A 211,453-nucleotide genomic window follows, 5' to 3' on the forward strand; every position below is an offset into this window, starting at 1 on the left:
GGTCGAGATCCAGTTTGCCGATTATTTCTATCCGGCCACCGACCAGATCGTGTCGGAAGCGGCGCGCCTGCGCTACCGCTCGGCCGGCGAATTCACGGCCTCGATGGTGATCCGCATGCCTTGCGGCGGCGGTATCTATGGCGGCCAGACCCACAGCCAGAGCCCGGAAGCCTTCTTCACCCACGTGTGCGGCCTGCGCACCGTGATGCCGTCGAACCCGTACGACGCCAAGGGCCTGCTCATCGCGTCGATCGAGAACGACGATCCGGTGATCTTCCTGGAACCCAAGCGCCTGTACAACGGCCCGTTCGACGGCCACCATGACCGGCCCGTCGTGCCGTGGTCGGGCCACCCGAAAGGCGACGTCCCGACCGGCTACTACACGGTGGAACTGGACAAGGCGGCCATCGTCCGCCCTGGCAATGACGTCACCGTCATAGCCTACGGCACGATGGTCTGGGTGGCTGAAGCAGCCGCCCGTGAATCGGGCGTCGATGCCGAAGTGATCGACCTGCGCAGCATCTGGCCGCTCGACCTGGACACGCTCGTCAAGTCGGTGCAAAAGACGGGCCGCTGCGTCATCGTGCACGAGGCCACGCAGACCAGCGGCTTCGGCGCCGAACTGGCCGCGCTCATTCAAGAACACTGTTTCTACCAGCTGGAAGCGCCGATCGCGCGCGTGGCAGGCTGGGACACCCCGTATCCGCATGCGCAGGAGTGGGCTTATTTTCCGGGGCCCGACCGTGTCGGCGCGGCCCTGAAACGCGTGATGGAGGGTTGATCATGGGGATTCATGTCATCAAGATGCCGGACCTGGGCGAAGGCATCGCTGAAGTGGAAGTCGTGGCCTGGCACGTGCAGCCGGGCGACACGGTACGCGAAGACCAGGTGCTGGCCGACGTCATGACCGACAAGGCGACGGTGGAAATTCCATCGCCCGTCGCCGGCACGATCACGAGCCTGGGCGGCGCGATCGGGCAATCGCTGGCCGTCGGCGCGGAACTGATCCGCCTCGAAGTCGCCGGCGCCGGCAACGTCAGCGCCGACAAGGCGCGCCGCGAACCCGTGCAATCGGGCGCTGCGACTGCCCCGGCCGAAGAAGTGGCCGAACCGCAGCTCGAGGCCGTGGCGGCGCATGCGTCGGCAACCGCAGCGCCAGCGCAGGCCCCTGCTGCTGCGCCGGCAGCAGTACCAACGAAGCCGGCACAGGCGAAAGCCGCGCCGGCTCGGGCCGCGTCCGGCGCGCTACTCCGCGCCGACGGCGAAAAACCGCTGGCCCCGCCGGCCGTGCGCCAGCGCGCCTGGGATCTGGGCGTCGAGCTGCAATTCGTGCCCGGCAGCGGGCCCGCGGGCCGCATCACGCACGCCGATCTGGATGCCCACGTGGCCGGGCGCCGCGGCGGCGCGGCGGGTGGCGCGATGGACGAACGCTATTCTGAGCAGCATGGCGAACAAGCCACGCAGATCATTGGCCTGCGCCGCAAGATCGCCGAGAAGATGCAGGAAGCCAAGCGCAACATTCCGCACTTCACCTACGTCGAAGAAGTCGACGTGACCGAACTCGAAGCACTGCGCCTGCAACTCAATGCGCGCTATGGGCAGGAACGCGGCAAGCTCACGCTGCTGCCGCTGTTGATGCGCGCCGTGGTGCTGGCGCTGCGCAGCTACCCGATGATGAGCGCGCGCTACGACGACGAGGCCAATACGCTGACGACCTACGACGCGGCCCACATCGGCATCGCGGCGCAGACCGAATCGGGCCTGATGGTGCCGGTCGTGCGGCACGCCGAATCGCGTGACCCGTGGTCGAGCGCCGCCGAAATCGCGCGCCTGGCCGAAGCCGCCCGCAGCGGCAAGGCCACGCGCGACGAGCTCACCGGCTCGACGATCACGATCACGAGCCTGGGCGCGTTGGGCGGCATCGTCACCACGCCGGTCATCAACCGGCCCGAGGTCGCCATCGTGGGCGTGAACCGCATTGTCGACCGCCCCGTCATCCGTGACGGCGCGATGGTGGCGCGCAAGATGATGAACCTGTCATCCTCGTTCGACCACCGCGTCATCGACGGCATGGTGGCCGCCCAGTTCGTGCAGTCGATCCGGGGTTACCTCGAATTTCCTGCCACCCTGTTCGTGGAGTAAGCGATGGAGACAATCAATACGACACTCTTGATCATCGGTGGCGGTCCGGCCGGCTACGTGGCGGGCATCCGTGCCGGTCAGCTCGGCATCCCCACCGTCCTCGTCGAAGGCGCGCAGCCGGGCGGTACCTGCCTGAACATCGGCTGCATTCCATCGAAGGCGCTGATACACGCGGCCGACGAGTACGCCAAGACCGTGCACTATGCGGCGCAAACCTCGCCGCTCGGAATCAGGGTCGACGCGCCCAGCATCGACCTTGAAAAGACGGTGGCCTGGAAGGACGGCATCGTCAAGCGCCTGACCGGGGGCGTCGGCGCGCTGCTGAAGAAACAGGGCGTGCGGGTCGTGCGCGGCTGGGCGCGTGTTCTCGACGGCAAGACGGTCGAGGTGCAGCCGCACGAAGGCAGCGGCCAAGAGCCGGTGCGCATCCGCTGCGAGCACCTGCTGCTGGCCAGCGGTTCGCACGCGGTCGAACTGCCGTTCATGCCGTTTGGCGGACCGGTCATTTCGTCGACCGAAGCGCTGTCATTGAGCGACGTCCCGCGCCGCATGGTGGTGGTCGGCGCCGGCTACATCGGCCTTGAGCTGGGCACCGCATTTCGCAAGCTGGGCAGCCAGGTCACCGTCGTCGAGGCGGCCGAGCGTATCTTGCCAGCTTACGATGCGGACCTGGTCAAGCCGGTTGCCAGTTCACTTGAACGCCTCGGTGTCGAGGTGCGCCTGGCGACGTCGGTGCTGGGCATGGAGGGCGAGCGCGTCAAGGTGCGCGACGCGTCCGGCGTGGAAGCCTACCTGGAAGCCGATCGCGTGCTGGTGGCCGTGGGCCGCAAGCCGGCAACCACCGGCTGGGGCCTCGAGCACCTGATGCTTGACATGAACGGGCGCGCGGTCAAGGTCGACGAGCAATGCCGCACGTCGATGCGCAATGTCTGGGCCATTGGCGACCTGACGGGCGAACCGATGCTGGCGCACCGCGCCATGGCGCAGGGCGAGATGGTGGCCGAGATCATTGCCGGCAAGCGGCGCTGGTTCCATCCGGCCGCCATTCCGGCCGTGTGCTACACCGATCCCGAAATCGTGGTGGCCGGCATGTCCCCTGGCGAGGCCGCGGCGGCTGGTATCGACGCCATCAGCGCGAGCTTCCCGTTCAGCGCCAACGGCCGGGCAATGACGATCGAGAGTACCGACGGTTTTGTCCGCGTGGTCGCGCGCAAGGACAATCACCTGATCCTGGGCTGGCAGGCGGTGGGCGTCGGCGTGGCCGAGCTGGCGGCGGGCTTCACGCAGTCGATCGAGCTGGGCGCGCAGCTGGAAGACGTGGCGCGCACGATCCACGCACACCCTACCCTCGGTGAAGCGGTGCAGGAAGCAGCGCTGCGCGCGCTGGGCCACGCACTGCATATCTGACGCCGGCGCCGTCCCGTGCAGGGACGGCCGTGGGTTGATCTTGCGCGCTGTCGAGGGCGCCGCGCTGGGTGCCAACCGTCGGGACCGTTCGTGCGCCCGTCGTACGACGCTGGTTCAATCCGCGCTGCGCGGCGCAACACGGCGCGGATTGGCCAGCACGGTGCCAAGGCGCAGCGCGGTGGACACGGCCCGGTCGATGGGTGGCTCGTAGCCGCAAGCGATCCAGCGCATGGCTATATGAATCACACCACCGATTACCCCTGCCTGTAGTAACTCATCGTCCAGCGCTTCCGGCGCCAGAAGGCGTGCCACTGACTTGCCGATTTGACGTAGAGAATCGTCGAACGTACGATCGACGGCGACGCTGACGCCACGTATCTCCAACAGGAAGACGCGGGCCGAACGCGGCTCGCTCTGCAGTATAGAGAAATAAGCGTAGAGCATGGCTCGTGAGCGCGCGGCCTTGCCCCCGCGCGCAGTTTCGCCGGCGAGCAGGATTTTTTTCAACACCGAATCCGTGACGAAATTGTAGCAATCGATCAGAAGAATTTCGCTGTTCGCGAACGATTCGTAGAAGTAGCGCTCGGTGAGACCTGCAGTGTCGCAAACAGCCTTGACGGTCGCACTGTGATACCCCCGCTCGCCATACACGCTGATTGCACCGGCAATGAGTCGGCTGCGCCGCTCGGCGCGGCGCTGTTCCGGTGTCTGTCCGCGATATGAGCGGGTGTTTGAAAACTCTTGAGTCATTGCAATATTCTGACACATTATCACTAATAATGATGACAATCAGTCATGTCAGGACGGGGCGGAATCACGTTCGTGTCGTGCCGGCTGCTGACCAGCGTGTAAGACACGGTCTGCGTCAACGTTTTAACCGCTGTAACACTTGTTCTGAGCAGTCTTTAGAGTAGGTCGGGCCGAGCGCTGCTGCAACAATCGAATTCACATCAACACTGGATTAGCTGGCAGCTTGCCATGCGTCGCGCGCTGAGAACCTTATCGGGAAGGCAATCAATGCATTACCATTTTCGTCCACCCCGGCCGCGTCAGCGAGTAGGCGCAGAAGCATTTGATGAGGTCAAGGGCCGGTGTGGAAACCGGTACACGCAATGCGCCAGATGGCGCACCGCGCCGCATACGTGCTTATTTGTTACCGTTGCCGGTCCCCGCTGCCGACTGGCTGCCTTGCGTGCCATTGGCGTCGGTCTTGCCCTGGAAACCTTCATCACCCTGCTCTTCGCTCGAGCCACCTGCAAGCAGATCGTCGGTGCGCCCAGCCTGGGAGCCTGTTTCGGGCACAGTACCAACCGGAGGCGCCGCCTGTTTGCTGCCGCTACCGGCGACATCGCCGGTTGAGCCGGCACCCATCGTCGCAACACTGGTGGTACCGGTGGTGAGTTGATCCCACTTGCGGCCCTGAATATCCTGATCCTTGTTGTCGTTGCTGATTGGCATAGTGAGCTCCTCGTATTGTGTGTCGGATCATCTTAGGCCGATTTCATGCCGCCGCAATAGGCGCGCGTCCTCGCGCTGTGTAGGACTGGGAACACACGGTAGTCAGCATCGGTCAATACTCACAATCGGTAGCACTACTGAGTTGTAATTTTGCCGACATGCAACATTTAGGCAGGATGCGTGGTTATACTTACAGGGAACCGCGCCATCAGGCGCAGCCCATGTCTGGATGAGTCTCCGGGCGAAGTTAGCGTTCTGCCATTCGCAGCCTGGCCATCAAGCGCTGCACTGTATGACTCCTAGGACATTCTCAATGAAAAATCTCAAGTTAGGCGCCCGCCTCGGGCTGGGTTTCGCGATCGTACTCGCGCTGCTCATCGCCATCAGCGCAACCTCGTACACGCGCATGGAAAAGGCCAGTAGCCTGACCGATCGCCTGGTCCACACCAGCATGAAAAACCAGCGCAACATCGCCGAATGGCGTCGCAATATCGAAGTCAACTCGGCCATCAACGAGACCGTGTACCACGCTCCGGATGCGTCGATCCTCGACGTGGTGGCCGCGCGGCGCGCCGCCATCACGGCGCGCTCGACCGAGCTGCAGAAAGAAATCGATGCGTCGCTCGCCAATCCAGCCGTGCGCGCGCAACTCGAATTCGTCAAGCAGGAACGGGTAGCCTATATCGCGGCGCGCGACGCGTTGTTCGCCGCCAAGCGCGCGGGCGACCAGGCGCAGCTCGATGATATCTACCGCAGCCAGATGGTGCCGCGCACGACGTCTTACCTGGCCGTGGTCCAGAAGTTCGCCGACATGCAGAGCACCGCGACGAGCGGTGTCGCGACCACGATTATCGACGCGTATGCCACTACCAAGGTCATCCTGCTCGCGCTGGCTGGCGTTGCACTGCTGCTGGGCATCGCCTGCGCCTGGTTCATCACCCGCTCGATCACGCTACCGCTGCGCACCGCAGTCGAGGTGGCCGAACGCGTCGCTGGCGGCGACCTGACCAGCCGCTTCGAGACCGGCCGACGCGACGAAGTCGGCCAGTTGATGGATGCGCTGGGCCGCATGAACACGAACCTGGCGGGCATCGTCGGGCAAGTGCGCGACGGCACGGCGACGATCGCGCAGGTGTCGGGCGAGATTGCCAGCGGCAACCAGGACTTGTCGGCCCGTACCGAGCAGCAAGCGAGCTCGCTCGAAGAAACCGCTGCCTCGATGGAAGAACTGACCTCGACCGTTCGGCAGAACACCGAGCACGCCCACCGCGCCAACAGTCTGGCGGCCACCGCCGCCAGCGTGGCCGGCGAAGGCGGCCGCATGGTCGCCGACGTGGTCGGCACGATGGGCCGCATCGACGCCTCGTCGCAACGCATCGTCGACATCATCGGCGTGATCGACGGCATCGCCTTCCAGACCAATATCCTGGCGCTCAATGCCGCGGTTGAGGCGGCCCGTGCCGGCGAGCAGGGTCGTGGCTTTGCCGTCGTTGCCGGCGAGGTGCGCACGCTGGCGCACCGCTCGGCAGCAGCAGCCAAGGAAATCAAGGGCCTGATCGATCATTCCGTTGCCCAGGTACGCGAAGGTACACGCCAGGTCGATCTGGCTGGTACGAACATGGAGCAGATCGTCCACAGCATCGGCCAGGTCACGGTGATCATGAACGAGATCACCGCCGCCAGCGAAGAGCAGACGGCCGGCATCGAGCAGGTCAACACTGCCATCGTCGAGATGGACCGCGTCACGCAGCAGAACGCTGCACTGGTCGAAGAAGCGGCAGCGGCGGCCGACGCGATGCGCGAACAGGCCGGCCAGCTCGAATCCGTGGTTGCCACATTCCGCCTCGATGCGAGCGCCACACGTGGCACGCGCCTGGCGCAGCCGGCATCCCGCATCGCCTTGGCAGGCTGAGCCGCTGCTAGAATGCCCGGCTGACAAGGTTACAAGACAAGATCAAATGGGTATCGGTGTGCTGTGCGGCCTGCTGGCTGGTGCCATGTGGGGCATCGTGTTCATTGCGCCGGCCTATCTGGCCGCGTTCACGCCGTTGCAACTGGCAGTCGGCCGCTACCTGGCCTATGGCGTCATTGCCCTCGTTCTCGTGGGCCCGCGCCTGCGCGCCCTGACCACGCGCCTGCGCCGGGCCGACCTGTACGCACTGACGCGCCATGCGCTGGCCGGCAACCTGGTGTATTACGTGCTGCTGGCGTATGGCGTGCAATACGCGGGCGTCGCGCCGACCTCACTGATCGTCGGCATGGTGCCACTGGTCGTCACACTCCTCGGTCGCCATGATCGGGGCGCCGTGCCGCTGCGGCGCATGCTGGCCCCGCTGCTGCTGGTTGCGGCCGGCATTGCCTGCATCAACCTCGACACGTTGACGCATGCACCGGTCGATGTCTCCGGCATCGCCATCGCCGGTGGCATGTTGTGCGCTGCCGGCGCCTTGCTGTGCTGGAGCTGGTATGCGCTCGACAATGCCCGCTACCTGAAGAACAACCCCCATCTGGGCAGCGGTGAATGGTCGGCGCTGTACGGCCTGGCCACGGGCGTGCTGTCTCTCGTGCTCGCGCCGCTCGCGTTCGGCAATGCCAGCGCTCCTGAGACCGGCGCCCGCGACTGGACCCTGTTCTGGGCCTGCAATGCCTTGCTGGCGCTGGGCGCGTCGGTCATCGGCAACCATTTCTGGAACGTGGCGAGCCGCCGCGTGCCGGTCACGCTGACGGGCCAGCTGATCCTGTTCGAGACGCTGTTCGCGCTGCTGTACGGGTGCCTCTACCGCGGCGCCGCGCCGCGCCCGCTCGAACTGGCAGCAGTCGCGCTGATGATCGTCGGTGTGGCCTGGTCCATCAGGCTGCACGGCGACTTCAAGGATGACGAGCTGACCAGCCCCCGCCAGGACCTTGATTGACAACTTGATCAGGCACGTAGACGCACCGTTGCGTGCCAGTGTCATTTTTGTTCAATTAACTTCCCGGGTCTTTTTCACGTCGTCATGTGCTGCTAGACTCCCGAGCGAGGAATTGCCTAGCGCAACTAAATTTACTAAAAACAACAACACTGGACATGCATTGCCCATCACGGCGACGCATCGGTCCCACGGGGAGTCGCACAAATGACAGCAACACCAGTCCGACCGGCGCGCACGCTGCTGGCCGCGGCCGTATCAGGTATGGTCTGCAGTATCGCCACCGCGCACACCGTGCCCGCACAGGAAAACGGCCTGGCCGTGCCGGAAGTCATCGTCACCGCCGAGCGCAGCGAGTCCCTGGCATCGCGCAGCCCGCTCGCGATCAGCGTCCTGTCTGGCGAACAACTGCGCGACCTTGGCGCCGACAGTCCCGGCACCATCGGCCCGCGCCTGCCGAATGTCTACATCGACCAGGCCTTTTCGGGCCTGCGCCTGACGATCCGGGGCATCAGCAACAGCGACAGCACCGACAAGGGCGACCCATCGGCCGCCTTCATGCTCGACGGCGTATATATCGCCCGGCCCGCCGGCCAGAGCGGCAACTTTCTCGACGTCGAGCGCATCGAAGTGCTGCGTGGCCCGCAGGGCACGCTGTACGGCCGCAACACGACCGCCGGCCTGGTCAACGTGATCTCGAACCTGCCGAGCGAGCGCTTCGAGGGCGCGGTCGGATTCGAAGCGGGCACCTACAGCCGGCGCAAGGTCGATGGCGTCATCAATGTGCCGGTCAACGCCCTGCTGTCGCTGCGCGCCGCCCTGAGCAAGTTGACGCATGACCCGTACCTGAACAACGGCCAGGGGACGCAGCTGCGGCCCGGCATGGACGGGGACGACCGTGACGCGCGCCTGAGCGCGAAGCTGGCCATCGGCCGCGACGCCACGCTGGTGCTGCGCTACGATTATGGCCAGGCCGAAGGCAATAACGATCGCTTCGTGCCGGACACAAACTTTTACACCGGCGTGGCCAGTGGCAAGCCGGTGTATCGCGACAGCACGACCGACGAACGCCTGACCAACAGCTTCCGCCCGCCGAACATGACGCCGGTGCAGGGCTGGCAAGACCGCGTGGCCCAGGGTTGGTCCGCCGACCTGCGCTGGAACCTTGGTCCTGCCACGCTGTATTACCTGGGCGCGCGTCGCAAGCTGGACCAGGAAATCCGCCAGAACTACTACTACCGCGTGGCCCCGCGGCTCGCCCTTGGCGTGATCAACGACTACGATGGCCACAACACGCAGGATTCGCACGAGCTGCGCCTGGCCACCAATGGCGCCGGCAGGCTCAGCGCCCAGGGCGGCTTGTACTACTTCAGCGAAACGTCCGACACGTCGTATGCGTTCCAGGGCCTGCAACCGGTCGGCCTGCCGCGGTATTACGCGTTTCCGCTGGTGACCGAAGCGCGCAGCCGCGCCGTGTTCGGCCAGCTGACCTGGCGCGTGGCCGACGGCCTGCGCCTGACTGCCGGCGCTCGCCGCACCGAGGACGACAAGGACCGGGTCGGCTCGACCGATTTCCAGCAAGGCCCCGTGTTCAACGCTGCCACCGACCGGCGCCTGCTCAATGCGGCGCAATTGCACACCGCGCGCACGACCTGGCGCCTGGGCGCCGACGTTGACCTCCTGCCCACGACGCTGCTGTATGGCAGCCTGTCCACCGGCTACAAGGCGGGCGGTTTCAACGACGGCTGCATCGCCGGTAGCACCGCACTGGGCATCGCGTGCCCGGCGGCGGCGGCGGTCCCGGCCAGCGCGCTGTACTACCAGCCGGAAGAGTTGCGCGCCTACGAAGCTGGCCTCAAGTCGCGTCTGTGGGGCGGACGTGTCACCGTCAACGCCGCCGCCTTCGTGTATGACTACACGAATCTGCAACTGAGCGGCACCGCCATCGTCTCGGGCGCACCGCGCATCCTGACCGGCAACGCCGGCGTCGCCCGCTCGCGCGGCCTGGAACTCGACGGCGAGATCCGCATCGGCAGCAACGGGCGCCTCAGCTACGGCGCGAGCGCGCTCGACGCGCACTACGTGTCGTACAACCCGACCCCGGCCGTCTCGTGGGCCGGCCGCAAGCTCGATCGCGCGCCGAGCCATGTCTACACGCTCGGCTACGAACATCGCTTCGGCCTGTTCGGCGGCCAGCTGCATGCGGGCGTGTTCTCGCGCCGCAGCGCCGACTACGTGATCACGATCCCGAGCCAGCTGCTCGAGTACCGGATCCCGGCGCACACGAGCACCGACGCCACGCTGCGCTATGCCCCGACCGGCAGCGCCTGGAGCCTGCTGGCGCGCGTGCGCAACCTCGAAAATTCGGTGCGTCCGGCCCTCATCGACAGCTTTGGCATGACCACGCCGACAGCGCCGCGCACGGCCGATCTGCGCCTCGATCTGCGCTTTTGATTCGCGAGCGCTGCGCATTGACGTAACGTGGACGTGCACCACACTGCCACCGCCTGGCGTACGAACTGGAAGGCATCTTGGTGGATGCCTTGTCTGAAAGCGCGCCTGACCGGGCGCACAGCGTCGGCCTGGTCAGCCGTGCGCCCTCGAATCGGGGTCACCGTCGGGACACCGGTCGTGCAACAGTTGCACACCCGCGAATCGCAATACTGTTGCTTGCAGGGACTACCTGTTAGACTGTCAATACTGCAAGAACCGATTGTCAAGTTACGGGTGCAGACGCCGTTTCAACCCAAAAGAGTGCGCCTCACACCAATGAATCCGAAGATGATGCCCACGCCAACTGTCCTGTCTCCCCGGGCTGCAGGTTTCGCCGCTACCCTGCTCGCGCTTTGGCTGCGCGGCTGGAACGCCGAGGCAGGGTTGCGGGTCGTCGGTTTGGTGTTGACGTTCCTCGCATGCATGGCCGGCGCGGCGCCGGCCATGGCCCAGACTTTGCAGCTCACGCGCGACGCCAACGTCGTCGATGCCTGGCCAGCCGTGACGACGCTGGCAGACCCGGCCAACGAGATCGACGCCGCGGCTGCACTGGCCGCCGGGGCGCGCTTTACGCGGCCAACGACCGCCGCCGCCAGCCTGGGCATGCAGCCGGGGACGACCTGGGTCCGGATCCCGATTGCGGTGGCGCGCAACGCCACCAATGGCTGGGTGATGCAGATCGATTTCGCGCTGCTCGACGAAGTGGACGTCTGGGTGCAGTTCCCGGACGGCTTGCGCAAGATTGCCAGCGTCGGGCGCATGCAGCAGCAGTCGGGCGATGCACTCAATGGCCGCGTGCCCGGCGCGGTGCTACGCCTGGCGCCCGGCACCGACTACACCGTGCTGCTGCGCGTGAAAACGCTCGGCCCCAAGATCCTGCCGATCAGCTTCAGGCAACCTGACGCCGTCCTGTCGGGCGAGCTGGGAGAGCAGCTGATGCAGGGCATCCTGCTGGGCCTTCGCCTGACGCTGATCCTGTACGCGCTGGGCCAGTGGTATTCGCTGCGCGAGCCGCTGTTCGGCAAGTACGCGCTGCAAGCCACCGGCGTCACGCTGTATTCGGCCGCCTGGTTCGGCATCGCCGGCCAGTATCTGTACCCTGGCAACGCCTGGATGCTCGAACACGGCGCCGGTCTGGCGTCGATCATGGCATCGTGCGGCGCCTACCTGTTCGTCGAACAATCGCTCGCGCGGCCGGGCCGGGACCGTATCTTCAGCCGGATGATGAAGACGCTGGCCGCGCTGTGCCTGGTCACGGCGATCGGCTTCGCCACCGGCATCATCAACCACAAATATCTGGTCCTGATCGTCGGCACGCTGGGCATCATGCCGATGCTGCTCGGCTTGCCCGGCGCCTACCGGCGCGCGCGGGGCGGCGACGCGGTCGGCATCTACTTCCTGATCGGCTGGGCGGTGGCATTTTCGGCCGCGTTCACGACCGCACAGCTCATCAACGGCAAGCTCCCGGCAAACTTCTGGACCATGCACGCGCTGGTGTTCGGCAGCACCTTCGACATGCTGATATTCATGCGCATCCTGGGCCTGCGCACCGTGGCGATGCAACAGGCGATGCTGCGCGCCGAAGCCAGCACGCGCATGAAGTCGGAATTCCTGGCCAATATGAGCCACGAAATCCGCACGCCGATGAACGCCATCATCGGCATGAGCCGCCTGGCCCTGATGAGCGAGCCAGCGCCGCTGCTACGCAATTACCTGAGCAAGATCCTCGGCGCGAGCGAGCACCTGATGGGGATCATCAACGACATCCTCGACTTTTCCCGCATCGAAGCGGGCAAGCTGCAACTGGAAGCGGTGCCGTTCGACCTTGATGACATGCTCGGTCACCTGTCGAGCCTGACCGGGGTGAAGACCGACGCCAAGGGCATCGAGCTGATTTTCCGGGTCGGCCCCGGCGTGCCGCAACGCCTCATTGGCGACCCGCTACGCCTTGGTCAGATCCTGATCAACCTCACCAGCAACGCCGTCAAGTTCACCGAGCGCGGTGAGATCGTGGTGGCGGTCGAAGCGCAGCGCACCGACGACAGCAAGATCGTGCTGGCCTTCACGGTCAGCGACACCGGCATCGGCATGACGCCCGAGCAGCTGGCGCGCCTGTTCGTCTCGTTCAGCCAGGCCGACAGCTCGACCACCCGCAAGTACGGCGGCACTGGCCTGGGCCTGTCGATTTCGCGCCAGCTGGTCGACATGATGGGCGGCGATATCTCGGCGCGCAGCACGCCAGACGTCGGCAGCAGCTTTACCTTCACGGTGCAGCTGGGGATCGCCGAAGGGTATGCCGCCGACAGCGCGCAGCGCAAGGCGCTCTTGCTGGACGTGCGCGCGCTGGTGGTCGACGACAGTGCCACCGCGCGCGGGGCGCTGGCCGAAATGCTCGCTGGCCTGGGCGTGCAGGCAGATACGGCCGCTTCGGGCGACGAATGCCTGGCGCTGCTGGCGCGCTCTGCACGCGACGGGACGCCGTACCAGATCGTGCTGATGGATTACCTGATGCCGGGCCTGGACGGCATGCAGACCATCCACCGCATCCGCCTGGATGCACAGGCACAGGGCGACACGACGCCCCCGCCGGCGATCCTGATGATCTCGGCCTGCACGCGCGAGACAGTGATGCACGAGCAAGGCCAGGGCGAGCTGCCGATCGACGCCTTCCTGCACAAGCCGGTCGGCCCGGCGCTCCTGTACCACAGCCTGCTGCAGGTACTCCACCCGCAATTGGGTACGATCGACACGGTCGACAACGACCTGCCGGCGCTGGCGGACCTGCCGCGCCTGAACGGTGCCCGCATCCTGCTGGCGGAAGACAACGACAACAACCGCGAAGTCGCCCTCGACTTCATGGCTGCCGCGCGCATGCAGGTCGATGTCGCCTTCAATGGGGCCGAAGCGGTGCGCATGGCGCTGGCCGGGGACTATGACCTGGTCCTGATGGACATCCAGATGCCCGAAATGGACGGTTTGACGGCGACGCGCGCCATCCGGCTCGACCCACGCCTGCGCGAATTGCCGATCGTGGCCATGACGGCGCACGCGCTGGCCAGCGACCGCGCCCTGAGCCACCTGGCCGGCATGAACGACCATGTGACCAAACCGATCGACCCGGATCTGCTGTTTTGCACGCTGCTCAAATGGATCGACCCGGCGCGCCTGGAGGGCCGCACGGCGCTGCCCGGCACCGGGCCCGCCCCGTCTGCAGTGCAGCGCTCACCCGGCCGGCCGCTGCCTGCAGTGCCGGGCATCGACTGGCGCACGGCGCTGGAGAATGTCGACGGCCAGCGCAGCCGCCTGGAAAAGCGCGCCAGCAGTTTCATCCGTGAGTACGCCAGCGCCCCGCGCATCCTGCGCGAAGCGCTGCAGACAGGCGACCATACGCGCCTGCAATCGCTGGCGCACAACCTGAAGTCGAGCGGCGCCTACGTGGGCGCGTTTGAACTGAGCAGCGCGGCCGCACGCCTCGAGCAGGACCTGCGCGCCGGCCAGTTCGAGCGCGTCGGCATCCAGGTCCCTGCCCTGGTCGGTGCGGCCGAGACGGTGCTGTCGGGCCTGGCCCGGATGGCGGCGCTGGCGCTGCCGACAGCGGGCGATCCGGAAGCGTTGCCACTGGTGATCGCGCGCCTGGACGGCTACCTGCGCACCGACGATGCACGCGCCGAGGACGCCCTGGCGCAGCTCGAGTTGCTGCTGGGCGCCGGGACGCACGCCGATCCCGTCGAACAAGCACTGGCCGCCGTACGACGCGCTGTGGCCGAGATCGAGTATGCTGCGGCGGTAGGGCCGCTGGCGGCCCTGGGCGCACAACTCGATCTCAGCCTGGAAGGGAGCCAATGACTATCGATCAGTCGCAGAAAGTGCTGGTCGCCGACGACGACGCCATCAACCGCGAAGTGCTGGGCGAGCTGCTCAAGCCCGATTACACGGTGCTGCTGGCCCGTAACGGCGTCCAGACACTGGAGCGCGCCGGGCGCCACCTGCCCGACCTGATCCTGCTCGACGTGATGATGCCGGACATGGACGGCTACGAAGTGCTGCGCCGGCTGCGCGGGGATCCGCAGACGGCGCACATCGCCATCATCTTCATTTCCGGCCTGGACCGGCCAGAAGACGAAGCCAATGGCCTCAAGATGGGCGCGTCGGACTATATCGTCAAGCCATTCAACCAGACCGTCGTGATGGCGCGCGTGGCGCTGCACCTGCAGGTCGTGCGCCAGCGCCGCATGCTCGAGCGCCTCGCCAATATCGACGGCCTGACTGAGCTGGCCAACCGGCGCCGCTTCGACGAAGTGTATGACCTGGAATGGCAGCGCGCCCGCCAGAGCGGGCAGCCGCTGTCGCTGGCCCTGCTCGACATCGACGCCTTCAAGCAGTTCAACGACCGCTATGGCCATCCGGCCGGCGATCGCGCCCTGCGCTCGGTGGCGCGCGCCGCCGGCGCGGCCATGCACCGACCCGGTGAACTGGCGGCGCGCTACGGCGGCGAAGAACTGCTGCTGTTGATGCCCGAGACCGATGCGCAGTGCGCCCATGCGCTGGCCGAAGCGCTGCGCGCAGCCATCGCGGGTCTGGCGATCCCGCATGAATCGTCGAATGTCGCGCCGGTGCTGACCGTCAGCATCGGCGGCGCAACGCTCGACCCTGCCAGCAGCGAACAACAGTTTGAACTGTTCGAAGCGGCCGACGCGCAGCTGTATCACGCCAAGCAGGCCGGGCGCGACCAGGTGTGGTGGCGCGTCAGCGCCTGACGGCTCGACATCGCAGCGGCCGTCAAGCCCGGTTGCCCGCCTTGAAGGTCACGACGCGATACAGGTACCAGCCAAGCAGGCCGATCAGGACGGCCTTGGAGACCGGGTCGACATACTGCGCAACGCGCTCGTACTGGCTTTCGAGCGCGTAACCGGCGCCGGTCAGAATGCCGGTCCAGATCAGCGAACCGATCGTCGAGAACAGCAGGAACTGCACCATCGACATGTTCGCCAGGCCGGCCGGTACCGAGATCAGCGTGCGGATCGCCGGAATCAGGCGCCCCAGCAGGACCACCTTCTTGCCATGCTTTTCAAACGCGGCCATCGCATGCTCGATGTCGCCATGCGTTACCGTCATCCAGCGCGCGTGCTTGTCGGCAAACGCTTCCAGCCGTTCCTTGCCATAGACCCGGCCCGCGTAATACCACGGCAGCGCGCCGGCCACCGAGCCGGCGGTGCCGGCCAGCAGCACGCCAATCACGTTCAGGTCGCCGCGCGCGGCAACGAAACCGGCAAACGGCATGATCAATTCGGAAGGAATCGGGGGGAAAATGTTTTCCAGCGCCATCAGGGCGAACACCCCCAGATAACCGGTTTTCTGCATGAACTCGGTGATGAATTCGAACACGGGACGTACTCCATATCATTGGTCAGCCTCCACGATACCAATTTTCAAAACAAGACATCTGTTCTGCTGCCCATGCAGGACGGCACTGTCGTTGACAGGCCCCGTTTTGGCCCCGGGGCTTGGTGGTAACGGCGCTTGCCGCTACCATGGCTGGACACCGACCCCAGAAAGCCTACTTGCTCAAACTCAGCCTCGACGCCCTGCAGATCATCGACACCATCGCCCGCCGCGGCTCGTTCGCCGGCGCGGCCAAGGAATTGTTTCGCGTGCCGTCCACCATTTCATATACGGTATCCAAACTCGAGGAGGACCTGGGCGTGCGTCTGTTCGACCGCTTCGGGCCGAAGGTCACGCTCACGCCCGCCGGGCAGGCGCTGCTCAAGGAAGGCCGCTACCTGCTGCGCGCCGCGGGCGACCTCGAGTCGCGCGTGCGGCGCGTGGCCTCGGGCTGGGAAACCGACTTCGCCATCGGCATGGATTCGGTGCTGGCCGCCGGCGGCCTGCAGCGCGACATCGAAGCGTTCTACGACGTGGCCGACCACACCCGCCTGCGCATCGTGCGCGAGTCGCTGGGCGGCACCTGGGACGCCCTGCTCGATCGCCGCGTCGACCTGCTCGTGGGCGCCGCCGGCGACGGCCCGTCGGGCGGCGGCTACACGGCCGAACCGATCGGCTCGAGCAGCTTCGTGTTCGCCGTTGCGCCGCACCATCCGCTGGCCGCCATCGCCCATCCGCTCGACAAAACCGATCTGCTGCCCTACCGGGCGATCACGGTGTCGGACTCGGCGCGCGTGCTGGGCGCGCGCACCGTCGGCATCCTGTTCGGGCAAGCCACGCTGGCCGTGCCCGACATGCGCACCAAGTACGAATTCCAGCTGCAGGGACTGGGTTTCGGCTTCCTGCCCGAGGCCTGGGCCAGGCCGGCCATCGCGCGCGGCGCGCTCATCGAGAAACAGGTGGTCGAACCCAAGCCCGACGAAACTTTTTATCTGGCCTGGCGCAGCACCGAGGATGGCGCGGCGCTGACCTGGTGGATCGAGCGCATGCGCACGGGTTCACCATTCGCGCGCATGGCCGTCGATCCGTGTACGCCCCTGTAGACGGCGCGCCGCCCCCGGCTGGGGGCGGCGTTGCTGCCATGCTGCCTGACAGTGTTACTGCGGCAGATCGAACACCAATACTTCGGCCGCCTCGCCCTGCCCCAGCGTGACGGCCGCCTCGCCGCTGACCTTGAGCGCATCGCCACCGCCCAGCGCCACGCCGTTGACGGTGATCTGGCCGTGAATCACGTGGACATACGCCTGGCGGCCATCGGCCAGCGCATGCGTGGCCGCATCGGCGCCGTTGAAGATACCGGCATGGATCGACGCATCCTGGCGGATCGACACCGAGCCATCGCGGCCATCGTTGGAGGCCACCACGCGCAGTTTGCCGGTCTTCGACGCCGCGTCGAAGTGCTTTTCTTCGTAGCGCGGTGCGGCGCCGATCTCGTTCGGCTCGATCCAGATCTGCAGAAAGTGCACGCCTTCGGTCTCCGAGCCGTTGAATTCGCTGTGCACGACGCCGGTCCCGGCGCTCATGACCTGCACGTCGCCGTAGCGCAGCACCGAGCCGTTGCCCATGCTGTCCTTGTGCGCCAGGGCACCTTCGAGCACATACGAAATGATTTCCATATTGCGGTGACCGTGCGAATCGAACCCACGGCCGGCCTCGACATGGTCATCGTTGATGACGCGCAGCGGGCCGAACCCCATGTGTTTCGGATCGTGGTAATGGCCAAACGAAAACGAGTGCTGCGAGTTCAGCCAGCCAAAACTGGCGCCACCGCGTTCATTGCTTTTACGGACGTTCAACATCATGTGCTCCTTTCGTGATGGGATCATCGAGCTGCTCGAATCTTGGCGGGTTATCGCCACCTTCAGACTCTTGCCCTGCTCTCGATGCGATGGTGCCATTATGCAGCCCATCTCCCACGATGAAAAACGAGTTATCTGCGCTTCTATCATCGATATTTTCGATGATAGAGCTAAGGCGCCAGGGCGAGCACGATTGAAACGTGCGCGCCCGTCGCGCCGTGCTCAGGTAGCATATTTACAATGATGCACAACACATACGCCACAACGTCCCACGCGCACGACGCGCTCAGCCTCGATGGGGTCACCAGAGACTGGGACTTCACGCCGTCGCCCGTCATGCGCTGGGAGCGGCGCCAGATGGTCGAGCGCCTCGTGCGCGCCGTGCACCGACGCCCGGCATCGCGCGTGGTGGTGCCAGCGGGCGCGATGCCGGCATGGATCGTGTACTTCTTGTTTGCGCCGGATGGCAGCCTGCATCCGGCGCACCGCTTCACGCTGGCACGCCTGCGCGAAGAAGGTTTGCCAATCCTCGTGGTGTGCAGCTGCGCGGACCGGGGCCGCATGCCGGCCGACTTGCCGGACCTGTGTGACGCGCTGTTATGGAAAGCGACGCCGGGCTATGATTTTTCGGCGTACACGCTGGCGCTGCGCCATCTCAGTCGCCATTCGCCGGGTGCCGACGTCATCGTGATGAACGATTCGGTGTTCGGGCCATTTACGCCCCTTCGCCCCGTGCTGGAGGACAGCCGCTGGGACCTGACCGGCTTCACGGCCTCAAGCGAACTGACCAACCATGTGCAGTCGTATGCCTTTTGCCTTCGCGGCGTCACCCCGGCACGCATGGCGCGCCTGGCGTCGGTGTTCTTTCCGTTCGGCGCCCTGAGCGCGCCGCAGGACGTGATCGCGCTGCAGGAGACCCGCCTGGCGCGCGTGGCAGCCCGCTCGATGACGGTCGGCGCGCTATGGTACAGCGACGCCAACCAGGTCCACAACCCGACGCTGGTCAAGCCGATGGAACTGCTCGATGCGGGCTTTCCGTTTCTCAAGCGGGCATTGCTGACCAAGAGCAGCAACTACATCGACCGCGATGTCGTCCTCGAGCGGCTGGCCCGCCACGGCCACCCGCTCGACGTCTGACACGCGCAATCAGAACTTCACGGCCGCGCGCGCGTAGTAGTAACCGCCGTTGATGCCGTACGGCGAGAAGCCCGGATAGATCGTCACCGCGCCGTTGTCCAGATTGGCGCGCTGCTCGGCCAGGGTCAACGAATTGACCTTGTCCGGGTACTCGTTGAACAGGTTGTTCGCGCCCAGCGACACGCTCCACGCCTTGCTGATCTGGTAGCTCACTTCCAGATCGGTCAACAGGCTCGCCTTGATCCGGTTTTCGCGATACACCGCGCCGTCGGTCGAGAACTGTTCGGACGATTTGCCGAAGTAGTTCTCGCGCAGGTTCACGGTCCAGTCGCCGATGCGCCACAAGCCGCCCAGGTTCACGCGCACCTTGGGCGAGGCCGTTTCCAGGTGCGAGATCGCGGTGGCGTCGAGCAGCGTCTGTGCGCCCAGCTGCGTCGGCGCCTGGTTGATCTTGATGACCTCAACCTTGTTGTAGTTGGCCGCCGCCGACCAGTCCACGCGCCCGTACGCGCCGTAGTTGCTGCTCAGGGTCGCCACCACTTCGGCGCCGCGGCTCCGGGTATTGACCGCATTGGTGAAGATGTTGATGCCGGTTTGTACGACGGTCGGATCGAGCACATTGCCGTTGGCAAGGATCGCGGCCGTGACGGCCGGCGAATTGATGGCGCCGCCCGAACCGTACAGCGAGCCACTGCCGACGATGCGGTCGCGGATCGTGATCTGGTAGGCGTCGAGCGTGACGGCCACGCCGGCAGCGGGATTGAGCACCAGGCCCGCGCTGATATTGGTGGACGCTTCCGGCTTGAGTCCATCGATGCCCACCAGGCGCGCGCCCGGCGAATTCGGGGCCAGCTGCACGAAGGCGCTGCGCGGCGACACATTGGTGGCCGAGTAGAACGATTCGGCCAGCGTCGGCGCGCGAAAGCCGTTGCTGTAGGTGGCCCGCACGGCCACGTCCGGCGTGAAGTCATAGCGGCTCGTGAGCTTGCCGACCTTGGCGTTGCCGAAGTCGCTGAAATCCTCGAAACGCCCGGCGATGTCGACGGTCCAGCCGGCAACGGGTTGTACGGCGATATTCGCGTAGACCGCCTTGTTGTTGCGGCTGTGTTTTCCGGCGTCGGTCAGCGAGAAGCCCGGGAACGATTGCGCGCCTTCCTTGTAGCGCGACGCGGCGTCGCCCGCGACGATCGCGTAGGTATCGCGGCGGTGTTCGAGGCCCAGCGCCAGCGTGAGCGGCGTGGCCATGGCGACGTCGAACTCGCGGCGCAGGTCGAGGTTGTTGGTCCACTGGCTGGCCTGGAATTGCCCGACGGCGAAGTCAAGCGGCGTCGCGCCGGTGTCTGCAAACAGCGAGATGTTGGCCGAGTTGGCCACGCCCAGCTTGGCCACGTCCTTGCCGTAGGTGCTCGACAAGTCCCAGTTCCAGTTGCCGAACACCTTGCCCTTGATGCCGAACGTGAACGCATAGTCTTCTTCGTCGAACGTCTCCTGCGGGCTAAAACCCAGCGGGTAAATGGTGGGCAGGCGGTTGGGCATGCGGTAGTTCTCGAAGGCGCGCGCCTCCTTCTTGCCGTAGGTGGCAAAGCTGTACAACTCGGTGTCGCCGCCCAGGTCGACGCCGAAATTGGCAGCAAAGATGTGCTGGCGGTACTGGGCGTCGCCCTGGATCTTGTTCAGGTATGGGTAGCCCGGCGCATTCACCAGCGACGGCATCGCCGCCATCGTGGCCGGATCGACGACGCGCGGATCGATGCCGCCGCGCTGCGAGAAGCCGTGGTACTTCGTCTCTGCCGTCAGCGACAGGTAGGCATCGGTGAACGGCGTGAGGCCGAGATTGGCCATGCCGTCGCCGGTGTGCCCGCCGCCATCCATGTAGCCGCCGCCATTCACATTCGCGCTGCCGCCACGGTAATTGGATTTGAGGATGATGTTGATGACGCCGGCGATCGCGTCGGTGCCGTACTGCGCCGCCGCGCCATCCTGCAGCACTTCCACGCGCTCGATGGCCGCCACCGGGATGAAGTTCAGATCGGCGGCGGCGCCGCCCTGGAACGCACCGGCCAGCACGGCCAGGTTGGCAGTGCCGTGACGGCGCTTGCCGTTGACCAGCACCAGCGTGTTGTTCGGGGACAGCCCGCGCAGGCGCGCCGACAACGTCATGGCCGCCATATCGCTGCCGAAGGCCTGGGCGTTGAGCGACGGCAGGTTCTGGGCCAGCGCCTGAATCAGGTCGGGCTGGCCGGTGCGGGCCAGCGACGATGCGTCGAGCACCTGGATCGGCGAGGCACTGTCGGCGACCGTCAGGCCGGCGGCGCGCGTGCCGGTGACGATCACGACCCCGGCGCTGGCCACTGCAGGCGCGTCCGGCGCCACGGCGGCGGCCGCCGTCTCGATGGCTGGATCAAGTGCCTTGTCGGCGGCGTGGGCAGCCACGCCCCACGACAGCATGGCGGCTGCAACACTGGTATGAATGATGGTCTTGTACATGGTGATTCCCTGGTTGGCGTAGTCTGTTATTGGTCTGGTTGGCGCGGCCGGGCTGGCGCCGCGCCACTTATTTTTTTGCGGCCACGACTTCGATTTCGACGAGCCAGCCAGGATTGCTCAGGCCCGCGACCTGCATCACTGCGCGCGCCGGCAGGTTGGGCTGCGCGCCGCCGAAGAACTGGGTATAGCCGGCCATGAAGCCGGTCACGTCGGCGCGGCCTTTGTGCGCCGGATCACCCACCAGGAACACCTGCATCTTGACGACGTCACCCATGCCAAGGCCCATGCCGGCGAGGATCTCCTTGATCTTCTGCAGCACGCCGACGGTCTGCGTCCGGGTGTCGCCAAAGGCCGCGATGGTGTCGGGGCCGGCCGCCTTGTCGACAATGGGCGGCACCTGGCCGCTGATGAAGTGGATGGTCGCGCCGGGCGGCACCGACACGGCCAGGGCAATGGGGAAATCCGAGTTCGGGATCTTGTGGCGCACGATGTCCGTGGCTGCGGCGCTAACGATGGCGGGGGCCAGCAGCAGCGCAGCGGCCAGGCACGAGGTAAAGCGGAGAGCGGAAAATGTCATTGGATGGCTTTCATGGGCATGGGAAGGAAAAAGAGCATCAGTGCTTGTTGCCGAAGCGGCTGTCGCCGGCCGGCGCGACCTGCAAGGCCGCGCGCCGCATGGCGATCTCGGCGCCCGCGATTGGCGGCGCCCGGTTGCCCCAGCTGCTGCGCGCATAGGTCAGGACGGCGGCGATATCGGCGTCATTCAGACTGGCGCTGAAATCGGGCATGCCGCCGCGGCCCTTGAGCAGCACCTCGGCCGCCTCGTCGGCCGGCCCGATCGCGACCGGGCTGGCGACCAGCGCCGGGAAGGCACCGGGAATGCCGCGGCCATTGGCCAGGTGGCAGGCCGCGCAGTTCTTGGCGAACAGGGTCTTGCCGTCTGCCGGCGTGGGGGGTGGGGTTTGGGCTTGGGCTGCACTGCCCCAAAGGCAGGCGCATGCCACCGCTAGCATCAAGGATTTCATGCGCTGGCCCTCCGGTGCAGCGCCTCGACCTGCTGCCATGCCGATTCGATGGCGCCGGCTTGCCAGCCAGTCAGGTAGCTCAGGTGTTCCCCGGCGAGCAGCACCCGGCGCTCACCATCGAGCAAGACCGGGTAGGCGCTCTTGCGCGCGGCGTCGGTCCATTCGGCCCAGCCGCCCAGGCTGTACTGCACGCGGTGCCAGGCAACCGAAAAGCTGCTCTCGTAGCTCGACCGGTAGGCCGGGAAGATCTTTTCACCGGCCGCGAGCGCGAACTCGGTCCGCTCGGCCGGGGTCATCCCGCTGACTTCGATGGCGTCCAGGGCGTATTGGTAGTAGCCCAGCACGACACCTTTTTTCTGCTGCCAGCCGCCGGACGGCAGCGAGATCGTGTTGATGCCTTTCAGGTCGGTCAGTACGTGGCCACCGTAGATGTGGTCGTCTTCTTCCCAGAAGCGGCGCCCCATCTGCAGGCCGATCTTGCCGACCGGCGCGTAGGGGACGGCCTTGATGGCGGCCTTGAAACCGTCGGAGAAATCGGTGTCGACCATGCGCAGCACCGACAGTGGCACCGTGCACAGGCAATAATCGGCCGTGACGCGCGAGAGTGCGCCGCTAACCGTGTCGCGTACGTCGATCGTGACCTTGTCGGCGTCCTGGCGGATGCGCTGGACTTCCGCGTGGTAGCGAATGGCGCCGCCCAGCCGCCGGGCGAATGCGCGTGGCAGCGCATCCATGCCGCCGACCGGCTGGAACATCGTGGCGTGCATCGGGAATTCCTGCACCGCGCTGTAGACCTTGCCGACGCGCGCGGCCAGCAGGTCGCGAAACGCCAGCGGATCGGATGGCGTGCCCGCGCCCGGCACCAGTCCCGCGCCGGGGTTGGTGGCAAAACCGCGCCCGCTGCGGCCCTTGTAGGCCAGGTCGCCGCCCTCCAGCGCGCCTTCGTGCTTGAGGTAATCGAGCAGCAGGCGCTGGTCGTCGGCGGTCAGTTGCGTGTCGAGATGGTGGCCCGTGACCGACTTGGCCAGCAGCTCGGCAACGTGGCCGCGCATGTCGGCCTTGATCTGGGCGCCACGCAGGCGCTGCGTCGACAATGGCCCGCCGTCCTCGAGGTACACGTAGGCATGGTCATTCTCGTTGACCATCACTTCGAGCGGCACCTTGAACTGGCGCGCGTAATAGAGCGTGGACTGGTGATCCAGCGGAATGCGCCACGGGCCATGGTTGATGTACTGGCCTGCATCGAAACGGCACTGCTGCGCCTCGCCGCCCAGTTCATGCAGTTTGAAACCCTTGCGCGCCGTCTGGCAGCGCCCGCCCGCGTACGGGCGTGCCTCGAGCACCTGGACTTCGTAGCCCAGCTTGCCCAGTTCGTAGGCCGCCGTCATGCCGGCCAGGCCGGCGCCCAGCACGACGACTTTCTTACCCTTGCCGCTGCCGGTGAGCACGGGCGGTGTCGTGGTCCTCGATGCGATGCCCATGCCCCAGGCGTTCATTGAACGCATCAGCAGCGCAGAACCGCCGACGGCAGCGGCGCGGTACAAAAACTCTCGTCGGGTCAACGACGGTGTTAAACGTTTCATTCCTACCTCCACTTGGCGTTACTGAAAGACCTTGCAACTAGTGGCCTATCAGCAATACCTGTGCCAAGTGGATGGCGAAATCGTCAAGACGTTACTTATTAAAATAAAGTACAGCGTCGATATTTCCAAATGTAAGCCGGGCGTAAGTTGCGATATGCAAATAACATTCTGTTCTGGCTGAAGCTCATTCGTATTGACAAACGTGAGGCGAGCACGCCGGATCCGCACCGCTCGATCGGTCCATACTTTATTCGTCGCGACCTGCCCGGCATCGCGCTCAGCTGTGCAGGCAGTGCTGCGCACGCGGCGGGAGCATGCCGATTCGACACTGCACTGTTGTGGCGTAAATACGCACTCAATGGGTGTGGTCAACACCGTCGCGTGCCAGCCAGTAGTTGAACTGGCCGTAGCTGGGAACGGCGCCGGGCGCGCAGTCGGCGAAGTGGTCGTGCAGCATCTGGCGGTATGCGCCCGGCCGCGAAAAGCGGGGATGGGTGGCGGCAAAGTGCGCGGCGGCGGCCACGAACAGCGCCCGCAGCGCGGGGTCGGTATTCGTCCCTGCACTGGCGCCGCTCGTCGCGGCGTTGCGCGGGCGGCCGCGCTTGACGCCGGCGCTGGCTATCCGCGTCTTGCCGCGTGCACCAGAGTTGGCGTAATCGGGCAGCAGCGCGTCGATCGTCTGGCCCCGCTCCCAGTAGCGGCGCAGGTAGCGCATGAGCGTGGCGACAGAGATCCCGTGGGCGCTGGCGTAGGTGCTGAGCAAGGCCGCGCGTGAACGGGGAAGGTAGACCTGCGGCACGTCGCGGTGCAGCGCGCTCACGGCCGCCCACGCCTTCATCTGCAGCTGCAGGTGCTTGCCGGACGGCGCATCGGCGCGCGGCGCGCGACACGGGTCGGTGAGCAGCAATCGCGCACGCCGCGTCGACACGTCCGCTACCAGTACGTGCAAGGGTGTGCTGCGTGGCGTGGCGTTGGCGCAGCGCAGCGCAAAGGTATAGGCAAGGCAATGCCCCGCGTCGATCCAGAGAATCCGCACCAGATGGCCCGGGGGATCGAGGTATTCGATGACATCGTTGTGCAAGAACATCGGCCGCTCCTGGCATTGAGTTCCTTGCTTATATGCAAAGAACGCGCCAGGCACGATGCTAGCGGCCCGGGACGGGGCCGCCGAGGCGTCATTTCTGCGCCAGGATCCATTTCGCCAGGACCTTGGCGTCGGCTTCGGTGACCTGTGGATTGGCCGGCATCGGGATCGGGCCCCAGGTGCCGCTGCTGCCTTTCTGGATCTTCTGGACCAGGCGCGCTTCGGCGCCGGCATCCTTTGCGTACTTGGCTGCGACATCCTTGTAGGACGGACCAACCAGCTTGGCGCCGATGGCATGGCAAGCCATGCAGGCCTTGGCCTTGGCCAGGTCGGGGTTCGCGTGGGCGGCAGGGATCGCAGCGACGGCGAAGGTCGCCGCCAGGGTCAGGGTCAGGTACTTCATCATGATGTTCCAGTGGCTGGGTTGATCGAAAGGCGCAGGCGCGCTTGGTGGGCACCCTTGACATCATAGCGGGAAACCCCGCGGGCATGCGCTGCGCGACGGTCCATGACCAGCATCCGACACGCCCATGATGAAATATGAATGGGAATGATTCGCATTTGTCATTAGAATGGCGGCACTCCGCGATCTTTGCCGCTTTTGCATCGGTGCGCGGCGCTTTATTTTCACGATAACAAGGATGCCTGAACAATGACTTACCGTTTGCCTGCCCCGCAGTTTGCCCGCACCATATTGAGCCTGGCCATCAGCGCCATGCCGCTTGCCGGTGTCGCCGCTGACGCGATGATGGATGACTTGCCGGCGACGATGCCCACCGTGGTCGTGACGGCATCGGGCTTTGAGCAGACGATGCGCGAAGCGCCTGCGTCGATCACGGTGCTGACCCGCGAGCAACTCCAGAAAGAGCGCTTCGGCAACCTGACGCAGGCGCTCGAGAGCGTGGAAGGCATCGACGTCGGCGCGGCCGGCGACAAGACCGGTGGCATGAACATCAGCATCCGCGGCATGCCGAGCGACTACACGCTGATCCTGATCGACGGCCGCCGCCAGAACGCGGCCGGCAACGTCACGCCGAACGGCTTTGGCGGCACCTCGACCAGCTTCATGCCACCGGTGGGCGCCATCGAGCGCATCGAGATCATCCGCGGTCCGATGTCGACGCTGTACGGCTCGGACGCCATGGGCGGCGTGATCAACATCATCACGCGCAAGGTCGGCAAGCGCTGGGCCGGCACGGTGGCGGCCGACTACACGCTGCAGGAAGATGCGCAGTTCGGCGACGTCAAGGGTGCCAAATTCTACCTGAGCGGCCCGCTTGCGGCCGATGTGCTGGGCCTGTCGGTGCGCGGCAGCACGCTGCGCCGCGACGAGGCCAGCATTACGTACGACGGGATCAACCCGGGCCAGTCGCTGGTCCAGAACGCCAACCCGGTCAAGCAGCAGATCGACAACCTTGGTGCGCGCCTGGCGTTCACCCCGCACCGCAACCACGAATTGGTGCTCGACGTCGACAAGACGCGCCAGACCTATGACAACACGCGCGGCCAGCTTGGCACGCTGGGCCCGGGTGGCTACGGGCCGGAACAGAAATATAACCGCGATCAAACGACCCTGTCGTACAAGGCGCGCCTGCCGTTCGGCACCTGGGACAGCAGCTATATGGTGAACAACACGGAAACCATCGGCCGCACGATTCCGCCGGGTACGCCGGGCGCGGTACCCGGCACCGCCCGCACGCTGGAAGTCGAGAGCAAGGTGTTCGACACCAAGCTCCTGGTGCCGTGGGGCGCGCACCTGACCACCATCGGCGCCCAGCATTGGGATGCCGAGATGATCGACGGCGTCGCTCCGGAAGCGTTCGCCTTTACCCAGAAAGCGCTGTTCGTGGAAGACGAATGGCGTCTGCACAACAGTCTGTCGCTGACGATCGGTGCGCGCTACGACGACCACAGCATCTTCGGCGGCCAGACGAGCCCGCGCGGCTACCTGGTCTGGAGCGCCTCGCCGCGCTGGACCTTCAAGGGCGGCGTGAGCAAGGGCTACAAGACGCCGCGCGTCGAGCAGCTCACCCCCGGCATCAACGGCTTCGGCGGCCAAGGCACGATTCCGCTCGTGGGCAGCCCGAACCTGCAGCCCGAAACCAGCGTCACGTCCGAACTGGGCGCCTATTTCGACAACGGCGCCGGCTGGACCGCGAACGCCACGGTCTTCAACAACGATTTCAAGGACAAGATCACCAGCGGTACTGGCCTCATCAACTGCACCTATCGCCCGGCGCCGAACCGGCCGGGCTGCGTCAGCTTCGGCAACTGGCCGAACGTCGATGCCTTCGGCCAGTCGATCAACGTCGACGAAGCGGTCACGCGCGGCGTGGAATTGGCCACGCGCTTCCCGCTCGCCGCCGGCTGGGCCGCCAGCGCCAACTACACGTATACCGACAGCGAACAGGAAAGCGGCAGCAATGCCGGCAAACCGCTGTCCGACACGCCAAAGCACGCGTTCAATGCGCGCCTGACGTGGGACGTGTCGGCCGGCTGGAATGCGTGGTTGCGCGCCGAGCACCGCAGCGAGCGTTTCCGTGATCCGGGGACGTCGGCCGCCACCCGCGCGGCCAGCGCGGCGCTGGGCGACTTCAAGGGCTACACGATGCTGCACCTTGGCACCAGCTACCAGGTCACGCCGGCCATCACGCTCAATGCCGCGATCTACAATCTGCTGGACAAGGACTTCGTCGAATACCGGCCGTATCGCACGGCGCCGGCAGCCGCGCCAACCTACAGCAACGTGTACGTCAACACGCTCGACGCACGCCGCCTGTGGCTGTCGATGAACGTCGACTTCTGAGCAGTGGCGTGACGTGGCGCTCATCCTGCGCCAGGCACAGGTCGGGGTCGGCCTCGACTACCCCGGCCAACTGGCTTTTTCGCTGGGCGGCTGGGTGTACGCCGCCCTCGGCTGGCACGCGGCGCTGCTGGTCGGCATGCTGCTGCCCGCGCTGGCGTTGCCAGTCTGGCTCCATGAAGCGGCCGGGCGAGCGGGCGCACGCCAGAGCGTGTAGGCCACGCGCCGGATTGAGATATGTTTTAATTAACCTTTATTTCGATCCGGAGCACGCAATGCACACGAACGACCACGAGGCAACGCCTACAAAAGCCGAGCTGGACGAGGCTGCGCTGAACATGGCGCGCAATATGTTCCAGTATGCGCGCTCTGGCGACGCCGACCATCTCGCCGCCTTCCTGTCGCGCGGCCTGCCACCGAACCTGCGCAACGAAAAAGGCGACAGCCTGCTGATGCTGGCCAGCTACCACGGCCACCTGGACGCCACGCGGGTCCTGCTCGAGCATGGCGCCGATCCGCACCTGATCAACGATGCGGGGCAAATGCCGTTGCACGGCGCTGCGTTCAAGGGCGACTTGCCCATCACGACGCTGTTGCTCGACCAAGGCGCCCAGCCGGACGTTACCGGGCCGTCGGGCCGGACCGCGCTGATGTTCGCCGCAATGTTCAACCGGGTCGCCATCGCCCAGCTGCTGATGGCGCGCGGCGCCGACCCGGCAGCGCGCGATGCGGGCGGCGTGACCGCCTACGATGCGGCGCTAAAGATGGGCGCCACCGACACTGCGGCCTTGCTGGCGCCGGCCAACTGACCTGGAGGCCGCTACGTCAGGCGTTGCTGCGTGCCTGACGGCGCCGGCGGGCGCACCAGGCCGCGACCAGACCAAGCCCGACGATGGCGCCGGTGGCCGGCTCCGGCACCTCGGTCGCTTCCTGCGCCGAAGCCATCAGCATGCCGCTGGCGCCACTGCAGTCGGGGTATTGCAGACCGCAGCCGAACGGCTCATCGCTGTTGGCGGAGACCACGCTGAACAGGTCTCCCTGGCTCGCCATCCGGAAATCCGAATTGCCGTCCGAGGCGAAGATGCTGCCGCCAAGCAGGCCCCCTGGCAGGAACGTCAGGTCCATGACGATCCGGTCGTAATAATTGCGCGGCGGGGTGCGGTAGCCATAGTCGATCAGGTTGTGCTGCCCGCTGATCGTCGGGTGGTCGAACCAGTAACGCAGGGACAGCAGACTCGATTGTGGATCGATGCAGGGCGGACCAATGTCGCATTCGTTGCGGATATTCAGGTACAACGTGCCGGCGGCGACAGCTTCCTCGGAGAATGCCAGCTCCAGGTTCAGGCCGGTCGGCATCGAGCTGGACGCGCTCATTTGCTGCCAGCTGTACGTGACCGCGGCCTGGGCCGGTAGCGCCAACGTGGCGGCAAGAAGTGCGACGATGGGGGCAATGCGCGTCATCAGTGATCTCCTCGGAAAGTTCCTACGGTACCTCAGCAAGAATCGCGCCTGTGAATCTCGTTCTAGCATCCCATTGATTCTAAACAACATTTATGGCGGACGCGTATTCTCTGCTGCTGGCGTGTCAAATTCTCCGACAAAGCATGTCACATTTACAACGACCAGCGGCGTGATGCTGAACGCTCTGCACGCCGGCCCTCCTGCCCGGCACATCCCCTATAATCGTGGGCGCCCCGAGGCCGGGGCGCGATTCCACTTACCCGAAAGACTCCGATGAAAGCCCTGCCCCATCTTGCCCCCGTTGTTGCACTGTTGATTGCCAGCGGCACTGCACTCGCCGACGATGCCGCGCTGCTCAAATGCCGCGCCCTGCCTGACACCGCCACACGCGTGGCCTGCTACGACGCGATTCCCGTGGGCGTCGCCGCGCCGGTCGCTGCTGCTGCCCCCGTGCTTACGCCGGAGCAGAATTTCGGCATGGAAGCGGTCAAGGAGCGCGAAGCACAACCGGCATCGATCCGCAGCACGGTCGTGGGCGAGTTCGACGGCTGGGGCCCCGGCTCGCAGATCCGGCTGGCCAATGGCCAGGTCTGGCGCATCATCGATGGCAGCGACGCCGTGCTGCCGCGCACCAAGGATGCGCCGGTGACCATCGAGCGCAACGTATTCGGTACGCTATTCCTGAAGATCGATGGCGGCAACAGCTCGGCCAAGGTGCGCCGGGTGCAATAACGCTAGGCGGGCGTGCGCACCATGTACAGCGCGCCGTGCGGATAGGTGTCCAGGCCGGCGTCGCGGGTCGGTGCCGCGCGCCAGCCCAGTGCCTGCCAGAAGCGCGCGCTGTCCTGCACCGACACCAGGGCCGCATGCGCCAGCCCCAGCGTGCGCGCCAGACATAAGGCGTCGTCGACCAGCGCGCGCGCCAGGCCGCGCCCCAGTGCGCACGGTTCGATCGCCAGGTCGTGCAGATACAGCGTGTCCGGCTGGTGCGCCAGCGTGAACGGGGCGTTCAGGTCCGTTACCAGCCCCAGGCGCGACGGATAGGCAAACAGGTAGCCACGCACGATGCCCTCATGACTGCCGACCAGGCAGGTGCCGCGCGCCGCCGCGATCCGGGAGGCGACGACGGCTGCCGGCTCCTGCATCGGCGCCGGGTAACACGCGGCCTGGATGCGCAGCACGGCGTCGAGATCGGCGGGCAGCATCGGGCGCATGGATGTGGATGTGGATGTAGACATGACCGTGGAGGACAAAAAAACGCGCATCCTAGCATGCGCTTGACGCCCGTCGTGGCATCGCGCATTCTAGCTGTCTTGACAACATCGCCTCATCACCGACAGGAACCAGCATGCGCAGCACCAGCGAAGCCACGCCGCCAACCCGCCCCGAATACATTCTGCATGCCAGTTGCCCGGCCGGCATCGGCATCGTCGCCGCCGTCGCGACCTTCCTGGCCGAGCGCGACTGCTATATCTGCGCGCTCGAACAGTTCGACGACGACTCGACCGCCCGCTTCTTCATGCGCGCCGTGTTCCGCCAGCAGGATAAATCGCCGTCCATCGACGCCATCCGCGCAGAGTTCGAGAGCACGGTCGCCACGCGTCTGGACATGGGCTGGAAAATCTTCGATCCGCTCGATCCGGTGCGCACCGTGATCATGGTCTCGAAGACCGATCACTGCCTGGACGACCTGCTGTACCGGCGCCGCACGGGCGAACTCAATTTGTCGATCACGGCGGTGGTGTCGAACCACCTCGACCTGCGCCCGATGGTCGAGCGCGAAGGCATCCGCTTCATCTTCCTGCCGGTGACCAGGGACAATAAAGCGCAGCAAGAAGTCCGCCTGCTGGAGATCGTCGATGAAACCGACTCCGAACTCGTGATCCTGGCGCGCTATATGCAGATCCTTTCCGATGGCCTGGCGCGCCGCCTGGCCGGCAAGTGCATCAATATCCACCACTCGTTCCTGCCCGGCTTCAAGGGCGCCAAGCCATACCAGCAGGCGTTCGACCGGGGCGTCAAGCTGATCGGCGCGACCGCCCACTACGCCACGCCCGACCTCGACGAAGGCCCGATCATCGAACAGGTGCTCACGCGCGTGGACCACAACTACCGGGTTGACCAGCTCACCCGCGTGGGGCGCGACAACGAATGCCTGGCGCTGGCCACGGCCGTCAAGTTCCATATCGAGCGCCGCGTGTTCGTGGACGGCAACAAGACCGTCGTGTTCCGCGGGCCGTAATGACACCTTCGACAACATTGACTTATACTTAAGGTAGGTGCGTCACCTAACCGTCGCAGACGTAACAGGACGTTATGTTCGTACCTTCTCACAGAGGGGAAGAACATGGAACATCAGCAACAGCATCCGGTGCGTCTGCGCATCAACGGCCAGGACCGCGAATTCAACGTCGAACCCTGGGTAACGCTGCTCGACCTGCTGCGCGAGCGCGCCGGCATGACCGGCACCAAGAAAGGCTGCGACCAGGGCCAGTGCGGCGCCTGCACCGTGCTGGTGGACGGCAAACGCATCAACTCGTGCCTGACGCTGGCCGTCATGCAGGACGGCCGCGACATCACCACCGTCGAGGGCCTGGCCACTGGCGACGACCTGCATCCGCTGCAGCAGGCATTCATCGATTGCGACGCCTTCCAGTGCGGCTACTGTACGCCGGGCCAGCTGTGTTCGGCCGTGGGCCTGCTGAACGAAGGCCAGGCCACCACGCGTGACGACGTGCGTGAACTCATGAGCGGCAACCTGTGCCGCTGCGGCGCTTACCCGCAGATCGCCGACGCCGTCGTCAAGATGCTGGACCTGCGCGACACCAAGAAGACGACTGAAGGCTTCACGACCGGGGCGGTGCTGTCATGAATCCGTTCGCCTTTACCCAAGCCACGGACATCGACACGGCGCTGGCCGCCCTGCTCGACCCTGACACCCGCCCGATTGCCGGCGGCACCAATCTGCTCGACCTGATGAAGGAAAGCGTGATGAAGCCGTCACGCGTGGTCGATATCAATCACCTTGGCCTGGACCAGGTGGATGAAACAGACGGCGGCCTGATGCTCGGCGCGCTGGCCCGCAACGCGGACACCGCTTACCACCCGCTCGTACGCGAGCGCTATCCGCTGCTCTCGACAGCAATCCTGGCCGGCGCCTCGCCGCAACTGCGCAATATGGCGTCCAACGGAGGCAACCTGATGCAGCGCACGCGCTGCGTCTACTTCTATGACGTCGGCACCGCCTGCAACAAGCGCGAACCCGGCACTGGTTGCCCGGCGCGCGACGGCCTGAACCACCACCTCGCGATTCTGGGTACCAGCCAGAGCTGCATCGCCACCCACCCGTCGGACATGTGCGTGGCCCTGCGCGCGCTCGACGCAACGGTCCACGTGCGCTCGATGAGCGGCGCGCGCGCCATCCCGTTCGCCGACTTCCACCGCCTGCCGGGCGATAAGCCCGAGATCGACAACACGCTGCAGCCGGGCGAAATGATCACCCACATCACCGTGCCAGACGCTGACCGCTTCATCGATCACAGCGCCTACATCAAGGTGCGCGACCGCCTGTCGTACGCGTTCGCGCTGGTCTCGGTGGCCGCGGCGCTGGACCTCGATGCCGATGGCACGATCCGCGCCGCGCGCATCGCGCTCGGTGGCGTGGCCCACAAGCCATGGCGCGTCGAAGCGGCCGAAGAAGCACTCGTGGGCAAGGCGGTCGGTGAAGCGGCGTTCCTGCAGGCCGCCGAGACCATCCTGCAAGGCGCACAGGGCTTCGGCCAAAACGACTACAAGCTGCCGCTGGCGCGCAACGCCATCGTGCAAGCCTTGACCACCGCCGCGCGTGGCACCGACCACGCCCGCGGGATCGACGCACAAGGAGAACCAGCATGACCGACCTGATTCCAGAATTGCGCGCGCCAAGCGCGCCGGCCGGCACCGGGCGCGTGAAAAGCGGCATGCCGGTCTCGCGCATCGATGGCCGCGCCAAGGTCACCGGCGAAGCGCAGTACGCCGCCGAATACTTTGCCCCCGACCTGGCGTATGGCGTGGTCGTCAGTGGCACCGTGGCCAAGGGCCGCATCACCGGCATCGACACTGCCAACGCGCTGGCCGTTGCCGGCGTGCTGTCGGTGATGACGCACGAGAACCGTCCCAAGATGCGCTCGTTCGACCTGGCCTGGAAAGACATGACGGCACCGGCCGGCTCGCCGTTCCGGCCTCTGTTCTCGGACCAGATTTTCTACAGCGGCCAGCCGGTGGCGCTGGTCCTGGCCGAGACCTTCGAAGCGGCACGCTACGCCGCCTCGCTCGTGCGCGTGCATTACGATGTCGATGCGCACGAGACGAATCTGCTCAAGAGCCTCGACCAGGCCTACGAACCGCGCAAGATGAAGGCCGGCTTCGTGCCGCCAAGCTCGATCGGCGACGGCGAAAAAGCATTCGACGCGGCCGAAGTACGGGTCGATTCGCAGTACTACAACGGTGTCGAGCACCACAATCCGATGGAGATGTTCGCCTCGACCGTGATTCGCGGCGACGACGGCCACCTGACCATCTACGACAAGACACAAAGCTCGCAAAACAGCCGCTGGTATGTCTCGCATGGCTTTGGCCTGTCGAGTGACGAGGTCACGGTGCGCAACCCCTACGTGGGCGGCGCGTTTGGTTCGGGCCTGCGCCCGCAATACCAGTTGCCGCTGGCCGTGATGGGCGCGCTGCAGCTCGAGCGCTCGGTGCGCGTCGTGCTCACGCGCCAGCAGATGTTCAGCTTCGGCCACCGTCCGGAGACCTGGCACCGCATCCGTCTGGGGGCTGCGCCGGATGGCACGCTCAAGGCGATCTGGCACGAAGCCATCCAGGAAACCTCCCGCCTCGAGGATTACGTCGAAGTGGTCGTCAACTGGTCGGGCCAGCTGTATGCCTGCAGCGACATCAAGCTCGGCTACCAGGTGGTCGCGAACGACCGCTTCACGCCGCTGGACATGCGCGCGCCGGGCGCTGCCCACGGCGTACACGCCATGGAAGTGGCGATGGACGAGCTGGCCTACGAACTGAAGATGGATCCGCTGGCGCTGCGCCTGAAGAACTATACCGACACGTCGCCGCTCGAGGACAAGCCGTTCTCGAGCAAGGAATTGCGCGAGTGCTACCGCCAGGGCGCCGAGCGCTTCGGCTGGGACAAGCGAGCGCTCGAACCGCGCTCGATGGTTGACGGCGATGAGCTGGTGGGCTGGGGCATGGCGACCGGCATCTGGGATGCCATGGTAATGGTCGCGCGCGTTAGCGCCGTGATGCACAGTAACGGCCGCCTGGTCGTGAGCAGCGCCGCGACCGATATCGGCACCGGCACCTATACCGTGATGTCGATGATCGCCGCAGAAAGCATGGGCTTGCCGATGGAGCTGGTCACGTTCCAGCTGGGTGATTCGACGCTGCCGATGGCGCCGGTCGAGGGCGGCTCGTCGCACGTGACGACCGTGGGCTCGGGGGTCCATGGCGCCTGCGAAAAGCTCAAGAAGTCGCTGCTCAAGCTGGCGCTGAAAATGAACAATTCGCCGCTGGCCAAGGCGCGCTTGCGCGATGTCGAATTTGGCGACGGCGCGGTATTCCTGAGCGCCGACCCGTCACGTCGCGTGGAACTGACGCAGGTACTGGCCAATGCAGGCGTCGACCAGGTGGAAGAGAAATACTTCATGACGCCGCAGATGCTCAAGCAGCGCAAATACGCCCGCGCGGTGCACTCGGCCGTGTTCTGCGAAGTGCGCGTGAACGAAAAGCTCGGCATGGTGCGCGTCACGCGCGTGGTCAGCGCGATCGCGGCCGGGCGCATCATCAGCGCCAAGACTGCGGCGAGCCAGATCAGCGGCGCGGTCGTCTGGGGCATCAGCCAGGCCCTGCATGAAGAAACCCATACCGATCACAAGTACGGGCGCTTCATGAACCACAACTTCGCCGAATACCACATGGCGGTCAATGCCGACATCCACGACATCGACGTGATCTTCGTCGAAGAAGACGACCGTATCGTGAGCAAGCAGCTTGGCGCCAAGGGCGTGGGCGAGATCGGCATCGTGGGCGTGGCGGCGGCGATCTCGAACGCCATCTTCCACGCCACCGGCACGCGCCTGCGCACGACGCCGATGACGCCGGCAAAGCTGCTGATGGGCGACCAGGAACTCCCGATCCAGCCGCCGGTCTGACAGTACGGCGCTGCAGGGACCATCAACGCCATCTTCGGATGGCGTTTTTACGCCCGGATCGACGTTTTTTGGGGTTTCATTTTTACCGAAAAAAGCGTCATGCACGCCACATACGTGTTTCCACGTAGTTGCACAACAATATGTTTACTGGTAAAACATCTGGTGCGTAAGACAACCCCGCACGGCAGCACGGCACAGAAATAGTGCCGGCTGCAAACCGAAACCAAGAACGAGATACGAGGACGACACCATGAAGCTCAAGATGCTGTGCGCAGCTGCCTGCCTGACCGCTTTCGGCACCGGACTGGCCCATGCCCAGGCCTACCCAACCAAGACCATCACCATGATCGTGCCGTTTGCAGCCGGCGGCCCGACCGACACCGTGGCACGCCTCGTCGCGCAATCGATGGGCACCACGCTCAAGCAACAGATCATCGTCGAAAACGTCGGCGGTGCCGGCGGCACCATCGGCGCCGCGCGCGCCGCCAAGGCCGCGCCTGACGGCTATACGCTGTTCCTGCACCACATTGGTCAATCGACCGCGCCAGCCCTGTACCGCAAGCTGCCGTACGACGCGATCACCAGCTTCGAACCGATCGGCCTGATCACCGACGTGCCGATGACCGTGGTGGCTAAAGCGGCCTTCCCGGCCAAGGACATGAAAGAGCTGATCACGTACGTGAAAGCCAACAAGGACAAGGTCACCTACGCGCACGCCGGCCTGGGTTCTGCATCGCACCTGTGCGGCATGCTGCTGCAGACCGCGATGGGTGTCGAGCTGACCACCGTGCCGTACAAGGGCACCGGTCCGGCGATGAACGATCTGCTCGGCGGCCAGGTCGACTTCATGTGCGACCAGACCACCAACACCACCAGCCAGATCAAGGGCGGCAAGATCAAGGCCTACGGCGTGACGACCAAGACCACGGTCGCCTCGCTGCCGAACCTGCCGACGCTGGACAAGGCTGGCCTGCCAGGCTTCGAAGTCGGCGTCTGGCACGGCCTGTACGCACCGAAAGGCACGCCGAAACCGACCGTCGACGCGCTGTCGAACGCCCTGCGCGCCGCGCTGCGTGATCCGAACGTGGTCAAGCGCTTCGCCGACCTCGGCACCGAGCCGGTTCCAGCCAATCAGGCGACCCCGGAAGCCCTGCGCACGCACCTGAAACAGCAGATCGATCTGTGGGGCCCGATCATCAAGAAAGCCGGCGCCTTCGCCGACTGATGCCGCCTTGACGACGTCGCGCCGCGCCGGCTTGTCCGGCTGCGGTGCGGCGTTGTCGCGTCTGCAGCTCCGCCGTCGTACGCGTGCGGGGTTGCATCGATGATCTGCATTCACGCTTTTCGAACCACTGCATCTGCATCACCGCATCTGCAACACAATAAAGGGGACCACCACCGTGCCAGCATTTATCCGCCATCCGAAAGACTTTTGGAGCGGCATTGTCTTTCTATTCTTCGGTCTGAGCGCCGTGTACATCGGCCAGGAGTACGAAATTGGCAGTGCCGGCCGCATGGGCCCGGCCTATTTCCCGATCGCGCTGGGCATCCTGCTGTCGCTGGTCGGCGCTGCGGCGTTCGTGCGCTCATTCTTCCGTCCTGGCGAAGCCATTGGCCGCATCTATTATCGCGAATTGGCGATCGTCCTTGCCGCCGTGCTGCTGTTCGGCTTCCTGGTGCGCAATGCCGGCCTGGTGCCTGCGGGCTTCCTGCTGATCCTGATCAGCTCGTATGCCAGCGACAAATTCGAATTGAAGAAGTCACTCGCGCTGGCCGTGGGCATGACCTTGTTTGCAGTGGGTCTGTTCGTCAAGCTGCTTGGCTTGCCGATGCCGATCATTGGCCCTTGGCTCGGTGGGAATTAAATAATTATGGAACTTTTCAGTAACCTCGCACTGGGCCTCGAGACGGCTCTGTCCATGCAAAATCTGTTCTACTGCCTGGTCGGCGTGTTCGTCGGCACCGCAGTGGGCGTCCTGCCCGGCCTGGGTCCGATCGCCACCATCGCCATGCTGCTGCCGGCCACCTTCGGCCTGCCACCAGAGTCGGCGCTGATCATGCTGGCCGGTATTTACTACGGCGCGCAATACGGTGGTTCGACCACGGCCATCCTGGTCAATCTGCCGGGCGAATCGTCCTCGGTGGTCACCGCACTGGACGGCTATCAGATGGCGCGCAACGGTCAGGCCGGCAAGGCGCTGGCGACCGCGGCGATCTCGTCGTTCTTCGCCGGCACCGTCGCCACGATTTTGCTGGCTGTGGCTGCGCCGCCGCTGGCCGATCTGGCCCTCGAATTCGGCCCGGCCGAGTACTTCTCGCTGATGGTGCTGGGTCTGGTTGCCTCGGTCGTGCTGGCCAGTGGCTCGCTGCTCAAGGCCATCGGCATGGTGCTGCTCGGCCTGCTGCTGGGCGTGGTGGGTACCGACGTCAACTCGGGCTCGGCGCGCTATACCTTCGACATGCCGGAACTGGCTGACGGCATCAACTTCGTCATCGTCGCGATGGGCATGTTCGGTATCGGCGAAATCATCCGCAATCTCGAGCACAACGAAGACCGCAATCTGGTGATGAAGAAAGTTACCGGGCTGATGCTCAACAAGGAAGACTTCAAGCGCATCATGTGGCCGGTCATCCGCGGCACGGGCCTGGGCTCGCTGCTGGGGATCCTGCCAGGCGGCGGCGCGATGCTGGCGTCGTTCGCGTCGTACTCGCTCGAGAAGAAAGTGTCGAAAAACGCAGCCAACTTCGGCAAGGGCGCCATCGAAGGCGTTGCGGCGCCGGAAGCGGCCAACAATGCCGGTGCGCAGACCTCGTTCATCCCGATGCTGACGCTGGGCATCCCGTCCAATCCGGTGATGGCGCTGATGATCGGCGCGATGATCATCCAGGGTATCCAGCCTGGCCCTGCCGTCATGACGGAGCAGCCTGGCCTGTTCTGGGGCCTGATCGTCTCGATGTGGGTCGGTAACCTGTTTCTCGTCGTGCTGAACCTGCCGATGATCGGTATCTGGGTGCGCATGATCATGGTGCCGTACCAGATGCTGTATCCGGCCATCCTGATGTTCTGCGCGATCGGCGTGTTTAGCCTGACCAACAGCACCTTCGACGTCTATCTGATGGCGCTGTTCGGTCTGCTCGGCTACCTGTGCGCGAAGCTCGAACTGGAGCCAGCGCCGATGCTGCTCGGCTTCATTATCGGCCCGATGATGGAAGAGTACCTGCGCCGCGCCCTGCTGCTCTCGCGCGCCGATCCGATGGTATTCATCGAGCGTCCGATCTCGGGCGTCATGCTGGGTCTGGCCGCTGCTGCCATGATCGTCGTGCTGCTGCCAGCGCTGCGCAAGAAACGCGAAGAAGCCTTCCAGGAAGACTGATCCGCTAAGCCCGCATCACCCCGCGCCGCCCGGCGCCGGCCACAAGGCCGGCCCGGGCGGTCGCCGTTTACGCCAACAAAACACCCGCCCCCCATTCCCCAGATACTGAACAATTAGGGTCAGAGTAGATTTATTGGGCAATTCCTCAAAGTTGTCAAACAATCTGACTCCGACCCTGATTGGAAAGCAAGTGAAGCGCGGAACGCTGCCGGCAGGCATTGCAGAGGGGACGTGTATACAGGTTTACTGCTCAACAATTCTACTCTGACCCTAATTGGGTTGGCGAATTGGGGTTGCACGCCGGGGGCTTATTCGCGGCGGTCTGTATGCAGGGGCAGGAGGACGGTGAAGGTGCTGCCGTGGCCGTCGCCGGGGCTGTGGGCCGTGACGGTGCCGTCGTGGGCCTCGACCAGGTTCTTGACGAGGGCCAGGCCCAGGCCGAGGCCGCCACTGGTGCGGTCGGCCGTACGTTCGGCCTGGACGTAGAGATCGAACAGGCGCGGCATCAGGTCAGGCGCGATGCCCATGCCGTTGTCGGTGACCCGCAGCGCTACCAGCCGGCCCCGTTTTTCGAGCGTGACGTGAATCATGCCGCCGCTGTCGGTGTAGCGGATCGCGTTGGTCAGCAGATTGCTGACCACCTGGATCAGACGCGTACGGTCGCCCAGCACCAGCAGGCTGGATGCGCCCGTTGCCAGTTCGATGCGATGCCGTTTCTGGTTTGCTGCCGACTGCACCTGCTCGAGCGCGGCGGCAATCACGTCGGCCAGTTCCAGCGGCGCCTTTTCCAGCTGCACCAGGCCGCGGCTCACGCGCGAGACGTCCAGCAAATCCTCGACGAGCCGGCTCATGTGCGTGACCTGGCGCCGGATCAATTCACCCATCTGGTTGGCGCGCTGCGACGAGACGCCGGCCGGCAGCAGCATGCTTGCCGCCATGGCGGCCGCCGACAGCGGCCCGCGCAGCTCGTGACTGAGCGTGGCCAGGAACTCGTCCTTGCTGCGGTCCGCCTTCTGCAGCGCTGCAGCCTTGTCGTCCAACAAGTCGTTCAGTGCTTCGATATTGCGGTTGCGCTCTTCCAGGCGGGTCGAGACCAGTTGCAGCTCTTCCTGCCGCGCCTGCAGTGCGCCGAGCGCGTCCGCCAGTTCGCGGTTCTGGTGGCGCGCTTCGGACAATGCCGCGTGATTCGGCAACGTTTCGAACTGCGCGACCAGCGGAGCGAACCTGTCAGCGCTGATGAAACCCGCCTGTGCAGGAAAGCGCTTGCCGACCGTGACGCGGGTACCGGACGCGTCGCTGGCGATGTCAAACTGGTCCATCAGACGGCGCGCCGACAGGATGCCCACGCCCATGCCCGATGTCGACCGGTAGGCGCCGGACAGGACATGCCTCACATCCCCAATCCCCGGCCCGCGGTCTTCGAACGTGATGCAAAGATGCTGAGGCGCGACCGCGCCCTCGGCCGAGAAGGATACCGAACCGGCACCGGCATAGTTGAAGATGTTGCGCGCCAGTTCGGACACGACGGTGCCGATACGCGCCTGGTCAACCGAACCGAAGCCGCATGCGCCCGCGATCTGACGCGCCCGCTGGCGCGCAGCAATCACGTCAAATTCGGTATGGACATTAAGCCTCAGGATGGGCTGCGTCATGCGCGCTGGGGGAAAATCATGGTGTCGCTCTACAGAGAAGAATGGCATCTGAAGCGTACAGAGGCCGGTGGCGGGCTGAATTATACCCCGCCACGACGGCGCATTGTCCTACAGATTGTGACGCCTGATTTCACCGCAGCGCGACACTCGCGCTTACACGCCCACCATCGAGACAGCCTTCGTATTGAGATACGATTCCAGTGCCTCCGGCCCGCCTTCCGAACCGTAGCCCGAATCCTTGATGCCGCCAAACGGTAGCTCGGCGCTCGGCGTGGCCGGCTGGTTGATCCACAACATGCCCACTTCGACACGGTTCATCAGCAACTGCGCGTTCTTGATCGAGCGCGTGAATGCATAGCCGGCCAGGCCGTACGGCAGACGGTTCGCTTCGGCGATCATGTCTTCCAGGCTGTCGAAGCCGCGGATACCGGCGATCGGGCCGAATGGCTCGTCGTTGAACATGCTGGCGTCCAGCGGCACGTCGGCCAGGATCGTCGGCGCGAAGAAGTTGCCGCTCGTGCCCACGCGCTCACCGCCCGTTGCCACCGTGGCGCCGCGGGCGCGCGCATCGTCGACCACCTTCGACATCGCGTCCAGGCGGCGCGCATTGGCCAGCGGCCCGAGCGTCGTGCCATCGGCCATGCCGTCGCCGAGCTTGAGGCTTTCGGCGTGCTGCACGAACGCACGCGTAAACTCGGCCTTGACCGCGTTATGCACGAGGAAACGGGTCGGCGAAATGCACACCTGGCCCGCGTTGCGGAACTTCGCCGCGCCAGCTGCCTTGACGGCCAGCGCCACATCGGCATCCTCGGCGATGATGACCGGCGCATGGCCGCCCAGCTCCATCGTCGCGCGCTTCATGTGCGCGCCGGCCAGTGCGGCCAGCTGCTTGCCCACCGGCGTCGAGCCGGTGAACGTCACCTTGCGGATGATCGGGCTCGGAATCAGGTAGCCCGAAATCTCGGCCGGATCGCCAAACACCAGGCCGACGACGCCCGGCGGCAGGCCCGCATCGACGAAGCACTGCAGCAGCGCTGCCGGCGAAGCCGGGGTCTCTTCGGGCGCCTTGCACAGGAACGAGCAGCCGGTGGTCAAGGCCGCAGCGAGCTTGCGCACGATCTGGTTGATCGGGAAGTTCCATGGCGTGAACGCGGCGACCGGCCCGACCGGCTCCTTCAGCACGAGCTGCTGCGCAGCCGGATTGCGCGACGGGACGATCCGGCCATACACGCGCATGCCTTCGGCAGCAAACCAGTCGATGATCTCGGCGCCGGCCATGGCCTCGCCCTTCGCTTCGGCCAGCGGTTTGCCCTGCTCCTGCGTCAGCAGGCGCGCGATGTCGCCGGCGCGCTCACGCAGCAGCGTCGCGGCGCGGCGCATGATCGCAGCGCGCTCGGCAGCAGGCACGGCGCGCCAGGTCTCGAAACCGGTCTGCGCAGCGGCCAGCGCGCGATCGAGGTCGGCGATGCTGGCGTGGGCGACCTTGCCGATCGGCTGGCCGGTGGCCGGATTGATCACGGGGATGGTCTTGCCGCCGCTGGCGTCGTGCCATTCGTTGGCGATGAGGAGACGGGTATCGGGGTAGCTGGAAGTCGTCATGGTAAGTGGTCCTGTGGTAAGGACGACAATCTTACCGTGGATGGCGACTCCTTGCAGAAGACCTCGCCGCGTCGACGGCGCGCCAGCAATCGTCCCTGCATGAGCTGGGTCTGCGCGGCATCGCGCTCCCTGGCGGCAACGACGCCGGCCGTCGTTGCGGTCGCAATATTGAGCAAGCCAACGATCTGGCCTTCATTGCACAGCGGACTATAGGCGAACGACCTCCACGTTTCTTCTGCGTCGCCACTGCGGGTGATCAGCAGCGGCATGTCGGCAGAACTCACTGCGTCGCCGCCCATCACGCGCGCCACCAGCGGGCCGATATCGGCCCAGACGTCGCACAATGGCTGCCCCAGTGAGGCGGGATGGCGTGTGGCGATAAACGGCACGTACGCCGCCTGGTAGAGAAGCGTCTGCCCGGGACCGCAGATGGCGCACATGGCCACTGGTGTTGACAGCATCATGCCGAACGCGGCGTCGAGCGCTGCTGGCCATGCCGCCCGTGTACCCAATGGGGTCCCGCTCCCGTCGGATGCCTCGATCTTGGCGTGCGCCGCGTTTACTCCCCGACCTCAGCGACACGTCAATCTCGTGCGAAGCGACATCGATGGATCCTGGAATTCGTGCACAGGTCGCCCGATCTCGTTGGACGGTTGCGCGCAGCACGTACCGCCGACGCAACGGCGCCACGAGTCACGGCACGCACCAGTTTGTTAATCATGCGACAATTCGCCACCGTAATTCCCGGCTGTACGTACCACGATCCTTTCCAGAGAGTTCCCTATATGTCACCGCCCAAGCCGCGCCACGGCTCCCCGTTGTTATTGCTCCCGATTGCGCTGATCATCCTCGCACTGGCCGTTCTGTTCGCCTGGATCGGCGGCTGGCTCGGCAACAAGAACGTCACGCCGCAAACGATGGTCAACACCGCCGAAGCGTCCGGCACGCAGCAACCGGGTTTTCGCCGTGCGCATGCCAAGGGCATCTGCATCGTCGGCACCTTCGCGCCCACGCCCGCCGCCGCGCAGCTGTCCACCGCGCGCGTGTTTTCGCAGCCATCCACGTCCGTGCTAGGGCGCTTCTCCAGCCCTGGCAACGATCCCCACTCGCCCGACAACAAGGCGGCCGTGCGCGGCATGGCGTTGCGACTGAAAACGGACGATGGCCAGGAATGGCGCACGGCAATGAACAGTTTCCCGTTCTTCGCCGCGTCAACCCCGGAAGCCTTCCAGTCGCTGAACGCTGCCCGCCTGCCCGATCCGGCCACCGGCAAGCCGGATCCCGCCAAGATGGACGCCGTTCTGGCGGCCCACCCAGAAATCAAGAACTTCATGGCGTGGTCCAAGAGTGCGCCGACGCCCGACAGCCTGGCCAATACGCGCTTTAACGGCGTCAATGCGTTTCGCCTGACCAACGCCGCCGGCGCGACGCGCGCCGTGCGCTGGTCGATGCGCCCGCACACGCCATTCGTGGCGGCCGACCCCGAGCAACTGAAAAGCGCTGACCGCGATTTCCTGGCGGCCGATCTGGATCGCCGCCTGGCAGCCGGCCCGCTGAAATGGGACATGGTGATGCAGTTCGCCGCACCGGGCGACCCGATCGAAGACCCATCCAAAGCCTGGCCCGACACCCGCCCGGAAACCATCGCCGGCACGCTCACGCTGGTGCGCGCCGAACCGCAGGTTGCCGGGCCGTGTCTCGACCTGAACTTCGATCCCCTGATCCTGCCGAAGGGCATTGCGGGCACGGACGATCCTGTGTTGCACGCGCGCTCGTCGGTGTACTCGGTATCGTTCAACCGCCGCGAGCGTGAAATCAGCACGGGCACCGCCCACACCGGGAGCGTACGATGAATCAGCCACGTCACTTCAATCTGCTGGCCCGCGTGCTGCACTGGTCGATGGCCGTCGCGATCCTGGCGATGCTGTTCGTCGGCGCCGCCATGGTCGTGTCGCTGCGTCACCGCGAATTCCTGCTCGACCTGCACCGCCCGCTGGGCCTGGCGATCCTGCTGCTGGCGATCGTGCGCCTCGTGAACCGCCTGCGCAACGCACCACCACCGCTGCCCGCCGATCTGCCACGCATCCAGGTCTGGGCTGCCACCGCCTCGCACTGGGCGCTGTACGCGCTGATGCTGGCCATGCCGCTGATCGGCTGGGCCATGCTGTCGGCCGGCGGCTATCCGATCGTGCTGTTCGACGGCGTGAACCTGCCGGCGATCCTGCCGCACAGCCCGGCGATGTACGGCTTTCTGCGGCCATTGCATGGCGTGCTTGCGTATGTGCTGTTCTTCACGATCCTGGCGCACCTGGGCGCGGCGCTGTACCACGCGTGGGTACGACGCGACGAGGTGTTCGGGCAGATGGCCAAGGGTGACTGAGTCATCGGTGCAGCACCGCACCGAGCTCGCGTAGCCAGCCGCGTATCGTATTGATTCCATCTGCAGCGGGCGCACGCGCCCGGCTGCGGATTCACTTTTCAAGCGGGACGTTCATGCAAAAATACACAGCAGCCATCGTGGGTGGCTTGATCGCAGGCGTGGTCACGACGGCCGTCATGGTCGCGGGCCGCAAGAGCGGTGTCTTGACCAAAACGCTCGACCGGGATGCAGTCGACTGGATCGATGACCTGACGGGCTCGCGCGCTGTCATCGGCGACGCCGGCACGAGCGCCGTGGAATTCGTCAACCACCTGGGCGCTTCGGCCGCATTTGCCGCAGCCGTACCCAAGCTGCGCGAACTGGCGCCAAACCTGTCGCCGGCCGCCATTGGCACGCTGTACGGTACAGCATTGTATGCCGTGAATATCGGCGTCATTTCGCCTGTGCTGGGCATCACCGAGGGTGAAGTCAAGGCCGGTCCGCGCAAGGCAGGCGAGCGCTGGGCAATCCACGTGCTGCAAGCTGTCGTTACCACCGTGCTGGCCGATCGTTTGACCGGCCCACGCCGTCGCGGGTGATGCAAAGGCCGAACGGTCGCGGCGCAGCGTGCGCGCGACCGTTGGTTACAAAGAAGGTGTTGCGATGAATCGCGCATCTCGGCCGCGCAAGCGTACGCGGCCGAGATGCGCCGGGGCTGGCTTAATTGCCCAACACCTTGCGCAGCGTGCGCGACAGGTCTTCGGCCGAGAACTTGGCCACATACGCGTCAGCCCGCACGTTCTTGACGTGTTCCTCGTTGGTCGTGCCCGACAGCGACGAATGGATCACCACCGGCAGGTTGCCAAAGCGCTGGCTCGACTTGATGTTGCGGGTCAGCGTGAAGCCATCCATCTCGGGCATCTCGAGGTCGGTCAGCACCATCGCGACGCGGTCGTAGATGGTACCGCCTTCGGCCTCGGCTGCAGCAGCGATCGTGCCCAGCTGGTCCCAGGCCTCCTTGCCGCTCTTGGTCATGATGTATGGCAGGCCCATCGCGTCCAGACCCTGCTCGATCAGCGCCCGCGCAACGACCGAATCGTCGGCCGCGAGGATGATGGTGCCCGGCTTGATCTTGATCTTGTTGCCCACCACCTGCGACAGATCCTGCTGATCCTGCTCGGGATTCAGGCGACGCAGAATGGTTTCCACGTCGAGCACCTGGGCCAGGCGCGCCGGCTGGCCTTCGGCTTCCGGCAGGCGGGCGATGCTCGTGACCATGCCCGTGCCCGCGGTATTCTCGGCCGTCATGACCTGGCTCCAGTCGAGGCGCACGATTTCTTCGACACTCTCGACAGCAAACGCCTGCGTGGTGCGGGCAAATTCGGTCACCAGCATGATGTTCAGGCCCGTCTTGGGCGTGACGCCCGTGATGCCCGGCAGGTCAAGCACCTGGATAATGTGTCCGCGCAGATTGACCACGCCCAGCACGTGCTGCGGCGCGCCAGCGACGGCGGTAATTTCAGGCATCGCGACAATCTCGCGGATCTTGAAGACGTTAATTCCGAACAGCTCGTTATGATTGCCCTGCGCGTCGCCACCGAGGCGGAACAGCAGCAGTTCGAACTTGTTTGTCCCCGTCAGATTGCTACGCTCATCGACTTCTTGTTGTACCGATTTCATGGCTTATCCTGTCAAAATAATGCTGTCCGGAAATCATTGTAGACGGGCTGTAGGCCCTTGGGTCATTACAGACCGAAAGCGCCGCACATTTAGCGTCGGCCGGTGCAAAAAAACCACGGATTGTCACAATTCGATGAAACGACTTCACCAGTGCACACCCGAAAGCAAGGACGATCGCGCTTTCGAAGCATACCGCGTTCGCCCGGATGGAGGGAGACAGCTGCGATGCTGCGAAAGACGTCGTGGCCCCTCCCGATCTGCATGGTCGGTGACGCCGGCCATACCATGCGTGCCCAACTGGGCCTGGGCACGACGCTGCGTGCGCCAGGCCTGGGCTACCGGCTAGAACAGCGCGCCCTGCCCACTGGTGATGTGGCGGGTGAGGTTCGCAAAACTGTCGCCCAAAAACGGCAGGATCGCGTCGGCGACCGGTTCGAGCTGGCGCGTCAGGTAATGTTCATAATCGATCGGCGAGCGTCGCAACTCCAGTGGCTCGGGCCCATCGTGCGTCATCACGTAGCGGATCCAGCCGCCCTTGCGGTACAGCGCGTGGCGGCCGTTGCGCAGATGGTGTTCATCGGCCATGCGCGCCGCGCGCACGTGCGGCGGCACGTTGCGCTCGTAGTCGTCCAGTGCCCGGCGCAGGCGCTTGCGGTAAACCAGATCATCGTCGCACTCGCCGCGCAGCAGCCGCGCCACCAGTTCGCGCACGAAGTCCTCGTAGGGCTCGCCCTTGAAGATCCGCTCGTACAGCCCTTGCTGGAACTGCTGCGCCAGCGGCGTCCAGTCGCTGCGCACCGTTTCCAGGCCCTTGTAGACCATCTCATCACCGCCGTCCGGCGTGGTGGCCAGGCCGGCGTAGCGCTTCTTGCTGCCCTCGTCCGACCCACGCACGGTCGGCATCAGGAAGCGCCGGAAGTGCACGTCGTATTCCAGTTCGAGCGCGCTCTCGATGCCCAGTTCAGTTGCCAGATGCGTTTTCCACCAGCCGTTCACATGATTGACCAATGTGTTTCCGATGCGGCGCGCCTCGTCTTCGGCATGCGGCGCCCCGAGCCAGACGAAGGTCGAATCGGTATCGCCGTAGATGACCTGGTAGCCCTGCTCTTCGATCAGCGCGCGCGTGCGGTGCATGATGTCGTGCCCGCGCATCGTGATCGACGAGGCCAGGCGCGGGTCGAAAAAGCGGCAGCCGGTCGTACCAAGCACGCCGTAGAAGGCATTCATGATGATCTTGAGCGCCTGCGACAGCGGCGCATTCTGCGCCTTCTTGGCTGCCTCCCTGCCCGCCCAGACCTGCGTGACGATGTTCGGCAGGCAGTGGCGGGTGCGCGAAAAGCGGCCCCCCCGGTAGCCGGGCACCGTGGTCCCTTCAAGCTCGCGCAGGCCCTCGATCAAGCCGAGCGGGTCGATCAGGAAGGTCCGGATGATCGACGGATACAGGCTTTTGTAGTCCAGCACCAGCACCGAATCGTACAGGCCCGAGCGCGAATCCATGACGAAGCCGCCCGGGCTGTCGGCGCCCTCGACGTCGCCTATGTTCGGCGCCACCCGGCCCTGGCGGTGCAGCAGCGGCATGTACAGGTGCTCGAAGGCGGCCACCGACCCGCCGCTGCGATCGGCGGCAAGTCCCGTCACGCTGGCCCGCTCGAGCAGGAAGTCGAGCAACCGGGTCTTGTCGAAGATGCGGGTGACCAGCTCGCAATCCATGACGTTGTAATAGGCCAGTGCCGGCTTGTCCTCGTTGAACATGCGGTCGATTTCGGCCATACGATCATGGGGATTGTCGATCGCCTTGCCAACGCCGAGCAGCGTGCGCGAGACGTTTTCGAGACTGAACGACGGGAAGGTCCAGGTGGCCGAGTGCAACGCGTCGATGCCGTCGATGACCAGGCGCCCGGCGATGCAGATAAAGTAGTGTTCCTGGCCGCCGCCTTTGGCACCGCCCTTGCCACCAGCTTCGCGCCACTCGATCGCGCTCCCATCGCGCCCGAGGCGCAGTGGCCGCTTCATGGCCTCGGCATGCCGCTGCAGCACGCGCATGTCGAACTGGATCACGTTCCAGCCGATGATCGCATCCGGATCGTGCAGCACGAACCACGCCTCCATGCAATCGAGCAGCTCGCGCCGCGTGGCACAGTAAGCCAGTTCGTAATCGCGCGGGCCATCGACGCCATTCGGTGGGCCGAGCATGTACACCTGGCGCTGTCCGCAGCCTTCGAGCGCGATCGAGCGCAGCTCACCCTGGAACGTGGTCTCGATATCGAGCGACACGGTGCGGATGGCCGGCCGGTAGCCGGGCGCGGGCTTCAACACCCCGTCGACCAGCAGCCGCGGATTGTCGGCCACCGGCCGGCCCGTGAACATGACGGGCGCAGTGATGAAACGCTCCATCAGGTAGCGCTCGGGCGGGCGCACATCGGCCTCGAACACGTCCAGGCCGTGCTGACGCAGGCGCTTTTCGATCTGCATCAGCTGGCGGTATTTGCGGCAGTACAGGCCGGCCACCGGCCGGTGCTGGAAATCGAGCAGGTCGAGCGGGCGCAATTCCCAGCCGCGTTCATCGTGCAGCAGTTGTTCGACGGTGCCGCGCTGCGCTTCGGGAATAAATGCAACCGGCGTCTGCACCGGTATGCGCACGCAGCGCGCTCCGGCATCGGTGGCGAGCCAGAACTCCACCTCGCAGCCGGCAGGCGTGTCGCGCCAGTGGCGCGTCAGCAGAAAGCCGGTGCTGTCCGACGCCGCATCATCCATGTCAGCGATAGCGTTCCAGCTCGGCCTCGGAGAAGCCAGCCGCGCGGCGGCCCTCGATATTGAATGGCCCCTTGAGCACCGGCGCCTTGTAGCGTACGGTCAGTTCGTCGTAGGTGGCGATCGGTTCGAGGCCGCGCGCCAGGCACAAATCGAGATACCAGCGGTTGCCGATTTCGACGTGCCCCACTTCGTCGACCAGCAAACGGTCGAGGATCAGCGCCGCGGCCAGATCACCGGCCTGCGCGATCTTCTTGCGCAGCGGCGGGATCGCATCCAGCCCGCGCGCTTCGAGCGTGCGCGGCACCAGCGCCATGCGCGCCAGCACGTCGTCGCTCGTCTTGGCGACCATCTCCCACAAGCTGTCGTGGCCAGGAAAATCGCCATAGGCGTAACCGAGCGTGCCCAGATGATTACTCAGCATCGTGAAGTGCAGCGCCTCTTCATCGGCCACCAGCAACCAGTCGAGATAATACTGCTCGGGCATGCCATCGAAGCGCCACAAAGCGTCGAGCGCCAGATTGACGGCATTGAACTCGATGTGCGCCAGCGCGTGGACCAGCATCGCGCGGCCTTCCGGCGTACCCATCGAGCGCCGGCCGACTTGCAACGGCGGCACCAGTTCGGGGCGCGCCGGGCGGCCGGGGATGCCGGCCGGCGCGGCCATGACGGCTTGGGTGTCGATGGCGACCTGACCGGCCTTGCACGCAGCAGCCAGCGCGGCGACCGCCCTGGCTTTGGCAGCGGGGTCGGCGTCGAGCAGTGCGTGCAGCGCGGCGGCGCGGAGTTCCATGGTGTGGCCTAGCAAATCGAGAGCCGCATTTTACTCAATCTACCGTCGTTGATGGTTCCCAATTCATTCGTAATGATGGCTTGGGATACTCGACATTGAGAAACTTCCGGGACTTACAAGACATATGCGCTCCTGTCTGCACATTTTCCTGATCGCAGCCTTGCTTGCTGGCTGTGGGGATTCCGTCGAAGACCAGGCAAACAAGCTCGGCGACCGTGAATTTACGACTGCTGTCTGGGCCACGGCCTCTCGCTTGCAGCGAGGAGAAATGACGGCATCGCTGCTAAAAAAACATGATTTGAAGCGGTCGAGCGGCAATGGCGTCGTCGCACTGCTTGGCCGTCCGACTGGTTACTACGACTACGACAGCAATCCTGCGTACGTCGTCGGGCCAACAACCGTCGAGAGTGTGTATACAAAAGGCTATTTGCTGGTGTTTGAAACCGATAAAGACAACGGCAAGGTAAAGCGCATCTTCTTCGTGCCGGACGTCGAGTGATGTCGCAGCGCCAATCCCGCTACATCTGCCTGAACAAATGCGCATACACCGGACTGACGCGCGGCTTTTCCGGCCGACCGCGCAGCGTCAGCGTCACCTTGCCCAGGTCGTCCCGCCCGGCACTCGTCACGCACGCCATATTGACCACCGTGCTGCGGCTGACCTGGCGGAACTGCGCAGCGTCGATCTGCGGCAGCAGCTCCTTGAGCGGCACCCGGATCAGCGCTTCGGCGTCGGCGGTGACGACATTGACATACTTGTCGATCGCCTGGAAGAACACGACGTCCGACACCGGAATCATGCGCACGGCGTTGCCGACCGCCGCCCGGATCGTCGTCAAGCGTTCGACCGGCGCGCTGTGTGGCGCGAGCGCCTGCAACTGCGCGAGCAACTGGCCCAGCGCATCCGGCGCCAGTGCCGTGCGCGCCTCGAGTGCCCCACGCAAGCGCTCGACCGTCTTGCCCAGCCGCGCGCTGCTGACCGGCTTGAGCACGTAGTCGAACGCCGCGTGCTCGAACGCCTGCACCGCGTAGTCATCAAACGCCGTGACGAACACGATGTGCGGAAATGGCGCCGGTCCTTCCCAGCGCTCGGCCAGTTCTTCGGCCACTTCCAGGCCGCTCTGGCCCGGCATGCGGATATCCAGGAACAATACGTCCGGCCGCAGCGCCAGGCTTTGCGCGACGGCGACCAGGCCGTTGGGCGCGGTGGCGACGATGTCGAGGCCGGGCCACAGCGTTTGCAGCGTCCTGGCCAGCGTGGCGGCAAGGATCGGTTCATCTTCGGCAATCAGCGCGCGGGTCATACGTCGAACTCCAGTGGCAGGGTCAGTCGGGCCAGCGTACCTTGCGGCTGCGCCGGGTTGAGCGTGAGCGTGGCGCGCTCGCCGTACAGGGCAACGAGTCGCTCACGCGATGTGGTCACGCCGATACCGCCGCCACCCCGTGCATGGACCTGGTCCAGACCCAGACCAGTATCACGCACTTCGATCGCCACCGTATCGCCATCGATCTGCGCGCTGATGGTGATCTCGCCGCCGTCGACCTTCGGCTCCACGCCGTGCACGATCGCGTTCTCGACCAGCGGCTGCAACAGCATCGTGGGCAAGCGCGCAGCGCGCAGCGCGGGCGGCAGGTCGAGCCGGTAGCGCAGACGTTCGCCCATGCGCACGCCCATCAGGCCCAGGTACGCGCCCATGGCGGCAAATTCCTGCTCCAGCGTCGTGGTCTCGCTGCGCGATACGCTCAGCGTGGCGCGCAGATACTGGATCAGCTGGTCGAGCATGTCGCTGGCGCGCGCCGGGTCGAGCGCGATCAGGCCCTGCAGATTGGCCAGCGTATTGAACAGCATGTGCGGCTCGATCTGGGCCTGCAGCAGGCGCAGCTGCGCCTGCAATGCCTGGCGCTCGACGATCTGCGCGCGCAGGTGCGCCTCGGCCTGCTCTTCCTGGGCGCGCCGCATGCGTTCGCGGTTCCGGATCAGCACGACCATCAGCGTCGTGCCAAGGAACGTGAAGACGATCATGCTGATGCGGTCGACGCTCGGGTATTCGGCCAGCGTCGGCGTGCGAATGCCGAGCAACAGCCCGGCCGTGTACAGGCCCGTGAAATGGGCAACCGGCGCCGCCAGCACCGCCAGCGCAGCGAACATGGCCCATTCGCGCAGGCGCCAGACGGGCCGCTTGATGAACAGCAGACGCCCGCCGTACACGATCGTGAAGGCCACGATGCCAATCAGCACCGACACCAGCATGTTTTCGAAAAAGCGCCCCGTTACCAGGCTGATGAAACACGCCAGCAGCACGCTGATGCCGATCGACAGCGGCAAATCGGTCAGCACGCGCCGCAGGAGCGACGTATGTTTGCGGTGAACCGGCTGGGAGATGCTGGCCATGCGGACTCGCTTCAAAAAATGATGGTGACAGGGACAACGACGATCCATTGTGCCCAGCAGGCGCGCGGGCGGCAAGAGGCGGTGCGACGAAATGGTGAACCGCAGGAGTGAAGCGGCCCTGGCGGCGCGCGACACCAACCCGGCGATTCGCCTGTGCCGCACCCGATCGGGCGCATTCCTTTATGCTGACCGCACCAATCCATATCACGCTACAAGGACTTCATGCACCCGCTTTTCTCGCCTTTCAAGCTCGCTTCGCTTCTCCTGACCAACCGCATCGTGATGGCGCCGCTGACCCGGGCGCGCGCACCGGACGACGTCGCCACCGAGACCGTGGCGCTGTACTACACCCAGCGCGCCACCGCTGGCCTGATCATCAGCGAAGGCACGCCCATTTCGCGCGAAGGCCAGGGTTACCTGTTCAATCCCGGCATCTACACGCCGGCGCAGATTGCCGGCTGGCGCTTGACCACCCAATCCGTGCACGCCGTGGGCGCAAAGATGTTCGCGCAGCTGTGGCACGTGGGCCGCGTGTCGCACCCCAGCATCCAGACCGGCGGCATCGATCCGGTCAGCGCCAGCTCGAAAACCGCGCAAGGCGCCATGGCCTATGGCCTGAAGGATGACGGCACGCCGGGCATGGTCGCAACGACCCAACCGCGCCCGCTGACGGGCGACGAGGTAGCGCGCGTGGTGCAGGACTTTGCCAACGCCGCCGCCAACGCCATTGACGCCGGCTTCGACGGCGTCGAGATCCACGGCGCCAACGGCTACCTGCTGGAGCAGTTCCTCAACCCGCTGGTCAACGACCGCGATGACGAGTATGGCGCGGCCAAGATGGACAACCGCCTGCGCTTCGCGCTGGCCGTCGTCGACGCCGTGGTCGCTCGCATCGGCCGCGAGCGCGTTGGCATTCGCCTGTCGCCCTATGGCCGCCTGTTCGACATGCCGCTCTACGACGATATCGACGCGACCTATACTGCGCTGGTCGCGGCGCTGGGCGAACGCCGCATCGCCTATGTCCACATCATGGACCAATCCGGCTACGGCATGGGCGACAAGGCGAGCGGGCCAACCGTCTCCGACAAGATCCAGGACTTGCTGCGCGCCTTCCGCCCGACGCTGCCCGAGACCGCGCTGATCCTGGCTGGCGGCATGACGCGCGAGCGCGCCGATCAGCTGATCGGGGATGGCGTGATCGACCTGGCCGCATTCGGCCAGCCGTTCATCTCGAATCCCGACCTGGTGGCGCGCCTGCGCAACGGCTGGCCATTGGCCGAGCCGGACCGCAGCACCTATTACGGGGGCGATACCAAGGGCTATATCGATTACCCGCCGTACGCTGCGCAGGCCTGACCGCCTGGTGGACGAACACGGGATGCGCCCTCGCGGCGCTTCCGTCGGGTGGATGCACATATCCCGGTTGACCCGCTTCACCCCACCATGTCATATTGCCATCCTCATCAATCCACGGAAGTCCTCGCATGCGTCACCTTGCCTCCGCGCTGTCCATTTCCATCGCCCTCGCCCTGACCGGGTGCGCCACCTCGGCCCAAGGGCCGCAGACGCCGGAGCGCGATGCGCTGACCTCGCGCATCACGGCCGACTCGCTGCGCGGCCACCTGTCGTTCCTGTCGTCCGACCTGCTCGAAGGGCGCGGCACGCCGTCGCGCGGTGTCGATCTGGCGGCCGAATACATCGCGGCGCAGTTCCGCCGCGCCGGGCTCGAGGCCGCGGGCGACGACGGTTACTTCCAGACCGCAAACTGGCAGTACGCAAAACGCAGCCCGCAGGACATCGCCTTGACCGTGACGGCCGGCGGCAAGACCATGACGATCACCGGCACGGGGGCATCGGCCAATTTTGTAGACCCAGTCACGCTGGCCCGCACGCCTGCCGTCTTCATGACCTGGCAGGCGGCGCTCGACGATCCGGATAAAGCCAACGGCAAGGTGCTGGTGGTGCCGGCCGCCGCGATCCCCGGCGCCGGCGCCGCACTGCAAGCCAAACTGAAAAGCAAGCCGGCGCTGATCGTGCTGATCGACCGCGAACGGCGCCAGGCGCGCACGCAGGGCGGCTGGCTGATCGACCCGAGCGTGGCAGTGGCCAAGGGCGGCGCACCGGTCGTACTGGTGCATGCAGCCGATGCCGCGACCGCGCTCGAACAGGGTGGCGCCACCGTCGCCGCCAAGATCGTCGCACCTGACGTCGCGCCGACCAAACTGCGCAATGTGATCGGCGTGCTGCGCGGTTCGGACCCGGCCCTGAAAAGCACCTACGTGATGCTCAGTGCGCACTACGACCACCTGGGCATCCGCGATGGCGTGATCTTCAACGGCGCCAACGACGATGGCAGCGGTACCGTCTCGGTCATCGAGATCGCCGCGAGCATGGCGGCGCAAAAGGAACGCCCACGGCGCAGCATCGTGTTCGTCGCGCTGTTCGGCGAAGAACTGGGCCTGCTCGGCTCACGCTACTACGCGAAGCATCCCGTGTTCCCGCTGAAGGACACCGTGATGAATCTGAACCTCGAGCAGCTTGGCCGCACCGACGACAGCGAAGGCCCGCAACTGCGCTCGGCCACCATGACCGGCTTTGACTATTCGACGGTCGGCACGACGTTGCAACGCGCGGGCGAGCAGACCGGCATCCGCTTCTGGAAGCACCCCACCAATAGCGACCGTTATTTTGCGCGCAGCGATAACCAGGCGCTGGCCGATGCCGGCGTGCCGGCCCACACGCTGTGCGTGGCGTTCGGCTTCCCTGATTATCACGGCAAGGATGACACCTGGGACAAGGTCGACTACGACAACCTGGCCAGCGTGAACCGCATGATCGCCGTGGCGCTGCAGGACATCGCCAACGATCCGGTCAAGCCGGCATGGACGGCCGTGCCCAACGCGGCCAAGTACCGCGCTGCAGCGGCAGCGCTGCAAGGGGCCGAAGTGAAGGTGAGCCGGTGATGGTTACCTGATGAAGCTGGCCAGCCTGTCAATCCGCCCGCCCGGCAGCGCCGCACCGCAGCCGGTCGATCAGCTCATGCTGATTGCCGGCGCGGGAATCGACGGCGACCGCCACCGCGAGCCGGCCTCGCCCCGCCAGCTACTGCTGGCAAGTAGCGCGACCTATGGCGACCTGGGGCTTGCGCCATATGCCCTGCGCGAAAACCTGCTGCTCGCTACCCCGATTGACGCCCTGCCTTCCGGCACCGTGCTACAGATCGGTGACCGGGCGCAGGTGCGCCTGATGTTCGTGTGCGAAGCATGCGGCCGGCTTGATCTCCATGGCGCGCAGGTCGCCGCGCGCATCGGCGCCCGGCGCGGCGTGCTGGCGCGCGTCGTGCAAGGCGGCACAATCCGTAGCGGCGATACCGTACGCGACCTGGGTCCGTTGCTACCGGCGTGGCCGGACGATTGGCATGAACGCGTCGCGCAGGTGATCGATGCAATGCCGCCTGACACCGTGATCGAGTACGCCTTGCTGGCGCGCCTGGCCGGGATCCAGTCGACCTATTGCCGCGCCTTTCCGCGCCTGCTTGCGTCGCTTGGCCCCACCTACGCCAGCCGGGCGATCGCGGCGCGGGCCGTCTCGCACATGCGCCGCTGGAATGGCAACCGCCTGTTCGACGACATCCTGCCCGCAACGGCGTCAGAGCCGGACGCCAAACTCGATTGTTGTTAAGTTATCTACCGCACAGCCGATGTGTTTTGGAAATGTTTTAATGGGTTTGTCGCGCACGATTGCGGTCGGGGCGTGAGTCAAAAAATTGGCAGCTGGTGTAAGCTGAATGACAACATTTAATTTTAAGGAGCACCCCATGAAAACCACGATTACCATTTCCGCCCTGATGCTGAGCGTCGCGATGCTGGCCGGTTGCAACAAGAACGACAATATGGGTCCTGCACAAGAAGCCGGCGCTGCCGTCGACAATGCAGGTGCCAAGGTTGCCCAGGAATCCAAAGAAGCTGTCGCTTCGGCCGATGCTGCTGCTGAACGCGCTGGCGACAAGATGGAAGTTGCCGCTGACAAGGCTGAAGCCAATATGGATGCTGCTGGTCAACGTATCGATGCCGCTACCGACCGTGCCGGTGCACGTATCGAAGCTGCTGGCGCAGAAGTGCGTCAGGAAAGCCGCGAAGCTGCTGCTTCCGCTAAAGAAGCCACCAGCAACGCAACCGCTGCTGCTGGTCGTAGCGTCGAGCGCGCTGGCGAAAAAATGCAGGACGCTTCGAAGTAATTCTCACGAATTAGTTCAACCAGCAGTCTTGTAATGCGCAAGCCGCGACCCGGGCAACCGGTGTCGCGGCTTGTTCACATTCAAAACCAGATGGTGCAACGAGCGCACTCATTCCGCCAAGCAAAATGGGTGGTTCGCCCCTCAAAACGTTATGTACCGGTTTCGACACGTTTCTGGCTCGAAAGAGGCAACACATGGCTGGAGAGCGAATACCTGTTGACACCGTCAAACGGAAAAACCTACAGTTTCATTATTGAAGATCTGGTTCCGCAAAGAGAAACCCGCTTCATGGATCGGATCTCGGCCATCGTCATGGCCGGCCACGACCCGGCACCATCACAATAATGGAGACAGACCGAGTGAAGAAACACATCATCGCAATGGCAGCGCTGTGCGCCTGCATCACAGTCGCACCGGCCGCATCCGCGCAATCGGCCATTACCCTGTACGGCATCATCGATGCCGGTCTGACGCGTTTGACCAACGATGGCCCCCAGGGCGACCAGACCAGGGTCGATACCGGCCAGATGCAGGTGTCGCGCTGGGGCATCAAGGGCCAGGAAGACCTGGGTCGCGGCATGAAGGCGCGCTTCGGGCTGGAAGGCACGCTGCTCAATGACACGGGCGGCGCTGGCGTGCCATTCGGCACCCCATCCGGCACCAGCCTGTTCGACCGCGAAGCCACGGTCGGCATCGTCACCAACTACGGCGCCATCGACATCGGCCGCCAGAATATCGTGGGCATCATGTCGGTCGGCATGGCCGACCCGCTGGGTCTGGGCTTCGCCTCGAGCAGCCCGAACGTGCTGTTCTCGGCGATGAACAACGCCGCGGTGTATGCCCCCTACGGCGCCAACAACGGCGGCACTGCCCTACGCCAGAACAACTCGCTCAAGTACACCTCGCCGGTCTTCAAAGGCCTGAGTTTCGCCTTGATGCGCGCCTTCGGCGAGCAGGCGGGCAACGCGCAGAAGAGTTCCTACCAGGGCGGCGCGCTGCTCTACAACACCGGCAAGCTGGCCGTAGCCGGCGCCTATGCGCGCATGAAGAACATCACCGACACCGATCTGCTCACGTCGCACGCCTATGGCATCAAGTACGCCTTCCCGGCCGTGACGCTCAAGTCGACCTATTCATGGAACGAACTGCGCGGCAGCGGCCGCAAGATCGCCGTGCTCGGCGTGGGCGCCGATGTGCCGGTGGCGCCGGCCTTCCTGGTCACCGCCGCGGCCTACCAGGTCAAGCGCTCGGGCGACCTGAAAGACGATGCACAGCAATTCATCCTGATCGGCCGCTACCTGATGAGCAAGCGCACGACCGGCTATGTCTCGGTTGGCCATGCGGCAACCGACAGCATCGTCCGGGCTGACCAGATCAACCTGGCCCAGAACTTCGTGGCGGTCGGTAGCGACTCGGCTAACCGGTTCACGATGGGCATCATGCATATGTTCTGATGACGACACACGACGACGCGCATTCCGTACCACCTTCCGCCCCGCCGGGCTTCGAACGCCTCAACCGCGGGGGGCCGTATATGGCCGAACTGGGCGAGCTGTATTGCCGCAGGGGCGAAGGTGAAATCGTGTTCGCGATGCGCATCGAGGACAAGCACACCAATATGCGCGGCATCGCGCACGGCGGGATGCTGGCCAGCCTGGCCGACTCCGCGCTCGGCCTGGGATTGGCGCTGTATTGCGAAGGGCGCCAGTCGTTCGTGACCGTGAATCTGAGCACCGATTTTATCGATGCGGCCAGGCCCGGCGACTGGGTTCAAGCGCATGTCGAGGTGCAGAAAGTGGGCCAGCGGATGGCGTTTGCCAACTGCTTCCTGCAGGTCGGCGCGCGCCGCATCCTGCGCGCGAGCGGCGTGTTTGCGGTGATGAAGCCCTTGAGCCCCGACCAGCTGGCAGCCGGGTATTGAGCGCCGCCTGATTACGACTCGAGGCGCCGGGCAACCTCGATCAGGCGCGGGCGCACTTCATCGAGCAGGAAGGCGGTCGTCACGCTCGACGAGGGGCCGCCGCAATTGATCGACATGATCTGGCTGCCACCAATGGGCATGAAGCCCACTGCGATCCCGTTGACATCCTTCTGCCAGTCACCGAACGAGGTCGTGCAGCCATACGTCTCGTAGTCGCTCAATCCCTTGGCCAGACCGGTGCGCATGGCCTCGAACGCTGTTTCGTCCAGCTCCAGCGACCGGCTCAGGATATCCCTGCGTTCGTGCTCGGCGGCCCGGGCCAGGTAGGCGCGCCCGATCGCCGACGTCGCCAGCGGCATGCGCGAGCCGACTTGCAGGGCCAGTGCCAGCGCCGCGCTGCTGCGGCACACCTCGACATAGATCATCGACATCCGGTCACGCATCGCGATCGACACGGTGGTGCCGGAGAACTCGGCCAGCTCCTGCATCATCGGGCGCGCCAGTTGACGGATGTCGAGCCGGGCCAGCATCGCGCTGCCCAGGCCCAGCGTGGCGCTGCCAAGCAGGTAGCGCCCGCCAGGTTCATGCTCCAGGTAGCCGAGCGTGGTGAGCGTGTAGGTAATGCGGGTGACGGTCGACTTGGGCAAGCCGCAGCGTTCGGCGATCTGCTGGTTGCTCAGCCCTTTGTCGGCCGAGCGAAAGCAGGCCAGGACCTCGAGGCCACGCGCGAGCGCCGTGATGAAGTAGCGCTCTTCGGCGCCGCGCGGCGTGTTGGCGAGATCGGCCAGATCGGCCGGCTGATCATCATCAGGACGCGTCGTGTCGCTCACTGGCATGGGAAGGCCCTGGAAAAGAATGGTGGTGAAATTCCATTTTAATCCAGTTCATTTTGCCATGCAAAACTGACGAGCAACAAAGAGGGGTTTGACGCCTTTATACGACACCGCGCTGTCGCAAGCCTGCCAGCGTCTCTGCCGACAAGCCGAGCAAGTCGTGCAGCACGTCGTCGGTCCCCTCGCCCAGGCACGGCGGCGCGCTGCGCACCGGCAGGCGTTCGCCGTCGAAGCGATAGGGCGAGGCCAGCACCGACACGCTGCCCACTTCGGGATGCGGCATCTCTTTGACCAGGCCGCCCTGCTGCGCGCGGGCCGACGTCAATGCCTCATGCAGGCCCGCGACTTCACCACACGGGATACCGACCCGGCTCATGCACGCAAGCAGATCGCTGCGCGTGCGCTGGGCCAGTTCGCGCTTGATCTCGGGCATCAGCGCGTCGCGGTGCTGCGTGCGCGCCAGATTGGTCTTGAACCGTTCATCCAGTGCGATATCGGGGCGCTCGATCACGTCGTTGCAAAAACGTAGGAACTGGCTGTTGTTGCCTACCGCAATGACCAGCGCCCCATCCTTTGCCTCGTACACGCCATACGGCATGATCGAGGGATGTGCATTGCCGTAACGTGGAGGATCGTTGCCAAGCAGCAGCGCCTCCAGCCCGTAGTAGGCGGTGATCATCATGCCGCAGTCGAACAGCGCCATGCCGATGTGGCGGCCCTTGCCGGTCTTTTCGCGCTCGTACAGCGCCGCCAGCACGCCCTGCGCCGCGTACATGCCGGTCATCATGTCGACCGCGGCAACGCCGAACTTCAACGGCGGCTGGGTCGGCTCACCATTGAGCGCCATCAGGCCTGTTTCACCCTGGATCACCAGGTCGTAGCCGGGCCGCGCGGCTTCCGGGCCGGTGCGGTCGTACCCAGTGATCGAGCAGTAGATCAGGCCCGGCTGCTCACCCTTCAGCGCGTCGTAACCCAGGCCGAGCCGCTCGATGTCGCCAAACTTGAAATTCTGGATCACGATGTCGCTCTTGCGGATCAGATCCCGGGCGATCTTCTGGCCGTCGGGTGTTTTCAGGTCGAGGCACACCGAACGCTTGTTGCGGTTGACACTATTGAAGTAGGCCGTTTCGGTGGAACCGATGCGCATGCCCCAGTCGCGCGTATCGTCGCCGCGCTCGGGATGCTCCACCTTGATCACTTCGGCGCCCAGGTCGCCCAGCACCATGGCGCACCACGGACCGGCCAGTACGCGCGAGAAGTCCAGCACGCGCACGCCAGAGAGAGGCAAAGCAGATTTGTCAGTCAACATAACACTCCAGGTACCCGGCTTCTTTACAGGGAGCCGGTCAACGTCATTCTTGTAGCCGATTGGCGGCTGATGCGGTGCGCAGCGCCGCGAAAGCGGGCGCGCGTTTGTCAAAGAAGGCCGCAATGCCTTCCTGCGCTTCGTCGTCGCCCTGCGACTGCACCATCAGCGCCGCTTCCAGGTCGAGCTGCTCGTCCAGGCTTGCGGCCCCCGCATGTTCGCACAGCACCTTGATGCGCCCGTTGGCATTGACTGGCCCGCCAGCCACGCGCGCAGCCAGAGCCAGCGCTTCTGTCAGCGCCTGCCCCGGCGCGCTCAAGCGGTTGACCGCACCCAGCGCATGCAGGCGCGCGGCCGGCACGCGCTCGCCCAGCAGGCACAGTTCGGTCAGCAACTGGCGCGACATGCAGCGCGCCAGAAACGCCGTCGCGCCGCCATCCGGACTCAGGCCGACCCTGACATAGGCCATCGAAAAGAAGGCATCGTCGGCCGCTACCACCATATCGCACGCCAGTGCCAGCGACAGGCCGGCGCCAGCCGCCCCACCCTCGACCGCGGCAATGACCGGCTTGGGGCAGGCGCGCAGCGCGCGCACCAGGTCGTGCAAGCGTTCGACCTTGGCGCGGCGTTCGTCCGGCGCCAGCGCGCGGCGCGTGGCCAGTTGGCGCAAGTCGCCACCGGCGCAGAAAAAGTCGCCGTCGCCGACCAGCACGATGGCGCCGATGGCCGGGTCCTGCGCCGCCTCTTCGAGCGCGGCCGGCAGCGCGTCGTACAGCGCCGGGGTGATCGCATTCTTGGCTGCCGGGTTGCTGTTGACGAGGATGCGTACCGCGCCATCGGTGCGCGTCACGAGGCCGGGTGCGCTCATGCCGGTGTCGTCTGGCTTGCCTGGTCGGCCTCACGCCCGAGCGCGATATAGCGGTCCAGGTGATGGTCTTCGTCGCCCAGTTGATGGTCGATCATCACCAGGCGCTTGGCATAGTGCGCCAACGGCAGTTCCCAGGTCATGCCGATCCCGCCATGCAGCTGGATGCATTCTTCGGCCACCAGCGTGCCGATGCGGCCGATACTGGCCTTGGCCGCCGACAGGCTGCGCTCGCGGGTAATGCGGTCGGCGTCCAGCGCGGACGCCGCATTGATCACCGCCGAGCGGGCCTGGCCGATCTCGAGCAGCAGGTCGGCCATGCGGTGCTGCAGCGCCTGGAAGCTGCCGATCACGACCCCGAACTGCTTGCGCGTGCGCAGGTAGTCGAGCGTAGCGTCCTTGGCCGCTTCCATCGCGCCCAGCGCTTCGGCGCACAAGGCCAGCACGCCGCGCCCGACGGCGCGTTCGAGCGCCGCATAGCCCTGACCCTGCTCGCCGAGCAACGCGTCAACGCCGACGCGCACGCCGCTGAAGGTGAGTTCGGCCACGCGGCCCCCGTCCATCGTCGGCGTGCCGACCATCGACAGGCCCGGCGCATCGGCCGGCACCAGAAACAGCGAGATGCCCGCTTCGTCGTCGAGCGCGCCCGCGGTGCGCGCCGAGACCACGATCAGTTGCGCGTGTTCGGCATTGGCCACGACCGCCTTCGCACCGTCGATCACCCAGCCGTCGCCGTCGCGGCGCGCACTCGTTGCAACGCGCGCCAGTTCGTAATGCGCGTTTGGCTCGTCATGCGCAAACGCGGCGATGACGGACGCGTCGGCGAGACTGCCCAGCACCGCTTTCTGCGCGTCGCTGCCAGCTGCCGCAATGGCTTCGGCCGCCAGCACGGCGCTGCCCAGCAGCGGCTCGAGCACCAGGCCACGGCCCAGTGCCTCGAACACGACCGCGATGTCGAAGCCGGCCCCGCCAAAGCCCCCGTCTTCTTCGCGCAGCAGCATCCCCACCACGCCAAGTTCGGCGAACTGCTGCCACATCGTGTTTGAAAAACCCTCCGGCGACGCGGCGATCTTGTGCCGCGCCTCGATATGGTATTGCTGGGCGATGAAGCGGTTCAGGCTATCGGCCAGCATGCGCCGTTCTTCCGTATGTTCGAAGTTCATGTCGCTTGCCCTTACAGTCCGAGGATCATCTTGGAGATGATGTTTTTCTGGATCTCGTTGGAGCCGCCGAAGATCGACAGCTTGCGGTTGTTGAAGTACTGCGCCGAGGCGGCGGCCGCAAAATCTGGACCAAAACCCGGGCCCTCATTGGACGCATCGAGCATGTCCTGCGTGAACGGGCGCGCATACACACCCATCGCGCGCCGCGTCAGCGCGTTGATCTCCTGGCGGATCTCGGTGCCGCGAATCTTGAGCATCGAGCTCTCCGCGCCCGGCGCGCCGCCGCCGGCCACCGCCGCGATCACGCGCAGATTGGTGGTCTTCATGTTCTCGAGGTCGATCTCGACGCGCGCCAGGCGGCGCGCGAAGCCTGGATCGTCCGCCAGCGGCTTGCCGCCGCGCGTCTGCTCCTGCGCGATGCGTTTCAGGCGCACCAGCGCCGCCACCGAGAAGCCGACGCCGGCAATATTGGTGCGTTCGTAGGTGAGCAGGTATTTGGCGCAGGTCCAGCCACGGTTCTCCTCGCCCACCAGATTCTGCGCCGGCACCCGCACATCGGTGAAGAACACTTCGTTGACTTCAGGCTCGCCATCGAGCAGCACGATCGGGCGCACGTCGACGCCCGGCGCATGCATGTCGATCAGCAGGAAGCTGATGCCCTCCTGCTTCTTGACGCCCTGGTCGGTGCGCACCAGGCAGAAGATCATGTTGGCGTGCTGGCCGAGCGTGGTCCAGGTTTTCTGGCCATTGACGATGTAATGCTCGCCTTCGGCATCGACACCGCGCACGGCGCTGCACTTGACCGCCGCCAGATCCGAGCCGGCGCCCGGCTCCGAATAGCCCTGGCACCACCAGTCAGAACCGTCGAGGATGCGAGGCAGCCAGTAGTCTTTCTGTGCCTGATTGCCGTACTTGATCAGCACCGGCCCCAGCATGTTCACGCCAAACGGCACGACCCGCGGCGTATTGGCCAGCGCGCATTCGTTCTCGAAGATGAATTTTTCGATCGCGCTCCAGCCCGGGCCACCGTATTCTTCGGGCCAGTGATTGGCCAGCCAGCCGCGCTCATTGAGAATCGCGTGCCAGCGCTGCATATCGTCTTTCGACAGGTGCTTGCCGTTGGCGACCTTGCTTGACAGGTCCTGCGGCAGCTTCTCGGCCAGGAACGCGCGCACCTGGTCACGAAAGCGCTCTTGTTCGGGGGTGAAATGTAAATCCATGATGATCCTTTAGAAAATCTCGAACAGGCCTGCAGCGCCCATGCCGCCGGCGATGCACATCGTGACCACGGCGTACTTCGCGCCGCGGCGTTTGCCTTCGATCAGAATATGGCCGGCCAGGCGCGCACCGGTCATGCCGAACGGATGGCCGATCGAAATCGCGCCGCCGTCCACGTTCAGGCGTTCGTCGGGAATGCCGAGTTGTTGCTGGCAGTAGATCGCCTGCGAGGCAAACGCTTCATTCAGTTCCCACAGATCGATGTCGTCGACCGTGAGGCCGAAGCGCCCCAGCAGTTTTGGCACCGCGAACACCGGGCCAATGCCCATTTCGTCGGGCTCGCAGCCGGCCACCGCCATGCCGCGGAAAGCGCCCAGCGGGCTCAAGCCGAGGCGCTCTGCTTCTTTCGCCTCCATCATCACGCAGGCCGACGCGCCATCGGAGAGCTGCGAGGCATTGCCGGCGGTGACGAATTTGCCCTCGCCCATCACCGGCGCGAGTTTGGCCAGGCCTTCATAGGTGGTGCCGCGCCGGTTGCAGGTGTCCTCGCCAATCGTGACTTCGCGCTGGCTGACTTCTTTCGTGTCCTTGTCGGTGACGGCCATGGTCGTGGTGCAGGCCACGATCTCCTCGCTGTAGCGGCCGGCCAGCTGCGCCGCCTCGGTCTTGCGCTGCGATTCAAACGAGAAGCGGTCCTGCGCTTCGCGGGTGATGCCATAGCGCGCGGCGACGATGTCGGCGGTGTCGATCATCGGCAGGTACAGATCGGGCTTGTGTTCGAGAATCCACGGATCAATGCCTGAATCTCCGCTGTCGCGGCTGCGGATGTGCGAGATGCTTTCCACGCCGCCGGCGATGATGGCCGGCGCGCCGTCAACGATGATGCGGCCGGCGCCGATGGCGATCGCCTGCAGGCCCGAGGCGCAGAAACGATTGACCGTGGTGCCGGCGATCGTGATCGGCAGGCCAGCGCGAATCACGCTCTGGCGCGCGATATTGCGCCCGGTGGTGCCTTCCGGGTAGCCGCAACCGAGAATCGCATCCTCGATCATGGCCGGATCGATGCCGGCCCGTTCGACGGCGGCGCGCACCGCAAACGCGGCCAGCTGGGCGCCAGAGGTAATATTGAATTCGCCGCGGTGCGCTTTGGTCAGCGGGGTGCGGGCGGTTGAAACGATGACGGCTTCGCGCATGGCGAGTCTCCTGATATCGGTATGAAGTGGAATGACGGCACTCTGGTGAACGTTTACTGATTCAGACTGGCAAAGCTCGCGCCCTTCTCGGCCAGCTCGACCAGCAGCGGCGACGGCTGCCAGAACAGCGGGTCCTCTTTGGCAAACTCACGGATATCGGCCAGGATGTTCGTCAGTCCGACCGTGTCGGCATAGTGCATCGGGCCGCCGCGATAACGGGGAAAACCATAGCCGTGCACGAACGTCACGTCCACATCGAGCGGACGCAGGGCGATCTTCTGGTGCACGACATTGGCACCCTCGTTGATCATCGCGGCCAGGTAGCGGCGCACGATCTCGGCGTCGCTGAAGCTGCGCGGCGCCTTGCCCGAGAGCGCGCCGGCGCGGGCCCGTTCGGCGTCGATGATGGCTTCGACTTCAGGGTCGGGCGTACCGACGCGGGCGCCGTCCGGATACAGGTAGTAGCCACGGCCGGTCTTCTGGCCAAACCAGCCACGCTCGCACAGGCGATCGGCGATCTGCACGTAGCGCGCACGCGGGTCGCGCGTGGCGGCGCGCCGCTTGCGGGTGGCCCAGCCGATGTCGCCACCGGCCAGGTCGGAAACCTGGAACGGGCCCATCGGATAGCCGAAGTCGCGCAGCGCCTTGTCGATCTGGTAGGGCGAGGCGCCATCTTCCATCATCGCCTGCGCGGCCTGACCATACACGGCCAGGATGCGGTTGCCGATGAAACCATCGCACACGCCGGCGCGCACCGGCACCTTGCGCAGCTTTTTGGCCAGCGCAAAAGCGGTGGCGACGACCTCGCCCGAGGTTCTGGCCGGGACCACGATCTCGAGCAGTTTCATGATGTTCGCCGGCGAGAAGAAGTGCAGGCCGATCACGTCTTGCGGGCGCGATACGGCACCTGCGATCTCGTCGATATCGAGATAGGACGTGTTGGTGGCCAGCACCGCGCCGCTCTTGCAGACGCGATCGAGTTCGGCGAACACGGCGTGTTTCACGGCCATGTCCTCGAACACCGCTTCGATCACCAGGTCGACCCCGGCCAGCGCGTCGTACGCCGTGCTGCCGACAAAGCGCAGCATCGTCGCATCCTTGACAGCCTGGGTGATGCGGCCCTTGGCAATCAGGCCGTCATACACTTTCTCGACATGCTTGCGGCCACGCGCGAGCGCCTCGTCGTCGCGCTCGATCATCGTGACCGGCAAACCGGCATCGAGCGCGGCAACGGCAATGCCGGCGCCCATCGTGCCGCCGCCGACGATGCCGACGCTGTCGATCGCGCGCGGGGCGGCATTGCGCGTTTCCGGTGCCTTGGCCGTTTCGCGTTCGGCGAAGAACGCATGCACCAGTCCCGCGCGCTGCGGGCTTTCCAGACACTCGAGAAACAGCGTGCGCTCGAGGGCCTGGCCGGCGTCGAATGGCAATTCGAGTGCGCCCTGCACGGCGTCCACGATCTTCAGGGGCGAGAACAGGCCGCGCGATTTTTTGGCCGTCTCGGCGCGTGCGCTCTCGATCGCGGCGCGCTGGGCGCTGGCGTCATGCAGGGCCGTGGCATCACGGGTGCGGCGCACCGGCGCGCCGGCCTGCACCAGCTCTTGTGCATACGCCAGGCCGGCCGCAAGCGGGTCGTCGCCTTCGGCCGGGCGCTCGATCAAGCGATCCACCAGACCCAGCGTGGCGGCTTCAGCCGCACCGGCGTGGCGGCCGCTGAGCATCAGGTCGAGTGCGGCGGCCGCGCCGATCAGGCGCGGCGTGCGCTGGGTGCCACCGGCGCCCGGCAGCAGGCCGAGCGCTACTTCAGGCAGGCCCAGTTTCGCTGCCGGCAGCGCCAGGCGGTAGTGCGCTGCCAGCGCAATTTCAAGCCCGCCACCAAGCGCGGCGCCATGAAGCGCCGCGATCACGGGCTTGCTGCAGGCTTCGATACGGTTGCACACGTCGGGCAGGAACGGCGCCATCGGCGGCTGGCCGAACTCGCGGATGTCAGCGCCGCCAATAAAGGTCTTGCCGCTGCCAACGATCAGCACGGCCTTGACTGCCGGGTCGGCATCGGCCGCGTCGATGGCCTCGCACAGGCCGCGCCGGACCGCCACGCCGAGCGCGTTGACGGGGGGATTGTCGATGGTGACCACGAGGATGTCGCCGTGCATTGCACGAGCGACCGGGGCAGTTGCGCCGGTTTGCATGAACCTGTCTCCTTACGATGATTTTCGGATGCTACGTTGGTTCGCTGTGCGAAACCGCGTTTTGCATTTCTCGTTGCGATCAACCATAACCGATTTTTCCGCGAAATGTAAATCCCCTCCCACCGCCGAAGTTCCACTATCAATCGCAAAAAACGGCTATTCACGGGGCGAAACCGGGACTTCGGGCGTCATGACAGCATCCGATGTTTCGCTGTGCGAACTGGCATTTCACAAAAACTGTTGACACCCCGGTTTTTGATATGTGAATATCGGTGCAAGCCCAGCCACAGACGCCGGGCATTGGAGACAAACATGGACCTGATCCAGTCAGATGAATATCCGTTGCAGGCGACGCTCGCCACGCCGCAACCGTCATCCGAAGTGCGGCGCGACGCTGGCACCGACGACGACGATGGCAAGGACCGCCAGTTCGTCACGGCCCTGGCGCGCGGCCTGGAAATCCTGCGCTGCTTTCGCCCCGGCGAGGCGTATCTGTCCAACAGCGAGATGGCCAAACGCACCGGCATGCCAAAGCCGACGATTTCACGCCTGACCTATACGCTGACCAAGCTCGGCTACCTCACTTACTCGGCCGACCAGGGCCGCTACCAGCTCGGCGCCCCGGTGCTCGCGCTGGGCTACACGCTGCTGGCCAACCTCGACGTGCGCAAACTGGCCCGTCCGGCCATGCAGGAACTGGCCGAATACGCGCAGTGCAGCGTGGCGATCGGCATCCGCGATCGCCTGCACATGGTGTATGTCGAAGCCTGCCGTGGCAGCGCCGCGGTCACGCTGCGGCGCGACGCCGGCTCGCGCATTCCACTGGCCACTACCGCGATGGGCAAGGCCTATCTGTGTGGCTTGCCCCAACCCGACCGCGATTTCCTGATGGACCATATCCGCCTGACGGCAGAGACCAACTGGCCCAAGATCAAGACCGATATCGAACAGGGCTTCAAGGATTACCAGGACCGCGGCTTCGTGCTGTCGTCCGGCCTGTGGGACGCCAACATCAGCGCAGTCGGCGTGCCGCTGCTCGATCCGGACATTGCCAGGACGATGGCATTCAACTGCGGCGGTCCGGCCTTTCTTCTGCCCCAGGAACGACTGGTCGAGGACCTCGGTCCGCGCCTGGTGCAACTGGTACGCAACGTGGAGATGAGCATGGGCCGCCATATCGGCTAGCAGTGTCGTAGTACCGGCATGCACGGAGCGATACCGCACAGCGCGGTGAGGCCCCCGGCTTGCCGTCGTTTTTCATCAACCCGGAAGTTCACGAAAAATAACGGAGACAACAATGAAGGCAAACAAGATCGCCCTGGCCATCCTGGCACTGGGCACCGTCGGCAGCATCAACCTGGCGAGTGCCGAAGAGTTTCTGGTCGGCGTCCAGATTCCGCTGACCGGCCCGCTGGCCCGGGTCGGCCTGGGCACCCAGGAGGGCATCCGCGTGGCGGCCGAGGTCTTTAACAAGACCAATGGCAAGCACACCATCAAGCTGATCACGGTCGACGATGAATCGGCGCCGGCCAAGGCCGTGGCTGCGGTTGAAAAGCTGGCCAGCCAGAACGTGGTCGCGATCACCGGCGGCTATGCCTCAAACAATATCTCGCCGGCCTCGGACGCTGCCGGCAAACTGGGGCTGGCCTATGTCACCTCGGGCGGCGTTGACGATGGGCTGGTCAAGGCTGGCCGCAAGAATTTCTTCCGTATTAATAATACCCAGGGTTACCAGAAGGCCCTGGTCGGCCTGCTCACCGACCTGAACGTCAAGTCGGTCTCGATCATTTACTCGACCAAGGATGCGACCCACGGCCTGGCCACAGACGTCGAAAAAACGCTGGCCGCCAAGGGCGTGAAGGTCGTCACGCACGCGTTCGACCCGTTGATCACCGACTTCAAGCCGATCATCAACAAGGTCAAACTGCGCGACCGCTCCGAATTCATCGTCATGGTCGGCTACGAAAACGAATATGTCGGCATCCTGCGCGCCGCGCGCGTGTTGAAGCCCAACGTCAAGGGCATGGCCGGCGTGTGGTCGCTGGCAACGCCGAAGATGGCCGCCGATTTCCCGGACCTGATGCCCAATGTCTACGGCACCGCCGTGCTGCCCTACCCGGTGCAGTTCTCGACGCCCGAAGGCAAGCAGTTCGCCGATGGCTACAAGGCGCTGCTGAACAAGGACCCGGATTACCTGGGCCAGTTCGGCTACGTCCAGTCGATGCTGCTGTTCGAAGCGATCGCGCGCGCCGCCGACAACGGCTCGCTGAAAAAAGGTGGCGTCATCGAAGAAATGCGCAAGACCGATCGCCAGACGCTGATCGGCCGCGTGCAGTTCAATGCCCAGGGTGACAATCCGAACTTCACCCAGCGCATGGGACAACACCAGGGCAAGAAGGTCGAACTGGTGTGGCCGAAAGATGCCGCCACCGCCAAGCCGGTCTATCCCGGCCTGCCGTGGTAAGCCGGTAAGCGTTGGATCCAGACGGGCAGGATCCCCCTGCCCGCATGAATAATCGATTGGATGCAGAAATGACGGACTTGATTCTACAAGCCGTGTATTCCGGGTTGTTGCAGGGCGGCTCCTACGCCCTGATTGCACTGGGACTGGCGCTCGTGTTCGGCGCTATGAACGTGATCAACCTGGCGCACGGCGAACTGGTGCTGCTGGCGGCGTACATCGCCTACACGGTCGAATCGCAACTGGGCTGGAATCCGCTGGCAGCGATTCCGGTCGCAGTGATCATCGTGACCATCACCTCGAGCCTGCTGTACTTCCTGGTCAGCCGGGTAACGGTTCACCGCGAAATCAATTCGCTGACGCTGACGTTCGGCGTCGGCGTCATCCTCACCAACCTGGTCCTGATGATCTGGAGCGCCGATGTGCGCACCACGAGCTCGAGCTGGATGCAGGAAGCCTTCATCGTCGGCGAGCTCTACAGCATGCGCAGTGAAGTGCTGTTCTTCGGCGTGAGCCTCGTCCTGATCGTCGCGCTGTGGTGGTGGTTGTCGCGCAGCTGGTATGGCCGCGCCGTGCGCGCCGTCTCCAGCAACCGCGATGCGGCCAAGCTGATGGGCATCAATCCGGGCCGCACCGAGCTGGTGTCGTTCATCGTGGCCGGCATCCTGGCCGCATTCGCCGGTGTCGCCCTGTTCAGCTATGGCGTGGTGACACCGGGCTACGGCAGCGTACTGACCGTGAAAGCCTTCATCATCACCGTGCTGGCGGGCCTGGGCTCGATCCCCGGCGTGCTGATCGGCGCGATCCTGCTGGGCGTGGCCGAATCGCTGACCATCACGCTGGCCAGTTCGGCGCTGCAAGAGCTGGCCGGTATGGGTCTGTTCCTGCTGGTGCTGTTCGTGATGCCCAATGGCCTGTTCGGTGTTTCACGGAGGCGCGGATGAAACTCAATAAACTCCTGATCGCCACACTGGTGGCGACGTATCTCGTGGTGCCATTCACGCTCGGCGCCAACAGCTATGTGATGAGCCTGATCATCGCCTCGCTGATCATCGGCGGCATCGCGCTGTCGTGGGCACTGCTGGGCAATCTGGGCGGCATGGTCAGCTTCGGCCACGCGGCGTTCTTCGGCGTCGGCGCTTACACCTCGGCCGTGCTGACGATGCAGTACAACGTGCCGGTCTTCATCGGCCTGGTGCTCGGCGGCGTCGGCGCGGTACTGTCGGCGATCCTGATGCTGCCCGTGCTGCGCCTGCGCGGGCCCTACTTCGCACTGGCGATCCTGGCCTACGCGCATATCTTCCGCATCGTGGCCACCGAGTGGACGTCGGTCACCAACGGCGCCGGCGGCATTGCCAGCATTCCGTCATTGCCAACCATATTCGGTGTCGAATTCGGTGGCCGTACCGGCAATTACCTGGTGATCCTGACGATGGTGCTGCTGTTCGCCTGGGCCTACGACATCATCCGCCGCAGCCCGCACGGCCTGGCCCTGCGCGCCATGCACGACAGCGAAGATGCGACGCGCGTGGTTGGCGTCAACAATACCCTGCTCAAGGGCCTGATGCTGCTCGTCTCGGCCTTCATGTGCGGCGCGGTGGGTGCCTTCAACGCGCACTACATCAACTTCCTCGAACCGGATTACGCCTTCAGTGCGCTGTGGGTGACGATCCCGATCGTGGCGGCGATCTTCGGCGGCTACCGCACCATCACGGGTCCGCTGATCGGCGCCGTCGTGGTGTACCTGGTCGACCAGCTGTTCATCAAGAACATCCTGCCAACCGGGCACCAGATGATTCTCGGTGTGGTACTGGTCGTGATGATCATCGCCAGTCCGGATGGCCTGCTGGGCCTGATCCGCAGGGCGTTAAGGAAAAAAGATGCTACAACTTGAAAACGTCACCGTCCGCTTCGGCGGCCTCACGGCGGTCAACGATGTCACGCTGTCGGTGGGTACCAAGGACCTCGTCGGTCTGGTGGGCGCTAACGGCGCCGGCAAGACCACGCTGTTCAATGCCATCTCGGGACTGGTGCGCCCGAACGCGGGGCGCATCGTGTTCAACGGAACCGACGTGCTCAAGGCGCCGATGTACCAGCGCGCCCGCATGGGCATTGGGCGCACCTTCCAGATCCCGCAACCGATGCACGAGCTGACCGTGCGCCAGAATCTGGAAGTGGCGCAGCGCTTTGGCACTGGCTCGGTCGACAAGCACCGCATCGACGAGATCCTGGACTTTACCAATCTGGCGGCCAAGGCCGGGCGCGACGCCTCGACCGGCCTGGCGCTGACCGAGCTGAAAGCGCTCGAAGTGGCCAAGGCGCTCTCGACCAACCCGTCCCTGCTGCTGCTTGACGAAGTGCTGGCCGGCCTGGAAACGAGTGGCAAGCGCAACTTCATGAACATGCTCAAGGATCTGCACGCCAAATTCTCGGTCGGGATCCTGATCATCGAACATGACATCGAAACCATCAGCAATCTGTGCCAGCGCGTCGCGGTGCTGAACTTCGGCGGCATGATCGCCGAAGGCACTCCGGCCGAGGTCTTCAGCAACCCGGCCGTCATCAAGAGCTATACCGGAGGCGAGGTCGACCATGCTTGAAATTCAGAACGTGCGCGCCGGTTACGGCGCGATCAATGTGCTGTGGGACTTGTCGCTCACCATCGCGCCCGGCAAGCTGACCACCATCATCGGCCAGAACGGGGCTGGCAAGACCACGCTGCTACGCGCCATGATGGGGCTGATCCCCGTGTCGCAAGGCACCATCACGCTTGACGGCAAACCGCTCAACGGCACCCCGACCTGGGACATGCACAAGGTCTCGATGGCCATGATTCCCGAAGGCCGCATGGTGTTTCGCGACATGACGGTCGAAGAAAACCTGATGATGGGCGCGTTTGCACCGCAGCACCGCGCGCATGCCGCGCGCAATCTCGAGCGCTCGTTCGAGATGTTCCCGCGCCTGCGCGAGCGACGCCGCCAGATGGCCGGTTCGCTCTCGGGCGGCGAGGCGCAGATGCTGGCCATGGCGCGCGGCTTGATGAGCGACCCGAAAGTGTTGATCATCGATGAGCCATCGCTGGGCCTGGCGCCCGTAATGGTCAATGAGCTGTTTGCGATCCTGGCGCGCTTGAAGGAAGATGGACGCACGATGATCCTGGTCGAGCAGAATACCCACCGCGCGGTGGGCGTGTCCGACCACGTCTACCTGATGCAAAGCGGTAAAGTCGTCCTGTCGCAGGCGGCGAGCGAAGTCAGCCTCGACCATCTGCACGGGCTGTATTTTGCGCGCGAGACCGGGGTCACGGCATGAATCTGACCGAGCAATACGGCCCGCGCGAAGCGATGGAATACGACGTCGTGGTCGTCGGCGGCGGCCCGGCCGGCCTGTCGGCGGCGATTCGCCTGAAACAACTGGCCTTGGATAAAGGCCAGGAAGTCACGGTCTGCGTGCTGGAAAAAGGCGGCGAGCTGGGCGCGCACATCCTGTCCGGCGCCGTGATGGACCCACGCGCGATGGACGAGCTCTTCCCCGATTGGAAAGAACGAGGTGCGCCGCTCAATACGGCCGTGACCGAAGACCGCGTCCTGTTCCTGACTGAAACGAAATCGTTCGCCACGCCGGCGTTTGCCATTCCGCCGGCGCTGGCCAATCACGGCAACTACGTCATTTCGCTGGCCAATGTGGTGCGCTGGCTGGGCCAGCAAGCCGAAGCGCTGGGCGTGGAAATCTTCCCGGGCTTTCCGGCAGCCGAAATCCTGTACCACGAAGACGGCTCGGTCAAGGGCGTTGCCACCGGCAATATGGGCATGCACCGCACTCCCGATGGCGTTGGCGAACCCGGCCCGGAATTCCAGCTGGGCATGGAGCTGCATGCGAAATACACGTTCTTTGCCGAAGGCTCGCGCGGCCACCTGGGCCGCCAGTTGATGGCCAAGTACGAACTGAACCAGGGCAAGGATCCGCAGACCTACGGCATCGGCATCAAAGAGCTGTGGGAAATCGATCCGGCCAAGCACCAGCCGGGCCTGGTGATCCACACGGCGGGCTGGCCGCTGCCGAACGACACCTACGGCGGCTCGTTCCTGTATCACCTGGAAAACAACCAGGTCGCGGTCGGCTATGTGGTCGGCCTGTCGTACCAGAATCCGTACCTGTCGCCATACGAAGAATTCCAGCGCTATAAAACGCACCCGGCCATCCGCGGCTTCTTCGAAGGTGGCAAGCGCATTTCGTATGGCGCGCGTTCGATTACCGCCGGTGGCCTGCAATCCTTGCCCAAGACCGTGTTCCCGGGCGGCGCGCTGATCGGCTGCGATGCGGGCTTCCTGAACACCAGCCGCATCAAGGGCAGCCACGCCGCGATCAAGACCGGCATGCTGGCGGCCGAGGCGGCGTTTGCCGCGCTGGGCGAAGGCCGCACGGGCGACGAGCTGACGGGCTTCCCGGCGGCGTTCGAACAATCCTGGCTGCACGAAGAGCTGCACGTGGCGCGCAACTTCAAGCCGTGGATGAGCAAGGGCCTGGTGCTGGGCACGATCATGACGGGCATCGACCAGATCGTGTTCCGTGGCAAAGCGCCATGGACGCTGCATCACAAGCACGCCGACCATGAATGCCTCAAGCCGGCGGCGCACTTCAAGCCGATCGTCTATCCGAAGCCGGATGGCAAGCTGACCTTCGACAAGCTGTCGTCGGTGTTCATCTCGAACACCAACCACCGCGAAGACGAACCGATCCACCTGACGCTCAAGAACGCGAGCGTTCCGGTCGATGTCAACCTGGCCAAGTATGCCGGGCCCGAACAGCGTTACTGTCCGGCCGGGGTATACGAGTACGTCAAGCGCGAAGACGGCGGAGATCGCCTGCAGATCAATGCCCAGAACTGCGTGCACTGCAAGACCTGCGACATCAAGGACCCGACCCAGAACATCGTCTGGGTGACGCCGGAAGGCGGCGGCGGGCCGAACTATCCGAATATGTAACGACCATTTTATAGAACGAGATCATCATGCAAACCAAAGCCACTTTCCACTGGGATGACCCACTGCTGATCAACAGCCAGCTGACTGACGAAGAGCGCATGGTGCGCGACGCCAGCGCTGCCTATTGCCAGGACAAGCTGCGTCCGCGCGTACTCGAGGCGTTCCGCCACGAATCGATGGATGTGTCGATCTTCCGCGAAATGGGTGAACTGGGCCTGCTCGGCCCGACCATTCCCGAACAATACGGCGGCCCGGCGCTGAACTACGTCGCCTACGGCCTGATCGCGCGCGAAGTCGAGCGCGTCGATTCGGGCTACCGCTCGATGATGAGCGTGCAGTCGTCGCTCGTCATGGTGCCGATTTTTGAGTTCGGCAACGAAGCGACCAAACAGAAATACCTGCCGAAGCTGGCGACCGGCGAATGGATCGGCTGCTTCGGCTTGACCGAACCGAACCATGGCTCCGATCCCGGCTCGATGATTTCGCGCGCGCGCAAGGTCGATGGCGGCTACAGCCTGTCCGGTGCCAAGATGTGGATCACCAACTCGCCCGTGGCCGACGTGTTCGTCGTGTGGGCGAAGGACGACGAAGGCGCGATCCGCGGCTTCGTGCTGGAAAAAGGCTGGAAAGGTTTGTCGGCCCCGGCGATCCACGGCAAATTTGGCCTGCGCGCGTCGGTCACTGGCGAAATCGTCATGGACAATGTGTTCTGCCCTGAAGAAAACGCGTTCCCCGACGTGCGCGGCCTGAAAGGCCCGTTCACCTGCCTGAATTCGGCCCGCTACGGCATCGCCTGGGGCGCGCTGGGCGCGGCCGAAGACTGCTGGCACACCGCGCGCCAGTACACGATGGACCGCCAGCAGTTCGGTAAACCGCTGGCGGCGAACCAGCTGGTGCAAAAGAAGCTGGCCGACATGCAGACCGAGATCACGCTCGGCCTGCAGGGCTGCCTGCGCCTGGGCCGCATGAAGGACGAAGGCACGGCGGCGCCGGAAATCACGTCGATCATGAAGCGCAACTCGTGCGGCAAGTCGCTCGACATCGCCCGCGTGGCGCGTGACATGCTGGGTGGTAACGGTATCTCGGATGAGTTCGGCATCATCCGCCACATGGTCAATCTCGAAGTGGTCAACACCTACGAAGGCACGCATGACATCCATGCGCTGATCCTCGGTCGCGCACAGACCGGCATTGCCGCGTTCTGACCGTTGGGATCATCACGACCCTGCGCGCCTGGTCTGCGTCACCCGTAGCGTGGACGGGTTTCCCGTCCACGCGTTCAATGATCATCAAATGAATCTGGACGCGTGGGCGGCATAGCCGTCCACCCTACAGCGACTGAACGGCGAACGGCGTCTCAGCGATCCCTCTTACCCCCGACTGCAGGATGACGACTGACCCTGCATCACCGCCAGCATTGCCCGCCCCTGCCGGATCGATCGAGGTCACGAGCAGCAAGTCAAGATCAGGCCCGCCGAACGCGCACATCGACGGCTTGGCCATCGGCAGCGCGATTTCCCGATCCAGCTTGCCTTGCGGCGTGAAGCGCTGCACCACGCCACCATCGTTGGCGCAGCTCCAGTAGCAGCCATCGGCATCAACTGCCGCCCCGTCCGGCCGGCCCTGTTGCCCCGTCAGGTCGAGAAACACGCGTTCGTTGTGCGGCAGGCCGGCATCGATATCGTAATCGTAGGCCCACACGAGGCGCCGCTGCGGATGTGAATCCGACAGGTACATCGTGCGGCCATCGGGCGACCAGGCCAGGCCGTTTTGCGTCAGCAGGTGTCGTACTACCGGCCCATGCAGGCCACCGGCGGCGCTGTAGCGATACAGAGCGCCGACCGGACGCGCGGCAGCCATGTCCATGAACATGGTGCCGCTCCAGAACCGGCCCTGGCGGTCGCAGCGCCCATCGTTGAAACGCATGCCCTCGCCCAGTTCGGCCGCGGCCGGCGCGGCCAGCCGGGCTGCGTCGAGCGCGCCATCGGCACCCAGCGCCAGGCGGAACACGCCCGTTTCCATCCCCGCAATCAGGCTGCCGTCGCTGCACGCCGCGATGCAGGCCACCATTTCGGGCGCCGTCCAGTGCCGGAGCGCGCCGCTGGCATGGTCCCTGCGCCAGATGCGGCGCGCTGGGATGTCGACCCAGTACCAGGCGGCCTGCCCCGCGTGCCAGAGCGGGCTTTCGCCCGTGGCGCAGTGCACGCCCGCGATGCGTTCGACTTCAGCAACCATCGATTACAACCCCTTGATTTCACGGTGCTGTGGCACCAGCATTTTCATGACCGTCCACGCCACCAGGTAGGCTATGGCGCAGATCGAGAACATGATCATATACCCGGTCTGCAGCTGGCCCAGCGCGCCGTAATGGTCGAACAGCCAGCCGCCAAGCTTGGTGAGCAGCACGCCGCCCAGGCCACCGGCCATGCCGCCGATGCCGACCACCGAACCGACACTGTGTTTCGGGAACATGTCCGAGACGGTCGTAAACAGGTTCGCCGACCAGGCCTGGTGCGCCGAGGCGCCAATACCGATCAGGATCACCGGCACCCAGAAACCCAGGTACCCAAGCGGTTGCGCCAGCAGCACGACCAGCGGGCACAGGGCGATGATGAGCATGGCCTTCATGCGGCCATGATAGATGTCGGCGCCCCGGTTCAGGAACCAGGTCGGCAGCCAGCCGCCGCCGATGCTGCCCACCATCGTCATGCTGTACAGGACGGCAAGCGGGATGATCATGTCGGTAGCCGACATGCCGTATTGCGCCGACATGTATTTGGGGAGCCAGAACAGGAAGAACCACCAGACGCCGTCGGTCATGAATTTGCCGAAGGCGAAGGCCCAGGTCTGGCGGTAACCGAGCAGCTTGAACCACGAACCCTTGACCGGCGTGCCGGTGGGCGCCACCACGACGCCGGCGTCGCTGTTGATATAAGCCAGTTCGGCCGCCTTCAGGCGCGGCTGCTGTTCTGGCGCGTCGTACAGCCAGATCCAGAGACCCATCCACAGAAAGCCGATGGCGCCGATGACGATGAAGGCCGCCTGCCAGCCCCAGTGCGCGGCGATCAACGGCACGGTCAGTGGCGCCAGGATCGCGCCGACGTTGGCACCCGAATTGAAGATGCCGGTGGCGAACGAGCGCTCGCGTTTCGGGAAGTATTCGGCGGTGGCCTTGATCGCGGCCGGGAAATTACCGGCTTCGCCAATGGCCAGTACCGCGCGGCCGATCATGAAACCGGCCACCGACACGGGCACGACGGCCAGCCCGATGCTGGTAAACACCGTGTTGACCGCTTCGCCGATGCCGATCGCATACGCATGACCGATGGCGCCCAGCGACCAGATGACGATTGCCAGTACATAGGCGCGCTTGGTGCCCATGCGGTCGATCACGCGGCCGGCGAACAGCATCGAGATCGCGTAGACGAACTGGAAGGTCGCCGTGATGTTGGCGTAGTCGGTGTTGGTCCAGTTGAACTGCTCGGAGAGTACCGGTGCGAGCAGACTGAGAACCTGGCGGTCCAGGTAATTGATGGTGGTGGCAAAGAACAGCAGCGCGCAGATCGTCCAGCGATACCTGCCCACCACCGACTGCGCCGGTGTTACGTCGATGACTTGCTGATTCATGGTGATCAGTTCTTTTCAAGTTGGGTGACAGCCGGCGTCTCCTCCGGCTGGTGATGCGTTCAGGCGTCGTGCGTTACTTCACCCCGCCCACTTGCAACGTGCCGTCCAGCAGGCGCGCCAGGCCCAGCGGATTGTCGTCACGCAGCGCCTCGGGCAGCAGGCTGCCCGGCACGTTCTGGTAGCAGACCGGCCGCAGGAAGCGGTCGATGGCGCTCGCGCCCACCGACGTCGTGCGGCTGTCGCTGGTGGCCGGGAACGGGCCGCCGTGCACCATCGCGTGCGCCACTTCGACGCCTGTCGGAAAGCCGTTGAACAGCACGCGGCCCGCCTTGCGCTCGACGATCGGCAGCAGCCTGGCGGCCAGGTCGAGGTCACCGTCGCGCGCATGGACCGTCACAGTCAGTTGCCCGTGCAGATGTTCGGCTGCCTGCAGCATCTGGGCGGCGTCGGTAAAGCGTACCAGCACCGCGCATGGACCGAACACTTCATCTTCCAGAGCCGGGTTGCCCATGTAGGTGGCGGCGTCGCACACGTACAGCGCAGCCTGCGCAGCGCAGCCGTTGCCTTCGGTCGTGCCTTGCGCGACCAGTTGCAGGCCGTCGACGGCGTCGAACGCGCTCACGCCCTTCGTGTAGGCGTCGTGGATGCCGGCGGTGAGCATCGTGCCGGCGCCCTTGGCGCCCAGCGCTGCGGTGCTCGCGGCGACAAAGGCATCGAGCTCGGCGCCGTCCAGGGCGAACACCAGGCCCGGGTTCGTGCAGAACTGGCCGACGCCCAGCGTCAGCGAATCGACGAAGCCCTGGGCCAGCGCAGCGCCGCCAGCCTGCAGTGCGGCGGGCAGCATGAAGACCGGGTTCACGCTGCTCATCTCGGCGTACACGGGAATGGGTTCAGCGCGCGCGGCGGCGGTGCGCAGCAGTGCCAGGCCACCCTGGCGCGAGCCAGTGAAGCCCACGGCCTTGATCGCCGGATGGGCCACGAGCTGCTGGCCGACCGTGCGGCCGTCGCCGAACAGCATCGAGAACACGCCTTCCGGCAGGCCGCATGCCTTGACCGCACGCTGGACGGCGCGCCCGACGAGTTCCGACGTGCCGGGATGCGCGCCGTGCGCCTTGACCACGACCGGGCAACCGGCGGCCAGGGCCGATGCCGTATCGCCGCCCGCGACGGAAAACGCGAGCGGGAAGTTACTGGCGCCGAACACGACGACCGGGCCGAGGCCGATCTTGCGCAGGCGCAGATCGGGCCGAGGCGGCGCGCGCTCCGGCAAGGCGCTGTCGATGGTCGCGTCCATGAAATAGCCGTCGCGCACGACCTTGGCAAACAGGCGCAGCTGGGTCACGGTGCGCATCCGTTCACCTTCCAGGCGCGCCTGCGGCAGGCCGGTTTCCAGTTGCGCGCGCTCGATCAGCTCGGGGCCGATCGCCAGGATTTCTTCGGCCACCGACTCGAGGAACGCTGCGCGCTGCTCAAGCGGGAGGGCGCGATACGGATCGAACGCTTCGCTGGCCAGCTCGCAGGCGCGCTCGACGTCGTCCACCGTGGCCTGGCCGAAACCGGGCTGCAGGTCTTCGCGCGTGGCCGGGTTGAAGCCGAAGACCGCTTTGCCGGCGCCGCGCACGCTGTGCGCGCCAATGATCATTTCACCGAGAATGGCCATGATCAGACGACCCCGTTCTTCTTGAGCAGGTCGAGCAGCATCGCGTCTTCTTCGGCCGTCAGGTCGGTCAGCGGCGGACGCACCGGACCTGCACCATGGCCGACCAGGCGCGCGCCGGCCTTGACGATACTGACCGCGTAGCCGGCCTTGCGGTTGCGGATCTCCAGGTACGGCAGGAAGAAGTCGTCGATCAGGCGGTTGGTGGTGGCGAAATCGTCGGCGACGGTGGCGTGATAGAAGTCCATCGCCAGTTGCGGCACAAAGTTGAATACCGCCGACGAATAGACCGGGGTGCCCAGCGCCTTGTAAGCGCCGGCGTAGATTTCGGCGGTCGGCAGGCCGCCGAGATAGCTGAAACGGTCGCCCATGCGGCGCCAGATCGAGACCATCAGTTCGATATCGCCGTTGCCGTCCTTGAAACCGATCAGGTTCGGGCAGCGATCGGCCAGCTTTTCCAGCGAATCCGGAGTCAGGCGGCAGTTCGCGCGGTTATACACGACCACGCCGATCTTCACGGAGCGGCACACCGCTTCGACGTGCGCGATCAGGCCGTCCTGGCTTGCTTCGGTCAGGTAGTGCGGCAGCAGCAGCAGACCTTTGGCGCCCTGGCGCTCGGCTTCCTGGGCGTGCGCGATGGCGGTGCGGGTCGGACCGCCGCAACCAGCCAGGATCGGCACGACGCCGGCGCAGGTGTCGACCGCCGTCTTGATGATCTGGCCGTATTCTTCGCCGTGCAGCGAGAAGTATTCGCCCGTGCCGCCAGCTGCAAACAGCGCGGTCGCGCCGAACGGCGCGAGCCACTCGAGGCGCGCAGCGTAGCCAGCGGGGTTGAAATCGCCTTGGGCGTCGAAGTCGGTGATCGGGAAGGAAAGCAGGCCGTGCGACAGGGTTTGCTTGAGTTCCAGGGGATGCATGCGAAAGTCTCCGTTCAGTGTGTTTATCATGACGACTAGGTTGTAGGTCATCGTACAACTGAAACGGTTTAGGCTGCAAGCAAAATGTTGCTTGCCTAGTTGATTGTGCTCTCCAGCCGACGTTGCGCCTGCACCAGCCGCTCACGGCTGTTGGACAGGTGGGTACGCATCGCGGCGCGCGCGGCTTCCGGGTCGCGCCGCTCGATGGCGCGGAAGATATCGTCATGTTCGCGGCTGACCCGCTCGAGGAAATCGGCGGGTTTGTCCTGCTCGAGCACGGGAGTATTCAGGCGCGCGCGCGGGATAATGGCGTTGCCCAGCTGGGCCAGGATATCGACGAAATACCGGTTGCCGGTGGCCTGGGCGATGAGCAGGTGGAAGCGTTTGTCGGACTCCACCGCCGAGATGCCTTCGGCCATCGCCTGCTGCATTTCGTCCAGCGCGCCGGCCAGCTCGCGCACCTGCTCTTCATTGCGGCGGCTGGCCGCCAGGCCCGCCGTTTCAGTCTCGACGCCAATGCGCAATTCAAGGATGGCCAGCACGTCGCGCAGGGTCAGGATGTTCTCGGCGTCGAGTCCCAGACCGGTCTGCGGCCGGTCCAGCACGAAGGTACCGATGCCATGGCGGGTCTGCACCAGACCCGACGCCTGCAAGTGCGAAATCGCCTCGCGCACGACGGTGCGGCTGACACCGTGGTGGGCCATCAATGACGACTCGGTCGGCAGCTTGTCACCGGGCTTGAGGATGCCCTGCTTGACCGCGGCGCCGATCTGTTCGATGACGCCCTGGGCAAGATTGCGCTGCCTGCGCTGCGTGGGGACCATGGCTGCTCGCTTCAAATAGGGACTGGATTGGAGCGATTATACCAATAACATCATCCGTCACGCGCAGATGTCAGACATCCTATGACCAGTCATCCTTTCTTCGCAGTATTGGTAGGTCCGCCTTGCGGGATTGGTCTGGCCAAATTAGAATCACGGGACGATCTTCTCCACCTGGCTACCATGCCGGGAGCGCCCGCCCCAGATGAAAAAACCACCCGCGTCCACCGAGCCAAACCAGCCCGAACCACGACTGTATCGTGTCGTCGCCGTCCGCATCCAGGAACTGATACTCGACGACAAGATCCAGCCCGGCACGCGCCTGCCCGCCGAGCGCGAACTGGCGGCCAAGCTGGCAGTAAGCCGCGCGTCGCTGCGTGAAGCGCTGATCGTGCTCGAACTGTCCGGCATCGTCGAGGTGCGCGGCGGGTCCGGCGTGTATGTCAGCGAAAAAGCCGTGGCGCCCGCCGAGGTGCCCGAAGAAGGCCCGGGGCCGTTCGAGGTGCTCGCGGCGCGCCGCATGATCGAATCCGAGATCGCCGCCCTCGCCGCCAAGAATGCCACCGACCGCGATATCGACGCCATCCTCCGGGCCGTCGAAGAGATGGAGCGCCAGCACGACGACCGCGCCAGCAACGAACATGCCGACCGCAATTTCCATCTGGCGCTGGCCCGGGCCACCGGCAACACGGCAATGGTCGGCGTGATCGAATACCTGTGGGCCCAGCGTGGCAGCCTGTGGCACAAGCTGAAGGAACACTTCCAGACGGAAGAACTGCGCAAGCAGACGCTCATCGACCATCGCAACATCCTGGCGGCGATCGCGTCGCACGACGCCAGCGGCGCGCGCGCTGCGATGCGCGCGCACCTCGAACGCGTCACGCGCACGTTCTCGCGCGGCTAAGCCCAACGTTTTTTATTCCTGCCAAATGGCCTGACCGCTTGCTTAATTGGTCAGGCCAAAATAGAATCGGCAAACTTTGTGGAGTTTGCCCATGCTGCGTCGTCGCGCCCTTGTCTGCCTGTTCATCTGCGTCGCTGCTGGCGCGCACGCCGCACCCACGCCAGCGCCGCCATTGCGGATCATTCTCGTCGGCGACTCCACGATGGCCAGCAGCACCGGCTACGGCGACGCCCTGTGCGAGCGCTTCTCGCCCGAGACCGCCTGCATCAATCTGGCGCGGGGCGGGCGCAGTTCGGGCAGTTTTCGCGCCGAAGGCCGGTGGGATGAGGTCCAGACGCTGCTGCGCGAATCGGCCGGCTTTGGCGCGACCTACGTCCTGATCCAGTTCGGCCACAACGACCAACCCGGCAAGCCGGGACGATCGACCGATCTCGTGCACGAGTTCCCCGCCAACCTGGCACGCTATGTCCATGAAGCGCGCACCCTGGGCGCGGTGCCGGTGCTGGTCACGCCACTGACGCGCCGCAGTTTCCGCGGCGCCTGGGTGAGGGACGACCTGGCGCCGTGGTCGGCCGCCGTGCGTCGCGTTGCCGCCACCACGCAGGCGCCGCTGGTCGACCTGCACAAGCTGTCGATGGCCGATGTGCAGGCCATTGGCCCGGCACGCGCCGATGCATGGGCCCGGACTGGCGCCAATGCCGACCATACCCATCTGGGGCCAGGAGGCGCCGCGCATGTCGCGGCCATCATGACGGGCGCACTGCTGCGGGCAGCGCCACCACTGGCACGCGCTGCGCGGGGTGCCCGATGAGCGCCGCGGTTGCCGCGCTTGCGCTGGTGCTGGCCGGCGCCGGCACTGGGACGGTCACTGGGACGGTCACTGGGACGGTTACGGAGCGGCAGCATGCGCCGGATGACGGCTGGGCTGCGCAGGAAGGCGGTACGCGGGGCGGCGCACTGGCCGCCCCCGCCCACGTGTACACGGTGCGCACTGCTGCGCAACTGCGCGAGGCATTGGGCGCGCCGCTGTCCACGCCGCTGTCCGTGAATGCGCCACCACGGATCGTGCGCGTGGCCGCAGCCATCGACATGCGCGAAGACCGGCCATTTGCCGACAGCGACGACCAGGTGCGCCGCAGCATCGTGCGCATCCCGGCCAATACCACGCTGCTGGGGGTCGTCCCTGGGGCCGGCTTTGTCAATGCCAGCCTGGTCATAGCCGGGGTGTCACAGGTCATCGTGCGCAACCTGGCGCTGCGCAATCCCTGCGATATCGATCCGCGCTGGGACCCGCAGGATGGGGCCAAAGGCAACTGGAATTCCCAGTACGACGCGATCAGCGTGACAAATGCGCACCACGTATGGATCGACCATAACAGTTTCACCGATGCGCCGGTGACGGACGACACGCAGCCGGTCGCAAACGGCATGCCCAGGCAATGCCATGATGGCGCGCTCGATATCACGAGCGCATCGGACTTCGTCAGCGTTACTTACAACCACTTCGCGCTGCACGAAAAAAACACGCTGGTGGGCGGCGCCGACCGCGCGACGGGTGACCGCGGCCACCTGCGCGTGACGTTCAAGGGCAATCTGTTCGAGAACGTCAGCGAGCGCGCGCCGCGCGTGCGGTATGGCCAGGTCCACCTGCTGAACAACTACCACGTGGGCGACCGCACCCATCCGGCCTATCCGCATGGCTACAGCGTCGGCATTGCCCACGAAGCCCACGTCATTTCGCATGCGAATGCGTACGCGATCGCGGGCGCCGGTCGGTGCGGGCACGTGGTGCGCGATCCCGGCGGCGGCCTGGCCCGCAATCGCGGCGTGTATGCCGATACCGGCTCGCTGCTCAACGGGAAGCCGCTCGCTGACTGCGGCTTCGGGGGCGACGTCGGCTGGCGCGTGCCCTACCCGTTCGCGCCGCTGCCAGCGGCCGACGTCGTGCAGCACGTGCGCACGTACGCGGGGCCTCGGCTGCTGGATGCTGGCGACGGCGTGGTCGATGTCAAGCTGGTGGTCAAGGAAGGCGCGGCGCCATTCACGCTCAGGGCGCGGCAGGACAAGCGCGGCCACTGGCAAGGTGCCAGCATCAGGCTGGTCGATGGAGGCGCGGCGCTCCAGATTGCCCTGCTGGAAGCGCACGGGTCCACACCGGTGCGATTGAAACAGGTGCGGCGGCGCTCGCCACTGGCGGGCGAGCCGGTCGTGCTGCGCTTTGCCAGCCAGGCCGGCGAACTGTCGCTCTGGATCGATGGCGAGCGGGTGACGTCGGCGCGGCTCGCGCCCGTGCCTGCCGAGCAGCCAGCGGCGTGGGACGCTGCGCAGCACACGGTGCTCGATGTGCGCGATGGGCCGGCGGCGCTGCCGGCGGCCGGCATCGGGCTCCGGCTGGCGACGACCTCGCTGTCGTTGCAGGCCGGCGATCCGGCGCAGCGCATCGTGGTCGGGGGCGCCGGCTTGCGCGCGGCGTCGTCCGATCCCCATGTCGCCACGGTTGAACTGCGGGGCGGCGCCGTGCACGTGACGCCGCGCCGGCCAGGCCGTTCGACCATCACCGTGGCCGGCAACCCGTGGCAGCAGGCGGCGTTCGAGGTCATCGTCGGCGCAGCATCGAACGCGCCTGCGCGCACGCTGTTGCCGCAGGCGACGCTGCAGCCCGCACATGCCGAACGCGGCGTGCCGCCCGATACGCCCATCCGGATGACGTTCGGCCACGCGCCGGTATTGAGCGGCGCGGGCAGTGTTCGCGTCGTGCGCCGCCACGACGGCGCGCTCGTCGCGCTGGTTCGACCCGGCGAAACCGTGCTGACGCTCGGCGCCGCAGGCCGCCAGCGCGTGGTGCGCCATCACGCCATCGAGGTCAACGGCGACACGCTTCGGATTCGCCTGCCGCAGGCGCTTGCCACCGATACCGACTACGAGGTGCTGATCGATACGGCGCTGCTGAGCGACCGCCGCTTCAAGGGCGCCCGCTGGCACTTTCGCACCACACCATACCGCCCGGTCGGCGACAGCGTGACCGTCGACGACGATGGCCGCGCCGACTTTCGCACCGTGCAGGGCGCACTGGATCACGTGATGACGCTGCCGCGCGCAACGCCGGTCACGGTCAACGTACGCGATGGCGTGTATCCCGAACTGCTTTATCTGCACGGCAAGGACAACGTCATGCTGCGCGGGCAAAGCCGCGAAGCGACCATCATCAGCGCGGCCAACAGCGAGGCGCGCAATCCCGGCTCCGGCGCCGGGCAGGATATGGGCAGCGCCGGCATCAGTGGCGGGCGCGCCCTGTTCCTGGTCCAGGACAGCGACCTGCTCGAGATGCGCGACATCGCGCTGCGTAACACGACGCGGCGCAGCACTGACCCGTCAGCGCAGGCCGAAGCCCTTTTCTTCAGCAATGACAAGGGCCGACTGGTCGTGCGCAACGCCCATTTCACGAGCGAGCAGGATACCGTGCAACTGACCGGCTACGCCTGGATCTACCGGTCGCTCATCGAAGGCAACGTCGACTTCGTCTGGGGATACAACCGCGCGGCGCTATTCGAAGAGAGCGAGCTTCGCAGCATCGGCGACAGCGCGGACCCGGCCAATGGCGGCTACCTGGTGCAGGCGCGCACCGTCGCGCGGGACGATCCCGGCTTCGTGTTCCTGCGCTCGCGCCTGACCTTCGGCGCAGGACCGGCCGGCAACCTGCCGCCACCGGGTAGCACTTACCTGGCCCGCTCGCCCGGCACCGCGCACACCTGGGACAATGTCGCCTTCATTGGCTGCACGATCGGCGCGCACATCGCCCGCAGCGCGTGGCTGCGCGAACCGCAGCCCAATCCGGCGCAGGGCACGGCGCGCGCCGGCTGGCGCGAAGCGGGCAATACGTCCGCACAAGGCGACGTGGTCGAACTCGGGGGGTACCAGATGGATGAGCACGAGGCGCGGCAACTGGCCAACCGCAGCGCGGTGTTCGCGGGATTTGATGATGATAAAGGGTGGGATCCCAAGCCTTGAGCGGCTGACCGGGTCAGCACAACAACAACCGGCCAGACATGGTCCAGCGCTGCCTTGTCTTTCTCGGCGCACCGCACACGCGCGTCTTAGTTGCTCAACTCGTAAGTCAGCACGAAATCGTGTTGCGGCGTGATGTTGCCGTGACCGGAGATCCCGGCCAGTTCGCCCGTGCCCGAGCCGGGCAGGATTTTCCAGGTTGCCAGGCGTTCGCCACGGATCGCTTCAGCGTTGTGGGTGAGTACAAAGCAGCCCTCGCGGCCATGAAGCTTGCCCGAGATGCGCTCGACGCCGACATAGGACATCACACCGGCATCGCCTTCAAGGCGCAGCATCACTGCTTCCAGCACGGCGCTGCCTTCGAAATCGCCGGTGAAGGCTTTTGTCGCGAGGGTACGCGTGAGCTTGCCGCCCTGCCATGCCTGGTTTTCGATTTCATCCCATTTGGTGATCGTAAAGGCGCTTTTGCAGGTAATCATCGTTTTTCTCTCTGGTGGTGCACGCTGCTGCGTGCATAAAAATACTGAGGCAATGTGTTCTATTTACCAAACGTGCAAGTCGCGTGCGCTGCCGCTCAGCCAGCAGCGGTCAATATTGCGCAGTGTGATAGCCGACTGGATCGGCGCACTTAACTCACGACCAGTTCGAGCAGCTTGTTGGTCGTGTTCCAGTTGCGCGTCGTGGCTCTGGTGCCGAACAGCTTTTCGAAATAAGCGTTGTTGAGCTTTGTACGACCATATCCATTCGGGCAGTACACGTAGACGACATTTTGCCCAACTACATATTGGTCGAGATTCTGACCACCAGAGGCTGGAGCGGCGCCATTCTTCAAAAACGAAAAGTGCAACAACGACGTATCGTACGATTGCCAGGCCTGCGGCACGGCCTCGAGCGCCTCGGTCAACGCGGCAGCGGTCCAGGCCATGACATCCACATCGGCATACCCGAAGCGAGAACAGATTTCGCGCGCGAGCATCTCCTGCAGCAAATCCGCGCTCAGGCTGCTATCCAACACGAGATTGCCGCTTTGCAGATAACTCACCGCATTCATGCAACCCAACTCTTGAACCATCGCCAGCAACTCTTTCATGGACAGCTTGCGATATCCGCTGACGTTAACGCCCCTGAGCAAACAAACATAGCGCATCAAACCTACCCTCACGAAACGATTGGCCTGCCAAGGCTGCCATACCGATTGATACAGAATTTTTAGTGATATTGTTTACGCAACGGATACTACGGTTGCGGGATCTGGAGAGTCAAGGGAAATAGATACTGATGGGCTGACTTTTGAATTCAGGGGGTGTTGCAGGTCGATATATTTAATTTGCGTAGACTTGCCCTATGCATGGGGCGCGCTGCGTCAGTCCATTCAAGCAGCGCGAATAAGAAAGACATGCACTCGGCATAATGCGCGCATCTTCAGATTGGCAACACGTTGCCATTATTTAAATCGTTCGAACATAATTTTTTGGCGATACACACAACCGACCCAGTTCGAATATTGACACTGGCGCATCGAAGGTTGAACACACGCTGTTCTATGTTAATCCGGACAAAGCGCTGGCGTGCGTGCGTCAGTTTCGCTGCGCATCCACAACCGCAATCCAACCTCGATCTGCGCCTGATCCATCAGAAAACCAGGCGCAACACCGGCTGCACCTGGCAGCGTCCCAAACGTCAGTGATGTGCCAGCGCCAACGGCGCCGCGCGGCCATCTTTGCTTGCCAACGGCGCGGCCGTGTGATCGAGCTTGAACACCGCCAGGGCCTCCGACAACTGCGCGGTCTGATCGGTCAGCGAAGTCGCAGCGGCCGATGCTTCCTCGACCAGGGCCGAGTTCTGCTGCGTCATCTGGTCCATGTCGCTGATCGCCAGACCGATCTGCTCGATGCCTTCGCTCTGGCGCTGACCTGCATCGCTGATGTCGCCCATGATCGTCTGCACGCGGCGCACCGCGGCCACGATCTGCTCCATCGTGATACCTGCCTGGTCCACCAGCGCGCTGCCGGCGTCCACCTTGGCGACCGAGTCGCCAATGAGCTCCTTGATTTCCTTGGCAGCGGTGGCGCTGCGCTGGGCCAGGTTGCGCACTTCGGACGCCACGACCGCGAAGCCGCGGCCCTGTTCGCCCGCACGCGCCGCCTCGACTGCCGCGTTGAGCGCCAGGATATTGGTCTGGAACGCGATGCCATCGATCACCGAGATGATCTCCACGATCTTGGTGGCCGACGAGTTGATCGCACTCATGGTCAAGACGACGTTACCTACCACTTCGCCGCCGCGCGTGGCGATGTCGCTCGCCGACACCACCAGATCCCGCGCCTGATTGGCGTTGGCGGCATTGGTGCGCACCGTGTCGGTCAAGGCTTCCATTGCACGGGTCGTGTTCTCGAGGCGACCGGCCTGGAGTTCGGTACGGCTGGCCAGATCGGCATTGCCGCTGGCGATGTCGCCACTGGCCGATGCGATGGTGTCGGCCGACGTCTTGATGCCAGCCACCATATTGGCCAGACGATCGCGCATGTCGGACAGCGCGGCCAGCAGGCTCTTGTCGTCGCCCGCTTCAATACGGATCGACATCGACAGATCGCCGTCGGCGACCATGCGGGCGATGTCGCGCGCATATTCGGGTTCGCCACCCAGTTGCTGCCATACCGTGCGTACCATGAACCATGACACGGCGATCAGCACCGCGATCACGATCAGGCCGGTGACGATGGTGACCGTCACGACATTCGTCACGCTGGTTTCGCTGCGCGAGATGCCTGCCTTGAATTGCTGCTGCGCTTGGTCATTGACCTTGGCGACGTCGGTATTTAATGTCACGAGCGTCGCCTGCATGCGCGTTACGACGGCCTGCGGATCGCCCTGCTCGATCTCGAGCATGATCCTGGCCGCAGAAACGGCCGGGTCGTAATACTGTTCGAATTCCTGGCTCAGGCGGGCGCCGGTTGCCCCCATGCCGTCGATCTTGCCGAATTTGGCCAGCTTGGCCCGTACTTCATTGGCCTGTTCGGCAACCTGTGTGAGGCGCGCCTTGTCGCCTTCACTGACGGCGTCGCGCAAGCCATTGGTGACCGACTCGATGTCGCCCGCCAGTTCCTTGCTGATGTCGAGTGCCGGGTAATCCACGCTTTCGGTCGTATGAATCGAATTGAGCGCTTGGTTGGCGATGCCGGCACTGACGGCAACCCCGAGGGTAAAAATGATGGCCGATATGATCGGAAGTGCCCAGATCCTGCGTTTGATGCTCATGCCGCCTGCTCCTGAAGTCAAAACCCGCCGCACGCGCGGCGGGGTACCGATACATGATCAGGAACCGGAATAGACCACCTTGACGGACGCATCGACCGCGCTCTTGTCGATATAGCCGATCGCTTTCGGGTCGGCTGCAACGGCTTTCTTGACGCCGGCGTTGTCGCCGACTTCCTTGGGCATCGTGGCCTTGCCGGTAAACACCAGCTTCGACCAGAGCGCCTTGATCTGCGACGGATCCTTGTCCGTCACTTTCTTGTAGAACTCGGCGCGCGCTGGCGCACTTTCGGCCTGGTCGACCGGGGTCATGGCGGTCGATTTACCCAGGAAGAACTGGGATACCTGGTCCTTGGTCATCGACGACTCGGCAGCTTTCGCATTGACGACCACGACGACATCGGCAGCGGCTGGCAGCGCGAGCAACAGCGCGCTCAGGAACATGCTTGCTGAGATAACTTGATTCACTGGCAAATCCTTAGAACACGAAGTCAAGCGCGACGGCGCCGACGGTCACTGGCCCCTTGAAGCCGGGCTGAGTGTTGATGAACTGGCCGTTGCCTTGTGGCTTGATGCGATCGACCTGCGCCTTCAGTGCGACCGAGTTCGCGAAGTCCCAGCGCACACCGATGCTGTCGGTGGTCTGGCTGGTGCCGTCGATGGCGGTGGTCAACGTGTTCATCAGGCCCGACAACGCTGCCAGGGTCGGTGCGCATGCGAATGGGGAGCCTGCCGGGCAGGTGCCCGGGATGGTGTTGGTCACACCCTTCGAAATCACCTTGGCGCGGGTGTAGTACGGCAGGACCTTGCCGAAGCGGTAACCGCCCATCACGTACCACGACTTGGACGAACCCAGGAACGAATCGGGCATCTTGCGCTTGGCGTATTCGGTCAGGACGACGATATTCTTCCAGTCCATGGAAAGGCCGGCCGATGTGAACGTGTACTTGCGGTCCTTGGTATTGAGCAGCTCACCCATGTCGGCCACTTGCGGGATCTTGAACGCGGCAGCGGTGTTGTTGAACGTGATCACGGCGGCATCCAGTTGCGCGCTCTCGGACGACAGCTTGGTGCCGCTACGGCCCACGCGCACGATGAACGGGCCATGTTCGGCGGTCAGGTTCAGCGCGTACTGGTTGCGCGACTCGGCGGTAGGGCCGCCCGAAGTCTTGAAGTCGCTGCGGCCGTACGCGGCCAGCGCGGTGACGGTCGTGTCGCCGTACTGCTGTTGCCAGGTGACGTCAGCGCCATCGATGTTATTGAGCGGCATCTGCGAATACAGTTCCTGCGGCGGACGCAGGAAGGTGTTGGCGTAACCGACGTTACGGTATTCCGAGATCATGAACGCCGGCATGGCCACGCGACCCACGCGCACGCTCAGGTTGTCCGACAGCTTGGCCTTGACGAAGGCCCATGACAGTTCGGCGCCGAAGCTGTCTTCGCCATCCTTGCGCACCAGCCCCTGGCCGGTGACCGACAACCACGAGTTGACGGTGTAGTCGGCCTGCAGGCCGAGATTCGAATCGACGCCGGTGCGGGGATCCTTTTTGACACCTGACGACTGGTTCGAGCGGCCAAATTCAGCTTGATCGGTATCGGAGAACGTGAGCGCGCCGGTGCCGAAACCGCTGATACGGACGGCGTTACTATCCTGCGCAAAGGCGGAGGCGACGGCGAATGGCAAAGCGAGTGCCACCACGATGTTACGTGTTTTCTTAAATTCCTGGGGAATGCAATTGAAGTGTATTTTTGAATGGAACAGCAGCGACCTGGCCTGCGGCGGATCGCATTTGCAGCGTCAATTGTATCCACTTGGAAACAATTGCCGCAATGAAAATACACAGAATGTCATTTTTCCTGCCAGATATGTAAGCTTGCTTGTGACATTCTGACGACAAACGGTCGGTCATGGTCATCGACTGACGATCCAGGTAGTAACGCAAACAGCGCGAGTACTGAATGACAGGACGGTGCCAGTGGCGGCGTTACTCGCTTGCTGGCAAGGCGCCAAACACGCGCCCGAGAAAATCGGTCATCGCATCAACCGTCGGCGTCACCCACGGATCAAACAACCAGAATGAATGCGGCGTACCAGGCAACGCGACCGTCTCGGCAACAACACCGTGTTCGCGCAGCTTTGCCATCATCGCCTCACGGCCAACCGAGAAACGCGGCATGCTGCTCACGATGAACAATACCGGCGGACTCGCCCTGCTCACATGGTTGATCGGGGATGCCTGATGCCAGAGCGCCGGCTGCTCGGCATAGCGCCCGCCAAACCAGGCGCCGGCAGCAGACGGGTTCTTGGCCGGGTCGTCCTCGTGACGCCGCGCTTCTTCACTCGTGAAATCCGACAGCCCATCGATATTGATGACAGCCTTCACGGCGCCATCGCTCGTCATGCCGGCCAGCGCGGCGATCTGGCCACCGGCCGACCCACCAGCGAGCACCATCCGGTCGACGTCGGCGCCGTGGACCTCGGGATGCGCGCGCAACCACTGCAATGCATCCCTGACGTCGTCGATCGCCGCTGGATAGCGCGCCTGGCCCGACAGCCGATAGCTGACCGTGGCCGCCGCATAGCCGCGCGCGGCCAGCCTTGCAGCCAGCGGCGCCATCTCGCCCCGATCGCCGCTGCGCCAGCCGCCGCCATGCACCAGCAGAACCAGTGGCGCCGCTTGGTCACGCGGCCCCGGCGAATACAGGTCGAGCGCCAGCGACAATTCGCCCCGGCGCGCGTAGACGATGTCCTTGCGCACCTGAACCGAAGCCGGCACCGTGCTGCTGGCAATACGGATGTCGGGATAGGCGGCGACGAGTTTGCGGTAGGTGGTCTCGGCGTTGTACGGCTGGGCGATGGCGCTGGCGCCGGCGCCCGACAACAGCAGCCAGAGCGCCAGCGGCCAGCGCGTCACAGCGACTCGCCCCGGAAGATCACCGAGCGGCTCACGCTGGCGCCGGGCGCCAGCACGTTCAAGCCGGGATAGCCCGGCATATTGTGGGCATTGATCGGATGGTCGACCGGCTCGAAGCAGAAGAAATCGCGCCCCGGCGGCGCGTAGAGGATGAAGTAATCCATCGCCGCCTCGATCGAGAGGCCCACGCCGCGCCCCGGCCAGCGCACGCGCGCCAGGCCGTCCCAGCCGGCGAAGGCGTTGTCGACGGCCTCCTGCGGCAGCGGCGCGAAGGTGCGGTAGTCCCAGTGCGCGGGCACGGCGCGCCGGCTCGATGGCAGCTTGTCGGGCCCCGACAACCAGACCGCATCGGCCCGCGCCTGCAGCTGCGCGCCGCCCGGGTCGGGCAACCACGGATGCAGACCCAGTCCGAATGGCAGCGCCTCCGTGCCGGCATTGCGCACCGTGAGTTCCACGATCAGCGCGTCGCCATCGAGCGTGTAGCGCAGCGTGGCGTCATACGCGAGCGGTAGAAAACCATGGCGCGTCAGTCGCAGCAGGATCGAATCGAACGTCAGCGACTGCACGTCCCACGCCTGCTGCCAGCCATCGCCATGAATGGCGACCTTCTCGCCCGGGCGATTCGGCGTCGGCACATACCGCTGGCCGTCGAACATGAAGCCCGACGACGCGATCCGGTTCGACCACGGCACCAGCGGGAAGCAGGCCAGCTGGCCCGGCTGCGGCATGCCAGTGAACTCGGGCGGCAGTGGCCGCAGCAGCGGCTCCGGTTGCGCGCCGCGCAGCCAGTCCAGGCGCGCGAGAGCGCCGCCGATCTGCGGCACGATCTCGGCCACCAGGCTATGGTTGCGCAGGACGAGGCGTTGCAGCATGGGGCGCGCCGGCGGCATCAGTATTGCGGGCCGTCGAGCAAGAACTTGCCGCCCTGGTAGATCGTCGTCACATCGTCCGGCGCCGGAAATTCGGCCGAATCCGGGAACAGGTGTGCGAAGGTGCGCGAACTGTCCTTCGGCTTGAAGCCCAGGTGCGCGACCAGCCGGTTGTCCCACCAGAGGCTGTCGTTGTCCGACATGCCGTAGACGATCGTGTGGCCCACGCGCGGCGCAAACAGTGCGCAGCGCAGCAGTTCGGTCAGGTCGTCATACGACAGATAGGTGCTCATCATGCGCTTGTTGGCGGGCTCCGGGAAGCTCGAGCCGATCCGCACGCACACGGTCTCGATACCGAAACGGTCGTAGTAATAGCGTGACATCTGCTCGCCGAACACCTTCGACAGGCCGTAGTAGCTGTCCGGGCGGGTCGGCGAATTCGCGTCGAGCATCTCGGTGGTGCGGTGGTAACCGATCGCATGGTTCGAGCTGGCAAAGACCACGCGCTTCGTGCCGGCCTTGTGCAGCGCTTCGTACAGATTGGCCACGCCCAGGATATTGGCCTGCATGATCGGCTCGAACGGTTTTTCGGTGGAGACGCCGCCAAAGTGCAGCACCGCGTCCACGCCCTCGAGCAGCTTGATCACCGCTTCCTTGTCGGCCAGATCGCACTGGACGATTTCTTCGCCTTCGCGCGCCGCGCCCATGTCAACGACATCCGACAGGCGCACCACGTCGGCCCACGGCTTGATGCGATCGCGCAGCACCTTGCCCAGGCCACCGGCCGCGCCGGTCAGCAGGATGCGTTTGAATGGCTTGCCCACTTTGTTCTCAACTTCGGTCATGCACGGTCTCCTGGAATTCTTCTAGTTTTAGATTACGTCACCGGCGCCGGATTGAACAGCGCCAGCGAATTATGCAGTTTCCACTGTTCGGCCCAGGTCTGGCGCCCGCTGGCGACGTCGAGGATCAGGCGAAAAAGTTCCCAGCCCACGTCCTCGATACTCGCTTCGCCACTGGCGATGCGGCCGGCGTCGACGTCCATCAGGTCGTGCCAGCGGCGCGCCAGTTCGGAGCGCGTCGCCATCTTGATCACCGGGACCGCGGCCAGTCCGTACGGCGTGCCGCGCCCGGTGGTAAACACGTGGACGTTCATCCCGGCGGCCATCTGCAGCGTACCGCAAATGAAGTCGCTGGCCGGCGTGGCCGCGTAGATCAGGCCTTTCTGCTTCAATTTTTCACCGGGCGAGAGTACGCCCGTGATGGCCGTGCTGCCCGACTTGACGATCGAGCCCATCGCCTTTTCAACGATGTTCGACAGCCCGCCCTTCTTGTTGCCGGGCGTGGTGTTCGCGCTGCGGTCGACGCCGCCGCGCACCAGGTAATCGTCATACCACTGCATCTCGCGCACCATCGCTGCGGCCACTTCGGGCGTGGCGGCGCGCGCCGTCAACTGGTCGATCCCGTCGCGCACTTCGGTCACTTCCGAGAACATCACGGCCGCGCCGGCGCGCACCAGCAGGTCGGTCGCAAAACCGACGGCCGGATTGGCGGTCACGCCCGAAAATGCGTCGCTGCCGCCGCATTGCACGCCCACCACCAGTTCGGATGCCGGACAGGTCGTGCGCTGGCGCGCATTGAGCGCCTCGAGAAGGCGCTCGGCGGTGGCCATCAGGTTGTCGATCATCGACATGAACCCGACGTGCTGCGCATCCTGCAGGCAGACAACGGCCGGTTCGGCCGCGCCGATCGGGATCGAACCGGCCGGGAACAGGCGCGTTGGCGGCAGCTTTTCGCAGCCAAGGCTCACGATCATCACGTTGTCGCCGAAATTCGGATTCTTCGACAGGTTGCGCAGCGTGCGGATCGGGATCTCCGCGCCCGGCGCGTCGATCGCCACGCCGCAGCCGTAATTGTGTTCGAGCGAGACGACGTCGTCGACGTTTGGATAGCGCGGCAGCAGCTCGGCCCGGATGCGCTTGACGGCATGCTCGATCACGCCCGATACGCACTGCACGGTGCTGGTCACGGCCAGCACGTTGCGGGTGCCGACCGACCCGTCGCGATTGCGAAAGCCCTCGAAGGTGTAGCCCTCGAGCGGCGGAAAGGCGGCGACGGCGTGCGTGCCCACCGGCAGGTCGTCGAGCGAGCGCGCGGCCGGCATGTGCAGCACCTTCTCCGAGATCCAGCTGCCACGCGCGATTGCGCCGTTGGCGTACCCGATCGTCACGCCGTAGCGGATCACCGCAGCGCCGTCGGGCAGGTCGAACAATGCGACCTTGTGCCCTTGCGGGACGCCCTCGACCAGCACCAGACCGTCCGCAAGGACGGTGCCGGCCGGCAGGCCACCGTCGTTGGCGACGATCGCCACATTGTCGCTGGCTTGCATGCGGATAGTACGAGGGACGAGCTGGGTCATTGGTCTGCCTTGTCTGGAAGTTCAGCGAAAGTATGCCATACAAAATCGAAAAGTGGCTAGTCCACCTTGCGATTTTGGTCTGACCAAATTAGAATGGCCTGACCAAAAGAGCGCTACCTGCACTACCACGACACAGGTAAATACATAAGTGAAAATCACGATGCCGATTGGAGACAAATGAAACTGCATCTCGTTGCAGCGCTGCTGGGCTGCGCGCTGGTATCCTCGCCCACGCTGGCCCAGGGCCAATACCGCAATCCCGACAACACCAATCTGGGCGATGCCGGCGAAGGCACCTACCCGATTCCCTATAAGAAGCCGGTGGTGGCCGAGGTCACCGCGCAGTTGCAGGCCATCCGCGCCTTCATGGACCGCGCCACCCCGACCCGCATTGTCAGCAAGCGCACCGGCCAGCCGATCACGGACCTGAAAAAACCGAGCGCCGACGCGATCTTTGAAAAGAGCGCCGGCGACTACGGCATCCAGGTCTATGAGATGGGCGTGGTGCATTCGGGCCTGCTCAAGGCTGCCGAGGTCACGAAGGACCCGGGCTTTACCGCCATGACCAAACGCCACTTCGACTTCTTTGCCGAGACGCTGCCGTATTTTCGCGCGCAGGAACAGCAGTTCAAGCTCGAACGCGCCAACAGTTTTTCGCGCTTTCTCGATCCGCGCTCGCTCGACGACGCCGGCTCGATGTGCGCTGCGCTGATGCGCGCGCGCGCCGCCAAAGTCGGGCCAGACCTCAAACCCATGATCGACAGCTGCAGCGACTGGGTCGCCAAGCGCCAGTTCCGGCTGGACGATGGCACGATGGCCCGCAAGCGCCCGCAGGAAGTCTCGCTGTGGGCCGACGACATGTACATGAGCATCCCGGCGCTGGCCGAGATGGGCCGCCTGACCGGGCAGCGCGCGTATTTCGACGATGCGGTCAACAATGTGATGGGCATGTCGAGCCGCATGTTCAACCCGCAGCTCGGCCTGTACACGCACGGCTGGCATGCGAACCACCCGGACGCGCCGCGCTTTTACTGGGCGCGCGCCAATGGCTGGGCGGTGCTGGCCATGTCCGACCTGCTCGACGTGCTGCCGAAGGACCATCCCGGCTACCCGAAAGTGCTGGCGCAGCTGCGCGCCTCGCTCAAGGGCATCGCCGAACTGCAAAGCGGCAGCGGCCTGTGGCACCAGATGATTGACCGCAACGACTCGTATCTGGAAACCTCGGCCAGCGCGATCTTCACGTATGTGTTCGCGCATGCGGTCAACCAGGGCTGGGTGAGCCCCACGACCTACGGCTCGATCGCGCAGGCCGGCTGGAACGCACTGTCGACCCGCATCACGGCCCTGGGCCAGGTCGAAGGCACGTGCGTCGGCACGACACTGGCGGGCGACATGGTCTATTACTACCACCGCCCGACCAGCGTGGATGCACTGCACGGCTATGGCCCGATGCTGCTGGCCGGCGCCGAGATCATCCGCCTGGTAACGAACCCCGCGTTCGAGGTCCAGCACAAGGTGCGTACCTACCACTACATGCCCAAGGGCGGGCAGACCGACTACCGCGAACACCACTGACCCGGGAGTGACATCATGAACCGACTCGTACTTGCCGCGCTGCTCGTTCCAGTAGTAGCCGCGCCGCTGGCGCACGCCCATGCGGAGAGCATCCGCGTGACCGTCCAGCAGGACCTGGCGATCGCCCGGCCCTCCGAGACCATCTCGATCCCCTGGAAGGACGTCAACGCCGCCCTGCCCGGCGCGATGGTGCAGAAAATCGCAGTCAAGGATGCACGTGGCCGGGTGCTGCCGCACCAGGTGACGAATATCGCGCCGCAGGCGAAAGACCCCAAGAACGAAGGCGTCGCCTACGGTGAGCTGCTGTTCCAGCACAGCTTTGCAGCTGGCGAAAAAAGCGCGGGCTTTACAATCGAGCGCATCGACGGCGTCGCCCCACCCTTCCCGGTCAAGACCTTCGCGCGCCAGGTGCCCGAGCGGCTCGACGACTTCGCGTGGGAAAACGACAAGATCGCCCACCGCACCTACGGCCCGGCGCTGGCAGCGCCCGCCCCGCCCGGCGTCGTCAAGGAAGTCCTGGTGACGAGTGGCCTGGATATCTGGTTCAAGCGGGTCGATTACCCGATCGTCGACCGCTGGTACAACAAGGGCCACGACCACTATCACAAGGACCAGGGCGAAGGCATGGACATGTACAACGTCGGCAAATCGCGCGGCGCCGGCGGCACCGGCGTCTGGAGCGGACAGACCTTGTACCCGGGCGTGAACTACGCGAGCTTCAAGATCCTGGCCAATGGCCCGATCCGCACCGTGTTCGAGCTGCACTACGCACCGTGGGATGCCGCTGGGCGCCAGGTGAGCGAAGTCAAACGCTTCACGGTCGACGCCGGCCACTGGTTCGACCGCATCGACAGCACCTTCAGCGCCAGCGGTGAAGGACCGTTGCTCGTGGCCGTGGGCCTGAACAAGACGCCGGGCGACAAGGGCCAGGCCCCGCAGATCGCCACCACACGCGATGGCAAAGTGCTGCTGCAGTGGATCGAACAGACGACCAATGATGCCTTCGGCACGGCGGTCGTGCTACCTGGCGCCGACGGCTTCGCCGAGGATGCACTCAATGAGCTGATCGTGGCCAAGGTCACGCCGGGCACGCCACTGCGCTACTACGCAGGCGGGGCCTGGCGCCGCGCCGGCGAGATCACCAGCCGCGAACTGTGGCAACGCGAGGCGGCCGCCGTCGCCGCGCGCGACGCCAGCCCGGTGCGCGTGACCATCGCACCGACCAAAGGAAACTGACGATGCCAATTCACCCCACACGCCGCGCGCTGCTGCGCACCGTGCCGGCAGCCTCGCTGCTGCTCTCCGGCGTCAGCGCGGCTGCCCCGGCCGCCGCGGCCCGCAAAGCGGCCACGCCACCCGACCCGTGGCAGCGCGCCAACGACATCATCGCCCGCTTTGCCACGCCACTGGTGTTTCGCAAGGAGGACTTCGACGTCACTGCCTACGGCGCCAAACCGGCATCGATGGTGCAGGTGCAGGGTCAGGTCGCCTCGCTCGTCGATGGTGTGCTCGACACGCCGGCGCCCGGCTCGCCTGACGCCTATCCGGCCATTGCGGCCGCCATCGCCGCCTGCCACGCCAAGGGCGGTGGGCGCGTCGTGATCCCAAAGGGCGACTGGTATTGCGCCGGGCCGATCGTGCTGCGCTCGAACGTGCACGTGCACCTTGCGGCCGGCGCGCGCGTGCATTTTTCGGCCAACCCGGCGCACTACGCGCGTCACGGCGCGCATGACTGCGGCGCCAACGGCAAACTGGTGCTGTCGCGCTGGCAGGGCAACGACTGCCTGAACTATTCGCCGATGGTGTACGCGATCGACCAGCAGAATATCGCCCTCACCGGCGAAGACTGGACCAGCATCCTCAATGGCCAGGGCGGCGTGCCGTTCGAGCCGGGCTTCGCGCAGCAGAGCGAATGCTGGTGGGACTGGAAGGGGCGCGGCAAGCCGGTACGCTCCCGCACCGAAGTGGCCGCCAATCCGGCCAACGCCCCACTCGACCGCGTCGCTCCCGGGATCGATGCGCGCCTGCAGGCGAGTATCCAGGGTAGTGGCGACCGCTGGCAGACCGACTCGCGCTACCTGCCCGCGCTATCCGAGGCCGGCGTGCCGGTCGAGGGGCGCGTGTTCGGCCACGGCCACTTCCTGCGCCCGTGCATGATCGAGCTGATCGGCTGCAGCAAGGTGCTGCTGCAGGGATACCAGGTCAATGCGGCGCCGTTCTGGCTGCACCATCCGGTCAATTGCAGGGACCTGTTGATCCGCCGCGTGAACATGGAAAGCCTGGGGCCGAACAGCGACGGGTTCGACCCGGAAGCCTGCGACGGCGTGCTGGTCGATGAGTGCCACTTCAACAATGGCGACGACTGCATTGCCATCAAGGCCGGCAAGAACCGCGACACGCAGTATGGCCCGACGCGCAATATCGTCATCCAGCGCTGCGTGATGAACAGCGGCCATGGCGGCGTCACGCTCGGCAGCGAGATGGCTGGCGGGATCGAGCACGTCTACGCGCAGCAGCTCGATTTTCGCAACACGCACTGGAAAGACGATCCGCTGAACACGGCGATCCGGCTCAAGACGAACATGAACCGGGGCGGTTTTTTGCGCCACCTGTACGTGCGCGATGTGACGCTGCCCAATGGCGTGGCGCTCGAACCCGGACTCTACAAACCGCTGGCCGGCGCGCATGAACTCAAGCAGCCGGTCGCCTCGAGCGCCGGCGCGATCATCACGATCGACTGCGACTACGTGCCGGGCGACGACACGATGCGCAGCCGCCCGCCGCAGGTGTCGGACATCGACATCCGCAATGTGCGCGCGAAAAATGTCGATACGGGCAAAGGTGCTTTCTCGTGCTACCAGGCCTTCGTACTGCTGGGCCCCGTGGCGTCGAGCTTCAATGGCAAGCCAGGCACCGCGATCCCGCCAATTGCCCGTGTGCGCATCAGCGACTCGGACCTTGGCACGCCCGCCAATCGCGCGCAGCCGTGGTTCGTGCACAACGCCGTCGACATCACGCTCGAGAACGTCACCATCGCCGGCAAACGCTACAAGCAGGTCTTGCACAAGAAGACCTGACTCGCAACAGGTCAGGCCAGATGAAAAATATTTTTCAATTGGCCTGACCAAAATGGCTTGTTGTGACATAGAATTCAAAAACTGGCCTGACCAGATTAAACAATGCAGCGCCGGTGGACCAACCGATGTCCACCCCGATAAAAACGCATGGAGACAGCATGAACCAACACCCGCACCGCGCATCGCTGCGCAAACTTACCCTGTGCCTGCTCGGCACCGCCTCGGTATCCGCCATGTCGCTCGGCCCGGCGTTTGCGCAGGAGGTGGCCGCGTCACCGACCGGCACCGGCGCAGCGCAAACGGTGGTCGTCACGGGCCTGCGCGCCTCGCTCGAGAGTGCCCTGAACGCCAAGCGCCAGGAAAACGGCATCGTCGACGTGATCAAGTCGGAAGACATGGGCAAATTCCCCGACACCAACCTGGCCGAGTCGCTGCAGCGGGTGCCGGGCGTCGTGATCGACCGCGATGCCGGTGAAGGCCGTTCGATCACCGTGCGCGGCCTGGGCCAGGACTTTACCCGCGTGCGCATCAACGGCATCGAAGGCCTGGCGACCACGGGCGGCACCGACAGCTCGGGCGGCACCAACCGTGGCCGCGGCTTCGACTTCAACGTGTTTGCCTCGGAGCTGTTCAGCGCCCTGACGGTGCGCAAGAGTTCGTCGGCCGACGTCGACGAAGGCTCGCTCGGCGCCACCGTCGACCTGCAGACGCTGCGCCCTTTCGACCTGAAGGGCTTCAATGCCACGGTCGCCCTCAAGGGCAAGTACAACGACGGCTCTGAAAAGACCGATCCGCGTGCGGCCTTCATGATTTCGGATACCTTCTTCGACCGCAAGGTCGGCGTGCTGGTCTCGGGCGCGTTCTCGAAACGCCGCGTGCTGGAAGACGGTTTCAGCACCGTGCGCTGGGATAACGGCCCGTCGTCGGGCGGCTGGTGCGCGCCACAAGGCGCCTCCGCTGCCAACCCCACCAATTCGACCGCGACGACCTGCGGCCCGGCTGCACAAGGCGTCGCGCGCCTGCCGAACACCCCGGAAAACCAGGCCGCCTATGCCGCCGCCAGCAGCCCGAACAATTTCCATCCACGCCTGCCACGTTACGGCCGCCTGACCCACGACCAGGATCGCCTCGGCCTGACGGCGTCGGTGCAATGGCGGCCGCAGCGCGGCACCCTGCTCACCTTCGACATGCTGTACTCGAAGCTCGACGCCACGCGCCAGGAAGACTTCCTGGAAGCAACCTCGTTCAGCCGCAGCGCCAGCCAGGGCGGCAAACCGCAAATGAGCGTGGTGCAGGCCGAGTACGCGCCGAACGGCTCTCTGCTGTATGGCAAATACAATGGCGTCGACATCCGCTCCGAGCAGCGTTTCGACGAACTCAAGACCACCTTCACGCAGCCAACGCTGACGCTCGAACACAAGATCACCGACACACTGAGCATGAGCGCCCGCTATGGCCGCGCCAATTCGAAATTCCGCAATCCGGTGCAGACCACGGTAACGCTCGACGCGCTGAACGTCGACGGCTACACGCTCGACTTCCGCAACGACGACCGCCGTCCGGTCATCGGCTATCCGTTCGACCCGATGGGCAACCGTCTGGGCCTGGTCGGCGTGCCGCAGGTGGCCAGCGGCACCCAGCCGTCGACGGTTGCCAACACCACCACCAGCGAGATCCGTACCCGTCCGCAGGGCACCGACAACGTCAACAACGTTGGCCAGTTCGACCTGGCCTGGGAAGCGAACGACATCTTCACGTTCAAGGGTGGCGTCAACAGCAAGAAGTACAGCTCGGACACCTACGAATTCCGCCGCGTGAACCAGAATGACACGATCTTCGCGCCGCCAGCGGGCGCCGGCGGGCTGACGAGCAACCTGACCGGCTTTGGCAGCAATCTCGGCCTGCCGGCCGGGAATCCAACCGGCTGGGTCGTGCCGAACCTGCAGGCGATCGCCGCCGCCTACGACATCTACTGCAACTGCATCAAGAACGGCCCTGCCGGTGGCCCGGGTGACTTCAGGCTGTCGTCGATCGAGAACGGCAATGCACGCGGCAACAACCGCTCGGTCACTGAAAAGAGCGATGGCCTGTACCTGATGGGCGAGTTCCGTTACGACCTGTGGAATATCCCGGTGCGCGGCAACTTCGGCGTGCGCCACGTGAAGACCGACCTGTCGACGACCGGCTACCAGGCCGCCGGCGGTGGCACCGCGGTCACGGTCGACCATGACTACAAGGACACGCTGCCATCGTTCAACCTGGCGGCGAACATCACCGACGAATTCATCGTGCGTGTCGGCGCGGCCAAGGTCATGACGCGGCCGCAACTGGGCTTCCTGTCGCCGGGCGGCAGTATCGCGACCACCGGCAACCTGTCGATCAACACCGGCAACCCGTTCCTGAAGCCGTTCCGCGCCAAGACCTTCGACACCAGCTTCGAGTACTACTTCAAGAACAAGGCCTTCGTCGGCGTGGGTTTGTTCCAGAAGAACATCGACACCTACATCCAGAGCCTGCGCACCAACGTGGCGTTCCGCGATTCGGGCCTGCCGCTGTCGCTGCTGCCGGCGAACTTCACGGGTGAAGAAGTGTTTGCGTTGACCACCCCGGTCAATACCGACGGCGGCAAGCTCAAAGGCTTCGAGATCAACTACCAGCAACCGTTCACCTTCCTGCCCGGCTGGGGCAAGAACTTCGGCACGCTGCTGAACTACACCCGGGTGTCGTCGAAGATCGAGTATCTGGTGTCGCCAACCAGCGACGCGCGGATCACGGACGACCTGCTGAACCTGTCGCCAAAGGCGTGGAACGCCACGCTGTTCTATGACGACGGCAAGTTCAGCGCGCGTGTCTCCGCCGCCCAGCGTTCGGGCTTCGTGACCCGCGTGCCGGGCCAGAACAACAACGACGTCGAGGGCAAGAACGAAACGCTCAACGTCGACCTGTCGTTCTCGTACAAGGTCAACGACAAGCTCGAGTTCACGCTCGAAGGCGTCAACCTGACCAACGAAGAAAGCGACCAGTTCATCAGCCGGGCGCGCAACAGCGTCGTCGTCAACAACGTCACGGGCCGCGAATATCTGTTCGGGCTGCGTTACAAGTTCTGATCGGCTGCTTGCCAGCTTCCTTCGGCCCGCGCTTGCGCGGGCTTTTTTTCGTCCGCGCCCACCCGCTCCAATCAACGTCGCACCGTGGCATGTCGCCGCCCATGCCGTAGGGTGGGCGGGTTTCCCGCCCACGCGTCCAAATCAACGTCGCACCGTAGCTTGCCACGTTGGATTGCACGCGTGGGCGGCACAGCCGCCCACCCTACCGATGTTGTCAGCGGCCTCAGGTACGCTACAATCTACGGCCCGCGACGCACGCGATTTTCTCCAACCTGCCAGCGAAAGACCCATGAGCACCTCGACCGAGATTGATAACGGCCTCCCCCTCGACATGACCATCTTCGGGGGCATGGGCGACCTTGCCATGCGCAAGCTGCTGCCCGCCCTGTACATGGCCTACCTGCACGGCAACCTGCCAGCATCGACCCGCATTCTGTCGACCGGTCGCCAGGACTATGACCGCGCCGCCTATCTCGCCTTCATTCAAGAGCATTCGCGCTCGTTCATCAGCGCCGAGAACTTCAACGAGAAAAGCTGGGCCGGCTTCCTCGACCTGCTGGTCTACGTGAAGGTCGATGTCGCAGCAGCGCCCATCTTCGACACGCTGCGCGATGTCTCGCGCGATGGCGCCCAGCGCGTGTTCTATCTCGCCACCGCGCCATCACTGTTTACGACGATCTGCGACAAGCTGGCCGCCACCGGCCTGGTCGACGCCAACGCGCGCGTCGTGCTCGAAAAACCACTGGGCCGCGACCTGGCCTCGGCCGTCGAAATCAACGAGGCGGTCGGCAAGCACTTTGCCGAGTCGCAGATCTACCGCATCGACCACTACCTGGGCAAAGAGACCGTGCAGAACCTGATGGTGCTGCGCTTCGGGAACTCGATCCTGGAACCGCTGTGGCGCGCACCGAACATCGCCAGCGTGCAGATCACGGTGGCCGAAGAAGTCGGCGTGGGCAGCCGCGCGGGCTTTTACGACAGCGCCGGCGCGATGCGCGACATGGTGCAGAACCACCTGATGCAGCTGCTGTGCATCGTGGCGATGGAACCGCCAACCTCGCTCTCGCCGGACGCCGTGCGCGACGAAAAGCTCAAGGTGCTGCGCTCACTGCGCCGCATGGGCCTGGCCGACATCGCACGCGACACCGTGCGTGGCCAGTATTCGCGTGGCGTGAGCGGCAACCAGGAAGCCAAGGGCTATCACGAAGAAAGCAACGTGCCGGCCAATAGCCACACCGAGACCTTCGTGGCCCTGCGCGCCCACATCGATACCTGGCGCTGGTCGAAGGTGCCGTTCTATCTGCGCACCGGCAAGCGCATGGCGCGCCGTTCGTCGAAGATCGTCATCGAGTTCGCCAACCCGCCGTTTACGCTGTTCCCCGAAACCCCGGGCGGCGTGGCCAATCGCCTCGTCATCGAACTGCAGCCCGAAGAAGCCATCAAGCTGCAGATCTTCGCCAAGCAGCCGGGCAGCGGCATGCTGATGCAGCAGGTCGCGCTGAACCTCGATCTGCAGTCGGCATTCGCGCAGCGCCGCGCCGAAGCCTATGAGCGCCTGTTGATCGACGTCGTGCGCGGTCGCCTGACGCACTTCATGCGCCGCGATGAACTCGAAGCGGCATGGGAATGGGTCGAGCCGATCATCAACGGCTGGGAAACGCTGGGCGAGAAGCCGCATGCGTATGCAGCCGGCTCGTGGGGCCCGCCGGAATCGTTCGCGCTGCTCGCGCGTGACGGGTTTGGCTGGGTCGAGTAAGCAGGTCGATCAAACCGGCGCAGCCTCAGGCCGCGCCGGCTTCCAGGTTGGCGCGCACGCGCGCCAGCATCGCCATCAAGCGGGCCTGCTCGTCCGTGTCCAGCCCTGCCAGGGCAATCTTTCCCAATGCGCCGCTTTGCCGGTGCAGTTCCTCACACACCGCCTGCCCCACACTGCTCAGTGTCAGCCGTGTACTGCGCCGGTCAGCTTCGTCGGCTGTCGCATCGAGCATCCCCGTATCGCGCAAGCCCTTGATCAAGCGCGCAACCTGCGCCTTGTCGCGGCCCGAATGCGCCACCAGATCGCTCTGCGTCGCGCCGGGATGACGACCGAAAAACCGCAGCACCTTGATTTCCATGTGCGCCAGCTCGTGCGAGCTCGCCGGCTTTTCGGCCTCACCGCCGGCGCGCAGGCCGCGCATCTGCTGCGAACGGTACAGGTGCACGATCGCGTGCATGACTTCAAGCGCGTCGTCGCCGCTTTTTTGGTTGACTCTATCAACTTCTTTTTGCATAATGGTGGACGTTATCAACTAATTGATGGAGTGTAGCATGAGTGAAACCGACACCCCCACGATCGAACGCGTGCGCCACGACCTGAAACTGCGCGAGGTTACCGTGGCGCGCATCAACCGCGTCAGCCCCGGCTTTGCCAGCATCACGTTCCAGGGCGAGGCGCTGGCGGACTTCACGTCGCTGTCGTTTGACGACCACGTCAAGTTCATGTTCAACGATGCCAATGGTGAGCCGGTGCGGCGCGATTACACACCACGCAGGTTCGACCGTGAAGCCCGCGAGATCGACATCGAATTTGCGCTGCACGGCCATGGCGGCGCGGCCGAGTGGGCGCGCAATGCGACCATCGGCCAGCGCGCGGTCATCGGCGGGCCGCGCGGCTCGATGATCCTGCCACTGGCGATGGACTGGCACCTGCTGATCGGCGACGACAGCGCCCTGCCAGCCGTGACGCGCCGGCTCGAAGAATTGCCGGCTGGCGCGCGGGTCGACGCAGTGCTGCTGGTGGGCGCCGCGAACCGCCGCACGTTGGTTACCCGCGCCGACGCCCGCATCCACTGGGTCGACAGCGACGACGCACTGTTGCAGGTGCTGACGGAGTTGCCGCCGCAGCCGGGCGCAGGGCTGGCCTGGGGTGGCGGCGAAGCGGCGTTGATGGCGCGTGTGCGCCAGGTGCTGCTCGAGACGGGCATGCCACGCCAGGCCGCCAGAGTATCGGCCTACTGGAAGCGCGGCGTGGCCGACCATCACGAGCGCCTGGACTGACGGGGCAGCCGCTCAGCGCGGATAGGTGAACCCGGTGGCGATATCCATCGGCACCAGGCGTTTGCCATCGCGCACCATCAGGCGGTCGGGCGGCTCGTCACCGGCCAGTGCGCCCGGCGTATTCGACAGGCCTTCGCCCTGGCGCACCAGCGGGTCGCTCCGTTCATAGACATTGCGGCAACCGGTGGCCTTGAGCAGCGCCTGCACGACCGGCACCTTCCACATGTCGACACCGGCAGCATTGAACTGGCAGATCAGATAGCCATCCGCGCCGCCATACTGGTGCACCTGCAGGCCCGGCAAGCCGTCCTTTTCACCATCGATCAAGCCAATCAGCGCCTGCGGATCGGCAGTGCGCAACGTGGCGGCGCGCTTGTCGATCGCTGCCTGGACTCGGCGCTTGATCATTGCATGATCGACCGGCTCGTCCTCGCGCAGTGACCACATGCGCCCGACGATCTGCGACTTGGCGTTGTACGCGGCGCGACCGATGAACTGGCGCGTCGACGTTTGCACGATGGCGGTAATACCCGGCTTGTTGCGTTCGTGGCCCTTGCCGTCGACTTTTTCGACGGCCGACAGGTAGATCCACGGGTCGCCGGCGAGCAGGGCTTTTTCCTTGCCCTGCTTGATGGTGATGATGAGCATGTGTGACTTTCGTTTGCAGGACGGGGATGATACAGCAATGCAGCGCCCTTATCTCCCCTTGTTGGCGAGCTCAGTCCACCGGCGTCGGCAGCGGCTGGCCATCGAAGTGTGCAACCAGATTGGCCACCGCCAGCGCGCCCATCGCGCGCCGTGCTTCCACGGTGAAGCTGCCCGCGTGCGGCGTGAGCACGACATTGTCCAGCGCCAGCAGCGCCGCCGGCACCCGCGGTTCATTTTCGAAGACATCGAGGCCCGCCGCGCCCAGCCGGCCGTCCTGCAGCGCCGCGACCAGCGCCGCTTCGTCGACCACCGTACCGCGCGCGATGTTGATCAGGGTACCCTCCGGTCCCAGCGCCTCGATGATCTCGCGGTCGATCATGCCTTGCGTATCGGCGCCGCCCGGCATGCACAGCACGAGCATGTCGCTCTCTTGCGCCAGCGCCAGCAGCGACGCGCTGCGCTGCGCGGGTGCCGGGCCGGGGCTGCGCTGGTAGTAGCGGATCTGCAGCCCAAAGCCCTGCAGGCGCGCGGCGACGGCCTGGCCGATGCGCCCGAACCCGACGATGCCGGCGACCTTGCCCCGCAAAGCGCGTGCCTGCAGGTGCCCCAGCGGCGCCTTGGCCGCCCAATCGCCGGCGCGCACGTAGCGATCGAGCAGCGGCAAGCGGCGCACCGTCGACAGCAGCAGCAAGACGGCGAAATCGGCCACGTCATCGGTCAGCACGTCGGGCGTGTTGGTGACATGGATGCCCTTGTCGGCCAGCAGCGAAAGCGGCAGCGCATCGACGCCGACGCCGTGCACCGTCACGATGTCAAGACGCGGCAGCTGCGCCACCAGCGCCGGCGTGACGCCGAGCGTGCCGGTGGTGAGCACGCCCCGGATGCTGCCGGCGATCGCGTCGAACGCGGCGTCGCCCGCCTGCGGGATCGCCGTCATGAAATGACAGTCGAAGGCCTGCGCCACCTGCTCGCGCACGTCGTTCGACCACACGCTGCCCAATACGAGAATGCTCGGTTTCATCGGTCAACACCCTGCCGTTTCGTCGTGGAAGATGGCCAAAGTATGCCAGAGGCGAGGGATGCCGATCGCAACGCAGGGTAGAATGCCGGGCTTCGCCACTGCATGAACGCCGCCGTGCACACTCCCCCAGTCAACACGCCAAGCCAACGTATCGCGTCGATCGACATCGCGCGCGGGCTCGTCATGCTGATCATGACGCTCGACCATGTTCGCGAAACTTTTTACATGCAGCACCAGGTCAGCGACCCGATGGATGTCGCAAGCACCGACCCGGCCCTCTTCTTTTCGCGCCTGGCCGCGCACTTCTGCGCGCCGATGTTCGTGTTCCTGACCGGCCTGTCGGCCTGGCTGTACGCCAATCCGGCCAGCGGCCCGAGGAGCGCCACGGGTTTTCTGGCCAAACGCGGCGCCTTTCTGATCCTGCTCGAGATCGTCGTCATCAACTTCGCCTGGACCGGCACCTTCACGCCGCACACCGTGTATCTGCAGGTGATGTGGGCGATTGGCCTGTCGATGCTGGCGCTGGCCCTGCTGCACCGGCTGCCACTGATGCTGCTGGCGGCCATTGGCGCGGCAATCGTGGCCGGCCACAACGCACTGGCCGGCGTGGCGTTCGCACCGGACAGCTTGGCAGCGGGCGCCTGGACGATCCTCGAGCAGCGCGGCTACCTGATCGACGATCCGGTGCGAGTGCGCATCAGCTATCCGCTGCTGGCGTGGATCGGCGTGATCCTGCTCGGTTACGCCTTCGGTCCGCTGTATGCGCGCGGCATGCCCCCCGCGCGGCGCCAGCGCTGGCTGGTGCTGGCCGGCGTGGCCAGCCTGCTGCTGCTCGCGGTGCTGCGCACCGGGAATATCTACGGCGAGCCGCTGCCATGGGCGCCGCACGAGACGCTACTGCGCAGCGCGATGTCGTGGCTGAATTTCACGAAATACCCGCCGTCGCTGGACTTTTTGCTGCTCACGCTCGGTGTGGGCGTGCTGGTGCTGGCCTGGATAGAGCGCATCGACGCCGGCTGGGTACGGGTCGCGGCCGTGTTCGGCGGCGCCCCGCTGTTCTTTTATATTGCGCACCTGTAACTGTTGCTGGTGGCCCAGCGCGTGGCCGCGTTCGTGCTGGACACGCCGCGCGTCGATGTCGATCATGTCTGGCAGATATGGCTCGGCTCGGCCATGCTGGCGGCACTGCTGTACTGGCCAACGCAGCGTTTCGGGCGCTACAAGCGCGAGAGCGGCAAGGCCTGGGTCAAGTACCTGTAAGGGCCACGCTGCAATATCGGCATGGCCATTGCAGCCATGGGCCGGGTGGTAGCGAGCGCAAACCCCATGGCGATTCGCGCACGCGCCGATTGGCGCGGATCGCCGAAGCGGGTACAGTCTGATGGTCGCCACTTCGATGGGATCGCCATGTACGCCAGCAACTGGACTACCCTGGGGCCGCAACAGGTACAAGCCCTCAAGAACATGGACCGCAGCCGCCAGGCGCGCGGCCGGCAGCTCGAGCAGGCCGGTCACGGCCCGCAGCAAACGCCGTTCACGGTCATTCTCGCCGAGACGGGGCTGCAGCTGCGCCGCTACGAACCTGCTGCCGCGGGTGGGCCAGCGGTGCTGCTCGTACCGGCGCCGATCAAGCGCGCCTACATCTGGGACCTGGCCCCCGCTATCAGCGTCGTGCGCCGCTGGCAAGAGCGCGGCTATCGCGTCTACCTGGCCGAATGGCTTCCGATGCCTGACGGCGACCCGGCGGTCGGCCTGGCCGACTATGGCGAGCGCATGCTCTCGAGCTGCCAGCGCGCCATCCAGGCCGACAGCGGCGCGGCCAGCTTGAGCGTCGTCGGCCATTCACTGGGCGGCATCCTCGCGGCGATCTACAGCGCCATGCACCCCGAGCGCGTGACGGCCACCGTGCTGCTCGAATCGCCGCTGCGCTTCGCGCATGGCGCCTCGTGCTTTGCGCCGCTGGTCAAGGCCACGCCCGATGCGCGCCACATTGCCGAGGCCTTCCATCACGTGCCAGGCGCGTTCCTCAACATGATGAGCGCCATGGCCGAGCCGCACGCCTTCGGCTGGGAGCGCGCCACCGACCGCTGGCTGTCGCTGTTCGATCCGACCGCCATGGCCACGCACATGCAGGTCGAGCGCTGGAGCCATGATGAATTCGCACTGCCCGGCAAGCTGTTCGTCGACATCGTCGAGTCGCTGTATCGCAACGACGATTTCATGGCCGGCCGTCTCGTCATCGACGGCCGCACCATCGGGCCGGCCGACCTGCGCGCGCCGTTGATCAGCGTCGTCGATTTGCGCAGCAAGGTGATTCCACCGGCCGCCGTGGTGCCGTTCCACGAGGCGACCTCGAGCACGCGCAAGCAGGTGCTGCACTACCACGGCGACATTGGCGTGAATCTGCAGCATGTCGGCGTGCTGGCCGGGCGCAGCGCGCATGCCAACCTGTGGCCCACCATCTTCGACTGGCTCGGCGCGCCGTCGCCGAACGCCTGACCCACGACCACGGCGGCGCGCCCTGCGCCGCTGACAATTCCTGTCCGCATCTGCCACCACGCTGCCGGCTGCGCTCTGCACCCGTATCCCGCCAATCGGGCTGCACATCATCGTGCCAAGAATACATTGACACCCTTAGATGAGAATAGTTATCATTCTCGTCCAACGGCGATATGACCAGGCTCGGCCATGATGACCGGCCCCTGGCCTTGCGCACCAATCACGAACAACAGGAAAAACGATGGAAAAGCTGGTCTGCCCCGCCGGGCATCTGCACTTGACAACACTGACGCTCTGCGTTGGCCTCGCGCTGCCGCTACTGGCCCAGGCCCAGTCCACTGACGCCGGCACCACGTCGATGCCGCAGGTGCAAGTGCAGGCCCAGAAGCTGGGCGACGCCGTCGGCTCCTACACCATCGGCCGCACCCGCACTGCTACGCCACTGGACATGTCGCTGCGTGACACACCGCAATCGGTGTCGGTCATCACCCAGCAGCGCATCGAAGACCAGGGCCTGCTCACCATCACCGACGTCGCCAACAACGTCACCGGCGTCTCGGTCAACCAGTACGAAACCCACCGCGCCAGCTTCACCGCGCGTGGCTTCGAAGTGACCAATCTGCAGATCGACAATATCCCGACCACCTGGGACGCGGCCTGGAGTGCGGGCGAAGTGCTGGGCAGCCTGGCCCTGTACGACCGCGTCGAAGTCGTGCGCGGCGCGACCGGCCTGATGACCGGCGCCGGCACGCCATCGGCCGCGCTGAACCTGGTGCGCAAGCGCGCCTTCAGCAAGAAACTCGATGGTACGATCGACGCCACGGTCGGTCGCTGGGACAAGCGCCGCATCATGGCCGATGTCTCGACACCGCTGAACGCATCGGGCAGCATCCGTGGCCGCGCCGTGGCCGAGTACAGCGCCGGCGACAGCTGGGTGCAGTATCTAAACAACAAGGACCGCACCATCTATGCCACCGTCGAAGCCGACATCGGCCGCGACGGCACCTTCTCGACCGGGTTCTCGCGCCAGAAAATGCACCCGCGCGGCTCGATGTGGGGCGGCCTGCCATACCGCTACAGCGATGGCTCGATCATCGACTGGGACCGCTCCAAAACCACCGCCGCCCCTTGGGCCGGCTACGAAAACCAGTACGACAACTTCTTCGCCGACTACGAGCACCGCCTCGCCAACGGCTGGAAGCTGCGCCTGAGCTACACCGACGCCACGCGCGACGGCGACTCGCACCTGCTGTACTTGTCGGGCGTACCGGATCGCGTGACGGGCGCCGGCCTCAATGCGTTCACGGGGTCGTACGTGATCCAGACCAAGCAGAAGGATTTCGGCGTCCACACGAGCGGCAAGTTCACGCTGGGCGAGCGGCAGCACGAAGCCGCCTTTGGCTACCTGCACGCAAAGACCGACTTCAATTCGAACAACCGGCTTGCCAGCTACGGCGGCGCCGACCAGGTTGTGGCCGACATCAACAACTGGAATCCGGCCTCGTATCCAACGCCGGTGTTCGGCCCGCAAGCGTTCTATGAAGGCAGCGAAACCACCCAGCAAGGCCTGTACGGCATGGCGCGCTTGACGTTGACCGAGCGCCTGAAGGCCGTCGTCGGCGCGCGCGTGACCAGGTATGAAAAAGAAGGCTTTGGCGCTGCGCCTTACTCGCTCAAGTACGATAACGAAATCACGCCGTACGCCGGTCTCGTGTTCGACCTGAACGACACCTATTCGCTGTACGCCAGCCACACCAGCATCTTCGAGCCGCAGAACCTGAAGGACTTCGCAGGCAATCTGCTCGACCCGATCGAGGGCAAGGCCAACGAAGCGGGCATCAAGGGCGAATTCTTCGACCGCCGCGTGAATGCCTCGCTGGCCGTGTTCCACCTCAAGCAGGACAACCTGGGTCAGGAAGCCGGCCGCATCGACCGCGACGGCCCCGGCCCGCTGCTCGAAGAAAGCCACTATCGCGCAGTCCAAGGCGCCACCAGCAAGGGGATCGAGCTGGACGTCTCGGGCGAAATCATCTCGGGCCTGAACGCCAGCATCGGCTATGCGATCTTCCGCGCCAAGGATGCGACGGGCGTCGACTTCAATTCGATCTATCCACGCAAGACGCTGCGCGCATTTGCCAGCTATCGCCTGCCGGGACAGTGGAACAAGCTGACCGTCGGCGGCGGCGTGAACTGGGAAGGCAGTACCTACACGATCGACAACACTGTTGCCCCGGGAATCGACGGGCGCATGGAGCAGGCATCGTACGCACTGGTCAACCTGATGGCGCGCTACGAATTTAACAAGCAGTTGTCGGCCCAGCTGAACGTCAACAATGCGACCGACAAGAAAACGTTTGCGATGTTCGCCGCCTACAACCAGTTCACGTATGGCGCACCGCGCGACACGTCGCTGACGCTGCGCTACCGCTTCTGATCGTGTGAGGCGGTAAACAGCAAAGGGGCGCTGCAGCAATGCAGCGCCCCTTGGTCATGGATCCGGCAATGGATCTGGCCATGGATCTGGCCATGGACCTGACAGCGTCAGCGCGTCGCCATGGTCTCGACCGCATGGAGCCAGGCGCAATTGGCCGAGGCGGCGAACCCTTTCAGGAAAGCGCGGCGCACTGAGCCTGCCGCGATGCAGGCCGCGACCTGCTTCGAATGGCGCTCGGCCCCGCTCAACTTGCGCACCCAGCCACGAAACGGGATCAGCCCCTCGGCCGTGCGCTGCAGCGCGCCCACCGCCTGCTCCTGAACCAGCGACGAGACGCGGTGCACCAGGGACGGGTCCACAGGCGACATTGGCGCGTCGAGGTCGGCGCCAAGCACTTCGTCGAGCTCACGGATTTCCAGCGAGATCGCCACGCAATTCTGGCTGGCCGGCACCTGGTACGGGTTCTGCCGGGCTGTCAGCAGCACGGAGGGAATGTCCTCTTGCGCGACGTTCAGATCGGCAAGTGGCACCGTTGCTGCCGTCCCGATCCGGGTGGCGGTCGACGACGCGCAACCGGCCAGTACGACCAGCGCAGCGACACAGCCAAGCCTGCACAGCAGGCGCCTACGATGCATCGTCATGGTTGAATCATTTCTTAAAGGAAAGGAATTTAACTGTACCGAGTACAGCGCCGCCCGCCAGCACGCACATCAATCGTGCGCAGTAGAATGGACGAGAATTGTGAAATCAGGAGTCACACATGAAACGAACCGCACTCGTCGTTGGCGTCACTGGCATCGGCGGCAACCACGCCGCCCGCGAACTGCTGGCACAAGGCTGGGATGTCGTGGGCCTGTCGCGCCGCGCGCCACGTGATCTGCCGCAGGTGCGCCATATCGCTGCCGACCTGCTTGACCCTGCGGCGCTTGGCGCTGCACTGAAGGACGTCGCCCCGACTCACGTCTTCATCACGACCTGGATGCGCCAGGATACCGAGGCAGAGAACATCCGCGTCAATGCCGCGCTCGTGCGCAACCTGCTGGACGCGCTCTCGCCGCACAAGAGCGTGCGCCACGTCGCGCTGGTCACGGGCCTGAAGCATTACCTGGGGCCGTTCGAAGCCTACGCCAGTTCGGGCAGGCTGCCCGACACGCCGCTGCGCGAATCGCAGCCGCGCCTGCCGCTCGAGAATTTCTATTACGCGCAGGAGGACGAAGTCTATGCCGCCGCCGGGCGCGACCGCTTCACCTGGACCATCCACCGTCCGCACACCGTCATCGGCCTGGCCGTTGGCAACGCGATGAATCTGGGCACCACGCTGGCCGTGTATGCGACGATTTGCAAAGAAACGGGCCGCCCGTTCCAGTTCCCCGGTTCAGCCGCGCAGTGGAACGGTTTGTCGGACGTGACCGATGCACGCATGCTGGCCAGGCAGCTGGTCTGGGCCGCAGACACCGATGCGGCCCGCAACGAAGCCTTCAATATCGTCAATGGCGACGTGTTCCGCTGGAGCTGGTTGTGGCCAAAGCTGGCCGCGTTCTTAGGCGTGCAATCGGCCGGTTTCAATGGCACGGTGCAGCCCCTCGAGGCGGCGATGGCGAACGATGCGCCGCTGTGGCGCAACATCGCGACGCGCCATGGGCTGGTGGAAGCCGATCTCGAGCGCCTGGCCTCGGCCTGGCACACCGATCTCGACCTGGGCCGGCCGCTCGAAGTCATGACCGATATGGCCAACAGCCGGCGCCTGGGCTTTACTGGTTACCAGGCAACCGATGCGTCGTTCTTCGATCTGTTTGCACGCCTGCGTGCAGAGCGCCTGATTCCTTAATAGCGCAGTCTGACGTGTTGCCGGTCGGGTTGCAACGACCCGACCGGATCATCGTACCGTTGATGACAGCGTCAAGCCGCAACGGCGAGACGCTTTGGTGCCGGGGCGAGCGCAGGGTGCTCCTGGCGGCCCGACTCGCCACCGGCACCGGAGAGCCGGAACTGACCCACCAGGCTGGCCAGGCCGGCTGCCTGGGCCTGCAGCTCCTGCGCTGCGGCCGAGGCTTCTTCGACGAGCGCGGTGTTCTGCTGCGTCATGCCATCCATTTCGCCGATCGCGTTGCTCACTTCGCCCAGGCCGACGCTCTGCTCGGCGCTTGCAATCGTGATGTCGCCCATAATTTCCGTCACGCGCTGCACGCTGCCCATCAGCGTCTGCATGGTGCTGCCTGCGCGCTGGACCAGTTCGGAGCCCGTGTCCACTTTGCCGACCGAGTCTTCGATCAAGACCTTGATTTCCTTGGCGGCGCTCGCCGAACGCTGCGCCAGGTTGCGCACTTCGCTGGCCACGACGGCAAACCCGCGCCCTTGCTCCCCTGCCCGTGCTGCTTCCACCGCCGCATTGAGCGCCAGAATATTCGTCTGGAAGGCGATGCCGTCGATGACCGAAATGATGTCGACGATGCGCTTTGATGACGCATTGATCGAGGCCATCGTCTGCGTCACCTGCAGCATCACCGCGCCGCCCTCCTGCGAGACCGAGGACGCCGATTGCGCGAACGTGTTGGCCTGCCCTGCATTGTTGGCGTTTTGCTGGACTGTCGTGGTCAGCTCTTCCATCGCAGAAGCAATGCGCTCCAGTGAAGACGCCTGTACCTCGGTGCGTGCGGACAGATCGCTGCTGCCCTGGGCGATTTCCGACGAGGCACTGGCAATGGCATCGGTTCCGTGGCGCACTTTACCGACGATCGACGCGAGGTTGTCGCGCATCGTTTTCACAGAAAACAGCAGGCTCGTACTGTCGCCGGTGCGCACGGCCACGTCCGTGGCAAGGTCGCCCGCGGCGATGCGGTTGGCAATCTCGGCAGTGTAAGCAGGCTCGCCACCGAGCTGTTTGAGCAGCAGGCGCTTGATGGCGCCCGATATCACGACGCTGAACACGAAAGCGGTCAGCGTCAGGCCGATCACCCATTTGCGGGCGGCAGCTTCAGCTTGCTCGGCCGATGCGTCAGCCTCAGCCAGCTCGCGCTCGGCATCGGCGACCAGGAGCGCGATGTCTTTCACGATCTGCTGGCGCAGCGGACTGCACTCTTCAACCAGAAACTTTCCGAACGCCTCTATCTGACCGGCTTCACGGAACTTGCGAGGCTTTTCCAGTGCAGTGGCCATCGCCAGCAATCCTGCGCGTACCTTGTCGAACTGCGTATCGCCGGCAAACGCCGGCGTCATCGCCTCCAGTGCCGCGAGATACACCGTCTTTTGCTGATCCACCAGGTTGAGCTCGTTCCTGGCTTGCTCGTCGCTGGTGAAGATGTAGGCATTGCGCGCTGCAAGACCGGTCTGCGCCAGCGCTTCGCGTGCAACATACAGCGGCTTGAGGTGCTCTTCGTTGACGCGGCGCAGTTCCTTGGTTGCGGTATGAATGGTCATCAAGCCGAAGATGGCAAACGAACCAAGCAACAACATCAGCGCGGTCACCAGACCAAATCCCAGCGTGAGTTGGGTGCCGATTCTCAAGTTCTTGAAAGCGTTCATTGTTTGCCCCGTGAGGATGTCTGCTGTGGATTCTTGACACGATGCCGCGCTGACAATGGCGCCACATCACTTTGTCAATATGGGAATCAGTGTAAGCAAAAATCGCCTGAAGAACACTATTCAATGGACATAAGGAAATTCAAGTTGCCGCAAAACAACGATCAATACCATCATGGGCAATCAGGCTGGCCCGAGCGATTGGTCATCCCCTCATCCGCAGGGATGACCCTGTTCAGGGTCGGTCGACAGCATCAGCCGTAAAAAATGATTGTCAGGCGCAGGTCGGCGTGCCGCCGGCAACCTGGCTGCGCACCCCGGCGGCAATCGCCGCAGCCAGCCTGGCCAGCGCGGCCCGGTGCCCCGCCACCAGCGCCTCATAACCCGGCCCCACGTTTTCCTGGAACACGCTGCGGCAGGTCTGTACCGACCCGCCATCGACCTTGCGCACGTTCCAGACGGCGTCGATCAGTGCGTAGCTGCCCTCCTTCGACTCGAAACGCTGGATGTTCGCGCCGATGCGGTACAGCGTGCTGCCGGCCGGCGCCGGGTTGCGGTACACATCCACGCCGCCCAGATCGGCCGCGATCCCCAGCGACAGCCCGCTGGTGATTTCATCGGCCAGCGGACCGGCCCAGCGGTGGTGTTCCAGCAGCTCGATCTTGCCGGCCTCGCCCGCTACCATCAGCTGGGGACGGCGCACCTGCGCGGGAATCGTCACGGGGCGCATCTCGAAGAACAGCGGCGCGCTGGCCGCTGCCGACGGCACGACCGTGGCGGCGCCGCCACTGAGCGTATAGAACTGGTCAGTCGGCGTGCTCGAGCAGCCGGCCAGCAGCAGCGGGGCCGCCAGCGCCGCGCCAATCAGTGCGCGACGTGCTTGGATAAACGGCGTCATTCTTTCTTCTCCTGGGGTTTGCCGCGAATGAGCGACTGCGGATTGCGTTCGAGGTAATCGGCCAGCGCATCGATCCTGGCCATCGTGTCGGTCACCGACTGCAGCGCCTTGCGCAGATCGGACTGCAGCGGCGCATCCTGCGCCAGCACGCTTTCGGCGCTGGCAAAGGTGGCCTTGGCGGCGTTGAGCGTCTGCTGCATCTCGGGCAGCACCTTGCCGTCGATCCGCGCGAGTGTTGCATTGGCCTGCACCAGCGTGCGGTTCAGGTTCACGCCGATCTCGTCGAACGGAATCTTGTCGAGTTTGCCTGCGATGCGCGAAATCTGGCTTTGCAGTTCATCGAGCTGGCCCGGCACCGTTGGCAAGACCAGGAACTCGCCCTGTTCGGCGATCGTCGCCTTGCGCGCGTTGGGGAAGAAGTCCAGCGCGATGTACAGCTGGCCCGTCAGCAGATTGCCGTTGCGCAGCTGCGCGCGCAGGCCGCGCCCCACCATCGCCGTCAAGGCGCGCTGGCCGCCGTCTTCGCGCTCCATTGCCGCCATGAAGCCTTTGCCCAGACGGCCCGGATACAGGTCGACCGTGATCGGCATCGTGAATTTCTGGCGTTCGCGATCGAACTCGATGCCGACGGCGCGCACTTCGCCCAGCGCCACGCCGCGGAAATCGACAACGGCGCCCGGCGACAGCCCGCGCAGCGACTGGTCGAAGTACACCACGGCCGTGACCGCTGGCCCGTCGGGTGGGCGCAGCGCCGCGCTGCGGTCTTCAGACAGCAAGAAGCGCGTGCCAGCCGGCGCCGGCGTCACCGGCTTGCGGTCGTCGGCCGATTCGAAGGCGATGCCGCCGGTAGCCAGCGCCGCCAGCGACTGCGTATTGAGTTTCAGGCCGCTCGCATCGAGCCGCAGGTCGACGCCGCTGGCATGCCACCAGCGCGAATCCGGGCCCACGAGGCCGATGTACGGTTGCTCGACGAACACCGATATGTCGATGCCCTTCCCGGCCTTGTCCAGCGCCACCGATGCCACCTGGCCGACGCGCACGCGCTTGAAGTAGACGGGCGAGCCCGGCGCCACCGAACCGAGCGTCTCGGCATGCAGCTTGTATTCGCGGCCCTTCAGGCCAATCGGAATCGGCGGCGCCGTTTCCAGGCCCGTAAAGCTGTTGGTCGTGTCTTCCTTGATGCCGGGCGCGGCGCCAATATACGGACCGGACAGCAGCGTGCCCAGGCCCGAGACGCCGCTGGCGCCGATCTGCGGCCGCACGACCCAGAAGCGCGAGTCGATGGCGGTGAAGCGGTCGGCCTCCTTGACCATCTCGATCTTGGCCACGACGCGGTTGCCGTCTTCGCCGAGCGTGACCGAGACGACGCGGCCGATGTCGACGTCCTTGTACTTGACCTTGGTCTGGCCCGCCTCGAGCCCTTCGCCGCTGGAGAAATAGACGTAGACGGTCGCGCCCTTGTTGGTGACCCAGCTGACCACCTGCCAGGCACCGATCAGCGCGGCGAGCACGGGAATCATCCAGATCAGCGATGGCAGCCAGCGGCTCGGGCGGTCGATGGCGGGCGAGGCAGCCAGCGGCGCCGATGGCCCCACGGGCGGTTCCGGCGGGGTTGGCGGCGGGTTGGCAGGTGAGCCTGCGCTGTCCTGTTCAGACATGTTGTTCTCCGTTCGATTCAATAGGGTCCCAGATCAGGCGCGGGTCGAACTGGTGGGACGCGACCATGGTCACGATCACCACGCAGCCAAACGCAATCGCGCCCGGTCCGGCCGTGATCACCACCAGCGCATCGAAGCGCACCAGCGCGACGGTCAGGGCAACCACGAAAATATCCAGCATCGACCAGCGGCCGACGAATTCAATCGCGCGATACGCGCGTGTGCGCGCCATCGGCGCCGTGCGCGAGCGCGCCTGCGCAGTGGCGTTGAGCCATGCGAGGGCAGCGAGCTTGGAGACCGGCACCACGATGCTGGCCACGAAAATGATGATGGCCAGGCCCTTGGATCCGGTATTCCAGAACAGCACGACGCCGCTCATGATCGTGTCGCCCTCAGTGCCCCCGATCGAGCGGGTGTACATCACGGGCAGCATATTGGCGGGAATGTAGAGCAGCGTGGCCGCCAGCAGCATGGCCCAGGTCCAGCCGACGCTGTTGGGAATCCGGCGATGCAGCGCCGCGCTGCAGCGGGCGCAGCGATCGGTCCCGTCGCGCGACGGGCAAGTGTGATTCACGAGGCCGCAGGCGCTGCACGACACCAGCACGGATTCGGCTTCGGCAATTGTGGTGGTCTGACGTGCCGGGTCGGATTTGCGCAGCGGCGCCAGGCGGTCGGCCAGCGCCCACAGCGCTTTGGGTTCATAGCGCATGACGAGCGCGCACAGGACCGTGAGCACGCCAAAGGCGAACAGGGCCGGATGCGGCTCCACGCGCGCCAGGCTGGTCATCTTGATTACGGTGATCAGGATGCCGATCATGAGCACTTCGGTCATCGCCCAGTGGCGCGCGCCCTGCACCGTGCGCAGCACGAGGTTAAAGCCGGGCACGCGCACGCCGCGGGTCAGGCCGAGCGCCACGTAAAAGAGGGAACCGAGTTCGAGGCCGGGGAAGATGATGGCGCAAAAAAAGACCATGGCCGCAATGACCTGGTCACCGGCGCCCCACAGCACGGCCACCGCCTGGTACAGCGTGGCGCCCGAGAGCATGCCGCCCATCTCGAGCGTGACGATGGGGAACCACTGCGCCAGCAGGAACACGAACACGGCGCCCAGCGTCAGCGCGGCCAGCACCTCGGCCTGGCGCGCCGGGCTGCCCTTGTGCCAGCGGTACAACTCGTGCTGGCAGCGGCTGCAGCTGGCACGCTCGCAGGCGGCCAGCGGCCGCCAGTGATACAGGCTGCCACAGTCATGACACGAGATCAGTTGATCCGTTTTCACCCACTCCCCTTACACCAGTGCTTTCACACTAGGTATTATGACCGAGAGCAATTGAACGTGCAGTTCAAACGTGAGCGCGGCCCGGATCAGAAGCGGACCTTGACGTAGGCCGACGGGCCGGTCAGCTTCAGGTCGATGTCGGCGGTGCGCTCGCCATTGCGGTGCAGGTCGATTTTCTGGATGCCGTAGTCCAGCACCAGGCCGATATTCTTGTGCGGGAAGTACTCAACGCCGACTGCGCCGTTATAGATATGGCCTTCGACGTTGCCGCCGTTTTTCTTCACGCCCGAGGCTTCCGCGTAAAAGCGAACCTGGTCGTTCAGCGCGTGGCGCCATGCCAGTTCGACCGTCGGGGCCCACACGCTTTCGCTGGCCGAGGCCGAGCCGCTCCACGCATAGTTTTCCACGGGTGCGGTCGCGCTGACATTGGCCGATGCCGAGCCGGAAATCTTGGCGCGCAGGTGGGCAGCGCCCAGGCCGACGCCGAAGACGTTCTTTTCCTTGCCGAACCACAGCTTGTACGAGAGGCGCGCCAGCTCGATGCGCAGGTTGGCGTCAGCCCGGATCGCGCCGCTGACCGGACGACCTTCAACCACGGTGTCGCCGTTCAGGTCGGCGCCGTAGCCTTCGTCGAAGCGGAAGTAATCGAACGAGATGCCGTGGCTGTCACCGATCAGGACTTCGCCTTTCACGCGTGGCAGCGTGACGTCGTCGATCTTTTCGTCCGGCGTATCGATGCGGCCGTAGCGGGTGTCGCCGCCCAGATGGATTTCAGGTTCGGCGTAGAACGCGCCAGCCGAGATGCTGACGCGATCGAGTGCTGGCGACTGCTGCGCCTGCGCCATGCCTGCTGCGGCGGCGCCCAGCAGGATTGCGCCCTGGAGCGCGCGGACGATGGTGGTGTGGACGGACGGGGCAGCGGTGCGTGGTGCAGTACGGGACATACGTTCTCCGGATAATCAATTAATGGAAGTGCCCGCCAGACTATGTCTCGACGCGGCAACAATTAATTATCGCAAGATGTTAGTTTGCCAACCCACACGATTGAACTGACTTTGTGGTCATTAAGCGACACGGGGATGCCACGCCCTTCAGGTTGCTGACATGTGACGCCCGCGCGTCATGACACGAACGCGACCCGGTGCTTTCCGTGTCATGGTTTATCATCAAGAAACATTAACCTTTTCACAAACGCAGCCAATGAAGCAATTTACCCTTCCGCAGAATTCCTTTCTGCTTCTGCTGACGATCGTCACGATCGCGTTCCTCTGGATCCTGCTGCCGTACTCCGGGGCCGTATTCTGGGGCGTCGTGTTCGCCATCATCTTTGCGCCGTTGCAGTCGAGGCTGTTGCGTGCGACCAAGGGCAAGCCGACCGTCTCCGCCCTGCTCTCGCTCCTGGTCATCGTGCTGATGGTGCTGCTGCCGCTGGCCATGATCACGGCGTCGCTGGTGGACCAGGTCGCTGGCATCTATACGATGGTCAGCAGCGGCCAGCTCGATTTCGCCGGCTACTTCCAGATCGTGATGCGCGCCTTGCCGAACTGGGCGATTTCGATCCTCGAACGGTTCGAGCTGACCAACCTGGCCTCGCTGCAGACCAAGATCACCGAATTCGCCGCCCAGATCAGCCAGGCAGCCGCCACGTATGCACTCAATATCGGCCGCATCACGCTCGACTTCGTGGTCAGCATGACGATCATGCTGTACCTGCTGTTCTTCCTGCTGCGCGACGGGCGCATCCTGGCGGCGCGTATCCAGCGCGCCGTTCCCCTGAGCATCGAATACAAGGGTCGCCTGTTCCAGAACTTCACGACCGTCATTCGCGCCACCGTCAAAGGCAATGTGCTGGTGGCGGTCGCACAAGGCGCACTGGGCGGCCTGATCTTCTGGATGCTGGACGTGTCCGGCCCGCTGCTGTGGGGCGTGGTGATGGCGTTCCTGTCGCTGCTGCCGGCCGTCGGCGCGGCACTGGTGTGGGGGCCGGTGGCGATTTACTTCCTGGTGACGGGCGATATCTGGCAGGGCGTGGTGCTGGCCGCGTATGGCGTGCTGGTCATTGGCCTGGTCGACAATATCCTGCGCCCGATCCTGGTCGGCAAGGATACCAAGCTGCCCGACTATGTGATTCTGCTCTCGACCCTGGGCGGCATGGCGTTGTTTGGCCTGAACGGGTTCGTGATCGGGCCGGTGATTGCCGCCCTGTTCATTGCAGCATGGGATCTGTTCTGCCGCTCGGACGAGTTCCAGGAAGAGTAGCAGGAAGGGTAACAGGAGGCGTAAGATACGCGCTTTTCCCCGGCCGACATCCATGTGGCCCGGGGTTCTGCTGCAACCCGCTTCAACGAGAAATACCATGCTCACTACCCTGCTCGACTGGTTCCTCCATCTGGACCGCCACCTCGCCGTACTGGCAGCCGAATACCAGTTACTCGTCTACGTACTGCTGTTTGCCGTGATTTTCGTCGAGACGGGCGTGGTCGTGATGCCGTTCCTGCCCGGCGACTCGCTGCTGTTCGTCACCGGCGCACTGGCTGCCAAAGGCATGCTGTCACTGGAAATCCTGATTCCGCTGCTGATCGTCGCAGCCGTGACCGGCGATATCCTCAACTTTGCGATTGGCAGTGCGTTCCGTGAACGCGTCAAGCGTGGCTACCGGTTCCGCCTCATCAAGGCCGAGCATATCGCGCATACCGAACGCTTCTTCGAGCGCCACGGTCCCAAGACCATCGTGCTGGCGCGCTATGTGCCGATCGTCCGTACGCTGGCACCATTCGTGGCGGCGCTGGGCAGCATGCGCTATGCCACCTTCCTTGCGTACAACGTTGCCGGCGGGACCTTGTGGGTCGTGTCACTGACAATTGTTGGTTACGTATTTGGCAATATCGGGTGGGTCAAGGACAATCTGACTGCCGTCATCATGGGGATCATCGTGCTGTCGCTGGTGCCAGGCATCGTGGCCTGGCTGCTGGAACGGCATCGGGTGCGCCGAGCCGACCGCCAGGCCTGACCTGATAGCACCTGCCACCTGCCACCTGCCACAAGGCGTCTCTTCAGAGACTCATGCGGCGCAGAGCGCAACCGGCAGTGCGAGCGAGACGGTGGTGCCCTTACCGGGTCCCGCGCTGCGCACGCATATCGATCCGCCGTGGGCTTCGCATACGCCCTTGGCGATCGTCAGTCCCAGCCCCGCACCGACGGGCGCCCGGCCGGGCGCCAGTGCGCGCCTCTCAAACGGTTCAAAAATGTGCTGCAAATCTTGGGCGGCGATGCCCATGCCGCAGTCGATGACTTCCGCGCGCAGCACGTTGCCTTCGATAAACACACGAAGGCAGATCTCTTCGCCGTCCGGCGTGAATGCGCTGGCATTGCACAAGACGTTGCCGAGCGCCTGCGCGACCCGTTCGGGATCGCACAGCAACTCGGCGTCGGGCTGATCGACTTCCACGATCAGGCGCTGGTTGCGCGAACGCACCAGGGTTTCCACTGCATCGAGCGACAGGTTAACGATCTCGTGTTTCGTGCAGATACGTGGCTCGACTGGCAGGGCATGGACGCAATCGACGCGTGACGCGTCCAGCAGGTCAGCGATGAAACGTGCGAGCTGCCGGGTCTGGCGCTGAACGACGCCCGCCATTTTTGACACGACCGGATCGGTGTTGGCGCGCTGCAGAAGCCCGGCGATACTCATGATCGGCGCCAGCGGATTGCGCAATTCGTGCGCCAGCATGGTGAGGAATTCCTCGCGAGAATGGGCTGCATCCCGCTCCCGCTCTTGCAGTCGGTGTTGCTCGCTGATGTCGGTCAGGCAGCACAAGGCGCCCACGACTGCGCCGTCGGCATGAAACACGGGCTTGGCGTGAATGACGATGCGGCGCGGCTGGCCATCACCGCACACGGCGAGCAGTTCGGTAGGACATGGGGATTCGCCACGGGCAGCGAGCGCGGCGGGACTGGATTTCTTGTCCAGCACCCCGCCATCCAGAGACCGCAGCGTGTCAAATCCATCCCATCGCATGTCTTCCACCAGTGGACAGTCGTCGCCCCAGATCCGCATGGCCGCAGCGTTGACGTGGACAAGTACGCCTGTCGGCGAGCAACAATACGCAGGGCAAGGCATTTGGTCGATTGCCCACGCGTAGGATTTGGGCCACCCATTGTCCAACTTGCTAAATTCGTCCTCAAGAGGCGTGTTCTCATTGTTCATGGTGCAAATGCGGAAAGAACACCGCTATCAAAGTCTCAATCGACATTATCTAGGTTGCAACATTTGCCCAGCGTAGGAGACACACTACAATTCGTGTCGGAGGTTGACGTGCCAGTCCTCAGGATCAATGGCCGTCAACGACCAACCTTCCCCCTGCGCGCAAACAACCGCGCCGCGAAAAACCAACTTTGCCAAACTCACCCAGGCGAACACTTGGAATACGCACACCTACACCGTACTTGCCGGCAGCCAGGACATCACACAGAGTCTGATCAATATGGAGACCGGTGAGCGTGGTTTTGCACTGACCGGAATGGAGGCTTCTCTCGAACCGTATGTGGCCGGCAAGGCGGTTTTCCAAGACAGCCTCAAGCGCGTGACGGCGCTGACGTCCGACAACGCGCAACAGCAGACGCGCCTGAAGGCGCTGCAGGAGATGGAGTCGCAGTGGCGCTCCGTCGCCGCCGAACCGGTCATCGCCTTGCGCCGCGAGGCAAACAGCAACGCCGCAGCCATGGATGCGGTGATCCGCTTCGAGCAGACCGCCAAAGGCAAGGCGTTGATGGACCGGATGCGTACCGTGCTGGGCGAGATCGCCCAGGCCGAACAGGTACTGCTGACCGAACGCTCCAGCACGGCCCAAGCGCTGCACAGCGCGACCAACAACACCCTCATCGGCGCCGGTGCCGTGGCTGTCATCTTGTCGATCGCGCTGGCTATTTTGCTCACGCGCATGGTTCTGGGCCCGCTGCGCGTCATCCTGGCCGCGACCGAAGATTTGCGCAGCGGCGACGGTGACCTGACCTACCGTCTGCCGGTTCTGAAGGCCGAATTCGGCCAGGTGGCACAATCGCTGAACGGTTTTATCGAGAAGCTGCACGTCATCATCACCGATGTACGCAAGAGAACGCAGTCCATTGCCGTGGCCAGCAAGGAAATCGCCGACGGCAACAAGGACCTGTCATCGCGCACCGAACAGCAAGCCAGTTCGCTGGAAGAAACAGCGTCATCGATGGAAGAATTGACCTCGACGGTCCAGCAGAATGCCGACAACGCACGTCAGGCCACTGGCCTGGCGACGAATGCCGCCAGCGTGGCAGTACTCGGCAGCGGCGTGGTGGCCGAAGTGGTGTCGACCATGAACGCCATCAGCGATTCGGCAAAGAAGATCGCCGACATCATCGGCGTGATCGATGGCATCGCGTTCCAGACCAATATCCTGGCCCTGGATGCAGCAGTCGAAGCGGCCCGCGCCGGCGAACAGGGACGCGGGTTTGCGGTTGTGGCGTCGGAAGTGCGCAACCTGGCACACCGCTCGGCCACTGCGGCAAAAGAGATCAAGACGCTCATCACCGACTCGGTCCAGCGTGTGGAAACCGGACGCCGCCTCGTCGACGACGCGGGCAAGACCATGGACAATATTGTCGTGAGCGTGCGCCGCGTGACCGATATCATGACCGAAATCAGCGCTGCCAGCAGCGAGCAGGAAACCGGCATCATGCAGATCAATTTAGCGATCAACGAGATGGACAACGTCACGCAACAGAATGCCGCGCTGGTCGAAGAAGCGGCGTCGGCCTCGCAGTCGCTCCAGGAGCAGGCGGCGCGCCTCGACGTGGTGGTCGGAATCTTCAAGCTCGATGTCGCGCATGCCGGTGTCAACGCGGCCGGCTCACGACAGGCGCGGCCGGATCGTGGTGCCGGTGCGCTGCGTCTGACGGCCGTCTGACGGCGGCTCGGCTTCTTGCGCTGCAAAAGTCGACCGCGCGCTCAACCGCCATTGCTTGACGGGTGGTCAAGCGTGCTAGGGAAGCACTGATTTATTCTGGGGGATGGAATTGGCTGCGGAAAAAGCCGCCATGCAAGGCGCAAATCGCAGCAATAGCGAGCTATTGCGAGAATTTGCAACGCCGCAGGGTGGCTATTTTCCGCGCCAAGTCCGCCGCCATGAATTAATCAGTGCTTCCCTAGGGCGCGCGATTTGATGGTGTCCCGTGGCGAGCTGTGAAAATTGGCGAGAGGCGCGCTTTCCAGCTTCGGTCGTCGAACTGCAGCGTCGAAAATACATTTTCCTGAGTCACTACTGAAATGCTTTTTGTCGCGCTCTGGTCACAACATGATGTCGTCAACGCTGCTCCGCCGGAGCATTTGCGGATCAGGCAATGCTGAGAGGCAAACGGACAGGCAAGGGCCGATGGATGATGCACGGCTCTTCCATTTGCTGATCCATTCGATTCTCCATGTCAAATCCCAGCGGAATATAGCTATTCCTGATATAGCGATGTTGAGCGGACAGATCAGGCGGCGCTCTCGTGCGGCGCCATTATTTCAATACGCTGACGCGGCGCCACCAATATTATGGCGGATTGTCGAGCACCGTCGACACGAGCAATGAGAAATGAGCACTTTTTATCAGCGTCTGGACGCAGCGCAAAGACGATGAAATATCGAAAGGCGATATACCGAAATGATAAGCTTTTGATACACCGACTTCAGGTCAATTGCAATAAGCGAGGGGTGCTGGTCGATCATTGTCATGCCACTTGATAAGCTGCAATTTCAGCAAAGTCCATGAATATCACGTACCACTATTTCGCATAAGAAATTTTGAAGCACGGTTACTCTGCTTTAATGCCAGTATTGCGTGAACTGTTGCTCTCCATTCAGTACCTTGTACTTGCGCCTGATAAATTGCTCATATTCAGCCAGAATGGATTCGACGCAAATGTTCAGATCGGACGTGCCCAGAATCGCTTCCTGATGCGTCAACCACCAGTCATGGTACTCATCCATTGTTCCAAATTGATGTGCTTGCGCCAGCAAGTCGAGTCCAGTGACAGACTCATCTATGTACGCTCTGAGCATGACTTTATCTCCTCGCCCGACCTTGATTCCCTCCAGGGCAAGCCTGTCGATCATTTGCTGCACTCTACGCCCGCGAAAACTGCAATGCATTTTCTTTCTCACTCACCGTCAACCGTTTTTTCTTTCGGTATCACAATTTTAATCAATCAGATAATTGGTGAGTTCTACAGGGCATCATAGGCCATTTGTGTCGACAATGACGGATTACGCGAGTTATATCCCCAGTGCACAACAACACCACCGTCAGATGTACGATTCATGCACCACGTCCCGCGATTGTCAGATCGATGACGTCGCCCTTGGGTTCCTATCTGCTTTATGCGGGTAAACCGTCATTGGGCGCCAAATGACGCGGCAGACTGATTGTGAAAGCGCAGCCAATTCCAGGGAAATCCTCTACAGAAAGCTCTCCGCCAGAGCCCGAGATGCTTTGGCGCGCGATCGACAAGCCAAGGCCAAGCCCGGAACGATCATCGCCACGTTGTGTGAACGGTGAAAACATTTTTTCTGCGTCACCCATTGGCAATCCACCGCAATGATCACGCACGACGATCAGAACACGCAGCCCCTCCGCGTAAGCGGTCAGCGATACGGCGGTATGTGTGCAAGTGAATTTCAACGCATTATTCAACAGATTGGCCAACGCGGCGAGGAGCAGCTCCCGATCGCCTTGTATGCCCAGCAATTGATCAACGGAGGGAACCACAAGTGCTGAACCACGCCTGTCGGCGTCAAGCTGCGCCGAATCACGTGCTTCATAGATGAAATCGGCAAGAGAGAAAACCCCCTTTGACACCGCCGCAGCCCCCTCGGCGCGCACGTCTTCGAGTGACAGATTGATGAGCCGCTCCATTGCCTTGTGCCCACGCTTGAGCAAGCCCCCAGTCGCGCCCGAGATCGACAGCTGTCCAGCTTCCATCGCAGCGACAGCCATGGTGGCGATGCTCAGCGAATTGCGCAGTTCATGCATCAAGAAACCGAGCCGCTCGTTGGTTTCACTTGACTGTCGATCCGACAGTGCACAGTCGCGTCGGAACGAGAACTCGGTGACGGCGCTGGCGATCGCATTGTCCAGGCAACGGTTGAGTGTACGAAATTCAATGACTGAAAACGGTGCATCGCGCTCAACGGCCAAATCCGTGACTGCCTGGCACAAGTCCCCATAATCATGCACCACCTGGTCAACCGTATAGTCCAGGGCAAGCAACGCAGCGCCATGGGCGGCGGCTGTAACGCCCATCTCCGAAGAGTCCTCTTCAGCGCCACCAGATGCGCCGGAAATGATCATCGCCGCGTCTGAGCCGTTTTTTTCCTCGGTCATTAGCGTTCTGGTTAATTGCTCCAAGAACATTGGTATACCGGTGCTTAGTTGCTCCTTGGAAGCATTTCTCTGAGGTCGCTGGTCGACTTTTTCGATACACCGTTGGATCAGGTCATCGGCATTATTGGACAAGAACTCATACAGCATGGTCAGCCTCCCGGGCAGCATTTTTGCAGCCGGCATACCGACGGGCGCAGTTTGAAAAAAATTGATTCATTCCATTGTAGGGCGGAATGACCCACGTAAGGCGTTTCCACCAGAATGAACGCTGACTGCGCGCGTCGTTTGAAGGACCGCCAGCTATCCATGGCAGCCAGAACCGAGCCCACCTGCAGCCGCACGGCACCGCCAGACACGCTTGATTCTTCATGGGGACGAGGCGTAGGCAGGCGCGAGAGCGCTACCCAGATAAATGCAGGATTGCACTGGTCAAGCAAGAAGCCCAACGTGGGCATCCAGCGAATCGCGGAGCGGAGCGGATCGGCTTGCGCATCCATGACCGGCCTCGGCGTGCGATTCGTTGGCAGGCCGTAAACGACAAACGCCCTGCATCAGGCAGGGCGTTCAATCAGTCCCGGGAGTCATCCCGGACGCGCACTCAGTGTGGCGCGATCAGTTCGACTTGGCGTGAGCTGCCAGGCGGTTCGCAACTGCCGGCGAGACGGCGTCGGCGCCGCGGGTCATGCGATACAGCGCCCAGACATCGGCACTGCCGGTGGTGCGGGCTGCGGCGGCTGGAGCAGCCTTGACTTCACGCACGAAATCGAATGCGGTGCTGAACACGGCGGCCAGTTGGGCGGCGAACGATGGGCGAAGGGACAGGGTGGTCATGATTTTCTTCCTGTGTATTTGATCTGGTATGAGGCTAGTATGCGCTCTATCAGATAGAAATCAAATTGCGATCCATGATAGTCGTCATTCACAAAACAACTATCTCTGATATCCCATATTCGATCGACAACAGGAAACCAAGCGGTGCCCGCGCGATGCAGGCTCAATGCCAGGCGCGTGCCTATTTTCAAGTTTTTCATAGGGGGTAGCTGAGAGAGGTATGTGAGGGATTGCCACCCGCTGCACGCAAGCAAGCATGCCAAGCGAAGGTGCCCAAAAGAAACATGATCGCACGTACCCCATTGAAGCGTGCTGCACACAGCCAACATTCTCAGCTAGAAATCATGATTTTTCGCTTACTACGTACAAATGTTTACATCGCAAAACATGATCTAAGCCACATGCCTGGCGCCGTCGGACGCCATCCGTCCCAAGCGGCTCAGCTACCTGCCACTGGCGTCATCGCCCGGAAAATCTGGATCACGGCGGGTCCCAGCAACACCACCAGCAGCGCCGGGAAAATACAGAAGATCAGCGGAAACAGCAGCTTGGTCGCAATCTGCGCCGCCTTCTCTTCGACCAGTTGCCGTCGCCGCGTACGTAGTTGCTCCGATTGCACCCGCAGCGCCGTGCCGACACTGGTACCGAAGCGCTCGGCCTGGATCAGCATCTTGACCAGCGCATCGACATCCTCCACGCCGGTGCGCAGCGCCAGGTTGCGTAGCGCCTTTTCCTTGGCACTGCCGGCGCGCAGTTCCAGCGTCACCAGTTGCAGCTCGTCGGCCAACACCGGGCTTTTCAGGCCGATCTCGCCCCCCACGCGCGCCAGCGCCGCGTCCATCGCCAGACCCGCTTCGACGCACACCGTCATCAGGTCGAGCGCATCGGGAAAGCCTTCGAAGATATCGCGCTGCCGGTTGGCGACGCGACGCTTGAGAAGAAAATCCGGCAGGTAGTAGCCAATGCTGGCCGCGCTCACCAGGAACAGGAAGCTCAGCGCCAGCGGCCGGTCAGGGTTCTGCGGCAGCGCGATCCAGACCAGCAGCGGCAGGCCGATCGTCAGCACGGTCTTGCCAGCGTGGTAGAGCCCGGGGGTCGACGGCGCGCGCCAGCCGGCGTTGATGAAGCGCAGCCGCAATGGCGACGATTCCCATCCTTCGGTGGGCACCGACAGCCTGGCCAGCGGCTCGGCGAAATCGGCCAGGCGCTCGCGCCAGCCGTCGCCGCGCCGGGTCTTGGGCAGATCTCGTTCGTCCAGCGCCACCAGGCGCGCCTTGACGGGATCGCGCGTGAGCAGCAGCAAGGCCACCAGCGCAACGCCGAACACCAGCACGAACATCGCTGCCAGCATCAATATGTTTGCCATGGTCATCGTGTCGCTCTTTCCTTACATGCGGATGCGCACGATCTTGCGGATCGCCAGCACGCCAAAGCCCATCATGCCCAGCGCCGCGCCGCTCAGCTGGCGCCCGATCGGGTCGTTTATGAGCACGCCCATCGTCTCGGGATTGGCCAGCGCCATCATGCCGCCGGCGCCAAACGGCAGCAGGCCCAGTACCCAGGCCGAGATGCGCCCTTCGGCCGACAGCACGCGCACCTGGCCGGCCAGCTTGTGGCGATCGCGGATGATGCTGGAAATCGACGTGAGCAATTCGGTCAGGTTGCCGCCACTCTCACGCTGGATCAGCACCGCGACCACGAAATACTGCAAGTCCATGCTGGGCACGCGCTGCGCCAGGTTGTTCAGCGCGTCGCCCATCGAGACGCCGAAGTTGACTTCGTCGAATGCGGTCTTGAACTCTTCGCCCAGCGGCGCGGCTACTTCGTCGGCCACCAGCTTCAAGGCCGTCGGAAACGCGTGGCCGGCGCGCATCGCGCGGCTCATCATGTCGAGCGCCTCGGGCAACTGGCGCTCGAAGCGCACCATGCGCGCGTCGCGCGCACGCCTCAAGCGCAGCAGCGGCAGCCAGCCGGCGGCGAGCACGCAGGCCAACAGGCCCGGCAACGGCAGGCGCAGCAGGGAGGCGGCAACGAGTCCGCCGAACGCGCACGCCGTGCACACGGCCAGCAGCGAGGCCACCTTTTGCGCACTGCCCGCCTGCAGCAGCATGCGGTCCAGCCGGTACACGCCGGGCAGCCGCCCCAGCAACGGCTCGAGCTCGGGGTTGTCGGACAGGCGCCGTTGCTTGACGATGGTGACATCGAGTTCGCGTGTCTCGCGCCCGATCACGCTGCGCAGCCGGCGCGCGATGCGCTCGGCTTCGGGATTATTGTTCGCCTGCCAGGCCGTGTACACGCCCCATACCAGCAGCAGGACGGCGGCGAACACCAGCAGGATGAACAGGAGGAAGGTGGTATCCATGCGAGGGGTCCTAGCGCGGCTCGAAGATGTGGGGCGCCAGGTTCACGCCGAACGTGCGCAGGCGCTCGGCGAAGTGCGGCCGCACGCCGGTGGCGGTCGCCTGCCCCAGCACGGTGCCGTCATCGGCCACGCCGGTCTGCCTGAACGTGAAGATCTCCTGCATCGTGATGACGTCGCCCTCCATGCCCGTCACTTCCGTGATCGACAGCACCTTGCGCTTGCCGTCGGTCAGGCGCGAGACCTGGACGACGACGCCCACGGCCGACGCGATCTGCTGGCGCATGGCTTTGGGCGGCAGGTTCGGCGCCGCCATGCTGATCATGTTTTCGAGGCGCGTGAGCGCTTCGCGCGGCGTGTTGGCGTGCAGCGTCGCCATCGAGCCTTCGTGACCCGTGTTCATGGCGCCCAGCATGTCCATCGCTTCTTCACCGCGCACCTCGCCCAGGATGATGCGGTCGGGCCGCATGCGCAGCGCGTTCTTCACCAAAGCGCGCTGGGTCACTTCGCCCTTGCCTTCGATGTTCGCAGGCCGCGTTTCCAGACGTACCACGTGCGGCTGCTGCAACTGCAGTTCGGCCGCATCTTCGACCGTCACGATGCGCTCGTTGTGGTTGATGAAGCCCGAGATCACATTGAGCATCGTCGTCTTGCCCGACCCCGTGCCGCCCGAAATCACGATATTGACCTTGGCCTTGCCCAGGCCCTGCAGCACCTCGGCCATGTCGGCCGTCATGCTGCCGTAGGCAACCAGGTCGGCCAGGCGCAGCGGATCGACTGAAAAACGCCGAATCGACATCACGGCACCATCGATCGCCAGCGGCGGAATGATCGCATTCACGCGCGAGCCGTCCGGCAGGCGCGCATCGACCATCGGGCTCGACTCATCGATGCGGCGGCCCACGCGCGAGACGATCTTGTCGATGATCTTCATCAGGTGGGCTTCGTCGTTGAAGGTCACGTCGGTCAGTTCGAGCTTGCCGCGCCGTTCGACGTAGACCTGCTTGTGCGTGTTGACCAGGATGTCCGAAACGGTCGGGTCTTCCAGCAGCGGTTCGAGCGGGCCGAAGCCCAGCATCTCGTTCTGGATGTCGCGCGTGAGCATCTTGCGCTCGGCGTCGTTGATGACGACCATCTCTTCTTCGAGCAGGCGCTCGACCAGCAGGCGCAGCTCTTGCCGGATCTGGTCGCCGTTCAGGCGCTGCATGCTTTCCAGATCGATGCGGTCGAGCAGCGCTTCGTGGATGCGGGCCTTGAGCTGGTGATAGGCGCGGTTGTCGATCGGCCCGCCGCGCACGGCGGTGGCGCGTGGCGCCGGGGCGCCGGTGGTCACGCGCGTCGGCGCGCCCGCTGTCGTGCTGGTGCTGCTGGCCAGCGCGGCGCTGCCGAGGCGTTCGCGCAGCGAAGCGGAAGGGATGTTGTTCATGTCGTTGGACTCCTTAACCAATTTGCCGTTCATGCGTCAGTCTTGCGGCGTTTGAACAGGCGCGCCATCACGCCTGCCGCCGCTTGCGGCGCCGCCTCGCCTGTCTGGCTGCGCGCCATCGTCATCAAGGCCACGCTCAGCGGACTCTCGGGCGCCAGGCGCGTGATCGGCACGCCCTGGTTGACCGATTTGGCCGCCGCATCGTAGTGGTTCGGCATCGTGCGCAGGTGCGCGGTGTCGAAGGCCTGCTCGAGGTCCTTGAGCTTGATGTCGCTGTTGTTGTCGTGGCGGTTCACCACGATTTCGACCTTGTCGTTGCCATATTCCAGATTGCGGAACACGTCGAGCAGGCGCTTGCCGTCGCGGATGTACGGCAGCGTTGTTTGCAGCACCGGGTAGATCGTGTCGGCATGGTCGAGCGCGCGGATCGTCACCGGATCCAGGCTGCGCGCCACGTCGAGCACGATGAAGTCGTACTGGCGACGCGCCAGCTTGATGATCGCGTCGATGTGTTCGGGCTTGACGTCGCTGGCGTGGGCCGGATCGGACGGCGCGGCCAGCACGCTGAAATTGGGCGTCACGGCGACCATGCTCGACGACAGGAACGACGGATCGAGCCGGTGGATTTGCGTGGCCACATCCGACAGCGTGGCCAGCGGCTTGCTGTCCGAGACGAACAGCGAGGCGTCGCCAAACTGCAGGTTCATGTCGATCATCGCCACGCGCTTGGTGCCACTCGCCGACAGCGCGTAGGCCAGGTTCGTGGCCAGGAAGGTCGCGCCGCTGCCGCCCTTGCACGAGATGAAGGCCAGCACCCTGCCCTGCGCCACGCCCTGGCTGCCGAACTTCTCGGCGATGTGGTCGACGGCCTTGGCCAGTTCCGCGGCACTGGGCGTGGCCGGCAGCACTTCGCGCACGCCGGCGCGTATGGCGCGCAGCAAAAAGTCCTGCGACAGGTCGCCCGACAGCACGATGAACGCCATGCGCGGGAACAGGTGCCCGAGCCGCTCGAGCTGGTCGAGGTCACCCTCGTCGGCGCGCGGCTGGTCGACCACCAGCAGGTCGGGGATGGCGTCGTCGCTCATCGTCGACAGGCGCGCCGGGGTGCCGGCGATCATGTCGACTTCGTCGCTGCCCGGGCGCGCGCGCAACTGGCGCGAGAGCTCGATCAGGTGGCGCTCGTCGCGCGAAAGGACTGCGATTTTCATGATGGCCTCTATTTGTTCGCGCCGAACAGCGTACTCTCGACCTGCGGTGCGGGCGCGGCAAACGAGCCCTGGTAATTCTTGTAGGCTAGGATCGCGGTGCCGGCGTCAGTGCCCGACACGGACGGCGTGGCTTGGGGCGCGATGATCTGGCTGGCCATGATGGCGCGTACGGTGGTGCCGGTGCCGGCCGGCGTTTCGGTCGCGCAGCCGCCCAGCAGCAGGAGCGCGCATGAGGCGGCGAGGATGGCGGTGGTGGTCGTCTTCATGATCATTTCTCTGATGCGGCAGGGGCGGCGCGGCCTTCGAGCTGACCGCCAAGCAGGAATTCGGTACGGGTCGGCTGCACGTACCCGTCGGTCGGCAACCCGGGCTGCGACTGCATCGGCTTGACCAGGCGCGGCGTCACGATGAACACCAGTTCGGTGCGGTCATTCTGGAAGTCGCTGCTGCGAAACAGGGTGCCGAGCACTGGCACGTCGCCCAGGAACGGGAAGCGCTTGATGGTGCTGGTCACGTTATTGCGGATCAGGCCACCGATGGCGAAACTCTGTCCATCCTGCAGCTGCACCGTGGTCGCCGCGCGGCGTGTCGTAAACGATGGCAGGATCGCGGTCGCGCTGCTGCTCGAACCGCCAGTGCTGATGCCGATGCCTTCGCGATTGAGCTCCGACACTTCCGGCGCCACGCGCAGGTTGATGCGCCCGCCGGCCAGCACGGTCGGCGTGAATTTCACCGCCACGCCATACTCTTTTTCTTCCAGCGTGATCAGGCCCGCGCCGCCGGATGAATTCTGCGCGACCGGGATGAAGATCTTGCCGCCGGCAAGAAAACTCGCCTCCTGCCCGCTGATGGCCATGACATTCGGCTCGGCCAGGATCTTGACCAGGCCATCGCGCTTTTCGCCGTCGATGGTCAGTTGCTTCATGCCGCTGCCCACGGCGCTGACGGCGCCGGCGCCGCCACTGAGCAGGCTCGATACGGCGGCATAGGTCCAGCTGCCGTTGGTCTTGGAGAAGCCCGCCCTGGCGCCCAGCTGGTCGACGAGCGACTTCGAAATTTCGGCGATCTTCACTTCCAGCATGACCTGCTGGGGCGCGGCGATCGACAGCATATTGAGCACTTTTGCGGCGGTGCCAGCGCCCGCAGCCGGCGCCGCCGCCGCCGGCGCACCGACGGACAACGGCGCCGGACTGCCGGCGCCGCTGTCAGCCTGGCCGCCAGCGCCAGGTGCGGCGCTTTCCTGGAACGCCGATGCCAGGTCCACCAGAGCGCTGGCCACGCCGACGTCGGTGACCATGCCCGACAACACCACGGCATTGCCGCTGGTGCCGATGCGGATATCGCGCTCGAGCGGGAACAGCGCGTCGAACTGCGCGCGCAGCGCCGACGTATCGATGGCCACGTCCAGGTCGATCACGGTCGAGCGCTTGTCGCGCCCGGACACGATCAGATTCGTGCTGCCGACGCTGCGTGCGACGATCACGACTTCGCTTGCGCCCGGGACCACGACGTTGGCCACTTTCGGGTCGCCCACCATGACCGCGCCGGCCGGCGTGCAGAAACGCTTGAGAACGGATTTGCCGCGCATCAGCTGGAGCCGCCCATTGGCGCCGCCGCGCAGGTCGATGCAATCGGTCGCTGCAGCACTCGTGGCGTTGTCTGCCACGTTGCTGGCGGGGGCAGCAGCGCTGGCGTCCAGCGTCAGCGCGACAGCGCAGGCCAGCAGGGTCTTGTGGGTCGATGTGGTCATGAGGGACTCTTCAGTCAAAAGCTTTGCGAAGCGGCGTCCAGGCCGCGGATCACCAGGACACCGTCGCGCGGCGCGCTTGGCTGACGTGGTGTAGCAGGAGTGATGCGGGGCGCCGGGTCGTACACCGGGGCCGGGGCTTTCGCCGACAATGCCGGCAGGCCGAGCACCGATTCGCGCGTCGCGCCGGTCGTGTTGGCCGGCTGCGCTTCGATCTGGTTGCGCAGCACCAGCGACAGTGAGCCGATCGAGCGGGCCAGGTCGAGCTTTTCCACCTCGCTTGGTGCGAGCTCGAGGGTCACGGCATTGACGACGCGCGGCTTGCTGTCGTCCACGGCCGATTCCTGCGCGACGGCCAGCACCAGGATGCGCTCCAGTACGATCTTCGAAATCGAGCCGGCGTTCTGCGCCAGGTCGCTGTTGGTGGGGGCCAGGTTGACGAGGATGTCGACGTAGTTGCCGGGCAGCGCAAAGCCGGCCACGCCGACGACGTCATTGACACGCACGGTCATCGCGCGCTTGCCACTGGCCACCACGGCCGACAGGCCGCCCAGCGTGCCGACCGGCGCCAGCTTCGATTCGAGCACCGGCTCGCCGCGTGCAATGTCGCCACGGGCGATACGGCCTTCGAGCAGCTTCATGTCGGTGATCGCGCCAGGGGGCATCGAGCCGGCGGGCCAGTCGGTCAGTTGCAGGCTGGCCGGCAGAATGCGCGCACCCTGCCCGATCTCGGCGGCAGCAACCACCACACGGGTGCCCGCCGGGCCCTGCTCGCCCATCCACTTGGCCGCCAGGACCACGGCGCCCAGCGCCAGCAGCAGCGCCACGCCGATGATCAGGATCGCTCTCGAATTACGCATGTTCATACTCCGTCGTGCCGCGTTCGCGGCGTTCTTGTGAGGCGGGGCGGCCCGGGGCCCCCGCGGCAAAATAGTTGTCCCAGGCCCAGTCCAGGGTGCGACGCGACAGTTCGGGCGCGCGGTCTTCGTAGCGCGCCAGATCGCGCAGCTGGCGCATCAGATCGCGCGGGTAGCAGGCCAGCAGCGGCACGCCGCGCTCGCGGTGGCAGGCCAGCAGGTAGTCGAACGACGCGGCGTCGAACGCGACGCTGACGCTGTCGCACGCCTGGTGGAACAGGCGCGTGTATTCGTCGGTTGACGCTGCCGGCACTTCGATCTTGTAGCCCAGGCGGCGCAGGAAAGCACCGTCGGACAGGCGCTGCGGCACGAAGTTCGACGAAAACACAACGATGACGTCGAACGGCACCTGGAATGTGTGGCCCGTGTGCAGCGTCAGGTAGTCGACGTTGCGGTCCATCGGCACGATCCAGCGATTCATCAATGCTTCCGGCGTGCAGCGCTGGCGTCCCAGGTCATCGATGATGAAGATGCCATTGTTCGACTTGAGATGCGGTGGCGCCTGGTACAGGCGGGTATGCGGATCGAACCGCAGGTCGAGCATGTCGAGCGTGAGTTCGCCCCCGGTCAGCGCGGCCGGGCGGCGCACGCCGCGGATCCAGCGCAGGTCGGGCGCGCTGCCGCGGTCAAAACCCGGCGCTTCGGCCAGCGCCGGTTCCGTCACGCAGTGCTGCACGTTGTCAAAAAAGGGGATCACTTCGCCATCGACCATCAGTGCGTGCGGCACGGCGATCGTGCCGACGAGCAGGTCGCGCAAGCGCTCGGCCAGGTAGGTCTTGCCGCTGCCGGCAGCGCCATACAAAAACAGGGCGCGGCCCGAATTCATGCCGGCGCCGATCTGGTCCAGCACGACCGGATTGACGACGACGCCATCGAAGGTGGCGGCCATCGCGCCGCGCGTGACCTGCATGTTCGCCACGCTGTGCGCCTTGACCTGGGCGACGTAGGCGGCCAGCGTGACCGGTGCCGGGCCGGCGTAGGCGTTGCGGCCCAGCGCAGCGTGGGCACGCGCGCGGCCGGCCTCGGTGAGGATGTAGCACAGGTCGGCGTCGGTGCCGCTGTTGCCGATGCGCGCCACTTCGCACAGTTTTTCAGTGCGCAGGAACGCGATCAAAGGATCGATGACGCTGACATTGAGCTTGGTGTGCGCGGCCAGTTCGGCCAGACGCAGTTGACCGCGCTGGGCCAGCACCTTGCCCAGCAATTCGGCGAGAAACAGGAACGGAAGGCCGGTTTCGTCGACCGTGCGCGGCGCCCTGGCATCGGCCGGCGCGTTCGCTGGTGCAAGCAGGGGCTGGCTCACAGCGGCAGCTCCCCGTGCACGCGCAACCACAGCACGCAGAGCACGGTGGCAACCGCAATCGCTATCGCATACGGCAGGCGGCCGCTCGCCGCTTCGGGCGGCACCGTCGGCGCGGCGACGACACCGGCCAGCGCCGAGAACGTCGTGTGCAGCGCCATGTGGTACGCGTTGGCGACCAGGCGGCGCAGATTGCGCTGCCACGCAGCAAACACCAGCGCCAGCACGCCGCCGACCACCAGCGTGACCAGGCCGACCGTGATGATCTGGCCAGCGCCGACGAAGGCGCCCACCATGGCCAGCAGCTTGACGTCGCCGGCGCCCATCAGGCGCAGCGCGTACATCGGCAGCAGGATCGCCAGTCCCACCCCGAAGCCGCCCAGTGACGACAAGAGCCCCAGGCCGCCCATCGGCGTGCCGAACAGGCCCGCCCCAACCGGCAGCGCCGTGTGCAGCACAAACGCCGCCAGCATTCCGGGGAAAACCACGGCGTTCGGGATGCGGCGCGCCCTCACGTCATGCCACACGGCGGCCCCGAGTAGCAAACACAGCATCATCAGTGGCAAGATCGTCAAGAAAATACTCCGGGTAAAAAAAATCCGGCGGCGGACAATCCGCGCCGGATGGGGACCGCTCTAGGCGGGCCGTGCGGTGTTCAATTACGTGGTCGGGGTCTTGATGCGAGCAGCCAGGTCGCTGAACAGCGTGCTGATGTTGCCACCCAGCAGGGTCACGGCGGTGATGATGACGCCGGCGATCAGCGATGCGATCAGTGCGTATTCGATGGCGGTAACGCCGTCTTCTTCTTTGATCAGGTTTTTGATGAAGTTCATGGTGGATCCTTTCAAGGGTCGGTAATCAAGGGTTAGCAGGTTGGCTTTTATGCGCTCGTCCATGCAGCCATTGCCGCGATGAAGCAGACAACTGCGAGCAGAACCGAGAGAACGACGTACGACATGGCCGGATTGCTGCTGCTTTCATACTGCTGTTCCGGGTTGTCTTCGCTGTCGTGCACCGTTCACTCCTGTTTGCTTGCCGTCGTACCGCATGTCACGATACGCAGCGCATGGATTGAATCTTACCGACCGGCAATTTTATTGCCATCCGTCAAAACTACCTTTTTGAAAGGTACGTTGCGCCAAGGCAATCCAGTACATTTGTCCTGGGTCGCTCGCCGGCGCATCGCGACAGAGACAGAAAAGGGGTTGCCTCAGGATAGGCCGTGCTTGATGGCGTAGACGTACAACTCGAGGCGGTTGGCCACGTCCAGCTTCTGGTAGATGGTGGTGAGGTGATTGCGCAGCGTGCGTTCGGAGATGAATGCGCGCTCGGCCAGGTCCTTGTTGAGGGCACCCTTGCCCTGCACGATCATGCCGATGACGTCGCGCTCGCGCGCCGTCAGCGTGCCGATGCGTTCGGCCTCCGGATCGGCTTTCGGCGCCGGCGCGACCAGCTGGCCCAGCAGCGCCTGCATCAGCGACTGGTCCAGCCACAGCTCGCCGCCGTGCACCTTGCGCACGGCCAGCAGCACATCGTCGGTCGGCGCTTCCTTGCTGACCACGCCGCGCGCACCGGCTTTCACGGCGGCGGCCAGCGTGCCCTGGTCGCGGTTCGCGCTCAGGATCACGACGCGCGTGCTGCCGTTGGCCACCAGCGCCGGCAAAAAGTCGATGGAACTGCTGCCTTTCAGGTCGAGGTCGAGCAGCACGATGTCCGGGCGCAGCGCGGCGCACAGGGCCGTGGCCTCGGCGCCATCGCTGGCGCTGCCCACCAGTGTGAACGACGGGCCTTCGGCCTGGATCAGGCGCTCGAGACCCCACAGCATGGTCTTGTGGTCATCCACGAGCAGGATGCGGATGGTCATGGTTTCTCCATTACGTTATGCCGGTGCTAGACCGGGATGCGGATGCGCAGCAGCGTCTGGCGCCCATCCGCTTCGACGCCCAGCGTACCGCCCACCGCCGCTACGCGCTCGGCGATCGAGCGCGGCACGAAGGGTTTCGGCGCCGGGGCGCCATCGGACACCGGGTTGAAGATATCGATCGCCAGCTGGCCGGCGTCGTCCTCGATCACGACGCCGGCCGTGCGCGCCCGCGTGTGCTTGCAGATATTGCTGATGCCTTCGCTGACGATCTGGAATACCTCCGCCGCCATGCGGTCATTGGCCACCCCCTCACCCTGCACCTCGAGCATCACGTCCAAGCCATAGAAGGTCTGGACCTGGCGCAACCGGCGGCGCAGCGCCACCAGCAGTTCGGGCTCCTCTTGACGCCCGCTGCGAAAGCGCTGGGCGAAGTCGCGCATGTCGCCGATCACGTCCGAGCACATGGCCAGCAGGCGGTCGAGTTCGGGCGCCACCGCGCTGTCTTCGCCGGCGCTGGTGCGGATCGCCGCCACGGCGTGACGCAGGCCAATATACGGCTGGATCGTGCTGTCGTGCAGGTCGCGCGCGATGGTCTGGCGTTCGCGGAATGCCGCTTCGGACGCCAGCCGGTCGAGCAGATCGATCGTTTCGATGACGGGAAACGCCTGCTGCACGATGTGCTTCAGGAACGTGGCGTCACTACGCCGCAGGCGGCTGCCGGTCACGAAGATGCGCCCACTGCCCTTGCGCAGCGGCAGCGACGCGCTGACGAAACCGTCGGCGTCGAGCAGGTCGGCCACGTGGCTGCAGGCATCCATGTCCGCCTTGCACCACTCTTTTTCACCGGTAGCCAGCCGCACCGCGCACACGCCGCCCGGTAGCAGGCGTAACAGCCCGGCGCCGGGACCGGGGCTGCGGTACAGGGTCGCGCCCGATGCCAGCGCCAACAACGGCTGCACGTCCGCGGCGTCCGGGCGGCTGCGGCTGATCGGGCGTCCCACCCTTGGATGGTGGGCCGTGTTGAGGATCCAGCGCTGGTGGCTGTCCTGCATCAGCAAGGTGCAGGTGCTGGCGCCGTAGTAGCGCAGGATCTTGTCCATCAGCGAATCGAGCGTGTGCTGCACGCCGAAGCGCGGGTTGGACAGCCGGCTGACGTCGCGCAGCAGCGCCAGCCGGCGGCGCTGGTCGACGGACAGGCCGCCCCAGAACGCGATCATGTAGCCCAGCGCCAGCAGGAACGTCGCGCGCAGCAGCAGGATGTGAAACGACTGGAGGCCCTGCACCAGCATGACCGACAGGCTCACGATGCCCACCGCGCCCAGCGTCAGCTTGGCGCCGGCATCGAACCCATGGCGAAACGACGTGGCCAGGATCGCGAACAGAAAGAACGAAAAGAACGGACTGGTGCCCCCGCCGGTGACAAGAACGATCAGCCCGTACCAGATGATGTCGATCCAGTAGACGTTGGGACCGTGCCAGAAACCGGCCCGGTAGCTCGCGATGACGAGCAGTGTCAGGCTGTGCAGCACGTAGCCGCCGAGCACGGGCCAGGTCCACGGGCTGGAGGCGACCACGCCGCCAGGGCCGATGTACAGCGTCAGCAGCGCCGACACCGACAGCAGCACGCGCATGCCGAACACCATCCAGGCTTCTGCTTCAGGCGCAGCAGCCGATGGCGCGGCGGCGCCGGGCGTGCGCCGCACGGCGGCGATCAAACGATGCATATCCGGGTACCAACTCATGTTGTTGCGCGCCGACAAACGCGTTGACTCCTCGCTAAAACGGTTACAGAGGGTGATTATTGCCCTGTAGAATCCCTGAAGTTTATCGCATACGACGACCGAACCCCCTCACAGTTGCCCGAATATGTTGTTTAAAAGACCCCACCGTCAATCTGGCACCACACTCGTCGAGATGGCCATCATCGCGCCCGTGCTCATGCTGGTCCTCGTTGGGATTATCGAAATGAGCATGATGTTCTTCGCCACGCTGACCATGCAATACGCGGTGCGTGAAGGCGCGCGCTTTGCCATTACCGGCCGCGCGAACGAAGGCGGGACCAGCACCGGGCAGCGCTACGCCACCGTCATCGCGAAAATCCGCGACAACTCGCTGGGCATGTACGAGCGCACGAACTGCGTCGTGTCGGTCAACGGCAAGCGCTATGCAAGCACCAGCTACAGCAACGCCATGTTCGGCGGCGCGGGCGAGATGGTGGTGCTGCAACTCAATTGCGCGTGGCCGGTGACGACGCCACTGCTTTCGGCATTCTTTACTGGCGGCCAGAACAGTTTTGCCGTCGGCGCCACCATGCGAAACGAGTATTTCTGATGCTGCCCATGCCATTCGCTGCGGTCCGCCCGGCCCGCCGCCAGCGTGGCGTTGCCGCGGTCGAGCTTGCCCTGCTGCTGCCGATGCTCGTGGTCCTGCTGCTGTGCGCCATCGACGCCGCACGTGCGTTGCAAGCCAATATCATCATCACCAATATCGCGCGTGAAGGCGCGAACATTCTGTCGCGCAGCGGGGTGGATCTGGACGACAGCAGCCAGGATACGATCAATGCACTGATGGCCAGCGCACCGCCGCTGAACGTCAACCAGCTGGGGATGATGTACATCACCCGCGTCATGGGCGAGGTCACCAATGGCGTCTCGCGCAGTGTCGTGCTGGACCAGTACCGCTGGGACGATGCCAAGCGCCTGCAAGGGTTTCGCCGGAGTGGCTACGCGCCCAAGAGCAAGGTGTATGCCTGCAGCGCCTGGAGCAGCACCGGCAAATGCTCGAGCGTCAACAGCGCCACGCGCCCGGTCACGTCGGTCATGACCGGCAAGCTCGACCCTGGCGAAGTCGTCTTCGTGGTCGAGACGTTCTATCGCTTCGACATGCTGGTCAGCGGTTTCACCACCGGCAACAACACCCTGCCCACGTTCGGGCCCGACCTGTATTCCATGAGTGTATTCTGAGATGAATCCGAATCTGTACCGTCAGCGCGGTGCGGTCGCCATCATGGTGGCCGTGTCGATGTTCGTGCTGCTTGCCGTCGTTGGCCTGTGTGTCGATGCCGGGCTGGCGTACCTGGTCAAGGCACGTCTGAATGCGGCGGTGGATTCGGCGGCGCTGGCCGGCGCGCGCGCGGTCACAACGGGCAACAACCAGACGGAGCAGATTGCCAGCGCGCGCGGGGCCGCGGCCGATTTCTTCGCCGCCAATATCCCGAACAATTACCTGTTGTCGTCGCCCCGCATCATCAGCACCAATGTGACCTTCAACGGCGGCCAGGCGACCATCGATGTCAAGGCAGAGGCGCCAATGCCGGTGTCGATCATGCAGATCATGAATTTCACGACGCTGAACCCGGTGGCGGCGGCGCAGACGATCCGCAATGACCTGGATATGGCGCTGGTGGTGGATACGTCCGGGTCGCTTTCTGGATCAGCAGCGACCGTGCGAACATCGGCGAAAAATTTCCTCAATAAGTTCAACGTCACGCAAGACCGCGTCGCATTGATTCACTTCGCATCCGGCGTGGAAACGGATAAAGCGATCAATACGTCCACCCGTGGCTTCGACCGAACATCGATGAATAGCAAGATCAATTCATACGTCTTCAAGGGTGGCACGTCGTCGTTTGAAGGCATGTGGAAGGCGCGCGAGCAACTCAACTCGGTGCCACTGAGCAGCCGGTCAACGATGCGTGTGATTGTCTTTTTCTCGGATGGCGCGCCAACGTCGTTTGGATCCTATCTGACATTCAATACGCCTACAGACTGCACACGTGCAGGTTCCGTTGATCGTATCTTGAAAGATGGCGGGCTGGGCAATTTGGAAAGCAGCGATCTCGATTTTGTAAGCGAAGGCTGCAAAACCTGGCGCATGGTGAACAACCAACCACAGCCGGCAGTACGGCGGTTACCGGACTGGTACAACGCGCGCCCCGAATCCGTGCGCGAGTTTCCGATCGTGACTACGGCACCTCGCGTCGTGACGGCCGATATCAGCACCCCGCAGCTTTTTGAAGGCAATGTTTTGCGTGCTTCACGCAATCTCGCCGAAAGTATCGCTGCCAAAACCCGAAGCGAAGGTGTCTACGTTTTTACCCTTGGCTTTGGTCCCGGGTTGAAAGAAGCATTTACATCTGATACGAGTACCAACGGCGAGATGATCTTGAAGTGCATGGCCAACACGGTCGATTCGCTCAAGCGTTGTCAAAAGCCCGACCAGCCGGTCGGCATGTACTGCTACGCCGCAACGGATGCCGACTTGACGCCCTGCTTCTCACGGCTGGCCTCGGCAATCTTGCGCATCACCAAATAAAAACAGGTTGATCCGGGAGTAACGCGGCCATGCGCTAGAATCGCCCTCTTCGGTGCCGTGCGCACCAGCACTTGTAAGGTGGATTCACGTGTTTGCCGTTCTTGCCCTCGATATGGGGGCCACCATGAAAACGCTGGTGCTCACGCTCGACCTGGTGGGCACCTTTGTGTTTGCGCTGTCCGGCGCCACCGCCGGCGTGCGTCGCCACCTCGATCTGTTCGGTGTGCTCGTGCTGTCGTTCGTGGCCGCCACCTCGGGCGGGATCGTGCGCGACCTCTTGATCGGCGCCACGCCGCCCGCTGCTTTTTCGGACTGGCGCTATCTCGGCGTGTCGCTGCTGGCGGGCGTGACGATCTTCTTCTGGCATCCGTTCATCCACCGCGCGCGCAATCCGGTGCTGTTGTTCGACGGCGCGGGCCTGGCGCTGTTTTGCGTGGCGGGCGCGCAAAAGGCGCTCGTGTTCGGGCTGGAGCCCGTGATGGCCGCACTGCTGGGCATGTTGACAGGCATCGGCGGTGGCGTCGCGCGCGATGTGCTGCTGTCGAACGTCCCGGCCGTGTTCCGATCGGATATCTACGCCGTCGCGGCCCTGGCCGGCGCATCGGTGGTGGTGATCGGCGACGCGCTGCAATGGCCGACCACGCCAACGGCCTGCGTTGGCGCCGCGCTGTGCTTCGGCCTGCGCCTGGCCGCGATCCGCTATGGCTGGCACCTGCCGACGGCGCGCGGGATCGAGCCGCCAGACGCCAGTGACCATCATCGCGACGGCCGCTGAACGCAAGCCGGCAAAGGCATGCACTACAATGGGGGCCAGCCACGCCCCCCATTGAATTGACATGAGCGCCACCGAACTGCCCTACCGTGCCACCCTGCTTGAAGCCTGCACCTGGCTCGAACAACAGAGCGCATCGCCCTGGACCCTGGCGCGCCTGCTCGAACATGCCGTCACGCCGTATGTCTGGCTCGATTACGACCCGGCCCACGCCGGGTTGTTTGGCGACGCCAACGGCGGTTACGCAGCGCCGATCTTCTTCCAGGACGACATCGCGCGCCTGATCGCCGGCAGCGACGACGTGCTCATGACGATGACCAAGGACGCCTACAAGATCGTCGCGCACCTGCCGGCGCCGGGCTTCAGGCGTCCGCTCGATGCGCTGCGGTTCCAGAAGAAGGACCTGACGCAACTGGTGGCCAGGCTGGAACGCGAGGCCCTGGCCGCAGCGGCGGCAGCGGCCGCGCCGCCACCGGAACCGAAGGCCCCGACCGAATCGGCCTTCGGCATCAACAAGGCGCAGGTGCTGGAAGCCTTTGCCGCGAATGCGCGCATCGATCTGGGCGCGGCGCTCGACAACGCCATCGGCATCTTTGGCGACGATGGCGCGCGCGTGAAGGCAAGCGTGCGCAAATCGAAACGCAACGCGGTGTGGAACCCGGTGACGCTGGCGCTTGGCCTGCATGATCTCCACCGCGTGCCACTGGGGCCGTTACGACGCGCGTTCAAGACCCTTGATTTCCTGCTCGACTGGGAAGAGGACTGGGAACAGTCGCTGCGCCTGCTGGGCAAATAGGCCGGGTCAGCGCGCGAGCAGGCGGCGCAGCTGCGCCGCCTGGTATGCGCCGAAGGTATCGCTGAACAGGCAGCGGATCAGCGGATCGTCGACCACGTCGACGTCGAGCAGGTCACGTTCGGCATCGGCGTCGAAGCAGCCATCGTTGATGCGCATGTACATCGTGGTCAGCGACTCGCCCTGTTCGAGTGCCCCATACAGCCTGGCGGCCGGGATTTCCGTTGTCCAGCCGAGCGGGCCGGCCTCGGTCACGGGCGTGGCCACGTCGCCATCGAGCAGATAATCGAACACGCGCGCCTGGCCCAGATGGTCGTAGACCGACAGCCGCCAGTAGCGCGGGCCATCGAAGTAATCCGACGCTGCTTCGACCTCGGCGTATTTGGCGACCAGACCCGCACGGCAGTAGTCCAGCACCCGCGCCATCTGGGGATCGCTCAAGGCCGCAAAATGCCGTGCGATCGACGCTGTCGATGGCGGCGCCGCATTGCCTTCATAAACGTAATCGACATCCTGCGGGCCCACGGGCTGAAGCCACACCAAGGGCGGCGCCGGCTGCAGCGCCGCGCCTTTCATCCGCACGGACTTGCCGGGATCGAGCCGAACGATCGATGCCGCCGGCAGCGCCGCGCCGACCTCGCGCGTGAACTGCGCATAGGTGATCGGGAAGAATGCGCGGTTGTACCATGACCACGGCTCCTGCACGAACTGGCATGAACTGGGCACCACGTAGCGCGGTTGCAGCGCCTGCAACTGCGCGATCCATTCGGCCGGCAGTTCAGGCGGCGCCGCCACGGCGCGCGATGGACTGAGCACCTCGATTTCGCGCATCGTCTGAAACGGCCACAGCACCATGTCCCATGGCCCCAGTTCGACCAATTGCCCCAGCGTGTCGTCGTCGATCCACGAGTCGACGACATTGAGCACGTTCTGCCCGGCCGCCTGCACCTGGAACATCGAGTCGACATCGACGTCCATCGCCTCGCGCGGGGTGACGGTGAACGGGCCGACCGTGACCGGCGCGTTCAGGCGGAGCAGGTGCACGTGCGTGAAGCCGAGCTGGCGCACCATCTCGCACAATGCGTCGAAGATGCAGTAGATGTACAGGGGCGTGGCGCGATCAAGCAGATCGAGGCTGTCGAGCGAGCAGTGATCATCATGGAAGTGCGAGATGAAGACGGCGTCGAAACGCTGGCGGCGGATCGCCGCGATATCGAAGCACACGTCCGGGAACGCATGGCAGTTGCGGCTGAACGGGTTCTCGAAGATCGTATCGAACGCGATCGTCGCGCCCGCACAATCGAATACGTAACCCGCATGCAGGATGCGCGAAATGGTCAAGCCTGGCGTCGTCATTGGTCCCCCTTGGAGGCGGCATTTTACAGGCCGCGCTCCGGAACGGTTCTTGTTGTCACCAGACCGAACGGCTACACTGCACCACCCCAGCGTTTCGAAAGTAGCAGATGTTCATGAGCCGCCCCATTGCCCGCGCCATCCTTGCCGTGTGCGCGTTGCTGGTCACCGCATGGGGCGCACTCGCGCTGTGGTTCCAGCTGCCGCAGCCGGGCGCCTATGCCGCGGTCGCGCTCTGGTCGCTCTCCGGCCTGGCTGCCATCGTCGCCATCGCGCGCGGTCTGGCCAAGTGGCCGGGTGCCAGGGCGCTGGTCACCGGCGCCGTGGCGCTGGCCGTACTGCTGGGGTGGTGGTTGTCGCTGGCACCATCGCACGAGCGCGTGTGGGCCGACGACGTGTCGCGCATGCTCGTCTCGCGCATCGACGGTGATCGCCTGGTGCTCGAGAACGTGCGCAACTTCGACTGGCGCACCGAGACCGACTACACGCCGCGCTGGGAGACACGGGACTACGACCTCTCAGGCATCGTGTCGGCCGACCTGATCCTGTCCTACTGGATGGGCCCGCACATCGCCCACACGCTGGTGACATTCGGCTTCAAGGATGGCAAACAGCTGGTGTTCTCGCTCGAGATCCGCAAGGAGCGCCACGAGACCTTTTCGGCGATCGGCGGCTTCTTTCGCCAGTTCGAACAGGTGATTATTGCCTCGGACGAGCGCGACCTGATCCGCACGCGCAGCAATGCGCGCGGCGAGCAGGTCTACCTGTACCGCCTGCGCGCCACGCCCGGGCAGCTGCGCGCCGTGCTGCTCACCTACCTGGAGCGCGCCGACGCCTTGCGCCGCCAGCCCGAGTTCTACAACACGCTCACCAGCAACTGCACGACGATCCTGTACGAACTGGCGCACCGCATCGCGCCCGACCTGCCGCTCGACTACCGGCTGCTGGCATCGGGCCACTTCGCCGAATATGCGTACGACCAGAACGCCTTGACGCCGGGCGTGCCGTACGCAGCGCTGCAGCAGCGCGGCCACATCAATGCGAGAGCGCGCCAGTCCGATATCGACGGCAGCGATTTTTCGCGCGCGATCCGCGTCGGCGTACCCGGCATTCGCTGAGAGCCAGCGCGCCGGTTCTCGCAAAAGTTGCCGTAAGTCAAATCAAGCCCGGGGGCTTCCACTAGTATCGGCCATGGTCGAACGCGACAAGGGAGACAGCCATGACTGCGCGCTACAAGCGATTGAACAACCCGGTGAAAGGCAGCATCGCGGTCGAGATGGCGCTGATCCTTCCGCTGTTCCTGATCCTGCTGGCCGGGCCGCTCTACATGGCGCGCGCCGCATGGTTTTACAGCGTGGGGCAGAAAGCGGCGCACGATGCGACGCGCTATATGGCGACCGCGACGCAGGCCGAACTGCGCACCGGCGGCGGTGGCTTCAACGAAGCGCGCGTCCCCGCGATCGCGCGCTGGATTGCCCAACAGGAACTGGGCGAAATCGTGCCGTTTACCGATAGCATTGTCATCACGATCCTATGTGACGGCGACGGTTGCAGTGCGCTGACACCGAACAAGGTTCGTGCCGGTATTAAAATCACCTTGCACGATCATCTACTCGGCGGCCTGACGATGGACTACCTGGGGTCTGCCGATATGACGATGAACAGCGACGTCACGATGCGCTATGTCGATCAGTGACCAAGCTTGTCCCACGCGCCGGTGCCGGCAAGATGCACCACACGGCGCCAAACAGACCGGCTCGATCAGCGTGATGTTCGTTGCCGCCTTGACCATCATCCTCGGTTTTCTCGCGCTGGCCATCGATCTGGCCCTTCTGGTGCACCGCAAAGTCGAACTTCAGAATGTGGCGGATACCGTTGCATTGGCAGCAGCGCACGAACTCAAAGGCACCCCGGCCGGCATCGCGGGGGCGCTGCAACAGGCCTCGAGCCGCTTTACCGGGGATGCCGACCGGCTTACCTATGCCTACGGCAAGGCCACGATGACCTGGTCCGACGCCGCCATCGCATTTGGCAGCAGCCCGGGCGGCCCATGGCGCTCGGCAGGTGAGGCCATGACAAACCCGGACGACCTGCTGTACGTGCAAATCGATACTGCGGGGCTCGACAACGAGTATGGTCGCGTCGCGACCCTGTTCCTCTCGACATTTACAGACACGCTTGACGCCTTCACCAGTGCCCGCGCCATCGCCGGCCGCTCTGCCATCAAGGTCACCCCCCTTGGCATCTGCGCCATGCGTGAGGAGTCACACCGCAACCACGAGGGTGAACTGGAAGAATTTGGCTTTCGCCGCGGCGTGGGCTACAACCTGCTGGACCTGAACCTGCCCGGCGCCGATGCTGGCCAGACCTTCATCGTCAATCCGGTTGCGCGGGCCACGCCCATCACCGACATAGCGACGCTGGCGCCATTTGTTTGTACCGGTACGATGGCCATGTCGCGGCTGTCCGGTGGCACGGTCAAGGTGTCGGCGTCGTTCCCGATCGACCAGCTCTGGCAGCAACTCAATTCGCGCTTCGGCATCTACGGGACAACGACCACCGCGTGCGATCCCCGCACGGCGCCCGCCGACGTCAATATCAAGGAGTTCACCGCCAACGGCGGCGTCCCCTGGATGGGCGCAACGCCGGCGCAGCAGTCGGCTGCGCTGCTGGAGACACCCGCGCGCCGCTGGACGGTTGCCGGCCCCGATACGGCGCCCACTGGCACCCTGGCCGTGCAATTCGGTCCGCTCTGGTCGTACGCAAAGGCGGTCCCTTATGCATCGTATGTCAGTGCGGGCTCGCCGGAGCCGGTAGCCGGCTATCCGACGTATGGCGTCACCGCGTGGGGCACCCTGTACACGCCAGGTCAGCCGACCACGTCGGCCAGCACGCCTTATCCTGCCAGCGCGCAGACGCCGACGCCCTATTCGTACACGTCCGGTACCCAATTTTACAAAGGGCCACCGGCGAGTAACAAGAGTCTGCCCAACCGCCGCGTCCTGCACCTGCCGCTGCTCGCCTGCCCAGTCAGTGGCAGCGAAGCCATCGTGCTTGGGATCGGCAGATTCTTCATGACCGTTCCCGCCAAGAACAACGCCTTGTACGGCGAGTTTGCCGGCCTGGCGACCGAGCAGTCCCTGGGCACCCGCATCGTTCTATACCCCTGATGGATGGATGGACCATGACGCGTCAAACGCCAACGCGGCAACGTGGTGTCGCCGCAGTCGAATTTGCGGTGGTTGCCGTGATTTTTTTCATGCTCTTTTTCGGCATCGTCGACATCCTCCGGGCGCTCTATATCTGCAATATCCTGCAGGAAGTGACGCGGCGCGCAACCGCCCTGGCCGTCAACACCGACTTCTCCGATGCCGCCGCGATGGAACGCGTGCGCAGGCAAGCGGTGTTTCGCACCACCCCCGGCATGCTGGTCTTTGCCGAGCCGATCTCCGACGCGCACGTCAAGATCGATTACCTGCACATTCCAGCCACGGCCAATCCCGTCTCGCTGGGGGCAACCTTGCCGGCAAGTCCGCAGCAAAACCGGATCAACTGCACGTCCAATCCCAATGCGGCGAACTGCATCCAGCTGGTCAGGGTAAGAATCTGCCTGCCCGGGGGCGCCAGCGATGTCTGTGACCCCGTGCCGTACCAGAGCATCACGTCGTTCGTCCCTTTTTCGTTCGCCTTGCCCACCGCCACCACCATCGCCCGGGCAGAAACCCTGGGCATGCCGCCTGGCGTGCCAGGCACGGCGGGCGGCGGATAGCGCTTAGAGGATGTCGGCCGATGTGGCATCCGCCGCACGGGAAATCGCGACCTTCGCGATGCGGCGATCCTCCACTGCGACGACTTCATAGCGCCAGCCATCAAGTTCGACGCTCTGGCCAGGGACGGGCATCGACTCGAAACGCGCCAGCAGGAAGCCGGCCAGCGACGTGTAGTCATCGTCCCCCACGAGTGCATCGGTCTCGAGCACCTGTTCCAGCTGGTGCAGATCGGCCGCGCCATCGGCTTCCCAGACATCCGGGCCTTGCGGCCGGATCGCCAGTTGCTCGTCCTCGTCCGGGAATTCGCCGGCGATTGCCTCCAGGATGTCCACGGGTGTGAGCAGACCCTGGACGATCCCGAATTCGTCCGTCACCAGCACCAGCTGGCCGTGCGCGCGCTTGAGGGTATCCATCGCGCCCAGCACGCCGGCCGTGTCGGGCAGCAGGATGGGCGTGCGCACGACGCCGGCGTCAGGCGATACGTCGATCTGCCCGTGCAGCATCAGTGCACTGACCAGGTCCTTGGTGCGCGCAATGCCCACCAACTGGTCCAGCTGGCCGCGACCGACCGGCATGCCACTGTGCGGCGACGCCTGCAACTGGCGCAGGATCGTGTCGGCCGCGTCGTCCAGGTTGACCCACGTGAGTTCCGAGCGCGGCGTCATGATCGAGCGGATCGAGCGGTCAGCCAGCGCCAGCACACCGCTGACCATATTGCGTTCTTCCACGCCGAATGCGTCAGGCTCGGCGACCGGTTCATCCTGCGGTTCAGCATCGGCATCCACGTGTGCACGCTTCTTGCCACCCATCAGGCGCAGCACCGAATCAGCGGTGCGATCGCGCAGCGGGACGCGCGCTTCCTGCTTGAGGAAGTTACGGCGCGCGAACTGGTTCAGCGCCTCGATCAGGATCGAGAAACCGATGGCAGCGTACAGATAGCCTTTCGGGATATGAAAGCCCAGACCTTCGGCAACCAGCGACAGGCCGATCATCAACAGGAAGCTCAGGCACAGCACGACGACGGTCGGATGCGCATTGACGAAGCGCGTCAGCGGCTTGGAAGCCAGGATCATGACGCCGATCGAGATGATCACCGCAGCCATCATCACGTACAGGTTATCGACCATGCCGACGGCGGTGATGACCGCATCGAGCGAGAACACGGCGTCGAGCACGACGATCTGCGCGACCACGGCGCCGAAGCCCGCATACACCCGCGACTGGGTCTGTATGTGCGTGACGCCTTCCATGCGCTCATGCAGTTCGACGGTGGCCTTGAACAGCAGGAACACGCCACCCAGCAGCAGGATCAGATCGCGGCCGGAAAATGCCATCGACCCGAGCGAAAACAGCGGCGCCGTCAGCGTGACGAGCCATGACACGATGGTGAGCAGGCCAAGGCGCATCAACATCGCCAGTGTGAGGCCGATCAGGCGCGCCTTGTCGCGCTGGTGCGGCGGCAGTTTGTCCGCCAGGATGGCGATGAAAATCAGGTTATCAATGCCCAGGACGATTTCCAGGACAACGAGTGTGAGCAGACCCGCCCAGATGGTGGGGTCGAAGAGCCATTCCATGGTAGTACCTTTTGTTTGAATCAGTGTGAACGTAGCGCTGCCAACAACGCAGCGAAGGCATGCCGCAGAGGCGGCACAGGCAGGCGTTACACGATGCGGGGAGGCTTGAGCAGGGGGTGCCAGGACTGGCTGGGGCGAGACAGGGATGGGGGTGCCAGAACGCCGCCGCGGATATCGGCAAGGCGCAGGGACAGGTCTTCGTTGACGGAGTCGTGCACGTCGGCACCGGCCGGCGGCTCATCGGGATCGATGTCGCAACTGGCCTGGCAATCATGGTTGTCGGGCAGGTACGCGTCGGCGAAAACCGGCGCGGAGGTCAGCACAACGAGCGGTTCGGATGCTGTGACGCGCTGCGCCGGCTCGGACGGCAGCATCGCGGATGCGGCCATGGCCAGGGCAAACATGTTCAGGGGGAGCAGCAGGATCAGGCAGATGACGAATACTCGTCTCATATACGGCAAAGAAGTCCACGACGCGATCATTCTACCATGGTCCCGCGCACGCGATCCGCGCGCGCCGCACGCGCCGCACGCACGGCGGGCCTCTTGTACAATGGCCGCCACCTTACCCACCGGCCCCGCCGGGAAGCACCCGATGCACACATCTGCCCAGCGCATGAGCGCTCTGCTCGACTATCTGGTCGAGCAGGCCAAAGACATAGATCCTTCCGCGTTCACGCTCGCGAAAGTCACCGAATTCAAGAAAACCTTTGCCGACCTGTCAACGCTGCCCTGGATCGAGTTTAACGTCGAGACCGAGCAGGATGACCTGTGGCTGCGCGTGCACCGGCTCGAAGCGACGTCGCCCCCCCTGCTGGCCGATCCGGCGCTGGCGCCCTATCTGGTGATCGGTGCCGATCCGTCCGGCAATCCGCCGGCGCTCGCCGAGGCGGCAAGCGCCGGCGTGGCCGGCGACGATCCCGCCCGCGCCGCTGCTACCCACGCGCTGGCCGCGTATCAGGCGCCGTGGCACGAATGGGCCGCGCGCGAACGGCCGCGGCGCCAGGTGATCTCGCTCTATGCCGAGCTGTTCGCACTCAAGGCCCGGCTCGAATCCGAAGAAGCGGCGCGCCCGCTGGAGCTGGTCTGGGGCATGGGCCTGTCGTCGTGGCAGATCGGCACCCCGTCCCCCGTCGACTTTCATTACCCGCTCATCACGCAGGCGCTGGAAATCGACATCGACCCGACCTCGCACGCCATCGGCCTGCGGCCCCGCCAGCTCGACGCGCACCTGGAACTGGACGCCTTCGCGGCGTGCGGCGTGCCAGGTATCGGCGACGTCGAACGCGCGGCGCGCAGCCTGCTTGCCGCGCGCGGCGACAGCGCGATCTCGCCCTTCGCACCCGAGACGATCGAGCCGATCCTGAAGCTGATCGCCGGCCAGGTCAGCGCCGACGCCCGCTACGACATGGGCGCCACGCAGGCCCCGCCCCCTGGCGCGCGCCTCGTCGTCACGCATGGCTGGGTGATCTTCGCCCGGCCGCGCGCGACGCACTTTTTAATCGACGACATCGCACGCCTGAAAGAACGGGTGGACGTCAGCGAAGCGCTGCCGGCCGGGCCGCTGAGCCTTGTCACGCCGCCGGGCAGCGCGGTGCTCGAGCATGAACCGATCGCGTTTCGCGGCCTGTCCGGCGGCGCGGTCAATGCCGGCGAGCCGCGTGAACTGTATTTCCCGCTGCCGTACAACCGCGAGCAGGAAACCATCGTCCAGCAACTTGAGCGTTCGCCCGGCGTCACGGTCCAGGGCCCGCCCGGCACCGGCAAGACGCATACGATCGCCAATATCATCAGCCACTACCTGGCCTCGGGCAAACGCATCCTGGTGACGTCCAAGGGCGAGCCGGCGCTCAAGGTTTTGCAGGAGAAGATTCCCGCATCGATCCGGCCGCTCACGGTCGCCCTGCTCTCGGGCGACAAGGAAGGCATGCGCCAGTTCCAGGCGTCGATCGAGGCGATCATCCACACGCTGTCGCACCTGAATCCGCAGGTCGAGACCGAGGCGATCGCCACCTGTCGCATTGCGCTGGACCACGCGCACGCCGAAACCGCCGCCATCGACACCCGTATCGACGAGATCGCGCACGCCCAGCTGGCCGCCATCAGTGTCGACGGTGTCGAGATGCGCGCACAAAAGATGGCCGAACTGGTCATCGATGGCAACGACCGTTTCGGCTGGTTCGACGACACCTTGTCGCTGGCGCCGCAGCACGCACCGCCCTTCGGCGACGCACAGGCCATGCAATTGCGCGAGGCGCGGCGCCGGCTCGGCGTTGACCTGGTCTACTGCAATGCGCAGCTGCCTGCGGCCGACGCCCTGCCGACGCCTGCCGCCATCGGCCGTCTGCACGACACGCTGCTGGCGATGCGCGACATCGAGCGCGACGAAGCCAGTGGCGCACTGCCGCCGCTGCGCGCCACGACGTCCGACGTGTTTGCCGCCGCACAGACCTTGCAGACCGCGCTGGCCGGCGCCATCACCACGGCGGCCGAGGTCGAGGCCTCGGGGATCGATTGGGCGCACGCCTTGCGCCTGAAATCGCGCCAGTCGCAGTTCGTCACCGAGCGCCGCGCGTTCGAGGCGCTGCTGCCCGAGATGGATGCGCTATTGCGCGCACGCGCCGAATTCATGCAACGCCCCGTCACGGCGCCAACCGAAGCGCTCGGGCATCCGAAAGCCATCGAAGCGATCCACCGCGCCGTCGAGACGGGCAAGCCGTTCGGCCTGTTCTCGTTCGGCGCCGGCGACGTCAAGGGGCAGATCGCCGCGATCCGCGTCGCGGGCCTCGCGCCAGCCTCCAGTGACGACTGGGCCCACGTCCAGCGTTACGCCGCGCTGCAGAACCGCCTGCACTCGTTTGCCGTGCGCTGGAATGCCTTCGCGCCCGATCTGTCGCTACCGGTTCTGGTGGCCGACGTGGCGCAACTGCGCGCCATCGAACAGGTTCTGCTCACGGCGCGCGCCGCGCATCTCCAGGCAACGACGCACGACCTGCAGTTACCGAGCCTGGCTCAGGCGGTGTTCAGCCACCCGCCGACGAACGACTTGCTGGGCCGCGAAGCCGACCTGCTGCGCGTGCGCGACTATCTGGCACGGCACCTGGCGCGCGCCGGTCTCGAACAGGCCCGCACTGCCGTGGCCGCCCTGAATGGCTTGCTGGCGAGCGCCGATGGTCCTGTCGGCGTGCACCTGCGTGACTTTGCCGGTCAGGCACTGGGCACGGCCGGCCTGACCGCCGACACGGTCAGCGCCGACTACGCGGCGCTGCTCGCGGAACTGCGCCGCATCGACGCGCTGGCGCCCGACCTGGCCGCCGTGCACGACTTCGCCGGGCAGGTCGCGCAGCATGGCGCGGCGAGGCTGGCGACACGCTTGACGACCGTCCCGGTCGACACACACGGCGATGACGCCGTGTTCCCGGTGCGCTGGCGCGATGCCTGGACCTGGGCACGCCTGAAAACCTACCTCGACAACATCGACGCCCGCGACGAGATGCTGCGCCTGGCCGCGCGTCGGCGCGAACTCGAACGGGGCCTGGCGCGCCTGTACGAACAACTGGTGTCAAAGTCGTCGTGGCTGGCCACGCGCCGCCTGGCAGGCCAGAACGTGCTGAGCGCGCTGGAAACCTACCGCACGTCGATGCGCAAGCTGGGCAAGGGCACGGGCGTGAATGCGGGCCGCTACCGGCGCGATGCGCAGGAAGCGATGGTCAATGCGCAGGCCGCCGTGCCGTGCTGGATCATGAGCCATGCACGCGTCTCGGAAACACTGCCGGCCACGCTCGGCGCGTTCGACCTCGTCATCGTCGACGAGGCCAGCCAGTCCGACCTGTGGGCGCTGCCGGCAGTTCTGCGCGGCAAGCAGATTCTGGTGGTTGGCGACGACCGCCAGGTCTCGCCCGAAGCCGGCTTTGTCTCGGCCGCCAAGATCACCGACCTGCGCCGGCGCTTTTTGGCGGGCCAGCCGTTCGAAGCGGTGCTCACGGCCGACATGTCGCTGTACGACATCGCCTCGACCGTGTTTGCCGCCTCGAAGGTCATGCTGCGCGAGCACTTTCGCAGTGTCGCGCCGATCATCGCCTACAGCAACCGCGTTTTCTACAAGGGCTTCATCCAGCCGCTGCGCATTCCGACGGCGTCCGAACGGCTCGACCCGCCGCTGATCGACGTGTTCGTGGCCAACGGCTACCGCGAGAACAAAGGGTTGAATCGCCCCGAGGCTGAATTCATCGTCGCCGAGATCGACGCCATCCTGCGCGATCCGGCTTATGCCGGGCGCACGCTGGGCGTGGTGTCGCTGCTGGGCCCCGAACAGGCGCAGCTGATCGACAAGATGGTGCGCTCGCGCTGCGACATGGCCGAACTGGTACGGCGCAACTTCGCCTGCGGCGACGCGCGCCTGTTCCAGGGCAGCGAGCGCGATATCATGTTCCTGTCGATGGTCGCTGACAGCAAGCAGCACCACGCGCTGTCCGGCGTGCAGTTCGACCAGCGCTTCAATGTTGCTGCCTCGCGCGCGCGCGACCGCATGTACCTCGTGCGTTCAGTGCAGCTCGAAGAACTGTCAACGCTCGATTTGCGCCGCACGCTGGTCGAGCACTTCGCCAAACCGCTTGACGCCAATGAAGAAGCAACGAGCCTGATCGACCTGTGCGAATCGGGCTTCGAGCGCGACGTGTATACCGAATTGTTCGAGCGCGGCTACCGCGTCATTCCGCAGGTGCCCGCTGCTGGCTACCGCATCGACATGGTGGTCGAAGGTGCGCACGACCGCCGCCTGGCGATCGAACTCGATGGCGACGACTTCCATGGACCGGACCGGTGGCAGGCCGACATGGGCCGCCAGCGCGTGCTCGAACGCGCCGGCTGGACCTTCTGGCGCTGCTTCGCCTCGACCTGGTCGCTGCAGCGTGCGACGATCCTGGCCGAGCTGCTGGCGCGCCTGGCGGCGATGGGGATCGAGCCGCTCGGGGCACTGGCGCGCACGCCGCTGCTGGTGGAATATCGCGAATGGGGGCGTGACGCGCTTAACGAGGAAACGCCACCGTCACCACACAGCCCTGACCATCCGGTTTTCGGCCAATCGTGACCGCGGCCCCGTGCTGGCCGGCGATCTGGCGCACGATGCTCAGGCCCAGGCCAGCGCCCGACTTGCCACCCGGGCGTAGCCGGTAATAGGGGCGGAATACGTTTTCCGTTTCTTCGTCCGGCACCGGGTCGCCATCGTTCGACACCCGCAGCACGCATTGGCCGTTGGCGCAATCGATGGCCACGTCGATATCGCCGCGCGCCAGGCCGTGCCGCGATGCGTTCTCGATCAGGTTGCGCAGCAGTTGCTGGAGCCGGTACGGATCGCCTTGCACGCTGCAATCGTGCAAGGCAGACAAGCCGAGCGACTGACCACGCCGGTCGAGCAAGGGTTCCTGCAGCGCCATCACGTCGTGGCAGACTTCCGTCAGCGAGACCTGGCGCTGCAGCTGCATGTCGGTCCCGGAAGCAAGCCGGCTGAAAGTGAGCAGCTGTTCGGCCAGCTGCGTCGTGCGCTCGAGCGCGCCGACCGCCTCGCCAAGCGACGCGTCGCACTCGGCCTGATTGGCCGCGCGCAGTGCATTCTGCACGTGCAACTGTACCGCCGCGATCGGCGTGCGGATCTCGTGCGCCGCTGCGTCGATGAATTGCTGTTCGCGCTCGAAGGCTGCGGCCACGCGCTGCAACAGGCTGTTGAGTTCATCGACCACCGGCGACAATTCGCGTGGCAGGTCGGTTAGCTCGACGGGCGCGAGCGATTCGGGCTCGCGCCGCGCAATGGCGTCGGCCAGCGTACGCAGCGGCGCCAGATTGGTCGCTAGCACCAGGTTGACCGCCACCAGCAGCAGGATGCCGCCGATGATGACCGGCGCCAGCACCGACGCGCCGAGCTGCTCGACCATCTCTTCGCGTACCTCGTCCTTCTCGGCCACCACCACCCACACATGGCCCGATTGCAGCGCGAACACCTGCCATAGCGTCTCGCCCAGCAACTTTCTGGTAAAGCCTGCCGCCAGGGGGCCGAGCGGCGCTTCCGGCGCCGACGCCGAGCGGGCCAGCAGGCGCCCTTCGGCGTTCCAGACCTGGAAGGCGATCTTGTGTTCGTACGGGTGGCCATACGGCGTCGCACCGCCCGAATACCCAAGCCCCTGGGGAATCGGAATCACGATCGGGGTTGCGATGGTGGCAGTCTCGAGCTGGTGAGCGGCCAGCGTTTCGAGCACACGCGCCGAACTGGCGAAGCGTGCGCTGAAGAATTCTTCGGACTCGTGACCGGCGAACCAGTGGGCGGCCAGCGAGATGCCCCCCAGGACCAGGAGCATGCACGCCATCGTGCGCGTGATCAGGCGCCGGCGGATCGAATAGCGGCGCCCACTCATGCGGCCAGTCATGGGGTCGCTCATGTGGCCACTCATGTGGGCAAATTCCCGATGCGATAGCCAAGCCCACGCACCGTCTTGATCAGGTCAGGATCGATCTTGCGCCGGACATGGTGTACGTAGACATCGATGGCATTGCTGGCCACGCCCTCGCCCCAGCCATACAACGACGCTTCGAGTTCGCTGCGGGTAAACACCTTGTTGGGCTGCTCGACGAGGCGTCTGAGCAGCATGAATTCACGGTGCTGCAGATCGATCGGCTGATTTTTCCAGCTGACCGCCATGCCCGCGAGATCCAGTGCCAGGTCGCCAAAGCGCAGCTGGTTGACCGACACGCCGGCGCGGCGCCGCTCGAGCACCCGCACCCGCGCGAGCAACTCGTCGACATCGAACGGCTTGATCAGATAATCGTCGGCGCCCAGGTCGAGCGCGACGATCCGGTCGCGCACCGCATCGCGCGCCGACAGCACCAGCACCGGCACGGCATTGCCGGCGCGCCGCACCTTTGCCAGCACGTCGATGCCGTCCAGGCGCGGCAGGCCGAGGTCGAGGATGGCCAGGTCGAACGCATTGTGTTCCAGCGCCGCGACCGCAGCCACGCCATCGCCCACGTGTTCGACCGTGTAACAGGCCCGCCCGAGCGCCAGCTTCAGGCCCGATGCCAGCGATTCGTCATCTTCGACAAGTAATATTCGCATCCTGCGCGTCTCCAGCTGATTGCATCACTTGCGCTTGGCCGCGACCTGCGCCAGCAGCGCTTCGACTTCGGCCCGCCGCCCCGCGTCGGCCAGCTTGCGCCCGGGGCGCGCCGGCGCTTGCAGCGCCTTGCGCAGGCAACGTTCGGCGCCTGCCATGTCACCCTGACGATACAAAAAGTCGCCAAGGAAGAAATTGGCATCGATCCCGTCCGGGTTCAGCGCCAGGCCCTGCTGCAGATTCTCGCGCGCCTTGTCCTTGTCGCCAAAGCCGATCGGCCAGCCCGGCACCTGATAATACAGGCTGCCGAGGCTCGTGTAGGCGGAACCGGCCAGCGCCTTCGGGTCGGTCTGCAGCGCGGCTTCGAAATCCTTCTTGGCCGTCTTGGCCAGACCCAGCGCGCCCAGGCCACCCTTGGCGCCGGCATGGCTTGCCACGACGATGCCATGCCAGATCAGCACGCCGGCGTTATCGGGATAGCGCGCCAGCACGGTGTCCGCCTCGGCGCTCAGGGCCTCGAAGGCGCGCTCCTGCCCACCCGCAGGCGCCCCGTATTTCACTTGTTCCCAGCGCTGTTGCAATGTACTGACGGCGTCGTCGGCCGGTGCTGCCACAGCAACGCTGCAGACCGCGCCATAGGCGGCGATGCAGAATGCGGCGGTGGCGAATGTGCGATGCGATATTTTCATGATGACCTCGGTTGTGCGTGCCGGACAGACGCCGGCATATGTTTGCGAATGACGGGCAACTGGCCCAGGATAGCCCGGTCGGGCAAGGCTGGCAGCAGGTGATTGACGAGCGCGAGCAGCGCTTCTTTCAGCCCCGGCTTGTACTCCCATGCCGACCCCTGGATGAACTTGCACAACTGGCGCGCCACATCGGCCGGCTCGTCGAGCGCCACGCCCATCTCGGCGTTCATCGCCTCGACCGCCCCGGCATTGATCGGCGTGCGGGCCGCGCGCGGGATGAAGTGCCGCACCGCGATGCTGGTGTCGCCCAGTTCGCGCCGCAGCGCCTGGGTGAAGCCGCGCAGGCCCGATTTGCTGGCGCAATAGCCGGCGAACCCGGGATAGCCCAGGTAGCCGAACAGCGAGCCGACATTGATGACCTGCGCGCTCGGCGCCTGGTGCAGTTGCGGCAGCAGGCGCTGCGTGAGCAGCATCGGCGCGAGCAGGTTGACCTCGAGCAGACTGCGCAGCGCCGCCGGCGCCTGGCTCTCGAACGCATGGAACGCGTTGATGCCGGCATTGTTGATCAACAGATCGACGCCACCGAGCTCGCCTGCCGCCGCCGCGATGGCGTCGAGCGTGGCTTCCTGCGTCGCGTCGCCCACGACGATCCGCACCAGATGCGGCCCGAGCCGCTCACGCAGCGCCTCGAGCACCTCACCGTTGCGGCCGACCAGCACCATCGACGCGCAGTACGGCGCCAGGGCCTTCGCCAGCGCCTGGCCGATGCCCCCGCTCGCGCCGGTCAGTACCAGCCGCCATGTCTTGTGCGCCATGCTAGACCCCGACCAGGCTGGGAGCGCGCTGCGGCAGGCTGCGGAAGATGTCGCCGTACAGGCGGTACATCATGCGCGCGCCATGGATCACGGCCGCGCGGTCCGCCTCGTTCCCAAGCTGGTTCATCAGGTTCACGAAGAACTGCACATGTTCCAGGTCGAGACTGCCATGCGAGGTCAGGTAGCTGAACGCGGCATCCGGCAGGTCGAGGCGCAGCTGGATCGTCTGCGCGGCCTGGGTCGCCAGCGCGGTGCTGGTGCCTTCCAGCACGTGCACCATGCCGAAGAAGCCGATCGGATTGCCGCGGTCGATCCCGTGGTAGGCATATGCCACCATCAGTTCAGTCGCCGGCAGCGGCTGCGAACGGCGCGCCAGGTCCGGGTCGCCACCACAGGCGGCGATATCGGACAGGATCCATTCTTCATGGCCGATTTCCTCTTCGATGTATTCGGCGATGCTCTGGCGCAACCATGCTTGCTCGTCACGCAAACGGCTGCCGCACGCCATCATCAGCGGCACCGTGTGCTTCACATGATGGTACGCCTGCGTCAGGAACGCCACGTACTGGTCAAGGTCGATATCGCCCGTCAGCGCCTGCCCGATCAGCGGTGTGCCCAGCAGTTGCTGGCGCTGGGGTTCGGTTTGCTGGCACAGGATGTCGTAGAACTGCATATATTTCTCCTTCAGGACTGATAAATTTGTTCGATGTGCGCCGCGCAGCGCGTGCGCGCGGTGTCGCGCCGCAAGCGGCCGTTCGCGGTGACGGTGCCGTCGGCCTCCGAAAAGGGCGTGGTGCGAAACCACGCGCCAATGCGTGCATAGTCGGGTAATTGCTCATTGACCCGGGCCACGGCGGCATCGATCACGGCGTCCGGCGCATCGGCCTGCAGCGGCACGAGAGCCGCCGCCAGGTAGGCGCGGGCGTCACCGACCACCATTGCCTGGGCCAGTACGCCGGTGCCGAGCAATAGCGATTCGGGCCATTCGGGCGACACGTTGCGCCCGTAGGCGGTGACCAGCACATTGTTCTTGCGCCCGTCGATGTGCAGGTAACCGTCGGCGTCGAGATGGCCGATGTCGCCGGTGCCCAGCCAGGTTTCCTGGCCTGGCGCATGATCGGCTGGCGCCTGGCCCAGATAGCCCGCCATGACGCCGCCGCCGACTTCGATCTCGCCGTCCGGCGCGATGCGCACACTGCGGTTGGGGAGCGGTTTGCCGGCGCTGCCGATGCGCGCCTGCCCCGGCAGGTTCAGCGACACGACCGAGCCGCACTCCGACAGGCCATACCCTTCGTACACGGGGAACCCCAAGGCCTGCGCCGCCTCGATCAGCGCCTTGGGCGTCCGGGCGCCACCGACCGCGATGAACTTCAGACTGGCAAGGCGCGGATCGCCCGGCCGCACTGCGCCGACCAGCGCCTGCAGCATCTGCGGCAACAGGATCACGCTTTCGGCGCGCGTGGCGGCGATGGCGGCAAGACAGACCCCGGGGTCGAACGACGCCGCGCCGCGCAGACCGGTCATGGCCAGCGGCAGGCTGACATTGAGTGCGCCCGACAGCATCGCCGTGTAGGTACCGGCGATGTTTTCAAGCAGGACTGACAACGGCAGCAGATTCAGATGGCGTCGGATGTTCAGGCCGGCCAGCGCGTCGGCCAGCACCTGTGCCAGCGCCCACTGCTGGCCCGAACCCAGGCACACACCCTTGGGCTGCGCCGTCGTGCCGGATGTGAACGTCACTTTCTGTACGCCCGGCGGCACGCTGGCTTGCAGCCTGACACCGGCATACAACGACAAGGCGCCGGGCGTGGCGACGGCCGTGGTGTAGCCCAACGCGCCGGCCAGCGCTGCATCGACGCAGAACAGGCCTTCGACCGCGGCCAGCGTCAGCGCGTGACGCCACTGGGGCGGCGTGAAGAACGACGGCAGCGGTACCAGCGTCATGCCGGCTTCGTGCACGGCAAGGTCGATGGCAATCCATTCGGGACCGTTGTCGGCCAGGATTGCCAGCGCAGCGCCGGTACGGAACGTGGCGCGCAACATCCGCGCCAGCGCCTCGACACGCTCGATGAGCACGCCCGCGCTCCAGGTGCCGTGCGCGCCTTCCAGCACGGCGCCGCTTGCGGGGAGCTTAGCGCGCCAGTTGATCATGACCGAATCCAATATTGCCGAACATGACTTGCGGATGGGTCGCGTAATAGCTGCCCCATGCCCCCTGTGCCTGCCCCAGGCGCGCCGGGTCGGCGTCGGCCAGTACTGACGGCGCCAGTCGCAGCCGTGCGAATGAATTGAGCAGCGCCCGCGTGGCGGTGAACGTGACCCAGACCAGGCCCTGGCAATGCAACTGGTGCGTCATGGCCACGATCAGTGCGCGCGCGGCGCCCGCATCGGTACTGGCCAGATTGCCCACTTCGACGATGCCGGCACGCGCGACAGGGCGGCCGGTGCGCGCGCCGATTTCGGTCTCTACCGGGCATTCCAGGTATTGTTCGAGAAACAACGGGCCCTCGCCGGCCAGCGTATAACCCAGCGCCGCGACCCAGCGCCCGGCACTGTCGCGGCACCCGGCAAGCGTATGGCAGAAATGCTCCAGGGTGGCGCCGTAGACGCGGGCAAACTCGGTGGCGATGAACGCTTCGAGCGACGCGCGCTCCGGATGGTTCGGCGCCACGAGTTCAAGGGTGCGCCCGGTCCCGGATGCGGCGGGTGGCGTGGCGCTGGCGCGAGTCGCGCATTGCATGGTGGTCGACACTGGAGACTCCTTTTGTTGTTCCCATGACGAAACTTATGGGGGCAACATTAAGGCCAGATTAATCAACGCGGGTGCTGCTGAAGGGCAGCGGTGCAGTGCCTCGAACAGGTTCAGCGCCAGGCGCTGTCGGGCCCGGCATCGAAGACGAGAAAGCGCGATGGCCCGTCCGTGAAATTATTATCCGAGACAATCACGAGGGAACGGTGGCCGTTGGCCAGCCGCGGGCCCCATGTCATCGCCTCGTAGTTGTCGGACCAGCCGGCCGGCAACTGCGCGTTGCCCAGCAACTGGCGCTTGACGGCCGGCCGCACGCCAGCGGAGATCGGCGCGTCCGGATCAAGCGCGGTGGCGCCTTGCAGATCGACGTCGTACAGGCGCACATCGAAGGTGAAGTCGTGCGCCATCTGGCGACCGGCGCGCTCGATGACCAGCAGGCGGCGCGGCCCGATGGCCAGAATATCGGCAATGCCGGTCTCGCTGTAACCGCCCGGCCGGCCCGGGGCCTGGACCGGCTCGAGCCGGTACGCGTACTGCGCCAGGATGCGGCCCTGCCGATCCAACAGGACCAGCCGCGTGAGCGCGCCCTCGCCCGGCGCCGACGCCTGGCCATCCTGGATCAGCGCACCTTCCATCGCCAGCCACAGGTGCTGGCCATCGACGCTGAAACTCAGGCCTTCCGGCCCCGCATTGGTGCGCCCGCCCGCCGGCACATCGGGCTGGATCTGCAGCGCTGCCGGAAACGGCAGCGCGGCGAGGGGCGCGCCATCCATGCCGGCGCGGGCTAGCAGCATCGGCGAGCGCGCGGCGCGATCGCCTTCACCGGCAAACCACAGACTGCGCTCGAGCGGATCGATGCGCAGCGCCTCCAGGTCGGCGACCTGTCCGGGCGCACCGCGCCGTGCGTACGGCGCGCCGCCAGCCTGCACCAGAGTCTGCATGCCGGTGATCTGCACATCCGAAACCTCTTGCGCGTCGTAGTCGATGCGCGCGCGGTAGAAACGCGTCGGGCCATGCACGCCCCGATCGTCACTGACCAGGAGCCATTCGCTGGCCACACTGTCGTAATCGATGCCGGACAAGCCGCCAACGCGCGTGTCACCGACGCGCAAGTCGCCTGCCAGTTGTGCAGCGCCGATCAGGCGCAGGCTGGGAGAAGGCGTGCTGCATGCGGTCAGCAGAAGTGCAGCAGAAATGGCAAAAAGCCGGCGGATGAAGGTCATGGCGGTCTGCGAAAATACCGGCTCACCCGCCGGCAAACGGCCATTATCCTTCAACCCCCGGCCAGAGCGCCAGCCTGCCCTGCGCTCTTTTCTTGCTGGTCGAATGCGCACGCCGGGTCTTCGGCAGGACGCCCGCGCTACCTCGGCCAGCGGGCACACCGACACGGTCGAGCCAATGAACGGTCTGTTGCAACGGCTGGCGGCGCGCAAGGTCTGCTCGGCGCCGTTCAACCGGCATGGTGAGAATGTTCGCATAACTGGCTCACGGCGCCCCCCCATACTTGGCCGATAGCCACTCACGCAAGCCATCGTTGTCATCCTCGTGGAATCGCGTTCTGGGCATTGGCCTTGCCATGCTGCTGCACGTTGCCTTGCTGGCCGCATGGCAGGCACGCCGCCAACCAGCGCCCGACAACGACCGACAGGCGGTTTTCACGCAGTAAGTGCAGGTGCCTGACAGCAGGCCGCGTCCTGCCACACGCCATGTCAGCGTGCCCGGCGAGCGCAGGCGTGCACCCGTACCTGCGCCAGCCATCCGGACTGGCCATGCCGTGGCGACGGCGCGCGACGCACGCGCGTGGTCACGGCTGCCGGCATCGACTGCATTACCGAGCGCTCCCCGGCAACGAGCATCGACATGATCGAAAAATTCGGCAAGCAGAGAATCACGAACTGCGGGCATGAACACGAGCAGCCGGTCAATGCCCAGGAATGGCGTAGCGCGCGCGATTGACGAAGGCCATGCCGCGCCCTGCTGGCAGCCTGGCGACGGTCAAGCCGAGGTCTTGACGTCCTCGAGCGACTTGCCGGCGGCGATCCATGCCTTGACCCAGGCCGGTTGACGGCCACGACCGCTCCACTGCTGGGCAGGATCGTCGGGATTGGTGTAGCCGACGCTGGCGGCGCCTGCTTTTGCTGGTACTGGCGCTTTGATCGCCAGCACTTGTTTGTCAGTCAGACCGGCATTGCGGGCGATGTGGAGGATCTGTTCGCGCGCCTTGCTGATGCTGAGGAAATGCTGGGTTTTGAGCGCATCGTCGACCTGGACTTCCAGTGCGCGAAGTTTGGCCAGTGAATATTTGGAGAGGTCTTGCATGGTTGCCTGGTGCTTTACGGTGATTGAAAACAGCACCCTATCATGCCAGGCCGCCTGATGGCGACCCAATCAGGTGGTGTTTCTTCGTTCCTACTGCAGGCGAACCGCCACATCGAACAGCCACGTCCGGCGAATTTCCACCACATCATACTGGCGCGCCAGCGCCGGCGGGAATGGTCCATACGGCGCGTGACTGGCGATGATCTGGCGGATCGCCTCATCGACCGCGGGCACGCCGCTCGAGGTCACGAACGTCACCCGCTCTACCGAACCGTCGCTGCGCACGGCCACGGTCACGAGCGGCTGCCTGTGCGGCTGCTTGACGATCTCGCGCACGGCGTTCAGGCTCATGTTCAGCTCGATCTTGCGGCCCATGGCTTCCGCATACGCCACGAGGTCGGCGTTGGCGTCGGCGCGGCCCAGCAGCCAGCCGCGACGCTGCCCGCCGGCGGCATCACGCTGCGCTGCCTCCTGGTTCAGTTGCCGGCCGATCGCGCGCAGGCGCTCTTCACGCTGCGTTTCCTGCGCGCTTTGCGCGGGCGCCGCTGGCGCTTGCGGCAACTGCGCCAGGCGCGCTGCTTCCTGCCGCATTGCGTCCTGGCGTGCTGCTTCCTGGCGCGCTGCTTCTTGCCTGATCGCGTCCTGGCGTGCTGCTTCCTGGCGCGCTGCTTCCTGCCTCATCGCGTCCTGGCGTGCTGCTTCATGGCGCGCTGCTTCCTGCCTGATCGCATCCTGGCGTGCTGCGTCCTGTTGCGCCACTCGCGCCTGTTCCTGCCGGGCCGCTTCGGCGCGCGCGGCGTCAAGCCGTGCCTGCTCCTGGCGCGTCGCGTCGCGCCTGGCCTGTTCCTGCCGGGCGGTTTCTGCGCGGGCTGCCTCACGCTGGGCCGCCGCCTCGCGGTTCGCTTCGTCGAGGCGATGTGCATCGACCCGTTCGGCGTCGCGTTGCGCTGCCTCGGCACTGGCCAGTGCTTCCCGGGCCGCCTGCGCACGGGCCTGTGCCTGTGCCTGCGCCTGCGCCTGTGCAGTCAGCTCGGCAAGCCGCTGCTGTTGGGCCGCGGCGGCGGCCGCCGCCGCACGCGCAGCCTCGCGCTCTACAACCTGCTGGCGCACGCGCTCTTCTGCAATCGCCTGGTCCCGTTTGTCGTCGTCGAGCGCGATGATGCGCGCTCCGGCCGCGTCGTCGTCCTGTGGCGCTGGCGCTGGCGCTGGCGCTGGCGGGACCTTGGCAACCGGTGCTGGTTCCACCGCGGTCGCGGGCGCGCTCGGTGCCGGCGAGACGGGCGGCGTCGGCTGACTCATGGCGACCGACGCCTGTGCTGCTGTGCTGGATACGGGTGGCAGCGCCGTTGGTGCTGTGACTGGCGCAGGTAATGACGTCGGTGCTGGCGCCAGCCTGACATTGAGTTCAGTCGCCGCCAATCGCCGCTCTTCCCACGGCATGCGCAATCCTGGAAGCCCGAACACGTCGCCCTCGAGTGGAATGCTCAGCAGCAGAGCGTGGGTCGCCAGCGATAGCAGCAGTGCCAGGCGCATGCGCCAGGAAAACGTCGGCGTGTCGGAAGGGGTTCTCACATTGTCGGGTCGGTCGGATTCGCGTGAAGGTGGTGAGTTGCCAATGGTGCAAGATGAGCGGCGATGCTATCACACCGCTGCCCCCGTCGCCACGCTCCCTGAACACGGCCGACCTGTGGCACTATCGCCGGTAACGCCAGCGTCGTGCAGCGTAGTCGCCCGGTATTGACCCACACAAGCGAAGGACCGCCTTCATGCCCCGGATATCCCACATCGTCGGTACCAGGACCTATCTGTTTGCCGATCTGCGCGACCTGCTGGCCAAGGCCACACCCGCGCGCTCGGGCGACCACCTGGCAGGTATCGCCGCCGGCAGCGCCGAAGAACGCGTCGCCGCGCAAATGGCACTGGCCGATTTGCCCTTGAGCACATTTCTGAACGACGTCGTCGTGCCGTACGAAGCCGATGAAGTCACGCGCCTGATCATCGACCGCCACGACGCCGCCGCATTCGCGCCGATCCGCCACCTGACCGTGGGGAGTTTGCGCGAGTGGCTGCTGGGCGACGCTGTCGACGGGGCCGTGCTGGCGCGCGTCGCACCTGGCATCACACCCGAAATGGCGGCGGCAGTGTCGAAGATCATGCGCATCCAGGACCTTGTGCTGGTGGCGCGCAAGTGCCGCGTGGTCACGCGCTTTCGCAACACGATCGGCCTGGCCGGCACACTGTCGACGCGCCTGCAGCCGAACCACCCGCTCGACGACCTGTCGGGCATCGCGGCCAGCCTGTTCGACGGCCTGATGTACGGCAGCGGCGACGCGGTCATCGGCATCAATCCGGCCACCGACAACGTCGCGCAGGTGGTCAAGCTCGTCACGATGCTGGACGATATCATCGGCCGCTACGAGATCCCCACCCAGTCTTGTGTGCTGACGCATGTCACCAATACCATTGAGGCGATTCGGCGCGGGGCCCCGGTCGACCTGGTATTCCAGTCGATCGCCGGCACGCAGGCGGCCAATGCCAGCTTCGGCATCGACCTGGCGCTGCTTGCCGAAGCCCGCGCCGCTGCCCTGTCGCTGGGCCGCGGCACGGTCGGCAACAACGTCATGTATTTCGAGACCGGCCAGGGCAGCGCGCTGTCGGCCAATGCCAACCACGGCGTCGACCAGCAAACCTGCGAGGCGCGCGCGTATGCCGTGGCGCGCGCGTTCGAACCGCTGCTGGTCAACACCGTGGTGGGCTTCATGGGGCCGGAATACCTGTACGACGGCAAGCAGATCATCCGCGCCGGCCTGGAAGACCACTTCTGCGCCAAGCTGCTCGGCCTGCCGATGGGGTGCGACGTCTGCTATACCAACCACGCCGAAGCCGACCAGGACGACATGGACGTGCTGCTGACGATGCTGGGCACGGCCGGCTGCACCTTCGTGATGGGCATTCCGGGCGGAGACGACATCATGCTCAATTACCAGACGACGTCGTTCCACGACGCCCTGTACGCGCGCCGCGCGCTGGGCCTGCAGCCGGCGCCCGAGTTCGACGCGTGGCTGCGCGCACTGGGCATTTTCAAGGGCGCGGGCCAAGTCAAATTGGGGCGCAGCGTGCCCCCGGCATTCCAGCGCGCGCTGTTGCAGTCCTCCTGAGGTTGCCCATGTCCGATTCGATTGACGACCCGATTACCGGCGCTGCACCCTGGCAGGCCTTGCGCCAGTTCACCGACGCCCGCATTGCGCTGGGCGCCGCCGGCATCAGCCAGCCGACGGGCGCACAGCTCGCCTTCCAGCTCGCGCATGCACGCGCACGCGACGCCGTGCACCTTCCTCTCGACACTGATGCGCTCATGCCCGCACTGCAGGCAGCGTGGCCGCACGCCGCCCCGCCCCTCCTGCTGCACAGCGCGGCCGCGAACCGCAACGTTTATCTGCAGCGGCCGGATCTGGGGCGGCGGCTCGATGCTGCATCACGCGCGCTCCTGGCAGGTGTCGACGATGGCAACCGCCGCTGCGACCTGGCCATCGTCGTGGCCGATGGCCTGTCCTCGCACGCGATCGCGCAGAATGCCGCGCCCTTTTTGGCAGCGCTGCATCTGCAACTGGCAGCTGAAGCCTGGACCCTGGCCCCGACGACGATCGTCCAGCAAGGCCGCGTCGCAGTGGGCGACGAGGTCGGTGAAGTGCTGGACGCGAAGATCGTGGTGGTGCTGATCGGGGAACGGCCGGGCCTGAGCGCACCGGACAGCATGGGCATCTACCTGACCTGGGCGCCGCGCGTCGGCCTGACGGACGAGCGGCGCAACTGCATCTCGAACGTCAGGCCGGCAGGTTTACGTGATACCCAAGCTGCCGCCAGGCTGCATTATCTGCTCGGGCAGGCGCGACTACGGCAGTTGAGCGGGGTCGCGTTGAAGGACGAGACGGCCCACGAGGCCGGGCTGCGGGGTGGCAGCGGGCCAGCATTCCTGCTCTAGACAGCGACGCGAACCGCCCCGTGACCAGCTCAGCGGGCTGCCGCCTTCGCCCGCGCTGCGTGCAGCTTCTTGTAGCTGTCGATCAGGCGATGATGACGGTCGAGGCCCTCCAGCGCCATGCTCGTCGGGGTCAGGCCATGGAAGCGCACGCTGCCATCGACCGAACCCAGCACCGCGTCCATTCGCTCGTCGCCATACATGCGGCGGAAGTTGGCGACATAATCATCCAGTTCCAGATCGTCGTCGAGCGACACTTCCAGCACCACATTCATCGCTTGATAGAACAGGCGGCGTTCGACGGTGTTGTCGTTGTATTGCAAGAACGCACCTACCAGTTCGTGGGCATCCTCGAGCTGCCCAAGCGCCAGGTGAATCAGCAGCTTGAGTTCGAGCACGGTCAGTTGGCCCCACTCGGTATTCTCGTCAAACTCGATGCCGATCAGCGTGGCGATATCCGAATACTCGTCGAGCTCACTGTTTTCCAGGCGATCGATCAGCGCTTCCAGGCTGGCGTCGTCCAGACGATGCAGATTCAGTATATCGCTGCGGAACAGCAGCGACTTGTTCGTGTTATCCCAGATCAGGTCTTCGACCGGATAGATCTCCGAGTAACCCGGCACCAGAATACGGCACGCGGTCGCGCCAAGCTGGTCGTACACCGCCGTATAAACTTCCTTGCCCATGTCGGCGAGAATCGCCAGCAGCGTCGCCGCTTCCTCTGCATTGGCGTGTTCGCCCTGGCTCGAAAAATCCCATTCCACGAAATCGAAATCGGCTTTGGCGCTGAAAAAGCGCCACGACACGATGCCGCTTGAATCGATGAAGTGTTCGACGAAGTTATTCGGCTCGGTGACAGCATTGCTGGCAAAGGTCGGCTGCGGCAGATCGTTCAAGCCTTCGAAGCTGCGGCCTTGCAGGAGTTCGGTCAGGCTGCGCTCGAGCGCCACTTCGAAACTCGGGTGCGCGCCGAACGACGCGAACACGCCGCCGGTCTTGCGGTTCATCAGCGTCACGCACATGACCGGGTAGGTGCCGCCCATCGACGCGTCTTTCACCAGCACCGGGAAGCCCTGCTCTTCCAGCGCCGCGATACCGGCCACGATGCCAGGATACTTCGCCAATACGGCTTGCGGCACGTCCGGCAGCGACAATTCACCTTCCAGGATTTCGCGCTTGACCGCGCGTTCGAAAATCTCGGACAGGCACTGGACCTGCGCTTCGGCCAGCGTGTTACCGGCGCTCATGCCATTGCTGACGTACAGGTTTTCGATCAGGTTGGTCGGGAAGTAGACGACGGCATTGTCCGATTGGCGCACGTACGGCAGCGCGCAAATGCCGCGCGCGGCATTGCCCGAATTGGTGTCGATCAGGTGCGAGCCACGCAATTCGTCATCCGGGTTGTAGATCTCGAGGCTGTACGCGTCGAGAATCTCCGCCGGCAGCGCGTCGTGCGGGCCCGGCTGGAACCAGCGCTCGTTCGGATAATGGACGAACGGCGCATTGGCAATGTCTTCGCCCCAGAATGCGCCGGCGTAGAAGTGATTGCAATTGAGGCGCTCGATGTATTCACCCAGCGCCGAGGCCAGCGCGCTTTCTTTGGTCGCGCCCTTGCCGTTGGTGAAGCACATCGGCGAATGGGCGTCGCGGATGTGCAGCGACCACACGTTCGGAACGATATTGCGCCACGACGCGATCTCGATCTTGATGCCCCAGTCGGCCAGCATGCCCGACATATTGGCGATGGTCTGTTCGAGCGGCAGGTCCTTGCCGGTGATATAGGTGCGCGAGTCGGTCGACGGCTGCAGCGTCAGCAGCGTCTGCGCATCGGCGTCGAGATTCTCGACTTCTTCGATGACGAACTCGGGGCCGGCCTGCACCACCTTTTTTACGGTGCAACGCTCGATCGAGCGAAGGATGCCCTGGCGGTCCTTGTCCGAGATATCGGCAGGCAGCTCCACCTGGATCTTGAAAATCTGCTGGTAGCGGTTTTCCGGGTCAACGATATTATTCTGCGACAGGCGGATGTTTTCGGTCGGGATGTTGCGCGTGTCGCAGTACAGCTTGACGAAGTACGCCGCGCACAGGGCCGACGACGCCAGGAAGTAATCGAACGGCCCCGGGGCCGAACCGTCACCCTTGTAGCGGATGGGTTGGTCGGCAATGACCGTGAAGTCATCGAACTTCGCCTCAAGACGCAGTTTGTCGAGAAAGTTGACCTTAATTTCCATCGCAGATTTCCTCAGTAACGCTCTAAATCGTTCAAAAACATAAAGCCCTGTGAAAACAGGGCTTTATTATTATTCGTATGCGGGCGGGTGGGCTGCCGGCGCCAGGCGCCAGGTGCCACGCTCGCGGCCCGCCATTCTAGCATCGTTACAGCGCCGGACAGTCGACAACGGGCGCACTCAGCGCAGCAGCAAAAGCGCGCGCACCCTTCAAATCAAGCCGCTCGGGCCGTCCTGGGTCGGGCGTGGTGTTCAGCCGCCGGTGGGCGTCGTTGTCGTCCTCTTCTCGGATTGAATGCCACCGGCGTGTCAGCAGTCTGGTGACGATTTCATGTGCCGGCAAGGTGGGTGCCGCCGCTGATGGCGGGGTTATCGGGCGCCCGGCGCATATGTTGGTTAGTTACATTTTATCGACAAGCAGCTTACTCCGTCTCACAGGCTGCTACCTGATCAGGTAGCAGCACAATCAGGCGCGGCGGCACGGAAGCGCTTGCGGTAATCGGTCGGCGATGTTCGCAGGACTGCCTTGAAGTGCTGCCGGAGCGACAGCGCCGTGCCGAACCCAGACGCGTGCGCGACGTGCTCGATCGACAAGTCACCTGTCTCGAGAAGTCGCTGGGCATGGATCAGTCGCTGGTTCTGCAACCACTGCTTGACGGAGGTTCCGGTCGCGAGGCGGAAATGGCGTGTGAAATTGCGACGGCTCATGGCCGCACGTTCGGCCAGCATGTCAATGCTGTGCTCCTCGTGGAGGTGCTCGCCAACCCAGTCGAGCAGCTGAGCGAAACGCCCTGCCTCAGCATCGTCCGGTACTGGCCGCTCGATGAACTGTGCCTGTCCGCCATCGCGGTGCGGCGCGACCAGGATGTGCTTTGCGACCCGATTGGCGACCTCGGCGCCACAGAGCCGCCGCAGCAGATGCAGGCAGCAATCGAGGCCGGCGGCAACACCGGCCGAGCTCAGTATGTCGCCGTCATCCACATACAGCACGTGCGGGTCCACGTTAATTCTGGGATAGTGCTTTGCAAGCATCTCGGCCGCTTCCCAGTGCGTTGCCACGGTTCGCCCATCGAGCAGGCCCGCCTGCGCCAGCGGGAAAGCGCCCAGGCACAAGCCAACAATGGTGGCACCACGTGCATGCCCACGACACAAACTGTCGAGCAGACTGTCCGGCGCACTGCGACCGTCCGCGTGCCAGGACGGCATGACGATGATGTCAGCCTCGTCGACTGCCGTCAGATCGGCGGTCGTCGAGATCACGAATCCGGCCGACGTCGCCAACGGGCCCACCTGCGACGCGCAGACAGTGATCTCGAACGACATCGCCTCAGTGTTCGCTACGTGGCTGCCGAACACGAGACAAGGCACCGACAGATGAAATGGCGTGATCCCCTCGAAAGCGATGATGGCGATTTTTTGGTGGTGGGCAACGGAGGTCATCGAATACATGGCCCAATTGTATCGAAAGTTAGCCTTCGGGCCAATGGTCGACAGTTGCCATCCCAACGATAATCAGTGCACCGGTTCGCTCGACACATCGAATGACATCGACGTCGGGCGCCTTATTTAAATGAAAGGAACATCACCATGAACAAACGAGCCGTTGTCGTTGTCGACCTCCAGAACGAGTATCTGCCTAGCGGCAAGCTGGCACTGACTGGCATCCATGCTGCATTAAAGAATGCAGCGCGCGCGGTCGCGGATGCCCGGGCCAAAGGCGACCTGGTCATCCATATCCGCCACGAGTCCACGGACCCGGCCGCGCCCTTCTTCACACCGGGAACGCACGCCGTGCAGATTCACGAGACCGTGGCACCGGCGCATGGCGAACCGGTCGTCGTCAAGAACGTCCCGAATGCCTTCCTGAAGACGAATCTCAGGGAACTGCTCGACGACCACGGTGTTGAGGCAGTGACAGTGATTGGCGCAATGAGCCATATGTGCATCGATGCGACAACCCGTGCGGCGTCCGACTTCGGGTACAAGACGACAGTCGTGCACGACGCATGCGCGACGCGCGACCTCGAGTTCGGTGGAACGACCGTGCCAGCCGCGCAGGTGCACGCCGCGTTCATGTCCGCACTCGCCTTCGCTTATGCGTCGGTGCTGTCTACCGACGACTACCTGGCCCTCTGACAAGCCGCTGGTCCTTGGCGGGCCGGAGCGAGGGGTGTCTGTTGCGCTTCCTGAGCCCTACCGTCAACAGCGCTCAGCGCAGCATGCCGGCGCGCCCGATCAGCGGCTTTGCCGGGGCTCCGGCAGCCTACCCTGTCGTTTCCAACCAGTTCCATCCCCATCAATCGTGCTTGGTGCATGCGGGGTTGGGAGCTTACAGGCACGTTGTCGCGCCAGTTCGATTTGTCGTTCGAAGGGAATGAGATCAGCAGCGCGTGCCTGTTCATAGCCAGGCCGGTGTCCGAATGTCAACCTGACCCCGGCTTGAGGCAGGCTTGGACGCCGGCTTGAGGTAGTGCGCCAACCCTTGCAACGGATACAGAAACCATGTTTCGCCGCAAAAAGCAATTGGCCTTTGACATTATTTCTGCCATAGTTGCGGCCCTTTTACAACAAAACCCCCGGTAGCACATCTGCTATCGATCGTTTTCCATGCCATGCATGGGGACCGAACCCTGGGCCATACGCCCGCATCAAGCAACGTTCGCCGCATGGCGGTTGAACGGCACTCAGCGTCATTAACACGCATATAACACACGGCACGCACTGCGCGCACCGCAAGCGCCGGCATGCCTTTGGCATTGTCGCCGCGTCGACAGGCCAGGCGCGCGCTGTCTGCACCACTACCGTATCGCGATCTCCGCCGCAGGCCTCGTAGCCCGCGGCGATGTCATTTCATTCGCCAGATCGAGGGAGAACCACACCGTGGCCAAACAAATCATCATCGACCAGATCTTTAAAGTCTTCGGCGACCAGCCGGACGCCGCCCTGGCCCTGGTTCGCCAAGGCGCCAGCAAGCAGGATATCCTGGCCAAGACCGCCTGCACCATCGGCGTGTTCGACGCCAGCTTCACGATTGAAGCTGGCGAAATTTTTGTCATCATGGGCTTGTCCGGGTCGGGCAAGTCGACCATGGTGCGGATGCTCAACCGCCTGATCGAGCCCACCGCGGGGCGCATCCTGATCGACGGCAATGACATCAACACGCTGCCCGATGCCCAGTTGCGCGCGCTGCGCCGCAAGGACATCAGCATGGTGTTCCAGTCGTTCGCGCTGCTGCCGCAACTCACCGTGCTCGACAACACGGCGTTCGGCATGGAGCTGGCCGGCACGCCGAAGGCCGAGCGGCATGCGCTGGCGTTGCAGGCATTGGACCAGGTGGGCCTGGCCGGGTATGGCGCCAGCTATCCGGACGAATTATCGGGCGGCATGCAGCAACGCGTGGGTCTGGCCCGCGCGCTGGCGTGCGATCCCGCCATCCTGCTGATGGACGAGGCGTTTTCGGCGCTCGATCCGATCATGCGCACCGAGATGCAATCGGAGCTGCTGCGCCTGCAGCAGATCAAGCGCCGCACCATCGTATTCATCTCGCACGATCTCGACGAAGCCATGCGCATCGGCGACCGCGTCGCCATCATGAAGGACGGCCATGTGGTGCAAGTGGGCACGCCGGAAGAGATCCTGCGCCAACCCGCCAACGACTACGTGCGCAACTTCGTGCGCGGCGTCGATGCCGCGGCCGTGTTCAAGGCCGGCGATATCGCCCGTAAAAGCCAGATCGTGGTGTCGGAATCACCAGCGCGCGGTTCGCGCGCAGCGCTGTCGATGCTGGAAGAGCAGGATCGGGCCTATGCCTACGTCGTCGATCCGCAGCAAACATTCCTGGGCGTGGTATCGGTCGACTCGCTGCGCAGTGCGCTCGACGGCCACGTCGGCCCGCTGGGCCTGGCGCATGCCTTCCTGCCCGATGTCACGACCATCGATGCCGATGAGCCGGTCGCCGGCCTGTTCGGCCAGATTGCGCAGATGCCGTATGGCGTGCCCGTGGTGACGACCGACGGCAAATACCGCGGCGCCATCAGCAAGACCACCTTGCTGAAGTTCCTCGACCGCGATACGCCGCCCATCGCAGCACCAAACAACCCGAAAGGACAAGCATGAATCCCGGCACCGCCGAAGTGACCCAAGCCGTCGCCCCACCAGCTGCGCAGATCAATCCATGGCTGCCGACCCCGCCGCGCGATACCGCCTGGCTCGACGCCGCGCCGGCCGCCTCGCCCGATCAGGCTAGCGTCGGGTTGTCCGACCTGCTGAACGGCTCGCTGTCGCTCCAGTCCGGGATCAACGACGCGCTGGGCTGGGTGGTCGAGCATTTCCGCCCATTCTTCCAGATCGTGCGCGCCCCCATCGACGCCACGCTCGACGCCGTCAGCGCGCTGCTGCTGGCTGCGCCAGCGCTCGCGGTGATCGCCGTCATCGGCGTACTGGCCTGGCAGTTCACCACCCGGACGCTGGCCATCGGCACCGTGGTGGCGCTGCTGATCGTGTCGATGCTGGGCATCTGGTCCGACGCCATGATCACGCTGTCGCTGGTACTCACGTCGCTCGCCTTCTGCATGGTGATCGGCTTGCCGCTGGGGATTTTCCTGGCCAGCAGCGACCGCGCCCAGAACCTCCTGCGTCCGCTGCTCGACGCGATGCAGACCACGCCGGCCTTTGTCTACCTGGTGCCGGTGGTGATGCTGTTTGGTATCGGAAATGCGCCGGGCGTGATCGTGACCATCATCTTTGCGCTGCCGCCGCTGGTGCGCCTGACCGATCTCGGCATTCGCCAGGTGCGGCCCGACCTGATCGAGGCGGCGCGCGCTTACGGCGCCTCGCCGTGGCAGTTGCTGACCCGCGTTCAGTTTCCGCTGGCGATGCCGTCGATCATGGCCGGCATCAACCAGGCGCTGATGCTGTCGCTGTCGATGGTCGTGATCGCCTCGATGATCGCCGTCGGCGGCCTGGGCCAGATGGTCTTGCGCGGCATCGGTCGCCTGGACATGGGTCTGGCAACCGTGGGCGGCCTGGGCATCGTGCTGCTGGCGATCACGCTCGACCGGCTGACGCAAGCGATGGGACAACCACGCCGTGGCGTACGGCACTGGTACCAGACCGGCCCGGCCGGGCTCATCCTGCGCCTGACACGCGGCAAGCAACCATCATAAAAAGGAACACGAATGCATCGCATGAAACAATTTACGATCAAACACGAGTCACAACGCATGTTTCGCTGGATCGCCACCATCGCGCTTGGCGCACTGGCCCTGAGCACCCACCTGGCCATGGCGCAAACGCCGGCACAAGCCCTCCCCGGCAAGGGAATCAAAGTGCAAGCGCTGCAAAGCCCGGTTGCCGAAGAGACGTTCCAGACCATGCTGGTCGACCGTGCTCTGGCAGCGCTGGGCTACGCACCGCAACCCATCAAGGAAGTCGAATACCCCACGGCCCACATCGCCGTTGCCAATGGCGATGCCACGTTCCTTGCGGTGCACTGGGCCCCCTTGCACAAGGATTTCTACGACAATGCCGGCGGCGACGCCAAGCTGCTACGCACGGGTGAGTACGCCGGGCCGGCAGCCCAGGGCTACCTGATCGACAAGGCCACGGCCGACAAGTACGGCATCACCAATATCGGCCAACTGCGCGAGCCACGCCTGGCCAAGCTGTTTGACAACGATGGCGATGGCAAGGCGGACATGGCCGGTTGCAATCCGGGCTGGGGCTGCGAAGCGATGATCGAGCAGCACATGGACGGCTTCAAGCTGCGCAGCACGGTCACGCATGTGCAGGGTAATTACTCCGCACTGATCGCCGATACCATCGGCCGCTTCAAGCGCGGCGCCCCGATCCTGTACTACGCCTGGACGCCCTACTGGGTCAATGCCGTCCTGATCCCGGGCAAGGATGTCGTGTGGCTGCAGGCGCCGCAGACGGCGTATCCGGGCAAGCCCGATACACGCCTGGCCGATGGCAGCGACTACGGCTTTGCCATCAACACGACGCGCTTTGTCGTGAACCGTGCCTGGGCCGACAAGAACCCGGCAGCGGTGAAGCTGTTCCAGGTGATGCGCTTGCCGATCGCCGATATCGACGCGCAGAACGCGCGCATGCGCAGCGGCGAAAACGCCCAGGCCGATATCGCGCGCCATGTGTCGGGCTGGATCAAGTTCCACCAGAAGGACTTCGATGGCTGGATCGCGCAGGCACGGGCGGCAGCGACGCCGTGACATTGCTGCGGCGCACCACGCACACGGGCCGGGAGCGCTTGCGGTGCACCGATCTGCCATTGCATGGACCCGACGCAGATGCAGCGTGAACTACGCTGGCCGCACCCAGAGCTCTCAACACAACGCATGTCATTGCCTGGCGCCGAGCACGTTGAACACGCGATTGACGTCGCCCTCTTCGCGAATGATTTCCGCGATGATCTCGGGCAGCGACATCTGTCCCCAGTTGACAGCGCGGCGGATCAGGAACGGGGTCGGGCTGTGCGGTTCGACTTCGGCCAGGTAATCGGCCAGCATGGCCAGGGTGGCGTAGGCCTGCGTGCGGTTGCGCCAGAGCGGGCCGCCGGCGCTGCGCTGGTCGATGGCGTCGGGTCCGTCAGCCTCGCGCTGTAACGTAACGGTATCGGCATCGTCCCCGGCAATTGTCACGGTTTCCTGCTCCGGGTCATTGTCTGGCAACGCCTGCACCACGCTGTCATGCAGCTGCGCCAGCACCCGCCGTGCGGACTCGATGGCAGCGGCCAGCTTGCCAAGGTTGGGCGCCAGCGGCCCCAGTTGTGCACGCAAGAACGCGACGATGGCGGCCAGCGCATCCTGACAATCACCAAGCGCGGCCGCCATCCACACCAGCTCGTCCTGCAACTGGACAACGCCATCGACGACGTCCGCGCGCGTCAGCGCCACGTCCGCAGGCGCCTGGCTGCGCCCGGCGGGAAGTTGCGGCGCCATCTCGTGAATCGTCATGCGCTCCCAGTCGGCCAGGGTCACCGGCGTGGGCTTGCCGGCGTCGACGCAGACCAGCACGGTATGAACGCGCAGGCTGGTGCTGAGCGATTCGTTGAGCCACTCGCATGGCGCCAAACGGGCATCGAGGTCGGGACCATCATCGCCCTGCGCCGGGTCCGCGGCCTCGATCCGGGGATGCAACTCGTCCCAATAAGCACGCAGCAGCGCGTCGACCATGCGCAGACCCTGACGCAGCCCGTCGACGCCATGCCGGCGCATCCATGCCTCGACCAGCCAGACGGCAATCTGCAGATCCTTCGAACGCAGGGCCAGCATGTCGAGGCACCTGTCTTCGATGGCCCGCCAATCGGCGCGCTTGAGGGGGCGCTCCCATTGGCCCATTGGCAGCTGCGGGTCGTCCTCTTCGCGCAGAAGGCGAATCTCCGTGAACACGGGGTCGTAGCGCGCTGACGGTCCACAAGGGCCATCGGTGCACAGCGGTGCCAGGACGCGCGCCACGTCGGCATGCTCCAGGGTGTCGACAGGATCGGCCATATTGTTCATCAGGGTTTGCTTGCAGGTGGATGCCACAGCGGCAGTTGTTCGGGAAAGGCAGCCGGCCAGGCCAGGATGCTTTGCCTGCCGGGTGCGCGCACGCGCGCGCGCAAGAAAACCTGCACCGTCGATGGCGCTGCCGGCGGCGCTGCAGCGCCGGCAGCCACCACGGGAAACTCGACCCGCAGCAAAGGCGCGCGACCATCGTCGCCTGCAGGGTCGGCCACCCGGAAGGTTTGCACGAACGTCAACAGTGCCCAGGGATCGTTGAAACGAAAATTCACCGTGCCCTCGGCCACCGACATATTTGGACGACTGGCGTGGACGCCCGGCGCCGGCGCCAGCACGCCGTCGCGCGCCAGCCGCAGGCCGAGCATCACCGGCATGCCGGGCTCCCAGCGCAGCGCGCGCGCGGGCTCGCCCTGACGCAGGGTGGCCGGGCCAACCGATAGCGTCCACTCGATGATGGCGTTGGCGCGCTGCTCGGCGGACCGATTGACCCGAAAATCGATCGACAGGTCGAGTGCACCCGGCTGGCTGTCGTCGGCCGGGAACAACGGCGCCAGCAGGTCGCGTACTCGGGCGAATTCCTGATCGGCGGCCTTGACCTCGGTGCGCGGGCCCGGCTGTCCCCGGTCGCGCGCCGCCTGGACCGCGGCGGCGTGCGCCAGGTCGTAATTGCGCAGCGCCGCCGCCACGGCGTCGATGTCGGCCGGCATGGCCTCAAGCGTGGCGCCGGTGCCGGCAGCGACAAACGGCGCCCGCCGGCCCAGACTGCTGTTGTAAGCGAGCGCGAATTTCTGCCAGCGACTTTCGCTCTCCCCGCCCGCCAGCGCCCGGCAGCGCGCAAGCAAGGCGTTGCGTAATCCAAGCAGCCGAACGGCGTACATATCGCTGCCGGTACCGGTCTTGCGTGCGGTCAGCTTGTCTGCGCAGTTGGCGGCGTCAATGCCCGCGCTTTCCTCGACCATGAAGTTTTCCAATGCCAGACGCGAACTGAGGGGACTCTTGCGGTTGTAGAGCTGCAGATCGGCGGCCTGCCGCTGCCAGCGATTGACGAGGGGCAGATCGCTGGCAGCGCTGAGCAGGAACTGCAGCACACCGTCTGCCTGGCGCGCGGTGGTGTCGATAAACTCCTTCTGCCGTTCGACGTAAGCCAGCACACCGCTGCCGTCGCCGTCGCCAAAGGCGTCGAGCAGCGGTCCGGCCTTACCGGTCCAGTTCTCGAAGGCGGCGTCGCGTGGCACGTACAGCTGCGCCCCCGCCAGCACCCCGTCGAGCCACTGCAGGCGCGTGACAGCGTCGGTCGTCAGCGCAGCGTCGAGCGGCGCCAGCGTACTCTTTGCGTCGATGCTCTCCATCCAGGCGCGCAGTTCCAGCACCTGCAGGCGGGCGGCATCGGTGGTCTTGCCCGGCGCCTCGGCATCGACCACGCGCATGCCCTGCGCCAGCGCGGCATGCGCCGCCGACAGCAACGCCAGGTCGACCAGGGCGCTGGCGCTCTGCTGAAGATGGGCCGGCAGTTCGATCAGGGGCCCGGCGCGAAATGCCTTGCGCGATTCGATGAGGCTGGCGACCTGTCCGAGCTGGCCCTTGTCCCAGACGATCGCCATTCCGGGCGCCACCACAGGATAGGACGCAGGTGCGGTGGCCCTGACATACGGCTGGACCATCAGCGTCGCCACGGCACTGCGCAAGGCCTTGCGCTCGGGCGTGGCCGTCCATGACGTCGTTTCAGCCGACCACGCGAGCGCGGGCGCAGTATCGGCCTGGCTGTGTGCATGCACCGCCTTCCATGCCTGCGCGAAGCGTGCGTAACCGCGCTCGAGCAGCGCGGCAAAATCCTGTTGCGCCGCCTGCCCCAACAGGCCGTTATCGCGAATGCGCTTGAGCAGATCCGCGTAATGCGCACCGAGCTGCATGGTGTCCTGCGCCATCCACTCTCCCTGCCCGTGCGTGAGCAGCGATGGCTGCGCATCGAGTGCGCTGCGCAGCCTGCGCCAGAGTGCCAGCTGGCTGTCAAGACTGTCGTCAATGGCATCGCCACCTTGCAAATCAGCGACGATCACAGCGATATCGCGCTCCGTCTCGAGCAAGGGATTGTGCTCGAACAAGCGGGCATCGAGTCGTTTTCCCAGTTGCTGCAAGGCGCAGCGCGCCGCCAGTTCCATCTGGACACGCGGCGGCATCGCCGGGCGCCACGCGTGACTTTTCAATGCCGCCTGCCGGTATAGTGCTGCGGCCCGGTCCAGCGCCTCGGCGCGGCCAGACAGGTCCGCCATGCGCTGGCCAAGCAGCAGCTTGACTGCGCGTGCCAGGTCCTTGCCTTGCGCCGGTGGCACGCTGTCGCTGTCTCTGGAAGGCTGGATGAGCTCGAGTTGTTCGATCGACTCGATCCCCAGCGCTACGGGCCCAAGCTGCACGAGGTAATCGTTCAGGGCGACGAATTCCGGCAGCATGGCGGGATTGAGCGTCCCCGGTGGCGCGCTTGCCGTGAGCGGGCCCGGCGTGCAGCTGGCGGGGTCGAGAAATTGGCGCTTGCCGGCGTTGTTGACATGCGCGGTCCCAGTCAGGGTGGCCAGCTTCGACACGGCCGCGCCGTGCAGCGCCGGTACGGCGGCATTCGCAAAATGTTTCGGCAGCGCATCATCGAGCCGCTCCTGAAGATCGTCGAAAGACATGCGCGATCCCGGCATCAACGCCGAGCCGAAGCGCACCCCGCCGATTGCCGCGACATCGTTCAGCACCGTCATCAGCGGCGTGAGCGCCCCCGGCCTTGCCGACACCACGTCGCCGTCGCTGTCTTCGCTGAGCAAGATGGTGACCAGCTTCGCGCCCTGATGATGGAGCCTGTCGGTCGCGAACGCCAACCCGATCGCCCACAGCAAGGGAACCAGGAACAGCAGTCCCCAGCCAGCCCGTTTTAGCGGACTCTTGCGCAGTCGCTGCGCGGACGCACGTACCAGTCCTGCTTCGGCGAAAATCTTGCGCTCGAAAATATCACGTAAAAACGCCGGCATGACATGCCGGGATTCAGTCGGGACCGCCTCTTGTTCCTGGCCGGCGATGGCAACGGGGCCACCGGCAGCGCGCAGCAACGCCGCAGCGCTGCAGTCGCCCGTCAGATACACGCCGCGCAGCAGGAACGACTCGTGATAGACGCTCGGGCGCATCAACTCGTCGCAGAACAGGGCGAGGCCGGGACGCAGTCGTTCGACGTCGCTCGCCAGCAAAAAATAGGCGCTGCTGTCGCTGTCGCCGCTTTCGAGGGCGCACAGCTCGGCGCAGCTGTCGGCGATCGCCGCGCCGACCTGGCCGATGGCGCTGTCGATCCACTGGCTGCGGTATGGCGCCACCAGTTCATGCGGCGAAGCCCATCCGAGAATCGAGCGCTGGGTGGCATCTGGCAGGGCCGCAGCAAAACTGGCAAACCCCGGGATGGTCTCGCATTCGCTGATCACCACATGCACGGGAAAGCGCAGCGCCAGCCGGTTTTGCGCGAGCCACAGGCGCCGGTGCAGCGACTTGGCGCGTGCCAGCAGCTGCAGTTGGCTGTCCGGGCCGCCATCGAGCAACTGCGCCGCCGGGATCGCCAGCACCACGCAGTCGAGCGGCCGCTGCGGGCGGTATTTGCGGCAGTGGCCGATCAGATCATCCCAGACGCCATCGACGTCGGCGGCGCCCAGGTAAGCCGAGCGCAGCTGGATAACCACGCCCTGGTCGAAGAACTGCCAGTCGAGGCCCTGGGCGGCGGCGCGCATGCCCGCTTCCTCGCTGAGCGCGCTTTGCAGGCCGGAGGCATGCAGCGGTAGCAGCGCACCGGCGCTCTCGTTGAGCAGTACCGTCCATGACAGGTTGTAACGTTCGGCACGGGTCGCCAGATTGCGTTCAATCAGCTTGACAGCCCTGCCGAACGAGCGGCGTACTGCGCTCGCGCTCAGCAGGCGCAGGGCCTTGACGGACGCGGCCCCATCCTTGCCGCCACGGCGGGCGGCAAGGAACACCAATGCCAGCAAGGCGAGCATGAACAGCGCCGCAAGCGCGAGCAGGATCGGGCCAAGGTAGGGCGAATCGAGTTTCATCGCGCCCCCGCCGCGCTGGCTGTGGCAATCTCATGGGGTCCGTTGTTTTCGAGCGCGTCACGCACCGGCTGCGACTTCCACAGCCACAAGCCCTGCGACAGCAAGAGCATCGCCAGCATGATCCCTACCCAGATCACGGCGCCGCGGCTGGGCCGGGCCAGGCGCGCACGGTTGTCGAAGCTCAGCGTGCTGGCGTAGGGCTGGTCGCTCAGCACCGCATCGGCGCCGCGCATGCCAGGCGCGCGCTGATAGGAAAACTGAAACAACGCGCGGCGGTAGTCAGCCAGCGCGCTGAGGTCATCGCCGCCGCGGTAGCGGCCCTGAAAGCCCAGTGCCAGCAGATAGAGATACAGCCGCGCCAGCGGGCGGCGCGCCGGATCGCGTTCCGTCAGGAGCAGGTCGATGTCGGCAAATATCCTCTGGCCGGCATGCGCGCTGCGAAACAGGGTCGCCTCGACCAGCACGTGGCGCCAGTGCGCGCGCCCGACCCAGTCGCTGCGCAACATCATCTCGTCGGCCAGCGCCGCCTTGAGGAAGCGCGCGCGCAGCTCGAGGTCGACATTGTCCTTGCCGGCCAGGCGTCCCGCTTCCAGGCTTTGCAGTTCGATCAGCTGGCACAATTGCGCGCTCAGGGCGGCGGCACCAGCCTGAGCCTCGGCGTCGCCCAGCGCCAGCGCCGCCGCGCGCGCGGCCGTCAGCACCTTCACGAAAGCGCGAAACTGGTGCGACGCCGGGTCGTCGCCGCCCCGTTCGAGTTCACTGTTCATCGGCGCCGCCTTTGATGTAGACGACGATTTCCTGCGGGCGCAAGGCACGCTGGGCGCTGTTGTCGTTGCCGATCACCAGATCCTGGTCAGTGACGATGGACTGTGCGTCAACCGTCACGGCAAACAGGGTGGCGCCACCGCTGCCGCCCTCGCGCAGGCCGAGTTCGGGTGCGCCGTCGATGCTCTGCCGGACCGCACCCGGCACCCGGCGGTCGCGCAGCGACGCCGACACCGTGCGCGAACCGATGGTTGCGCCCTCCATCCACTGGCGCAGCTGGGGTTGGCCCTGGCCGCGCAGTCCCAGCACCAGCCGCGCACCCATCCATTCGGGACGCCAGGGCAAGGTGAACACCTCGCCGTCGAAATCGAAAGCGATGCTGGTCCATTCCTCGCTCACTTCGCCGGCCAGGCCGTGCAGATGATCGAGCACGGTCTCAAACGCAGCGTGGCTGTCGGCATGCAGGTAAGCCGGTGGTGCCAGCGGCACCGCACCCGGGCGCAGCGCCGCCAGCGGCCCCAGTTGCGCGCACAGCGCCAGGTACAGCGCCAGCGGCTGCAGCGGCGCCATGTCGAGCGTCGCCTCGAGCAGCGGCAGGTTGAGGGTCAGGTGCGCCAACCGTGCACGCTCTTCCAGCAGGGTCACGCGTTCTTCCACACGCGAGGACTGGGTCGTGCTTTGTTTGCCGAGAAAAACCGCCTTGCTGCGCATCAGCACGGCCAGGTCGCGCGCGCGCTGGGCGATGTGCGCGGCCGCAGGCACTTCCAGTTGCGCCGGCCAGAAGGACCCACGGCGCACGATCTGGTTTTCCTGGCGCAGCGTCATCAGCTGCATGGCGACATACGCGGCGCCGGGCAGCTGGCCGGCGGCCAGCGCCAGGTTGGCCGCCATGCGCGGCACCTCTTCGGGCAGCGCCTCCGACACCTCGTCGTCGACCAGGCCGCTCTCGATGGGCCGGAACATCGCCGGCTGTCCTGGCAGGCGCAGCGAGCGTTCTTTGCCAACGATCAGGTAGACCGGGACATCGCCCTGTGCCATCGCGGCGGTGAACGGCGCCAGGCTCAGTTCGAGCGTGGCGTCCTGGGCGCGCGCGGCATCGAAGCGCAGCGCCATCCCGTTCGGCATGACCGCTTCGAGCAGCAAGATGCGCAGGCGCCCGCCACCCAGCAGCCCCTCGTCGATCACCAGGCGGCGAATGCCCCACGCCGCCGGCTGACCGGCCAGCGCCTGCCAGCCCAGCAGGGCGTCGACGCGCGCGCTCTCCTGCTGAAAATGCTGCGGCGTGAGCAGCATGCCTTCATGCCACTGTATGCGATCGAATATCTGCGCCTCGGCCATGAATGATTCCTCTTGATTAGTGGGCCGTGCCCGTTTCGGTGTCCGTGAGCCGCGCATCGTGCGCATTGAGCTGCAGCAGGTAGCCTCTGCTGCCTAACTGCAGGCGATAGCGGTGCGCGCCGGGCGTGCCGTAATTGGCGAACATCAGCGCCGCCCAGCCCTTTTTTGCACGAAACGGTTTCGGGTCGATCTCGAACGACTGGCCCGGCACCAATTCCAGCGACTGCACCACCAGCGCGCCGGGCTGGCTGCGCCGCATGTCGTCACGCGCTGCGAAGTACTGGGCTGCAGTCAGGGCGGATACACCGTCAACCAGGGCGCGCTCGGTGATCAGGACAACGTCGATCGCCAGCGGGCTGTTGTTGTTGGCGTCAGGCGCGGTGATGACGTGCAGCGTCTTCCAGTCCGGCTTGACCGCCTTCGTGCCACCGAACATGCTGCAGCCAGCCAGCAGACAGGCTGCGGCCAGCCAGGCGCAACGCACCGCCCCAGTCAACGCGGCGCGCATGTCGCTACGCCACCGTGACCGAGCATATAACCGAGTGCGAACAGCAGCACCAGCAGGCAAACAAAGGCGAACAGGCCAACCACCATCAGTCGCGGCGTCAGGGTGAAAACGGTATCCATCATTGCCTTTCATTGCGTAGTGGCCTCATGGCAGCAGCACCGTGGTTTGCCCCGGCATCGTGATTTCGATGACACCGCCAAAGCTGCACATCAACTTGGAGGCCATGGTCAGCGCCGCCATATTCCCGATCAGGACGGTCGGCGCGCCCGGTACCCACGGTGCGCCCGTCACCGGTACGCAGGGCATCGGCACCAGCGCGCCCATTGCCGCTGCGGTGGCCGCCGCCACCGCAGGATTGCCCAGCGACTTGCACATGACGAAGGAGGCGATGTTGACCAGCGGTTTGTTGTCCATGATCGTGGCGTCGGCGGCGCCGGTCAGCACGGCGTTCAGCGGCAGCACGGCCAACGCGCCCGGCGCCGCGCCGAACGAACATTTGAGCAGCGCGCCCGCGCATACCAGTTGGCCCATCAATCCCCCCGCACCATGCGTTTCAGACGCTCGATCAGGGCCGGCGGCGCTTCTGCCGCGCCGATGCGCTTGCCCTGCTGGTCGAACCGCACCGGCGGCGCCAGCGGCACGCCGTCGTGGTAGAACACTTCCTCCATCAGGGATCCGTCGGGCCAGTAGCGCCGCACGGCGCCGTGCAGCAGGTTGGCGCGGTAGGTGCAGCGCTGCACCACCTGGCCGTCGGCGTCGAAGTCGCCTGACTCGCCGTCCAGCAAGCCGGCGCGGTAGCGGGCGCTGCGCACCTGACGGCCTTCGTGGAAGAACTGCGCTTCGCCTTCCAGCTGGCCGGCCAGCAGCTGCAGCCGCGCGGTCATCTGACCCGCTTCGTCGAACGACAGCGACGGCCCGCTGGCCACGCCATCGGACATGGTCTGCGCCGCTACCCGGCGACCGTGCACGAAGGTTTCGATCAGGCCGTGCGGCAGCCCGCGCCGGTAACTGCTGCGCTGGACCAGCACCCCGGCTTCGTCATAGACGGCCATGGCGCCGTGCAGCTTGCCCGCTTCAAAATACGCCGTCATGGCGGGCCGCCCGCCCACGCCAAATTGCTCCAGCAGCCCATGCAGCAGGCCACCAGCCATGCTGCTGCGCAGGAGCAGGCTGCCGTCGGCGCTGCGCTCTTCGATGGTGACCGGCTCGATACTGACCGGGGCGCCAGGGTCGGCATCCATCAGTTCACCTTCGCTGTCGCGCCCTTGAGCGTCAACATGGCGCCCGCTTCCACGGTCTGGGTCGCATCGGCCTTGCTGTTGATGATGGGCGCCTGGTTATCGATCTTCATTCCAGCCTTGTGGGTCAGCGCCTTGCCGGCCTTGCCGACCAGGTCCGCGCCGGCCTCGCACACCAGGTCGGCGCTGGCCTTGAGCGTCATGGCGGCGTCGCCGGTGACCTTGATGGCGCCCTTGACGGTGATGGTGAAATCGCCGTCGATGGTGAGGGAGTAGTTGCCCTTGACGGTGTGGCTGAAGGCCGCTTCGTTGGCATGGGTTTCGGCGCCGGTGACGGTCACGGCGCGGGTGCCCGCCACCTTGTAGGTGTCGTTCCCCTTCTTGAGTTCGAGCGTGCGATCGCCCTCTTCCAGCGTGTGCAACTGCGCGCCTTTTTTTACAGTGGTCGTCAAGCCATCCTCAATTTCGATCAGCATGTCCTTCTGCGCATGCAGATACAGCTCCTCGCTGTCCTTTTTGTCTTCAAAACGCAGCTCGTTGCCGGCACTGCCCTGTTTGGACGACAGGGTGCGGATCATCGACTGGGTCTGATTCGCAGGCAGGGTCGCCGGCGTGGTATTGCTGCCGTTGTAGACGCTGCCCGTGACCAGGGGGCGGTCCGGGTCGCCCTGGATGTAGCTGATCACCACCTCGTGCCCCACCCGCGGCAGGAACCAGGCGCCGACGCCCTTGCCGGCGGCCGCCTGCGCGACCCGGATCCACGGTGCGCGCTTGTCGTCCACGGCATCGCGGTCCCACGGAAAGTGCACCTTGACGCGGCCATGCTGGTCGGTCCAGATTTCCTCGCCGCTAGGGCCCACCACGCGCGCCGTTTCGCAACCGACTACGCGCGGGCGCACTGTCGCCAGGGGCGAGCGAAACGGCGCGCTGGCCGGAAAGGCGTCGAAACTGTTGGTGTACAGGTCGCCGCGCACCGTGTGGTGCACCCGGCGCAAGATGAAGGCGGCGTTCAGCGCGCTCATGAAGTGGCCCGACATCGTGAAGCGCGTGCCAGCGGCAAATGCACTGCAGTGGCTGTCCCCGCGCAGCGCCTGCGCCGCGACCTGCCCTGCTTCAACGCGCAACTGCGCCAGCGCGCGGGCGGCGGCGACAGTTGGATGGCCGGTAGCGAATTCATAGACGGCGCCGCTGCCGCCGGCGGCTGCATAACTGCCTTCCAGGGTGGTGTCGGGGGTGATGAAATCGTAGTCGTTGACGGTGGCTTTCTGCAGCACGATACGGTGCTCATGCGCGAAGCGGGTCACCGCGTCGGTTGGCTGCTGCATGCCGGTGGCCGGCCAGAAGCGGACCTTGTCGCCGCCACCCGGGCAGTCGGCCAGCTGGCCCACGGCATCGGCCAGCACCATGGTGTGGGCGCCGTCGGCGAAGGTGAAAAAGTAGAAGATGCCGGCGCCTTCCATCAGGCGCGAGATGAAATCGAACGCCGTCTCGTCGTACTGAACGCAATAGTCGACGCTGGCGTAGCTGGCCGCGAGCCTGGATTCAAACACGATGCCAAAACTCGAGAGCACCGCCTTGACCACCGCATCGACGCCCAGGTTCGGAAAAATCTTGCGGTCGCGCGACAGTGTCAACAGCCACAGCATGGGCGCCAGCTCCGCCTCGTACAGGGCGAAATCCTGATCCTGGCCGCTCTGCACGAAGCGGATGACGATGCCGCTCACGTAGCGCTTGCCCGCAATCGTCGCCGTCATCGGTTTGCCGATCAGCGCAGCAGCATCGAGGCTGGTGCTGGCCGAGCGCATGTGCAAGGTAAAGCTGAACAGCTCGGAGATGCCTTCGCTGCCCTCCATGCTGTCGAGCAGCAGGTCGTCCGCGCCCAGCGCCGAGCTGACGCGCAGCAGGCCGCCCTGTTTGAAGCCGTCCTTCACGGCGCACCCCGCAGGGTGTCGCGGAAGGCGTACTGAAAATCGCGCCCTGCTACCGTCATGTGCACGGCCGAGAAGGGTGACGCGGTGGCGATCCGCTCGAGCACCAGCGTCGACAACTGCGGCAGCACCGTCTGCGTGAGGATGAAATCGATATTGCGCGCGCCGCTATCGACTTCCGTGCAGCGCGCCGTGATGACGGCGGTGACGGCGTCGTCCCAGCTGAAGCGCGCACCGTGGTTGCCGGCAAAGCGATCGGCCAGTTTGGCCAGCTTCATGTCGACGATGACACCGATCTCGGCGTCTTGCAGCGGGTAATACGGCACCAGCACCACACGCCCCATGAACGCCGGGCTGAACTGGCGCAGCAGGGCCGGACGCAGCTGTTCGACCAGCGTCGCATGATCGGGCGGCGCGCCACTGGCGGCAGCGCAGGCCTGGGTAATGACGTCCTGGGCCGCATTCGAGGTCAATAGAATCAGCGTGTGTTTGAAGTCGATCGGCACCCCTTCGCCATCTTCCATGCTGCCCTTGTCGAATACCTGGAAGAACAGTTCGAGCACATCCGGATGCGCCTTTTCCATTTCGTCGAGCAGCACTACGCTGTACGGACGGCGTCGCACCGCCTCGGTCAGCACGCCGCCCTGGCCGTAGCCGACATAGCCAGGCGGCGCCCCTTTCAGGCTGGAGATGGTGTGCGCCTCCTGAAACTCCGACATGTTAATCGTGATCATGTTGCGCTCGCCGCCGTACAGCATGTCTGCGAGCGCACAGGCCGTCTCGGTCTTGCCCACGCCGCTGGGGCCGACCAGCATGAAGACGCCCACCGGTTTGCCCGGATCGTCCAGCTCCGCGCGGAAGGTGCGAATCCGGCGCGCGATGGCGTCCAGCGCCTGGTCCTGCCCCACCACCCGCTCGCACAGGCGCTCGTGCAGCTGCAGCACCGTGTGCACCTCGTCGGCCAGCATTTTCCCCACCGGGATGCCGGTCCAGCCGGAGATGACGCCGGCGACCATGGCGGAGTCGACGTACACCGGCACCAGGGCCTCGTCGTCCTGGATGGTTTCCAGCCCTTTGGTGAGGCGCTGCAGCTGGGCGGCATCGGCCTCTGTGTTCTCATCAAGATTGCCGCTGTCCACCTGCGCCGCGATCTGGCGCCGCAACGCCAGGATCTCTTCGACGGCGCGACGTTCGTCGGCCACCTTGGCGGCAAGCGCCGCATGCTTGTGCATCAAGCGTGTCAGCTCGTTTGCCCCGCTTTCGGCATCCCTGGACTCACCCTCGCCGCGCGCCAGTTGGCCGCGCAGCAGGCGCAGGTGTTCGGTTGCCAGCACGATCTCGTGCGCCAGAGCTTCGAGTTGTGGCGGCGTGCCCGCCAGTGCGATCGCGACGCGCGCGCAGGCCGTGTCGAGCACACTGATCGCCTTGTCGGGTAGCTGGCGGCCCGCGATATAGCGCTGCGACAGGCGTACCGCGTCGATGACGGCGGCGTCCAGGATCTCGACCTTGTGGTGCCGCTCGAGAGTAGCCACCATCCCGCGCAGCATGCCGATGGCCGCTTCCGGCGACGGCTCCTCGACTTTCACCACCTGAAAACGCCGCGCCAGCGCCGGATCGCGCTCGACGTGCTTCTTGTATTCGGCCCAGGTGGTGGCGGCGATGGTGCGCAATTCGCCCCGCGCCAGCGCGGGCTTGAGCAGATTGGCGGCGTCGCCCTGCCCTTCGCTGCCGCCGGCGCCGATCAACTGGTGCGCCTCGTCGATGAACAGGATCACCGGCGTAGCAGCGGCGCGCACCTCGGCGATCACCGATTTCAAACGCTGCTCGAATTCACCGCGCACGCCCGCGCCAGCCTGCAGCAGGGCCAGGTCGAGCGAACAGACACGCACGTCGGCCAGCACCGCCGGCACGCTGCCTTCAGCGATGCGCAGCGCAAAACCCTCGACGACGGCGGTCTTGCCGACACCCGCCTCGCCCGTCAGGATCGGATTGTTCTGGCGGCGGCGCAGCAGGATGTCGATGATCTGGCGAATTTCAGCATTGCGGCCGCGCACCGGGTCGATCCTGCCGGCGCGGGCTTGCGCCGTCATGTCGACCGTGTACAGGTCGAGCGAGGGCGTGGCGCCCACCGTGCCTGCCATCTTTGGCGCATCCGCAGCTGCATCCCTTGCCCCCGCATCTTCCGTCGAGGCGGCGAGCAGGGACGGCAGCGTCGTCTTCAACCGTTCGCGCGCAATCGCCAGCAAGGCAGGCGCCGTCTCGATCAGCATGCCGCGCAGGCTGTCCTGCTCCAGCAGCGCCAGCAGCACCGTGCCGGAGCGGATCTGCCCACCGCCCAGGAGCATGGAACTGCTGATCCAGGCTTCCTGGAACAGCGCCTTGAAATTTGGCGACAGCGCCGGCGTGCGTCCGTTGCCCCGTTTAAATCCGTCCAGGCACGCTTGCGCCTGGGTACGCACCGCCGCTGCATCGACGTCGAACTGCTTCAATAGCAGCAGCAGATCGGGGGCGCCGGCGTCGAGCAAGGCGACCAGAAAATGCTCGACCTCGACGTTGAAATGGGTCTGCGCCACGCACAGTTCCGCCGCCACGCCCATGGCGCGCTTGCACTCGGGATTCAGGCGGCTTAGCAAGGTGCGGATGTCGATGTCCATGGCGCTCAAGTGTCCTGGGTGACGTGGGCAGCCAGCGCGAAGCGGGCATGCCGGTAGGTGGCGGCGGCGCCGCTGCGGCTGGACAGCCATACGCTGCGTCCGAGCCGTGGCGGCATCAGGGCGCCGGCGCCAAGCCGGCTCGCGGGCGCTTCGTTCAGGGCCAGGGTCAAGGTCACGGTGAAATCGGCTTGTAGATGGCGCGCCACCAGCCAGCCGAGCAGGCCAAAGCGCGCGCCGCCCGGCAGCAGCGCCGCGAACCGGGCCCGGTCAAGCAGCGGCGCGCGCAAGGCGATGCCGGCCGCCTGATCCCAGGCGCGGCCGCCCAGGCTCACGCCAGGGCTGGCCGCGCGCCGGCCGGAGCGACCCGTACGGCTGCCCGCCAGCCTGGCGCGCTCGTTCGGCGCCAGCGCATGCCAGCCGCCAACGAACTGCTCGCCGGTGAAGCGCACGCCAAGACGGTCGCGCAATACAAGCAGCAGGCTTGCCAGCGAGCGCGGCGCAGCGTTCTGCAAGCCCGCATGGCGCAACCATGCCGCCTCCCCTGCCGGGCCGCGCGCGCCCGAGGCCCGGCCAAGGCCAGACAACCGGTCCATCACGGTCAGCAGCGGATTGGCGCCGGCCGGTTGCAGCGCCAGGTGCATATTGGCCCGCGCGCGGTGGCGAAAGCCCAGCAGGCGCCCGTTGAAGATGTCGAGAAAATCGAGCCCGGCCCGATCGCGCTGGGCGCGGCGTTCCAGCAGCAGTTCGGTGAACGGGGCGGCCAGTGGCCCCTGAGCGCCGGCCAGACTCAGGACGGGCGTGCTCAGCACCCATTGTGGTCCAGGTTGCGGGTGTTCTTCCAGGCGGGCGATATCGCTTGGCGCAAAGGCCATGTCGACGTGGGCCGCCAGGCGTACCGCCTCGTCCATGCCGACGCCAGTGCCCACGGGGGAGCGCTCCGGCGCGGCCCGTTCGAGCAGGTGGATGGCCTGGAACAGATCAAATTGCTGCGGCGCGCGCAGCAGCTCGGCAATCAGGTCAGGCATTGCGTTTCCATGGCGAGGCGCGATTGGTCAGACCCGCTTCAAACTGAAATTGCACACGTTCGCCGCCGAGGATCGCGGTCGCCGCAATCTGCGCCCAGGCCATGGTTGGCCAGTCGGTGGCGGGCGCCACCTTGACGCTGACCTGGCGCAGGCGCGGTTCGTACAGGGCGATAGCGCGCACGACCACCTGCTGCCAGCGTTGCAGGTCGGTGGCCGATTGCGCCGACAGGTGCAGCGTGTCGGGCAAGCCGTAATCGAGCGATGTCGGCGCGCCGTTCAGGAATTCGTCGACCGTCAACCGGTTGCGCACATTGAACAACCGCGTGAGATCGCGGCGCAGTGATAGCCGCAGGGCCTGGACGGGCGTCAGCGCCACGTCCGGAGCGGACAGAGGACCGCCGAAGCGGTCGAACAGGGGAAGCGGCATGCTGGTAGGCTGTAGATGCATGTATGTCGTGCACGTGATGGGCGCTGGTGAAACGAGCGTGAGTCGGCAGTGATCGTAGGAGGCGCAAGGCACGTAACACAAGTATCAGCGGCGTATCAGCCGCAGCTCACACCAGCGCCTGCCGCCCCGTCATCGGCGGCCACGTCATCCAGTCCTCTTCCCCACGCCGCACGGTCAGCCGCACGAACGAGTTTGCCGTCGTGTACAGCGCAAAGAAACGCGCCAGCACGCCGGCCAGCATCAGCGCGGATGATCCGGCGAAGCAGTCGGCATCGAATTCGATGACGATGTCGGTGCCGCGGCAATGTCCGCGCCAGCTGCCCTTGCCTGCCATGCCCGGAATGCGCGCCGTGCCAGGTTTGGTGGCGACGCGCTTGACGCCCATGATCTGCTTCGCATCGCGTGCATTGTCGCTGGCGAACAGGCCCAGCATCTCGCGCAAGGTGACGGCATCCGCGTTGTCGTCGACCAGCGAGCGGTGATTCAGGCGCAGCAGCGAGGCCAGCGCCCACAGCGATTCGCTGTCCATGGTCGGCGCTCGCTGGTCGCTCGGCTGGTAGAGAGCGCGAATGTCGGTGGACGCCGCCATCCCCTCGCCCTGGAAACGCGTGTTCGGCATCACCTGGCTGGCCAGCTGACGGTTGGTGCACAGCAGGCTGGCGTAGATGACCGGGGTCGTGGTCTGTGCGCGCACATCGCGACGGTCGACGAAGCCCAGGTGGACGTCGCTGCCTGCGATGCCGGGCCGCAGGCTGGCGCTGCGGCGCATGGTCCAGGTGAGCGGCGCGTTACCACGCAGGCCATCGGTGTCGCCCTCGCTGCCCGTATCGGCAAACGCGCTGGGGATGGCTTCGCTCTTCTCGCTACGCGGATCGGACAAGGTCACCGCCACGACGGAATGGACTTCAGTGGTGGCGTCGCGCCGGCGGTTCGGGATCAACAGGTATTCGTAATGACGCTGATCGTAGGCGATCGGCTCGCTGGTGACGGGAAACAGGTTGACTGCGGGGACGCAGTTCAGGCGCACGTGTTCGGGCCGCAGCAATTCGAGGGTGCTGGCGCCGCGGCTGAACACGAAGCGCAGGCTGAAACCGCCGCCGCTGCCAAGTGTTCCGCGCAACCCATGCAAATCGAAAAACTGGAACTTGCGGGGAAAGGCGAAGTATTCCTGCAGCAGGCTGTAGGCCGGATGGGCGTGGGCCGGGCTGGCCAGCAGCAGCTGGTCTTCATCGAAGCCCGCTTCCTGCAAACAGTCCGCAGACAGGTGATGCACGCGGCCCGCGCCGATCACTTCGACGTAGTCGAGGTCCGTCAGCAGCAGCTCGTGCAGCGGCATGGTCGTCAATTGCTCGCCCGCCAGGTGCAGGCGCAGGCTGTCCACTTCCAGCTCCGCGACATCGACACCGGCATCGGCGCGTACCTTGATGCGCATGCTGTGCGCATTCTCGCGCACCACTTCTTGAACCTGGAGCGGCCACAAGGTGGTGTTCCAGCCGACCTGGAAGCGGCATGGCACGCCGGACAGCGCCGTGGTTGACAGCAGCGTGCCCCGCGCTACCCGGCTGCCTGCAGTGACCTTGCCCTGGGCTGGATCAAGGCTCATCTGCATGATGGTCATCGACGGCACCGGCTGCGCGAGGCTTGGACAGAGGTTGTCGAGGATGGCGGCGGCGGCGGCCGGCGCCACGCGATCGAGCTCGCGGTGCACGCCGGCGGTGAGGAAGGCGACCGATTCAATCAGGTGCTGGATGTGCGGATCGGCGGACTCGGCGTCAGTCAGTACCAGGCTGCGCGCGAGTTTGGGATAGCGGGCGGCGAAGTGGGCCGATTCGGTGCGCAGGTAGCTCAGTTCGCGGCGGTAGTGTTCGAGGTGGGGGTCGTGGGCGGGCATGTGTTTTTACCGCAGACAATTTAGGATTGGCGAATAATTTGTTCGTGTCTGAATGATGTAAAGACGTGTTCGTGTCTGAAAGTCAGACCTGACCCCGATTCTCCGATTCTCGATTCTTGACCCCGATTCCCCGATTCCCGACCCCGACTTCACTGCGTTGTGCTCGCCAGGTTCTGCCATGATGTCTGCACGACTTGTCCACCCGCGTATTGCCATCAACCGGGTGATCATCAAAACTTACTCCAACTGGCTCTGGTAGACCGGGCATTGTCGCCGTAATGATCACTCGTCGAGTATCTGGCGTACACGTTCCCAGTGTTGTCATCGGCAAGAACCACAATGCGATGTTGGCCGGCGCCGCCCTTGCGGTCGGCGCCCACCCTCGCCTCGTGATAGCTCTGACCTTTGCCGGGCGCTGGTAATTTAGGTGCGGTCCGGTTGCCATATATTTGATAGCCCAGTGGCATTGTCGGTTTCAACGGTTTCGCGCCGACGAATGGCGCCGGCGGCAAGCCAGGGCTGACCGGGCGTCCTGATGTTGGGGTGCCAAGGGACCGATCCGCGTTCCAGGCATGGATCGCGTGTACATACCGCGCCATATCCCGCGCATGCTGTGCGAGCGCGCAGTCGCTTCTATTTTTTCCTTGCTCAAACTCCGCCAGCAGTGCCTCGTATTTCGCCAGTTTTGTTAAGTAGAGACTGAGCTCCCGGGCGACCTCGACTCCCCCTTCGACAATCGGCATTGGATGCACCTTTCGTTGAAATTTGCAATACAGCAAGCTTTTCTCGGCGCCTGGAGGCGACCGCCTGTCACTGGAGACCAGTCGCTTGCCGCGCGAACGCGCCCTCATCGCAGCCTTCAGTCCGCCTTCATCGTCTCCAGATTCCAGTTCCAGGTGCCCGTACCCTTAGCCGACGAATCCGTCTTCTGCTGCGTAAAGTCCGCCTTGATCTTCGTGAAGTTGATCGAGAACGCATCGTTCGGCACGCCACCTCCGCCACTGCAGCTCATTTGGGAAATCATGGCGTTGTCCATTTCATAGGTCATGAAATTCATGTAGACGCCGTTTTCAACCCGACCAATATTGAGCTTGGCAGGACCGATCTTGGTTCCCTGCGTGCACGCCTTGAACAATTCCGTCGTCGCCAGGTCCGATGACTTCGAAAACGACATCTCCGACAGCACCGCGCGGCCCATCGTGCGCTCGGTATTGCCAGCGTCGCTGCCCATCGGCAGATAAGCATTGTGCGAAAACGAGCTGACGATGATCTTGTCGGCATAGCCGGTAATGGTGCAGTTGCCCTTGATGGTGGTGCCCAGGTCCAGGATAAGAACGTCCGACATGCGAAACTCCCCTAAGAAGAATGCAGCGGCAGCGCCTGTGGCGCGTGCCGTGCGAAAAATGACTGAACCGCCCTGTGAAACGGTCGATCAGATGGACCTCACGCCACTGCCGCAGGCAATTGCGCCACCAGGCGAATCGACGTCGTCAGCTCTTCCATCTGGAAGTGCGGTTTGAGGAACACGGTGGCCGAATAAGCGCCTGGCTTGCCGGCGATTTCGGTCACATCGACGCGCCCCTCGGAGAGCGGGAAACGCGCCTTTTCGCCCTGGGTCGCATTGGCACTGAGTAGCACGTAGCTGCTAAGCCAGTTATTCAGAAAATTCTCGACATCGGTACGCGTCTGGAAGCTCCCGATCTTGTCCCGCATAATCACCTTGAGATAATGCGCAAACCGCGACGCGGCCAGCACATACGGCAACCGCGACGACAAGGCCGCATTCGCATTCGCCGCATCCAGGTTGTACAGCTTCGGCTTGTTCACCGACTGCCCGCCGAAGAACGCCGCCGTGTCCGTCCCCTTCGCATTGACCACCGCGATGAACCCCAGGTCATTGAGCTCCTTCTCGCGCCGGTCGGTGATCGACACCTCGGTCGGACATTTCAGCACCACGTCGCCCTCGTCCGTCTTGAACGAATGCGCGGTCATGCCGGTGATCTGGCCGCCGCCTTCGACGCCGCGAATCGCTGTCGTCCAGCTGTGCTTGGCGAAAGAGTCGGTGATGCGCAGACCCAGTTGATACGCCGAGTTCGACCACAGGTATTTGTCGTGATTGGTGCCGTCGACGTTTTCTTCAAATGCGAACGATTCGACCGGATTCGTTTTGGCGCCGTATGGCAGGCGGGCGGCATAGCGCGGCAGCACCAGCGCGACGTAGCGCGAATCCTCCGATTCACGGAAACCGCGCCAGGAAGTCAGCTCTGCGCTATCAAAAATTTTCGACATGTCGCGCGGAACGCCCAGTTCGGTGAACGACGCCATGTCGAACAGCGACGGTGCTGCGGCCGAAATGAACGGTGCATGAGCTGCTGCGGCGACTTTCGACAGGCGCTCGAGCAGGGCCATGTCCTGCGGGTGGCGGCCAAAATAATAGTCGCCGATGAACAGCGAATACGGGTTGCCGCCATGGGTGCCGTATTCTTCTTCGTAGATCTTCTTGAACAGCACGCTCATGTCGTGATCGACCGCGCCTTCCAGGTCTTTCAGCAGCTCTTTTTTCGACACGTTCAGCAGCCGCAGTTTCAGCTTGCTGCTGGTCTCGGTGCCCATCACCATGTCATGCAGGCCGCGCCAGGAGCCTTCCAGCGCCTGGAAACCTTCGTGGTGCATGATGGCGTTGACCTGGTCGCTGAGGATCTGGTCGATCTGGGCGACGCGTTCATTGATGGTGGCGACGATGCCCTTGTCGGGCGAGGTTTTCATGCCCTCGTCGAGTACCTGGGTGGCGAATTGCCCGAGCAGGGTGCGCGCGTAGGCGTTCTGCGAGGGTTCGACCGCCATTTTTCCTTCGTGGACGATGCGGTCCAACAGCGACATGTCCGCGTTGGTGGTGCTGGCGCCGGACTGAGCGGCTTGAGTGCTGGCCATGGTGATTCTTTCTGAAAGGTGAATAGAGCAGCGCGCTCTCAGGAAGCGACCGGTTCGGCGCCTTCGGCGGCGGGCGCCTCGGCTTTCGGCGCGCCGTCGTCGGCCTGCAGGGCCTTCAGTTCTTCCGAGTTTTGCACGATCTTTTCCAGCAGCGCATCGAGTTCATCGTTGCCATCGAGCTTGCCGAGCAGGTCGCGCAGTTGCTGACGCACTTCCAGCAGCTTGGCCAGGCGCGGCACCTGCTTGACGATGGACTCGGGATGAAAGTCGTCGAAGTTCCTGAAATTGAGCTCGATCTTCAGGCTGCCATCCTTGCCAGGCATGGTGTCGGGCACCGACAGGTCAAGACGCGGGGCGATCTTCTGCATCACCTCGTTGAAATTGTCGCGGTCGATGTCGACCAGGCGGCGCGCCTTGAGTTTGGGCGGCGCGATCAGCGGTTGGCCGGACAGGTCGGCCAGGAGGCCCACCACCAGCGGCAGTTCTTTCTTTTCGACGGCGCCGCCGATTTCGACATCGTAGGTAATCTGGACACGCGGCGGACGATTTCGTCCCACCCATTTTTGCAAGCTGTCTGCCATCACACCCTCACTATTGTTGGATTAAAATCCGCTCGGTACATCGCCTTGATCGGAATCGATGGTAGGAGTGCGATTTGGCGTAACACAAGTATCAACGCGGTATCAGGCAGGCATTTTTGTCGTTGCTTGACAACCACCAAATACCGCTTGCCGGTGTTACCATCAGGAACTTTTGGCAATCATTCTCACCGGAACACATGACCGCAGCGCGCGCCACAGTCGACTCCTCCACGCCGGCCATGCCTCCCGCATGAAGGCGCCGTTTCGCTTCGGCGATTGGCTGGTCGATCCCAGCGCCAATTCGATTGCCATGGCGGACGACAAGCGCCAGATGGAGCCGCGCACGATGGCGTTATTGCTTGCCCTTTGCAGCGCGCGCGGCGCCGTGGTGAGTGGCGACGAACTGCTCACGCAGTGCTGGGGCAGCACCGTCTCGGGCGACAGCCCCTTGCACAAGACAGTCGCCCAGCTGCGCCGCGTGCTGGGCGACAGCGCCAGCAGTCCGCGCTACATCGAAACCATCCGCATGCGCGGCTACCGTACGGTGGCGCCACTTGATTTCAGCACGATGCCCGACCCTGGCCGCAAACGGTGGCATACCGGTTCGCCTTTTCGCGGCCTGCTTGCTTTTGACGAGGCCCATGCCGAGGTGTTTTTCGGGCGCGACGACGCCATCGGGCAGTTGGTCGAGGCGGCCGGTGCGCAGGTGCGCACCGGGCTGTCGCTGCTGCTGATCCTGGGGCCAAGCGGCTCCGGCAAGACCTCGCTGGTGCAGGCTGGCCTGCTGCCGGCGTTACAGCGCGTCGGGCCGGGCATGGATGCGGCCATAGTCGCCAGCACCACCTTCGACGTCTTCGACCAAGGACGACAAACCCTGTTCACCGCGCTGGCGGGCGCCCTGATCGATCTGCAGTGGGAAGACCGCTGGGCCTTCACCGGAGAAAATGCGGTGGCGCTGGGTGCGCGCCTGGAAACCGATTGCGCGAGCGTCATCGCCGCGCTCGAAGCTGCCCTGCCCTCGCAGGCGCGACCAGGGGTGCGCTTTGCCATCTTCATCGACCGTTTCGAAGCCCTGTTCAACCTTGCACGCATCGACGAGCCGGAACGGCTGGCATTTCTGCACACGCTGGAACAGCTGGCGCGCAGCCGTGTCGCACTGATCGTCATCGCCTGCCGCAACGATTTTTATCCCAGCATCGCCCAGTATCGCCTGCTGACCGAATGCAAACGCCATGGCGGACACGTCGACCTGGAGCCGCCCGGTGTACGCGACATCGCGCAGATGATCCGGCGGCCCGCCGCTGCCGCGGGCTTGAGCTTCGGCACCGATCCGGTCAGCGGCGCAGGTCTCGACGAAGTGCTGTGCGCCAGCGCGGCTGCCAGCCCGGAAGCGCTGCCACTGCTGCAGTATTGCCTGGAAGAGTTGTACCGGATGCGCAGCAGCGAAGGCGAGCTGAGCTTCGATGCCTTCGACCGCCTCGGCGACCTCGAAGGCGCGATCGGCCAGCGCGCCGAAGCGGTGGTGCTGGCGATGGATGACGGCCAGCGCGACAGCCTGGCGCACATCATGTCGCTGGTAACGGTGTTATCGGGCGACGGCGTCAATGTCACGAGCCAGCGCGCGCCATGGGCCAGTTTGCGCGGTGAACCGGCGCGCCAGGCGGTGATGGCGCTCATCGAAGCGCGATTGTTCGTGAGCGACTTGCTGGCAGGAACGCCAGTGTTCGGCATCGCCCACGACGCCATCCTGCGCCGCTGGCCACGCATGACCGACTGGATTGCCGCCCACCGCGGTGCGCTGGCGGTGCGCGGAAGGCTGGCCCAGCATGCCGCCCGCTGGCGCGACGACGGCCGCTCCGCCGACTTGCTGCTGCCGCGCGGCAAGCTGCTGGACGAAGCCAAAATGCTGCAGCAGGACGGCGCCTGGTCGCTCACGCCCCTTGAACTGGAACTGATCGACGTATCGACCCGGCGCGCGCAGCAACGTACACGCGCCCGCAAGTGGGCGGCAATCCTGATCGTGTCGCTGGCCGTGCTCGCCTGCGTGCTGGGCATTAACGCAATGCTGGCCAACCGCGCGGCCGAGCAACGCAGGGTTGCGGCCGAGGCATTGATGGACTTCATGCTGGGCGATTTTTCCGACAAGCTGCGCCCGCTCGGCAAGCTCGATCTGCTCGAAAGCGTCAGCGGCAAGGCGCTGCAATTCCTGCGCGGCTCGGACGGCAAGGACCTGAGCTTGCCCGCACTGACCCTGCGCGCCAAAGGCTTGCAGACCATTGGGGAAGTAAGCCGGTCACGCGGCCAGTCGCAGCAAGCGCTGGATGCCTTCGCCGAAGCCCATAAAATCCTCAGCCGTCAGCACAGTCTCGCACCGCACGATGTGGAGGTACTCAAGAGCCTGGGCGCCAATGCTTACTGGATGGCGCAGATCCACAAGGACCGCAACGACTGGCGCGCCGCCCAGCAGTCGCTGGGAGCCTACCTGGACTTCGCCAACCAGCTCAACCGCGCGGAGCCGGACAATCCCGAATGGTGGGTCGAACAGTCTTATGCGCACAACAATCTGGGCGCGCTGGCCCAGTCGCGCGGCGATCCCGCGCTGGCGGCGCCGCAGTTTGCCGCATCCATCGCACTGAAACAGCGCGCACTGGCGCGCATGCCGGACTCGGCGGACGTCGCAGCCGAACTGGCAGACAGTTATTCGTGGCTGGCGGCGGCGCGCGAAACGCTGGGAGAACTGGACGAGGCCGAGCGTCTGTATGCGCAAGAGATGGCCGTCGTGCTGCGGCTGTGCGCGCGCTTTCCTGGCGAGCCGCTGTGGATCTATCGCCAGGTGCGCGCCTTGCAGCACCGGGCTGCGATCAGCCTCGCGCTGGGGCGTGACGCAGCTGCCTTGCACGACTACGACGCGGCGAAACAGCATTTTGCGCCGCTGGTGGCACGCGACCTGGGCAACCGCGCCTGGCACGTTGAACTGGTCAACATGGACCAGGAACGGCTACGCATCCTGGCGCGAACAAAAAAGGCGCAATCGCTGCTGCCCCAATTGATCGAGGTCCACGCCGTACTGCGCGCCGCGTTGGCGATGGACCCGAAAAACGGTACCTGGTCGCGGCGCGAGGCGATTGCGCGCTCGCGCCTTGGTCTGGCCCTGGCCACGCACGACGCGGCGCGGGGAAAGGCGGAACTCGACGGCGCCATCGCCAGCTTGCGCTTACTGGCAACGGCCAACCCGGACGCGCTGGCCAACAGGCTGGCGCTGACCGAGGGCCTGCTGTTATCAGCGTCGGTCAAACCGCCCGATAACGACACCAATGCGACATTGGAGAAATGCCGCCAGGCCCATGACATGCTCAAAGCGGACGCGCAAGCGACAAAGAATTATCAAATCCTGGATCCCTGGGTCCGGATCAATTATTGCCTGCAAAATGGTGCCCCTGCGAAGAATGGGGTGGAGCGGCTGCAAGCAATTGGTTATCGCGATTCATCGTTTGTTTTACTCACCCAAACCAACCAAGGAACAGAATGACCGAGCATAAGTTCAAACCGGGTATTGCACAGCGCGTGATTCACGTTTCACTCCGGGAAGTCGGCGACAATATCGCTGCGTTTTATACGTACGTCTCTCCGCTTTTCGGCACCAGCTATATCGACGCCCCAGTCTGCGAAATCAAATGCGATCGGCCCACTTTTACGCTGTATGTGCTCGATTTTGTATCCACCCTCAATGGCTGGACGATTCAAGGCGCCGATTTTCTTGAGAACCCCGACGATCTGACAGCAACCGCCGGGCCCGAGCATTTGTCGCTCCAGGTATTCAATCCCCACAATGACGATACGTCGGTAGGCAATTTTTTCATTGTTTATACCAATCCCAACTATCGCCACGGCAAGCTCGTACCGATCGATCCCCAGGAAGGCAATATTCCACCCATGTTCCCGGAGTAAAGACGCTCCCTGACATCAACGGACTCTCGATGAGCGCTGGACGAATGCCATTACGCGGTATTCGTCCGCGATCGGAGATGGTCCGCCAGCTTGTCACAGATCGTATTCGCCAGTTCCTCTTGAAGGGCGATGCCGAGTACCCCGCTGGAATCGCATTGGGTAGTCCAGACCGTATGGCCCGCCGCCATGTCGACCAGCCGCACCGATGCGCGCACGAATGCCTGCTCGATGCGAACGCTGCCTTCCAGGCGCAACTGCAATCCGGTGGCACGATTGCCGATACCGATGATGTTGGGCTCGCGCACCTGCAGCATGGCAGGAAAGCGCGCGAACATGCGTGAACCCAGCTCTTCGTCGAGCCCGCCGGCAAACGCCCCATTGCGCTCATCGAGGCTCAGGCAACGCAGCGGCGCCAGTTCCATCCGTTCGATGACGGTTTTCGGCACATCCGGTGCGAGGCGACGCAGTACCGGCATATAGCTGCCTGCCGGTATGCAGATTTGCAGCGTGCCGACCTCTTTCAGGGCGCCGTAATAGGCGGCCAGGCGGGTCCGCAAGCGGCCGACCTGCACCCGCACAACCGGATCGATCGTGGTGTCGTAGACCACCGGGTCGCGCCTGAACAATTGCATCCCGATTGCATACTCAGTCAGTCCCCCGTCGACGCCGCCAAGCTTCTTTTCCATCAGAAATGACAGCAGGGCGCACATGCGAGGCGCTCGCGCGAAAGCCGTACTGGTCACCACACGTCGCAGTGCGGAGCGGATCTCTTCCGATGCAGGCGCCAGTTCTTCGCGCTGGTCCTGCCATTCAAGTGTTGCATTCATCGTTTGCCTCCTCAGAAACTGCCGTGGTCATGCACCTGCTTCGTGCTGCCAAGCACTGTAATGAGGCGAAGGAAATACTGTCTTACGAAATTCTTACGGAGGGTAAATCTTGCTCGCCGCCTAGTACGGGGGCGACTTTTGGCTGTCTTGTGTCGAGAGAGCAATGGTGATGTCGGTTTTTTTTCAGCACATCTTCCAGCGCGCTCAACAGAAAAGTCGTCGACCTGCCGAACCGAAAAAAGCGCACCCAAGCGAGCATTTTTGCTAGCACTGATTGCTTCGAGCAATCAACCTCATTCCCACTCGATGATCAATTACCGAGCTAACTTCATGAAATGACTGCTTTTCCAAGCTGCCCATCTATTCCGATACCATGAAGGACGCCACGCTCGGCTATCCGATAGTTATTCGCGCAACGACGCGCATCACTTTGATTTTCCCGATCCCGATCCGGCCTTGTAACTGTAGTGATGAAGTAATCTCGGAAACGACGATAAGTTCTTGCTCTGCCACTGCTCCCTCATAGACGCTGGGTGGCAGATTGCATAATACCGAATGCAAGCGCGTGCAGTTATAGAAGCCGGCGATGTAATTGGCCACATCAAGCTTGGCTTCGGCTTGGTTCATATAATTGCACTGCCAGACACGCTCCATCTTTAGATTCAAAAATGAAGCGTTCAGCCAACAAAAAAGCTCGCCGCAGCGAGCCTTTTGAAGCCCAAGTAAGATTTTTATAAAGGAAACTTTACTCCCACTCGAATATCAATTACTTGGCTAAGGTCTTGAATTGCAGAGAAATTCTTAAGCCCTCCCTCGACGACACCATAAAAGGGGCCATTGGCGCACGGTACGGCGTTCAACGGCCCAGGCGCTCGACCAGCTTTCTGCCCAGCCTGCTCATAAGTGCCGGATACGGCCCAGATCCTGTTGGGTAGCAATATGTGCGAAGCCGGAGTGCCTGATTGGCCGATGGCCTGGTGCGGGGATTGCGCTTCGAGATCGGCAGCGGGGAGGCCTCGTCCGGTACAGGAGCCCATTCGGCAGAAGGGGCGGACATCATGCTCCCGCTCACGCCCCGCCGGATAGCTGCGCGGTCACGGCGGTTCGTATGTCGTGCGCGCGGGGTGTGGACGTACCTGCAAGCGGATACACTTGCTATAATACTTGCCCGCAGGTACTGTGGCGAATCCTGCCAGTGCGATCCAGCCGGCATCGGCACACTGCAAGCCCAGCCCATGAGCGTCCTCTTCGACCACGAGATTATCGAACAGTTGCACGACAGCGCCCGCTCGCTAGTCTACCGTGCCCGTGGCGCCCATGGCGCCGCGCTCATCGTCAAGCTTCCCAATCAAGCCGTCCCATCGTTTCAACAGCTGGCGCAATTCAAACGCGAATATGAGATCGCGCGGCGCTGCCGTCATCCCGGCGTGGTGCGTCCGCTTGCGCTGCAATTGCACCGCGGGCGCTGGACCATGATCCAGGTGGATACCGGCGGTCTGTCCCTCGACAAGGTGCTTCGCGCACGCACGGCGGCCAAGGGCACGTCCGCACTGGCTGTGGATGATTTCCTCGACATCGCGCTGCAACTGTGCGCGGCGCTGGAGGAAGTGCACCGACAGGGTGTGATCCACAAGGACATCAATCCGTCCAACCTGGTTTGGAATGGTGAGCGGCGCCTGCTCCAGCTGATCGATTTCGGCATCGCCAGCGAACTGCCGCACGAGAATCAGGCGATCGTCAATCCCGGCTCCCTGGAAGGCACGCTGCGCTACATGGCGCCAGAACAGACCGGGCGGATGAACCGGCGGGTCGACTACCGCGCCGACTTCTATGCCCTCGGCGCGACCTTTTACGAACTCCTCGCTGGACAGCCGCCCTTCATGGCGGACGACGAGATGGAGCTGGTGCATTGCCACATCGCGCGCGCGCCCGACTGGTCGCATCCGGCTTTCGATGGGTTGCCGGCCCAACTGGTGGCGATCGTCCAGCGGCTGCTCGAGAAAAATGCCGAGCAGCGCTACCAGAGCCTGCAAGGTCTGCGCAGCGACCTCGAATCCTGCCGCGCGGCGTCACCGCTGCAGGCGCTCGGGCTGTCCGATCACAACGGCCGCTTCCTCGTGCCGCAAACGCTGCACGGCCGCGCCGATGCGATCGCCGCGCTGCTCGGCGCATTCGAGCGCAGCGCTACCGGAAGCCGTGAAATGGTCCTGGTGGCGGGTTATCCGGGCATCGGCAAATCAGCGGTGGTGAACGAGGTGCAGAAACCGATCGTTGCCCGGCGCGGCTGCTTTTTGGCAGGCAAATCCGACCAGTTCAGGCGCGACGTCCCATACGCATCGCTGATCCACGCTTTCCAGGAACTGGTGCGGCAGCTGCTCTGTGGACCCGAGGCATCGTTGCGACAATTGGCCTTGCGGCTGCGCACGAGCTTGGGCGCAGGCCTGGGCGTGATGGTCGAACTGATTCCCCAGCTGACGCTGATCGTTGGGCCCACAGAGCCTGTCCCCCCGATGGCGCCGGAACAGGCTCAGCTTCGGCTGAACCGTGCGTTCCCGTGTTTCGTCGACGTGTTCGCCACCGCCGGTCGCCCGCTGGTGCTGTTCCTCGACGACCTGCAATGGGCCGATGCGGCCACGCTCCGGATGATCGAGCTGCTCATGACCTCGCGCGACAAGGGTCACGTGCTTCTCATCGGCACCTATCGCAACAACGATGCCGCTGCGCTTCATTCCTTGATCGCACTGCGCGACAGGCTGCTGGCCGGTGGCCAGCACCTCCTGACGCTGGTGCTGGGCGCGCTGACCGAGCCTGAAGTAGCACGCATCGTGTCGGCGGCCGTGCGCGTTGCGCCGGCTGATTGTGCCGCGCTGACCCGACTGTGCTTCGCCAAGACCGGCGGCAACCCATTTTTTCTCAACCAGTTCCTTGGCTCGATCCACGATGCAGGATACCTGCGCTACCGCGCCGATGGTGACAGCTGGGAGTGGGACCTTACCGCGATTCAAGAGGCCGACTACACCGACAACGTCGTCGAACTGCTGGTCGATAAAATCCGCCGCCTGCCGGCCGTGACGCAGCGTCCCTTGCAACTGGCGTCGGCGATCGGCAGCCGTTTCACACTCGATATGCTCGCGCTGGTCCTCGAATGCAGTCCATGGGAGGCCCAGCAGGTCTTGTGGCCGTCGCTTGACGCGGGATTGATCCAGCCGCTCGATGGCGGCTACAAGTACGTCGACGCCGACGCGACCGAAAGTGGGGTCGGCTACCGATTCCTGCACGACCGCGTGCAGCAGGCCGCTTATTTGATCGCGGATACGGACACGCGCGCGCTGAACCACCTGCGCATCGGCCGGCTCCTTTTGCGGCAAACGCCGCGCGAACGGCAGGACGAGAGGCTATTCGAGATCGTCGATCAGCTCAACGCGAGCCGCGCGCTGATCATCGACGCCGGCGAGCGCGTACAGCTGGCGGAGATGAACCTGCGCGCTGGTGCCAAGGCGCGGCGCTCGGCGGCCTTCACGGCCACACTGGAGCACATGCGCACGGGCCTCGGCTTGCTGCCGGTGGACGCATGGCGAAGCCACGCCGGACTCTGGCTCGACCTGCAACTCGGCACGGCGGAAGCGGCCTATCTGTGCGGCCAGTTCGACGCCGCCGAGGCGATCTATCCGGAGGTGCGGGCGCGTAGCCCTGCTCCGCTGCTGCAGGTGCGAAGCATCCTGGTCCAGGCGCACCAGTACCAGCTGCAGGGCCGGCTGCAGGATGCCATCGCGGTGCTGTGCGAGGGGCTGGCGCTGCTCGGCTTCGATATTCCTCAGCATACGGCGCAACAGGAGGCGCGCTTCGAGCATGTCCTGGCCGACATCGAGCACTCGGGCAGTGCGCGCATGCCCGACGGTTTGCTGGCGGCTGACGAAATGCACGATGCGGCTTCAGTAGCGGCGCTGCAGATGATGCACGGCCTGTGGATGGCCTGCTACTACGCCGGCAAACAGGAGCTGTGCCAGCTGATGGTGCTGTGGATGACGCATTTGTCGATACAGCGGGGCAGCAGTGATTTCAGCGCGGTCGCCTACGTCGCCTACGCATCTATTTTGGCGCTGCAGGATGGCAACCTCGCGCGCAGCCACCGCTTTGGCGCGATGGCGCTGGCGCTGGCAAGGCGCCGCGCCAACCTGCAGGCACGCACCCAGACGGCCTTGATGTTCGCGGCGCTGATCAACCACTGGACGCAGCCGCTGCGCAGCTCCGACGCGCTGTACGAGGAAGCACTCGGCTGGGCCCTGGAAATCGGCGACTTCGTCCAGGTCGGGGTGGTGGCGGCCGTGCGCGCGACCGAGCGGATCATCCTGGGCGACTACCTGCCGGACCTGATGCACGCCATCGAACATGACTTGGCGCTGATGCGCGCCAATGGCCAGCAGGCGATGGCTGATTGCTGCATGGCTGCGGCGATCCAACCCATCAAGTCCCTGATCGGCCTGTCGCCGCGCAGCGACAGCTACGATGACGCGGTATTCAGCGAGAGCGGCTTCCTCGAACAATATGGCGCATCGAGCTTGTATCGTGCCTACTACCTGCAAGGGAAGATCCGCAACGCTTATCTGTTCGACTGCGCTGATGCCGAGGCGCTGGCCAGTCAGCTCGACATCGTGACCCGGATGATGCGTAACCAGGCCAAGGTACCCGAAACCTGCTTTTACGCGGCGCTGATCTGGATCCGCGCGTTACGGCGCGATCCCGCGCGCGCCGATGCGGACGACGTGCTGGCCCAGATCGAAGTGTTACAGGCCAACCTCGCCAAGTGGGCCGAGCATGGCCCGGACAACGTCGGCGCCAGGCACGCACTGGTGCGGGCCGAAATGGCTCGCTATCGGCAGGACCTGGCGTTGGCAACGCGTTGCTACCAGCGGGCGATCGACGAAGCCGCCCTCGCCGGCTGCGTCAATGTCCAGGCACTGGGAAATGAGCTGTGCGGCGAGTGCTGGCTCGAGCACGAGCAGCCGCGGGTGGCGACGGTGTTCATCAAGGACGCCGTCGCCTGTTACGCCCAGTGGGGCGCGGAGGGCAAAGTGAGGCAACTGCGCGAGCGCCACAGCGCCTTGCTGTCAAAGGCGGACGGACGCGCGATGCAGTCGTATGCCGGAGCGCATACGCAAGGCGGCGCCGCACTCGACCTGGCTTCGCTGCTCAAGGCGGCGCAGGCCTTGGCAAATGAGGTGGGCCTGCGCAACGTGCTGCAACGCCTGATCGCCATCGCGCGCGAAAACGCAGGTGCACAGGTGGCGCGCCTGCTGCTGTTGTCCGACGGCGCCTACCGGCTCGAAGCTGATATCGCCGGCGATGTCATCACCGTTTTGCAGTCCCGCCAGATTCATCTCGACGCCGCCGGCGACCCGCAATTCCCGCTGTCGCTGCTGCGCTACGTCATCCGTACCGGCGCCGAAGTCATCGAAGACAACATTGCGCAGGCCCCGGACTTTGCCGCCGATCCCTATGTACGACAACACCAGCCGCGTTCCGTCATGTGCCTGCCGGTTCGCCACGGGGGCGGCATCGACGGCGTCCTCTACTTTGAAAACCGGCTGACCGAAGCGTCGTTCACCGATGAGCGTGCCGCGTTCCTGCGCATGCTCGGTGCACAGGCAATGATCTCGATCGCCAGCGCCAAGCTGCATGACAGCCTGGAACAGCGCGTGGCCGAGCGCACCGCGCAACTCGAGGATGCCAACCGCAAGTTGGCAACGCTGTCCATCACAGACAGCCTGACAGGCCTGGCGAATCGGCGCCGCTTCGACGAGGTCTTGCGCAGCGAATGCGCGCGGGCCGCCCGCGCTGGCCAGCCGCTTGCCGTCATCATGCTCGACGTCGACTACTTCAAGAAATTCAATGACCGCTATGGCCACCAGGCTGGCGACGCATGCCTGGCCCGGGTCGCGCATGCGCTCGCGGCCGGCACGCGCCGCACCGGCGACCTGGCGGCGCGCTATGGTGGTGAGGAATTCTCCATCGTGTTGCCCAATACCGGCGCCGGCCAGGCGTACTGCATCGGCGAATCGCTGCGGGATGCAGTCGAAGCACTCGGCATCGCCCATGCGAGTTCGTCTACGGGACATGTCACGATCAGCGTCGGCATCGCAATCCAGGCAGCACAGGAAGCGGACGATCCGGATGTGCTGCTGCAACGCGCGGACGTCGCGCTGTACCGGGCCAAGAATACGGGACGTAATTGCGTCGTGCTGAGCGAGGAAATCGAACTCTAGTGTTCAGGCGGCCGCTTGCGCTGCGACTGCGGGAAGTTGACAAACAACGACGTCTTGCTACAGTTATCAACATTTCAAAGGCTTTCCCCTGTTCCGTTGTGAGCAGTACCATAGAAAATACCCGCTTACCCAAACCGACGTTTGCAGGCTCACTTGGCCCTTTATCATAGTATAAACAGTATAAATGGTTTTCAGATTAACGATCTATCATGTACGTTGCGCAATTGCTGGGTAATCCCCCCACAAAAAGAGCGCGATCAGAAGTAGAATTTTTCTACTTAAGACACAGAAAGCTCCGCATGAAGACCTCCCGCTTTACCGACAGCCAGATCATCGCCATTCTCAAGCAAGCTGAAGCCGGCAGCCCTCTACCAGAGCTGTGCCGCGAGCATGGCATCAGCAACGCTACGTTCTACAAGTGGCGCTCCAAGTTCGGCGGCATGGATGCCTCGCTGATGGCACGCATGAAGGAGTT

177 protein-coding genes and 2 pseudogenes (1 of these 179 only partly in view) are annotated in these 211,453 nt (G+C 64.7%); 76 read left to right on the forward strand and 103 right to left on the reverse strand.

The window, feature by feature from the left end; all coding sequences use genetic code 11:
• The 3 genes in view from RCH14_RS14500 to lpdA are tightly spaced (at most 3 nt apart) and all read left to right on the forward strand, a layout consistent with a single transcriptional unit that may run on beyond the window.
• On the forward strand, positions 1 to 781 hold the 3' portion of the coding sequence (locus RCH14_RS14500) for an alpha-ketoacid dehydrogenase subunit beta (protein ID WP_343026802.1). The gene continues 266 nt to the left of window position 1, outside the view; the window shows 781 of its 1,047 coding nt (coding positions 267-1,047); its start codon lies off the left edge, out of view; it ends in the stop codon at positions 779 to 781.
• Between the two features lie 2 nt (positions 782 to 783).
• Complete coding sequence (locus RCH14_RS14505; protein WP_343026803.1) at positions 784 to 2,142, forward strand: dihydrolipoamide acetyltransferase family protein; 1,359 nt, start codon at positions 784 to 786, stop codon at positions 2,140 to 2,142.
• Between the two features lie 3 nt (positions 2,143 to 2,145).
• Positions 2,146 to 3,549 carry a dihydrolipoyl dehydrogenase gene (gene lpdA, locus RCH14_RS14510; protein ID WP_343026804.1) on the forward strand — a complete coding sequence of 468 codons (1,404 nt, stop codon included), beginning with the start codon at positions 2,146 to 2,148 and terminating at the stop codon, positions 3,547 to 3,549.
• 114 nt (positions 3,550 to 3,663) lie between these two features.
• Here the strand turns inward: lpdA and RCH14_RS14515 are convergent, their stop codons facing one another.
• Both RCH14_RS14515 and RCH14_RS14520 read right to left on the reverse strand, forming a co-directional pair.
• Positions 3,664 to 4,299 carry a TetR/AcrR family transcriptional regulator gene (locus RCH14_RS14515; protein ID WP_343026805.1) on the reverse strand — a complete coding sequence of 212 codons (636 nt, stop codon included), beginning with the start codon at positions 4,297 to 4,299 and terminating at the stop codon, positions 3,664 to 3,666.
• A 396-nt stretch (positions 4,300 to 4,695) separates the two neighbouring features.
• On the reverse strand, positions 4,696 to 5,007 hold the full coding sequence (locus tag RCH14_RS14520; RefSeq protein WP_343026806.1) for a hypothetical protein: 312 nt from the start codon (positions 5,005 to 5,007) through the stop codon (positions 4,696 to 4,698).
• 313 nt (positions 5,008 to 5,320) lie between these two features.
• Between RCH14_RS14520 and RCH14_RS14525 the strand changes: the two genes are divergently transcribed.
• From RCH14_RS14525 to RCH14_RS14545, 5 genes are all read left to right on the forward strand, one after another.
• Positions 5,321 to 6,919 carry a methyl-accepting chemotaxis protein gene (locus RCH14_RS14525; protein WP_343026807.1) on the forward strand — a complete coding sequence of 533 codons (1,599 nt, stop codon included), beginning with the start codon at positions 5,321 to 5,323 and terminating at the stop codon, positions 6,917 to 6,919.
• Between the two features lie 46 nt (positions 6,920 to 6,965).
• Positions 6,966 to 7,919 (forward strand): DMT family transporter, encoded by a 954-nt coding sequence (locus tag RCH14_RS14530; RefSeq protein ID WP_343026808.1) that lies wholly within the window; start codon positions 6,966 to 6,968, stop codon positions 7,917 to 7,919.
• Positions 7,920 to 8,123: 204 nt separating this feature from the next.
• Complete coding sequence (locus RCH14_RS14535; protein ID WP_343026809.1) at positions 8,124 to 10,370, forward strand: TonB-dependent receptor; 2,247 nt, start codon at positions 8,124 to 8,126, stop codon at positions 10,368 to 10,370.
• Between the two features lie 327 nt (positions 10,371 to 10,697).
• Positions 10,698 to 14,255, forward strand: a complete 3,558-nt coding sequence (locus tag RCH14_RS14540) for a response regulator (protein ID WP_343026810.1) — start codon at positions 10,698 to 10,700, stop codon at positions 14,253 to 14,255.
• The gene (locus RCH14_RS14545) at positions 14,252 to 15,166 is read left to right on the forward strand and encodes a diguanylate cyclase domain-containing protein (protein ID WP_343026811.1); all 915 of its coding nucleotides are present in this window, start codon (positions 14,252 to 14,254) and stop codon (positions 15,164 to 15,166) included. Before RCH14_RS14540 ends, RCH14_RS14545 begins: the two co-directional genes overlap by 4 nt.
• Positions 15,167 to 15,188: 22 nt before the next feature.
• On the opposite strand, the gene RCH14_RS14550 is transcribed toward RCH14_RS14545, so the two are convergent.
• Positions 15,189 to 15,794 carry a DedA family protein gene (locus tag RCH14_RS14550; RefSeq protein ID WP_343026812.1) on the reverse strand — a complete coding sequence of 202 codons (606 nt, stop codon included), beginning with the start codon at positions 15,792 to 15,794 and terminating at the stop codon, positions 15,189 to 15,191.
• A 176-nt stretch (positions 15,795 to 15,970) separates the two neighbouring features.
• Here RCH14_RS14550 and RCH14_RS14555 point away from each other — a divergent pair, with 176 nt between their 5' ends.
• Positions 15,971 to 16,894 carry a LysR substrate-binding domain-containing protein gene (locus tag RCH14_RS14555; RefSeq protein ID WP_343026813.1) on the forward strand — a complete coding sequence of 308 codons (924 nt, stop codon included), beginning with the start codon at positions 15,971 to 15,973 and terminating at the stop codon, positions 16,892 to 16,894.
• Positions 16,895 to 16,948: 54 nt separating this feature from the next.
• Here RCH14_RS14555 and RCH14_RS14560 read toward each other — a convergent pair whose 3' ends face one another.
• Positions 16,949 to 17,650 carry a pirin family protein gene (locus RCH14_RS14560; RefSeq protein ID WP_343026974.1) on the reverse strand — a complete coding sequence of 234 codons (702 nt, stop codon included), beginning with the start codon at positions 17,648 to 17,650 and terminating at the stop codon, positions 16,949 to 16,951.
• 240 nt (positions 17,651 to 17,890) lie between these two features.
• Here RCH14_RS14560 and RCH14_RS14565 point away from each other — a divergent pair, with 240 nt between their 5' ends.
• Positions 17,891 to 18,787, forward strand: coding sequence for a rhamnan synthesis F family protein (locus tag RCH14_RS14565; protein WP_343026814.1), 897 nt, complete (start codon positions 17,891 to 17,893; stop codon positions 18,785 to 18,787).
• Positions 18,788 to 18,796: 9 nt separating this feature from the next.
• Here the strand turns inward: RCH14_RS14565 and RCH14_RS14570 are convergent, their stop codons facing one another.
• The 6 genes from RCH14_RS14570 to RCH14_RS14595 form a co-directional block, all read right to left on the reverse strand.
• Positions 18,797 to 21,274 (reverse strand): TonB-dependent receptor, encoded by a 2,478-nt coding sequence (locus tag RCH14_RS14570; protein ID WP_343026815.1) that lies wholly within the window; start codon positions 21,272 to 21,274, stop codon positions 18,797 to 18,799.
• 67 nt (positions 21,275 to 21,341) lie between these two features.
• The gene (locus RCH14_RS14575) at positions 21,342 to 21,851 is read right to left on the reverse strand and encodes a RidA family protein (RefSeq protein ID WP_343026816.1); all 510 of its coding nucleotides are present in this window, start codon (positions 21,849 to 21,851) and stop codon (positions 21,342 to 21,344) included.
• Between the two features lie 37 nt (positions 21,852 to 21,888).
• Positions 21,889 to 22,299 carry a cytochrome c gene (locus tag RCH14_RS14580; RefSeq protein ID WP_343026817.1) on the reverse strand — a complete coding sequence of 137 codons (411 nt, stop codon included), beginning with the start codon at positions 22,297 to 22,299 and terminating at the stop codon, positions 21,889 to 21,891.
• A complete protein-coding gene (locus RCH14_RS14585) occupies positions 22,296 to 23,882 on the reverse strand; it encodes a flavin monoamine oxidase family protein (protein ID WP_343026818.1) in 1,587 nt (528 codons plus the stop codon). The genes RCH14_RS14580 and RCH14_RS14585 overlap by 4 nt, the downstream gene beginning before the upstream one ends.
• Before the next feature lie 355 nt (positions 23,883 to 24,237).
• Positions 24,238 to 24,969: a hypothetical protein gene (locus RCH14_RS14590; RefSeq protein ID WP_343026819.1), complete on the reverse strand. Its 732-nt coding sequence runs from the start codon at positions 24,967 to 24,969 to the stop codon at positions 24,238 to 24,240.
• A gap of 88 nt (positions 24,970 to 25,057) precedes the next feature.
• Positions 25,058 to 25,369, reverse strand: a complete 312-nt coding sequence (locus RCH14_RS14595; RefSeq protein ID WP_343026975.1) for a c-type cytochrome — start codon at positions 25,367 to 25,369, stop codon at positions 25,058 to 25,060.
• 249 nt (positions 25,370 to 25,618) lie between these two features.
• On the opposite strand from RCH14_RS14595, the gene RCH14_RS14600 reads away from it, so the two are divergent.
• The 3 genes from RCH14_RS14600 to RCH14_RS14610 are packed head-to-tail and all read left to right on the forward strand — an operon-like array spanning position 25,619 to position 28,578.
• The gene (locus RCH14_RS14600; RefSeq protein ID WP_343026820.1) at positions 25,619 to 27,772 is read left to right on the forward strand and encodes a TonB-dependent receptor domain-containing protein; all 2,154 of its coding nucleotides are present in this window, start codon (positions 25,619 to 25,621) and stop codon (positions 27,770 to 27,772) included.
• A gap of 13 nt (positions 27,773 to 27,785) precedes the next feature.
• Positions 27,786 to 27,986, forward strand: coding sequence for a hypothetical protein (locus tag RCH14_RS14605; RefSeq protein ID WP_343026821.1), 201 nt, complete (start codon positions 27,786 to 27,788; stop codon positions 27,984 to 27,986).
• 58 nt (positions 27,987 to 28,044) lie between these two features.
• Positions 28,045 to 28,578: an ankyrin repeat domain-containing protein gene (locus RCH14_RS14610; RefSeq protein ID WP_407070081.1), complete on the forward strand. Its 534-nt coding sequence runs from the start codon at positions 28,045 to 28,047 to the stop codon at positions 28,576 to 28,578.
• Between the two features lie 16 nt (positions 28,579 to 28,594).
• Here the strand turns inward: RCH14_RS14610 and RCH14_RS14615 are convergent, their stop codons facing one another.
• Positions 28,595 to 29,230 carry a PEP-CTERM sorting domain-containing protein gene (locus RCH14_RS14615; protein ID WP_343026822.1) on the reverse strand — a complete coding sequence of 212 codons (636 nt, stop codon included), beginning with the start codon at positions 29,228 to 29,230 and terminating at the stop codon, positions 28,595 to 28,597.
• 273 nt (positions 29,231 to 29,503) lie between these two features.
• On the opposite strand from RCH14_RS14615, the gene RCH14_RS14620 reads away from it, so the two are divergent.
• Positions 29,504 to 29,962 (forward strand): hypothetical protein, encoded by a 459-nt coding sequence (locus tag RCH14_RS14620; protein WP_343026823.1) that lies wholly within the window; start codon positions 29,504 to 29,506, stop codon positions 29,960 to 29,962.
• A 2-nt stretch (positions 29,963 to 29,964) separates the two neighbouring features.
• Here the strand turns inward: RCH14_RS14620 and RCH14_RS14625 are convergent, their stop codons facing one another.
• A complete protein-coding gene (locus tag RCH14_RS14625; RefSeq protein WP_343026824.1) occupies positions 29,965 to 30,444 on the reverse strand; it encodes a GNAT family N-acetyltransferase in 480 nt (159 codons plus the stop codon).
• Between the two features lie 134 nt (positions 30,445 to 30,578).
• On the opposite strand from RCH14_RS14625, the gene purU reads away from it, so the two are divergent.
• From purU to RCH14_RS14660, 7 genes are all read left to right on the forward strand, one after another.
• On the forward strand, positions 30,579 to 31,472 hold the full coding sequence (purU, locus tag RCH14_RS14630; protein ID WP_343026825.1) for a formyltetrahydrofolate deformylase: 894 nt from the start codon (positions 30,579 to 30,581) through the stop codon (positions 31,470 to 31,472).
• Between the two features lie 105 nt (positions 31,473 to 31,577).
• The gene (locus RCH14_RS14635; RefSeq protein ID WP_343026826.1) at positions 31,578 to 32,102 is read left to right on the forward strand and encodes a (2Fe-2S)-binding protein; all 525 of its coding nucleotides are present in this window, start codon (positions 31,578 to 31,580) and stop codon (positions 32,100 to 32,102) included.
• A complete protein-coding gene (locus RCH14_RS14640; protein ID WP_343026827.1) occupies positions 32,099 to 33,124 on the forward strand; it encodes a xanthine dehydrogenase family protein subunit M in 1,026 nt (341 codons plus the stop codon). Before RCH14_RS14635 ends, RCH14_RS14640 begins: the two co-directional genes overlap by 4 nt.
• The gene (locus tag RCH14_RS14645; protein WP_343026828.1) at positions 33,121 to 35,433 is read left to right on the forward strand and encodes a xanthine dehydrogenase family protein molybdopterin-binding subunit; all 2,313 of its coding nucleotides are present in this window, start codon (positions 33,121 to 33,123) and stop codon (positions 35,431 to 35,433) included. Before RCH14_RS14640 ends, RCH14_RS14645 begins: the two co-directional genes overlap by 4 nt.
• A 250-nt stretch (positions 35,434 to 35,683) precedes the next feature.
• Positions 35,684 to 36,658 (forward strand): tripartite tricarboxylate transporter substrate binding protein BugD, encoded by a 975-nt coding sequence (locus RCH14_RS14650; protein ID WP_343026829.1) that lies wholly within the window; start codon positions 35,684 to 35,686, stop codon positions 36,656 to 36,658.
• Positions 36,659 to 36,833: 175 nt separating this feature from the next.
• The gene (locus RCH14_RS14655) at positions 36,834 to 37,298 is read left to right on the forward strand and encodes a tripartite tricarboxylate transporter TctB family protein (protein ID WP_343026830.1); all 465 of its coding nucleotides are present in this window, start codon (positions 36,834 to 36,836) and stop codon (positions 37,296 to 37,298) included.
• 6 nt (positions 37,299 to 37,304) lie between these two features.
• Entirely contained in the window at positions 37,305 to 38,807 is a 1,503-nt protein-coding gene (locus RCH14_RS14660) for a tripartite tricarboxylate transporter permease (protein WP_343026831.1), read from the forward strand.
• A 308-nt stretch (positions 38,808 to 39,115) separates the two neighbouring features.
• Here the strand turns inward: RCH14_RS14660 and RCH14_RS14665 are convergent, their stop codons facing one another.
• The 3 genes from RCH14_RS14665 to RCH14_RS14675 form a co-directional block, all read right to left on the reverse strand.
• Entirely contained in the window at positions 39,116 to 40,459 is a 1,344-nt protein-coding gene (locus RCH14_RS14665; protein ID WP_343026832.1) for an ATP-binding protein, read from the reverse strand.
• A gap of 153 nt (positions 40,460 to 40,612) precedes the next feature.
• Positions 40,613 to 42,058 carry an NAD-dependent succinate-semialdehyde dehydrogenase gene (locus RCH14_RS14670; protein ID WP_343026833.1) on the reverse strand — a complete coding sequence of 482 codons (1,446 nt, stop codon included), beginning with the start codon at positions 42,056 to 42,058 and terminating at the stop codon, positions 40,613 to 40,615.
• On the reverse strand, positions 42,055 to 42,570 hold the full coding sequence (locus RCH14_RS14675; protein ID WP_343026834.1) for a hypothetical protein: 516 nt from the start codon (positions 42,568 to 42,570) through the stop codon (positions 42,055 to 42,057). Before RCH14_RS14675 ends, RCH14_RS14670 begins: the two co-directional genes overlap by 4 nt.
• Positions 42,571 to 42,843: 273 nt before the next feature.
• On the opposite strand from RCH14_RS14675, the gene RCH14_RS14680 reads away from it, so the two are divergent.
• From RCH14_RS14680 to RCH14_RS14690, 3 genes are all read left to right on the forward strand, one after another.
• Entirely contained in the window at positions 42,844 to 43,911 is a 1,068-nt protein-coding gene (locus tag RCH14_RS14680; RefSeq protein WP_343026835.1) for a catalase family peroxidase, read from the forward strand.
• Positions 43,908 to 44,438 carry a cytochrome b gene (locus tag RCH14_RS14685; protein WP_343026836.1) on the forward strand — a complete coding sequence of 177 codons (531 nt, stop codon included), beginning with the start codon at positions 43,908 to 43,910 and terminating at the stop codon, positions 44,436 to 44,438. Before RCH14_RS14680 ends, RCH14_RS14685 begins: the two co-directional genes overlap by 4 nt.
• Positions 44,439 to 44,551: 113 nt before the next feature.
• On the forward strand, positions 44,552 to 45,016 hold the full coding sequence (locus tag RCH14_RS14690; RefSeq protein ID WP_343026837.1) for a hypothetical protein: 465 nt from the start codon (positions 44,552 to 44,554) through the stop codon (positions 45,014 to 45,016).
• A 121-nt stretch (positions 45,017 to 45,137) separates the two neighbouring features.
• On the opposite strand, the gene RCH14_RS14695 is transcribed toward RCH14_RS14690, so the two are convergent.
• The 3 genes from RCH14_RS14695 to RCH14_RS14705 all read right to left on the reverse strand — a co-directional run bounded on the left by RCH14_RS14695 (position 45,138) and on the right by RCH14_RS14705 (position 49,641).
• A complete protein-coding gene (locus RCH14_RS14695) occupies positions 45,138 to 46,097 on the reverse strand; it encodes a chemotaxis protein (protein ID WP_343026838.1) in 960 nt (319 codons plus the stop codon).
• Positions 46,098 to 46,439: 342 nt separating this feature from the next.
• Positions 46,440 to 48,851, reverse strand: coding sequence for a DNA polymerase II (locus tag RCH14_RS14700; RefSeq protein ID WP_343026839.1), 2,412 nt, complete (start codon positions 48,849 to 48,851; stop codon positions 46,440 to 46,442).
• Between the two features lies 1 nt (position 48,852).
• Entirely contained in the window at positions 48,853 to 49,641 is a 789-nt protein-coding gene (locus RCH14_RS14705; RefSeq protein ID WP_343026840.1) for a ferritin-like domain-containing protein, read from the reverse strand.
• Between the two features lie 124 nt (positions 49,642 to 49,765).
• Here RCH14_RS14705 and RCH14_RS14710 point away from each other — a divergent pair, with 124 nt between their 5' ends.
• Positions 49,766 to 50,140: a hypothetical protein gene (locus RCH14_RS14710; RefSeq protein ID WP_343026841.1), complete on the forward strand. Its 375-nt coding sequence runs from the start codon at positions 49,766 to 49,768 to the stop codon at positions 50,138 to 50,140.
• 19 nt (positions 50,141 to 50,159) lie between these two features.
• Here the strand turns inward: RCH14_RS14710 and RCH14_RS14715 are convergent, their stop codons facing one another.
• Positions 50,160 to 50,945 (reverse strand): LytTR family DNA-binding domain-containing protein, encoded by a 786-nt coding sequence (locus tag RCH14_RS14715; RefSeq protein WP_343026842.1) that lies wholly within the window; start codon positions 50,943 to 50,945, stop codon positions 50,160 to 50,162.
• A complete protein-coding gene (locus RCH14_RS14720; protein ID WP_343026843.1) occupies positions 50,942 to 52,033 on the reverse strand; it encodes a sensor histidine kinase in 1,092 nt (363 codons plus the stop codon). Before RCH14_RS14720 ends, RCH14_RS14715 begins: the two co-directional genes overlap by 4 nt.
• Positions 52,034 to 52,255: 222 nt before the next feature.
• On the opposite strand from RCH14_RS14720, the gene RCH14_RS14725 reads away from it, so the two are divergent.
• The 7 genes from RCH14_RS14725 (at position 52,256) to RCH14_RS14755 (ending at position 58,191) form a co-directional block, all read left to right on the forward strand.
• The gene (locus RCH14_RS14725; protein WP_343026844.1) at positions 52,256 to 53,389 is read left to right on the forward strand and encodes an alkene reductase; all 1,134 of its coding nucleotides are present in this window, start codon (positions 52,256 to 52,258) and stop codon (positions 53,387 to 53,389) included.
• Positions 53,390 to 53,517: 128 nt separating this feature from the next.
• The gene (locus RCH14_RS14730; protein WP_343026845.1) at positions 53,518 to 54,996 is read left to right on the forward strand and encodes a M28 family peptidase; all 1,479 of its coding nucleotides are present in this window, start codon (positions 53,518 to 53,520) and stop codon (positions 54,994 to 54,996) included.
• A 10-nt stretch (positions 54,997 to 55,006) separates the two neighbouring features.
• Positions 55,007 to 55,714, forward strand: coding sequence for an MOSC domain-containing protein (locus tag RCH14_RS14735; RefSeq protein WP_343026846.1), 708 nt, complete (start codon positions 55,007 to 55,009; stop codon positions 55,712 to 55,714).
• A gap of 106 nt (positions 55,715 to 55,820) precedes the next feature.
• On the forward strand, positions 55,821 to 56,270 hold the full coding sequence (locus RCH14_RS14740) for a hypothetical protein (protein ID WP_343026847.1): 450 nt from the start codon (positions 55,821 to 55,823) through the stop codon (positions 56,268 to 56,270).
• A 33-nt stretch (positions 56,271 to 56,303) separates the two neighbouring features.
• Complete coding sequence (locus tag RCH14_RS14745) at positions 56,304 to 56,615, forward strand: hypothetical protein (protein WP_343026848.1); 312 nt, start codon at positions 56,304 to 56,306, stop codon at positions 56,613 to 56,615.
• Positions 56,616 to 56,629: 14 nt separating this feature from the next.
• Positions 56,630 to 57,724 (forward strand): porin, encoded by a 1,095-nt coding sequence (locus tag RCH14_RS14750; RefSeq protein ID WP_343026849.1) that lies wholly within the window; start codon positions 56,630 to 56,632, stop codon positions 57,722 to 57,724.
• Positions 57,724 to 58,191, forward strand: a complete 468-nt coding sequence (locus RCH14_RS14755) for a PaaI family thioesterase (protein WP_343026850.1) — start codon at positions 57,724 to 57,726, stop codon at positions 58,189 to 58,191. The genes RCH14_RS14750 and RCH14_RS14755 overlap by 1 nt, the downstream gene beginning before the upstream one ends.
• An 11-nt stretch (positions 58,192 to 58,202) precedes the next feature.
• Here RCH14_RS14755 and RCH14_RS14760 read toward each other — a convergent pair whose 3' ends face one another.
• From RCH14_RS14760 to RCH14_RS14790, 7 genes are all read right to left on the reverse strand, one after another.
• A complete protein-coding gene (locus RCH14_RS14760; RefSeq protein ID WP_343026851.1) occupies positions 58,203 to 59,027 on the reverse strand; it encodes an IclR family transcriptional regulator in 825 nt (274 codons plus the stop codon).
• Positions 59,028 to 59,124: 97 nt separating this feature from the next.
• Complete coding sequence (locus RCH14_RS14765; RefSeq protein ID WP_343026852.1) at positions 59,125 to 60,333, reverse strand: CoA transferase; 1,209 nt, start codon at positions 60,331 to 60,333, stop codon at positions 59,125 to 59,127.
• Between the two features lie 43 nt (positions 60,334 to 60,376).
• Positions 60,377 to 61,198 carry an oxepin-CoA hydrolase, alternative type gene (locus RCH14_RS14770; protein ID WP_343026853.1) on the reverse strand — a complete coding sequence of 274 codons (822 nt, stop codon included), beginning with the start codon at positions 61,196 to 61,198 and terminating at the stop codon, positions 60,377 to 60,379.
• A complete protein-coding gene (locus tag RCH14_RS14775; RefSeq protein ID WP_343026854.1) occupies positions 61,195 to 62,358 on the reverse strand; it encodes an acyl-CoA dehydrogenase in 1,164 nt (387 codons plus the stop codon). Before RCH14_RS14775 ends, RCH14_RS14770 begins: the two co-directional genes overlap by 4 nt.
• 11 nt (positions 62,359 to 62,369) lie before the next feature.
• The gene (locus RCH14_RS14780; RefSeq protein ID WP_343026855.1) at positions 62,370 to 63,578 is read right to left on the reverse strand and encodes an acyl-CoA dehydrogenase family protein; all 1,209 of its coding nucleotides are present in this window, start codon (positions 63,576 to 63,578) and stop codon (positions 62,370 to 62,372) included.
• A 9-nt stretch (positions 63,579 to 63,587) separates the two neighbouring features.
• The gene (locus tag RCH14_RS14785; protein WP_343026856.1) at positions 63,588 to 64,769 is read right to left on the reverse strand and encodes an acetyl-CoA C-acyltransferase; all 1,182 of its coding nucleotides are present in this window, start codon (positions 64,767 to 64,769) and stop codon (positions 63,588 to 63,590) included.
• A 53-nt stretch (positions 64,770 to 64,822) separates the two neighbouring features.
• Entirely contained in the window at positions 64,823 to 66,958 is a 2,136-nt protein-coding gene (locus RCH14_RS14790) for a 3-hydroxyacyl-CoA dehydrogenase NAD-binding domain-containing protein (RefSeq protein WP_343026857.1), read from the reverse strand.
• A 312-nt stretch (positions 66,959 to 67,270) separates the two neighbouring features.
• Here RCH14_RS14790 and RCH14_RS14795 point away from each other — a divergent pair, with 312 nt between their 5' ends.
• From RCH14_RS14795 to RCH14_RS14830, 8 genes are all read left to right on the forward strand, one after another.
• The gene (locus RCH14_RS14795; protein ID WP_343026858.1) at positions 67,271 to 68,143 is read left to right on the forward strand and encodes an IclR family transcriptional regulator; all 873 of its coding nucleotides are present in this window, start codon (positions 67,271 to 67,273) and stop codon (positions 68,141 to 68,143) included.
• Between the two features lie 112 nt (positions 68,144 to 68,255).
• Positions 68,256 to 69,422 carry an ABC transporter substrate-binding protein gene (locus RCH14_RS14800; protein ID WP_343026859.1) on the forward strand — a complete coding sequence of 389 codons (1,167 nt, stop codon included), beginning with the start codon at positions 68,256 to 68,258 and terminating at the stop codon, positions 69,420 to 69,422.
• A gap of 68 nt (positions 69,423 to 69,490) precedes the next feature.
• Positions 69,491 to 70,363, forward strand: coding sequence for a branched-chain amino acid ABC transporter permease (locus RCH14_RS14805; protein WP_343026860.1), 873 nt, complete (start codon positions 69,491 to 69,493; stop codon positions 70,361 to 70,363).
• Entirely contained in the window at positions 70,360 to 71,313 is a 954-nt protein-coding gene (locus tag RCH14_RS14810; RefSeq protein ID WP_343026861.1) for a branched-chain amino acid ABC transporter permease, read from the forward strand. The genes RCH14_RS14805 and RCH14_RS14810 overlap by 4 nt, the downstream gene beginning before the upstream one ends.
• Positions 71,300 to 72,019, forward strand: a complete 720-nt coding sequence (locus tag RCH14_RS14815) for an ABC transporter ATP-binding protein (RefSeq protein WP_343026862.1) — start codon at positions 71,300 to 71,302, stop codon at positions 72,017 to 72,019. Before RCH14_RS14810 ends, RCH14_RS14815 begins: the two co-directional genes overlap by 14 nt.
• Entirely contained in the window at positions 72,012 to 72,731 is a 720-nt protein-coding gene (locus RCH14_RS14820) for an ABC transporter ATP-binding protein (protein ID WP_343026863.1), read from the forward strand. Before RCH14_RS14815 ends, RCH14_RS14820 begins: the two co-directional genes overlap by 8 nt.
• 32 nt (positions 72,732 to 72,763) lie before the next feature.
• Positions 72,764 to 74,404: an electron transfer flavoprotein-ubiquinone oxidoreductase gene (locus RCH14_RS14825; protein WP_343026977.1), complete on the forward strand. Its 1,641-nt coding sequence runs from the start codon at positions 72,764 to 72,766 to the stop codon at positions 74,402 to 74,404.
• A gap of 26 nt (positions 74,405 to 74,430) precedes the next feature.
• A complete protein-coding gene (locus RCH14_RS14830) occupies positions 74,431 to 75,609 on the forward strand; it encodes an acyl-CoA dehydrogenase (protein WP_343026864.1) in 1,179 nt (392 codons plus the stop codon).
• Positions 75,610 to 75,733: 124 nt separating this feature from the next.
• On the opposite strand, the gene RCH14_RS14835 is transcribed toward RCH14_RS14830, so the two are convergent.
• The 5 genes from RCH14_RS14835 to RCH14_RS14855 form a co-directional block, all read right to left on the reverse strand.
• Positions 75,734 to 76,639: an SMP-30/gluconolactonase/LRE family protein gene (locus RCH14_RS14835; protein ID WP_343026865.1), complete on the reverse strand. Its 906-nt coding sequence runs from the start codon at positions 76,637 to 76,639 to the stop codon at positions 75,734 to 75,736.
• Positions 76,640 to 76,642: 3 nt separating this feature from the next.
• Positions 76,643 to 78,031, reverse strand: coding sequence for an MFS transporter (locus RCH14_RS14840; RefSeq protein WP_343026866.1), 1,389 nt, complete (start codon positions 78,029 to 78,031; stop codon positions 76,643 to 76,645).
• 73 nt (positions 78,032 to 78,104) lie between these two features.
• On the reverse strand, positions 78,105 to 79,691 hold the full coding sequence (locus RCH14_RS14845) for an aldehyde dehydrogenase (NADP(+)) (protein ID WP_343026867.1): 1,587 nt from the start codon (positions 79,689 to 79,691) through the stop codon (positions 78,105 to 78,107).
• 2 nt (positions 79,692 to 79,693) lie between these two features.
• A complete protein-coding gene (kdgD, locus tag RCH14_RS14850) occupies positions 79,694 to 80,605 on the reverse strand; it encodes a 5-dehydro-4-deoxyglucarate dehydratase (protein ID WP_343026868.1) in 912 nt (303 codons plus the stop codon).
• Between the two features lie 95 nt (positions 80,606 to 80,700).
• Positions 80,701 to 81,429 carry a FadR/GntR family transcriptional regulator gene (locus RCH14_RS14855; protein ID WP_343026869.1) on the reverse strand — a complete coding sequence of 243 codons (729 nt, stop codon included), beginning with the start codon at positions 81,427 to 81,429 and terminating at the stop codon, positions 80,701 to 80,703.
• Positions 81,430 to 81,631: 202 nt separating this feature from the next.
• Between RCH14_RS14855 and RCH14_RS14860 the strand changes: the two genes are divergently transcribed.
• The 3 genes from RCH14_RS14860 (at position 81,632) to RCH14_RS14870 (ending at position 86,338) form a co-directional block, all read left to right on the forward strand.
• On the forward strand, positions 81,632 to 82,330 hold the full coding sequence (locus RCH14_RS14860) for a FadR/GntR family transcriptional regulator (RefSeq protein WP_343026870.1): 699 nt from the start codon (positions 81,632 to 81,634) through the stop codon (positions 82,328 to 82,330).
• 91 nt (positions 82,331 to 82,421) lie between these two features.
• On the forward strand, positions 82,422 to 83,141 hold the full coding sequence (locus tag RCH14_RS14865; RefSeq protein WP_343026871.1) for a rhamnogalacturonan acetylesterase: 720 nt from the start codon (positions 82,422 to 82,424) through the stop codon (positions 83,139 to 83,141).
• Positions 83,138 to 86,338, forward strand: coding sequence for a pectinesterase family protein (locus tag RCH14_RS14870; RefSeq protein WP_343026872.1), 3,201 nt, complete (start codon positions 83,138 to 83,140; stop codon positions 86,336 to 86,338). The genes RCH14_RS14865 and RCH14_RS14870 overlap by 4 nt, the downstream gene beginning before the upstream one ends.
• An 86-nt stretch (positions 86,339 to 86,424) precedes the next feature.
• Here the strand turns inward: RCH14_RS14870 and RCH14_RS14875 are convergent, their stop codons facing one another.
• The 9 genes from RCH14_RS14875 to garD all read right to left on the reverse strand — a co-directional run bounded on the left by RCH14_RS14875 (position 86,425) and on the right by garD (position 95,793).
• The gene (locus RCH14_RS14875; protein WP_343026873.1) at positions 86,425 to 86,814 is read right to left on the reverse strand and encodes a DUF3224 domain-containing protein; all 390 of its coding nucleotides are present in this window, start codon (positions 86,812 to 86,814) and stop codon (positions 86,425 to 86,427) included.
• A 149-nt stretch (positions 86,815 to 86,963) separates the two neighbouring features.
• Positions 86,964 to 87,482 carry a DUF1697 domain-containing protein gene (locus tag RCH14_RS14880; protein WP_343026978.1) on the reverse strand — a complete coding sequence of 173 codons (519 nt, stop codon included), beginning with the start codon at positions 87,480 to 87,482 and terminating at the stop codon, positions 86,964 to 86,966.
• Positions 87,483 to 88,015: 533 nt separating this feature from the next.
• Positions 88,016 to 89,593 (reverse strand): methyl-accepting chemotaxis protein, encoded by a 1,578-nt coding sequence (locus RCH14_RS14885; RefSeq protein WP_343026874.1) that lies wholly within the window; start codon positions 89,591 to 89,593, stop codon positions 88,016 to 88,018.
• A gap of 57 nt (positions 89,594 to 89,650) precedes the next feature.
• Positions 89,651 to 90,034, reverse strand: coding sequence for a hypothetical protein (locus RCH14_RS14890; RefSeq protein WP_407070084.1), 384 nt, complete (start codon positions 90,032 to 90,034; stop codon positions 89,651 to 89,653).
• Positions 90,035 to 90,068: 34 nt separating this feature from the next.
• Entirely contained in the window at positions 90,069 to 91,289 is a 1,221-nt protein-coding gene (locus tag RCH14_RS14895) for a porin (protein WP_343026876.1), read from the reverse strand.
• A gap of 286 nt (positions 91,290 to 91,575) precedes the next feature.
• Entirely contained in the window at positions 91,576 to 92,505 is a 930-nt protein-coding gene (locus tag RCH14_RS14900; protein WP_343026877.1) for an alpha/beta hydrolase, read from the reverse strand.
• Positions 92,502 to 93,377, reverse strand: a complete 876-nt coding sequence (locus tag RCH14_RS14905) for an aldose 1-epimerase (protein ID WP_343026878.1) — start codon at positions 93,375 to 93,377, stop codon at positions 92,502 to 92,504. The genes RCH14_RS14900 and RCH14_RS14905 overlap by 4 nt, the downstream gene beginning before the upstream one ends.
• Before the next feature lie 17 nt (positions 93,378 to 93,394).
• Complete coding sequence (locus RCH14_RS14910) at positions 93,395 to 94,219, reverse strand: NAD(P)-dependent oxidoreductase (protein WP_343026879.1); 825 nt, start codon at positions 94,217 to 94,219, stop codon at positions 93,395 to 93,397.
• Between the two features lie 32 nt (positions 94,220 to 94,251).
• The gene (garD, locus tag RCH14_RS14915; protein ID WP_343026880.1) at positions 94,252 to 95,793 is read right to left on the reverse strand and encodes a galactarate dehydratase; all 1,542 of its coding nucleotides are present in this window, start codon (positions 95,791 to 95,793) and stop codon (positions 94,252 to 94,254) included.
• A gap of 177 nt (positions 95,794 to 95,970) precedes the next feature.
• Between garD and RCH14_RS14920 the strand changes: the two genes are divergently transcribed.
• The 5 genes from RCH14_RS14920 (at position 95,971) to zwf (ending at position 105,308) form a co-directional block, all read left to right on the forward strand.
• Complete coding sequence (locus RCH14_RS14920) at positions 95,971 to 97,368, forward strand: glycoside hydrolase family 88 protein (RefSeq protein WP_343026881.1); 1,398 nt, start codon at positions 95,971 to 95,973, stop codon at positions 97,366 to 97,368.
• A gap of 15 nt (positions 97,369 to 97,383) precedes the next feature.
• Complete coding sequence (locus RCH14_RS14925; protein ID WP_343026882.1) at positions 97,384 to 98,604, forward strand: DUF4861 family protein; 1,221 nt, start codon at positions 97,384 to 97,386, stop codon at positions 98,602 to 98,604.
• A gap of 2 nt (positions 98,605 to 98,606) precedes the next feature.
• Positions 98,607 to 100,445, forward strand: a complete 1,839-nt coding sequence (locus RCH14_RS14930; RefSeq protein WP_343026883.1) for a glycoside hydrolase family 28 protein — start codon at positions 98,607 to 98,609, stop codon at positions 100,443 to 100,445.
• Positions 100,446 to 100,603: 158 nt separating this feature from the next.
• A complete protein-coding gene (locus RCH14_RS14935) occupies positions 100,604 to 103,552 on the forward strand; it encodes a TonB-dependent receptor (RefSeq protein WP_343026884.1) in 2,949 nt (982 codons plus the stop codon).
• Positions 103,553 to 103,841: 289 nt separating this feature from the next.
• Positions 103,842 to 105,308, forward strand: a complete 1,467-nt coding sequence (gene zwf / locus RCH14_RS14940; protein ID WP_343026885.1) for a glucose-6-phosphate dehydrogenase — start codon at positions 103,842 to 103,844, stop codon at positions 105,306 to 105,308.
• Between the two features lie 25 nt (positions 105,309 to 105,333).
• On the opposite strand, the gene RCH14_RS14945 is transcribed toward zwf, so the two are convergent.
• Positions 105,334 to 105,822 (reverse strand): MarR family transcriptional regulator, encoded by a 489-nt coding sequence (locus RCH14_RS14945; RefSeq protein WP_343026886.1) that lies wholly within the window; start codon positions 105,820 to 105,822, stop codon positions 105,334 to 105,336.
• Positions 105,823 to 105,859: 37 nt separating this feature from the next.
• On the opposite strand from RCH14_RS14945, the gene RCH14_RS14950 reads away from it, so the two are divergent.
• Entirely contained in the window at positions 105,860 to 106,588 is a 729-nt protein-coding gene (locus tag RCH14_RS14950; RefSeq protein WP_343026887.1) for a siderophore-interacting protein, read from the forward strand.
• A gap of 12 nt (positions 106,589 to 106,600) precedes the next feature.
• Here RCH14_RS14950 and RCH14_RS14955 read toward each other — a convergent pair whose 3' ends face one another.
• The gene (locus tag RCH14_RS14955; protein WP_343026888.1) at positions 106,601 to 107,236 is read right to left on the reverse strand and encodes an SAM-dependent methyltransferase; all 636 of its coding nucleotides are present in this window, start codon (positions 107,234 to 107,236) and stop codon (positions 106,601 to 106,603) included.
• Positions 107,237 to 107,306: 70 nt separating this feature from the next.
• A complete protein-coding gene (locus RCH14_RS14960; RefSeq protein WP_343026889.1) occupies positions 107,307 to 108,257 on the reverse strand; it encodes a 2-hydroxyacid dehydrogenase in 951 nt (316 codons plus the stop codon).
• A gap of 102 nt (positions 108,258 to 108,359) precedes the next feature.
• Between RCH14_RS14960 and RCH14_RS14965 the strand changes: the two are divergent.
• The 3 genes and pseudogenes from RCH14_RS14965 to RCH14_RS14980 all read left to right on the forward strand — a co-directional run bounded on the left by RCH14_RS14965 (position 108,360) and on the right by RCH14_RS14980 (position 113,190).
• A pseudogene (locus RCH14_RS14965) lies at positions 108,360 to 109,517 on the forward strand (DUF1624 domain-containing protein).
• A gap of 66 nt (positions 109,518 to 109,583) precedes the next feature.
• Positions 109,584 to 110,756 (forward strand): alpha/beta fold hydrolase, encoded by a 1,173-nt coding sequence (locus tag RCH14_RS14975; RefSeq protein ID WP_343026892.1) that lies wholly within the window; start codon positions 109,584 to 109,586, stop codon positions 110,754 to 110,756.
• Between the two features lie 241 nt (positions 110,757 to 110,997).
• Positions 110,998 to 113,190 (forward strand): TonB-dependent siderophore receptor, encoded by a 2,193-nt coding sequence (locus tag RCH14_RS14980; RefSeq protein WP_343026893.1) that lies wholly within the window; start codon positions 110,998 to 111,000, stop codon positions 113,188 to 113,190.
• 107 nt (positions 113,191 to 113,297) lie between these two features.
• Here the strand turns inward: RCH14_RS14980 and RCH14_RS14985 are convergent, their stop codons facing one another.
• On the reverse strand, positions 113,298 to 113,831 hold the full coding sequence (locus RCH14_RS14985) for a hypothetical protein (RefSeq protein WP_343026894.1): 534 nt from the start codon (positions 113,829 to 113,831) through the stop codon (positions 113,298 to 113,300).
• Positions 113,832 to 113,950: 119 nt separating this feature from the next.
• Between RCH14_RS14985 and RCH14_RS14990 the strand changes: the two genes are divergently transcribed.
• A complete protein-coding gene (locus RCH14_RS14990) occupies positions 113,951 to 115,018 on the forward strand; it encodes an SDR family oxidoreductase (RefSeq protein WP_343026895.1) in 1,068 nt (355 codons plus the stop codon).
• A 71-nt stretch (positions 115,019 to 115,089) separates the two neighbouring features.
• Here the strand turns inward: RCH14_RS14990 and RCH14_RS14995 are convergent, their stop codons facing one another.
• From RCH14_RS14995 to RCH14_RS15015, 5 genes are all read right to left on the reverse strand, one after another.
• Positions 115,090 to 116,712: a methyl-accepting chemotaxis protein gene (locus RCH14_RS14995; RefSeq protein ID WP_343026896.1), complete on the reverse strand. Its 1,623-nt coding sequence runs from the start codon at positions 116,710 to 116,712 to the stop codon at positions 115,090 to 115,092.
• Between the two features lie 271 nt (positions 116,713 to 116,983).
• The gene (locus RCH14_RS15000; RefSeq protein WP_343026897.1) at positions 116,984 to 117,607 is read right to left on the reverse strand and encodes a PqiC family protein; all 624 of its coding nucleotides are present in this window, start codon (positions 117,605 to 117,607) and stop codon (positions 116,984 to 116,986) included.
• Positions 117,604 to 119,265 (reverse strand): MlaD family protein, encoded by a 1,662-nt coding sequence (locus tag RCH14_RS15005; protein WP_343026898.1) that lies wholly within the window; start codon positions 119,263 to 119,265, stop codon positions 117,604 to 117,606. The genes RCH14_RS15000 and RCH14_RS15005 overlap by 4 nt, the downstream gene beginning before the upstream one ends.
• On the reverse strand, positions 119,258 to 120,541 hold the full coding sequence (locus RCH14_RS15010; RefSeq protein ID WP_343026899.1) for a paraquat-inducible protein A: 1,284 nt from the start codon (positions 120,539 to 120,541) through the stop codon (positions 119,258 to 119,260). The genes RCH14_RS15005 and RCH14_RS15010 overlap by 8 nt, the downstream gene beginning before the upstream one ends.
• Positions 120,542 to 120,627: 86 nt before the next feature.
• On the reverse strand, positions 120,628 to 121,485 hold the full coding sequence (locus RCH14_RS15015; protein ID WP_343026900.1) for a hypothetical protein: 858 nt from the start codon (positions 121,483 to 121,485) through the stop codon (positions 120,628 to 120,630).
• A 256-nt stretch (positions 121,486 to 121,741) separates the two neighbouring features.
• Between RCH14_RS15015 and RCH14_RS15020 the strand changes: the two genes are divergently transcribed.
• Together RCH14_RS15020 and RCH14_RS15025 are read left to right on the forward strand one after the other, a co-directional pair.
• On the forward strand, positions 121,742 to 122,800 hold the full coding sequence (locus tag RCH14_RS15020; protein WP_343026901.1) for an AI-2E family transporter: 1,059 nt from the start codon (positions 121,742 to 121,744) through the stop codon (positions 122,798 to 122,800).
• Positions 122,801 to 122,897: 97 nt separating this feature from the next.
• Positions 122,898 to 123,551: a VTT domain-containing protein gene (locus RCH14_RS15025; RefSeq protein ID WP_343026902.1), complete on the forward strand. Its 654-nt coding sequence runs from the start codon at positions 122,898 to 122,900 to the stop codon at positions 123,549 to 123,551.
• A gap of 51 nt (positions 123,552 to 123,602) precedes the next feature.
• On the opposite strand, the gene RCH14_RS15030 is transcribed toward RCH14_RS15025, so the two are convergent.
• Entirely contained in the window at positions 123,603 to 124,748 is a 1,146-nt protein-coding gene (locus RCH14_RS15030) for a PAS domain-containing sensor histidine kinase (RefSeq protein WP_343026903.1), read from the reverse strand.
• Positions 124,749 to 124,875: 127 nt separating this feature from the next.
• Between RCH14_RS15030 and RCH14_RS15035 the strand changes: the two genes are divergently transcribed.
• The gene (locus tag RCH14_RS15035; protein WP_343026904.1) at positions 124,876 to 126,477 is read left to right on the forward strand and encodes a methyl-accepting chemotaxis protein; all 1,602 of its coding nucleotides are present in this window, start codon (positions 124,876 to 124,878) and stop codon (positions 126,475 to 126,477) included.
• A gap of 899 nt (positions 126,478 to 127,376) precedes the next feature.
• Here the strand turns inward: RCH14_RS15035 and RCH14_RS15040 are convergent.
• The 17 genes from RCH14_RS15040 to RCH14_RS15120 all read right to left on the reverse strand — a co-directional run bounded on the left by RCH14_RS15040 (position 127,377) and on the right by RCH14_RS15120 (position 142,310).
• Complete coding sequence (locus tag RCH14_RS15040; protein ID WP_343026905.1) at positions 127,377 to 127,667, reverse strand: hypothetical protein; 291 nt, start codon at positions 127,665 to 127,667, stop codon at positions 127,377 to 127,379.
• A 262-nt stretch (positions 127,668 to 127,929) separates the two neighbouring features.
• Entirely contained in the window at positions 127,930 to 129,081 is a 1,152-nt protein-coding gene (locus RCH14_RS15045) for a HAMP domain-containing sensor histidine kinase (protein WP_343026906.1), read from the reverse strand.
• 2 nt (positions 129,082 to 129,083) lie between these two features.
• Positions 129,084 to 129,431, reverse strand: coding sequence for a hypothetical protein (locus tag RCH14_RS15050; protein WP_343026907.1), 348 nt, complete (start codon positions 129,429 to 129,431; stop codon positions 129,084 to 129,086).
• 115 nt (positions 129,432 to 129,546) lie between these two features.
• Complete coding sequence (locus tag RCH14_RS15055; protein ID WP_343026908.1) at positions 129,547 to 129,765, reverse strand: hypothetical protein; 219 nt, start codon at positions 129,763 to 129,765, stop codon at positions 129,547 to 129,549.
• Between the two features lie 439 nt (positions 129,766 to 130,204).
• The gene (locus RCH14_RS15060; RefSeq protein WP_343026909.1) at positions 130,205 to 131,137 is read right to left on the reverse strand and encodes a type II secretion system F family protein; all 933 of its coding nucleotides are present in this window, start codon (positions 131,135 to 131,137) and stop codon (positions 130,205 to 130,207) included.
• 15 nt (positions 131,138 to 131,152) lie between these two features.
• Positions 131,153 to 132,127 carry a type II secretion system F family protein gene (locus RCH14_RS15065; protein WP_343026910.1) on the reverse strand — a complete coding sequence of 325 codons (975 nt, stop codon included), beginning with the start codon at positions 132,125 to 132,127 and terminating at the stop codon, positions 131,153 to 131,155.
• A gap of 10 nt (positions 132,128 to 132,137) precedes the next feature.
• Positions 132,138 to 133,550: a CpaF family protein gene (locus tag RCH14_RS15070; RefSeq protein WP_343026911.1), complete on the reverse strand. Its 1,413-nt coding sequence runs from the start codon at positions 133,548 to 133,550 to the stop codon at positions 132,138 to 132,140.
• 29 nt (positions 133,551 to 133,579) lie between these two features.
• Complete coding sequence (locus RCH14_RS15075; RefSeq protein ID WP_343026912.1) at positions 133,580 to 134,758, reverse strand: AAA family ATPase; 1,179 nt, start codon at positions 134,756 to 134,758, stop codon at positions 133,580 to 133,582.
• Between the two features lie 8 nt (positions 134,759 to 134,766).
• Positions 134,767 to 135,024 (reverse strand): hypothetical protein, encoded by a 258-nt coding sequence (locus RCH14_RS15080; protein WP_343026913.1) that lies wholly within the window; start codon positions 135,022 to 135,024, stop codon positions 134,767 to 134,769.
• A gap of 2 nt (positions 135,025 to 135,026) precedes the next feature.
• Complete coding sequence (locus RCH14_RS15085; RefSeq protein WP_343026914.1) at positions 135,027 to 136,508, reverse strand: type II and III secretion system protein family protein; 1,482 nt, start codon at positions 136,506 to 136,508, stop codon at positions 135,027 to 135,029.
• 14 nt (positions 136,509 to 136,522) lie between these two features.
• Positions 136,523 to 137,365, reverse strand: a complete 843-nt coding sequence (gene cpaB / locus RCH14_RS15090; RefSeq protein ID WP_343026915.1) for a Flp pilus assembly protein CpaB — start codon at positions 137,363 to 137,365, stop codon at positions 136,523 to 136,525.
• Positions 137,358 to 138,725 (reverse strand): ATP-binding protein, encoded by a 1,368-nt coding sequence (locus RCH14_RS15095; RefSeq protein WP_343026916.1) that lies wholly within the window; start codon positions 138,723 to 138,725, stop codon positions 137,358 to 137,360. Before RCH14_RS15095 ends, cpaB begins: the two co-directional genes overlap by 8 nt.
• Entirely contained in the window at positions 138,722 to 139,297 is a 576-nt protein-coding gene (locus RCH14_RS15100; protein ID WP_343026917.1) for a prepilin peptidase, read from the reverse strand. The genes RCH14_RS15095 and RCH14_RS15100 overlap by 4 nt, the downstream gene beginning before the upstream one ends.
• Before the next feature lie 84 nt (positions 139,298 to 139,381).
• Complete coding sequence (locus tag RCH14_RS15105) at positions 139,382 to 139,555, reverse strand: Flp family type IVb pilin (protein ID WP_332531684.1); 174 nt, start codon at positions 139,553 to 139,555, stop codon at positions 139,382 to 139,384.
• A 47-nt stretch (positions 139,556 to 139,602) separates the two neighbouring features.
• A complete protein-coding gene (locus RCH14_RS15110) occupies positions 139,603 to 139,737 on the reverse strand; it encodes a hypothetical protein (RefSeq protein ID WP_258834374.1) in 135 nt (44 codons plus the stop codon).
• A 195-nt stretch (positions 139,738 to 139,932) separates the two neighbouring features.
• A complete protein-coding gene (locus RCH14_RS15115) occupies positions 139,933 to 140,586 on the reverse strand; it encodes a response regulator transcription factor (protein ID WP_343026918.1) in 654 nt (217 codons plus the stop codon).
• A 26-nt stretch (positions 140,587 to 140,612) separates the two neighbouring features.
• The gene (locus RCH14_RS15120; RefSeq protein ID WP_343026919.1) at positions 140,613 to 142,310 is read right to left on the reverse strand and encodes a histidine kinase; all 1,698 of its coding nucleotides are present in this window, start codon (positions 142,308 to 142,310) and stop codon (positions 140,613 to 140,615) included.
• A gap of 142 nt (positions 142,311 to 142,452) precedes the next feature.
• On the opposite strand from RCH14_RS15120, the gene RCH14_RS15125 reads away from it, so the two are divergent.
• The 5 genes from RCH14_RS15125 to RCH14_RS15145 all read left to right on the forward strand — a co-directional run bounded on the left by RCH14_RS15125 (position 142,453) and on the right by RCH14_RS15145 (position 146,468).
• Positions 142,453 to 142,917, forward strand: coding sequence for a TadE/TadG family type IV pilus assembly protein (locus RCH14_RS15125; protein WP_343026920.1), 465 nt, complete (start codon positions 142,453 to 142,455; stop codon positions 142,915 to 142,917).
• Positions 142,917 to 143,549: a TadE/TadG family type IV pilus assembly protein gene (locus tag RCH14_RS15130; protein WP_343026921.1), complete on the forward strand. Its 633-nt coding sequence runs from the start codon at positions 142,917 to 142,919 to the stop codon at positions 143,547 to 143,549. Before RCH14_RS15125 ends, RCH14_RS15130 begins: the two co-directional genes overlap by 1 nt.
• A gap of 1 nt (position 143,550) precedes the next feature.
• Positions 143,551 to 144,900: a TadE/TadG family type IV pilus assembly protein gene (locus RCH14_RS15135; protein WP_343026922.1), complete on the forward strand. Its 1,350-nt coding sequence runs from the start codon at positions 143,551 to 143,553 to the stop codon at positions 144,898 to 144,900.
• An 88-nt stretch (positions 144,901 to 144,988) separates the two neighbouring features.
• Complete coding sequence (locus RCH14_RS15140; RefSeq protein ID WP_343026923.1) at positions 144,989 to 145,675, forward strand: trimeric intracellular cation channel family protein; 687 nt, start codon at positions 144,989 to 144,991, stop codon at positions 145,673 to 145,675.
• 61 nt (positions 145,676 to 145,736) lie between these two features.
• On the forward strand, positions 145,737 to 146,468 hold the full coding sequence (locus tag RCH14_RS15145; RefSeq protein ID WP_343026924.1) for a hypothetical protein: 732 nt from the start codon (positions 145,737 to 145,739) through the stop codon (positions 146,466 to 146,468).
• Between the two features lie 6 nt (positions 146,469 to 146,474).
• Here the strand turns inward: RCH14_RS15145 and RCH14_RS15150 are convergent, their stop codons facing one another.
• Entirely contained in the window at positions 146,475 to 147,821 is a 1,347-nt protein-coding gene (locus tag RCH14_RS15150) for an MBL fold metallo-hydrolase (RefSeq protein ID WP_343026925.1), read from the reverse strand.
• Between the two features lie 107 nt (positions 147,822 to 147,928).
• Here RCH14_RS15150 and RCH14_RS15155 point away from each other — a divergent pair, with 107 nt between their 5' ends.
• The 4 genes from RCH14_RS15155 (at position 147,929) to RCH14_RS15170 (ending at position 151,587) form a co-directional block, all read left to right on the forward strand.
• A complete protein-coding gene (locus tag RCH14_RS15155; RefSeq protein WP_407070082.1) occupies positions 147,929 to 148,936 on the forward strand; it encodes a DUF4105 domain-containing protein in 1,008 nt (335 codons plus the stop codon).
• 101 nt (positions 148,937 to 149,037) lie between these two features.
• A complete protein-coding gene (locus RCH14_RS15160) occupies positions 149,038 to 149,514 on the forward strand; it encodes a TadE/TadG family type IV pilus assembly protein (protein WP_343026927.1) in 477 nt (158 codons plus the stop codon).
• A complete protein-coding gene (locus RCH14_RS15165) occupies positions 149,501 to 150,988 on the forward strand; it encodes a pilus assembly protein TadG-related protein (protein WP_343026928.1) in 1,488 nt (495 codons plus the stop codon). Before RCH14_RS15160 ends, RCH14_RS15165 begins: the two co-directional genes overlap by 14 nt.
• A gap of 14 nt (positions 150,989 to 151,002) precedes the next feature.
• On the forward strand, positions 151,003 to 151,587 hold the full coding sequence (locus RCH14_RS15170; protein ID WP_343026929.1) for a TadE/TadG family type IV pilus assembly protein: 585 nt from the start codon (positions 151,003 to 151,005) through the stop codon (positions 151,585 to 151,587).
• Positions 151,588 to 151,590: 3 nt separating this feature from the next.
• On the opposite strand, the gene RCH14_RS15175 is transcribed toward RCH14_RS15170, so the two are convergent.
• Both RCH14_RS15175 and RCH14_RS15180 read right to left on the reverse strand, forming a co-directional pair.
• A complete protein-coding gene (locus RCH14_RS15175) occupies positions 151,591 to 153,162 on the reverse strand; it encodes a TerC family protein (RefSeq protein ID WP_343026930.1) in 1,572 nt (523 codons plus the stop codon).
• Between the two features lie 86 nt (positions 153,163 to 153,248).
• Positions 153,249 to 153,644 (reverse strand): hypothetical protein, encoded by a 396-nt coding sequence (locus RCH14_RS15180; RefSeq protein WP_343026931.1) that lies wholly within the window; start codon positions 153,642 to 153,644, stop codon positions 153,249 to 153,251.
• Between the two features lie 112 nt (positions 153,645 to 153,756).
• Here RCH14_RS15180 and RCH14_RS15185 point away from each other — a divergent pair, with 112 nt between their 5' ends.
• Positions 153,757 to 158,250: an AAA domain-containing protein gene (locus RCH14_RS15185; RefSeq protein ID WP_343026932.1), complete on the forward strand. Its 4,494-nt coding sequence runs from the start codon at positions 153,757 to 153,759 to the stop codon at positions 158,248 to 158,250.
• Here RCH14_RS15185 and RCH14_RS15190 read toward each other — a convergent pair.
• The 11 genes from RCH14_RS15190 to RCH14_RS15240 form a co-directional block, all read right to left on the reverse strand.
• Positions 158,189 to 159,592: an ATP-binding protein gene (locus tag RCH14_RS15190; protein WP_343026933.1), complete on the reverse strand. Its 1,404-nt coding sequence runs from the start codon at positions 159,590 to 159,592 to the stop codon at positions 158,189 to 158,191. The two genes, RCH14_RS15185 and RCH14_RS15190, sit on opposite strands and share 62 nt — an antisense overlap.
• A gap of 8 nt (positions 159,593 to 159,600) precedes the next feature.
• Positions 159,601 to 160,266 (reverse strand): response regulator transcription factor, encoded by a 666-nt coding sequence (locus RCH14_RS15195; RefSeq protein WP_343026934.1) that lies wholly within the window; start codon positions 160,264 to 160,266, stop codon positions 159,601 to 159,603.
• Between the two features lie 24 nt (positions 160,267 to 160,290).
• A complete protein-coding gene (locus tag RCH14_RS15200) occupies positions 160,291 to 160,953 on the reverse strand; it encodes a tetratricopeptide repeat protein (protein WP_343026935.1) in 663 nt (220 codons plus the stop codon).
• On the reverse strand, positions 160,950 to 161,768 hold the full coding sequence (locus RCH14_RS15205) for an SDR family oxidoreductase (protein ID WP_343026936.1): 819 nt from the start codon (positions 161,766 to 161,768) through the stop codon (positions 160,950 to 160,952). Before RCH14_RS15205 ends, RCH14_RS15200 begins: the two co-directional genes overlap by 4 nt.
• Before the next feature lies 1 nt (position 161,769).
• Positions 161,770 to 162,441 carry an iron-containing redox enzyme family protein gene (locus tag RCH14_RS15210; RefSeq protein ID WP_343026937.1) on the reverse strand — a complete coding sequence of 224 codons (672 nt, stop codon included), beginning with the start codon at positions 162,439 to 162,441 and terminating at the stop codon, positions 161,770 to 161,772.
• An 11-nt stretch (positions 162,442 to 162,452) separates the two neighbouring features.
• Entirely contained in the window at positions 162,453 to 163,919 is a 1,467-nt protein-coding gene (locus tag RCH14_RS15215; protein WP_343026938.1) for an AMP-binding protein, read from the reverse strand.
• Complete coding sequence (locus RCH14_RS15220) at positions 163,900 to 164,520, reverse strand: thermostable hemolysin (RefSeq protein ID WP_343026939.1); 621 nt, start codon at positions 164,518 to 164,520, stop codon at positions 163,900 to 163,902. The genes RCH14_RS15215 and RCH14_RS15220 overlap by 20 nt, the downstream gene beginning before the upstream one ends.
• Before the next feature lie 110 nt (positions 164,521 to 164,630).
• A complete protein-coding gene (locus tag RCH14_RS15225; protein ID WP_343026940.1) occupies positions 164,631 to 165,740 on the reverse strand; it encodes an esterase-like activity of phytase family protein in 1,110 nt (369 codons plus the stop codon).
• A 486-nt stretch (positions 165,741 to 166,226) separates the two neighbouring features.
• The gene (locus RCH14_RS15230; RefSeq protein WP_343026941.1) at positions 166,227 to 166,379 is read right to left on the reverse strand and encodes a hypothetical protein; all 153 of its coding nucleotides are present in this window, start codon (positions 166,377 to 166,379) and stop codon (positions 166,227 to 166,229) included.
• Positions 166,380 to 166,512: 133 nt separating this feature from the next.
• On the reverse strand, positions 166,513 to 166,836 hold the full coding sequence (locus tag RCH14_RS15235) for an H-NS histone family protein (RefSeq protein ID WP_343026942.1): 324 nt from the start codon (positions 166,834 to 166,836) through the stop codon (positions 166,513 to 166,515).
• Between the two features lie 90 nt (positions 166,837 to 166,926).
• The gene (locus RCH14_RS15240; protein WP_343026943.1) at positions 166,927 to 168,408 is read right to left on the reverse strand and encodes a TonB C-terminal domain-containing protein; all 1,482 of its coding nucleotides are present in this window, start codon (positions 168,406 to 168,408) and stop codon (positions 166,927 to 166,929) included.
• 194 nt (positions 168,409 to 168,602) lie between these two features.
• On the opposite strand from RCH14_RS15240, the gene RCH14_RS15245 reads away from it, so the two are divergent.
• A complete protein-coding gene (locus RCH14_RS15245; RefSeq protein ID WP_343026944.1) occupies positions 168,603 to 169,994 on the forward strand; it encodes an ethanolamine ammonia-lyase subunit EutB in 1,392 nt (463 codons plus the stop codon).
• An 8-nt stretch (positions 169,995 to 170,002) separates the two neighbouring features.
• Positions 170,003 to 170,818 (forward strand): ethanolamine ammonia-lyase subunit EutC, encoded by an 816-nt coding sequence (gene eutC, locus RCH14_RS15250; protein ID WP_343026945.1) that lies wholly within the window; start codon positions 170,003 to 170,005, stop codon positions 170,816 to 170,818.
• A 29-nt stretch (positions 170,819 to 170,847) separates the two neighbouring features.
• On the opposite strand, the gene RCH14_RS15255 is transcribed toward eutC, so the two are convergent.
• Positions 170,848 to 173,046: an OsmC domain/YcaO domain-containing protein gene (locus tag RCH14_RS15255; RefSeq protein ID WP_343026946.1), complete on the reverse strand. Its 2,199-nt coding sequence runs from the start codon at positions 173,044 to 173,046 to the stop codon at positions 170,848 to 170,850.
• Positions 173,047 to 173,493: 447 nt separating this feature from the next.
• Positions 173,494 to 174,492 carry a GlxA family transcriptional regulator gene (locus RCH14_RS15260; RefSeq protein ID WP_407070083.1) on the reverse strand — a complete coding sequence of 333 codons (999 nt, stop codon included), beginning with the start codon at positions 174,490 to 174,492 and terminating at the stop codon, positions 173,494 to 173,496.
• Positions 174,493 to 174,630: 138 nt separating this feature from the next.
• Between RCH14_RS15260 and RCH14_RS15265 the strand changes: the two genes are divergently transcribed.
• The 4 genes from RCH14_RS15265 to proX all read left to right on the forward strand — a co-directional run bounded on the left by RCH14_RS15265 (position 174,631) and on the right by proX (position 179,270).
• Positions 174,631 to 175,179, forward strand: a complete 549-nt coding sequence (locus tag RCH14_RS15265) for a cysteine hydrolase family protein (RefSeq protein WP_343026947.1) — start codon at positions 174,631 to 174,633, stop codon at positions 175,177 to 175,179.
• Positions 175,180 to 175,923: 744 nt separating this feature from the next.
• A complete protein-coding gene (proV, locus tag RCH14_RS15270; protein WP_343026948.1) occupies positions 175,924 to 177,159 on the forward strand; it encodes a glycine betaine/L-proline ABC transporter ATP-binding protein ProV in 1,236 nt (411 codons plus the stop codon).
• A complete protein-coding gene (gene proW, locus RCH14_RS15275) occupies positions 177,156 to 178,208 on the forward strand; it encodes a glycine betaine/L-proline ABC transporter permease ProW (RefSeq protein WP_343026949.1) in 1,053 nt (350 codons plus the stop codon). The genes proV and proW overlap by 4 nt, the downstream gene beginning before the upstream one ends.
• A 12-nt stretch (positions 178,209 to 178,220) precedes the next feature.
• The gene (gene proX / locus RCH14_RS15280) at positions 178,221 to 179,270 is read left to right on the forward strand and encodes a glycine betaine/L-proline ABC transporter substrate-binding protein ProX (protein WP_343026950.1); all 1,050 of its coding nucleotides are present in this window, start codon (positions 178,221 to 178,223) and stop codon (positions 179,268 to 179,270) included.
• Between the two features lie 129 nt (positions 179,271 to 179,399).
• On the opposite strand, the gene tssA is transcribed toward proX, so the two are convergent.
• From tssA to tssB, 17 genes are all read right to left on the reverse strand, one after another.
• A complete protein-coding gene (gene tssA, locus RCH14_RS15285; RefSeq protein ID WP_343026951.1) occupies positions 179,400 to 180,560 on the reverse strand; it encodes a type VI secretion system protein TssA in 1,161 nt (386 codons plus the stop codon).
• The gene (locus tag RCH14_RS15290; RefSeq protein ID WP_343026952.1) at positions 180,560 to 184,633 is read right to left on the reverse strand and encodes a type VI secretion system protein; all 4,074 of its coding nucleotides are present in this window, start codon (positions 184,631 to 184,633) and stop codon (positions 180,560 to 180,562) included. The genes tssA and RCH14_RS15290 overlap by 1 nt, the downstream gene beginning before the upstream one ends.
• The gene (locus tag RCH14_RS15295) at positions 184,630 to 185,400 is read right to left on the reverse strand and encodes a DotU family type IV/VI secretion system protein (RefSeq protein ID WP_343026953.1); all 771 of its coding nucleotides are present in this window, start codon (positions 185,398 to 185,400) and stop codon (positions 184,630 to 184,632) included. The genes RCH14_RS15290 and RCH14_RS15295 overlap by 4 nt, the downstream gene beginning before the upstream one ends.
• On the reverse strand, positions 185,390 to 186,736 hold the full coding sequence (gene tssK, locus RCH14_RS15300; RefSeq protein ID WP_343026954.1) for a type VI secretion system baseplate subunit TssK: 1,347 nt from the start codon (positions 186,734 to 186,736) through the stop codon (positions 185,390 to 185,392). Before tssK ends, RCH14_RS15295 begins: the two co-directional genes overlap by 11 nt.
• Positions 186,737 to 186,752: 16 nt before the next feature.
• Positions 186,753 to 187,244 (reverse strand): hypothetical protein, encoded by a 492-nt coding sequence (locus RCH14_RS15305; RefSeq protein WP_343026955.1) that lies wholly within the window; start codon positions 187,242 to 187,244, stop codon positions 186,753 to 186,755.
• A complete protein-coding gene (locus RCH14_RS15310; RefSeq protein ID WP_343026956.1) occupies positions 187,229 to 187,366 on the reverse strand; it encodes a hypothetical protein in 138 nt (45 codons plus the stop codon). The genes RCH14_RS15305 and RCH14_RS15310 overlap by 16 nt, the downstream gene beginning before the upstream one ends.
• Before the next feature lie 22 nt (positions 187,367 to 187,388).
• Positions 187,389 to 187,775: a DUF4280 domain-containing protein gene (locus RCH14_RS15315; RefSeq protein WP_343026957.1), complete on the reverse strand. Its 387-nt coding sequence runs from the start codon at positions 187,773 to 187,775 to the stop codon at positions 187,389 to 187,391.
• A complete protein-coding gene (locus RCH14_RS15320; protein WP_343026958.1) occupies positions 187,775 to 188,485 on the reverse strand; it encodes a toxin-antitoxin system YwqK family antitoxin in 711 nt (236 codons plus the stop codon). The genes RCH14_RS15315 and RCH14_RS15320 overlap by 1 nt, the downstream gene beginning before the upstream one ends.
• The gene (locus RCH14_RS15325; RefSeq protein ID WP_343026959.1) at positions 188,485 to 190,413 is read right to left on the reverse strand and encodes a type VI secretion system tip protein TssI/VgrG; all 1,929 of its coding nucleotides are present in this window, start codon (positions 190,411 to 190,413) and stop codon (positions 188,485 to 188,487) included. Before RCH14_RS15325 ends, RCH14_RS15320 begins: the two co-directional genes overlap by 1 nt.
• On the reverse strand, positions 190,410 to 193,064 hold the full coding sequence (gene tssH / locus RCH14_RS15330; RefSeq protein ID WP_343026960.1) for a type VI secretion system ATPase TssH: 2,655 nt from the start codon (positions 193,062 to 193,064) through the stop codon (positions 190,410 to 190,412). The genes RCH14_RS15325 and tssH overlap by 4 nt, the downstream gene beginning before the upstream one ends.
• 5 nt (positions 193,065 to 193,069) lie before the next feature.
• Entirely contained in the window at positions 193,070 to 194,089 is a 1,020-nt protein-coding gene (gene tssG, locus RCH14_RS15335; RefSeq protein WP_343026961.1) for a type VI secretion system baseplate subunit TssG, read from the reverse strand.
• Entirely contained in the window at positions 194,082 to 194,537 is a 456-nt protein-coding gene (tssE, locus tag RCH14_RS15340; RefSeq protein ID WP_343026962.1) for a type VI secretion system baseplate subunit TssE, read from the reverse strand. Before tssE ends, tssG begins: the two co-directional genes overlap by 8 nt.
• Before the next feature lie 106 nt (positions 194,538 to 194,643).
• Positions 194,644 to 196,428, reverse strand: a complete 1,785-nt coding sequence (gene tssF / locus RCH14_RS15345; RefSeq protein ID WP_343026963.1) for a type VI secretion system baseplate subunit TssF — start codon at positions 196,426 to 196,428, stop codon at positions 194,644 to 194,646.
• A 230-nt stretch (positions 196,429 to 196,658) separates the two neighbouring features.
• Positions 196,659 to 197,171, reverse strand: a complete 513-nt coding sequence (locus RCH14_RS15350) for a hypothetical protein (protein WP_343026964.1) — start codon at positions 197,169 to 197,171, stop codon at positions 196,659 to 196,661.
• Between the two features lie 116 nt (positions 197,172 to 197,287).
• On the reverse strand, positions 197,288 to 197,773 hold the full coding sequence (locus RCH14_RS15355) for a type VI secretion system tube protein Hcp (RefSeq protein WP_343026965.1): 486 nt from the start codon (positions 197,771 to 197,773) through the stop codon (positions 197,288 to 197,290).
• A 98-nt stretch (positions 197,774 to 197,871) separates the two neighbouring features.
• Positions 197,872 to 199,359, reverse strand: a complete 1,488-nt coding sequence (gene tssC / locus RCH14_RS15360; RefSeq protein WP_343026966.1) for a type VI secretion system contractile sheath large subunit — start codon at positions 199,357 to 199,359, stop codon at positions 197,872 to 197,874.
• Positions 199,360 to 199,397: 38 nt separating this feature from the next.
• Positions 199,398 to 199,940, reverse strand: a complete 543-nt coding sequence (tssB, locus tag RCH14_RS15365) for a type VI secretion system contractile sheath small subunit (RefSeq protein WP_343026967.1) — start codon at positions 199,938 to 199,940, stop codon at positions 199,398 to 199,400.
• Positions 199,941 to 200,190: 250 nt separating this feature from the next.
• Here tssB and RCH14_RS15370 point away from each other — a divergent pair, with 250 nt between their 5' ends.
• Both RCH14_RS15370 and RCH14_RS15375 read left to right on the forward strand, forming a co-directional pair.
• Positions 200,191 to 203,469: a winged helix-turn-helix domain-containing protein gene (locus tag RCH14_RS15370; protein WP_343026968.1), complete on the forward strand. Its 3,279-nt coding sequence runs from the start codon at positions 200,191 to 200,193 to the stop codon at positions 203,467 to 203,469.
• Positions 203,466 to 203,888 (forward strand): hypothetical protein, encoded by a 423-nt coding sequence (locus RCH14_RS15375; protein ID WP_343026969.1) that lies wholly within the window; start codon positions 203,466 to 203,468, stop codon positions 203,886 to 203,888. Before RCH14_RS15370 ends, RCH14_RS15375 begins: the two co-directional genes overlap by 4 nt.
• Before the next feature lie 50 nt (positions 203,889 to 203,938).
• Here the strand turns inward: RCH14_RS15375 and RCH14_RS15380 are convergent, their stop codons facing one another.
• Both RCH14_RS15380 and RCH14_RS24055 read right to left on the reverse strand, forming a co-directional pair.
• A complete protein-coding gene (locus tag RCH14_RS15380; protein WP_343026970.1) occupies positions 203,939 to 204,715 on the reverse strand; it encodes a hypothetical protein in 777 nt (258 codons plus the stop codon).
• Positions 204,716 to 205,234: 519 nt separating this feature from the next.
• Positions 205,235 to 205,402: pseudogene (locus tag RCH14_RS24055) on the reverse strand (IS3 family transposase); the annotation flags it as partial.
• A gap of 275 nt (positions 205,403 to 205,677) precedes the next feature.
• Here RCH14_RS24055 and RCH14_RS15390 point away from each other — a divergent pair.
• Both RCH14_RS15390 and RCH14_RS15395 read left to right on the forward strand, forming a co-directional pair.
• On the forward strand, positions 205,678 to 210,978 hold the full coding sequence (locus tag RCH14_RS15390; RefSeq protein ID WP_343026971.1) for a diguanylate cyclase: 5,301 nt from the start codon (positions 205,678 to 205,680) through the stop codon (positions 210,976 to 210,978).
• Positions 210,979 to 211,277: 299 nt separating this feature from the next.
• On the forward strand, positions 211,278 to 211,453 hold a 176-nt coding region (locus tag RCH14_RS15395), incomplete at its 3' end, for a transposase (protein WP_343026980.1).

Source organism: Massilia sp. MP_M2 (genome assembly GCF_039123635.1).
Taxonomy (GTDB): domain Bacteria; phylum Pseudomonadota; class Gammaproteobacteria; order Burkholderiales; family Burkholderiaceae_D; genus Telluria.

What these genes read in the sequence shown, in the direction of transcription:
- RCH14_RS14505 (WP_343026803.1), top strand. Translation starts at nt 784, where the DNA reads ATGGGGATTCATGTCATCAAGATGCCGGACCTGGGCGAAGGCATCGCT.
- lpdA (WP_343026804.1), top strand. Translation starts at nt 2,146, where the DNA reads ATGGAGACAATCAATACGACACTCTTGATCATCGGTGGCGGTCCGGCC.
- RCH14_RS14515 (WP_343026805.1), bottom strand. Translation starts at nt 4,299, where the DNA reads ATGACTCAAGAGTTTTCAAACACCCGCTCATATCGCGGACAGACACCG.
- RCH14_RS14520 (WP_343026806.1), bottom strand. Translation starts at nt 5,007, where the DNA reads ATGCCAATCAGCAACGACAACAAGGATCAGGATATTCAGGGCCGCAAG.
- RCH14_RS14525 (WP_343026807.1), top strand. Translation starts at nt 5,321, where the DNA reads ATGAAAAATCTCAAGTTAGGCGCCCGCCTCGGGCTGGGTTTCGCGATC.
- RCH14_RS14530 (WP_343026808.1), top strand. Translation starts at nt 6,966, where the DNA reads ATGGGTATCGGTGTGCTGTGCGGCCTGCTGGCTGGTGCCATGTGGGGC.
- RCH14_RS14535 (WP_343026809.1), top strand. Translation starts at nt 8,124, where the DNA reads ATGACAGCAACACCAGTCCGACCGGCGCGCACGCTGCTGGCCGCGGCC.
- RCH14_RS14540 (WP_343026810.1), top strand. Translation starts at nt 10,698, where the DNA reads ATGATGCCCACGCCAACTGTCCTGTCTCCCCGGGCTGCAGGTTTCGCC.
- RCH14_RS14545 (WP_343026811.1), top strand. Translation starts at nt 14,252, where the DNA reads ATGACTATCGATCAGTCGCAGAAAGTGCTGGTCGCCGACGACGACGCC.
- RCH14_RS14560 (WP_343026974.1), bottom strand. Translation starts at nt 17,650, where the DNA reads ATGTTGAACGTCCGTAAAAGCAATGAACGCGGTGGCGCCAGTTTTGGC.
- RCH14_RS14565 (WP_343026814.1), top strand. Translation starts at nt 17,891, where the DNA reads ATGATGCACAACACATACGCCACAACGTCCCACGCGCACGACGCGCTC.
- RCH14_RS14570 (WP_343026815.1), bottom strand. Translation starts at nt 21,274, where the DNA reads ATGTACAAGACCATCATTCATACCAGTGTTGCAGCCGCCATGCTGTCG.
- RCH14_RS14575 (WP_343026816.1), bottom strand. Translation starts at nt 21,851, where the DNA reads ATGACATTTTCCGCTCTCCGCTTTACCTCGTGCCTGGCCGCTGCGCTG.
- RCH14_RS14580 (WP_343026817.1), bottom strand. Translation starts at nt 22,299, where the DNA reads ATGAAATCCTTGATGCTAGCGGTGGCATGCGCCTGCCTTTGGGGCAGT.
- RCH14_RS14585 (WP_343026818.1), bottom strand. Translation starts at nt 23,882, where the DNA reads ATGAAACGTTTAACACCGTCGTTGACCCGACGAGAGTTTTTGTACCGC.
- RCH14_RS14590 (WP_343026819.1), bottom strand. Translation starts at nt 24,969, where the DNA reads ATGTTCTTGCACAACGATGTCATCGAATACCTCGATCCCCCGGGCCAT.
- RCH14_RS14595 (WP_343026975.1), bottom strand. Translation starts at nt 25,369, where the DNA reads ATGAAGTACCTGACCCTGACCCTGGCGGCGACCTTCGCCGTCGCTGCG.
- RCH14_RS14600 (WP_343026820.1), top strand. Translation starts at nt 25,619, where the DNA reads ATGACTTACCGTTTGCCTGCCCCGCAGTTTGCCCGCACCATATTGAGC.
- RCH14_RS14610 (WP_407070081.1), top strand. Translation starts at nt 28,045, where the DNA reads ATGCACACGAACGACCACGAGGCAACGCCTACAAAAGCCGAGCTGGAC.
- RCH14_RS14615 (WP_343026822.1), bottom strand. Translation starts at nt 29,230, where the DNA reads ATGACGCGCATTGCCCCCATCGTCGCACTTCTTGCCGCCACGTTGGCG.
- RCH14_RS14620 (WP_343026823.1), top strand. Translation starts at nt 29,504, where the DNA reads ATGAAAGCCCTGCCCCATCTTGCCCCCGTTGTTGCACTGTTGATTGCC.
- RCH14_RS14625 (WP_343026824.1), bottom strand. Translation starts at nt 30,444, where the DNA reads ATGCGCCCGATGCTGCCCGCCGATCTCGACGCCGTGCTGCGCATCCAG.
- purU (WP_343026825.1), top strand. Translation starts at nt 30,579, where the DNA reads ATGCGCAGCACCAGCGAAGCCACGCCGCCAACCCGCCCCGAATACATT.
- RCH14_RS14635 (WP_343026826.1), top strand. Translation starts at nt 31,578, where the DNA reads ATGGAACATCAGCAACAGCATCCGGTGCGTCTGCGCATCAACGGCCAG.
- RCH14_RS14640 (WP_343026827.1), top strand. Translation starts at nt 32,099, where the DNA reads ATGAATCCGTTCGCCTTTACCCAAGCCACGGACATCGACACGGCGCTG.
- RCH14_RS14645 (WP_343026828.1), top strand. Translation starts at nt 33,121, where the DNA reads ATGACCGACCTGATTCCAGAATTGCGCGCGCCAAGCGCGCCGGCCGGC.
- RCH14_RS14650 (WP_343026829.1), top strand. Translation starts at nt 35,684, where the DNA reads ATGAAGCTCAAGATGCTGTGCGCAGCTGCCTGCCTGACCGCTTTCGGC.
- RCH14_RS14660 (WP_343026831.1), top strand. Translation starts at nt 37,305, where the DNA reads ATGGAACTTTTCAGTAACCTCGCACTGGGCCTCGAGACGGCTCTGTCC.
- RCH14_RS14665 (WP_343026832.1), bottom strand. Translation starts at nt 40,459, where the DNA reads ATGACGCAGCCCATCCTGAGGCTTAATGTCCATACCGAATTTGACGTG.
- RCH14_RS14670 (WP_343026833.1), bottom strand. Translation starts at nt 42,058, where the DNA reads ATGACGACTTCCAGCTACCCCGATACCCGTCTCCTCATCGCCAACGAA.
- RCH14_RS14680 (WP_343026835.1), top strand. Translation starts at nt 42,844, where the DNA reads ATGTCACCGCCCAAGCCGCGCCACGGCTCCCCGTTGTTATTGCTCCCG.
- RCH14_RS14685 (WP_343026836.1), top strand. Translation starts at nt 43,908, where the DNA reads ATGAATCAGCCACGTCACTTCAATCTGCTGGCCCGCGTGCTGCACTGG.
- RCH14_RS14690 (WP_343026837.1), top strand. Translation starts at nt 44,552, where the DNA reads ATGCAAAAATACACAGCAGCCATCGTGGGTGGCTTGATCGCAGGCGTG.
- RCH14_RS14695 (WP_343026838.1), bottom strand. Translation starts at nt 46,097, where the DNA reads ATGAAATCGGTACAACAAGAAGTCGATGAGCGTAGCAATCTGACGGGG.
- RCH14_RS14700 (WP_343026839.1), bottom strand. Translation starts at nt 48,851, where the DNA reads ATGGATGATGCGGCGTCGGACAGCACCGGCTTTCTGCTGACGCGCCAC.
- RCH14_RS14705 (WP_343026840.1), bottom strand. Translation starts at nt 49,641, where the DNA reads ATGGAACTCCGCGCCGCCGCGCTGCACGCACTGCTCGACGCCGACCCC.
- RCH14_RS14710 (WP_343026841.1), top strand. Translation starts at nt 49,766, where the DNA reads ATGCGCTCCTGTCTGCACATTTTCCTGATCGCAGCCTTGCTTGCTGGC.
- RCH14_RS14715 (WP_343026842.1), bottom strand. Translation starts at nt 50,945, where the DNA reads ATGACCCGCGCGCTGATTGCCGAAGATGAACCGATCCTTGCCGCCACG.
- RCH14_RS14720 (WP_343026843.1), bottom strand. Translation starts at nt 52,033, where the DNA reads ATGGCCAGCATCTCCCAGCCGGTTCACCGCAAACATACGTCGCTCCTG.
- RCH14_RS14725 (WP_343026844.1), top strand. Translation starts at nt 52,256, where the DNA reads ATGCACCCGCTTTTCTCGCCTTTCAAGCTCGCTTCGCTTCTCCTGACC.
- RCH14_RS14730 (WP_343026845.1), top strand. Translation starts at nt 53,518, where the DNA reads ATGCGTCACCTTGCCTCCGCGCTGTCCATTTCCATCGCCCTCGCCCTG.
- RCH14_RS14735 (WP_343026846.1), top strand. Translation starts at nt 55,007, where the DNA reads ATGAAGCTGGCCAGCCTGTCAATCCGCCCGCCCGGCAGCGCCGCACCG.
- RCH14_RS14740 (WP_343026847.1), top strand. Translation starts at nt 55,821, where the DNA reads ATGACAACATTTAATTTTAAGGAGCACCCCATGAAAACCACGATTACC.
- RCH14_RS14745 (WP_343026848.1), top strand. Translation starts at nt 56,304, where the DNA reads ATGCGCAAGCCGCGACCCGGGCAACCGGTGTCGCGGCTTGTTCACATT.
- RCH14_RS14755 (WP_343026850.1), top strand. Translation starts at nt 57,724, where the DNA reads ATGACGACACACGACGACGCGCATTCCGTACCACCTTCCGCCCCGCCG.
- RCH14_RS14760 (WP_343026851.1), bottom strand. Translation starts at nt 59,027, where the DNA reads ATGCCAGTGAGCGACACGACGCGTCCTGATGATGATCAGCCGGCCGAT.
- RCH14_RS14765 (WP_343026852.1), bottom strand. Translation starts at nt 60,333, where the DNA reads ATGTTGACTGACAAATCTGCTTTGCCTCTCTCTGGCGTGCGCGTGCTG.
- RCH14_RS14770 (WP_343026853.1), bottom strand. Translation starts at nt 61,198, where the DNA reads ATGAGCGCACCCGGCCTCGTGACGCGCACCGATGGCGCGGTACGCATC.
- RCH14_RS14775 (WP_343026854.1), bottom strand. Translation starts at nt 62,358, where the DNA reads ATGAACTTCGAACATACGGAAGAACGGCGCATGCTGGCCGATAGCCTG.
- RCH14_RS14780 (WP_343026855.1), bottom strand. Translation starts at nt 63,578, where the DNA reads ATGGATTTACATTTCACCCCCGAACAAGAGCGCTTTCGTGACCAGGTG.
- RCH14_RS14785 (WP_343026856.1), bottom strand. Translation starts at nt 64,769, where the DNA reads ATGCGCGAAGCCGTCATCGTTTCAACCGCCCGCACCCCGCTGACCAAA.
- RCH14_RS14790 (WP_343026857.1), bottom strand. Translation starts at nt 66,958, where the DNA reads ATGCAAACCGGCGCAACTGCCCCGGTCGCTCGTGCAATGCACGGCGAC.
- RCH14_RS14795 (WP_343026858.1), top strand. Translation starts at nt 67,271, where the DNA reads ATGGACCTGATCCAGTCAGATGAATATCCGTTGCAGGCGACGCTCGCC.
- RCH14_RS14800 (WP_343026859.1), top strand. Translation starts at nt 68,256, where the DNA reads ATGAAGGCAAACAAGATCGCCCTGGCCATCCTGGCACTGGGCACCGTC.
- RCH14_RS14805 (WP_343026860.1), top strand. Translation starts at nt 69,491, where the DNA reads ATGACGGACTTGATTCTACAAGCCGTGTATTCCGGGTTGTTGCAGGGC.
- RCH14_RS14810 (WP_343026861.1), top strand. Translation starts at nt 70,360, where the DNA reads ATGAAACTCAATAAACTCCTGATCGCCACACTGGTGGCGACGTATCTC.
- RCH14_RS14815 (WP_343026862.1), top strand. Translation starts at nt 71,300, where the DNA reads ATGCTACAACTTGAAAACGTCACCGTCCGCTTCGGCGGCCTCACGGCG.
- RCH14_RS14820 (WP_343026863.1), top strand. Translation starts at nt 72,012, where the DNA reads ATGCTTGAAATTCAGAACGTGCGCGCCGGTTACGGCGCGATCAATGTG.
- RCH14_RS14825 (WP_343026977.1), top strand. Translation starts at nt 72,764, where the DNA reads ATGGAATACGACGTCGTGGTCGTCGGCGGCGGCCCGGCCGGCCTGTCG.
- RCH14_RS14830 (WP_343026864.1), top strand. Translation starts at nt 74,431, where the DNA reads ATGCAAACCAAAGCCACTTTCCACTGGGATGACCCACTGCTGATCAAC.
- RCH14_RS14835 (WP_343026865.1), bottom strand. Translation starts at nt 76,639, where the DNA reads ATGGTTGCTGAAGTCGAACGCATCGCGGGCGTGCACTGCGCCACGGGC.
- RCH14_RS14840 (WP_343026866.1), bottom strand. Translation starts at nt 78,031, where the DNA reads ATGAATCAGCAAGTCATCGACGTAACACCGGCGCAGTCGGTGGTGGGC.
- RCH14_RS14845 (WP_343026867.1), bottom strand. Translation starts at nt 79,691, where the DNA reads ATGGCCATTCTCGGTGAAATGATCATTGGCGCGCACAGCGTGCGCGGC.
- kdgD (WP_343026868.1), bottom strand. Translation starts at nt 80,605, where the DNA reads ATGCATCCCCTGGAACTCAAGCAAACCCTGTCGCACGGCCTGCTTTCC.
- RCH14_RS14855 (WP_343026869.1), bottom strand. Translation starts at nt 81,429, where the DNA reads ATGGTCCCCACGCAGCGCAGGCAGCGCAATCTTGCCCAGGGCGTCATC.
- RCH14_RS14860 (WP_343026870.1), top strand. Translation starts at nt 81,632, where the DNA reads ATGAAAAAACCACCCGCGTCCACCGAGCCAAACCAGCCCGAACCACGA.
- RCH14_RS14865 (WP_343026871.1), top strand. Translation starts at nt 82,422, where the DNA reads ATGCTGCGTCGTCGCGCCCTTGTCTGCCTGTTCATCTGCGTCGCTGCT.
- RCH14_RS14870 (WP_343026872.1), top strand. Translation starts at nt 83,138, where the DNA reads ATGAGCGCCGCGGTTGCCGCGCTTGCGCTGGTGCTGGCCGGCGCCGGC.
- RCH14_RS14875 (WP_343026873.1), bottom strand. Translation starts at nt 86,814, where the DNA reads ATGATTACCTGCAAAAGCGCCTTTACGATCACCAAATGGGATGAAATC.
- RCH14_RS14880 (WP_343026978.1), bottom strand. Translation starts at nt 87,482, where the DNA reads ATGCGCTATGTTTGTTTGCTCAGGGGCGTTAACGTCAGCGGATATCGC.
- RCH14_RS14885 (WP_343026874.1), bottom strand. Translation starts at nt 89,593, where the DNA reads ATGAGCATCAAACGCAGGATCTGGGCACTTCCGATCATATCGGCCATC.
- RCH14_RS14890 (WP_407070084.1), bottom strand. Translation starts at nt 90,034, where the DNA reads ATGTTCCTGAGCGCGCTGTTGCTCGCGCTGCCAGCCGCTGCCGATGTC.
- RCH14_RS14905 (WP_343026878.1), bottom strand. Translation starts at nt 93,377, where the DNA reads ATGCTGCAACGCCTCGTCCTGCGCAACCATAGCCTGGTGGCCGAGATC.
- RCH14_RS14910 (WP_343026879.1), bottom strand. Translation starts at nt 94,219, where the DNA reads ATGACCGAAGTTGAGAACAAAGTGGGCAAGCCATTCAAACGCATCCTG.
- garD (WP_343026880.1), bottom strand. Translation starts at nt 95,793, where the DNA reads ATGACCCAGCTCGTCCCTCGTACTATCCGCATGCAAGCCAGCGACAAT.
- RCH14_RS14920 (WP_343026881.1), top strand. Translation starts at nt 95,971, where the DNA reads ATGAAACTGCATCTCGTTGCAGCGCTGCTGGGCTGCGCGCTGGTATCC.
- RCH14_RS14925 (WP_343026882.1), top strand. Translation starts at nt 97,384, where the DNA reads ATGAACCGACTCGTACTTGCCGCGCTGCTCGTTCCAGTAGTAGCCGCG.
- RCH14_RS14930 (WP_343026883.1), top strand. Translation starts at nt 98,607, where the DNA reads ATGCCAATTCACCCCACACGCCGCGCGCTGCTGCGCACCGTGCCGGCA.
- RCH14_RS14935 (WP_343026884.1), top strand. Translation starts at nt 100,604, where the DNA reads ATGAACCAACACCCGCACCGCGCATCGCTGCGCAAACTTACCCTGTGC.
- zwf (WP_343026885.1), top strand. Translation starts at nt 103,842, where the DNA reads ATGAGCACCTCGACCGAGATTGATAACGGCCTCCCCCTCGACATGACC.
- RCH14_RS14945 (WP_343026886.1), bottom strand. Translation starts at nt 105,822, where the DNA reads ATGCAAAAAGAAGTTGATAGAGTCAACCAAAAAAGCGGCGACGACGCG.
- RCH14_RS14950 (WP_343026887.1), top strand. Translation starts at nt 105,860, where the DNA reads ATGAGTGAAACCGACACCCCCACGATCGAACGCGTGCGCCACGACCTG.
- RCH14_RS14955 (WP_343026888.1), bottom strand. Translation starts at nt 107,236, where the DNA reads ATGCTCATCATCACCATCAAGCAGGGCAAGGAAAAAGCCCTGCTCGCC.
- RCH14_RS14960 (WP_343026889.1), bottom strand. Translation starts at nt 108,257, where the DNA reads ATGAAACCGAGCATTCTCGTATTGGGCAGCGTGTGGTCGAACGACGTG.
- RCH14_RS14975 (WP_343026892.1), top strand. Translation starts at nt 109,584, where the DNA reads ATGGCGATTCGCGCACGCGCCGATTGGCGCGGATCGCCGAAGCGGGTA.
- RCH14_RS14980 (WP_343026893.1), top strand. Translation starts at nt 110,998, where the DNA reads ATGGAAAAGCTGGTCTGCCCCGCCGGGCATCTGCACTTGACAACACTG.
- RCH14_RS14985 (WP_343026894.1), bottom strand. Translation starts at nt 113,831, where the DNA reads ATGACGATGCATCGTAGGCGCCTGCTGTGCAGGCTTGGCTGTGTCGCT.
- RCH14_RS14990 (WP_343026895.1), top strand. Translation starts at nt 113,951, where the DNA reads ATGAAACGAACCGCACTCGTCGTTGGCGTCACTGGCATCGGCGGCAAC.
- RCH14_RS14995 (WP_343026896.1), bottom strand. Translation starts at nt 116,712, where the DNA reads ATGAACGCTTTCAAGAACTTGAGAATCGGCACCCAACTCACGCTGGGA.
- RCH14_RS15000 (WP_343026897.1), bottom strand. Translation starts at nt 117,607, where the DNA reads ATGACGCCGTTTATCCAAGCACGTCGCGCACTGATTGGCGCGGCGCTG.
- RCH14_RS15005 (WP_343026898.1), bottom strand. Translation starts at nt 119,265, where the DNA reads ATGTCTGAACAGGACAGCGCAGGCTCACCTGCCAACCCGCCGCCAACC.
- RCH14_RS15015 (WP_343026900.1), bottom strand. Translation starts at nt 121,485, where the DNA reads ATGTCCCGTACTGCACCACGCACCGCTGCCCCGTCCGTCCACACCACC.
- RCH14_RS15020 (WP_343026901.1), top strand. Translation starts at nt 121,742, where the DNA reads ATGAAGCAATTTACCCTTCCGCAGAATTCCTTTCTGCTTCTGCTGACG.
- RCH14_RS15025 (WP_343026902.1), top strand. Translation starts at nt 122,898, where the DNA reads ATGCTCACTACCCTGCTCGACTGGTTCCTCCATCTGGACCGCCACCTC.
- RCH14_RS15030 (WP_343026903.1), bottom strand. Translation starts at nt 124,748, where the DNA reads ATGAACAATGAGAACACGCCTCTTGAGGACGAATTTAGCAAGTTGGAC.
- RCH14_RS15035 (WP_343026904.1), top strand. Translation starts at nt 124,876, where the DNA reads ATGGCCGTCAACGACCAACCTTCCCCCTGCGCGCAAACAACCGCGCCG.
- RCH14_RS15040 (WP_343026905.1), bottom strand. Translation starts at nt 127,667, where the DNA reads ATGATCGACAGGCTTGCCCTGGAGGGAATCAAGGTCGGGCGAGGAGAT.
- RCH14_RS15045 (WP_343026906.1), bottom strand. Translation starts at nt 129,081, where the DNA reads ATGCTGTATGAGTTCTTGTCCAATAATGCCGATGACCTGATCCAACGG.
- RCH14_RS15050 (WP_343026907.1), bottom strand. Translation starts at nt 129,431, where the DNA reads ATGGATGCGCAAGCCGATCCGCTCCGCTCCGCGATTCGCTGGATGCCC.
- RCH14_RS15055 (WP_343026908.1), bottom strand. Translation starts at nt 129,765, where the DNA reads ATGACCACCCTGTCCCTTCGCCCATCGTTCGCCGCCCAACTGGCCGCC.
- RCH14_RS15060 (WP_343026909.1), bottom strand. Translation starts at nt 131,137, where the DNA reads ATGACCATGGCAAACATATTGATGCTGGCAGCGATGTTCGTGCTGGTG.
- RCH14_RS15065 (WP_343026910.1), bottom strand. Translation starts at nt 132,127, where the DNA reads ATGGATACCACCTTCCTCCTGTTCATCCTGCTGGTGTTCGCCGCCGTC.
- RCH14_RS15070 (WP_343026911.1), bottom strand. Translation starts at nt 133,550, where the DNA reads ATGAACAACATCCCTTCCGCTTCGCTGCGCGAACGCCTCGGCAGCGCC.
- RCH14_RS15075 (WP_343026912.1), bottom strand. Translation starts at nt 134,758, where the DNA reads ATGAAAATCGCAGTCCTTTCGCGCGACGAGCGCCACCTGATCGAGCTC.
- RCH14_RS15080 (WP_343026913.1), bottom strand. Translation starts at nt 135,024, where the DNA reads ATGAAGACGACCACCACCGCCATCCTCGCCGCCTCATGCGCGCTCCTG.
- RCH14_RS15085 (WP_343026914.1), bottom strand. Translation starts at nt 136,508, where the DNA reads ATGACCACATCGACCCACAAGACCCTGCTGGCCTGCGCTGTCGCGCTG.
- cpaB (WP_343026915.1), bottom strand. Translation starts at nt 137,365, where the DNA reads ATGCGTAATTCGAGAGCGATCCTGATCATCGGCGTGGCGCTGCTGCTG.
- RCH14_RS15105 (WP_332531684.1), bottom strand. Translation starts at nt 139,555, where the DNA reads ATGAACTTCATCAAAAACCTGATCAAAGAAGAAGACGGCGTTACCGCC.
- RCH14_RS15115 (WP_343026918.1), bottom strand. Translation starts at nt 140,586, where the DNA reads ATGACCATCCGCATCCTGCTCGTGGATGACCACAAGACCATGCTGTGG.
- RCH14_RS15120 (WP_343026919.1), bottom strand. Translation starts at nt 142,310, where the DNA reads ATGCATCGTTTGATCGCCGCCGTGCGGCGCACGCCCGGCGCCGCCGCG.
- RCH14_RS15125 (WP_343026920.1), top strand. Translation starts at nt 142,453, where the DNA reads ATGTTGTTTAAAAGACCCCACCGTCAATCTGGCACCACACTCGTCGAG.
- RCH14_RS15130 (WP_343026921.1), top strand. Translation starts at nt 142,917, where the DNA reads ATGCTGCCCATGCCATTCGCTGCGGTCCGCCCGGCCCGCCGCCAGCGT.
- RCH14_RS15135 (WP_343026922.1), top strand. Translation starts at nt 143,551, where the DNA reads ATGAATCCGAATCTGTACCGTCAGCGCGGTGCGGTCGCCATCATGGTG.
- RCH14_RS15145 (WP_343026924.1), top strand. Translation starts at nt 145,737, where the DNA reads ATGAGCGCCACCGAACTGCCCTACCGTGCCACCCTGCTTGAAGCCTGC.
- RCH14_RS15150 (WP_343026925.1), bottom strand. Translation starts at nt 147,821, where the DNA reads ATGACGACGCCAGGCTTGACCATTTCGCGCATCCTGCATGCGGGTTAC.
- RCH14_RS15155 (WP_407070082.1), top strand. Translation starts at nt 147,929, where the DNA reads ATGTTCATGAGCCGCCCCATTGCCCGCGCCATCCTTGCCGTGTGCGCG.
- RCH14_RS15160 (WP_343026927.1), top strand. Translation starts at nt 149,038, where the DNA reads ATGACTGCGCGCTACAAGCGATTGAACAACCCGGTGAAAGGCAGCATC.
- RCH14_RS15165 (WP_343026928.1), top strand. Translation starts at nt 149,501, where the DNA reads ATGTCGATCAGTGACCAAGCTTGTCCCACGCGCCGGTGCCGGCAAGAT.
- RCH14_RS15170 (WP_343026929.1), top strand. Translation starts at nt 151,003, where the DNA reads ATGACGCGTCAAACGCCAACGCGGCAACGTGGTGTCGCCGCAGTCGAA.
- RCH14_RS15175 (WP_343026930.1), bottom strand. Translation starts at nt 153,162, where the DNA reads ATGGAATGGCTCTTCGACCCCACCATCTGGGCGGGTCTGCTCACACTC.
- RCH14_RS15180 (WP_343026931.1), bottom strand. Translation starts at nt 153,644, where the DNA reads ATGATCGCGTCGTGGACTTCTTTGCCGTATATGAGACGAGTATTCGTC.
- RCH14_RS15185 (WP_343026932.1), top strand. Translation starts at nt 153,757, where the DNA reads ATGCACACATCTGCCCAGCGCATGAGCGCTCTGCTCGACTATCTGGTC.
- RCH14_RS15190 (WP_343026933.1), bottom strand. Translation starts at nt 159,592, where the DNA reads ATGAGCGACCCCATGACTGGCCGCATGAGTGGGCGCCGCTATTCGATC.
- RCH14_RS15195 (WP_343026934.1), bottom strand. Translation starts at nt 160,266, where the DNA reads ATGCGAATATTACTTGTCGAAGATGACGAATCGCTGGCATCGGGCCTG.
- RCH14_RS15200 (WP_343026935.1), bottom strand. Translation starts at nt 160,953, where the DNA reads ATGAAAATATCGCATCGCACATTCGCCACCGCCGCATTCTGCATCGCC.
- RCH14_RS15205 (WP_343026936.1), bottom strand. Translation starts at nt 161,768, where the DNA reads ATGGCGCACAAGACATGGCGGCTGGTACTGACCGGCGCGAGCGGGGGC.
- RCH14_RS15210 (WP_343026937.1), bottom strand. Translation starts at nt 162,441, where the DNA reads ATGCAGTTCTACGACATCCTGTGCCAGCAAACCGAACCCCAGCGCCAG.
- RCH14_RS15215 (WP_343026938.1), bottom strand. Translation starts at nt 163,919, where the DNA reads ATGATCAACTGGCGCGCTAAGCTCCCCGCAAGCGGCGCCGTGCTGGAA.
- RCH14_RS15225 (WP_343026940.1), bottom strand. Translation starts at nt 165,740, where the DNA reads ATGACCTTCATCCGCCGGCTTTTTGCCATTTCTGCTGCACTTCTGCTG.
- RCH14_RS15230 (WP_343026941.1), bottom strand. Translation starts at nt 166,379, where the DNA reads ATGTCGATGCTCGTTGCCGGGGAGCGCTCGGTAATGCAGTCGATGCCG.
- RCH14_RS15235 (WP_343026942.1), bottom strand. Translation starts at nt 166,836, where the DNA reads ATGCAAGACCTCTCCAAATATTCACTGGCCAAACTTCGCGCACTGGAA.
- RCH14_RS15245 (WP_343026944.1), top strand. Translation starts at nt 168,603, where the DNA reads ATGCCCCGGATATCCCACATCGTCGGTACCAGGACCTATCTGTTTGCC.
- eutC (WP_343026945.1), top strand. Translation starts at nt 170,003, where the DNA reads ATGTCCGATTCGATTGACGACCCGATTACCGGCGCTGCACCCTGGCAG.
- RCH14_RS15255 (WP_343026946.1), bottom strand. Translation starts at nt 173,046, where the DNA reads ATGGAAATTAAGGTCAACTTTCTCGACAAACTGCGTCTTGAGGCGAAG.
- RCH14_RS15260 (WP_407070083.1), bottom strand. Translation starts at nt 174,492, where the DNA reads ATGTATTCGATGACCTCCGTTGCCCACCACCAAAAAATCGCCATCATC.
- RCH14_RS15265 (WP_343026947.1), top strand. Translation starts at nt 174,631, where the DNA reads ATGAACAAACGAGCCGTTGTCGTTGTCGACCTCCAGAACGAGTATCTG.
- proW (WP_343026949.1), top strand. Translation starts at nt 177,156, where the DNA reads ATGAATCCCGGCACCGCCGAAGTGACCCAAGCCGTCGCCCCACCAGCT.
- proX (WP_343026950.1), top strand. Translation starts at nt 178,221, where the DNA reads ATGCATCGCATGAAACAATTTACGATCAAACACGAGTCACAACGCATG.
- tssA (WP_343026951.1), bottom strand. Translation starts at nt 180,560, where the DNA reads ATGAACAATATGGCCGATCCTGTCGACACCCTGGAGCATGCCGACGTG.
- RCH14_RS15290 (WP_343026952.1), bottom strand. Translation starts at nt 184,633, where the DNA reads ATGAAACTCGATTCGCCCTACCTTGGCCCGATCCTGCTCGCGCTTGCG.
- RCH14_RS15295 (WP_343026953.1), bottom strand. Translation starts at nt 185,400, where the DNA reads ATGAACAGTGAACTCGAACGGGGCGGCGACGACCCGGCGTCGCACCAG.
- tssK (WP_343026954.1), bottom strand. Translation starts at nt 186,736, where the DNA reads ATGGCCGAGGCGCAGATATTCGATCGCATACAGTGGCATGAAGGCATG.
- RCH14_RS15305 (WP_343026955.1), bottom strand. Translation starts at nt 187,244, where the DNA reads ATGCGCGCCGCGTTGACTGGGGCGGTGCGTTGCGCCTGGCTGGCCGCA.
- RCH14_RS15310 (WP_343026956.1), bottom strand. Translation starts at nt 187,366, where the DNA reads ATGATGGATACCGTTTTCACCCTGACGCCGCGACTGATGGTGGTTGGC.
- RCH14_RS15315 (WP_343026957.1), bottom strand. Translation starts at nt 187,775, where the DNA reads ATGGGCCAACTGGTATGCGCGGGCGCGCTGCTCAAATGTTCGTTCGGC.
- RCH14_RS15320 (WP_343026958.1), bottom strand. Translation starts at nt 188,485, where the DNA reads ATGGATGCCGACCCTGGCGCCCCGGTCAGTATCGAGCCGGTCACCATC.
- tssH (WP_343026960.1), bottom strand. Translation starts at nt 193,064, where the DNA reads ATGGACATCGACATCCGCACCTTGCTAAGCCGCCTGAATCCCGAGTGC.
- tssG (WP_343026961.1), bottom strand. Translation starts at nt 194,089, where the DNA reads ATGCCTGACCTGATTGCCGAGCTGCTGCGCGCGCCGCAGCAATTTGAT.
- tssE (WP_343026962.1), bottom strand. Translation starts at nt 194,537, where the DNA reads ATGCATCTACAGCCTACCAGCATGCCGCTTCCCCTGTTCGACCGCTTC.
- tssF (WP_343026963.1), bottom strand. Translation starts at nt 196,428, where the DNA reads ATGCCCGCCCACGACCCCCACCTCGAACACTACCGCCGCGAACTGAGC.
- RCH14_RS15350 (WP_343026964.1), bottom strand. Translation starts at nt 197,171, where the DNA reads ATGCCGATTGTCGAAGGGGGAGTCGAGGTCGCCCGGGAGCTCAGTCTC.
- RCH14_RS15355 (WP_343026965.1), bottom strand. Translation starts at nt 197,773, where the DNA reads ATGTCGGACGTTCTTATCCTGGACCTGGGCACCACCATCAAGGGCAAC.
- tssC (WP_343026966.1), bottom strand. Translation starts at nt 199,359, where the DNA reads ATGGCCAGCACTCAAGCCGCTCAGTCCGGCGCCAGCACCACCAACGCG.
- tssB (WP_343026967.1), bottom strand. Translation starts at nt 199,940, where the DNA reads ATGGCAGACAGCTTGCAAAAATGGGTGGGACGAAATCGTCCGCCGCGT.
- RCH14_RS15370 (WP_343026968.1), top strand. Translation starts at nt 200,191, where the DNA reads ATGAAGGCGCCGTTTCGCTTCGGCGATTGGCTGGTCGATCCCAGCGCC.
- RCH14_RS15375 (WP_343026969.1), top strand. Translation starts at nt 203,466, where the DNA reads ATGACCGAGCATAAGTTCAAACCGGGTATTGCACAGCGCGTGATTCAC.
- RCH14_RS15380 (WP_343026970.1), bottom strand. Translation starts at nt 204,715, where the DNA reads ATGAATGCAACACTTGAATGGCAGGACCAGCGCGAAGAACTGGCGCCT.